A 222,718-nucleotide genomic window follows, 5' to 3' on the forward strand; every position below is an offset into this window, starting at 1 on the left:
GGATCACCTGACCCATATGCGACACATCAAACACCGCCGCCTTCTCACGACACTGCTTATGCTCACCCATAATCCCCAGCGGATACTGAACGGGCATCTCCCAGCCCGCAAAATCAACCAGCTTGCCTCCCAACTCAACATGGAGATCGTAGAGAGGAGTGCGTTTCGGTTCGGTGCTCATAATACGGGCCTTTCGAATGCCGTTTTGAAAGATCACCGTGCGGTCTGCAATGGCAACCCTTTTACAATCAACACCAAGGTTCCCGGGACGCTATTGCGAGTCAACAGGATTTGCCATGATAGCCGATACAAAGCGTATACAGCCGCATGCAGCGGCCTTGTATCGTATAGGAAACTATTTTCCGTTGAGCAACAATCACATCGCGAAATCGCAGGTCTGAAAACGAACACGCAAAACCTTTGACGAGGGTCGGTTTTTGCCCGCCCCCTGACAAACGCCTCTGGCCCCTTTCCAAATCCTGCCCTAAGACTTCGCCCAAGAGGAATTGCAATGTCACATATTACACTGGTGCGTCACGGACAGGCCAACACCACCGCACGGGATGAAGAAAGCTATGACAGGCTCAGCGATCTGGGCCATCAGCAGGCCCGCTGGCTGGGGGCGCACCTGCAGGATACGCGCGCCCATTACCCGCGGGTCTATTGCGGCACGTTGCAGCGACATGTGGAAACTGCGGCCAGCATGGGCTTGCCTGACCCAATCCGGGACGCACGCCTGAATGAGATCGAGTATTTCACCATCGCGCAGCTATATGAACAGCAGCACGGCGTGGCGATCCCCACCGACCGAGAGGGCTTTGTCGAACATCTGCCCCGCACCTTTGCCGCCTGGGCCCGGGGTGAGATCACGGATACGCCCGAAACCTTTGCCGAGTTCGAAACCCGTGTCTCGGACGCTTTGCGCGAGATTGGAACCGAGGGCGGGCCGGCCATCGTTGTGACCTCGGGCGGGTTGATTTCAATGGTGGTACGGCAAGCGATGGGTCTGGATATCCCGGCGATGGCACGGGTGGCGCTGGCCATCATGAACACGTCGCTGCATCGCCTGCACCCGATCGGCGCGCAGCTAAGCCCGGTTCTGTTCAATGCGGTGCCGCACCTGGACTCGCCCGACAGGCAATACGCGCAAACCCACCTTTGACCTCGGAGGCCATTATGATGCAGCTATACTATGCCCCCCGCACAATCTCGGTCGCTGTTGCCATTGCGTTGGAAGAGGCCGGGCTAGAGTATGAAGCGATCCAACTGGATTTCGCTGGGGGAGAACAAACGAAACCAGCTTATAAACAAATCAACCCCAAGGGCCGGGTTCCGGCACTGGTGGTTGATGGCGGTATCCTGACCGAAACCGGTGCTCTGCTGGAATATCTCGCGGCCAAGGCGCCCGAAGCCGAATTGGTGCCCACCGATCCGATCATGGCCGCCCGGATGCGCGAGGTGATGTATTATCTGGCCTCGACCATGCATGTGAACCACGCGCACAAATTGCGCGGCGCCCGCTGGGCCGACAAGAAATCCAGCTGGAAAGACATGACGGACAAGGTTCCACAGACGATGACCGCGTCCTGCGACTATATCTCCTCCAACGGGTTGCGCGGGCCGTTTGTATTGGGCGAGGCGGTCTCTCTGGCAGATGCTTATCTCTATGTGGTTTGCAGTTGGCTGGAAGTCGACGGCGTCGACGTCTCGGCCTTTCCCAAAATTCTGACCTTCCGCGCGGCGATGGAGGCACGTTCTTCGGTTCAGGCGGTGCGCGCCGCCGGAATGCTCTGACAAAAGGATAACGCATGACACATCTTTGGGTCCGGGCAGAACAGCGCCCGAATGAGGAACGGGTCGGGCTGACCCCCGAAGGCGCTGCTGATCTGATCGCAGCCGGCATCCGCGTGACGGTTGAGGAAAGTTCCGTGCGCGCAATCCCGATTGATGGCTACAGAGAGGTCGGATGCGAGATCGCGCCCGAAAACTCCTGGCCCCGGGCACCACTGGATGCGATCATCTTCGGCCTCAAGGAACTGCCCGAAGACGGTACGCCCCTGCCCCACCGCCACATCATGTTCGGCCACGCCTACAAGGGTCAGCATTCAGGCCGTGCGCTGCTTGCGCGGTTCAAGGCCGGCGGCGGAACGCTCTATGATCTGGAATATCTGGTGGACGAAGCTGGCCGCCGCGTCGCCGCCTTCGGCTATTGGGCTGGATATGCGGGCGCTGCTGTGACGCTCAAGACCTGGGCAGCGCAGCAACGAGGTCAGCAATGCCCGCCGGTCGGTGTGTATGCCAGCAAAGACGCGCTGAACGCGGAGTTGCTGACTGAATTGGATGCAACGGGCGCAACTCGCCCCCGCGCCATTGTCATTGGCGCTCTGGGCCGAGTGGGCACCGGGGCTGCAGACTTATGCGAGGCCATGGGGGTCAGCGTTACCAAATGGGACATGGCCGAAACGTCTAGCGGCGGACCGTTCCCGGAAATCCTTGACCACAATCTGTTCCTGAACTGCATCTTTGCGCGCCCCGGCACCCCGGTCTTTGTACCGCGTGAGGCTTTGACCGCGCCGCGCAAGCTGACCGCTATTGGCGATGTAGCCTGCGACCCCGACAGCGATTACAACCCGGTGCCCGTTTATGACCGTGCAACCTCCTGGGACGCCCCTGCCCTGCGTGTGGCGACTGATCCGGTGATGGACGTGATGGCCATCGACAACCTTCCGTCAATGCTCCCGGTCGAAAGCTCGCAAGATTATGCCGCGCAATTGCTGCCTTCGTTGCTGACCCTGACCAATCTGAACGCCGGTGTCTGGGACCGGGCGGCGGCGACCTATAACACTCATATCGAAGGATTCTGAGCGATGACGATTCATTGGTGTGGCACCGGCCTGTCGGCCATCCCCGGCCTGCGCCGCCTAATTGAAGGCGGGCACAAGGTCACCGTTTGGAACCGGACCATCGAAAAAGCCAAGGCCGAGGTCGGTGACCTGACCGACGACATCCACGCCTTTGACATCGATGCGCTGGGTGCGGTGCTGAAAAAAGGCGACGTGATCGTCTCGATGCTGCCGGGAGACTGGCACCTGCCGCTGGCCGAACTGGCCATCGCGAAACAGGCCAATTTCGTCTCGTCCTCTTATATCGCGCCCGAGATGCGTGCGCTGGACGACAAGGCCCGCGAAGCCGGTGTGGCACTGGTGAACGAGGTCGGGCTGGACCCAGGCATAGACCACCTGATGGCGCATGCACTGGTCGATGACTACCGCGCCTCGGATGCGTTCGATACCCAGAACCACCTGAGTTTCATTTCGTATTGCGGTGGCATTCCGAAGAATCCCAACCCGTTTCGTTATAAATTCAGCTGGTCGCCGCTGGGTGTGCTCAAGGCGCTGCGTTCGCCGTCCAAGTCGATCCGCGATTACGCCCCGCTGGACGTGGCCCGCCCCTGGGACGCAATCACCAGCTATATCGCGCCGCTGCCGACGCCCGAAAGCTTTGAGGTCTACCCCAACCGCGACTCGATCCCGTTCATGGAGCAGTACCACTTTGAAAAGCACTGGCCGGTCAAGGAATTTGTCCGCGGCACCCTGCGCCTGAACGGCTGGGCCGATGCGTGGTCTGATGTATTCCGCGAAATCGAAACCCTGTCCGGCCCCGAAGGTGACGCGCGCTTGAAAGAGATGTCAGACCAGTTCTGGGAAGAAAACGCCTATGACGCGGGCGAACCCGACCGCGTGGTCCTGTGCGTCGGGCTGAAGGCGGAAAAAGACGGCATCCCGGTCTGGCACAAGACCTATGTGATGGACGCCTGGGGTGACGCGCGTGGCACCGCCATGGCGCGACTGGTGTCGATCCCGGTGTCGCTTGCGGTCGAGGCGGTCCTGAACCGCTCCATCCCAGCCGGCGTCCACGCCGCCCCCAGTGACCCGAAACTGGTACAGGACTGGATGGCCGAAATCGACACGCTGGCTCAGCATCTTCAGATCGTAGACCAGTTGAAATGAATGGCTGACACCGCCCGTTCGAGAATGGGCCGCTTACAGGTTAAAAAAGCCATCCCGAAATATCGGAATGGCATTTGGTTTGTCTTGCTAGGTGATCCGTTAGATATAGCGATCGATTACGGTTTCGATATCACTGCGGTTGATGCCCAGTTCGGCGAGTTCGGAATCGTTCAATCGGTTCAGATCTTGTGCGGCGCGTACGATGCTGGAACTGATCGCCTGCAACCGCATCGCCCGGTCGAACAACAACACGGAACTGGCATTTATCGACTGGTCGCGATTTGGGTTAAAATCAAACATTTTCTCCTCCAAGTAATTTACGATATTCGGCGCGGCCCGTGGATCAGTGTGCGGTGCCCGAGTAAGGCTTCTTGTGATAAACGCTCTCATAGGCGCGTTGCTTGATCTCACTGCGTGGGATGCCGATGTCTGCCAATTGACGGTCACTGAGGTTTTCCAGTGCCCGAACGGATTTGGCAAAGATATCGCGGCGAAAATGTTCGACCCGTGCTTCGGCGTAATTCGAGAACAGACCGAAGAAGAGCCCCTTTTGCGGAGTAACTGTTTGTGCGTATCCCATGACTTTCTCCTTTAACTCTGAATTGCGTTTGTCGTTGAAACAGAGAAAAGGGTTCGGGGTTAAAAGCGTCGGAGGGTTGGATTAAATCCGCTTAATCTTCGCAGGACCAGACGCCAACAACATGGCACGGTCAGGTGTAATCAGCTGAAATAAAATAATTTAATCAAAATCACTAATATCCAGCGCGTTTTGAACCAGAAACAAAACCGCGGCATCAAGGTCTTCACGCGCCAAAACTTGTTTGAACGACGCCGTCAATGCATCCGTTTCCCATGTCCGTACAGACAAGGCGATCCAGCCTGCCAGTTCCGCGCTGCGTTCAAGCTCAAGCTTGTAAATCTCCAGTATTTGTTCTTGCAATTCCGGCCATGTGGAACCGCCAACGGCAAGAACCTGAATTAGCTTCTGCTTATCTTCTGGCGACCAGTTCGCCTGCGCTAACGCCTGCCCAATCGCTTCTACTGCGTCTGCGCCGTCCACCTCGATCCCGGCCAGCGCCCAATCCGCTATGTTCCGGTCACCGGCACGCAACGCGGGCTGATACCGCTGTCGAACGAATGCCTGCGATGCAGGATCGGATTGCATACCCAACAATCGAATGACAGCCGGCGCATAAGCAAGGCGATTTACATCGCGCAACTCCTGCAACAAAGACGCGGTTGTCACAACGTCCCGCACCTGTCGGGCAGTCGGATACGGTGCGCGATGTACCTCTGCAAGCGCGGCATTGCGCAACAGCCTGTCTTCATGCGTCAGATATTGGCTAAAAAAAGTGACGCGTGCAGGGTTAGCCGTCTTTCCGACGATCCAGTGTTTACCCTGAACACGCACCCCTTCCAGGAAAGCTGCCCGCTCTTGCGTCATCAGGAAACCTTTGGACCAGGCGCTTGCGAAGCTGCGGCCTGACTTGTCCACAGATCCGCTGCCGTAGATCATCAAAACAACTCTTTCAGGGTCGACGCGGAAGGCTGATCGCGTCACGCTGTCAACCAGGAATGGGATATCCGGTAGGGTCTCTAGCTGCGCGGGCGCGCCTTTCAGCACAGAAACCGAGGCGTACTGAAAGGGATTGGTCGGCGACGGCGCAGCCAGAACAATCACACGCGCAGACAGAATACGGTCTGCAAGAGAGTATTCCGGCAATGTTGTACAAACTGAACAGGCGTTCGAAACGCGCGGAGCGGCCATGCTGGCCACGGCAAACACAAGTCCCACTAGAATACGCCAATCGAGTCGCATGGTTCGAGCATCCACCAGTTTACGACCCTGCTGCAACAGTTCTTTGCGCCGCCGAACTGGCGGTCGGATTTGATGACCACCAGGCATGGGGAAAAGGCGCTTTGTTCAAACCGGACTACATCAGATCGTTTTCCACGTCCTCGGCTGAAATCCCCAGCGCATCCAGACCGTTTTCTAGGTGATCCGACAGGTGTGGTGTGCCGATCAGATAATCGGCGCAGGGGGTCGAGGCCTCGGATTTTGCGGTTGCGATGGCTTCGTCCAGATCCTCGGCGAAAAAGCTTTCACGTCCGATCCACATGACAGCAACCAACTCGGCCTGCTCGTCCTCACCCATACGGTCGATAAAGGCGCGCAGTTCACCCTCGGCGCGGTTCAATTCACGCCCCATCATGGCGACCTGAGCGATTTTTCTTGCCGAGATTTCCAACATGACCCAACTCCTCGTGTTCGCGGTTTCATCCTAGCACAACCACCCCACGGCGCCTGAGTCTTTGATCTTACGCAAACTATGCCAGCTTAAGGCTCGCGAATGCGGGAAACCGGGTGGTCGGGAATGGGGGCTGTACGAAACGGGCGGAACCGGGCCTTTTTCGCCTTCAATTTCACCGCCTGCCACAGGATCAGGAAAAACGCGCGGCGCGCACCAAAAGGTCGGCGCAGCAAAGACCACAGGATCGTACGATTGGTCAGCGGAGCCCGCCGTCCGGTCAGGGTTGCAATCAACCCACCATCGTCGCGCCCGTAATCGATCCAGACACCCACCCGGTCCGGGCGATAGTCAAACCGGAAGGTATAAGACCCTTCGACCTTCTGAAACGGCGAGACATGCATCAGCTTGTCCGCCACGATCCGGTCCGAGGGTCGGATCGGCGCAAAGTTGGGGGTGTGGCACAGATAGCTGTGGCGCGTGCCATAGGTGTTTGTGACCTCGGCCACCACGGCGTAAAGCTGGCCGTCAACATCAAAGCAAAACCAGAAGCTGACCGGATTGAACACATGGCCGAACACTCGCGGCTGGGTCAGCAATGTCACGTGATCCGGTTGGGTCACGCCCATCTGGTCAAACTGCTCCCGCAGCCAGGCCGCACCGCGCCCCTGCCCTGGCTCACCCCCATGGTCGCGCTCCCGCCAGTTGGTGACATTAGTCCGGTTCAGGGAAAACAGCGCCGGAGTGGCCGGATGGCTTTCCGGATCCAGCAAAATGTAGTCGACGGAATAACGAAAGGCGTTCTGGATCGCGCCCTTGCGCCCGTGAAAGGTATGGCCTGCAATATGGTCGACCGTGTTCACGCAGTTTTCTCCGATCTCCGTGCAAACCGTTCCGGCGGCATTCTTTTCCTCATGTATTTCTATCAGATAGTACGATATTTGACGCGACCCGGATCAAAAACAGCAAATAAAGTGATCCGTCTTGGGCTGGGCCGCGTAATGTGGTTATGTTTACCGAGATCGATACCGTGACCTTGGATGAACCGGCGGCCGAAAGGCCAGCACTGAAACCTCGGCGCGCAAGCAAACGCATCAGGGGCAAGCCGGTGAACAAAGCGGATGGCAGTTGCGACACCAGAACTGAGTGGGTGAGCCACGTCAGGCGCATTCGGGACGCGAAGGATCAGGCGGCCTTTGCCGAACTGTTCCAACACTTCGCGCCACGCATCAAGGCGTTTCTGATTAAGTCAGGGTCCGACGCCGCGCTGGCCGAGGAATGCGCGCAAGAGGTGATGGCGACCTTATGGCACAAGGCGCATCTTTTCGATCCCACTCGCGCGACCGTGGCCACTTGGGTGTTCACGATTGCAAGGAACAAGCGCATCGATGTCCTGCGCAAACAACGCCGACCCGAACCCGAGGATCTGTGGTGGGGGCCTGAGGCGGAACCAGATCAGGACGACGTGGTCGCGTTGCAACAGGAAACCGCGCAGCTGCGCGACGCTATGGCGGCGTTGCCCGAGGCGCAAAGACAACTGATCGAACAGGCCTATTTTGGTGATCTGAGCCATCGAGAAATCGCATCTCAGACCGGGTTGCCCTTGGGTACGATCAAATCACGGATACGGCTGGCGCTGGACCGCTTGCGCCATGCGATGAATTGAGATGACGAAGATGAGCAACGATATCAAACATCACCTGACAGACGATCTGTTGATGGCCTACGCCGCGGGCAACCTTCCCGAAGCGTTCGACCTGATGGTGGCAACACACCTGTCCCTGTGTGACCACTGCCGCGCCCGGGCCGAAAGTTTTGACGCTGTGGGCGGATGTGTTCTGCAAGAGCAGGACAGCCCTACCAGCATGAGCGATGGGTCTCTAGCCGCAACCATGGCGCTGATCGCTCAGGGAGCCCCGATTGCAAAACCCGCACGTCCGGGATGCACGGTTCTGCCCGCGCCCTTGCAGGATTATGTCGGCGGCGATGTGAATGACATCAAATGGCGATCCATCGGCATGGGTGTAAAACAGGCGATCCTACCCACCACGAGCGAGGCCACCGCCCGCCTGCTATTCATTCCGGCCGGTGCGGCCGTGCCCGATCACAGCCATAACGGCATGGAACTGACGATGGTTCTGCAGGGCGCGTTTTCGGACGAAGTTGACCATTTCGGTCGTGGCGATGTTGAGATTGCCGATGAAAGCCTGCACCACACGCCGACCGCCGATATCACCGAAGATTGCATCTGTCTGGCCGTAACTGACGCGCCCTTGAAGTTTACCAAACTGATGCCGCGCCTGTTCCAGCCCTTCCTGCGCATCTGAAGTTCCGGGAATTTTGTGCTACTCTGACCCTTCAGTCGATTTGGGAGAAGTTTCATGAGAAATCATTTATTTCTAGGTGCGTTAATAACGAGCCTTGCAAGCGCCGTCTGGGCACAGCGTGCAGCGGAAGTGAAATTTGAACCCGGCAATTTCGGCACGATGGTGAATGGGGCAATTACCGGCAACGAGTATTTCGATTACATGTTGGGCGCGCAGGCTGGTCAGGAAATGTTCGCCGATCTCAAGGTCAGCGACACCAATGGCAATGGCGTGATTTACTTCAACATCCTGCCACCCGGCAGTGACGGCGTTGCGATCTACAACGGCTCTATCGATGGCAACACCGCCCGCATCGACCTGCCCGAAGACGGAGATTATACGATCCGCGTCTATCTGATGGGCAATGATCGGGATACTGATAAGACAGTCGGCTACAATCTGGATCTGTCGATCCAGTAAAGCCTAGCCTTCGGATTTGCCCAGCGGTACCACATTATTGTGGTCGTCCGGGGCAAGCTCTTCGAAATCGAAGTTGTCCAACCGCTGTGCCCGACGCCCGGCTTTTTCGGCGCTGATCTTGATTTCCGAGATATCCTTGGCTGCCTGTCCGAAATGGCGATCAAGGTTCGAAACACGGTCCCCCAGACGCTCCACATCCTTGTGCAACAGGCCCAGTTCCTTGCGGATTGCCCCCGCCTGTTCTCGCATACGCGCGTCTTTCAAGATCGCCCGCATCGTGTTCAGCGTCGCCATGCAGGTGGTGGGAGAAACGATCCAGACTCGCTTGCTGAAACTCTCCTGCACCAGTTCCGGGAATTTGGCGTGCAACTCGGCATAGACGGCCTCAGACGGCAGGAACATCAGCGCGCCATCGGCGGTTTCGCCGTCCAGAATGTACTTCTCGGCAATATCGTTGATGTGCTTGCGCACGGTGCTGCGGAACATCTGAACCGCCGCTTTCAACTCGGCATCATTGGTCGAAGCGATCAACGCCTCATACGCCTCCAATGGGAATTTGCTGTCGATCACAATCGGTCCGGGAGGGTTTGGCAGGTGGATCAGGCAGTCCGCTCGGCGCCCGTTCGACAAAGTCGCCTGCAATTGGAAGCTATCCGACGGCAATGCCTTCGAGACGATATCGTTCAACTGAATTTCCCCAAACGCGCCGCGTGTCTGCTTGTTCGACAAGATATCCTGCAACGACAGCACATCGCCCGACAGCTTGGTGATATTGTCCTGCGCTTTGTCGATGGCAGCCAGCCGTTCCTGCAATTGTGTCAGAGACGTCGCGGTCTGTTTCGACGAGCCATGCAGCGATTCCTTCATCCGCTCTTGCATTTCAGCCAGCGCACGGGCCGACTTCATCGCGTTGTCTGCCAGCCGGTCATTCATCTGCTGCTGCACCGAGGACAGGCGCGATTCAACCGTCTGGATCACCTGCACCTGCGCATTGGCCTGTGTATCCGACACATGCTGCAAACCACCGCGCAACTGTTCCTGGCCCTGCCCCAGTTGCTGCACGTGTTGACCCAAATGCGCCATCTGCCGCGCCAGTGGTTCTGCCATTCGGGCGGAACGGTTGGCTGCCCGCAAGGACAGGAATAGCAGCAGCAGAATCAATGCCACCACTCCACCCGCGATCAGCACCACAGGGTCGTTCAAAGCCATTTCTGTGCCAGCAATCTCGATCATGTCGCCTCGGATGTTCTTGTTTTATTCTTCATAGCCCGGCGAAGCGCCGGGATCAACTGCGCCCGAACAGGCGTTCGATGTCGCTCAGCTTTAGTTCCACATAAGTGGGTCGCCCGTGATTGCACTGGCCGGAATGGGGCGTTGCCTCCATCTCGCGCAGCAGGGCATTCATTTCCTCGGCCCGCATCCGGCGGCCAGACCGGACCGAGCCATGACAGGCCACCCGGCTGAGGATTGCTTCGATCCGCGCCTGCACCGTTTGGCTTTCGCCCTGATCGGCCAGTTCATCCAGAATATCCAGGATCATTGCACGGGCATCCACTTCGCCCAGAATGGCAGGTGTTTCGCGCACGGCGATGGCGCCGCCGCCAAAGGGTTCCAACGTCAGCCCAAGGCGCGACAGGTCATCCGCAACCGCCATCAGACGCGCGCAGTCGCCTTCGGACAGCTCGACGATTTCCGGGATTAGCAATGCCTGCGCGGCGACGCCGTTTTCGGTCATCTGGGTTTTTAGCTTTTCATAAACCAGCCGTTCATGCGCGGCGTGCTGATCGACGATCACCATACCATCAGCGGTCTGGGCAATGATGTAGTTCTCATGTACTTGCCCGCGCGCCGCACCTAAGGGCAGGTCCTGCATCGGGGGCTCTTCTGCTGTGGTCGAAACTAGCGGAGCCGCCTCCACGATGCTACCGCTATAATCGCGGGACAGTTCGGCAAAACCCGGCGCCTGCGCGTGAAACGCGGCCTGCCGGGCTGCGGGCGAAGGACGATCCATCTGATACACCCGGGCGGGAGTGGGCTGTGCCGGTTCGGGCCGCATCGCACCCAGCGTTGCATTTGCCACGGTCGAGGACGCTCGGTGCCCCGCCTCGGCCAACGCATGCCGCAAGGCCGAGACGATTAGCCCCCGCGCCACGCCGGGATCGCGGAACCGAACCTCGGACTTTGCAGGGTGAACATTTACATCCACCAGCATCGGGTCACAGTCGATAAACAATGCGGCCGCCGGATGCCGGTCACGGCTGAGGAAATCGAAATAGGCCGCCCGCAGCGCACCGGTCAGCATCTTGTCACGCACGGGACGGCCGTTGACGAAGAGATACTGCGCCACTGCTGCGCCACGCGAATAGGTCGGCAAGGCAGCATAGCCATACAAGCGAATACCCTCACGAGTCGCATCGATCTGCAATGCGTTCTCGGCAAACTCGCGCCCGATCACTCGGGCCAGACGGGCGTGCAACGCATCGAACAGATCGCCATTTTCGCGATCGGCGCGAAAGGTCACGCGACCTTCGCCCCCGCCCGAGACATCGCGCAGCGTAAAAGTGATGGCGGGCTCGGCCATGGCCAGACGTTTGACCATATCAGTGATCGCCCGCGCCTCGGCCCGGTCGGTGCGCATGAATTTCAGCCGAGCGGGCGTGGCAAAGAACAGATCCCTCAGCTCGACCACCGTGCCTGCACGCAAGGCGGCGGGTTTCACCGCCTCCATCTTGCCACCAGATACATATATCTGGGCCGCATCTGACCCCGGCACCCGGCTGGTGATGTTCAGCCGCCCAACCGCACCCAGCGACGGCAGCGCCTCGCCCCGGAAGCCGAACGTGTGAATGTTCAGCAGATCCGACCCGTCGATCTTGGATGTCGCGTGGCGCGAAAGGGCCAGTGGCAGATCGTCCGCCGAAATCCCGCACCCATCATCCGTGACGCGAATCAACGTATTGCCACCATCAGCGATATCGATGGCGATCCGGGTCGATCCGGCGTCGATGGCGTTTTCCACCAGTTCTTTGACAGCCGAGGCGGGACGTTCCACCACCTCACCCGCAGCGATGCGGTTGATTGCAGCATCGTCAAGCTGACGGATTACGGGGCGGATTTCGCTGATATTGGGGTTTGCCTGCACCATACCACCAGACCTAGCATATGCGCACACGATTCTGCCACTGATTTGGCAGTCCTATTTTTAGGAGGGAGGGGGCGTTCGAACAATCGCGCTGTGCCGATGTCAACAGACGGCAAACCTTGCCACGATTGTCCGAACGATCCAAGTGAGTGGTGGTCATTCAGAAATTTATTGCGGCGGGCCTAACACGAAACGCGGCGCGACAATCATTAACTCTGTCCTCGCTGGGCGTCTGGGCGAATTTCAGCCGACCCCTCGCATTGACCAACAGCGGGAAAGCGCCGTGTCAAGTGGCTTGGGGCGCTCCGGCGCGGGAGCGGCACGGGCCCCACAATGCGGCGCAGGCCAGGATCAGGCCGGACATGGTTGCGATCATCCCTGCCGCGCTGACCGCATCCGTACTGCCCAACCAAAGCGGCCCGTAGCCCGCCAGCACATAGCCCGATATTGCCGACACGCTGGCGAAAATGACGCTCCAGGCGATTTGGGCTTCCAGCCGATTTGTCATCATCCGCGCCGCCGCCGGGGGGCAAATGAACATGGCGATCACGATAATTGACCCCACTGCATCAAACGCGGCCACGGCCGATATTGCAGCCACGATCACCAACGCCATACCCAGCGCGCCGGTGCGAATGCCGATGGTGCGTGCGAAGCCTTCGTCGAAGGTCGAAATTTTCAACGGACGCCAGAACAGCCAGATGAACAGGACCACCCCGACCAGCGTCAGCGCAATCCGCGGCAGCTCCGGCGGCAGCCCGGCCAAAGCCGTCAGGTCCAACAGCGATGACCAGCCCACAGCATCCAGCCAGATCAGGCTTTCCAGATTGCCATACAGCGCATGTTCCACGTCCAGATGCACGGTCGAGGTATCGGTCTGCTCCAGCAGCAGCACACCGCCTGCGAACATGGTGGTGAACACCACGCCCATCGCAGCACCGGGTTCAATCTGGCCCAGCCGCCGGATCGCCTCGATCATCACAACGGCAACAATGGCTGCACCCGCCGCGCCCAGCATCATGGGCCAGGTCGAGATCGCTCCGGTCAGCAGAAAGGCCACAACGATGCCGGGCAGCACCACGTGGCTGATTGCGTCCCCAATTAGGGCTTGTTTGCGAAGTACAAGAAAATTCCCCGGCAGGGCGCAGGCGATGGCGGCGAAGATCCCGATCAACAGAGGCGTCAGGGACAGGGGGACAAATTCTTCACCGCTCATGGCTGGACCTCCTGCGGGCCACCGATCAGGCGGTCGATATCCGCGATCTGATCGCGGGTCAGCACCGTTTCGATATCGCGCAGCCCGTCATAAAGCGCCGCCGTCGCCTCATGCGCCTGATCCGCGCGCACGATTTCCCACCGTTTTTCGTCGCGCAGCGCCTTGGCGGCACGGGCTTTACCAGCCTCGGTAGCAACGCCATCGGCGCGGGCAAAGCCAGCGCGTTTTAGCAGGCGCAGGGTCAGCGGTTCATAGATTTTCTGACCTTGCGCCAGCGCCAGCAATCCTTGGCGGATATGCACCCGACGCTGGAATCTCAGATGTTGCAACACCGCCGCCAGAACACCGCGAACAGGTGCAAACAGTAGGGACAGCGCGAAAAAGCCAAAACTGACCAGCACAATGATCGGACCGGTTGGCAGGTTCGGCGCTGAGGCCGACAGGGCCGCGCCCAGATACCCGGCCAACCCACCCGCCAAACCAGCGAGCAAAACAACTCGGTCCGAGCGGTCGGTCCAAAACCGCGCGGTCACGGGCGGTATGATCAGCAATGCCACAATCAGGATCAGCCCGACGATCTTCAACCCGACAACGGTGACGGCCATCACCAATCCCATCATCGCCAGATCAATCCGATGCACCGGCAGACCCCGTGCGGCGGCATATTCCGGGTCAAACGCCACCATGGTCATCGGACGGTGGATGATCATCACCAGAACAAGCGTCGCTGCCCCGCCAATCGCAATGATCAGCGCATCCGCCCACAACATCCCGGCAGTGGAGCCCAGCAAGAACCCTTCGAGCCCCGCCTGACGACCAACGCCCATGGTTTGAATCACGGTCAGCAGTACGATGCCAAATCCGAAGAAAACGGACAGCACCGCCCCAATAGCTGCATCTTCGGCCAGCCGCGTGCGCCGGGTCAGCCAATTCATACACAGCAGACCAATCCAGGCCGAGATCGCCGATCCGGCAAGCAGACCGATCAGATTGCGTCCATCGCCGCCAAAAGCGACCAGCACCATGAAGGCCAGGCACACGCCGGGCAAGGTCGCATGGCTTATCGCATCACTGACCAGCGCGCGTTTGCGCAGAAACAGGAAAGTGCCGGTCACCCCGGCGGATACGCCCAGCAAGGTCGCACCAATAGCAACCAGCGTGGCGTTATAGCCAAGCTGCAGGCTCAGAGCATCCCAAAGCATGATTTACCCCAGCGCGCGTGAGATCTGGTCGATCTGCGCGGTGGCCAGACGGCCCCCATAGGCCGATTGCAGGGTTTCGGCGGTAAAGGCCTCGGCCACTGTTCCCTCGGCCACCTTACGGGTGTTGATCAGGAAGACGTGGTCGAAATAATCGGTAACGGTGAGCAGATCGTGATGCACGACAACGACGGTCTTGCCTGCCTCTTTCAGCGATTTCAAAACCGCGATGATGGCCTTTTCTGTGGCCGCATCGACCCCGGCAAAAGGTTCGTCCAACAGGTAAAGATCAGCCTCTTGCGCCAATGCGCGGGCTAGAAAAACCCGTTGCTGCTGACCGCCAGAAAGCTGGCCAATCTGACGATCCGCGAAGTCGCGCATGCCGACCCGGTTCAGGCAATCCATGGCCCGCGACATATGTCGGGCTCGAATGCGGCCCAACAGGCCCAACTGTCGCGACAGGCCCATCAGCACCACATCGATCACGCGAGTCGGGAAATCCCAGTCCACACTGGCGCGCTGCGGGACATAGGCAATGCGGGCACGCTGCTGCTCCAGCGGTTTGCCAAAGACAGTGACCTGCCCGGAGAGCGGCGATACAATCCCCAATGCGGCTTTGAGAAGGGTCGATTTCCCTGCGCCATTAGGTCCGATGATCGCCGTCATCGCACCGGTCTGCACGGTCATATCCACCGAGAACACCGCAGGTTTCTGGCCATAGGAAACGGTCAATCCACGAATGGCCAGAGGGCTCTCGTCCAAACTGTGCCCGGTAATTGAAACACCCTGATCAGCGGCCAGTTCCAGCATCATTCAAAACCCCGCCGATAGTTTGCCGTTCATACCCCGATCAGGCACATCCGCGCCCAGCGCCCCGGCGATGACAGTGATGTTGTGATCCAACATGCCAACATAAGTGCCTTCATACGTGCCAGGCTCTCCCATGGCGTCGGAATACAGCTCGCCGCCCACACCCACGTCGTGACCTTTGGCAGCAGCTCCTTCGATCAGCGCCCGCATCGACCGGTCAGAGACCGAGCTTTCAACGAAAACCGCCGTCAGCTGTTGATCGACCAACGTATCCACCAGCTCTCCGATCCGGTTCAGCCCGGCCTCAGATTGAGTCGAGATGCCCTGAATGCCCATCACCTCATAGCCGTAAGCCGCGCCGAAATAGCCAAAGGCGTCATGCGCGGTGACCAGCACGCGGTTGTTTTCGGGAACAGCTGCAAGCGCCTGATTGGCATAGGTGGTCAGCGCATCAAGCTCGGCCAAATGCGCTTCCGCATTAGCGGCAAAAATATCCGCCGCTTCGGGGCGCGCTGCGGTCAGGGCCTCTTGCACCTCAACCACCACATCACGCCACAGGGTCGGGCTCATCCACACATGCGGGTCGTATTTGTCGGCATAATCGTCATGCCCACGCAGTTTGGACTTGTCGATCCCTTCAGCCACGGCCACCACAGTGCGTTTGCGACCGAGGTCATGGAAGAAATCTTCCATCTGCGCTTCCAGATACAGACCGTGCCACAGGATCAGGTCCGCACGGGTCATCGCAACGATATCACTGCGGGTCTGGCGATAGGCATGCGGATCGACTCCTGGACCCATCAGGCCCTTCACCTCGACCTGGTCCCCGCCCACCTGACGCGCGGCGTCAGCAATCATACCGGTGGTTGCGACCACTTTCAGTGGTGTCTCGGCCCAAGCCGTCAGAGGCAAAGCAGCCGCAAATGCCAGCGCTGCAAGAAAGCTGCGACGAATCATAGTCAGATCCCGATTTGGTGTCCTGTTGAGAATGAATATGCGAACCATTCGCAACTAAGTCAACGCTATTGCGAATTATTCGCAAGAAAATGCCTATTTTTGTCCATTTGGTCAAAAAATTTGCAGATCGACCCTTGCTGCACCTTCCCTTTACGTGCGGCTCGTGCGATTTTGGCGCAAACCTCCCAAAGGACGTGACTATGGATACGCAGAGCTCAGAAAGCCCCGTGCGCACCGCGCATCTGCCGCAAGTGACCGAACCCAGAAACCCCGGCATGGATCTTGATCTGGATTGGGTACGCGCCGTGCAGGCCAATACCTCGGCCATCGAACGCCGGGCCGCGACGCTGCCCGGTCGTCGCTCGGTTAAAAAAGAGTATCAGGCCGCGTGGCTGTTGAAGGCGATCACCATGATCGACTTGACCACCTTGTCCGGCGATGACACCGAGGGCCGTGTGCGCCGCCTGTGCGCCAAGGCGCGTCAGCCGGTGGCACCTTCGGTATTGCAGGCGCTGGACATGCCGCCGATCACCACCGGGGCTGTCTGCGTCTACCACGACATGATCGGCACGGCGGTTGAGGCGCTGAAAGGCACCGGCATTCCGGTTGCGGCTGTGTCAACCGGTTTCCCGGCGGGCCTTTCGCCGTTCCACCTGCGTGTAGCCGAAATCGAAGAAAGCGTAAAAGCTGGCGCCGAAGAGATCGACATCGTCATCTCGCGCCGCCACGTGCTGTCCGGAGATTGGCAGGCGCTGTATGATGAGATGAAAGCCTTTCGCGTGGCTTGCGGTGATGCGCATGTAAAGGCCATCCTTGCCACCGGAGAGCTGGGCAGCCTGCGCAACGTCGCGCGCGCCTCGCTGGTCTGCATGATGGCCGGGGCGGACTTCATCAAGACCTCGACCGGCAAGGAAAGCGTCAACGCCACCCTGCCCGTGTCGCTGGTGATGATCCGCGCGATCCGCGACTATTATGACCGCACCGGGTATCGCGTTGGCTATAAGCCTGCGGGTGGCATCTCGAAAGCAAAGGACGCGCTGGTTTACCTGTCGCTGATCAAGGATGAGCTGGGCGACCGCTGGCTGCAGCCGGACCTGTACCGCTTTGGCGCATCATCCCTGCTGGGCGATATCGAACGGCAGTTGGAACATTATGTAACGGGCGCGTATTCCGCCGGTTACAGGCATTCACTCGGCTGAGCCTGTGACAAGTGTCAGGACAGTGAGTATTTGGGAAAAGATGAAGTCATGACTGTGAAAGAAATCTTCGAGACGATGGATTACGGCCTTGCCCCCGAAAGCGCCGCCGAGGCACTGGCCTGGCTGGTCGATCAGGGTGATAAGTTCGGTCACTATATCGACGGCGCCTTCACCAAGCCCGGCAAAGGGTTCGAAAGCCGTAACCCCGCGACCGGAGAGGTGCTGGCCAAGCTGACCCAAGCCAAACAGGCCGATGTGGACGCAGCCGTTGCCGCCGCCCGCAAGGCGCAACCGAAATGGGAAAAGCTGGGCGGTACGGGCCGTGCGCGATACCTCTATGCCATTGCGCGGCTGTTGCAGAAACACGCGCGCCTGTTTGCCGTGCTGGAAAGCCTCGACAACGGCAAGCCGATCCGGGAATCGCGCGACATCGACATCCCGTTGGCGCAGCGGCATTTCTACTACCACGCGGGCATGGCGCAGCTGATGGAAAGCGAATTGCCCGATGCGCAGGCGTTGGGTGTGTGCGGGCAGATCATTCCGTGGAACTTCCCGCTGCTGATGTTGGCATGGAAAATTGCCCCTGCGATCGCGATGGGCAACACCGTGGTTCTGAAACCGGCTGAATACACCTCGCTGACCGCGCTGCTGTTCGCTGATATCTGCTCCCAGGCCGGTTTGCCGAAAGGCGTGGTCAACATCGTCACCGGCGACGGTGCCGTGGGCGAAATGATCGTTTCCGCAGAGGTGGACAAGATCGCCTTTACCGGCTCGACCGTTGTGGGCCGTCGCATCCGCGAAGCCACTGCGGGCTCAGGCAAAGAACTGACTCTGGAGCTGGGAGGCAAGTCTGCTTACGTCGTCTTTGACGACGCCGATATCGATTCAGCCATTGAAGGTCTGGTTGACGCGATTTGGTTCAACCAAGGCCAAGTCTGCTGCGCAGGCTCGCGCCTGTTGGTGCAGGAAGGCATCGCCGACCGCTTCCACGAGAAACTGCGCGCGCGGATGGACAAGCTGCGCATTGGGGACCCGCTAGACAAATGTATCGACGTGGGCGCGGTGGTGGACCCGGTTCAGTTGCAGACCATCAAGAGCATGGTCGAAAGCAACACCGCCGGTCACGTTCATCAGGCGGCCTGCGACCTGCCCGCGAACGGGTGCTATTACCCACCGACGCTGATCTCGGGGCTCGAAACCTCGGACCCGCTGATGCAGGAAGAAATCTTTGGCCCAGTACTGGTATCGTCCACCTTCCGCACTCCGGAAGAGGCGGTCGAGCTGGCCAACAACACCCGCTACGGGCTGGCCGCGACGGTCTGGACCGAGAATGTGAACCTTGCACTGGATATTGCGCCCAAACTGGTCGCGGGCGTGGTTTGGGTCAATGCCACCAACCTGTTCGATGCTGCCGCCGGATTCGGCGGTGTACGCGAAAGCGGCTTTGGCCGTGAAGGCGGTTGGGAAGGTCTGGCGGCCTATACCAAGCCCAAGGGCAAGGTCAAACCGCTGGCCAAGGTTGAGGCGACCCTGGGCGAAGGTGCTCCGGTTGATCCCATCGACCGCACCGCCAAGATGTATGTCGGCGGCAAGCAGGCAAGACCCGATAGTGGCTATTCCAAGCCTGTCTGGGGTAAATCCGGCCTTTTGGGCCATGTGGGCCTGGCCAACCGCAAAGACGTTCGCAACGCGGTTGAGGCTGCGGCTGGCGCCAAGGGCTGGGCCAAGACCACCGGTCATCTGCGCGCACAAATCCTGTACTACATCGGTGAAAACCTCTCGGCCCGCGCTGCTGAATTCGCCGCACGCATCGACGCCATGACTGGCAAGAAAGACGGGGCGAAAGAGGTCGAAGCCTCGATCCGGCGCCTGTTCACTGCGGCCGCCTGGGCCGACAAGTATGACGGTCAGGTACACGGCGTTCCGATCCGTGGCGTGGCGATTGCCATGAAAGAGTCCGTTGGTGTCATCGGCGCGCTTTGTGCGGATGAGGCGCCGCTGTTGGGTCTGGTGTCTGCGATGGCTCCGGCGATTGCGATGGGCAACCGGACAGTTCTGGTGGCCTCGGAGCCTTATCCGCTGGCGGCAACCGACTTCTACCAGATATTGGAAACCTCGGACGTGCCCGCAGGTGTGGTTAACATCCTGACCGGTATCCACGCGGAACTAGCGAAACCGCTGGCCTCGCATCTGAATGTCGATGCGGTCTGGTCCTTCTCGTCCACCGACCTGTCGAAAGAGATCGAAGCCGTTTCAGCCGGGAACCTCAAACGTACCTGGGTGAATAACGCGACGGCATTTGATTGGGGCGTGGACCATTCGCGCCGCTTCCTGCAGGCTGCAACCGAAGTGAAAAACATCTGGGTGCCCTACGGCGAGTAGGGCTCCCGCATCAGGAAGCGGCCAATTTGGTACTACCTACAGACAAAACGACTAGAACCACCGTTGTTCGCCTTGTGATTTGGTGCACAGTTGGTGCTTTGGTTTGTTTGGCTTTCCTGCTTGCGAACGTCGACAGCCTCGTGATCCCAATGGTTGAAGAGATGCGCGGCAAACTGAGTCAAGGAAACGTGGCTGATCACAACTAGGGAGACCTAAATGGACTTCGCAGAAAAAACCGTCATCGTGATTGGTGGGACCAGCGGCATCAACCGCGGCATTGCCGAGGCGTTTGCGGCCTCGGGGGCCAAACTGGCCGTTGCTAGCCGGTCGCAGGACAAGGTCGATGACACGCTTGCCGCACTGAAAGAGGCCGGCGCAGCCGAAGTAGTTGGCGCAGCCTTTGATGTGCGCGATGCGCAGGCAGTGGCGGACGGGCTAAAACAATTCCATGACGCTTTGGGTGATTTCGACGTTCTGGTCTCTGGCGCGGCGGGGAATTTCCCGGCCCTGACCTCCGAAATGTCGGTCAATGCGTTCAAGACCGTGGTGGATATCGACCTGATCGGCACCGTTCATGTGATGAAGGGGGCCTATCCTTACCTCAAACGCCCCGGCGCCAGCATAATCAATATCTCGGCCCCACAGGCGTTTCTGCCCTACGAAGGGCAAGCCCATGTTTGCGCGGCCAAAGCCGGGGTCGATCAGATCACTCGCACCCTGTCGATGGAATGGGGGATCGAAGGCATCCGCGTGAACTCGGTAGTGCCAGGATTTATTGAAGGAACTGAAGGCGCACGGCGTCTGGCACCAACGGAAAACGCCCACGAGGAACTGCGCCGCGATGTGCCGCTGGGGCGTTGGGGAAATACACAGGATGTAGCCAATGCCTGCCTGTTCCTCAGCTCGGACATGGCCAGCTATATCAGTGGCACAGTTCTGTCCGTTGATGGCGCGCTGTATCAGCGCGGGTCCGGCAAGTTCGGGCAGATGATGGGGCAGATGCTGCGCAGCGCAGCGGGGAAAAAGGGCTGAGCGTTGCTCAGCCCCCTTTGATCAGTTTGTGGTTTCCAAACCTTCGGGTTTGCCGACAACAGTGAAATGCAGCCCCTGGGGGTCCAGCAATTCACTGGCCACGCGGTTCACCTCGTCCAACGTCACCGCGTTCACCTTGTCGTTGCGGGTGGCGATATAGTCGATGGGCAGGTTTTCCATCTGCATACCGACCATGATCCCGGCGATCGGGCCATTGCCATCAAACCGTAACGGATAGGCTCCGGTCAAATAGGTCTTGGCGTCGTCCAGCTCTTTTTGAGTCACACCTTCGGTCGCGGCACGCGCCCACTGGTCGCGGATCACCTCGACCGCTTCGGCGATGCGGTCATTGGCCGAGGACACCGAGCCCAGATAGACCGAAGCCAGATCCTTGGGTACCAGATAGGTCGCGACGCCATAGGTCAGGCCACGCTTTTCGCGCACTTCCTGCATCAGGCGGCTCTCAAAACCACCGCCACCCAAAATGTGGTTCAGAACAAAAGCGGCAAAGAAATCCGGGTCGTCCCGGTCGATCCCCGCGTGGCCAAACAGGGCCACGGATTGCGGCGTATCGAACTCGACCACGCTGACGCCACCGGGGATGTCCACGTCAGCGCGGCCCGGAATGGGTTTTCCGGCCTCAGGCAGGTCGGCCAGCAACGTGTCCAGTAGCGCACCCAGCTCATCGGGGGTGATATCGCCCACCGCACCGACATAGAGGCGGTCCTTGGCGAACACATTGTCATAGGCGGTGACCACATCATCACGGCTCAATGCGCTGACGCTTTCGATCGTGCCTTTGCCCTCGGACCCATAGGGGTGATCGCCATATGCCATCTGTGCAAAATTGCGCCCGGCAATGTCATTGGGGTCAGTCTGGTCCGAGCGCAGTCCGGACAGAATCTGCGCCTTCACCCGCTCAACCGCGTCTTCATCGAACCGAGGCTCGTGGATCGTGGTGCGTAACAGGTCGATGACTTCGCCCCGGTTCTCAGTCAGAAATTGCGCCGAAATCGAAACGGAATCATCCGACGCATTGTACCGGAACGAGGCCGCCAGTGATTCCAACTCGCGCGCGTAGGTGCGGGCGTCCATGTCACCTGCGCCTTCCTCGATCAGACCGCTCATCAGATAGATGGCGCCGCGTTTGCCGGGTTCGTCCAGCGAGGTACCACCGCGAAAACGTAGTTCCAGCGCGGTGAAGGGGATCGAGTGATCCTCGACCAGCCATGCGGTGATACCGCCGGGTGAGGTGACCTCTTCGATCTCGATCTCAGCCCATGCGGGCAGCGCGACGACAATGGCGATCAGGGTTGCAAAAATCCGATTCATTGCGTCACCTCATCGTCGCGCATCAGCCATCCGGTGACCGACGCCTCGGGCTGCAGAACTTCCCGGGCGGCGGCGATGATTTCTTCCCCGGTCACGGCCTGCAGGATATCGGGCCACGCCTGTACATCCTCGACCGTCAAGCCGCTGGTCAGGGCGCGGCCATAGCGGTTGCCGATCCCGTCCACGTTATCGCGCGCATAAGTCTGAGCGGCGCGCAGCTGCATCTTGATCCGGTCAAGGTCTTCTTCGTTCACACCTTCAGCGATGAAGTCGGCGACGGCTTGATCCATGGCTTCTTCGGCTTCTTGCAGCGACACGCCCTGGGCCGGGACGACCAGCAGATCAAAGGTCGTGTCGTCCAGCGAGACGCCGCGATAGAAGGCACCCGTATAAACGACCTTTTGCTGTTCGAATTGCAGTTTTTCGTTCAGGTAGGACGTGGTGCTGCCCCCCAGCAATTCGGCCAGCAGGAACAGCGCGGCGGCTTTTTCCTGCGCACCGGCATCCCGTTCGGGCGCGAGATAGCTGCGCTGGACATAAGGCTGCGAAACACGCGCGTCCTTGAAGGTCAGGCGACGTTCGGCCGATTGTGGCGGTTCCTGCGAACGTACGCGTTCAGGCAAGTCCGGGTTGGCGGGGATAACGCCATAATACTGTTCGGCCAGAGTTTTGACCTCATCCGGCTCCACGTCGCCGGTCACCACCAGAATGGCGTTATTGGGCGCGTAATGGGTCTGATAGAAGGACAGCGCATCCTCCATGTCCAGCGTCTCCATCTCGTGCTTCCAGCCGATGATCGGCACGCCGTAACGATGGTTAAGGTACTGAGACGCGCTCATCTGCTCGCCAAAAAGCGCCCGCGGGCTGTTTTCGGTACGCTGGTTGCGTTCTTCAAGGATCACGTCACGCTCGGTTGCGATATCCTCTTCGCTCAGGCGGATATTGCGCATCCGGTCCGCCTCCATCCGCATCATCAACTCCAACCGGTCGGCAGCTACGCGCTGAAAATAGGCAGTGTAGTCATAGGAGGTGAAAGCATTGTCATTGCCACCATTGGCGGCGACGGTAGCGGAGAACTCGCCCGGTGCCAGCGTATCGGTGCCCTTGAACAGCAGATGCTCCAGGAAATGCGCCACACCGGACGAACCAACAGGCTCATCCGCAGATCCGGCGCGATACCAGACCATGTGCTGCACGACCGGGGCGCGGTGATCTTCGATCACAACGACATCCATGCCGTTATCCAGCGTGAAAGTGGTAACCGCCTCGTGCCCTTCCTTGGCAAGCAAAGGGGTGGCGGCGAACAGGGCGGCAGATAATGCCAGGGCCCGAACCATGGGGCGTCCTCCGTTTCGTTTGATGGTGTTCAAACTACGGTTGTGGTGCGCAGGTTCAAGGGTGATGACGGAAAGTTAAGATTTATTCATCAGCCGGTGGGGCCGAAGGCGTCTCAATCCCGGCCTGACGCGCTGCTTCGTTCTGCCGATTGGCATCAAGTGCTTCGCGACTGTAAACCTGCGAATAGCGGTCTATCTTGAACAGGCGCAGACGGGTCAAGCGGCCCTGCTTTCTGCGAAACTCGGCGTCTTCGGTGTCGACGACCTGACGCGTGTTGGATGGTACGCCATAGCGACTTGAAGCCGTCACCAGCGCGCCATCAGATGCAGGAATTGCGGCATTCGGGTTCAACGCCGCTTCGCTACCGCCCAGCGCCACCACGGCATCCGCCTTGGGGTTTGGGTCGGTCAGGTTGGAACCGCCCGGTGTGGGCGCAGGCAGGAACTTATAGTCCTTGGGCTGGGTCAGCGGTTTGACCGGCATGACCGAAAACTCATCCGGTCCGTCCCCCGGTGCCTCAAGATGGCGCAAACCGATATCCGAGCACCCGGCAACCGCAAAGGCCAATGTCACAGCAAAAATGGAACGCGGCAACCGCATCAGAGTCTCCAGCCAGTTTCAGGCGCTTTTATCGCATATCACCCGGCGCGTCACGAGGGCTTTTTGCCATCGAACAACACAAGTCCGAAAGCACCCGCAAAGATGAACACATCGGCCAGGTTGAAAACGAACGGATTGTTGAGGCCGCAACAGGACATGTTCAGGAAATCCAGAACATAGCCGTACAGCACCCGATCCACCACGTTCCCAAGCGCGCCACCAATCAGCAACCCGCCGCAAAACAACATCAGCTTGGACGGGGTTGTCCGCATCAGCCAGATCAGCACGCCAATCGCAACAGCCAGCGAGATGCCGATCAGCACCCAACGCGCGGTGTCGCTGTCGCCTTGGAACAGGCCGAAATTGATGCCCCGATTCTCACCGTATTTGAACACCAAGAGCGGCGGCAGCACATCGATATTGCCCTCGGCCACACGCATCACGTGAACGACCAGATACTTACTGATCTGGTCGATCGCAAACGCGGCCAGCGCGGCCCAGAGCAGAATACGAGAGCGCATCAGTGGCGGAAGTGGCGCATGCCGGTGAAGACCATTGCCAATCCGGCCTCATCCGCGGCCGCGATCACCTCGTCATCACGCATTGAACCGCCCGGCTGGATGACACAGGTCGCACCAGCCTCAGCGGCTTCCATCAGCCCGTCAGGGAAGGGGAAGAATGCATCAGACGCAACGGCCGAGCCGATGGTGAGCGGCTGCGGCAAGCCGAGTGCGTCGGCCATGCGTTCGGCCTTCTTGGCGGCAATCATGGCAGAGTCCAAGCGGCTCATCTGGCCTGCACCAACGCCAACAGTCGCGCCATCTTTCACGTAAACGATGGCGTTGGACTTAACGTGTTTCGCCACTTTCCAGGCAAACAGCAGGTCGCGCATCTGCTCTTCGGTCGGCGCCTTTTTGGTGACGACCTTCAGATCGTCCATGCCGACAAAACCATTGTCCTTGTCCTGCACCAACAGGCCACCCGCTACCTGACGCACGGTCTTGCCGCCTGCGGCCACGTCCGGCAGGGCTTCGGTGGTTAGAAGGCGCAGGTTCTTCTTGGCCGCGAAGATCGCTTTGGCCTCATCCGATGCACCGGGGGCGATCACGACTTCGGTGAAAATCCCGGTGATTTCCTGTGCGGTTTCCGCGTCGAGCGGTTGGTTCAGCGCCACGATCCCACCAAATGCCGAAGTACGATCGCAATCGAATGCCGACTTATACGCGTCCAGCAAGGTCGCGCCTGTGGCAACACCGCAAGGGTTGGCGTGTTTGATGATCGCACATGCCGCACCTTTTGTAGGATCGAACTCGGCCACCAGCTCAAATGCTGCGTCGGTGTCGTTGATGTTGTTATAGCTCAGCTCCTTGCCCTGGTGCTGAACGGCGGTCGCCACACCCGGACGGTTGGTTCCATCAGTGTAGAAAGCCGCCTGTTGATGACTGTTCTCACCATAGCGCAGGGTCTGTTTCAGTTCACCGGCAAAGGCGCGGCGCTTGGGCGCATCAAGCTGCAGTGCGTCGGCCATCCAATTCGAAACCGCGGTGTCGTACGCTGCGGTCCGGGCGTAAGCCTTTTGCGCCAGCCACTGGCGGAAACCGTAGGATGTCTTGCCGTAATTCTCTTCCAACTGATCCAGGAGCGAAGAGTAATCCTCGACATCCACAACTACGTTCACAAAGGCATGGTTCTTGGAGGCCGCACGGATCATCGCAGGGCCGCCAATATCGATGTTCTCGATGCACTCGTCATAGCCTGCGCCTTTGGCCACCGTCGCCTCGAACGGATAGAGGTTTACAACCAGTAAGTCGATCGCGCCAATACCATGTTCATTCATCGCAGCCACGTGGCCGTCGTTGTCGCGCAGCGCCAGCAGGCCGCCATGCACCATCGGGTGCAGAGTCTTGACCCGACCATCCATCATTTCGGGGAAACCGGTGATCTCGCTGACATCCTTCACCTCAAGCCCTGCATCACGCAGCGCCTTGGCTGTACCGCCGGTCGACAGCAGCTCGACCCCGCGCTCGGCCAGCGCCTTTCCCAGCTCGATCAATCCGGTCTTGTCGGAAACGGAAAGCAACGCGCGGCGCACGGGGTGAAGATCAGTCATGGGTCCAAAGGTCCTTTTGGCGTCAGTCAAACTCGGGCTCGTCCCGGTGCAGATCGCGCACGGCATAGGCTGTATCCTGTGCCTTGCTCAGCGTCCACCGGGTGCGGGTCGCATACTCCATTGCGCGCCCGGATAGAACGATCTGTTTTGTCGCGCGTGGCTTTAAACGGCCTTTTTCAAGGTAAACGCTTGGTTCAACGGATAATTTTCCCACGCCATCATGGCGGAAAATCCAAATTTCGCCACTTTTGAGCGCCATCGACACCGCCGCGCCGCCCAAATCAATGGCCGCATCCACGTCTGGATGCAGGTGAAACCGGATATCAAACCCGATCCCGTTCAGGCCCGAAGCGTCCAGCGCCCGGTCAAACTGCCGCTTGGCCTTGTCGGTAGCTGTCAGCAGAATATCCTCGCCCGTCAGTTCTCGCCCATCAAATCGCAGCTCGAACGTACGCGCATGGGTCAGACCGAACACTTTGGTATAGCCGTCATGCCCGACCATAAAGCGGGTGCCTTCGAATGCCTCTTCGAAATCAATCGGCACGTCTTGCGGTGCATCGACCAAAGCCTCTCGTTCACCTCCATTCCCCGCTGGTGTCAAACGCGCGCTAGAATAGCCATCCAGGCACAGGGTCGAATGCGAAGGTGTTGCGCGCCCGGCTCGCCGCCATTCCGTTCCGAAACTTTCGCCTGATCCGCAGTTCACAATCAGTGGCCGCCGCCCCGAAGTTAGCTCAAACGCCAGTGTCGAGGCATGGGCATTAAAAGATGCAGCCCCCTTGGGCGGCACGTTAGCATCGACGATCACGCTGGTCCGGGCCGCGTAAAGCCGTGCAAACCCCATCGCCAACCCAGTTGCGTGTTGCGGGCGAACCCCGCTTTGAGCCAACGCCTGATCCAGCCGCCCTTCGATCCCGCGCCCGCCGCCATGAAAGCGGGCCAATGCGCCGTCTGAATGGCGCAGGCTGCGCAGCGTCGGCGCCATGCGTTTGATCGCATCGGCCTGCGCGCCGGGGGTGCCCCGCCCCTGATCGCTCAGCGCGGCCGAGGTCCAGGACAGCAGGGTAAACACCTCAAGCAACTCTTCAGGGTTGCGGGTGGAAATACCGCCCTGCGCGTCGATCTGCCGTTCGCATTCCTTTGCCAGGGCGCGCAGGGCCGGGTCAGCCATCTGCTCCAACCCTTTCAGCGCCAGTCCGGCCTGAACCAGACCGGCCAGAGCCTCGAACCGGGGCAGGCCTGGCGTGGCCGCTTTCCAGCGTTTGGACAGGAACCAGGTTTGCTGCGCCAACGCGCGAAAGAACACAGCGCTCTGCTTGTCATCCATTCCGCGCAGAAGGAAGACGGCGTGGTTGATCCAGCGCATCACCCGTCGGCCGGTCAGATCGGGTGCCCAGCCCGGCCCTTGCCCGCGGCCATGCGCGTCGATCCAACCCCACACCCAACGCTGCGCCTTTTCCCGCGCCCGCATATCGCCGACGGCGGCCAGATCATCCAGCCAGGCAAAACCGTGGCGCTCATTGTCAAAGCCGGTGCTGGGCGCGGTGACGTCCCACAGGCCGGTATCCTGTGCCTCGACCAGATACCCGGCAAACAGCAGATTTCCAGCGACCAGCTGCCGCCCCCGGGCAAACGATCCCACAGTGCGCGGTTCAGGCTCGGTGACGAAGCCGGCAGCGGCCTTGCGCCGCTGACTGAGCCGCGCATACAGACGGTTCTGAAACCGCGTCCACCGGTTTGTCATGGTATCTGAGTTTGACATGACGCTCGTTACTCTGCCTCTCACGCTCTGCTGGCGCCTGAGACCCAACGATAGACCGGTGTGATCGTCAAGTCATCGAAAAGCGTGCCATCAGGCGGATTTGTTCAGGCAGGCGATATAGAACCCGTCCATGCCACCGCGATCCGCCCAATAATCGGGCCGCAGACGCAGGCCACCTTCTTCGGTGATCCAGCTTTGATCCACCCCGGTCACGTCCAGCGCGGTGCGGTCGATGCTCATGTCGGGATATTGTTCCAGCGCCTCTTCGATCTGCACCTCGCCTTCGTCAGGCAACAGGGAACAGGTGCAATAGACCAGCCGTCCGCCGGGTTTCAGCAGGGTCCAGGCATGGGCCAGCATCTGCGCCTGCAATTCAATCAACCCGCCGAATTCCGAGCCGTCCTTGGCAAAGGGCAGGTCCGGGTGGCGCCGAATGGTTCCGGTGGCCGAACAGGGTGCGTCCAGCAGGATCGCGTCATACTGGCCCTGATGCTCCAGCGCGTCACCAGCGATGACTTGCGCTTGTAAGCCAGTGCGTTTGAGGTTCTCGCGTACTCGTTCCAGTCGGGACTCCGAAATATCCAGAGCCGTCACCTTGGCCCCGGCTGCCGCCATTTGCAGCGTCTTGCCGCCCGGTGCAGCACACAGATCCAGCACGGTTTCCCCGGCCTTTGGCGCCAGCACACGCACCGGCAACGCCGCCGCCGCGTCCTGCACCCACCAGTCGCCCCGATCAAACCCCGGCAGGTTTGAGACCTGCCCCGCATCCTGCATACGCATCGACCCGGTCGGCAGTGCCTCACCCGGTCCCGTGGCCCCCGGTTTCAGTGAGAGGTCCAGCGGTGCGCCAGTGAAATGCGCCTGCTCCATGCCTGCAACGGCATCAGTGCCCCAGGCCATGATCAGCGGCTCGCGCAGCCAGTCCGGCAGGCGCGGCACCCGCATCTTGGGCCAGGCTTCCGGCCCTTCGGCGGCAACCTTGCGCAGCACAGCGTTGACCAACCCCTTGAGCCGGCCATGTTTGCGCGACCGCCCCACAATTTCGACCATCGAGTTCACGACACCATGCGCGGCCTCACCCTGGCACAACTCAACCGCGCCCAGGCGCAGCGCGTTATGGACGGTCAGAGCAGGCGTCCTGTTAAGGTGATTGTCCAGAAGACGGTCAGCTCGTTCCAAACCGCGCAGGGTTTGCAAGGTCAAACGCTGCGCCCGCGCGCGGTCCTCGGGGGCCAGTCGATCCAACGCGCCTGCGGCCAGACATTCGGACAACAGCCGCCCCTCACCCAATATCTGATCCAACAGATAGATCGCGCTGCGTCGCGCCGCTGTTGCGTTGTCGGACATGAAACCGCCTTTGATGTGACTCTCGTCCGCATTGCCAAAGGCGGACGGGGGCGTATATCAAGCCCGTGCCCGGAAAGGAACCCGATGTCATGCCCGACACCACGAATGACGACCACAAAGACCTGCCCCCCGCCGCCCAGCGCGCCCTGGCCGAGGCGGAAGAACGCCGCAGCAAGGCCGAGGCAGAAGCAAAAGAGATGCCCAAGGAACTGGGCGGGCGCGACGGCCCTGATCCGGCCCGCTATGGCGATTGGGAAAAAAAGGGCATCGCCGTCGATTTCTGATTGATCAGCCCTGAAGGGCCTGCAGAAAATCGGCAATCAGGGCACGCTGTTTTTTCGATTTGACCCGCTCTTCGGGCCAAGTCAGCCAATAGCCGTCTTTGGTCTGCAAATCGGGCAGATCCAGCCGACACAGCCGACCGGCCTGCAAATCCGCGCTGGCCAGAGGCACCGAGCCCAGCACCACTCCAATCCCCTGCCGGGCCGCCGAAATGGCATGTTCCATCGAATCGAAACTGATTTGTGACGGCGGCATCTCGTCATGCCCCGTCTTACGCGCCCAGTCCCGCCACGCCGGGCGCTCGCCACGCAGCTCAATCAGCGGCACCCCCCATTTTACACCGGGCGCGGCCATCGGCACCAGAACCTCGCGGGCGATCAGGGCCGCATCCCGACCGGGCCAGGCCCCACGCCCATAGCGGATTTGCAACCAGGTCCGCTCCTCATCCAAGGACGACCGGCGCGCCACCGAGTCGGTCATCACCCGCACATTGGGTCGCGTTTCCTGAAACCGGGCAAGCCCAGGCAGAACCAGCGCGTGGATGTTCGAAGACAGGCCCGCGACGCGCAGCTCTTGCGGGGATTTGCCGAACAAATCTTCGGTGTTGCGCTCCAACGCCTGCAAACTCTCTTGCACCAGCGGCAGATAGCTTTCACCTTCAACCGTCAGTGACACGCCTCGTGCCTCGCGCACGAACAGGGACCGGCCCAGCCAAGCCTCCAGGTTACCGATCCGCTGACTGACGGCTGCCTGTGTCAGGCCAAATTCTCGGGCGGCGGCGGAAAAACCACCCAACCGACCGGCGGCCTCAAACACGCGCAGCCAATCCAGCGGCGGCAATCCGATTTTTTTCTTTGCCATAAGATTTTCCAAGCCTCAGCCGAAAGAAGGATTAATTGTGTTAATGCCACAAGAGGCGTATCTGCTCAATCAAAGCCCGCGCTGAACAGGAGATCCCCCATGCTGCGCACTGCCAATCACGATACTTCGGTTTTGACTGTTGAATTTGACACCGGTACTCAGGCCCGTTTCCACGCGATCTGGCTGCGCGATAATGCGCTGGATCCGGAGACACGCGCGCGCGGAAACGGTCAGCGTCTGATCACCATCAGCGACATTCCCGTCGATATTTCAGTCAGCTCCGCCGAGATCAGCAATGGCGATCTAACGGTCACTTTCCAGCCCGAAGACAAGACCGTGACCTTCCCCGCCGCTTGGCTGGCCGATCACGTCTATGATTGCGCCCGGTCCTTAGAAACAGGCCGTGTCGCACATGGCATCACCACGTGGGAACGCGGCATCGAAGCGCCAAGTGCTGATTGGGATGAAGTCCACGCCAATCCCGCCGCCAAGCGCGACTGGCTGGCTGCAGTGGCCGAGTTCGGCTTTGCCAAGCTGACCGGCGGCCCGACTGAGCCGGAATCACTGCTGAAGGTGGCCGATCTGTTCGGCTACGTCCGCGAAACCAACTATGGCCCCTATTTTGAGGTTCGGACCGAGGTAAACCCGACCAACCTAGCCTATACTGGCCTTGGTCTTCAGGCGCATACCGACAACCCCTATCGTGACCCGGTGCCGACGCTGCAAATCCTCTATTGTCTAGAAAACAGTGCCGAAGGTGGCGATTCCATTGTAGTCGATGGTTTCCGTGCCGCCGAAATCCTGCGCGATCAGAACCCCGAAGGCTTCGCCCTGCTGGCAGGCTATCCCGCGCGATTTGAATACAAAGGTTCGGACGGCATCTGCCTGCGGTCTCGCCGCCCAATGATCGAGTTGTCGCCGGACGGTGAGCTAGTCGGCATCCGCTTCAACAATCGGTCTTCCGCCCCGTTTGTTGACGTGCCATTCGATCAGATGGAAGCCTACTATGCTGCCTATCGCCAACTTGGCGAGATCATCGACGATCCGGCCATGGGCGTGTCGTTCAAGCTGGAACCGGGTGAAAGCTTCATCGTCGACAACACCCGCGTCCTACACGCGCGGCTGGGCTATTCCGGCGCAGGATCGCGTTGGCTACAAGGCTGCTATGCCGACAAGGATGGGCTGCTGTCGACGCTCGCGGCGATGGACATGGCGCAACCGGAGGCAGCGGAATGAAACCCGATTTCTCAACCCTCAACCGCGACAACATCGTGGCCTTTATCGGGGATATCTTCGACCGTCGTGGCGGCGAGGAATATCTGGGTGAACCGGTCACGATGGCAGAACACATGCTGCAAGGCGCCACAATTGCCGAACAGAACGGCCAGTCCGAGGAAATCATCGTTGGCGCGCTGCTGCACGATATCGGCCATTTCACATCCGAGTTCGGCACTTATCACCCCGACGATACCGAGGATCGCCACCACGAGGATGCGGGGGCCGAAGTTCTGGAACAGTTCTTCCCGTCAGTCATCACCGATTGCTGCCGCTATCATGTGGCGGCCAAACGGTATCTCTGTGCCACCAAGCCTGACTATTTCAACCGTCTGTCCACGGCTTCGGTCCATACACTGGAACTGCAGGGCGGACCAATGAACGCCGAAGAAGTCGCGGAATTCGAGGCGAACCCGAACCTGAAAGAGATCATTCAGGTCCGCTATCTGGACGAAGCGGGCAAGCGTGCAGACATGGAAACACCTGATTTCACCCATTTTGCGCCGATGGTGCAACGCATGGTCGACAAACATCTGGGGGCGGCATGAACGCCCCCGAATATATCTTTGAGGCCAGTTCAAAGCCGTCCCTGCCCTGGCATGAGGTGCCCTTGATCCGGGCCACAGACGCGTCGGTCCAGGGCTATGGCTGTCTGGTCGATGACCCGGACGGCTTCGAGATCGAAATCTCTCGCTGGCCCCAACAGGGCTGGCGCCCCATCGACGAGGGTACCGGCGATGAAGGTGGCTGGGTTGAGGGCACGTTCAAATGCGACTGGCAGGGCGACGTGTTGTATGGTGAGAACGAGGCGGTTAAGGGCCACTATGTTCTGGGCTGGTCCGCCGACCCGCAACAGGCACAGACCGACCAGAAAACCGCGCCGCGTGATCAGGTGCTGCTGTGGCATATGAACTATCACCCAGACAGCGGACAGATGTTCTGGCCGTTGGACAACAAGCCCTTCATCGTTCCCGCTGCGCTGCCCGGGGACAATTTGACCCCCGAAAAGGTGGTCGCGTTCTGGTGTGACGGCTCGCGCGGCCTCTATATCCATCCCGGTATCTGGCACGAAGGGATTTTCCCCGTCGAAGACAATCAACGTTTTCTGGACCGGCAGGGCCGGGTTCACGCAAGGGTCAGCGCAGATATCGGCACAGAATTCGGTGTTTATCTGGCCTGCCCGCTGCGTGAAGATAAGGTGAAGGATCTGTAACTGCACCTCAGGAAGCCTGTCTTCAGAAACCCTTAACCCTTAGCCCAAACATCTGTGATACTCTGATGCCACGTCCAACAGGCACGGGAGGTATCCGATGGGATGGAACAGGCGCAAAGTTGTCCAGCTGGGAACCGCAGCAACGGTCGGAACCTTGTTGCCGCGCGTGGCAACAGCAGCGGAAGACCAGAATGCGGCGTTCGAACAGGAATTCAGCACGACGCTGGATCATCTGAGAAAAACATTCTCGGGGCTTGGGTTCAACGAAGCAGCGCCACTGTCCGTTGCTTCCGGGCGCGATGACTATAACGAGGGGCTGCGGCACGATTTTGACCAATCCGCGCTGCCCTCGAACGCTTTTGTCATTCAACCGTTGGCTCGGGTTGCCGATGTCAGTGAGAAATCTCGTGCGGACGTGTTGCCACTATTTCATGAGGTCGGCTGCCATCCCGCAGACACAGACGGTCAAGCAACGACGCGTCTGATGATGCGCATTTTGACCGAAGCCTTCGATCTTGACCCCACCCGCATTGCCTTTGTCAGCGTGCCGCAGTCCGAGGATATGCGCACGGTGCTGGACGAGATGGCCCTACCCTTTACCGAAAAAGTGCTGCTGCGCGATGAGATTGAGGCCCTGGCCGCCCGCGATGCCTCGGGCTTTTTCTTTCCTGATCCGTTTGGCGATGCCTACATCGTGACGATGGGCGTCTATTACCGCGTCGGTGATACGGATGAACTCGCCCCCACGGCCTATCCTCCGTCCGCCAACTGGACCGAGATCGGCGAGATCGTGATCGGAGGTGAGGCCGCGCCCCTTGGCATTTCCATCGGGGCCGAGCGCCTGACCTATGCCCGGACCGGCCAGTACCCGACATGGGATCAACGATTGGGGCTGCTCTTTGCAACGGCAGAACAGGATGGTGCAGAACCGCCCGGTCTGGCCGCATTCCGCTAAACGGGGTTACAGCCCCAGCACATCCACCATGTCATACTGGCCGGGGGCCTTGCCCTGCCCCCATAGCGCCGCCTTTAGGGCACCGCGAGCAAAGATGGCGCGGTCGGTGGCCAGATGGCGCAGAACGATGCGTTCTCCGGGGGCGGCGAACAGCACGTCATGCTCGCCGACGATGTCGCCACCGCGAATGGCGTGGAATCCGATGTCTCCGCGTTTACGGGCCCCGGTGATCCCGTCGCGGCCCCGGTCGGACACGTCGGACAGATTGACACCGCGCCCTTCGGCGGCGGCCTCACCCAGCATCAGCGCAGTGCCCGAGGGCGCATCGACCTTGTGGTGATGGTGCCCTTCAATCACTTCGATGTCGAAATCCTCATCCAGCGCGGCGGCAACTTTCTTGGTCAGTTGCACCAGCAAATTGACCCCAAGGCTCATGTTCCCGGCCCGCACGATAACGGCATGGCGCGAAGCTGGCTCCAGCGCTGCGATCTGCTCATCCGACATGCCGGTGGTGCCGATCACGTGCACGCAGCGCGCCTGCGCGGCCAGCGCGGCAAATTCCAGCGTCGCTTCGGGTGCTGTGAAATCGATCACTGCCTGCGCCTGCGCAAATGCCTCAAGCGGGTCATCGGTCACGGTGACGCCCAGCGCTTGACCGCCCATGGCCGTGCCCACGTCCTGACCGATCCAATCATGGCCTGTACGCTCGACCACACCGACCAAACGCGCCTGATCGCTGTCGGTGACGGTCTTGATCAGCATCTGCCCCATACGGCCCGAAGCCCCTGTGATTACGATCCCCGGAATATGGGTCATTGCGCTGGTCCTTTCTAAAGTCGGCTCAAAGCCTCCTACCCGGTTCGCGCCCGCTTGGCAAAGCCCAGCTTTGCGCTTAGATCGGGGATATGGCAAAGAACAAATTCCACGATGGCCCCGGCCCCTCCCAACGACAGTTGCGCGTCGGCGAACTGATCCGACGCACCCTGTCCGAGGTTCTGGCGCGCGGAGATGTCCACGACCCCGACCTGAACCGCATGTCAATCACTGTAGGTGAGGTGCACACCTCGCCCGATCTGAAGATCGCCACCGCTTATGTGCTGCCCCTTGGAGGCAAAGGGCAGGAAGATGTGATCGAACTGCTCGCTCGCAACAAGGGCGAGTTGCGGCGCGTGATCGGCAAAAAGCTCAACCTTAAGTTTTCGCCCGATCTGCGGTTCCGTCTGGATGATACTTTCGATCGTCTGGACGACACCCGCCGCATGTTCAATCAGGACGCGGTGCGCCGCGATCTGGACGAGTGATCCGCACACTGGTCACGTTGGGCGCGGTTTTCTGGGCCGTGCAGGCCGGCGCGGTCACCTGCGAAAAGCTGACCCACGAGAATAAGCGGTATACCGTTTGCGAGGTGGACGCCGCCAATGAAGACCTGCGCCTGTTTCTGAACGACGAAAATGACGACCTGCTGGGGCATTTCTCATCGGTGAACGAGGCGCTTGAACCCAGTGGAAAGCGTCTGGCCTTTGGGATGAACGCCGGTATGTATCACGACGACCGCTCGCCCGTCGGCCACTATGTCGAAGAGGGCGAAGAGGTCATGCGCGTGATCCCGAATCCCGGCCCCGGCAATTTCGGCCTGCTGCCCAACGGCGTGTTCTGCATCCGCGACGGTCGTGCCGATGTGTTCGAGACGCTGGATTTCGTCGAACAGGCCCCCGACTGCCGGTTTGCCACCCAATCCGGCCCGATGCTGGTGATCGACGGAGAGCTACATCCACGCTTTCTGCCTGACTCGACCTCGCTCTATGTGCGCAACGGGGTGGGCACCAGCGCCGATGGCACGCGGGCGGTGTTCGCAATCTCGGATGACTACGTCACTTTTCATGAATTCGGCAGCCTTTTCCGCGACGTGCTGGAAACGCCGAATGCGCTGTTCTTCGATGGCAATATTTCACGCATGTACGACCGGGCCAGCAACCGCTCGGACGTTGGCTTTTCGCTGGGACCAATCGTGGGTGTGGTCGAAGACACACCGGGAAATTGACAGGACCCGGGTGATCCGTTAGGTCGCGCGCCTCAGCAAAGGGCAAGGTGCAAGATGGGACGTAAACGCAAGGGTCGCGACATTTCCGGCTGGCTGGTGGTGGACAAGCCTGCGGGCATGACCTCGACCGCGGTGGTCAACAAGGTACGCTGGGCGATGGACGCGAAAAAAGCGGGCCATGCAGGCACGCTGGACCCCGAAGCGACCGGTGTTCTGGCCGTGGCATTGGGGGAGGCGACCAAGACCGTTCCCTACATCACCGACGCGCTGAAAGCCTACACATTCACCGTGCGTCTGGGTCAGGCCACCAATACCGACGATGCCGAGGGCGAAGTGATTGCACAAAGCGATGCGCGCCCCTCGGATGAGGATATCAAACAGGCATTGGTCCCTTTTTTGGGTGAGATCATGCAGGTTCCGCCCAAGTTCTCGGCAGTGAAGATTGACGGCCAGCGCGCTTATAAGCTGGCCCGCGATGGCGAGGATGTGGCACTGACCGCCCGCCCCCTATGGGTTGAGGAACTGATCCTCGTCGACCGCCCCGATGAAGATCACGTCGTACTGGAAATGACCTGTGGCAAAGGCGGTTATGTCCGCTCGATCGCCCGCGATCTGGGGGCGGCACTGGGATGCCACGGCCACGTCAAAGTCCTCCGCCGCATCTGGTCCGGCCCGTTTGAGGCCGAGGACGGTTTGAGCATCGAACAGATCGACGAAATGGCCAAGACAACCGCGTTGGACGAGTATCTGCATCCGCTGGAAACCGGTCTGTCGGATCTGCCCGAACTGAAATGTACCCCCGAAGGGGCCACTCGCCTGCGCAACGGCAACCCGGGTATGGTGCTGGCCTCGGACGTGGAATACGGCGACGAGGCATGGGCCTCGCTGGATGGCAAGGCTGTGGCCGTGGGCATCTATAAATCCGGCGAATTGCACCCCAGCCGGGTGTTCGTCGCCTGAGCCACGTGTTAGGCGAAGGGCATGATCACCCGAACGCATACCAAGGGCGATGCGCCCTCGACCGCCATTTATTCCGATTGCGAGAAGTATCGCTATAGCCTGACCCGCATCTGGGACCCGGAGGGATGCAAGGCGCTGTTCGTGATGCTGAACCCCTCAACCGCGACCGAGGTGCAGAACGACCCCACCGTCGAACGCTGTGAACGGCGGGCGCGGGCGCTGGGGTTCGGGGCGTTTCAGGTGACCAACATCTTTGCGTGGCGCGACACAGATCCGCGCAAGATGCGCGCCGCCACCGATCCAGTGGGGCCTGCGAATGACGCGGCGATTCTGGACGGCGTCGAATGGGCCGATCAGGTCATTGCCGCCTGGGGCACCCATGGTGCGCATCTGGATCGCGGCCCGGCGGTGGAAACCTTGCTGCGCGGCACCGGCCAACCACTGTTTCACCTGGGGCTGACCAAGGGCGGACACCCGAAACACCCGCTCTATATCGCCTATACTCAACAACCCGAACCGTGGTGACAAAAGGTTAACCACGAGATCAGCTTGGCTTTGACCAAGTGCTTGACCGCATGAGACATTTACCCTCGGGGCAGTACGTTTACGGAGGGTTCCCATGTTTCTGATCGGATTTCTAAGTCTGGCCGCTGTCGGTGGCGCAGCCTTTGCCATGAGCGACGCGTTTGTCCCCGAAGACACGCCCGAAGATGATGACAGCATTGACGATCAGCCTGATGAGGTCTCTGACGGCAAGTACCTTGAGATCAATGAAACCGACGAAGACCCGACCACGTCCCAAGACACCGCGGAAGAACAGGAACCATCGACCGGAACCATCCTGTCCGAATTTGAAGGCGATCTGGTCATTGCCGGAACCGAAGAGGCGGATGTGCTGACCGGTCAGGACGGGGACGACCAAGTCAATGGATATAGTGGGGATGACACCATCGACGGCAGTGCCGGCAATGACGTGCTGTTCGCCGGTGAAGGGGCGGATTTCGTGTCAGGAGGCACGGGCGACGATATTCTGCATGGCGAGGATGGGGATGACCTGCTGACCGGGGGTGAAGACGTTGACATGCTTTATGGTCATTCCGGCGCAGATCAGCTGGAGGGGGGCGAGGGTGAAGATACGCTCTATGGCGGGCAGGACGATGACACGTTGGACGGTGGTGATGGCGATGACGCGCTGCACGGCGGGTATGGCAACGACATACTGGACGGCGGCGCGGGTGAGGATGTTCTTTTTGGCGGCGACGGCGACGACATATTAAACGGCGAAGAAGAAGTAGACGCTGTCGATTTCCTGAACGGCGGCGATGGCCAGGATACGATTCTGGCCGATAGCGGCGACATCGTCACCGGCGGCGACGGCGCGGATGAGATTATCCTGACCCCCGAAGCCGAGGATGAAGCGGTGACCGTGATGGATTTCCAACCCGGCCAGGACAAGCTGTTTGTATCATGGGATGGTCAGGAAGACCCCGACATTCAGATCGAAACTGAAGCTGAAAACGAGAATCTGACACATGTGCTAATCGACGGGCAGGATGTGGCGCAGCTGCTGGGGGCCGAAGGGTTGACGGCCGACGACATTCAGCTGATCTCTGAGATCGATCTGGCACAGCTGGTCGCATTGGGCTGAGCCCGAAGAATCCTTTTGCCATTCACCAAAATTACGCTTATACGCGCGCATCCGCATCGGAATCGGTGCGGTCTTCTCCATGGGCCTGTGCTGGACGACATCCCGGCCTGCGCCATCAACTCTAACCTTTTAAAGGAGACCCCGATGTCGATTACTGCCGCTGAAAAAGCACGCGTTATGAAAGAATTCGCAACCAAGGACGGCGACACCGGTTCGCCAGAAGTCCAAGTTGCCATCCTGACCTCGCGCATCACCACCCTGACTGAGCACTTCAAGACCCACAAAAAAGACAACCACGGTCGTCGCGGTCTGCTGAAGATGGTCGCCCAGCGTCGTAAGCTGCTGGACTACCTGAAGGGCAAGGAAGAAGCACGATATCAGGACCTGATCAAAAAGCTGGGCATCCGCCGTTAAGATCGGACTGTACAGCTGGTACAATTCAGACGCCCGCCTTTTTGGCGGGCGTTTTTTTGTTTTACCCTTGCCAATGATGGTAAAGCGCATGAATCGCGAACGTGCTGAAACGAATACAGTTTTTCTTTACACTTCGCCAACCTTAGCGTCGGAACACACTTTCTCGATGCCCCGAAATGACCTAATTGCGGCCTTGATTGAACCCCCGCACATGGATTTTGTGTCCGCGTAAGATTTGGGATCGAAGAAATTAAATGACAGACTTCAGCATCAGTGGTGGTGGCTCCACCGACTTTACAGATACGTCCCCTGGTGGCGGATTCGTTATTGACTTCGATAGTCTGGACAACAGTTTCAGTCTTCAGATCAATGACGTCGATCTGTTTGTCGGCGGGCCTGCCGGAGCCCCAAATGAGCTTCAATTTCAGATACCTGGAACCGCGGGCCAAACGGTTCAGTTTGCTGACGGTGACAGGTATGAGATCGACACACCTGCCGTTTGGCAGCTGGGAAACACGAATGGGGAGCCCGTCGTCCGGTTAGAGGTAAATCCGGACGGAACCATCGCGCTGTTTGGCGTGAAGGTGAACAATGGGCCGCTGGAACCGCTGGCGCTGTTCAATGGATTGACCGTAAACACCGATGCAATTGCTGCGGCTTGGAATGATAGCGGGCAAAACGAAATTGACATCAACCAGTCACAAACGGGCCCAACAAACGCAAGCGGCGAGTTTGTGGACGTGCTATGCTTTGCGTCCGGAACCCTTATTGAAACGCTTCAGGGTCCAAGGCGGGTCGAGGACCTGCAAGTGTCAGATCAGGTTCTGACCTATGATCATGGCCATAAACCTATCCGATGGATCGGGTCACGATGTCTCAGCAACGCTGAACTGGAGGCCCAGCCGAGACTTAAACCGATTCTGATCCGCGCCGGTGCCTTGGGGGCAGGATACCCCAAGCAGGATCTTGTCGTCTCACCACAGCATCGTGTTCTTGTTTCCTCAACGGTCGCTCTGCGCATGTTTAATTGTAAGGATATCTTGATCCCAGCGAACAAGCTTCTTCCGCTTGACGGCGTTGAGACATTGGAAAACACATCAGACGGGGTGGTGTATTTCCATCTTCTGTTCGATACGCATGAAATCATCTGGTCCAACGGCACACCAACGGAAAGCCTTTTTACAGGGCCAGAAGCCCTAAAATCAGTCTCGGAAGAGGCCCGGCAAGAGATAATGGATTTGTTTCCCGGATGCGGCGACCCGCAGGTTCAGGCGCTGTCGGCACGTTATATTCCCCAAAAGGGCAAACAAATGCGAAAGCTTGTCCAGCGGCATCAGAGCAATCAAAAACCTCTGTTCGGCGAATTACCCGCTTAGAATTCTTCTGTTTGATAGCAAAACAAAGCTTTCAGATTTTAGGCCGAGAACCGACCTAAGGCGCAACAAAAAAACGCCCGCCTGATGGCGAGCGCTTCCGTTGTGTTAGGGATTACCTCACATCTTCGCCTTCTCTGATTTCAGTGCCAGCCATAGGCAATAGCACATGATCAGAACCACCAGCGTGAAGGGGATACCTGTCGACACCGCTGCGCCTTGCAAGGCGGCAAGGCCACCGCCCAACAGCAATGCGATGGCGACCAGACCTTCGAGCGTACACCAGAACACGCGCTGGATGACGGGGGCGTCCATCTTGCCGCCCGCCGTGATCGTGTCGATCACCAGCGAACCCGAGTCCGACGAGGTCACAAAGAACACCACGATTAGGACCAGCGCAATTGGGGCCACGATGCTATACAGTGGCAGCTCTTTCAGGAAGCCGAACAGCGCGCCTTCGGGGGCATAACTGTCGATCACCGTGGCGCGAACACCTTCCGCTCCGCCTGCGTTCAGCATGTCGATGGCTGCACCGCCAAATGTCGACATCCACAGGGCGCAAACCGCTGTCGGCGCAAGCAGGGCGCAGATGACGAATTCACGTACCGTGCGGCCCTTCGAGATACGGGCAATAAACATGCCCACAAACGGTGACCATGCGATCCACCACGCCCAGTAGAAGGTGGTCCAGCCATGGAAGTAGCTGGTATCCTCACGTCCGAACGGGTTGGACAGCGCTGGCAGGTGCAGCACATAATCCGTCATCACGTTGAAATACCGTGTGATGGCTGTGCCAATTCCAGTGACAACAATGACGAAAATGAACAGCCCTACGGCCATGATCATGTTGATCTCACTCAGCCGTTTGACGCCTGCATCCATACCCATCAGGACCGAGCCCAGTGCAATCATGGTGATGCCAATAATAAGCAGGACAACGACGGTCGGGCTGGATTCGATGCCGAACACTTCGTACAGCCCCGCCGCAACCTGCTGCGCGCCCAGACCCAATGATGTGGTCAGGCCGAACAGGGTGGCAAAGACGGCCAGCGTATCGATGAAATGGCCCCACCAGCCCCAGACTCGCTCACCCAGGATCGGGTAGAACGCAGACCGAAGGGTCAACGGCAGGCCCAGGTTGTAGCTGAAGATCGCAAGGCTAAGACCCACTGCGGCGTAAACCGCCCAACCTTCAAGACCCCAGTGGTGAATGGTACCAACGACACCCGCATATTCATTTCCGGGTACCGCGATATCAATGCCTAGTGGCACGGCGTTGCCATCTTCGGCAAAGTTGTAATAGACCGGCTCCATCACGCCAAAGAACAGCAGGCCGATGCCGATACCGGCAGCGAACATCATCGCGATCCAGCCAGCATAGGAATAGTCGGGTTTGGCGTCCTTGCCGCCGATCCGGACCTTGCCCACGGGCAGGATGATCAGCACCAGGCAGAACAGAGTAATCGCGTCCACAGACAGGACCAGGAACCAATCAAACGTGCTTGTCAGCCAGGGCCGGAGCCAGCCAAAGAACGTCGCTGCGGCCTCTTGGTTGGCTAAGGCGATCAGAACAAAGGCAAAGATCAGGATACTTGAGATCAGAAAGACCGGGTTGTGGATATCCAGACCGAAGGGCCGGACGTTATCCTGTCCAAGCTCATATTCGGTCTCGAAATCGTAGATCCGTGGATCCGGATCCAGCATTTTCTTGGTTTGTGCCATTCGACTTTCCCTCAGTTTGCTGCGTGCAAACGCCAAGGTCTTCGGTCGGTGGACGGCAAGTTTTCTGGTTTTCCCTTGGCGCGTTTCCCGTCATGTCGACCGCGAGTCTTCTGGTAAGAGCTTACACGATCATCAAAATTTCGCCAAATCCGCGCAATTTTCGGGGTTTTACTGCCAAAAACGGCAAAACGGGCAATTAATCCTGTAACGGCGCCCCACGGGTTTTACGACTGCCCGCCGCGCGCAACCGGTCCCTGAGGGATGGCGTCCAGGTGGATTGACCCTCTTGATTTTCCAGCGTCTCGACAAGGTCGACATCCATCCGGAATGTGGCACGCATCGGCATTAGCCCGTCAACGACGTTCATCTCATGGTCCGAAGGATCGATTACCAGTTGCCCGGTCAGGCGCACCGGCTCATGCGTATAGGCCGGTGTCCAGCCGTTGCGCAATTTCAACCGGATCATCTGGTTCGGCGCGGGTGGTGGCAGGTGACTGCACATGCCGGGCTTAGGCACCAGATAAGCCACCGATTGGCCATCTTCATCCGATGGCGCAGGAATGGCATAACCCATCAGGGTCACCGTCTGACCGTCAAGACCCGGATTGCCGCTTGTGTTGGCCCTGTTTCGGCGCTCGGACACGTATTCGCGCTGGGACAGCAGCCAGTCGACGTCAATCTGGTCGGCGGCAAGGGCATCTTCGGTTTCCATCAGAAGTGTTTGCCATTTCTGGCGGTCTTTCGCGCTGCCGACGTCTTGCTGCAATCTGCCGCGTAGGCGGACCGCGAATAATAGATCATCAAATTGCTCGGGGGTAAGCGCGCGAAACGGGTCGTCATAGGTCTGGACCGACGGGTCCGGCAGCGCGGCCCAATCCAACGCAGCACCTGGCGCGGCCGAAACCGGGCCGATGAAACCCAGCAATGCCAGCGGTATAATCCTTAGCCAGGCCGTCATCTGCATTCTCCGCCCGAAACCCGAAATGCCCCCGTACCTTAGCGGCCTGTACCACCCCAGGTCCATGCCGGCATCATCACGAATTCAGCAGGGCGGCAGACCGCCAACCCGGTTCGGTTTCGCTTTCCTTTGGGCGCAATCTCATGTATGCGCGCGATATCTGAGACGTTGTGCCCTGACCCCGGCACTCAGACGAAAGTTAAAATGGGGTCGGCGGCAATGGGGCCGCCATGCAAACGGGAGACCCGGAGGGCCGGGAGCGCTCCCATCTAGGATACGCATATGTTTGATGTAACAAAGAAATCTATGCAGTGGGGCGAAGAGACGCTGACACTGGAAACCGGCAAAGTTGCCCGTCAGGCGGACGGCAGCGTGATTGCCACGCTGGGCGAGACCAGCGTCATGGCAAACGTGACCTTTGCGCGGGCACAAAAACCCGGTCAGGACTTTTTCCCGCTGACCGTGCATTATCAGGAAAAATACTATGCCGCCGGTAAGGTTCCGGGTGGCTTCTTCAAGCGCGAGGCGCGCCCGACCGAGAAAGAGACGCTGACCGCGCGTCTGATCGACCGTCCGATCCGCCCGCTGTTTGTTGACGGCTTCAAGAACGAAGTTTTGGTGATGTGCACCGTGCTGAGCCACGATCTGGTCAACGATCCCGACATCGTTGCGATGATCGCTGCCTCGGCTGCTCTGACCATTTCCGGCGCGCCGTTCCGCGGCCCGATCGCCGGTGCCCGCGTTGGTTTCGAGGATGGCGAATACGTTCTGAACCCGACCGTCGACGACATGCAGGACCTGCGCCTGAACCCTGAACAGCGTCTTGACCTGGTTGTTGCCGGCACCAAAGACGCCGTGATGATGGTGGAATCGGAAGCCTACGAGCTGTCCGAAGCGGAAATGCTGGGCGCGGTTAACTTTGCGCATGAGCAGATCCAGCCGGTTATCGACCTGATCATCTCGCTGGCTGAGGAAGCCGCGAAAGAGCCGTTCGACTTCCAGGCACCGGATTACTCCGAACTGTCCGCTGCCGTTAAGGCCGCCGGTGAAGAGCAGATGCGCGCCGCCTTCGCGATCACCGACAAGCAGGAGCGCACCGCCGCTGTTGCCGCTGCCCGTGAAGCGATCAAAGAAGCGCTGACCGAAGAGCAGCTGGAAGACGGCAACCTCGGTTCCGCGATGAAAAAGCTGGAAGCTGGCATTCTGCGCGGCGACGTCGTCAAAGGCGGCAAGCGGATCGACGGTCGTTCGACCACCGATATCCGTTCGATCGTTGCAGAAACCTCGATGCTGCCGCGCACGCACGGTTCCGCTCTGTTCACCCGTGGTGAAACGCAGGCGCTGGCCGTGACCACGCTGGGCACTGGTGATGATGAACAGTTCATCGACGCGCTGCATGGCAATTTCAAATCGAACTTCCTGCTGCACTACAACTTCCCTCCCTATTCGGTTGGTGAAGTTGGCCGCGTTGGCGGCCCCGGCCGTCGTGAGATCGGCCACGGTAAGCTGGCATGGCGCGCCCTGCAGGCGGTTCTGCCTGCGGCGACCGACTTCCCCTACACGATCCGCATCGTGTCCGAGATCACTGAATCCAACGGCTCGTCCTCGATGGCGTCGGTCTGCGGCGGTTCGCTGTCGATGATGGATGCGGGCGTTCCGCTGAAAGCACCGGTTGCCGGTGTGGCCATGGGTCTGATCCTGGAAGATGACGGCGATTATGCCATCCTGTCGGACATTTTGGGTGACGAAGACCACCTCGGCGACATGGACTTCAAAGTGGCTGGTACCGAAAACGGCATCACCTCGCTGCAGATGGACATCAAGGTTGCGGGCATCACGCCTGAGATCATGGAGAAAGCCCTGGCGCAAGCCAAGGACGGCCGGATGCACATCCTGGGTGAGATGGGCAAAGCCCTGTCCGAGACCAACGAATTCTCGGTCCACGCCCCGCGCATCGAGACCATGAACATCCCGACCGACAAGATCCGTGAAGTGATCGGCTCGGGCGGTAAGGTGATCCGCGAGATCGTCGAGGTTTCGGGTGCCAAGGTCGACATCAACGACGACGGTGTGATCAAGATCGCCTCGCCCGACGGTGAATCGATCAAGAAGGCCTATGAGATGATCCACTCGATCGTTGCTGAGCCGGAAGAAGGTCAGATCTACACCGGTAAAGTGGTCAAGATCGTCGACTTCGGTGCCTTCGTGAACTTCTTTGGCAAGCGTGACGGTCTGGTGCACGTGTCCCAGATCGAAAATCGCCGCCTGAACCATCCGTCAGATGTGCTGAAGGAAGGTCAGGAAGTGAAAGTCAAGCTGCTGGGCTTTGACGATCGCGGCAAGGTGCGCCTGTCGATGAAAGTGGTCGATCAGGAAACCGGTGAAGAGATCGTTCCCGAGAAGAAAGAAAAGAAAGAGGAAAGCGCAGAGTAATCTGCCTTTCTATTTCGAACAGGAAAGACCCCGGTTTCAGCCGGGGTCTTTTTTTTTGTTTGGACTGCCCTTGAAACGTCCTCGAACCATGGCGACAGTTAAAGAGTTCTTCTGTGAGGCAATGCAATGATCCTGGAAATTCGTCATTACACGCTGAAACCCGGCCTCCGGGAGGAATTTATTGCGTTTTTTGAAAAACATAACCGCGTTGCTCTGCGCGATGCAGGCATGCTTGTTTTTGGGCCACTCCGCGATCTGGAGGATGCCAACAAAGTACACTGGATGCGCGCTTTCCCCTCTTTGGAAGCAAGAGAACGGTTAAAGAATGACTTCTACGAAGGGCCAGTCTGGCACGAGCAGATCGAGCCCATTGCAATGTCAATGATTGCCCATTACGAGGCAGAACTGACCGAGACAACCAACGGGTTCGAGACATTCAAAGGCGCTCGAACACTCGATATGTAGTGGGAACTGCGCCGCAATTCGGGTTTTGGACAAATGCGGCGCTGCTCGACAATCAGTGCGCCACCCCTGTCGGCCCGTGCTTCATGACATGCCACTGACCGTAGCTGTCGTTCAGGTCCAGTTTGATCGCCGCGTCTGCCTTGGTCGACGCGCTGCCGATCTCGGCCAGGGTGAATTCGATACCGCCGGGGATATCGATCCGTACGCGATGCGGGCCACCGCCATGCGGTGCCTGAATCGGTTCGCCGGAAGATTTCAGCACATCCCCGATGGTGACCTGGGCCGTACGCCCGTCCATGTCCATCTCAAAATCAATCGGCACATACAGAGTCTCATGAACGTTGTCGCACATCGTACGGAAAACGTGCCAGTGGGTCGCCATTTCCTCGGTCTCTTCGCCGTGAAAGACCTTTTCCAATGCGGCGCGTTGGGCGTCCGAGGCACTTGGATCGATGATCACCTGCATCTCACCGCCGCCCTCGAAAATGGGACCCGGCCAGGCATAGATAAGAGCAGCCTTCGTACCACTTAGATCCGTGTCGCCAAAATGCCCCTTTGAAACTTCCAACACTTCAAACCCGCGGCAATGGCCATGGGTTGGCAATTCTTCGAACTGGCAAGGGCATGCATACCCGCAATTGCAGTTCCCAAAAGCATCGCCTTCAATGTACCAATCAGTAAAACCCATCGTCTTCTCCTGTTATGCACAGTCTGAAAATCCCGACGTCGTTGGTCGCATGCCTGTAGATTATTCCCCCGACAACACCCTACCACAAATTGGTTGCGTTCAGAACCGTAAGGCCTAAATGCCCCTGTTTCGTTGAAATTGCGGCGTAAACCTTGGTTTAAACCCGCCAGTTTCAACCAAAATCCAATCGCAGCAGCCGGGGGCCATCCCCAGTTCGATCGCATCGACGCAATGCACAAAAGGAGATGCGATATGGAAACCTTCAAGATGCTGACACTGACCGGCCTGATCGTAACTGCCCCGGCCCTGGCTCTGGCCAACGTAGGGCTTGGCGACAAACTGGGAACCAGCGAGGCCGAAATCCGGGCGACCCTAGAGGCGCAGGGATACCAGATCGAGGAGATCGAGTTCGAAGATGGTGAGATCGAGGTTGAACTTAGCAAGGATGGCGTGGAAACTGAACTGGTCCTGACCGAGACGGATGGCGAGGTGACCGCCATCGAAATCGAAAAAGACGACGACTGACCGCGCGAAATCAAAGGAGCGCCATGAAGCTCTCACAGACGTCTTTACTCTGGCTCCTTCTGGTGGTGCAGGCCCTCTGCGCCGCCTTTTTCTTGACCGACGCGATCCTGGATTGGACCGGAGGCGAAAGTGCTGGGTTCCGCCATCTGCACGGGTTTGAACTGGTTCTGTCGCTGGCGCTGATGGGGGGACTGGCCGCAACCATTACCCTGATACGCACGCAAAATCGACGCGTGCGCGAAATGCAGCGTCAGCTTGGTGTGGCGCAGGGTGCCTTTGCCCAAATCATCGACAACCAGTTCAGCGAATGGCAACTCAGCGACGCTGAACGTGATGTCGCGCTGCTGTCCATCAAAGGGCTGTCCATCGCAGAAATCGCTGAACTCAGGCAGACCAAAGAAGGGACGATCAAGGCACAAAGCGCAGCGATTTATCGTAAGGCAGATGTCACGGGGCGGCTTCAACTGCTCAGTTTCTTTGTCGAAGAGCTTTTGACCGCTCCGCTGATGAACGAGGCCAAAGCGCCCAAGCCCAGAAAAGATCAAATCTGAAATTCAAGGCGGATTTATTCACTCACTCCGTGCAAATAACCTGTGACTCAACGTGAAGCTCCCGCGCCTTCTTTTCGCGTCTCAATTGCCCACATGTGCCTTGTACCCAATTCGGAACAAAGGACATGGTTATGGTTTCTCGTCTCATTCTCGCCTCGGCGGCCCTGACGGTCAGCGCGTCGGCACTGGCTGCCCAAAGCCTGACTGATGGCCTTTATATTCAGGGCTTCGCAGGCTACAGCCAATTGCAAGACAGCAACTTCGGCGGCACGGTCAACGGATCGCCACAATCCGTGGACACCGATTTTGACGCGGGCTATGGGCTGGGTATCGCCGTTGGCAAGGAAATTCCACAATGGTCTAATGACCGCATCGGCACCCGGGTCGAACTGGAATTGTCCTACCGCGACAACGACGTGGACGGCGTCAATTTCTCAGGCAACGGGCCGGGGAACGAGGGGAATACATCGGGCGATATCACGCAGACCTCGCTGTTTGGCAATGTGCTGTTCGACATCAAGCAAAACAGCGCTTTCACACCCTATGTGGGTCTGGGTCTTGGCGTAACCTATTCCGATATCGACATCTCTTACGGGCCGGGCGTGCGGCTGGACGACAGTGAGACGAACTTTGCAGCCCAAGTCATCGCCGGCGTGGCTTATGAGGTCAACGAAACCACTGCATTAACCCTCGATACCCGCTATTCTCGTGCCTTCGACGTCTCAACAAACCGCGTGGCACCCAACGGAGCCTCCACCGGCTCTGTCGAGGACGATATCGACACGTTCAGCGTCAATGTCGGCCTGCGCTACGGGTTCTGAGTGCGCACGGGGGCAGAGTTTCTATCCGGTTCCTCTTCCCCCGCATGGTCCCGTGTTCTATGCACGGGACCATGCGATCTTTTATCATCCATATGTCCTCTAGCACCGCCCGGCGACCCAATGCCGACAAGCTGTGCGCCGATCTGCCAAATGCCGAACTGTTCGAGGCCGTGAATGGCCGTGATCCTGAACAGATCGCCGGTGTTCAGCTTCATCCCGGCAATCTGCACCGCCCGCATTACCCCTTTCCCCTCCGTCCGGCTGAAATCGGCGTGTTCGAAAGCCATCGCCGCATCTGGCGCAAGCTGGTCGATGAAGAAATTGATCTGGCCATCATCACCGAAGATGACCTGCGTATCGACCCCGCCCGCATGGCCGAGACGCTCAAGGTTCTGGCCCCGATCGCCACACCCGACCATTATATCCGCATTCCGGTAAAGCAGCGCGAGGTCCCGGTTCAGACTCTGGCCGAACAGAACGGGCTTCGGCTGATCCTGCCCAAGGTGATCGGGTTGCAATGCGTCTGTCAGATGGTGGGTCGACACGCGGCCAAACGATTGCTTGCCGCCACCGAACAGATTGACCGCCCGGTAGATACCTTCATGCAAATGCACTGGCTGACCGGCCAACCCATCCACGCCCTGCTGGGCAGTGGTAATCAAGAGGTGGCGCGCGAAATCGGTGGGTCGACCATCCAAACCAAACCGCCGCTGTCGGATAAACTGACCCGCGAATTCAAACGCGCAGCTTATCGGGCAAAGCTGCACCTGCACCCGCAGCGCCCGCGTACTTCATCTGGCTGAAGATACCTTCGGGAGAAGTACGCCGTTAGGCGCGAGGGGGGCAGACAGCCCCCCGGACCCGGTGCCGCCTTACGACGGTGCCTTGGTCTTGCGCAGATAGGGAAAGATCGTTTCGAACTCGCCGAACTTTTCTTTCGCTTCGTCGTTGGACACGGCGGGAGGGATGATCACGTCTTCACCCGGCACCCAGTTGGCAGGCGTGGCAACGCCCTTGGCCGACATCTGCAATCCGTCCAGCGCGCGCAGAATCTCAGCAAAGTTCCGGCCCACGGTCATCGGATAGGTCATCGAAAGTTTCAGCTGCTTGTCCGGCCCGATTATAAAGACCGAGCGCACCGTGGCGCTGTCTGCAGGCGTGCGACCGTCGGGCAGATACGCCTCGGCTGGCAGCATGTCGAACGCCTTGGACACCGCCAGCCCGTCATCGGCGATGATCGGAAAGCCGGGGTTGGCGTTGCCGTAAGCCTCGATGTCTTTTTTCCACTTCTTGTGATCCTCGACCCCGTCGACCGACACGCCCAGAACCTTGGTATTGCGGGCCGCCCATTCGTCATTCAGCTGCGCCACAGCCGAAAACTCGGTGGTGCAAACAGGAGTAAAATCTTTGGGGTGCGAAAACAGGATCGCCCAGCTGTCACCGATCCAATCATGGAACTGAATGGTGCCCTGATCCGTCTCTGCAGTGAAGTTCGGAACCGTATCATTGATGCGCAAACCCATGGCGAATCTCCTTTATTGTGAAAAACCCGAGTCGGTTGCCGTAAACCTAAACACTTTGCGCGATTGTTAAACCACATAAGGGCGTCAAATAATTTGATCAAATTTTTCCTTGCCGTGCCCTTGCCCCGGTGACAGAGTGGCCGCGATTCCCGGCTTCGGGCTGTTGGCACAGGAGGATGCGCCATGATCGAAAAACGCGATTTCTATATCAACGGTCAGTGGGTCGCCCCCTCGGCGGCCAATGACTTTCACGTGATCAACCCCTCATCCGAGGAACCCTGCGCGGTGATCTCGTTGGGCGCACAGGCCGATACGGATGCCGCCGTCGCTGCGGCCAAGGCGGCTCTGCCCAGCTGGATGGCCACTCCGGTTGCGGAACGGATCGCGCTGATGGAGAAGCTCGTTGAGGTCTACCAGACCCGCTCGGAAGATCTGGCGCAGGCTATGTCGCTTGAGATGGGCGCGCCGCTGGATATGTCACGCAGTTCGCAAGCGGGTGCGGGCATCTATCACCTCAAGAACTTCATCCGCGCCGCAAAGGATTTCCCGTTCGAACGCCCGTTGGGCGATCATGCCCCCAATGACCGCATCATTCACGAGGCCGTCGGCGTTGCGGCCCTGATCACACCGTGGAACTGGCCGATGAACCAGATCACGCTCAAAGTCGGTGCTGCGGCGATTGCGGGTTGCACAATGGTGCTGAAGCCATCCGAGCAAAGCCCGCTGAACGCGATGATCTTTGCCGAGATGATGGACGCCGCAGGCTTTCCGCCCGGCGTGTTCAATCTGGTGAATGGCGATGGGGTGGGCGTCGGCTCGCAACTTTCGGCACACCCAGATGTGGATATGGTCAGCTTTACCGGATCGACCCGTGCCGGAACCGCGATTTCCAAGGCTGCGGCCGAAACGCTGAAGAAAGTGCATCTGGAACTGGGCGGCAAAGGCGCGAACGTGATCTTTGCCGATGCCGATGAAAAGGCCGTTAAACGCGGTGTGCTGCACATGATGAACAACACCGGCCAAAGCTGCAACGCGCCCAGCCGCATGCTGGTCCAGCGCCCGATCTATGATCAGGCGGTGGAGATTGCGGCAGAGGTAGCCAACAAAGTCACCGTTGGTCCCGCGCTTGAGGAAGGTCGCCATATCGGCCCTGTGGTGAACGAGGTGCAATGGACCAAGATTCAGGACCTGATCCAACAGGGCATTGATGAGGGCGCGCGTCTGGTTGCTGGCGGCACCGGACGGCCCGAGGGGCTGAACAAGGGCTACTATGTCCGCCCCACCGTCTTTGCCGACGCCAATAATCAGATGACTATCGCGCGTGAAGAAATCTTTGGCCCGGTGCTGACCATGATGCCCTTCGACACCGAAGACGAGGCCGTCGAGATCGCCAATGACACGCCTTATGGTCTGACAAACTATGTTCAGACACAGGACCCCACGCGCGCCAATCGCATGGCGCGGGTGCTGCGGTCGGGCATGGTTGAAATGAATGGCCAGTCGCGCAGCGCCGGATCGCCTTTTGGCGGGATGAAGCAATCCGGCAACGGGCGCGAAGGTGGCGTTTGGGGGCTGGAGGACTTTTTGGAAGTCAAATCCGTCGGCGGTTGGGCTACCGAGTAATCAAGTTTGATTAATCCAATTGTGAGGCACCTTACGGTGCCTCGCTCTGTTTTCAGGCTTCCGCCTGTGCAGCCTCATAGGCCAGCATGGCGCGTTTGACCGGCAGACCCCAATGGTACCCCCCCAACCCACCAGATTTCCGCAGCGCGCGGTGACAGGGGATCAACCAACTGACCGGATTGCGCCCCACCGCCGTACCAACCGCTCGCACGGCCTGCGGGGACCCCACCCGCTGCGCGATCTCGGAATAGGTGGTGACCTGGCCCGAAGGGATATGCATCAGCGCCTCCCACACCTTGATTTGCAGGGGTGAGCCGATCAGGTATAGGGGCGTCGGCTCCAAGCGGTCGCTGACCGATCCAAACGCGCTCAGCACCCACGGGCGCAGGCGCATCGGGTCCTCGACAAAGTCCGCCTGCGGCCAGCGCGACAGCATATCCTCCATCGCGTCTTCTTCACCGGTCTCGGCGCCGAAGGCCATGCCGCAGATTCCTTTGTCGGTACCCATCACCAACGCCGGGCCAAAGGGGCTTTCGAACCAACCCCAATAGATCGTCAGCCCTGCGCCTTTGCGGGCGTATTCGCCCGGGCTCATGGATTCCCATTTCAGGAACAAATCGTGCAGGCGGCCAGAGCCCGACAGGCCCACATTGTGGGCGGTCTCCAGCGTCGTGAACCGTTCGCGCAACAGCGCCTTGGCGTGGCCCAGCGTCAAGTATTGCTGGTACCGTTTCGGCGACACGCCGGTCCAGCGCGAGAACAGGCGTTGGAAATGCGCTGGGCTCATGTCCATTTGGCGGGCCAACTCATCCAGGCTGAGGGGCTCTCCGCCCTGATCAATCAGCTCGATCGCGCGCCGCATGACGTTGTAGTGATAGCCGCTTTCAGGAGTCTGGACGTTCATGTCTTTCACCTCATTATCTGGGATAAACCATAACGCGCAGGCCACGTCCAAGCGACCCGGAACTTGCGCATTGGCTTTGGGCTTGTGTCACGGGCCAGCGGGCGGCATTAAGGCCCGGATGGCAAAACAACTCGATTATCACACGATCCGCGAGATCTTTACGCGTTTCCATGACGCCGACCCCGAACCCAAGGGCGAACTGGAGCATGTGAACGTCTACACCTTGGTCGTGGCCGTAGCGCTGTCTGCGCAGGCGACGGACGCGGGCGTCAACAAAGCCACAAGCGCGTTGTTCAAGGTTGCCGACACCCCGCAAAAGATGCTGGATCTGGGCGAAGACGGCCTGATCGAACACATCAAAACCATCGGTCTTTTTCGACAAAAGGCCAAGAACGTCATCAAGCTCAGCCGTATTCTGGTCGAAGACTATGGCGGCGAAGTACCCAATTCCCGTGCGGCACTGCAATCGCTGCCGGGGGTGGGGCGCAAGACGGCGAATGTGGTGCTGAACATGTGGTGGCGCTATCCGGCGCAGGCGGTGGACACCCATATCTTTCGTGTCGGCAATCGCAGCGGCATCTGCCCGGGCAAAAACGTGGACGCGGTCGAGCGTGCCATCGAAGACAACATTCCAACCGATTTCCAGCTGCATGCACATCACTGGCTGATCCTGCATGGCCGCTATCACTGTAAGGCGCGCAAACCCATGTGCGGCACCTGTATCATCCGCGATCTCTGCGAATTTGAGGACAAGAACCTATGAAAACCTACCAGCTTGTTGGCATCGGAAACGCCGTTGTGGACGTGATTTCCCAGGCCGATGACAGTTTCCTGGAACTGATGGGCATCGAAAAAGGCATCATGCAGCTGATCGAACAGGAACGCGGCGAGGTGCTGTATGCCTCGATGGAAGGTCGGGTTCAGACGCCGGGCGGGTCTGTGGCAAATACCATCGCCGGGGCCGGCGCACTGGGGCTGGATGCCGCGTTTATCGGACGAGTGCATGATGACGCGCTGGGCCGGTTCTATGCGGATGCGATGAACGAGGATGGCGTGGATTTCGTGAACCCGCCGGTGCCGGGTGGCGAACTGCCGACCTCGCGCTCAATGATCTTTGTCTCGCCCGATGGGGAACGGTCGATGAACACCTATTTGGGGATTTCGTCCGAGTTGTCCTCGGCGGACGTCTCTGCTGACGTGGCAGGCAACAGCCAGCTTATGTTCCTTGAGGGGTATCTGTTCGACAAGGAAAAGGGCAAGGCGGCGTTTCTTGAGGCTGCGCGAAACTGTCACAAAGGCGGCGGAATGGCGGGCATCGCTATTTCGGACCCGTTCTGCGTGGAACGTCACCGGGTCGATTTTCTGCTGCTGATCGAGAACGAGTTGGATTTCGTCATCGGCAACGAGGCCGAGATCAAGTCGCTGTTCGAAACCGACGATCTGGAAGAAGCGCTAGCAAAGACCGCCGCGATCTGCCCTCTGGTTGTGTGTACCCGGTCGGGTGACGGGGTAACGGTTCTATATGACGGCCAACGCACCGATGTTCCGGTGGAAAAGGTGGTGCCGGTAGACGCGACCGGCGCGGGCGACCAGTTTGCCGCCGGGTTTCTGTATGGCATGGCCACCGGTCGCGATTATGAGACCTGCGCCCGCATCGGCAATGTCTGCGCCCGCGAAGTGATCAGCCATATCGGCCCAAGGCCCGAAGCAAATATGCAGGAACTGCTGCGCGCCGCAGGCTTGCTGTAAAAAGTCAGAGCCGGACAGAGGGCATCGCATGAAAATAGCTGCGCTGACGATGGTGTACCGCGACTATGAAATGCTGGCGCGCTGGTGCGATTATTACGGCGACATGCTGGGCCGCGAAAACCTTTTTATCGTCTCTCATGGTGCCGACCCACGGCACCGTGAGATTGCCCAAGGGTGCAACTGCATCACTGTCCCAAGGGAGCCGGTCGCGAATTTCGACACGTGGCGGTTCGAAATGCTGCATCGCTTCGTTCAATTTCTGTCCAGTTCCTATGAATGGGTCATTCGCACGGATTCGGATGAGTTCATTGTCGCGGACAGGGCATATGGAACCGTGCCCGAGATCCTGCAGCGTCAGGATGTTCCGTTCGCCTTTGCTCTCGGCCTTGAGGTTTTCCAGCACGAAAGCGAAAAGGAACTGACGCCAGACCCTATCACCGCCCAGCGGCGCTATGGTCTGGTTCTTGCCAGGTATTCCAAGGCGTTTGCGGTACGAAATGGCATGCGGCTGGAAAACCATGGGGTTCACATAAACCCTCGAGGGTCATCTTCCTACACTGTAAACATGCCTGAAGGGCTGTATCTGCTGCACATGCGGATGTGTTCGAACGCCGTGCATCAGGCCCATCGTGACCGAAAGATCATGATGAAGAACGCGCCGCGCTCGTGGAAGAATCTGGACAAGTGGGAACGGATTATTCTTGACCACATTGCTTTGGGTCAGGTCGATGATAGCGATGCTCATCTCAGTCATGTCCGGAACGTTCAAAGCAATCGCCACAGACCGGCCTGGTATCGGCGCGGTATCCTTGTGCCTGTTGCGACACCCGACATGAACCGCGTCGTGGAACTCCCGCAGGGTATTCTCGGCCAGGTGTGATCGGAAGATCGTGCTATGAACCGGCCGCGTCGTTCAGCCGCCAATCGTAATCATACGCCCTGACCCGCTGTGTTTGCTGCAGTCGGGCCCGCAAGTCGGGATCGGCGACCGTTCGAATATAGGCCAGCACGGCCTGTTCATTTGGTCCAAAATCTTCGCGGAACCAGATGTAGATTTTTGACAGGACAGGCCTCCCGTGATCATTGAACCGCACCCCGCGCGGATCATTGACATAGGCACGCTCGGCCGCGGCAAAGTCCTGCTCCAAGGTCTCGGCCTGCCAAGCGCGGCTCATTAGATTGGGACAACCCACGGCCGCGCAGTTCAACGCATAGTGGATGCGGGGCTCATCATATGTGGGTCGGATGATGCGATGCTCGATATCGTTCAGGGTCAGCGTCTGCTCCGCCACCTCAACCAGAGGCCGGTTCCAGGGGCCGATCGACAGCGGCCCGTCTTTGATGTCGCGGATCGAGGCCACGGGATAGTTATCAAGAACCACATCCACCGTCACTGCATTATAGAGATTGATCCAATAGGCCAGCTGCTGATCGCGAGTCAGTTGCCTCGGATCCACGGCTTGCAAATCGGTCAGATAACCATCCAGCCGCGCCCGGTCGGCCTGCGTCACCTGCCCATAAGCCAGCCGATTTACACCTTGCGTATCCGGCGCGACATAGCGGGACAGGAAAGCCGTCCAATCACTGTGATCAACCCGTTGTCCGGGCAGTGGCGCATAGCTGGTCAAGGTCTGCCCCGGCAAGGTCTCAGGCGCGGGCAGCGCCAAACGCTCAACACTGGCGCAGGCGGCCAACAAGGGCAGCAGCAGGATCAGCAGGTATCTCATGACGCGTCCTTCCGGGTCAGGCGCAGGGCCCGCATCTGACCCTTGAGCCGCTTCAGCGGGGCAAGCGAGGGGTCGCCAAGCTCGGGCAGATCCGGCCCACCAGACAGGCGCGGCACGGCGGCGTTCCACCAGCTTGGGCCGGTCGGGCCTTCGATCTGGTCCGGGCTGGCCAGATGCATATCGCGCTGCGCATTGTGTACACACATCGACAGCGGTCCGTTGGCCGTCGCGACCATGAACACGCATGAGGCGCAGCGATCCTCCTCAAGCGCATCCGCCGCCATGAAGTTATGGATGAACACGGCCTGCCGCCGCACCGGGCCGCGCAGCAGCCCTGATCCCAGACGCACCACGCTTAACGCCAGATGACCAAGCGCCCGCAAGGCCAGAAGCGGGTGCCGCCAGATCATGCGCCGCAGTTTGGGGCGGATGCGGATATGCGCGTCCTGTTTGTCGTCCACGCCCTCAAGCGCGGCGATCACCCGATGCACCAGCCGCCGGTTCGACAGCAACGAGACCGCGCGCCCTCCAGCGGTGACCACACTGGCATAACGATTGCATTTGGAATGCCCAACGGCAGCAGTGTCGAAATGCAGCGGCGTGCCGTAGCCTGCTTCGATCGCGCGCGTCACACTGTCCTGCGTGATCGCATCGGGCCGCACGCGCATAACACCGCGCCCGGTATCGGCCTGCATCTGGAACGACACAAAGGCAACCTCGGGGCGGTCACGCAGAAACCGGGCCAATTTCGGTATCTCGCCGAAATTGCCGCCAAACACGGTGGTATTGAACAGGATACGCAACCCCGACCCGCGCGCGCGGCGGATGTAGGCGCGGCGCACGGTGTTCAGTTCGACCTCGGTGCTGAACCCTTTTCGTTCCTGGGTCAGGTCGACGTGAAAGGCGACATCATCCAACCCTGCCGCTGCCAGCCGCGTCAGAAAAGCCCGGCTGGCGCGGATACCGTTGGTCATCAGGCAGGACCGCATGCCCAGACGGCGGATCTCGCGGCACAGGGCCTCAAGATCCTCGACCTTGCGCAGGGTCGGATCACCGCCCGTCAGTTGTACCGAGACACCTGTGCCATAGTGGCTGCGGATCGTGGCGAGCCGTGCAAACAGAACCGAAAGCGGTGGGTCAAATGTCATCTCGGCCCGGTCCGAGAGGTAGCATAGCGTGCAATCCAGATTGCAGTGCTGGGTGACCTCAAGCGCGACGCAGGCGATGGGGTAAAACCGCCCAGCTGTCTGTCCCGCGCCAAATTCACCGCAACTTTGCAAACCGCCACGCAAGGGGGCACGACGGTCGGTGCCTGTGAACTTGCGTCCGGCGGGGGCAATGGCGGGCTGGGGATGCGTGGTGTCTTTCATACGCACCAAGCTAGAGAGGGCTAGGACATGCGACCACGCCCTCTCACGCCAACGTGCGGGCCGGTGAACGATCAGCCGCAGCAGCCACCGGATTGTTTCACTTCGGTCGCCGACGGAGCCTCGTTCACATTCGCACCCCGACCCAGCCAGGTGCGTTCGGCCAGATAGAAATCGGTGAAGCGGTCGTGAAAGTCGTCGGACACGGATTTCTGCGGAATGCCCGTGGCCTGTAGGGCCCGCTGCCACGCTTTCACCTTGGGATAATCGGCCAGCATGTCGTGCCCACTGTGATCGGCGACAATCGCAGCGCGGTGCAACAAGGGCAGCCATGCCATATCCACATTGCCCAGCGTTTCCCCTGCAAAGAACGGACCATCGCCCAGTTGTTTTTCCGCCTTGGCAAAGGCGGCGTTCAATTTGGTCACGCGTTCACCAAATACCGCGCTGTCCGCACTTTGCATGGTGCTGCACTGAACCAGATAGTGTTTGCTGGCCTGATAGCTCCACGCTCGGTTCAAGGCGCGCTGTTCGGGCGTCAGATCGGGTTGCAGCAGGGCAGCGACTTCATCAAGATATTCAGCGATTGCGTCTGACTCGAACAGCGGCGTGCCGCCTTCGGTCACCAGCACCGGCACCTGGCCTGTGGGCGACAGCTCAAGAAACCAATCAGGCTTGTCGCTAAGGCTGATGAAGTCAATTTGATAAGGCACCTGCTTGGCTTCAAGCAGCGCCGTGACGCGCTGAACGAAGGGGCAGATTTTAAAGCTGATAATACGGATCATTGGTCTTTCCTTTTGGTTGCTTCACCTGTCAGACGAAGCCCACGCCAAAAAGACGACGATCAGATCAACATTTTCTGCAATTGGTGGATTTTTCCTGCACGTCCGAGATGTTTCCCCGCACATCCATCGAAATATTGCAGCAGTCTTCAAACGCCTTGCGCAGCTCGGACCGACCTTTTTGAACGCGTGACTTGAGGGTCGAATAGGACAGCCCATGCGCCTGTGCATAATCGCGTTGTGACATGCCATTGATGTCTATGGCCATCAACATATCTGCGGACTCGGCGGGCAGACCCCGAATGAAGGGTTCGACACAGCCTTCAAGATCCTGACGGGTTTCGGGATCATCGCGATGATACCACAGGTCATCCGGATGCGCCTGCGCACGGCCCGCTTTGCGATAGTGGTCAATGATAGTGCGATCCGCCGTCTGAAACAGCCACGGCTGCAGCTTGGCCGGATCTTTCAAATCAGGCAGGCCGGTGAAGACCTTGACCGAAATCTCTTGCAGCAGGTCATCCACATCCGCCGCATTGGACACGCGCGAATGCAAAAACGCCTTTAGACGAGCGCGATAATTCGGCCAAATATCTTCGATCTGCATGCTGGTTTATGACAGGTAATCGGCGAACGCGTCCACCACCAGCTCATAGACCTCACGCTTGAAGGGCACGATTTCCGCAATCAGCTTGCCGGGGTCTTGCCATTTCCAGCGGGTGAATTCCGGGTGCTCGGTTGCGATATTGATCTGATCGTCGCGGCCGGTAAAGCGCAGCAGGAACCATTTCTGTTCCTGCCCGCGAAAACGGCCTTTCCAGATATTGGGCACAATCTCATGCGGCAGGTCATAAGGAAGCCAGCCATCGGTCTCGGCCACCACCTTGACCAGATCAGCGGTCACGCCTGTTTCTTCCCATAGCTCACGCAAGGCAGCATCGCGGGGGTTCTCACCCTTGTCCACCCCACCCTGCGGCATCTGCCACGCGTCCTTATGGCGGTCATTACGCTGGCCGACAAAAATCTTGCCGTCGGCATTCATCAGCATCAACCCGACGCAGGGGCGATAGGGCAGTTTGGCGATTTCTTCGGGGGTCATGCGTGGCCTCATGGGGATGTTCAGGCAACCTCTAACAAGCGCCGCGAGGTCCGCAAAGGGGGTGACGTTAGGTTTCGCGTGACAAAGTTTACGCGCGCGTCAATTTAGGTTGCAAATTCGTGAGGGAGAGTTTCGCCATGACTGCGTACCCAAACATGCTGGCCCCGCTGGATCTGGGTTTTACCACGTTGAAGAATCGCGTGCTGATGGGTTCGATGCATACAGGGCTTGAGGAAACCGGCGACTGGAACCGCGTGGCCGAGTTCTATGCCGACCGTGCGCGGGGTGGCGTGGCACTGATGGTGACGGGCGGGATTGGCCCGAACCTTGAAGGCTCGGTCCTGCCGGGTGCGTCAATGATGACCAACGACAAAGAAGTGGCGAACCATTCCATCGTGACGCAGCGGGTACACGAAGCAGGCGGCAAGATCGCGATGCAGATCCTGCACGCGGGCCGCTATGCCTATGGCCCGAAATGTGTGGCCCCCAGCCCTGTGAAGTCTCCGATCTCGCCGTTTCCGCCAAACGAGTTGGACGAAGACGGCATCGAGAAACAGATCAGCGATATCGTCAACGCTGCCCGATTGGCCCAGAAGGCAGGCTATGACGGGGTCGAGATCATGGGCTCTGAAGGGTATTTCCTGAATCAGTTCCTTGTAACCCACACCAACAAGCGCACCGATCGTTGGGGCGGGTCGTATGAGAACCGGATGCGCCTGCCTATCGAAGTCGTACGCCGCACGCGCGAGGCGGTGGGAACGGACTTCATCATCATCTACCGCCTGTCGATGATTGACCTGATCCCCAACGGCTCGACCCATGATGAGGTGGTGGAATTGGCGCGACGGGTCGAACAGGCCGGTGCGACGATCATCAACACCGGCATCGGCTGGCACGAGGCACGGATTCCGACGATTGCGACCAGTGTTCCCCGCGCCGCCTTTGCGTGGGTGACCAAAAAGCTGATGGGCAAGGTCTCGATCCCCGTGATCACCTCAAACCGGATCAATACACCGGAAGTGGCAGAAGAGGTTTTGGCGACAGGCTGCGCCGATATGGTCTCAATGGCCCGCCCAATGCTGGCGGATGCGGATTTCGTGAACAAAGCGATTGCCGGGGACAGCGCCAAGATCGCGCCCTGTATCGCCTGCAACCAGGCCTGCCTGGATCACACGTTCAGCGGCAAGCTGACCTCATGCCTGGTTAACCCGCGCGCCTGCCACGAGACCGAGTTGGAGATTGCCAAGGCAGATACGGTCAAGACGGTGGCTATTGTCGGTGCTGGCCCGGCTGGTCTATCCACCGCCATGACCGCCGCCCAGCGCGGCCATGAGGTCACCCTGTTCGACCGCGCCAGTGAAATTGGCGGTCAGCTGAACATGGCCAAACAGGTACCGGGTAAAGAAGAGTTCTGGGGCCTGGTCGACTGGTACCGCACCATGATGGCTGATCTGGGTGTGAAAGTGGAACTGAACCGCGAGATTAGTGCCGATGACCTGACCGGTTTTGACGAAGTGATCATCGCCACCGGTGTTACCCCTCGCGATCCGCAGATACCGGGACAGGATCGGGACAACGTCCTCAGCTATATCGACGTGCTGCGCAACAAGGCCGAGGTCGGTGCGTCTGTCGCCGTGATCGGCGCAGGCGGCATTGGTTTTGATGTGTCCGAATTCCTGATTGAAGACGGGCATAGCCCCACAACCGACCTGCCCGTCTGGATGAAGGAATGGGGTGTGACCGATCCCGAGGATCACCGCTCGGGCCTGGCCCCCGAAGGCCCGCAGCCCGAGGCTCCCAAGCGGCAGATCACCCTGTTGCAGCGCAAGAAGCAGGCACACGGCAAAGGGCTGGGCAAAACTACGGGATGGATTCACCGCGCAACGCTAAAGATGAAAAACGTCAATTTCGTAGGCGGCGTGAACTATGAACGCATCGACGAGGACGGCCTGCATGTAACCTTTGGCGAAGAACGCGCTGATCCGACTGTCATCTCAGCGGATACGATTGTTCTGTGTTCTGGTCAGGTGTCTGCACGCTGCCTTGCCGACGCGCTGATCGATCGCGGCATCACCCCGCACGTGATCGGTGGCGCGGATGTAGCGGCAGAGCTGGACGCCAAGCGGGCGATCAATCAGGGCACACGGTTGGCGGCTAGCCTCTGAGATCGTACACAGGTTACTCAGAAAGCGCGAGCTTGACGCCCAGCGCACCAAACGCGGTTGAGAAACACCGCTTGATCCAGGCCATGACGGATGGTCGGTGAATGACATAGTCCCGCGCCAGCGCCGCGCAGGCTCCGTATCCAACAAAGACCACAAAGGTCAGCGCCATGAAGGCAAGAGCGAGCTTGATCAGTTCCAGCCCTGCGTTCGCCGTACCTGCTGGTAAAAACTGTGGCAGGAAGGCCAGAAAGAACAAGGATAGTTTGGGGTTCAGAACATTGATCAAAGTTCCGGTCACCGCGATTTTGACGTGGCTTACCGAGGATTTCTCGGCATTGACCTCCAATGCGCCACCATCTTTGAGAATCCCCCAAGCCATATAAAACAGATAAAGGACACCCAGATACTTGATGAGTTGAAACGCCAGCGCGCTGGTATGCAAAAGGGCGGCAAGCCCGATGATACTGGCAAGCGCTGCCGGAACGATTCCAATTGTACATCCAACTGCGGCCGCAAGGCTGGCGCGAAAACCGCGCCCAAGACCAACGGCCAGCGTGTATATCACACCGGTCCCCGGCAATAGCACCACAATTAAGGATGTCAGAAAAAACTCAAGCGACATGCCGCCTCCAACTTGTTCCGAGGCAGAGTTTCCGACAATCAAATTAATGTAAACCGTTTTCGCTGGCAGTTCTGGTGACTACTCCACCGTAATCGTAATCACCTCGGACACAATTGGCGTTGTATGCGGCACGTGGCCTGCATCGCCCAACACCAGTTGCAGCGTGTGTTCACCGGGGGCAAGGTCCAGCGTCACTTCGGTCTGACCGCCACCAAAATGCAGGTGATTGTCGTCTGCGGGCAAACCATAGGCCAACTCATCCGCGCCGTCTTCGCCCTCACCTAGCGGTGGGCGGTCAATCAGCAAATGATGGTGACCGGTGTTTTCCTTCTCGGTCCCAGCCGGGGCCACGCCCATGCCGCTAAGACCAAAGACCACCGTCACAGGGGACTTGACGGTATCCCCGTCCGCCAGATTGACGAAATAAACCTTTGCTTCGGGGTTGGATGGCGTTTCTCCACCGGCCAACGCAAGGGTTGCGGACAGGCACAGGGCAGCAAGGGCGAAAAAGGCTTTCATGATCTCCTCCGTGGTCACAAATTTGCCATTCTCATCTTAGCATATTCGCGCCAATGCCCCTAAACCCTTTGTCTTTTTTGGGGTGTAGTCACCTTGGAAACTATTGTTTCCGCGTTTCCCATCTGCAAACGATAGCAATTAAATCCCTGATATTATCCCATGTCTGCCCCGTTTCCGCCCAGATTGGGCGCCAAAGTCAGGCAGAGACAAAACGCCGGGGAACGAGTATGGACCGACTGACCGAAATGGAAGCCTTTGCCAATGTGGTGGATCAGGGTGGGTTCACCGATGCGGCCAAGAAGATGGGTATTTCCAAATCTGCAGTATCAAAGCATGTATCAAGCCTAGAGGCACGGCTGGGCGCACGATTGCTGAACCGTACCACGCGTCGGGTATCCCCGACCGAGATCGGGCTGGCCTATTACGACCGCGCGCGCCGCGTACTGAATGACGCGGGCGAAGCGGATGCGCTGGTCACCTCAATGCAATCGGCACCTTCTGGCCTGCTGCGAATCAGCGTGGCGACGGATTTCGGGGTGAACCATCTGTCGCCGGTGCTGTCGGACTTTTTGGCCGCGTACCCGGATATCACCGTGAATATGGTTCTGAACAACCGTTACGTGGAATTGATTTCCGAAGGCTTCGACGTCGCCGTACGCATTGGTGAGCTTGAGGACAGCACCCTGCGCGCACGTAAACTGACCGAAACCGTGAAACGGATGGTTGCCGCGCCCAGCTATATCGAGAAATTCGGTCGTCCGCAGAAAATCGACGATCTGAATGAACACAAGCTGCTGCATTACTCGAGCCAATCCTCGGGCAATGTCTGGAGGTTGACGGCACCGTCAGGTGAAAAAAGACAAGTGCGCACCGCCGGTTGGCTCAGCGTGAATGACGGTCAGTCGCTGTTGAACGCCGCGATCTCGGGGCTGGGGATCGCATATCTGCCCAGCTACCTGTATGCCGAAGCGCTGAAATCCGGCGAGGTACTGGATGCGATGCCGTCATTGCCCGATGAGGTGCAGGGTATCTATGCCGTCTATCCACCCGGCCGCTTCACGCAGCCCAAAGTACGCGCGTTCATCGATTTCCTGGTTCAGTCCTTTGCGGAAAAAGGCCTGATGGATTGGGTGGACTGACCCGATGCTCAACAGGCGGAACAAATGAATACAGCTATTCAGACCGAGAATAGCACCGAGCACGCCGATGGCGACGCACGTCCTGCATCGTCAACAGGGTCAAAAACGCCCCCGGTTTCAGCCGTAAGCGAAATCACTGGCCTGATTGGCGTAGTCGGCCTTTTTGCAGCAACATTGGCAGCCGTCTATTTCGACACGCCGTTGTTGCAGTCCATTCAGTTGTTGTTGGCGGGTGCCGCGCTTCCGATGATTGTGTCGTCTATCCTGCTGGACAAGGCCCATTTGCGCGCCTCAACAGGATTGGATTATGGGCTGAGGAGGCACTCTTCAGATGTTGTCTCAATCACGGTAACAAAGACCCTGGGCCTTGGGGCGACCTTTTTCGTCATCGCCATGGCCTACCAGATCATTCCGACCTACGACTCGTCGAAATACGAGCTGGTTCGCGCACTGACCCTTGCGTGGTTTCCTATAATTTGGATTCTGTCCCCAGCTTATATTGCCTTCACCACCCGCCACATGGTCGAGCCGCGCGACGAACTTTGGCACTTTGGTAAGCTGATCACCCTGCAGCTTTCCGTCGTGGATTCTGAAAAGATCAAAGACCATTGCAGGACATGGCTGGTCAAAGGCTTTTTCCTAGCCTTCATGATCACCATCCTACCGCAGATCGTCAGTTTCGTGACCAACGCGGATCTAGAGAGCTTTCTTGCCGATCCGGTGTCGCTCATCCTGCTCTTGATCCAGGTTTCCTTTCTTGTGGATGTGTGCATCGGGTCGATTGGCTATGTCTGCACGTTCCGGGTTCTCGATTCACATATTAGAACTGCGAACCCGTATCTGTCTGCCTGGGTCGCTGCGCTGGTGTGTTATCCCCCCTTCGCGTTGATGACCACTGGCGGCCCGCTCGACTATCGCGCAGGCACGCAATCATGGACGGATTGGCTGTCGGATCAGCCTGTGCTTTTGATTGTTTGGGGCGGCGTAATTCTGTTGCTTGCCATAATCTATGCCTGGGCAACCGCTGCGTTCGGGCTTCGTTTTTCGAACCTGACCCATCGCGGGATTATCACGACCGGGCCGTTTCGCTATTCCAAGCATCCTGCCTATCTGTCCAAAAACATCATGTGGTGGATGCTTTACATGCCATTTCTTTCGGCCGTCGGACCAGCGGCCGCCCTTCAAAGCTGCATTTTGTTGTTGGGGGTGAATGCACTGTATTACGCGCGCGCCAAGACGGAAGAAAAGCATCTTATGACCGACGAAGACTATCACGCCTATGCTGACTGGATCGCGGAAAATGGCCTGATTGCGCGCTTGCGAAATCAACGTCGCAGTCAGAAACCCTGACGGTCAGAGCCAACCGAAGGCGATTAGTCGAAGGAAAACCACAGATCGTCTTCGTTTTGTCGACAAATCGTCTCTTTTGCCAGTGATAGTGCAAGTAACAGGAAATATCTCCCCCGGTGAACCTCGACGGCCCGCGCATCAGTGCGGGTCTTTTTTCTTAATTGTCTTTTAGAAACGCTCGACCCAAGGACGCAAGGTCAGCTCGTTGCTCCAGGCGGATCGGTCCTGATGTACCAAATGCATGTATTCCCGCGCGATGGCGTCCGGGTCCAACATGCTGTCGGGGTTGTCCGTGGCCTCAACCCGTTCCGGACGGGACGCATTGCGGATGCCACCGTCGATATTGACCCACGCCACGTGGATGCCTTTGGGGTGCAACTCGCGCGCCATGGATTGCGCCAATCCGCGTTGTGCAAATTTGCCCATGGCAAAGGGTGCGGACAGCGGAAAGCCTTTGACCCCAGCCGAGGCACCGGTGAACAGAATCGTTCCGCGCCGGTTGTCCCGCATCGGCTGGTCCAGCATGCGGCGGGCAGCGGCCTGCCCTAACAAAAAGGCCCCGTGGGCCGTTATTTCAACCGCCTTGCGTACCGTTTCGGGGTCCAGATCGGTGATGGGACCACGCTGCCGGGCCGAGGGGTTGTAACAGGCCACACGCAATTCACCCGGCAGATCGGCGACCAACGCCGCCACGCCCGTGGCATCCGTACCGTCCAGCTGATGAAGCGTCGCACCCGTTTCGGCAGCTAGTGGTTCCAGTTTCGCGATATCGCGCGCGGTCAAGTGCAGCGCATATCCATCCCGAGCCAAGGCCCGCGCGAATGAGGCCGACAGGCCTGCTCCCGCGCCGATGATCAATGCCTGAGGGGTTTGTGTCTGATCGGCCATGGCGGGCTCCTTCACTCTTGGTCCTCTCACTGACCTAAGTCGGTGCGATCAATTGACCAGCAATACGGCCTCAACCCGGCGATTCAGGTCGCGCCCTTCGGCGGTCGCGTTTGACGTCAACGGCGCCAGATACCCAATCCCCCGCGCCTCAAGCCGGTCGGCGGCAACCCCATGCGCCTCGATCAGGCGGGTTCGCACCGCTTGCGCCCGACCCGTGCTAACCGAGATATTAGCATCCAGCGCGCCGGTATCATCTGTGTGGCCCACCAACGCCAGCCGCGTACCCGGATTGTCGGCCAAATACCCGGCAATCAAATCCAGAGAGGCAAAGGGCCCGTCACCCAGCGTGATCTCACCGGTACGGAAATGCAGGTCGTCCAGAATCACATGCCCGTTCTGGGCCAATTCGCTCAGCAGGCCGTCCGTGGCGTTGACCGTTTCCTCGATCACCAGCGGCGGCGGAGCAGCGACACCAACCGGGGTGACACGGATCATCTGCACATAGCCGCTGGGCGGGTTGCGGCTGACCAGCAGGCTCAGCACCTCATCCCCGCGCGTGGCAGCCAAGAAGCGGTAATCCTGGATCGAGACATACATGTCGGGGGTCGGCACCACCTCGGTTCCGAAGCGAAAGTCGAATCCGCCGCAGTTCCGAGCTTCGCATTCGAACAAAACCTCATAGCCCTGCGCGATGATCTGTTCACGCAATGGCGCCAACAATTGCAACGTGGTGCTAGAGCCCGATTGCACACGCCATGTGATGCGCTCAATCTGCCCTTCGACGTGGCGCACGGGCAGGCTGCCATCGGCAAAGGGGCCAGTTGGCAGATCGTAACTGTCCAAGGGGCTGACACGGTCGCTGAGTTGACGTGCGCCGCTAGGCAGGGTCAGGTCTTGCGCGGCAAGCGGTCCGGCCAGCAACACCAGGATCAGAAAGGCAATTCGGGTCATCGGGCCTGCGTGTGATATTCGTCGTTCGGGGCCATGGCCGTAGCACTGGCAACCCGGTTCGACATGTTGAAAAATCCGGTGACATTGGCAAGGTCCCAGATATCCCGGTCTGTCAGCCCGACATCCCGTAGGTGTTGGCGATCGGGCTCTTCGATCTCGGCGCTGGAAGTCGTCATTTTGGCGGCGAAATCCAGCAGCGCGCGCTGTCGCGGGTCCAGTGGCGCCACACGGTAGTTCATCACCAGCATCTCACCCAGTTGTGGATCGCCCGACAATTGCCGCACCGCTGCGCCATGGGCCACAAGGCAGTAAAAGCATTTGTTGATCGCCGACACGACCACGGCGATCATTTCCCGTTCCAGCTTGCTCAGCCCACTGTCGCCCAGCATCAGATCGTTATACGTCGTCGTAAATGCGTTCAGCTTGTCGATATCAAACGCATAGGCCCGCAGCACATTCGGTACAAAGCCCAGCTTTTCCACACATATATCAAAATATTTCTGCGTCTCGCGCGGCAGCGGGTCCACCATCGGCAAATTCAGCGCGGTGGGCATATTCTGGTCGGTCACGTCAGGCTCTCTCCTTGGACAAGCTGACGGTAGTGGTATTCGCCGACAATCTCCATCCCAAGTGCGTGATAAAGCCCGTTGGCTGCCGCGTTCGCCTTGGTGCAGATCACGCTGAGTGTTTCGGCACCGTTTTCCTGTGCCCAAAAGGCTGCGGCGCGCATCGCCCAGGCACCCAACCCGTGTCGCCGGTGCTGTGGCAGAACCTCAAGCGCGTGAACCATCGCAACACCGTCTTGAATTGCGACAAATACAGTACCGGCGGGCTGATCGTCGCGGCGCAGCAGTAGCCCGGTTTTCGGGCTCTTCGCCCGCTCCATCACCGCAACACGTGCCGGACCAATTCCACCCTGCGCCCAAATCTCGCGCATAATCGCAAGGGGTTCCGGTGTTGGAAAGACCATCACGCGCGGGATCGGTGTATCGGTCAGGTGACTTGCCCGGCAGGCAAAGATGTTAACCGGGTCCTTTACCGCATACCCGCGCAAAGCAAGCTGAGCATCCAACGCCTCATCCCCCGGACGCAGACAGAACAGGCGCTTTTGCCCCATTGCCTGCATTGCAGCCTCGGCGGCGCTGATATCAGCTTCGGTCACCGGGCCCAGTGCACTGGCCGCTGACACCCGCGATCCGCCGCCCTGCCCTTGTCGCAGCTGAAACGGCCCCAGCCGTTCATAGCCCGCAGCGGGCCAGGTGCCGTCAACGATGTCGGGCCAGTTGACGCTCACAGATCAAGTTCTTTCGCCAACCGGGTGACAGCCGCGTCGATCCGTGCCCCGTCTGTGCCGCGCACAACCACGTTCGCCCCAAACACGCCGTTGATCTGGTACGGGTAGCTGCCGATGGACAGGTCCGAGAAATCTTCAGCTAAGGTGGACAGCGGTCCCGCGATATCACCCTCACCACGTTCCACGCGCAGGGTTTGCGACAACAACGGGCTGCCACCGGTCAGGCCGGGCAACACGCTGGCAACCATCGCCTGAAACACCGAGGGCACCCCGGCCATCACATGCACGTTCTGAATGGTGAACCCCGGCGCGGTCGAAACCGGATTGTCGATCAGCGCCGCCCCGTCCGGAATGCGCGCCATACGCAGGCGGGCCGCGTTCAACTCCTGCCCGGATTTGTCATAGCGGGCCTGCAACAAAGCGCGCGCATCCTCGCGCACGTCGATAGGCGTGTCGAACGCACGGGCAATGCTGTCGGCGGTGATATCGTCATGGGTCGGGCCGATCCCACCGCTGGTAAAGACATTGTCATAGGCTTCCGACAACGCCTTGACCGCCGTTTCAATGGCGGATGCGTCGTCGCTGACAATGCGCACCTCTTTCAGATCGATGCCATGTTTGGTCAGTTCACCGGCGAGGTAATGCATATTCGCATCTCGGGTGCGGCCTGAAAGGATTTCATCCCCGATCACCAGCATTGCAGCGGTTGGATTGGCCATGGCGCGTGCCTCCCTCTTGATCGACCTTTGGGGCAGGTATAGGCCCTGAGGCATGAAATTTGAAACCCCCCTTGTCCCCGCCCGCCTGATCCGACGCTACAAACGCTTCCTGGCCGATTGCACGTTGGAGGACGGGCGCGAGGTGACCGCACACTGCGCCAATCCGGGCTCAATGATGGGTCTGGCGGAGCCGGGTGGGAAAATCTGGCTGGAGCCCAATGACGACCCGAAGAAGAAACTGAAATACGGCTGGCGTTTGGTCGATCATGAAAATGGACACTTTACCGGGGTCGACACCTCGGTTCCCAACAAAGCCCTGCGCGCGGCACTGGAAGCTGGTGAGATTCTGGAACTTGCGGCCTACAGGACCGTCCGCCCCGAGGTGAAATACGGCGAAAACAGCCGCATCGACTTTTTATTGACCCAACCGGGCCTGCCAGATGCCTATGTCGAGGTCAAAAGCGTCACCCTGTCTCGCCAACCGGGACTGGCCGAATTCCCGGACAGTGTCACCGCCCGCGGCGCCAAGCATCTGGGTGAATTGGCGGCGATGGCGGCGCAGGGGCACCGCGCGATCATGCTGTATCTGGTGCAGCGCACCGATTGCGACCGGTTCGCGCTGGCCGCGGATATCGACACAGCCTACGCGGCCGCGTTCGAGATCGCGCAGGGGCAAGGGGTCGAGTGGCTGATTTACGGCACGCGCATTGCACCCACCGAAATCACGGTCGGCGAAAGGATTCGGGCGCAACCCGGATAAGGCCGGATTTTATCTGTTGCGCCCGTTGCCATTTCCCGGTCCGCGCGTTTGACTATGCCCGGGTCACCCGTACCAACGATTTACCAACCAGTCAGGGGAACGCACTTGGAGTCCAATCAAGAAAAGCTAGTTGCCTTGCGGCAAGATTTTCACCGCTTTCCGGAACTTGGGTTCGATGAGACACGTACCAAGGCCAAAGTAGCGGAATTTCTGCGCGATCTCGGATTGGACGTTCACGAGGGCGTCGGCGTCGTGGGGGTGTTGAAAGCGGGTACAGGCAACCGGGCCATCGGGCTGCGCGCTGATATGGATGCCCTGCCGATTCATGAGACCAGCCAGCACGATTACCCCTCGGAGACCGACGGCGTGATGCATGCCTGTGGGCATGACGGCCACATGACCATGTTGCTTGGCGCCGCGCAAGAACTGGCTGCTGATCCCGGTTTCGATGGCACCATAGTTTTTTTGTTCCAGCCCAATGAAGAACATGGGCTCGGCGCGCGGGCGATGATTGATGAAGGGATTCTGGAACAGTTTCCGGTGGACGAGATCTATGCCATTCACAACCTTCCCGGTGCCCCTGTCGGGCAGATATCGACGCGGACCGGGTTGATCTGTTCCTCAGAAAGCCTGTTCGAGATTGCAATCACCGGTCAGGGGGGTCATGCCTCGATGCCGCAAGCAGGGCGCGATGCGATAACCATTGGCGCGGACATGGTGCAGGCATTGCAGACCATCGTATCGCGTAAACTTGCCCCCGGTGCCGGGGCAGTGGTGTCAGTAACCGAGTTTCTGACCGATGGGCAACGCAATGTTCTGCCGGGACATGCGACTTTGAAAGGCGACGTACGCGCCCGCAGCCCCGAAGACCGCATCACCATCGAGGGCCTGATGCGCGAAATCGCACGCGGTGTGGCCATCGCGCACGGGGTCTCGGTCGATGTCATGTTCAACACGGAATTCATCGAAACAATTAATGCCGAGGAACCCACACAGGCCGTTGTTCGGACCGCACGATTCATCGGCGCCGACACCATCCCCGACCGCCAACCCATGAGCTTTTCCGAAGATTTCGCTCATTTCAGCGCGGCCGTTCCGGGCTGTTTTCTGCTGATGGGAAATGGCGAAACCGGACCGCATGGGCAACCGCTGCACTCCAGCGATTACGATTTCAATGATGAATTGCTGCTCTTGGGGGTCGATTTCTGGACTGCGCTTGCGCGCGATCGTTTGCCCGCAAGGGATTGAACCGAAGCGGCCACAATGGATAAGGGCGCAACCGGTTTCAGGCTTGCTGTTCCTCAGCATCGCCCGGCGCATCCAGAAACTCTGCCCACAACTCGGCATCCAGTCCGTTCACAAACGGCTCGAACTCATCTGTCACCGCCTGCCAGCCCCCGACCGAGGCGGCATTGACCGGCTTGCGCGCCTGTAGGTTACTGGCCGTCTTAATCGCGTTCGGGGACTTGTCCGGTGACAGCATCGCGTCCTCGAAGGACAGATCGCAGATCTGAGCCAGTTCTTTTGCGGTTTCTTCCAGATTGCCCACCAACGTCTCGTACCGAACGTCGTGAATGCGCCCGGGCAGTACCTTGTGCCAGTGCCGCATATAGCGCTGATACCGGTTGGCCTCGGCCGCCATCCAGTCCAGGTCATGGGTGAAATACAACCCGCCCGCGCCAAAATTCGCGCGCCACATGGACAGCGCGACATCGCGCGGGTCTCGCAGCACGTTAAAAATCACGGCATTGGGGAAAGCTTGCGCAATCTCACCCAAAAAAGCGTAGTTGCCCGGTGCTTTGTCCACAAAAGCCACTGCGCCATTTGTCAACGAAGGCAGCTTACCCGTGTAGAAATCGGCCAGATTATGAGCCTCGCGCCATTCGGGTGGTTGCGCTTCGGCCTGTCTGGCCCATTGGTGTACTGATGCCAGCTCACCCAAACCCTGAACAGCAGAGTGACGGCCCAGAATACGCTCGACCAGCGTGGTGCCCGACCGGGGTAGACCAACCACAAAAATCGGCCGGGTACTGCCCTTGGATGGTTTGGGCTGGGCAGCGGGCAATGGCGCAGCCAGCCGTTTATCGCATTCCTGCACGCTGCGTTCTTCCCAAGAGTCAAACCCCGCACGCTGCATCAAATGAGCCTCAGACAGGTGCTGCATTTCAAGCGGTGTGTTCTTTTCGCGGCGTGCCAGGCTGGCCGCAGCAAAGCATACCATCACAGCATCCTTAGGGTTTGGCACGCCGCGCTCCAGCGCAGCTGCGATCTGCGTCTTCAGCGTTGCGGCATCCTCGAAGGTCAGGTTGGGCAACCCCGCCATCATCTCAAGCGCCTCGGGGTGACCAGGCGCTTGCACCAGGGCTGTGCGTAGGTTCTTTAACACCTCGCCAAGCTGGCCCAAACCCAACTGAGATCTGGCAAGACGCAACAGGCCGGGAAGAAACCGCGGGTTTTTTCGAACCAGCGTATTCAACATGTCTACAGCACTATCCCATTGCTGCAACGCGTCCAGAATGTCCGCCTTCAGAATTTGCGCATTCACATTGGCGGGTTCGCGCTTCAGGACTTGTTCGATGGCTACAAGGGCCATTTCCGCTTCTTGCTCTTGCAGCAGGGCCAACGCCTGAATGAACAGCTGCGCCGGGCTGAGAGGACCACGTGCGCTGATTTTTTCCAGAAACTTCAAGGCAGCAGCCGGTTCGCCGCCTTGAATCAAGCTCAGGCCATAGTTCTGGATCAGTTCGGCATTGCCGGGGTCCAGCCGCCAAGCGCGTTCAAAATAAATCTGGGCCTGCTTGAAGTTCTGCTGCTGAATTGCGCACAGACCGGCAATTCGGGGCAACGCCGCAGCCTTAGGCCATTTCTTGGCCGCCTTGGTGGCGCGTTTAAAGGCCTGATCCAGCCGACCAGCCTGGAGAAGCGCGCTGATATTGGTGATCTCGGCCCTCAACTGGTCTGCTTTTCTTTGCATTTGCACGCCTTCTCCTGTTTCGCGCACCCGCGCAGCCTTGCTTTGTGCTAGTTGAAAATTACCTGAGGGTCTATATGCGATCAGGTACCAGACCGGGCGCGGACTTGACATTACGACCCAACGCCCTCTGGTACTTTCTGCACAAGCAGCGTAAAAGGAGTGCTGCGCGAAACATTTGGAGCCTCGCATCCATGAAAGAACATCGTGGCCGTCTGACCAAGGATGGCATCCGCATCTATGAACAGGGTGACTTTGCCGGCATGCACGCGGCAGGGGCACTGGCGGCGCGGATACTCGACGATATTGCGGATCATGTCTTTCCCGGCCAAACAACCGGTGAGATCGACCGCCTGATCACTCAGATGGTCGAGGATGCAGGCGCAACGTCGGCCACCATAGGCTACAAGGGCTATCAGCACGCAAGCTGTATCAGCGTGAATCATGTGGTCTGCCACGGCATCCCAGGCGACAAGCGCCTGAAGGATGGTGACATCCTGAATATCGACGTTACCGTCATCGTTGACGGCTGGTTCGGCGATACTTCGCGCATGTTCGTGGCCGGCAAACTGCCCCGCAAGGCAGAGCGTCTGATTCAGGTGACCCATGATGCGCTGTTCAAAGGCATTGAGATGGTCAAGCCGGGCAACACCTTCGGCGATATCGGCCACGCGATTCAGGCTTATGTCGAGGCGCACCGGATGAGCGTTGTCCGCGATTTCTGTGGCCACGGGTTGGGTCGTGTGTTCCACGCCCCGCCCAACGTGCTGCACTATGGCCGTCCGGGGACCGGAGCGAAGCTGGAAGAAGGCATGTTCTTCACCATCGAGCCGATGGTCAATCTGGGCCGCCCCGAGACCAAAACGCTGGCCGATGACTGGACCGCCGTGACCCGTGACAAGTCACTATCGGCGCAGTTCGAACATTCGGTGGGTGTCACGGCAGATGGGGTTGAGATCTTTACCCTGTCACCGGGCAACAAGTTTCACCCAACCTATTCGTCCTGATTGACGGCCTGATCTCGCAATAGCTTCAGCAGCAATGTCTCATCCCGCCACGGCGTCACTGCGTCGTGGATGAATACCGGTGCGCGCATGGGATTGCGTTCGGGGCCGGTAGTCGATTCCGTATCCTTTGAAAGGGTCCAGATCGGGGGATTTAAGGTACGGTCCATGCCCCGAATGCTAGCACGTCCGGGTCAGATTCCCAAAAGCGTCGGGACCTCGGCCATATCGGTAAAGACTTCGGCCCCAAGTTCCGCCAGCTTCTCGCCCTGCCCATGCGGCGCGTAGGCCAGACAGCGCATGCCCGCGCGTTTGGCTGCCAATACGCCGTTCTGGCTGTCTTCGATCACCACTGGTGAGGTGGCCCCGAATTGATCGGCGGCCGTATGGAACATGACCGGATCAGGCTTCGCGGTTCCCAAGATATGGGCGGAGTACATTGCGCCGCTAAACCGCTCCCACAAACCGTTCTGGCCCAGAGTAATCTGCATTTTGTCGGGACTTCCATTTGACGCCACACAGAAGGGGATGCCCTTAGCATCCAGCGCGGTCAGCAGTTCCGGAATACCGGAAACCAGTTCCACGCCCTGCCGCAAACGATCATAGGTTTCTGCATAAACCTCATCGACCCAATCATCGGGCAGGTTTGCACCCAGCGCGCTGGCCTTGTCGCGCACTCCGGTCATTGTACCCCCAAGAAAGAACGCAACACTGTCTTCCAGCGTCAAGTTCAACCCATACCGTCCAAGATTGTCGACCAGCACCTGATTGGACAGCGGTTCACTGTCCACAAGAACACCGTCGCAATCGAAAATGACCAGATCGTGCATGCCTGCCCTCGTTGTTTTGCACTGTGCCTAACCAACCGTGCGCGCAGGTGCAAACCGGGTGTCAGCAGAACCTTGCCCGCAGGGTTTCAGCCTGAAACATTTCGCCACATCAACGAGATATGCGTGTCACCGTATTTCCGGCTGTCCTGCAGGTCGAACCCCTGCGGCGCTGCCATGGGGCTGTTTTCCTCCCACACGATCAGCGCGTCGTCGGCGATCCAGCCATGGGACAGGGCAGCGATGGCCTTTTGCCCCATGGATTTTCCATAAGGCGGATCCAGAAAGATCAGATCATAGGGCGCGCCTGAATTTTCGCCCAGCCGCGTGGCGTCCCGGCGGATCAAGGTTGTGCGATCGGCGCTGCGGGTCAGGTCGATATTCTTGCGGATCAGCCCCTGCGCCACCCGCCCGTCATCCACAAAGGTCACCTGTGCAGCGCCACGCGACAGCGCCTCAAGCCCCAGCGCGCCGGTTCCGGCAAACAGGTCCAGAACGCGCAGCCCGTCAAAGTCGATTTGATGACCCAACACGTTGAACAGGCTTTCGCGCACCCGGTCGGTGGTGGGGCGCAAATGAGCGCCCGCATCCCCTTTGCCGACTGACGCCAAGGCCCGGCCCCGGAACTCTCCGGCGATGATCCTCACGCCTTGAGCAGCGGTTTCAGGTCCGCGTCAGGATCAGCTACGACAGCAGGATCAGCGGTTTTGCCCGCTTCGATCAGGCGCTTGCCAACCATATAAGCGCGCGGATCATTCATCGCATCCACCGCGATCAGCTGGTCGCCATTGTAGTACCAGAAGGACACGGTCTGACCGTCACCTTGACGGGTAATCACGCGATCATAGCCGGTGTTCAGGCCCGCGATCTGCAGTTTGACGTCATATTGATCCGACCAGAACCACGGCGTCGCCACATAGTCCTTGGCTGCGCCCAGCATGTTCTGGGCCACGATCTCGGCCTGATCAATCGCGTTCGGCACGCTTTCCAGACGAATACGGGCATCGCCATGTGGGAAGGACGCGCAGTCGCCTGCCGCCCAGATCGCCGGATCAGAGGTTCGACCATGTGCATCGGTCTTGATGCCGTTCTCCAACTCAAGCCCTGCGATCTCGGCCAGTTGGGTTGATGGGACGATGCCGACACCGACAACAACAAAATCGACCTCGATCTCGGTGCCGTCGGTCAGAACCGCACCAACCACCTTGCCGTTGTCGCCCACCAGACGATCAAGCCCGACACCTTCGCGGATATCGGCGCCATATTCACTGTGCAATGCGCGGAAGTAATCGCTGGTCTCGGGCGCGGCGACACGTTGCAGGATGCGGTCGGCCATTTCGACCAAAGTCACCTTGACGCCGCGCTTGGCGCAGACAGCCGCGGCCTCAAGCCCGATATAGCCTCCGCCCACGATCAGGGCGCGCGCGCCGTCTTTCACGCGGGGCTCCATCTCGTCGATATGGGCCAGATCGCGCACCACGTGGACACCTTCAAGATCGCCGCCAATCGCGGCAGGCAGGTAGCGCGGGTCCGACCCGGTGGTCAGGGCCAGTTCGTCATATGCGATGACGTCATCCCCCACGGTCACGGTTTTGGCCTGCGGATCAATCGCCGTCACGCGCTGACCCAAACGTAGGGTGATATTGTTCTCGGCATAGAAGCTTTCGGGCCGCAGGAACAGGCGCTCCAGCTCCATTTCACCCAGCAGATAAGCCTTGGACAGCGGCGGGCGCTGATAAGGCAGATGCGGCTCGGCCCCTATCAGAGTGACGTCCCCTTCGAACCCGTCTTTGCGCAGCCTGGCAACAAGCGACGACCCCGCCTGCCCGGCACCGATGACGACAATATGGCTCATGTTCCTCCCACCGTGTCGAATTCCCGTGGTCTCATCCACGCGACCACCTATATTGCGGCTGAGCCCGACTCTGCAAATCCAAACGACAGGAGCTTAAAAAATGATTTCAACAGGTGAGACACTGCCCGACGCCACACTGACGCAACTGGGCGCAGACGGCCCCGAAGAGGTGCGGATTTCAGACAAAACCAAAGGGCGCAAAGTGGTGATCTTTGCGGTACCCGGAGCATACACGCCGACCTGCAGTTCGGCCCATGTGCCCAGCTTCATTCGCACCAAAGACCAGTTTACCGCCAATGGCGTGGATGAGATCATCTGCGTTTCGGTCAACGACCCGTTTGTTATGAAAGCCTGGGGCGAGGCCACAGGCGCGGCCGATGCAGGCCTGACCATGCTGGGCGATGCCTCAGCCGAATTCACCAAGGCCATTGGCATGGAATTCGACGCCCCGCCCGCCGGACTGTATGCCCGGTCCAAACGCTATGCCATGCTGGTCGAAGACGGCAAGGTCACTGCGCTGAACGTGGAAGAAAGCCCCGGCACCTGCGAGATTTCGGCAGGCGAAACTCTGCTGGACGCGATCTGATCCTGCGCGCGGCCCCGGGTCACCTCGGGGCCGCAAACGCATTTAACTTGATGCAACGCCCTGATCAGCCAATAGTTGTGGCATACAATCAGGGAGTTCATTGATGAAACTGAAAGTATTCACTCTATTACTGGGCACAGCGGGGGCATTGGCCGCCTGCGGCCCGGCACCCACCCCTCAGCAACAGGCGGCGCGGCAGCATGAAATCGCATGTCTCAGCGGATCACTGGGCGGTGCATTGATCGGCGGCGCGATCGGCAACCAATTCGGTGGTGGATCAGGTAAATCCATCCTGACTGCGGCAGGCGCAGCCGCAGGCGCGATTGAAGGCAACAGATACGCATGCTGAGGAGAGCCGAGATGACACGTGGAATTTTGATTGCTGCGGCCCTTATACTGGCCGGTGCGGCCACAGCCGAGACCGTGGGCGAGTTGCATGAAAACGAACTGAAGGCCATCGACAAGAACAATGACGGCTTCTTGTCCCGTGATGAGTTCGATGCCTTTTCCGATTATGCCTTTCAGGAAATGGATGACGACAAGAACGGCACGCTGGGATTGGACGAAGCCAAGCCGTTTCTGGACATAAAACAGTTTCAGGACGTTGACCGCGATAATGACGACTTTATCTCTCGGGCGGAATACGACGCGCAGATGAACGACGATTTCAACGCGGCGGATAAGAACGGCAACGGTCAACTGGACTAGCAACAGGAGCGCACGATGAACAAATGGATCCGTTTGGGTGCGCTTTTACTGGTGGCGGCCTGCGATGTACCGCAGGCGCCGGTTGTGAACGGACCGGACGGGCAGACATTTATCCAGATCAACACTTCCGGGCTGACCTGCTATAACACCAAATGTCTGGATATTAATCCGGCAGCCCGCAGTGTGCGCCAAATCGGCAATCGGACGACGCAAATTCCTGGCAATATCAACGTCAGCGACGGAACCGTGACACCTGATGAGTTCCGGCAATTGGGTATTGCTGCATCCCTGGCCGGCGGAGAAGGCTCGCGGAGCGACAGAGGCTAAACCAGGCTGTCCATCTTGCGCGCCAGCTTTGCATCCAGCGCCGAAATGCCACCGACATCATGGGTGGCCAGCGTCACCTCGACTGTGCGGTAGACGTTGGACCATTCGGGGTGGTGATTCCACTTTTCGGCAAAAATCGCCACCTGCGTCATCCAGCCAAAGGCATGCACGAAATCTTCGAAGATAAAGGTCTTGGTGATCGCATCCCGGTCTTCGACCATGGTCCAGCCGTTGTTGAACAGCGGGTCCAGAAGCGGTCCGCGGGTCTCGGGCGACAGTAGTTCGGTCATTGCTGTTCCTCCGGGTTCGATTTCCTGAACGGGCCGTATTCCGTCAGAATCTCAATCTCTTGTCCCACTGCGTGGGCCTCGGCGTCCAGATATTTCTTGATCGCATCGGCAAAGCCGGGGTCGGCGACCCAATGCAAGCTATGCGTGCGCATAGGCATATAGCCCCGCGCCAGCTTGTGTTCGCCTTGCGCGCCGGCCTCAACACGGGCCAATCCTTCGGCAATGGCAAAGTCGATCGCCCTATAGTAGCACAATTCAAAATGCAGGCAGGGGTGATGTTCGACGCAGCCCCAATAGCGGCCATAAAGCGTTTCGCGTCCAATGAAATTCAGTGCCCCGGCAATCGGATAGCCATTGCGTTCCGCCAGAACCAACGCCATATCATCCGCCATGGTTTCCTGAGCGATATCAAAGAATTGTCGCGTCAGGTAAGGCGATCCCCACTTCCGCGCGCCGGTATCCTGATAGAACCGCCAGAACGCATCCCAATGTTCAGGGCGTAGATCATCACCGGAATAGGTGTGAATTTCTCCGCCAAATTCGCAGGCCTGCGCGCGTTCCTTACGGATATTCTTGCGCTTGCGCGAGGACAGCGCGGCCAGAAACCCATCAAAATCCGCATATTGGTCGTTAAGCCAGTGAAACTGCTGTGATTGACGCAGCAACAGACCCATCTGTTCGCCCGCCAGCGCTTCGTCCTCGGTGCAGAACGTGGCGTGGACCGAAGACACCCGGTTATCGGCTGCAATCTGCACGGCTCCTTGCACCAGGGCCGACATACCCGGAACCTCGTACCCCGGTCGCACCAGAAACCGCCGCCCGGTGGCCGGAGTGAACGGTACCGCGATCTGCAGTTTGGGGTAATACCGCCCGCCTGCGTTTTCATAAGCATGGGCCCAGCTGTGGTCGAAAATGTATTCGCCTTGACTGTGCGATTTGGCATACATCGGCGCGGCCGCGATCAGCATCCCATCCAGATATGCGGTCAGGTATTGAGGCTGCCAGCCAGTGCCCGCCCCAACCGAACCGCTGTTTTCCAGCGCCAGCAGGAATCGATGCGTGGTAAAGGGATCAAGCGGCCGCCCGCCATCGGCGGCCTCGGGGCAGGCGCAGGCATCCCATTCGGTCGCAGAAATCTGCGAAAGCGATCTCAGAACCTGAACTTCGATTTGCGCCTGATCCATGTGCCCTCCGCGTCTGATCTTTATCTGTGACACCGAGGGGCAGGTTCAACCCGGATGTGGGGCCAAATACCCTTCGAAGGTCACGTTATCGGCAACCCTTCGGGCCTGAGCCTCTTGCTCGGCCGAGCGTACGGTCCAACACAGAACCGGCACGCCGCGCGCTTTCAATTCGGCCACGCGGGGGCGGGACAGATCGGCGACCTCATGGCTGATAAAGCTGGCACCGACCCTGTCAAAATCGGGTATGTCGCGCAGTTGATCGCAGACCTTCTGCGGCAGCAGCTCAACCTTGGGCTGGTAAGAACAAGTCACCAACCCGCGCGGCAGATGGGGGGCAAGACGCGCCAGTTCGGCCACGCTGTTGGGATTGAAAGACATCAAGGCCACTGGCCCGTCATAACCCTGCAAGGCCCGTACCGCGTCGGCCTCAAGTGATCCGACATTGGGACCCATCGCGCCGTCCTGATCCTTGAACTCGATCAGCAAGGGAACCTTGCCGTCCACCTGTGCAAGCACGTCGTCCAGCGTCGGAATACCATCATCAGCATGCAGCAGCTGCGTCGCCTGCGCCTGTGTCGCCGTCACCTGCTGAATAGGGCCGGGCTGCCCGGTCAGGCGTGTCATGTCGTAATCATGAAACACCATTGCCCGGCTGTCCGAAGTTCGCTGCAAATCAATCTCGATCCCGTACCCGGCCTCGACAGCCGCACGGATGGCCGCCCGGCTGTTTTCCGGGCGGTTATCCGAAAGGTCATGCAGCGCCCGATGCGCAATCGGGGCCTGCAGGAAAACTGACGGCAAGGACGGTGTCATTGAACCTCGAAAATACCTTCGATTTCGACGGCCACGCCCAGCGGCAGTGCCGCGGCGCTGACGGCCGAGCGGGAATGACGGCCAGCCTCACCCAGGGCTTCGACCAGGAAATCCGACGCCCCGTTGATCACCTGTGGCTGCGCTGTGAAATCAGCTGTCGAGTTCACGAAACCAGTCAGCTTGATCACGCGCACCAGTTTGTTGATGTCACCGCTACAGGCTGCCTTGACCTGCGCCAGCAGATTGATGGCGCAAACCTTCGCGGCAGCGGCACCGGCTTCAATTTCCATGTCATCGCCCAGCTTGCCGGTGATCAGATCGTCATCCTTGGAAATCTGGCCCGAGACATAGACGATGTTGCCCACCCGAACGAAGGGTACATAGTTCGCCGCCGGCGCAGGCGCGTCCGGCAGGTTGACGCCCAGGCTTTCCAGTTTTGCTGCGATGCTCATGAAGTTTCCTCCCAATCTTTGAGTCGGGGCGAAGCTAACCGGGAAGACCGGGATCGGAAAGTACGAAAACGGGGATAGACGACCCAGAGCGGTCAGCGTAACTCTTCCTATGCCGAACAGTTGAACCTGTACCACTTTACGTAAGTACGTCGCACAGGTTAAACGCTTTTTGTTTCATACTGGTTGCGAAACGTATATGTGACATCGGATTGGGCCATGCTATGTGGCCACGGGCAGTATTGATTGACAGTTCGGGCGTGTGGAACCCGAACGTTTAGGAGTGGCAAAGACCGTGTTGAGCAGACCCCGCCTGAAGCACCTTATCGTCCTGTCCGTGATGGCGGTCCTTAGCGCCTGCGCCACGCGACCGCCGGAGGGGACCCCGTCGAATGAGGTGTTCGATCCCTATGAGAACACCAACCGGGGCATTCACAAATTCAACCTGGGCGTTGACCGGTTTCTGTTCCGTCCGGCATCGAAAGGCTATGTCAAGATCGTACCCGATCCGATGGTGACCAGCTTTAACCATTTCGCCGAAAACCTGACGATGCCCGGGCAGGCGCTGGACTACCTGTTGCAAGGCAATGTCAAACAATCCGGCAACGCTTTGCTGCGCTTTGTGGTCAATACCACTGTGGGCGGCTTGGGCCTGTCTGACCCCGCTGCCGAGTTGAACTTGCCGCCGGTGGATACCGATTTCGGCGAGACCCTGCATGTTTGGGGCGTTGGCGAGGGCGCTTATGTCGAGCTGCCTTTTTATGGCCCGTCAACCCAACGGGATGCGATTGGTGTTGTGGTCAATCTATTCTCGAATCCGATCAATTTCACACCGGTCCGTCCGGTGGACAATATCGGCGTATATGCCGAGGTCGTCCGCCGCATGGGTGATCGGGGCCGGTTCTCGGATACGGTGGATTCAATCCTGTATGAAAGCGCCGACAGCTATGCGCAGGCACAGACAATTTACATCCAAAACCGCCGCTTTGAACTGGCACGCGACGATGAGGACGCCTATCTGGGTCTGTACGATGACCCTTATGCAGATATCGGGACTGACCCAGTCAGGGACCCCTACTTAGACCCCTACGAGGACCCCTATGCCGAATAACCATCTGAACCGACGCGGCTTTATCGCCACTGGCCTGGCCAGTGCGATGCTGACCGCCCTGCCCGCCTTTGCACAGACCGAAGCCAGCGCTAAGGCACTGGTTGTCAGTGTCGTGGACGATATCAACCGCGTGATCGCCTCGGGCAAATCCGAAAAGGCGATGATCCGCGATTTTGAAAAGATCTTCGTGCAATATGCCGATGTGCCGATCATGGCGCGCTATGTGCTGGGGGCAGATGGCCGCTCAGCAAGCCCCTCGCAGATCAAGCAATTCACCAAAGCGTTTCAGGGCTATATTTCCAACAAATATGGCCGCCGCTTCCGCGAGTTCATTGGTGGCCAAGTCACAGTTCGCAATGCCCGCAAAATCAAGGCGGGCTACGAGGTGCGCACCTCGGTCAAGTTGCAGGGGTCTTCCCCGTTTGAGGTGACATTCCTGGTGTCGGACAAATCGGGCCGCGACAAGTTCTTCAACATGTTCATCGAAGGGGTGAACATGCTGCTGACCGAACGGACCGAGGTCGGCGCCATGCTGGATGCGCGTGGGGGCGATCTGAACCGCCTGATCAAGGATATGAGCCGAAACAAGCTCAGCTGATCCGGTTCACAAATGAAAAAGCGCCGCGCGATTGGTTTCGCGCGGCGCTTTTTTTGGTTTTAGTTCAGGCGTTCGCCAGTTTCCTTGGCGAAATAGGACACCTTGCTCATGTCAAAGGCCAGGTTCAACATCTTGCCCGCCTGCGCACTGGTTTCCGCGTGCAGCCGCGCAGTGACCTGTTTGCCGCCCAGTTCCGAGACCACATAAGTATCAGCCCCCGCCGGTTCGACCATGTCGACCATACAGGAGGCCTCTTGCACACCATCACCGGCACGGAACCCGGCCTCGGCAATGTCTTCGGGGCGCAGGCCCAAAATCACATCCTCGGGCAGTGACAGATCGCGGGCATCGTTCAGAACCAGTGTCTCGCCCGTTTCACGTGCAATGGCGATCTGCGTGCCCGGGCCGGTCTTGGACGCTTGCGCCGGGATCAGGTTCATCGCCGGTGAGCCCATGAAATCAGCCACAAACAGGTTGGCCGGGTTGTTGTAGATTTCAGCCGGGCTGCCGATCTGCTGCACGATTCCACCTTTGAGAACCACGATCTTGGTCGCCAGCGTCATCGCCTCGATCTGGTCATGGGTCACGTAGACGATCGAGGCATCCAGCGTCTGATGCAGTTTCTTGATCTCGGTTCGCATCTCGACCCGCAGCTTGGCGTCAAGGTTCGATAACGGCTCGTCAAACAGAAACAGTTTGGGATCGCGCACCAGTGCCCGGCCCATCGCCACCCGCTGACGCTGACCGCCTGACAATTGGCTGGGGCGGCGGTTCAGCAGCGGCTCGATCTGCAGCAACGAGGCAACCTCGTTCAGCTTGGCCTCCTGTGTCGCCTGATCGACCCCGCGTACCTTCATGCCAAAGGTGATGTTCTTGGCCACGGACATTGTCGGGTACAGGGCGTAGGACTGGAACACCATCGCGATGTCGCGATCCTTGGGGCTGACATGGGTCATGTCCTTGCCCCCGATGGACAGCGTGCCGCCGGTAATTTCCTCCAGCCCCGCAATACAGTTCAGCAGGGTGGACTTGCCGCAACCCGAGGGGCCGACCAACACCAGGAAATCACCCGGTTCGATCGAAATGTTGATGTCCTTCAGAACCTCGGTTGCGCCGTAATTCTTGTACAGATTGTTGATATCGAGAATGGGAGCCATGGGTTATCCCTTCACTGAGCCAGCGGTCAGACCGCGGATGAAATACTTACCGGCGACGACATAAACGAGCAGCGTCGGTAGCCCCGCGATGATCGCGGCGGCCATGTCGACGTTGTACTCTTTGACGCCGGTGGTGGAGTTTACGATGTTGTTGAGCGCCACGGTCACGGGCTGCGTTCCCGCCTGGCTGAACGACACGCCGAACAGGAAGTCGTTCCAGATCTGCGTGAACTGCCAGATCACGGTCACCACGATGATGGGCAGCGACAACGGCAGGAAGATCGACCAGAATATCCGCAGGAATCCGGCCCCATCGACCCGTGCCGCCTTGGTCAGCTCGGCCGGAATGGTGACATAGTAATTGCGGAAAAACAGTGTGGTGAAACCGAGGCCATAGATCACGTGGACGAAGATCAGACCCGGAATGGTCCCAGCGATCCCCATCATGCCCAGCAGACGCGCCATCGGCAGCAGCACAACCTGAAACGGTATGAAGCAACCAAACAGCATCAGCGAGAAGATGATATTAGCGCCTTTGAACCGCCATTGCGCCACGACATAGCCATTCAGCGCGCCCAGCAGGGTCGAAAGGGCCACCGCAGGCACCGCGATCAGGACCGAGTTCCAGAAGTAAGGCCGCAGCCCTTCACACTGGATACCGGTGCAAGCCCCGGACCACGCGGTTTTCCAGGCGTCAAAGCTGACCTCACGCGGCAGCGAGATCAGGCTGCCTGTGCGAATTTCCTCAAGGCTTTTAAGCGACGTGGTCAACATCACGAAAAGCGGCATCAGGTAATACAGCGCGAACAGGCCCAGCAGGACATACAGCAACCAGCGCAAGGCGATCTTGCCCGTGGCGCTTTGGGTGCGGGTTTGGGTTTGGGGCATCGACAGATCAGTCATTTTTCGCCCTCAGCTCTGAGTAAAGATAGGGAACCACGATGGCAAAGACGACAAGCATCATGATCATCGCGGAGGATGCCGCCTGACCGATATCGCCGCGCGAAAACGCCATGGCATACATGTAAGTGGCAGGCAGATCGGTCGCGTAGCCCGGACCGCCGCCTGTCAGGGCGATGACCAGGTCAAAGCTCTTGATCGCAAGGTGCGCCAGCACGATGAACGCCGACAGGAAGATAGGAGCCATCGACGGGATGATGATCGCCGTATAGATGCGCCAAGTGGGAATACCATCGACCTGCGCGGCCTTGATGATTTCGCCATCCACAGACCGCAGACCTGCCAGAAACAACGCCATGACAAAGCCCGAGCTCTGCCAGATAGCAGCGATTACGATCGTATAGATCGCGTAGTCAGGGTTCACCAGCCAGTCGAACTCGAAATTCGGAAAGCCCCAACCCTGCACCATGGATTCAATGCCCAACCCGGGGTTCAAAATCCACTTCCAAGCCGTGCCAGTCACGATCATCGACAGCGCCATAGGGTACAGGTAAATCGTCCGGATCGCACCTTCGACGCGGATCTTCTGATCCAGCAGGATGGCCAGCAACAGGCCCAGCACCATCGCAATCACGATGAACAGCGCGCCAAAGATATACAGGTTGTTGATTGCCGTATCCCAGCGGGGTGAATCAAACAGGCGCTCATATTGGATGAACCCGTTGATCTCATATTTCGGCAGTAGTTTAGATCGTGTCAGCGACACCCATGCGGTCCATCCGATAAATCCGTAAACAAAGATCAATACGGCGATGAACGACGGTGCCAGCACCACCTTGGGCAGGTGGTTTTCCAGCCATTCGGACATTTTAGCCTCCGGGGAAAGATGCTCTGCCCCGCATTATAGGGGGCAGAGCGTATTGGATCAGTAGCTGTTTGCTACCGCGTCCGCGAGTTGCTGAACCGCGTCAGCCGAGGACATATCCGAGTTAAAATGCGCGGTCACAACGTCGGTGATCGCACCGGACTGCGACCCGCGCAGCGCCATGCCATGGGCATAGGACGGCAACAGCGAACCAGCGTCCGAGGTCGAGCCCATGTCTTCAGCCGACAGATTGGCGCAGATGTCAAAATCATCCAGCGCCACGTCGGTGCGGGCAGGGATCGAGCCTTTGTTCAGATTGAACACCTTTTGGAAGTTCGGCGCCACGATCAGCTTGGCCAACAGGTCTTGACCGGCTTTCTTGTCATCTCCGTCCACGTCGAACATGGCAAAGCTGTCAACGTTGTACAGATAGCCGTCGCCGGGGGTCGAGGCGCACAGGAAATCTTCGCCGGGCTTCTTGCCGGCCGCCAGGAACTCACCCTTGGCCCAGTCACCCATGATCTGGAAGGCTGCTTCGCCGTTCATGACCATGGCAGTGGCAAGGTTCCAGTCACGGCCCGAGAAGTTCTCGTCGACATAGCCGCGCAGGGTACGCATCTGATCAAAGACCTGAACCATCGTGTCCGAGGTCAGCGCCTCCGGGTCCAGATCGACCAGCGCTTTCTGGAAGAACTCGGGCCCGCCGATACCCAGAACCACAGTTTCAAAGACGGTCGCGTCCTGCCATGACTGACCACCATGGGCCAGCGGGATCACACCGGCAGCCTGCAGCTTATCAGCAGCAGCGTTGAACTCGTCCCAGGTGGTCGGCATTTCGATGCCATTTGCGGCCAGAACATCAGCATTGGCCCAGATCCAGTCTACGCGATGTACGTTCACTGGTGCGGCGCACCATGTGCCCTCGCACTTCATGTGACCTGCGATGGATGCGGGCAGCACATCCGCCCAGCCTTCGGCGTCGGCCACGGATGAGATGTCGGCCAGAACGCCCTCTTCGTACCATTCCTGAATTGCGGGGCCTTTCAGCTGAACTGCGGTCGGCGCGTTTCCGGCCAGCACCCGGGCACGCAACGCGGTCATGGCCGCGTCACCGCCACCACCTGCAACCGGCATATCGGTCCAGGTTCCGCCATTCGACGCGAACTCTTCCTGCAGTACGGCGACCGACTTGGCCTCACCACCCGACGTCCACCAATGCAGAACCTCGGCCTGTGGCTCGGCCAGAACCGACGACCCGGCCACAACGGCCAATGTCGAAACGGTGGCGAATGCAAAATGCTTCATTGTCTGTCTCCTCCCTAGAGAACTTAGTGACTGCTGATGCAGCGATGCCCGTTATTCTGAGACCAGTTCGCCATCTGGCAACGCTGAATCCGCGCCAAAGCCCGGCAACCACCCAAAAATTCACTGCTTTTGTTACAGCGTGTTACGTTGACATTGAATCTGTTTCCGTTCGTTACAATGGATGATGTCGGAGCAGCAGAAACTGGGAGGACAAACCGCGTGAGCATTCCGCGACTTTTGGTGGTGGATGACGACCCTGAAATGCGGTCGATGATGACCCAATTCCTGCATCAGAACGGGTTCGTCGCCCTGCCCGCCAGTTCCGAGGCTGAAATCCGCAACCATCTGACAGCGGGACGGATCGACCTGATCCTGCTGGATGTGATGCTTGGGGATGAGAACGGAGTCGAGATCTGCGCCCGCCTGCGGGCTGAACAGGACGTGCCGATCATTCTGGTTTCGGCCCTGTCAGCCGACCATCAGCGCATGGCGGGGTACGAGGTCGGGGCCGACGACTATATCGCCAAGCCTTTCAACCCGCAGCTGATGCTGGCGCGGGTTCGTGCGGTGATGCAACGCGCCCGGCGTACGCCGTCGCTGGCCTATCGCCGCCGCACACACAGCTTTCGTTTCAACGACTGGGCCTATGACGGCAAACGGGATGAGGTGCATTCACCCGAAGGCTACCTGGTTCCTCTGTCGCAACGGGAAACTGCGCTGCTCAAGGTTTTGCTGGCCAACCCGCATATCCCCCTGACCCGGGATGAAATCGCCGCTGCGCTGGACGTCACCGGCAGCGCCGACAAACCCGAGGCGCAAGGGCGGGCCATCGACATGCTGGTTGGTCGGTTGCGTTCGAAAATCGAGGTCAACCCGAAAGACCCGCAGATGCTGCGTACCGAACGCGGGGTCGGCTATGTCTTTGCGGCCGAAGTGTCGGTGGAAGAGGACGCATGACCACACGCGCCCCGCGCCTGCGCAGTCTGGGCTGGATCTGGACAGGGGCCGCCTTTGCCTCGGGGCTTCTCTCCGCCGGGCTGTGGTTTTCTTCGGCCCGCGCCTGGGACAACTTTCTAACCCGCGCCTATGTCGCAGGGTTTTCCGTCTATGAAGAGCTGCGGGTCAGCAAAATCCCGCCGCCGGGGATCACGATCACCCCCTTGTCCCCCGAAGCTGCGCAGTTGGCCGATGCCGGGCGGTTCGAGCAGCTGCCCGGCCTGTCGGATCGCAGCTTTGTCACCAACCTGTCGATCCTGACCGACAACACCGCCCCCCTGGCCGGGCGCGAACTGACGCTGGCGGTGATGTCCGACCGGCTGGTTTATCCGGTGTCTGATCTTCTGTCCCGCGTTGACCAGACCGGGGCCGAGAAGATGGGCAATCTGACCCGCCTTCTGGCCACCTATTGCAGCGAGCCAATCCTGGTCGCCCGGTTCGGACACAGAGGCTGGCAGCAGGTGGACGGCACCGATATCTGGGGTTGCAAGGCCGCCCCTGGCGACCTGCGCCTGCCCGCCATTCTGGCCGCCATCGTGGCTTTGGCGGTCATCCTGACATCGATCGGCAATGTCTCGGACAGTTTCACCCGGTTTTCCAACGCCCTGCGCGGCCGCAAACGCCAGGGCGGGCCGAGCAGCTATGATGCCGACGGCCCGGCGGAACTGCGCGACATCGTGTCAGCCGTGAACGACCATCTGGATGCAGAGCGCATGCAGCTTGAAAAACGCGCTACCGTTCTGTCCGGTGTCAGTCACGATCTTGGCACCCCTGCCACGCGTGTTCGCCTGCGCGCGGCCCTGATCGCCGATGACGAACTGCGCGAAAAGCTTGAGGCCGATGTGGATCAGATGACGGGCATGATCGAAAGCGTGCTGACTTACACACGCTCGGAACTCAGCGTTGAAGACCCCCGTCAGATTTCCCTGACCGCGCTGGTCGAGTCTGTGGTCGCTGATTATCAGGACATGGACCTGCCGGTGACCCTGAAGAAAATCGCCCCGGTCGCAGTCGAAGGCGCGCCATCGGTCTTCATGTCCCGACGCGGGCATGGATCCTTGCCCGAGACACGGCGGATGCTGGTGATGGGGCGGCCAATCTCTCTGAAACGGGCGTTAACAAATCTGATCGACAACGCCCTGAAATACGGCCGCCATGCCGAGGTGCAGCTGGAAACCGACGCCCGCACCGCGACCATCACGGTCGAGGACAAGGGTGCCGATCTGTCCGTCACTGATATCGAAAACCTGATGGCACCGTTCCGGCGCGGGTCGAACACCGGGTCATCCGACGGGTTCGGTCTGGGCCTGACAATCGTGGCTACGATTGCCGAACAGCATGGGGGCTCCCTCAGCTTCGAGGCCGGGGATCAGGGCTTGCGTGCGCGGTTGCAAATCACCCGGCAGTGATATCTCATGTCATATAGCTGCGCACCAACGCCCCAGCGATCAGAGACCATCCATCCGCAATAACAAAAAACGCCAGCTTGAATGGCAGCGATACCGTCGCAGGCGGCACCATCATCATTCCCATCGACATCAGCACCGCCGCCACAACCAGATCAATGATCAGAAATGGCAGGAAAATCAGAAAGCCGATCTGAAAGGCGCGTGCAATCTCGGACAGCATGAAGGACGGCATCAGGATCGACAGCGGCGCCTCGGGCGTCAGGGCGATAGCGTCACCGCCAGGTCGCAAGGCCGCCATCGCGTGAAACGTATCCGGGTCCAGCCGCGCGGTCATAAAGGCTCGGAAGGGCTGAATGGCAATCTGCAACGCGGGTTCGACCGCCATGGTTTCTTCGACCATCGGTCGAACACCGGTGGCCCAGGCCTCGGAAAATACGGGCTCCATGATGAAATAGGTCAGGAACATCGCCAGGCTGACGATCAGCATGTTCGGTGGCGATTGCTGCAATCCGATCCCTTGACGCAGAATGGCCAGAACAGTGATCAGAAACGGAAAACAGGTGACCATGATCGCCAGCCCAGGTGCCAGGCTGAGGATCGTGATCAAAAGGATCAGCTGGATGGTCCGCGCCGAGATCGACCCCCCCTCGCCCAATGACAGCGACAGCTCTTGCGCCGCAGCCAGAGACGGGGAAAGCGTCGCCAGCGCAACAACCAACCAAAGCAGAAGCCGCATCAACCGATCCCGTGCTGCAAATCAGCAATCTCTGTCAGGCGCACAGCAAGCTGCCCGGCCTGATCGCCCTCCATCTCCTCCAGCAGGCCGCGGGCGACCAGTTGGTCTCCGACATACAGGTCGACCGGGTCCTCGATCCGCTTGTCCAGCGTCAGCACGGCGTTCTCACCCATGTTCAGCAGGTCGCGGATCAGCGGACGCGCACGCCCGACCGAAACCGTAACTTCAATCGGAACCGCCTCGAACGGATTGGCTTTTTCGGGTTTCGGAGTTTGGGGATCATTCATGGTTCACTGCCTCTTTTGCCTCAAATACATATGCGTCAAATGCCCCCGCGACCGCGGCGAGCAGACCGCTGCAATCCACCTCACGCTGGGTTGTGCCGACCTGCAACCGGGCCTGTCCTGGCTCTAACGAGGGGTCTTCGATCACGCGAGTGGGTGAGGACAGTTCCTGCGGCAGCAGGGCCTCTACCCCAGCCGCGCGGCCCTTGGGCACGAAGATTTGCATCGGCTGGCCAATCTGTTCCCGCGCCATTTCGGTCAGCTGTTCGGCCAACCGGACAGCAAAACCGCGATCCAGCGTTTCGGGCAGGACAGTGTCCACCAGGCTTTGGAACATCGGGTCCAGCGACAATGTCATGCGGGTGACAGCCTCATGATAAGTAAAGGACATGTCCTCCAACGATCTGGCCAGCCCGTCTGAGACCTGACCTCGGCTTTGTTCTTGCGCCTGAAGCGCGTCTTCCCAACCGGCGCTATAGCCTTGCTCGAACGCTGCCAGCCGCTGTTCCTCCAGCGCGTCCTCGTCCAGCAGGTGCAGCTTGCCACCCCCGGCTTGCAGCGTGAAATCCTCAAGAAGATGAGCAATCGACATCAGACACGCTCCTCACCTTCTTCAAGCCAGCTGCGCAGGATCTCGACGGTCTCTTCCTGTTTATCACCGATCATAGCCCGCAATCGGTCGACCGGATCAGCGCCCGCCTGCGCGGCCAGTGCCGGGACGTCGCCAGCGGCAGTCTGGCCCGGCAGCGCGCTAAATTGTCCGTTTTCGTCAGTCGCTATCTCGCCGGTCAGAATGGCCTCGGGCTCAGGAGGTGCCCCGGCGGGCAGCAAGGCCGGGGCCATCGCCGGTTTGGTCAGGATCGGACGGATCACGAAGAGCCCAAGCACCAGCGAGACAATCGCCAACACTGCCATCTGGATCAGCGACATCGCGTCGAAATGAACCTTTTGCCAGATCGAGACCGCTGCCAATGTGCCCTGCGGCTCTACCACCGGCAGGTCCAGCGATTTCAGGGTGATGACGTCCCCGCGTTCGGCGTCGAACCCCACGGCCGAAGCCACAAGCTCCTTCAAGGCCTCCATCTCGGTTTCGGGCATCGGCTCAAATGTCTCGACTCCGGTCGCATCCACGGACCGTGTGCCGTTGACCAGAACCGCAACCGTCAGACGCTTGATCGCACCGGGGGCATTGTGGACTTCCAATTCGGTTTCCGAGACCTCGTAATTCACCCGTTCCCGCGTCTGCGTCGCGTTCGAATTCGATTCGTCCCCACCCGCGCCATCGCCATCCGGCAGGTTCGACGCCACGGTGACATCGGCGGATTGATTGCGGGCGCTGTCCGATCGTTCCTCGACATCAGTACTGATGGCAACGCGGCCATTGGGGTCAAAACGGCGTTCGCGGATGGATTCGGTCTTGGTCACGGTGTCGACGCTGACCTCAACCACAGCATTGCCCGTGCCGACGCGCGCCTCGACCAATCGCATCACACGCTCGCGCAACTGGCGCGCCTTGTCATCTGCCGTATCCGCAGCGACTGCGGTCTCCTGCGCGCCGATCACCGCCCCGTTCGAATCGACCACGGTGACATTCTCAGGCGCCAGACCACTGACGGCAGACGCCACAAGAAACCGGATCGCCTTGGCCTGATCGGATGTGATCTGCGCCCCTGACGGCACCAGATAGACCGAGGCCGTCGGCGCCACGCTGCGCTGAAACGGGTTGTTCGATCCGTTGGCAATATGAACCCGTGCCTGGCTGACATGAGGGCTGCCAACGATGGTTCGGGCCAGCTCACCTTCTTTTGCGCGCCAATAGGCGGCATCGAACATCTGCGAGGTGGTGCCAAACCCGCTAAGTGAATCCAGCAGCTCATAGCCTTGATTGCCGTTGGCGGGCATCCCCTCGCTGGCGAGTGTCATGCGCAGCTCATCTCGCTGTGATCCGGGCACGTAGATCGAGCTGCCCCGAATCTCATAAGGCACCCCGCGCTGATCCAGCGAGCGGACGACATCCCCCGCCGCGCCACTTTCCAGCCCGGCATAAAGCAAGGTCATCGACGGCGCCGTGACCAGTCGCGACATCGCAAGGACCCCAAGAAAAACCAGCACTACTGCACCGGCGACGATGATTTGTTTACGCCTGTCCAAACTTGCCCAGACAGTTCCGATCTGCTGCACGATCACCTCCGACTCGCCGACATTCTGCCCGGCGCATCCCTTGTTTGAACGATTGCCCTTAACAATCGGTTAGTCCCTGCCGGGTTATGACGATTGCAGAACGGACAAATGAGGACGTCATGACTGACGCGACTGCAGAACAGGCAGAAGTACCAGAAAAATCTGGGAAAAAAGGGATGATCATAGGGGTGATTCTGGCCGTGACCGGGGCGGCTGGTGGCTATTTCCTGACCACCTCCGGGTTGCTTCCTTTTGGCGGCAAGCCCGCAATGGAAGACGTCAAGGAAACGGATAAGGGCAAGGCTGTAAAGGCCCTGCTGCAAGTGGGATTCATCGATCTGCCGGCGGTGATCGTGTCGGTGAACGCAGGCGATTCGCGGCATCTGAAATTTCACGCTCAGCTTGAGGTGAACAGCGAATACGCCGCCGATGTCGAAAAGATGAAACCCCGAATCATGGACATCCTGAACGGGTATCTACGCGCGGTCGAAGTCTCGGACCTTGAAGATTCTCTGGCCCTGATGCGCATCCGCGGCCATCTGCTGCGCCGCATTGAAATCGTCGTCGGAGAAGGCCGCGTGCGCGACGTTCTCGTGATGGAATTCGTTTTGAACTAGGAGGCGAAATTGGAGCTGATTGCAGATATTTTGCTGGTCGCCGGCGCGCTGGGTGCGGGTCTGTATTGTTTCGTGCTGTCCCGACGGCTGAAACGCTTCACCGATCTGGAAAAAGGCGTGGGCGGCGCGGTTGCTGTTCTGTCGACCCAGGCGGATGAGCTTAAGAAATCCCTGGGTGCCGCACGAGCAGCCTCGGACCAGTCCGGTGCGGAATTGAAAGAGCTGACACAGCGGGCCGAATCGGTGGCGCAGCGGTTAGAGCTGATGATGGCCTCGATGCACGACGTCGTTCCATCGCAAGACAAACCCGACCAGCCGGCCGACCCCGAAGAAGATATCAGCGCCGCACCCGAGGAACACGCGGAATCCGCCGTGGCTGAGTTGGATGAAGTCGCTGAAACGATCGAAGCGCCCGAGAAGCCGAATAAGGACGCGACCGTCCCAGAACCGGCCAAGCGGCCGGGCGGCTTGATGTTCTTCCGCCACGATCGCTCTCAGGGTGAGGCCGCATCATGACCCGCCAGAAAGCCGATAGGCGCCCAAAAGGTGGCGTGCTGGCCGTCATCTCTTTGCTGATGATCGGGTCTGCCGCGATTCGTCTTGGGCTGGAAGCAGGACCAGCGTTGGCAAAAACTGCCGAACCCTATGCCCCCAAAGTCAAACACGCACACGCCGATCTGCCCGGCGCACAGGTCCTGCTGACCGAACTGCTGCGCCGGGAAGAAGCGCTGAAAAAGCGCGAGGCAGCAGCGCTTGACAAGGAAAAGGCATTGGCCATCGCCGATCAGGCGATCGAGATGCGACTGGTTGCCCTGCAAGAGGCCGAAGAGGCCCTGCGCGCGACGCTCGCCATTGCCGAAAAAGCTGCCGAGACCGATCTGACGCGCCTGACGGATGTCTATCAAAGCATGAAACCCAAGGACGCCGCAGCGTTGTTTGAGACGATGGACCCAAGCTTTGCCGCCGGATTCCTGTCTCGCATGCCGCCCGATGCGGCTGCTGGTGTTCTGGCCGGTCTGCGCCCCGAAGCCGCCTATACCATCAGCGTCATAATGGCAGGCCGCAACGCCGCCGCCCCACAGGAATAAAACTCTAACCCCGCACAGGATTTTGCTGGAGATCACCCATGATCGGAATAATCGGAATTGTCGTCATTTTCGCCATGGTGTTCGGCGGTTATCTGGCTGCGGGCGGCAAAATGACCATCATTTTGAAATCGCTTCCTTTTGAGATGATGATGATCGGCGGTGCCGCTGTTGGCGCTTTCCTGATCAGCAATGACATGAGCGCCGTCAAACACACCCTCAAAGACATGGGCAAAGTGTTCAAAGGACCAAAATGGAAACCTGAGGACTACCGCGACCTGCTGTGCCTGCTGTTCTCGCTGATCCGTATTGCCAAGGCCAACCCGGTCAAGGTGGAACAACATATCGAAGACCCGGAAAATTCATCTCTGTTTTCGGCTTACCCGAAAATTCAGGCAGATAAAGAGGCCGTTGACCTGATCTGCGATACGATGCGCGCCGCCTCGATGAACTATGATGATCCGCATCAGGTGGAAGAAGTTCTTGAAAAGCGGATGGAGGCGAACTTCCACCATGCCATGCATTCCAGCCACGCCTTGCAGACGGTTGCGGATGGCCTACCCGCTTTGGGCATCGTTGCGGCGGTTCTTGGCGTGATCAAGACGATGGGTTCGATTGACCAGCCCCCCGAAGTGCTGGGTAAATTGATCGGCGGCGCCCTGGTGGGGACCTTTCTTGGGGTGTTTCTGGCTTATGGCCTGGTCGGACCTTTCGCGGGCAAACTGAAAGCTGTCGTCGAAGAAGACAACCACTTCTACCAGCTGATCAAAGAAGTGTTGGTCGCCAATCTGCGCAACCACAACGCTGCCATGTGCATTGAGGTTGGGCGTCAGAACACCCCAACCCACAACCGCCCTGATTTCACCGAGTTGGAAGAAGCGTTGAAAGAACTCAAACAGGCAGCCGCATGACACGGTTTGCATTCTTATTCTCGGCGTTCATCGCCGGGGCCAGCGGAGCCGCAGCGCAAGATCTGACGGTGCGCTCGGGTGAGCATGAAGGTTATACCAGATTGGTGGTTCAAGTGCCTCAAGACACCGATTGGGTTCTGAAACAGACAAAAAACGGCGCACGCCTGAACGTCGCGCTGAAGGATGTGACATACCGAACCGGCACCGTCTTCCAACGCCTGACGCAAAACCGACTTGCCGCGATTTCGCAGGCCGAACCAGGCGGTGCACTGGAACTGGAGTTCGGTTGCGATTGTGTCGCTTCGGCCTTTCTTTTCAAAAGTACGATGATTGTGATTGATATCGCACCCGGCACCTTCCTGCCGCCGCTCACCAGTGATATTCCGGCCCCGGTTCTGCCCAAAACCCCAAAAGAAATCAAAACGACAGGCCCGGAGCAGACCATTGATGCACTGGCCTTGCCGTTGTTGAACCTCAACGCGAACGGATTCGAAGACCAGCTTTCGACCCGGCTGCTGCAGGGGGCGGACCGCGGAATCATTGATCTGAACATCGCGCCGGTGGGGCCACGCGCATCCAACGGGAATCAAGCCGTATTTTTGCCAGCCGGTGTTGAATTGAATGTTCAAGTGACTTCGTTTTTGGACGGTTTGAACGGGCTTTTGGGTCCGGATGTTCCAAAAGTGGAACGGCGCCCACCCTGCGTATCCAGCGCCGAGCTGGCTTTTGACCGTTGGTCTGACGAGCGTCCGTTTCCAGAACAAGCCGCGCAGCTTCGATCAGAACTGTACCAAGAATTCGATACCATCGACAAAGAGAGCGCGCTGAAACTGGCGAAACTGTACGCGCATTCCGGGTTTGGCGCCGAAGCGATCCGGGCGTTGGACCTGCTGGACGAGCGATCTTTGGAAACCGAACACATCGCGGCCATTGCCCGTGTTCTGGATGATGGGCCGCTGATCGAAGACAATCCGTTCCAGGGCTTGCAGCGTTGCGAGGGCGATGCGGCTTTGTGGGCAGCGCTGAGTGAAGGCAACTTGCAAGGCGACGCCAATCTAACGGCTATCGAACAGTCTTTTGCCCGCTTACCGGACCATCTGCGGCGCCATGTCGGCCCGGCCTTGTCGGACATTCTGGTAGAAGGGGACGAGTTAGAAGCCGCCCGGCGGATCTTGCGCTCGGTCGATCGCGTCAAGACGCAAACCAGCGCAAATGTCGCGCAGGCAAAGGCCAAGGTTGCAGCGGCCGAAGGTGACGCCCCCCGGACCGAAGTCTTGCTGACTGAAGCGATCGAAGCGTCAGACGCCACGCTTGAGGCGCCGTTGGCACTGGCCCGACTGGTCGACAAACGTTGGCTGGAACGTGGCGCAATCTCTCCTCAGGAACTGGCTCTGGCGGAATCCTACACGATTGAGTTTCGCCGTTCTGACATCGGCCCCCTGATGAAACAAACCCATATGGTCGCGCTAAGCCTGAGTCAGGAATTCGATGCCTCTCTGGATTTGGCGGCAGAGCTGTCAGAGGATGCGGAATCCGCGGACGCTCTGAACCGTGCGGTGCTTATCCTGACCGAACGCGCCGATGATGCGACCTTTTTGCGCCGCGTCCTGATCTTGTCACATAAGCATTCTCAAAATCTGACAACCGACACAGCCATTGCCGTTGCTGACCGACTGGCAAAGCTTGGGTTTTCACGACATGCATACGCACTAGCAAAGCGTCCTCAGGACAGGCTGAGGCGGGGTGAGCGTGCCCGTCTGCGGGCCAAAGCCGCGCTATTGGATCAGCGTCCGCATCAAGCGATGCTGGAACTGGCCGATGATCAGACGGACGCAGCGATTATGCTGTGGACTGAAGCCCTGATTGCAGCAGAGGATTTTGCGGCGGCGGGTGATCTGATGCGCAACTCAGGTCGTGAGGATGAAGCAAACCGCTTGTTCTGGTTGGCCGATCTACCAGAGCAAGTGAATTTGGAAAATCACACCAAATTCGATCAGGTCGTCCAGACATCCCAAGGTCTAACAGCCGCACCGGCCCGACTTCCTGAAACACCCCTGGCCGACGCGGAGAACCTATTGAGGGACAGCGTGGAAACCCGCAACAGGATTGCGGAGTTGTTTGCCATATTGAGTCAGCCGTGAATACGGCTCTAACGCGGACACTTTCCTGATTTTTGTCGACACGCGCGACGTAAACGACACATTTTCTAAGGATCAAATATCAACGGAGACAAGTCAGACATCCGAGAGTCCGGCGCGACCCAGCCCAAAATTGCATCCCGAATTGCCGCAGCCCGGGTCGGGCCGATGACTGGCGTTGCGAATTCCGAGTACTTGGTGATCACTTCTTCGCGGCTGATGGGGGCCTCGGGACCGCCTCGGGCGTGGACATCTCCAGAGTCGAAAATCTGCCCATCTGAGGTTTCGATACTGACATCGGCCCAACGACCCTTGGGGAAGCGGGCATTGTGACGATCACTCTCGGCCACGTGAATACGGGGTATCAGCGCGGCCACTGCCGGGTCAGAAAGACCGGAACCGGAAATATGCTCGACCCCGATCCGACCGTAAAGCGCCTGCACGGCCACCGCGAAAGGCAACGAATACTGTGCCTGAGAGGTCGTGCCCGGCATTCCGGCATACAGGCAAGCACCCTGATGGAATGTGTTGATCTGAATAGACCGGATTTGCGCATGAGACAGGTCATTGTCCCGCATTACCGCCCGGACACCGTCGATTGCGGCATGGGCCCAACGGCAGATTGGGTAGGGTTTCACGTATTGATGCTCGACCTGCCAAAACTGGCCTAGATCGGCCCAATGAGGCGCGGCGATTTCTGCCTCGATCGTGATGGCGGGGGCACCGGTAAAGCCACGTTCGGCCAGAATAGCGGCTGAAACTCCGACAAGCGCACCCCAACCCGATCCGTCATGCAGCATCGTGGGGTTGGCAATCTCGCGCATCATCTGACTGCGGGGACCGTGATATTCGGCGATACCCATCGCCTGCCGCATCTGATCCTGCGAATGGCCGCGCAGACGGGCGGCCATCGCGACTACACCCAACGCGTTCCATGCACCTGACGTATGGTAGTCACTGACCGAGGCATGCAGCGACAACCCCGCGCGCCCGGCAATTTCATAGCCTGTGATCACCGTCGCCAGTGCTTCGGGGCCCGTCAGATCCGGGCGATGGGCGGCCATGGCGATCAGTGCGGGCAAAACCACAACACCAATATGCCCCTTGGTCGGGTTATAGCCGTCATGCCCATCCAGGTTATCCGTCTGGGTCGCCGCCGCATAAGCCGCCCCGGCCATGCTGACCGGACGCCCGTCGAACATCATCCGGGCGCTGTAGTCCGGATCAGAGCTGCCATAGAGCAGGGCCGCCGTGTCGCGTGCGATCACCCCGGCCTCCATCGGGCCAGAGGCGATCAGGATGCCCATCGTATCCAGCATCATCAGCGCAGCCGCTTCCTTGGCGCTGTCGGGCATCTGATCGGCAGATCGGTTCAGGGCAAAATCTGCAACGCGGGCGAAGGTTCCAGTCATGAGACGCCTTCGGCGACCGGCTGAATATCACGCAACTTGTGACCTTTGGGATCGAAAGGCGGTTCCGAGAGGATTCTGGCGCTGTGTGGCTTGCCCAGAATGTAGATTTCGACCGTATCGCCGGGGCCGGCCACTTTGGGGTCGGCATACCCAACGGCCAGGGACTTGCCCACCGAATAGCCATAGGCACCCGAGGTCACCCGGCCCACAGGCGTACCATTGGGCATGAATATCGGCTCACCTCCGGTGGCATCAGCGTCAACGGCATCAACCTCAAAGATCGAAAGCATTTCGCGGGCAGAATTATCTTTGATGGACAGATAGGCGCCTTTGTTCAGGAAATCCTTGTCCAGTTTGATCAGGCCGGCCAACCCGACCTCTTGCGGCCAGTATTCCTGAGAATACTCCCGTCCCCACGAGCCGTAGCCTTTTTCGATGCGCAGCGATCCCAACGCGCGACCGCCAACCGGGCCACCGTTCAACTCTTTCGCCGCATTCAAAAGCGCGGAATAGAGCCTGATTTGATCGGACTCCGCACAGTGCAGCTCCCACCCCAAGTCACCGGTGAAGCTGACGCGGATGGCTAGACAAGTGACCCCGGCCACCTCGATGGTTTGGGACCGCATAAAGCGGAATGCTTCGTTTGATAGGTTCGCATTGGTGAGCCGTTGCAGCAGATCGCGCGATTTTGGACCGGCCACGTTGAAGCCCGCAATCCGATTGGTGGCAACCTCGAACGTGGTGCCTTCGGGCAGATCGACCATGTTGAAAAAGCGCTGATGATAGCGTTCCGCCATGCCAGAGCCGATCATCATATACTCATCCTCGGCCACTTTGGTGATGGTGAAATCACCGGCCACGCCACCGCGAACCGAGATCAGTGGCGTCAGGCAGGACCGTCCCACTGCAGTCGGCACCCGATTGGCCACCAGACGATCCAGCCAGTCATACGCGCCCGGCCCTTTGACCACGTAATTGGCAAAGTTCGAGATATCGATGACGCCCACATGATCGCGCAGCATCTGCACTTCGCGGCCAACTGGCTCCCACCAATTCTGGCGAGTGAAGCCGTTGGTTTCAGTCGCCCCGGGGTGATCTGCGAACCAAAGCGGGTGTTCCCAACCACAGTTCAGCCCAAAGACGCAGCCCATATCTTTCTGCATCTCGTAAGCGGGGCGCACACGGGCGGGACGGCCAGCGCTGCGTTCTTCGTTCGGGAAATGGATGGCAAATCGATGGGTATAGACATCTTCGACCCGCGCCTTGGTGAATTTCTTATCGGCCCAGTCGCCGAACCGCGCCAGATCCCAGGCGAACATGTCATATTGCGGCTCGCCCTCGACCATCCATTGCGCCGCCAACAGCCCAAGGCCACCGGATTGCGAGAAGCCGGGGATGATACCGGTACAGCAGAAATAGTTCTTCAGTTCTGGCACCGGCCCCCAGATCGCGTTGCTGTCCGGCGACCAGATCATCGGGCCGTTGATCACCCGTTTGACCCCGGCTGTTGCCGCCACCGGCACACGTTCGGTGGCGCGGATCACGTTTTCCATGATCCGGTCCAGATCGTCGGGGAACAGGTCATGGGCGAAGTCCAGCGGCGTGCCGTTTTCGGCCCAGAACCGCATGTCTTTCTCATAAGCTCCGATCAGCAGGCCGTTTCCTTCCTGACGGAAATAATACTCACCATCCCGATCGGCGATCGAGGGCAGGCGACGGCCCAGTTCCGCAACCTCGTCAATCGCCTCGGTCACAAAATACTGGTGCTCGGTCGGTTGCAGCGGCAGTTCGATTCCGGCCAGCGCCGCGACTTCTCGCCCCCACAGACCCCCGGCATTAACCACCCATTGCGTGTGGATATCACCCTTTTCGGTGCGCACGATCCACGAGCCATCAGATTTCTGTTCAGTCCCTATTACAGGGCAAAACCGCTCAATCGTTGCCCCCATCGCGCGCGCCCCGGCGGCGTAGGCTTGGGTCACACCCGACGGATCGACGTTGCCGCCATCGGGTTCGAACATGATACAGCGGATATCGTCGAATTGCGCCAATGGGTGCAATTCCATCGCCTGTTCGCGGCTGATCTCATAGAAGTTCAGGCGGTAGAATTTTGCCTTGGCCTCTTGCAGGCGCAGCTGGTGTTCGCGGTCCTCGGTCTGCGCCAGATACAGCGAGCCCGACTGGAACACGCCGCAGCCCTGTCCGGTTTCCTTTTCCAGCTCTTTATACAGGTTCATCGTATAATGCTGGATGCGGGTGATGTTGTTGTTGTCGTGCAGCCCATGAATATTTGCCGCCGCATGCCAGGTCGAACCCGAGGTCAGCTCATCCCGCTCCAGCAGCACCGCGTCAGTCCAGCCGAGCTTGGCCAGATGATAAAGGATCGAGCAGCCGACAAGGCCTCCTCCGATCACAACGGCCTGGGCGTGGGTTTTCATGGGTGTGACCTCCTGCTGGCGGGCGCATGAACCGCACCCTGTCAGGAAAGTCAGCCACAGGTCAAAGGTGGCTTATGCTCTGTTCCCGACGCGAAATGTCGGGAACAGAGTATTCTCGGTATGAATAATTTTCACGCAGAGATGAGTTAATACGGTGCCTCGACATCGTTCATTGAGACATAAACCGTCTTCATCTCGCTGAAATGGTTGATCGCCAGTTTCGAATTCTCACGTCCGACACCCGACATTTTCGACCCTCCAAACGGTGCCTCGACCGGAGCAAGGTTGTAGGTGTTGATATAACAGGTGCCCGCCTCGAACCCGGCCACAATGCGGTGGGCGCGGGTCAGGTCGTTGGTGAACACACCGGCGGCCAAGCCGAATTCTGTGTCGTTGGCGCGGGCCAGTACCTCTTCCTCGGTGTCGAAATCCAGCACCGACATGACCGGGCCAAAGATTTCTTCGCGCGCGATGGTCATATCATCGGTGACATCGGCAAAAACAGTAGGCTGCATATAGCACCCGTCACATTCGATGCGCTCACCGCCAAAGACCAGCCGTGCGCCCTCGGCCTTGCCCTTTTCGACATAACCCAGCGCGATATTCATCTGGTTTTCGCTGACCATGGGGCCGAAATTGACCTCTTCATCCAGCGGATCGCCGATTTTCACCGTTGCCAGACGTTCAGACAGACGGTTCAGGAAGGTCTCTTTGATGCCTTTCTGCACGAACACGCGGGTGCCGTTGGAACAGACCTGACCCGAGGAATAGAAATTGCCCAAAATCGCACCCGACACGGCGTTTTCGATATCGGCGTCATCGAACACGATCATTGGGGACTTGCCACCCAATTCCATGGTCACATGTTTCATGCCATCCGCTGCGGCGGAATAGACCTTGCGGCCCGTCGGAACAGACCCGGTCAGCGATACTTTGGCCACGCGCGGGTCGGTCACCAGTGACGCACCTACATCGCCATAGCCCTGCACCACGTTGTAGACGCCTTTGGGCGCGCCGGCTTCGATCAGAATCTCGGCCACCTTCAAGGCCGACAGGGGCGTGGTCTCAGAGGGTTTGAACACCATCGTGTTGCCGCAGGCCAGCGCAGGGGCACCCTTCCAGCAAGCGATCTGGGTCGGGTAGTTCCACGCACCGATTCCGACGCAGACACCCAGCGCCTCGCGGATGGTGTAGACGAAATCGCCACCACCCAGCGGGATATGCTCACCCGTCAGCGACGCCGTCAGCCCACCGAAATATTCCAGCGCATCCGCGCCACTGGTTGCATCGGCCACCAAGGTCTCTTGCAGTGGTTTTCCGGTGTCGTGGGTTTCGAGGATCGACAGCTCACGATTACGCTCACGCATGATATCGGCGGCGCGGCGCAGAACCCGGCCACGTTCAGTTCCGGACATCGCGGCCCATTCCGCTTGCGCCGCTTTGGCACTGATTAGAGCCTGATTTACAATCTCTGGCGTGGCGGAATGCAACCGCGCGATGACCTCGCCAGTGGCCGGGTAGATGACGTCGATGGGGGCGCCATTGGTGTCTTCGACATATTCACCGTTGATGAAATGGCTGGCCTTGGGCTGAAACTTCATGCCGCGTCCTTTTCTTGATTGCACCCACGTCGGGCAAAGAGCGTTATCCGCGGATTTAGCTTTTATTGATTGGTCAGTCAATAAAAGCCGTAACAGGCAACATCCCGCCGAGTCGCAGCCCCCTCTCTTGAAATTAAAAGTTAATGTTCCATTTATGTTCTACATAGTCAGGGGAACATCCGATGACCCAGAACTTGCGAAATTCCGCCCCAAGCGACCCGACAAACGACTATCACCTGCTGCCCGTCACGGACCGGCAGATGCGCTTTGCCCGCGCTATTGCGGAACAGTCGGCGCTGGATATCCCGGTCGAAGCACAACGTGATCGCCGATCAATGTCAGCCTGGATTTCGGCACATAAACCACACGATCCGTCACCTTTTGCCAATTATCCCACAGGCAAGCAGGTCGCCTTTGCCGAACGGATTTCGCGCAGCAAACGCAGGCCAATCCCGTCTGAGTGTTTTCGCGACAAATACGCAATGTCCCAGTGGATCGACCACAACAAGTGACCGTTCAATTCTGGCTGTGTCCGCGCGCGTAAATGCCCACGGCCGCCGCTACGAACAGGCCCAGCAGGATATACCCAGTGATCGCCTCAGCCACGGCCAGCCCGCGGCACAGTCCTGCGGGATGCAGGTCTCCGAACCCAACCGTCGTGAATGTGACATATGAGAAATACAAAACGTCTGACGGCCCTTTGGCCCCGACCACACACAGATCGTTATACCCGAACGAGCCGTAAACGGCTGCGAACAAGAAAGGCACGACCTGAATAAAGGAGATCCCCATCAGCAACAGCTGGCGCTTTGGGGATTTCACTTGGGTCATGTAGTACCAGGTCTGCGACACCAACCAGATCGTCAACCCTACGGTTGTTGCAGTCCCTATTTTGTCGCCAGCAGTGGTCTCGCTCAGCCGCGACAGGCCATACCAGGCAACAAAGCTGACGATCACCAGACCCAGGGCCGCGACCAAGGTCGATTTCCACTCATCCAGAGTTGTCGGGTCGCGGTGCATTAAACCTCCGATACGGTGATGCAGGTTCAATGATCGACATTCCGACCCGTGCCTGCAACCTTATTTATCAGAGAGTTAGTCGGCGCCCAGATGCTCTTGCCCGCGCTGACGCGCCAGACCGATCTGCTTCTGCCGCTCACGGAACCGCATTTTGTCGGCTTCAGAGGTTTCGTCAACACACCGATGGCAGGACACGCCATGTTCGTATTCAGGGCGCTTCATATCCTCGGGCAGAATCGGACGGCGGCAACCGTGGCACAGGTTATGCGGCCCCTCGACCAGCCCGTGCCCAACGGACACACGGTTGTCGAACACAAAGCACTCGCCCTGCCAGGTGCTGTCATCAGCTGGCATTTCCTCAAGATAGCGCAGGATGCCGCCCTTCAGGTGATACACATCCTCAACCCCCTGCCCCAGCAGGAAGTTGGTGGATTTCTCACAGCGAATACCACCGGTGCAGAACATGGCGACGCGCTTGTTGTGGAACCGCTCTTTGTTCTCTTCCCACCAAGCCGGGAACTCACGGAAACTGGCCGTTTCAGGGTCTATTGCGCCCTCAAACGTGCCAATCGCCACCTCATAATCGTTGCGGGTGTCGATCACCACCACGTCGTCCGAGCGGATCAGATCGTTCCAATCCTCAGGCTCGACATAGTTGCCGACACGGGCGCGCGGATCGATATCCGGCTGCCCCATGGTCACGATCTCTTTTTTCAAGCGCACCTTCATCTTGCCAAAAGGCGGGTGATCGGCGGTGGCCTCTTTCCAGTCCAGATCGGCACAGCCGGGCAGCGCTTTGATATGCGCCAGCACCGCATCGATCCCGGCGCGGGGGCCGGCAATAGTGCCATTGATCCCCTCTTGCGCCAGCAGCAATGTGCCTTTGACAGATTGCGTACGGCACAGGTCCAACAAAGGCTCGCGCAGGGCAGCGTGATCCTGGAAACGGGTGAAGTGATAGAGAGCAGCGATGGTATACATGCGCGCGGTCTAAACCTGACGCAACAGAGTCGCAAGGGATCGAATTGACGCTTCGCAGCCAGATTGACGATTGGGCCTGCGCGCCCTACCGATAGAGCAACCTGAGGAGAAACCGCGATGACCCACGCCCTGCTTGTAATCGACGTCCAGAACGATTTCTGCCCCGGCGGCGCGCTGGCCGTACCCGGAGGGGATGAGATCGTGGCCCCGATCAACGCCATGATGGACGAATTCGATGCCGTGATCCTGACGCAGGACTGGCATCCGGCGGGTCATTCGTCCTTCGCCGGGTCGCATGACGACAAGAACCCGTTTGACATGACGGAAATGCGCTACGGCCCGCAGGTACTTTGGCCGGATCACTGCGTTCAGGGAACCGAGGGCGCCAATTTCCATCCGGATCTGAACACCCATGCCGATCTTGTCCTTCGCAAGGGCTTTCGTAGCGGTATCGACAGCTACTCGGCGTTTTTCGAAAATGACCAGAAAACACCAACAGGGTTGGAGGGGTATCTTAAGTCGCGCGGAATCACGAAACTGACGCTCGTCGGCTTGGCCACTGATTTTTGTGTGTACTATTCCGCAATCGACGCAGCACGTCTGGGTTTTGACGTCACGGTCCGAATGGATGCGTGCCGAGCTATCGATATGGATGGATCACTGGCCGCTGCTGAAACCGCAATGCGGGAAGCCGGCGTTTTCCTGGCCTAGGGGGCAGACCCCTCAGACGCCAGGTATCTCAGCACGACAATCACAACCACGGCCAGACCAAGCGCAAACCCGATACGCCCCTGAACCGAGCGTCGTTTTGGTTTGACCACATCAGGCGCTTGAGGGCTTGGCGTCAATTCCTGCAACTCGCGCGTGGCATTTGCCCGGGGGCGTGCCCGCCTTACGTCGTCCAGGAAATGCCAAAAGTCAAAATCACCACAATATTCCCCCTGAACACCCATATTGCGGATATTCGAAAACAGCCGTTTCAGGATGCGTTCACGATCCGGTGCATCTTCGGACAGGAAATAACCATGTGGAAGGCTGCCACCCTTGGATTCCAGGCTGAAGCCCGATTCCAGAAAAATACGACGAATCTTGGGGGATGCACTGTGCAAGGCCTCAACAGTCTGAGTATTGCGAAAGGTCGCGCGAACGGCGCGGTGGCCCGTCACGGCAGCCATGCCATGTTCCGGATCCACTTCATCAGGCGCAATCGCTACAATATCAAAGTCGTACTCGAGACCCATTCACCAACTAAACCTTGTTCTTCCAACCCCTTCTTTTCACTAACCAATGAAAAGATCACACAATATGCTCGATTTGTGACCTCACCTTGTCATTGTCTTCAATCTAGCGACTCTTGCCAATCCATGCACCTATTGATCTAACAACGGAAATCGCAGGAGTTCCAGCATGGTCGATATTGCGACGCGCGTGTACAATCATAAATGGAAGATTGACCCGATTGTACGGTCTTTAATCGACACAGACTTCTACAAACTGCTGATGTGCCAGTCAGTGTTTCGAAATAAGCCCCAAACGGATGTGGTTTTTTCGCTGATCAACCGGTCGAATCACATTCCTCTGGCCAATCTGATCGACGAAGGCGAACTGCGCGAACAGCTGGATCACATCCGGTCGCTGAGCCTCAGCCGGGGTGAAAGCACCTGGCTGCGCGGCAATATGTTCTATGGGAAACGGCAAATGTTCCGCTCGGATTTCATGGAGTGGTTCGAGAATCTGCGCCTGCCGCCCTACCACCTTGAGCGCAAAGGCGATCAGTACGAACTGACCTTCGAGGGCAAATGGCACGAGGTCATGCTGTGGGAAATCCCGGCGCTTGCGGTGCTGATGGAGCTGCGATCCCGGGCCGTTCTGAACAATATGCGCCGGTTCGAACTGCAGGTGCTTTATGCCCGTGCCATGACCCGCGTTTGGGAAAAAATCGATCAATTGCGCAGCATCGATGGGCTGGGCATTGCTGATTTCGGCACCCGTCGGCGGCATTCCTTCCTGTGGCAGGACTGGTGCGTGCAGGCGATGATCGAAGGGCTGGGGCCCGCGTTTACCGGCACCTCGAACTGCCTGATCGCGATGCGGCGCGAGGTTGAGGCGATCGGCACCAATGCCCATGAACTGCCCATGGTCTATTCCGCGCTGGCGGAATCCGACACCGAACTGGCGCAGGCACCCTATGACGTCCTCAGCGACTGGCACGAGGAACATGACGGCAATCTGCGCATCATCCTGCCCGACACCTATGGCACGCAGGGCTTTTTGGACAATGCGCCGGATTGGCTGGCGGGATGGACCGGTATTCGTGTCGACAGCGGAGATCCGGCAACAGGTGCCGAGATTGCCATCAACTGGTGGAAATCGCGCGGTGAGGACCCGCTGCAAAAGCGGGTAATCTTCTCGGACGGGCTGGACGTGGACAAAATCCACGAACTACACAGCCAGTTCGCTCATCGCACGAAGGTCTCGTTTGGTTGGGGCACCTTGCTGACCAATGATTTCCGTGGGCTGGTCCCACAAGACGCGCTGGCACCGTTCTCGCTGGTCTGCAAGGCGGTATCCGCCAATGGCCGACCAACCGTGAAACTGTCCGACAACCCGGAAAAAGCGATGGGCCCAAAGGATGAGATCGAGCGCTATAAGCGCGTCTTCGGTGTGGGTGCACAACAGTCGATCGAAGTGATTGTTTAGACCCTAACCATGGTAAGCCGCTACTGTTTTCACCTGCGAGAACCCAAACAGCGCCTCGAACCCCTTTTCGCGGCCATGACCGGACTTGCCGACACCGCCAAACGGCAACTCTACCCCGCCCCCCGCACCATAATTGTTGATGAACACCTGTCCTGAACGCAGCTGTTTCGCCAACCGCATCTGCCGCGCACCGTCGCGGGTCCAGATGCTGGCAACCAACCCGTATTCGGTGGCGTTGGCGATCTGAACCGCCTCCTCCTCGGTTTCAAAGGGGATCAGAACCTGCACCGGTCCAAAAATTTCATCCCGAGCCAGAAGGTGATCTGACGGGACATCGGCAAAAAGGGTTGGCTGCACATATGCTCCCTCGCCGGGTGCATGATCTACGATACGCCCTTGTCCTGCGATGTTTAGGTCCGCGCCTTTGGCTAAAAACCCCTCGACGATCTGTTTCTGACGGGCCGAGATCAGGGGGCCGACCCGCAAATCTTCGGGTGCTGGACCAACAGTCAGATCGGCATAGGCGGCTGCCATGCGGGTTTTGACCTGCTCATACACCCCACGCTGCACCAGAATACGGGACGAGGCCGAACAGGTCTGCCCGGCATTCTGAATACCCGCGTTCACCAGAAACGGCACTGCGGCATCCAGATCGGCATCGTCAAATACCAGCTGGGGCGATTTACCGCCCAGTTCCAGCGTCACTGGCACCACGTTGCGCCCCGCCGCCTGCTGCACCAGCGCGCCGGTGGCAACTGACCCTGTGAATGAGATATGCTGCACGCCAGGATGCGCTGACAATGCCGCCCCGGCCTCGGCCCCCAACCCCGGCACCACGTTCAACGCTCCGGCAGGTAGGCCCGCCTGTTGCGCCAGATGGGCAAAGGCAAGCGCGGTCAAACACGCCTCTTCCGCTGGTTTTAGCACGCAGGCGTTGCCCATCGCCAAAGCTGCCCCGACAGAGCGGCCAATGATCTGCATCGGGTAGTTCCACGGCACTATATGCCCGGTCACTCCGTGCGGTTCGCGCAGCGTGTACACGGTGTAGCCGTCCAGATAGGGGATCGTCTCGCCCATCACCTTGTCCGCCGCGCCGCCGTAGAATTCGCAGTACCGCGCCAATGCCACGGCATCCGCACGGGCCTGTGTCAGCGGTTTTCCTACATCCATCGCCTCAAGCTGCGCCAAGTCCTCTACGCGTTCCAAAACCAGTTGGCCAAGTCGGGTCAGGACGCGGCCGCGCTCCAACGCCGTCTTTCGCCCCCAATCCCCATCCAACGCCGTTTGGGCGGCCTGCACAGCGGCATCTATATCTGGGGCATTCGCGCGGGCAATCCGGCAGATCTCGGATCCGTCAGACGGATTAATCATCGAAATCGTCTGCTGTGAAGCAGGCGCGACCCAATCGCCGCCGATCAGGCAAAGGCCGGGGTTGAACCAGAGAGAATTGGGCATTTTGGCCTCCATATCGACTCTAACAAAGGAATTACGCGACATTTGCACCGATACCGGGCAAGACCGGTGCGGCATCGATCAGGGTCCGAGTGTAAGCGTGCCGCGGGGAAGAGAATACCTGTTCGGTCTCACCCTGCTCAACAATTCTGCCTGCCTGCATCACCATCACCCGGTCGGTGATCGTGCGCACAACGCTTAGGTCGTGGCTGATGAACAGATAGGTCAGATTGTATGTGGCGCACAGTTCGGCCAGCAGGTCCAGAATCTGCGCCCGGACCGATACATCCAAGGCCGAGACCGCCTCATCAAACACGATCAGTTCGGGGCGAATGATCAAGGCGCGGGCAATGGCAATCCGCTGTCGTTGCCCGCCCGAGAATTCATGGATGTATTTGTTCGCATCATCCGGGCTGAGGCCCACGGCGGTCAGCATTTCGGCGATACGGTCTTGCCGCTCTGTGCCGGTGGGCGGGTTGTCCAACGGGTGAAACGGCTCGGTGATCAGGCGGGCGACGCGGTGGCGCGGGTTGAAACTGCCATAGGGGTCCTGAAACACCACCTGCATCTTACGTCGCACAACGGGGTTCGGCTTGTGACCGGCAAAGACAGGCTGGTTGTCCAGTAAAATTTCACCGCTCTGCACGTCCTCCAAACCCAAAATTGCCCGTGTTAGGGTCGATTTTCCACAACCAGATTCTCCGACCAGGCCCAACCGCTCACCCCGGTGCAGGGTAAAGCTGACTTCATCGACCGCGCGGTGGTGATCCGGCCTGCTGAACAGACCTTTTCGCGGCAAGCTATAGTCGCGCACCACATTTCTCACCTCTAGCAATGGCAGGGACTCGGGCGGGTCAGGTAGTGAAACCTGATGCCTCGAGGCCTGAAACAGCATCTTCGTATAGGGGTGCTGCATATTGTGCAGCAGGTCAGTGGTTGCACCGCTTTCGACCACCTCTCCATGGCGCATCACGACGATCTGGTTGGCCATGTCTGCCACCACCGCCAGATCGTGCGTGATCATCAGCAGCCCCATGCCATATTCGCGCGCCAGCCCTTTGAGCAGGTCGAGTATCTGCGCCTGTGTCGTCACATCCAGCGCGGTTGTCGGCTCATCCGCGATCAACAATTTGGGGCGCAGTGCGATTGCCATGGCGATTACCACACGCTGCCGTTGACCGCCGGACAGTTCATGCGGATATCGCGACAGCGGGAAACGGTCAGGTGGCAGGCCAACGCGGCTCAGAACCTCGTGTGCGCGGGCCCGCACCTTGGTGCGCGACATGGCCTTGTGGACCAGAATGGTTTCGATCACCTGATCGCCAATGGTTTTGACCGGGTTCAAGGCGGTCATGGGTTCCTGAAACACCATCCCAATTTTGGCCCCGCGCAGGGCGCACATTTCGCGTTCAGACCGTTTCAGCAGATTCTGACGTCCCAGCCAGATCGCACCTTCTGTCTTTGCGCCATTTGGCAGCAATTGCATCACGGCCAGCGCGGTCATCGACTTGCCCGAGCCACTTTCACCGGTCACGGCAACAATTTGTCCGGCACCAATACACAAGCTGACCCGCTTCAGAATCTCGGTCTCATGGATGGTCAGAGAAAGGTTTTCGATCTCCAGCAAGCTCATGCGCGCGCGACTCGTATTCTGGGATCAAGCCAATCGCGCAACCCATCGCCTAACAGGTTCAGTCCCAGCACAGTGACAATAATTGCCAGCCCCGGAATCAGAGCCAAATGCGGGGCAAAACTGACCATTGTCTGCGCATCGGCCAGCATTCGACCCCAACTGGGTGTGGGCGGTTGCGCACCCAGACCGACATAAGACAAGCCCGCTTCGGCCAGGATACCCAGAGAGAACTGAATGGTCCCCTGAACTATCAGCAGATTCGCAATATTAGGCAGAATATGTTCCGCCGATATCCGCGCCGCGCCTTTGCCCGCGACACGCGCGGCCAGAATGAACTCGCGTTCCCATAGGGACAAGGCCGCGCCACGGGTGATGCGGGCGAAGACGGGAATGTTGAAAATACCGATCGCGATGATCGCGTTGATCGCGCCTGCTCCGAACACCGCTGTGATCAGAATGGCGATGACTAGCGAGGGGAAGGCAAAGACCAAATCGTTGCCGCGCATGATCACCTCATCCAGCCATGATCCTTTACGCGCTGCTGCAGCCAGGCCAAGCGGCACGCCCAGCGCCATACCGATCCCCACCGCCACCAGTGCCACCGCGATGGACGTGCGCGCACCGACCATGATCATCGAGAACATGTCACGCCCGAAATGATCTGTGCCGAACCAATGCTGTGCATTAGGCGGCTCCAGCTTGTTGGGGATATCCAGCGCCGCATAATCATACGGCGTCCAGACAAAGGACATCAGCGCCGCCAGCAAGACCAACGAGGACAATACTGAACCAAGAAGCAGGTTGCGGCTCATGACCGACCTCTCAGCCTTGGGTCCACGGCGGCATAGGCGAGATCGACCATAAAATTCACGGTGATGACAGCAAAGACAAGCAGCATGACCACCGATTCCACCACGACCAAATCGCGGGCCGAGATCGCCTGAAACACCAGCCGCCCGAGTCCGGGCAGATAAAACACCTGCTCGATAATGATCGACCCCGCCAACAGAAACGAGAACTGCAGCCCGATGATGGTCAGAACCGGGATCAGCGCGTTGCGCACACCGTGCCGCCACAGTGCTTGACGGCGTGACAATCCCTTGGCGCGGGCAGTGCGCATGAAATCTTCACCCAGTATATCCAGCAGCGAAGACCGCATGACCCGCGCCAAGATCGCCGCCTGCGGCAAGGCCAGCGCAATGGCGGGCAATGTCAGAGAATGCAGGCCGGTCCAGACGCCTTTGTCCCAACCCGCAAAACCTCCGGCATTGAACCAGCGAAGGTTGATGGCAAAGATCAGCACCAGCATCATCGCGAACCAGAAATTCGGCACTGCGATACCTAATTGCGTCACCCCCATCACCGTCAGATCCCCCGGCTTGCCACTACGGGCTGCGGCGTAAATACCGGCGGGGAAGGCAATCAGGGTCGATAAGGTCAGGGCATAAAGCGCCAGCGGCAATGACACCCATAGCCTGTCCGAAATCATCTGCGACACCGGTGTGCGATAGGTGTAAGAGGTCCCAAAATCCCCCACCATCATACCGCCAACCCAGTTGAAATAGCGCTGGATCTTGGACCCGTCCAATCCCAGCTCGGCCCGCAGGGCGGCCAGTGTGTCCTCTTGCGCGTTGACGCCCAACATGAACGAGGCCGGATCGCCTGGCGCCACCTCGATCACGGCGAAGATGACCACCGAGGCGACCACAAGGCTGATAAACAGCGATATCAAACGTTTCAGGGCATAGCGGAGCATTGAGCCCACGTTAGGATCACATATCGCGCGGGTCCAGCACCTAAGGCACCAGCAGATAGGCAAAAACCGCGTAAGCGACGATGGACGCATAGCCCAGCGGATAAATCCACTTAATTGCGTAATTGTCCAGCTTTCTGGCCCCGTCCTCATGCCCGGACACTTTCAGTTTGCGCAAGGCCACGTTGAACACGATCAGTGCCCCTGTCATCAGGAACATGCATTGCAGGATGAAATCCAGAAACGTCAGGTAGCCCAGTTTGGGCAGGTCAGCAGAGATGGCCCAGTTGAAGGCCACGAAGACCAGCAGATTGCCCCCGGCAATCTCGATTCGGCGGCGGTATTCGTCGAGGAAAAACAGCGCCCAGCCCACCGAGACCAGAACCAGCATCGGCAGGAACACCCGGATCACATAATAGGTCAGGTGCCGCTTTCCTTCGAACGCCAGCACAACCTGATCGCTGTCCCGGCCCGAAAGGCCAATGACCGTCGAATGCAGGACTTGTGGGTTGTCCAGTATCCACTCTTCCTCGCCCAGCAGATCACCCAGGCCAGAATACTTTTCCAGCGGATAGTAGGATACGTACTCGGACGGGAAGATCGAGACAACTTCGAAGAAAAACTCCTGGGTGTCGAACGGGTATTTTCGGAAATCAAAATGCGGAGCCTGCAACGTCAGAGAGGACTTCTCGACATAGACCACATGCCCGTCATAGTGCAGCGAGGCTGCAGATTCATGTATCCATTTGTTGGATTGCTGGTTGTGAATGACAAACGCCGGAACCACCGCCCCGATATCCGTGGCATGTTCAGCCAGCGTCCTCGGATTGAAAACCTGAAACTCGCGCCCGACAGTGTCGCGGTCAAAGGCCAGCGCGGGATCGGTCCATTCGGCGCGCAATACGACGACGGCGCCATAATTCTCGGCCTTTTGATCCACGCTGGTAACCTGATCGATACGGATGCCGATCCCCACCTTCAGCGGGTTTTCCGGCGTGCCAACCAGACCACCGAGCCCGCCATCCAGCACATTCTGCGCCTGTCCCTTGCCGCCCAGCGCACACAGGCAGGCAGTCACAGCAACAAAACACAAGAAACGGACCAGATTCATTTTCAGGCTCACTCGGAAACAGGTAATCCGAGGCCGATATCGGCCCCGGACCCGATTATTCGGACCAACTGATCTGGGTCAGGTCGATGGCGGCCGTTGGCGCGTTCTCCCACAGGCCCTGAACACCGGCCTTGGCAACCCCCAGCTTGGCCAATTGGAACAAGTAGCCGTTGACATAGTCCGTGGCGATCAGGCGCTGCATATCGCCCAACAGCTTTTTACGCTCCTCCGGATCGGTGGTCGCGTTCAATGTCTCCATCAACGTCTGGGCATCCAGACTGTCATACTGGAAATAATAGTCGGGGCGGGCATAGATGCCGATATCCATTGGCTCAGTATGGCTGATGATGGTCAGGCCGTAATCCTTACCCTTGAACACAGATTCCAACCACTGCGCCCATTCCACATTGATGATCTCGGCCTTGATGCCAACCTCGGCCAGTTGCGCGGCGATGATCTCGCCTCCGCGTCGGGCATAAGAGGGCGGCGGCAGGTGCAGGGTGGTCTCGAACCCCTCTTCATACCCCGCATCGGCCAGCAGTTTGGCGGCCTGTTTCGGGTTATGGGCCGAGGTGCCGGTCAGATCGACATAGGCAGGGTTGTGCGGTGCGAAATGAGTGCCGATGGGCGTGCCGTAGCCGAACATCGCACCGTCAATGACCGCCTGCCGGTCGATGGCATGGGCCAGCGCCTGCCGCACGCGGATATCATCAAACGGGGGTTTCTTGTTGTTGGTCGACAGGATGGTTTCCCCCTCGGTCGACCCCACCAGCACCTGAAAACGCGGGTCAGCCTCGAATTGAGGCAGGTTTTCGGGTGCGGGGAAGTTGTCGAAGACGTCCACATCTTCGGCCATCACCGCAGCAAAGGCGGCAGTGGGGTCCGAGATGAATTTGAACGTAGCAGTCTCTAACGCAGGTTGTTCGCCCCAATAGTTGGGGTTCCGGTTTAGCGTGATGCTATCGCCCTGCACCCAGTCACCAAAGGTAAAGGCACCGGTCCCCACCGGGTTGGTCTTGATGTTGTCGATGCTTTCGGGCGCGACGATCACCGCATCCCCCCAAGCCATGTTGAACAGAAAATTGCCGTTCGGCTCGGACAGGGTGACCTTTACGGTCAGCGGATCCACAACCTCAACGCTTTCGATGCCTGCAAACAGCGCCTTTTGCGCATTGGCACTGTCTTCGGCCGTGGCGCGGTCGAGGCTGAATTTGACGTCCTCGGCATCCATGACGGTGCCGTCATGAAAGGTCACCCCGTCGCGCAGCTTGAATGTATAGACAGTACCGTCCTCGGAAATTTCCCAGCTTTCGGCCAGGCCGGGCACGACCGAGCCGTCACCCATAAAGCGGGTCAGACCCTCGAAGATATTTGTGTAAACCACCGAATCAATGGCCTGCGCGGCGGCGCTGGTCGGGTCCAGGTGTGGCGGCTCCAACTGCATCGCAATCGTAATGTCCGATTTGGCCAAAGCCTGCGAGGCAAACAGGCTGGCGCCCACCGCCAGAGCCGACGCAATACTCCGAAACATCTGCTTTGTCATGAAAAACTCTCCCTGTTTGAATCCTTGGAACCGGCTGTTTTACAGGCTTTTCTGCACTCAATGTCCCTTTAAACCTCGGGTCAATCAAGGAAATGTTCGCGCAACCGGGGTTTCTATAACCTTGTGCAATCTGCTATGCCGCACTGCAACATGAACCCCGCAGGAGCGATCATGAGCGCCACCGCCCGCAAAACAGCCCCGAATGCCGAGGATATCCGCGCCCGCAAAGGCAGCACACCATTGGTCAGTTTGACTGCCTATACCACACCGATGGCACGGCTGATGGATGCCCATTGCGACTTTGTTCTGGTCGGCGACAGCGTCGGCATGGTGCTGCATGGGCTGACCTCGACCCTGGGTGTGACGATGGAGATGATGGTGATGCATGGTCAGGCCGTTGCGCGCGGTCTGGACAGGGCGATGATGGTTATCGATATGCCCTTTGCCAGTTACGAACACGACCCGGCCCATGCCTTCAAGAATGCCGCTCGCCTGATGGCCGAAACCGGCGCAGGCGCGGTCAAGCTGGAAGGCGGCGTGGAAATGGCCGAGACCATTCGCTTTCTGGTCAAGCGCGGTATCCCGGTGATGGCGCATATCGGCCTGACGCCACAATCGATCAACACGCTGGGCGGCTACAAGGTGCAGGGTCGCGACGAACAGGCGAAGGCGGTGTTGGCCGATGCCCATGCGGTGGCCGAGGCTGGTGCATTTTCCGTTGTGCTTGAGAAGGTACCGCAAGGCCTGGCTGATCAGATCACCGCCGAGGTCGCGATTCCGACCATCGGCATTGGCGCCTCAGCCGGTTGTGATGGGCAGATTCTGGTCGTGGACGACATGGTGGGCTTTTTCACCGCGTTCAAACCGAAATTTGTCAAACGCTATGCCGAACTGGGTCCGCAAGCCGAGGCCGCCATCGCGGAATATGCCTCCGATGTGCGCGCCCGCAGCTTTCCAGCGGATGAACATGTCTTTGCCGATCAGGCTCCGACCAAAGGACCTAAGACATGACCGCACCCATTCTGCGCCGCCTAAGTGATTTGCGCGCGCTGACGACCAAATGGCACGGCAACGGCGAAACGATCGGTGTCGTCCCCACCATGGGCGCGCTACATCAGGGGCACTTGTCTCTGGCCGAAGCCGCCAAGGCCGGAACCGACCGAGTGATCGTTACGGTTTTTGTGAACCCCAAACAGTTTAACAACCCCGACGATCTGGCCAATTACCCGCGGACCGAGAACGAAGATGCGCAGAAACTGGCCCCTTACGGTGTCGACGCCATCTATGTCCCCGATCCCGAGGAGATCTATCCGCAAGGCTTCGCCACCACCGTTTCAGTCGCCGGTTTGACCGATGTGATGGAGGGTGAATTCCGCCCCGGCCATTTTGATGGCGTCGCCACTGTGGTCGCTAAGCTGTTCCTGCAAACGCAGGCAGATCGAGCCTATTTCGGGCAAAAAGATTATCAACAATTGATGATCGTCCGCCGCATGGCCCGCGATCTGGACATCCCCATCGAGGTGGTCGGCTGCCCAACGGTACGCGAACCCTCGGGGTTGGCAATGTCATCGCGCAACCTCCTCCTCTCGACCGAGGGGTTGAACATTGCGGCCAACAAGCACCGGATCATGCAGGGTGTGGTCCAGTCGCTGAAAGCAGGGGCCGCGTTTGAAACTGTGGCCGCGCGGGCCGAGTCTGATCTGCTGGCGGCAGGCTTCACTCAAGTTGAATATATTCAACTACGCTGCGCCGACACACTGGACCCGCTGACCCATGCCACACGGCCCGCCCGGCTATTTGCGGCGGCCTGGGCGGATGGTGTGCGGTTGATCGACAATATTCCTGTCTGAACGCTCTGGCACGATCGTCATTGTTTGCGCTAAAGTCCGGCAAAACCAGACCGGAGGGGGGCGCAGGCGTGACCTATATTCTTGCCATTGATCAGGGCACCACATCATCACGGGCCATATTGTTTGACGCGGATATGCAGCGCGCAGGCACCGCGCAGCACGAATTCAAGCAGCATTTCCCGCAGGAAGGTTGGGTCGAACACGACGCCGAAGAAATCTGGGAGAGCGTTCTTCGCGTCTGCCGCGAGGTGATGGAAACCACCGGCGTAACCGCTGATCAGATCGCGGGCATCGGCATCACCAACCAGCGCGAAACCACTGTGGTCTGGGACCGCGCCACCGGTCAACCACTCCACAACGCCATCGTCTGGCAGGACCGCCGCACCGCCGAGATTTGCGCGCGCTATAAACGGGCGGGGTGCGAAGATGACGTGACCGCCCAGACCGGGCTGTTGCTGGACCCCTATTTCTCGGGCACCAAGGTTAAATGGCTGCTCGATACCGTGCCGGGCGCACGCGACCGCGCCGAGGCCGGAGAGTTGATGTTCGGCACCATCGACTGTTTCCTGATTTGGCGTCTGACCGAGGGGCGCAGCCACGCCACCGACGCCACCAATGCTGCACGCACCCTGTTGTTCGACATCAACAAAGGCGCGTGGAGTGCCGAGATTTGCGATCTGCTGGACGTGCCGATGAACATGCTGCCAGAGGTACACGATTGCGCCTCGGATTTCGGAAATACGACCCTATTTGGGGGAAATATCCCGATTCTAGGCGTGGCGGGGGATCAGCAGTCTGCCACTATCGGGCAGGCCTGTTTCCAGCCCGGAATGATGAAATCGACCTATGGCACGGGCTGCTTTGCCTTGCTGAACACCGGAGACAAACCGGTTGAATCGAAGAACCGCCTGCTGACCACCATCGCTTATCAGTTGGACGGCAAGCGGACCTATGCGCTGGAGGGGTCGATCTTTGTCGCTGGGGCCGCCGTGCAATGGCTGCGCGATGCGCTGCAGATCATCGAATCGGCCCCCGAAAGCGGCGAGTTGGCGCAACAAGCCGATCCGAACCAGCATGTCGTGTTGGTCCCCGCCTTTACTGGCCTTGGCGCGCCCTATTGGAAACCTGATTGCCGTGGCGCGATATTTGGCCTGACCCGTAATTCCGGCCGCGCGGAATTGGCCAAGGCCACGCTGGAAAGCATTGCCTATCAAACGCGCGACCTTTGGCACGCCATGCAGGGCGATTGGGGCGCGGATACCGACGTGACACTGCGCGTGGATGGCGGGGCCAGCGCCTCGGACTGGGCGATGCAGGGGCTGTCGGATTATCTGGGGGCCGAGGTCGACCGCCCGGTGATGCAGGAAACCACTGCATTAGGCGCGGCCTGGTTGGCTGGAATGCGCGCAGGGGTTTACCCGGATCAACAGGGCTTTTCGGAAACCTGGGCGCTGGATCGCCGTTTTGAACCGGAACTGTCCGCCGAGGAACGCGACGCCGCCTATCAGCGCTGGAAACGCGCCGTTTCCGCAGCCATGGCGTTCTGAACCGGGCGAAGGATCAGCTGTGATCCTTCATCAGCCGCTGTTTCTGCCGTGACCAGTCCCGCTTGGCCTGAGTCTCACGCTTGTCGTGCAGTTTTTTACCTTTGGCGATGCCGATCTTCAGCTTCGCCCGGCCCTTGTGGTTGAAATACAAAACCAGCGGCACCAGCGTCATGCCCTTGCGCTGGGTCGCATTCCACAGATTCGACAGCTCTTTGCGCGACACCAGCAGCTTGCGGCGGCGGCGTTCTTCGTGCTTGAAAACCTTCGCCTGCTCATAAGGCGCGATATAGCTGTTGATCAGCCACAGCTCGCCATCCTCGACCGAAGCATAGCTTTCGGCAATGTTTGACCCACCAACGCGCAGGGATTTGACCTCGGACCCTTCCAGCACGATGCCGCACTCGATATCGTCCTCGATCGCGTAATCGAAGCGCGCACGCCGGTTTTCGGCGATAACTTTGTAATTCGGGTCTGTCTTTTGCTTGGCCATGACGCGTTGATTTAGGCGGCTTGGGCGGCCCTTGCAAGCCGTTGCGGTCAGGACGTGGCCGAGATGATCAGATCAGGACCGAAAATCGTGTCGGCGTGACTGTGCAGATAGATCTTCAGCCACGGCGTGAACCGCTGCGGATGTCGTTGCACTTCAGCCAGCAGATCATGGTAGTCGATCCACCGGATATCCATGACTTCGTCCGGATTAGGCTCGATTTTAAGTGGCCCACGAACATGAGCCAGAAAGATATCGACCACTTCGTGTTCGATCATGTTGTTGCCAACATCGGCGTGATATTCCAGCCGGTGCCGGTATTCCGGGTACAAGCCGGTGATCCCCAACTCTTCGCGCAAACGACGCACGGCACATTCCGAGGGCGTCTCGCCCCAATCGGGATGGGTGCAGCAGGTATTCGCCCACAGGCCCGGCGTATGGTATTTGCCCAAAGCCCGGCGTTGCATCAAAATCTCGGTGCCGCGCACGACAAAGACCGACACTGCCTTGTGCCGCAGGCCCTTTTCATGCGCCTCAAGCTTGTCCACGGGGGTCAATTCACCATCAACCCAGGCCGGGATCATGATTCCCATCTGTCGTCTCCTGCTGCCGATCCGCCAGGGCGGCGGGATGTATGGAATTGGCTGCCGCCGGACCGGCTTGGCTTTGCGAAGTCATGCAAGGGCATGATGAACCGCGTATCCCCAAGGTGACCTTGATCCAAGCTGTTATCAATCGCACGAAAGGCCGCAGGGGCTGCGGCCTTTTGCAATCGTTCGAATGGTCTGGTTTTTCAGACGTTATTCGCCCGAGACACTGACGATATAGGCATAGACGTCTTCGCCGCCCTTCTTCAACTTGAAGGTCATTTTCGACTTGGCCGATGTCTCACCCAGGTAATCTTTCAAAAACGCCTTGGGATCCTGCGCGTATTCGACAAAGGTGGCTTCATCCCAGACCAGACCGTTTTCACCAGCCTCAACGATGCTGTCTCCGTATTTGAACCCTTCAACGGTACCCGCGGTGCGGCCCGCGATACCGTATAGGTTCGGACCGGTCTTACCGCCCTTGACGATGACTTCACCGGCCGGGTCAGCGATCTGATGGCAGGATTTGCATTTATTGAAGGCCTTTTTGCCGGCCTCGGCGTCACCTTCCGCATAGGCAGGAAGGGCCAGCAGGCCGACAATTGCGGTAGCGAGGATACGATTCATGAGTTTTGCTCCGATACGAATTGGCTGCACCGAATGGACCTTCGGCGCAAAAAAGAGTCAACGCGCAGATTGCCGCGCGAGGGTAATGTGCCCTGCGGCATAAAGACAGTCCTTAACTTTTGTCATGTGGTGCGGTCCAACAGGGCAATAGATCGCCCGCTGCCGGGGTCGCCAGATAAATAGCCCGCGCAATAGCTCGTGCCAGACAGACCGAGGCCGCATGTCCGATCAGCCCCAAGCCGGCTTCGGCGTCGATGGTCTGCGCGCCAGTGCTGACCGCAAAGACCAGATCTCCGTCCCCTGGTGTGTGTGCCGGCAGAATGGCGCGGGCAATGCCATCATGTGCTGCCACTGCCAGTCGCTGGCACTGCGATTTCGACAAGGCAGCATCCGTGGCCACAATAGCGATTGTCGTGTTGCCCTTATCCGGCTCGGCAAGTCGCATCGCCTGCGCCTTGAGGCTGGGAGCAGGAAAGCCAAGACCGGCACTTGAATCAGATCCTAAACCGCCAAATTCGTCTCCAAACTCGAACGGCGCTGCCCAGAAATGGCGGTCGCCGGGTGTTGTCACACTGCCCAACGGGTTGGCCGCAACCAGGGCACCGACGGTCACCCCATTGTCCAGAACCAATGAGGCGGACCCGAGCCCCCCCTTGTGCCGCGCCGCCAAAGCGCCGGTTCCGGCCCCCGCTGTGCCTAACGCAAAATCCACATCTGCGTCGTCAAAAGCCGCTCGTCCCAGCGCGCGATATGGGTTTTCAACCCAATCCTTGTCTCCGCCGTTCAACAAATCAAACAGGATCGCTCCGGGCACAATGGGCACCACGGTATCGCCCACTGGATACCCCCTGCCCCGCGACCGCAATGCATCCGAGACGCCAGAACAGGCATCCAGTCCAAAGGCCGACCCACCGGACAAAGTAATTGCATCCACTTGCGAGACCGATTTATCCGGCGCCAGCAGATCGGTTTCCCGCGTGCCCGGTGCGCCCCCCATCACGTGAACCGAGGCGGTAAAGGCCTGATCTGCCGTCAGGACAGTTGTTCCCGATTTCAACGCAGCGTCCTGCGCATTTCCGACCCTCAGGCCAGGGACATCAGTGATCAGATTACGGGGTCCGGGGATCACGGATAAACCTCAGATACAACGGCCACCGTCGACCTCCAATGCAGCGCCGGTGATCATGCTCGCCTCGTCCGAACACAGGAAACAGGCGGCGTTGGCCATGTCGTCGGGGGTCGAGAAACGCCCCAGCGGGATGGTCGACAGGAACTTGGCACGCATTTCAGGCGTATCTTCTCCCATGAAGGATTTCAGCAGTGGTGTTTCCCCGGCCACCGGGCAGAGCGCGTTTACACGCACACCCGAAGGCGCAAGTTCCACCGCCATTGTCTTGGTGGCCGTGATCATCCAGCCCTTGGACGCGTTGTACCAATTCAGGTTCGGACGTGGCGATAGCCCCGCGGTCGAGGCCACGTTCAGGATCGCACCCGCCCCGCGCGCTTTCATCGCTGGCACCAGCGCCCGTGCGGTCAGATAGACTGATTTCATGTTCACGTTGAAGACGCGGTCAAATTCCTCTTCGGTGACATCCTCTAGCGGCGTCGGCAGATGCGTGACACCGGCATTGTTCACCAAAATATCCAATTGCCCGAACCGATCCATCGCCATATCCGCCATGGCTTGCACCGAGACTGCATTCGCCACGTCGACCATCTGAGCAATCGCATTCGGCCCAAGCTGATTTGCCTGAACCTCGGCCGCGTCACCATTGATATCGGCAATCATGACCCGCGCGCCTTCGGACAGGAATTTCTGCACGATCCCGGCACCAAAGCCAGACGCGCCACCGGTTACAATCGCGGTTTTCCCCTCTAACCTCATGATCTTGCTCTCCCTTGCCTTTTCAAACTAGCAAGGCACCGTGAAACTGCCAGTTCAATCTTCTGCGACCTTGCCGCGCAGCGCCTTCACATCCGAGCGCGCTTTTTTGGCCGCCAGCCGCCGTTTGACCGAGCCATAGGTGGGTTTCGTCGCAATCCGCCGCTTGGGTTTCACCAGCGCGCGGACAATCAGTTCAGCCAGACGGGCGCGGGCAATCTCGCGGTTGCGGGCTTGGCTGCGGGTTTCTTCGCATTGAATGATGATCGCGCCATCTTTGGTCCAGCGCCGCCCGGCCAACCGTTTCAGCCTGTTTTTGACCGGATCGGGCAAGGAGGGCGAGCGCGCAGCCTCGAACCGCAGCTCAACTGCGGTCGAGACCTTGTTCACGTTCTGACCACCGGGACCGGACGAGCGGACAAAGCTCTCGGTCATTTCCCAGTCCTGCAGGGTGATATCGTCGGTGATGCGCAACATGAAGTGGACCTTATCCGGCACAAGCAGAAACAAAAAGGGCCGCCCCGGCGGGACGGCCCTTCGAAAGTACAGGAGGTTGGGTCGGTTAGATCAATCGACCAGCCGGAGCGAGCGCTCCGCCAAGGGCTGCCCTAACAGGCGATCCCCCCGGTTGTTCCGACACCTCTCTCCAATCTCTTTCTCGACACTGGATCACCTCCTTTTCTATCTGTTGCGGTTAACTTTGAGCCTGACACAAGATGCGCCATTCTCAAAGCACTTTTTTTGCAAGCTAAGCGGTCAACCGCGCCTTTATGCCGGGTGCGCGGTCAACCGCGCAACAATCACCTTGAACGGGATCAGCGCGATCATCGCCAGCGACAGCTTCACCAGCCAGTCGGCAAACGCCAACGTCACCCACAGGGGGGTCATCGGACCAGTCAGCATGAAGGGCACAGGCTCCCACGCCCAGTTGATCGCCGCATCAGCATTGGCACCGAAAACCGTGACCGAAGCTGAGAATGCTATGGTGAAAAACAGCGCGGTGTCCAGCGCCGAGCCAACCAGGGTCGACACCAGCGGCGCGCGCCACCAGCGACCACCACGCAACGAATTGAACACGGTGACATCGGTCAGCTGTGCAATCAGAAACGCCGTCCCCGAGGCAACAGCGATCCGCAGCGGCACGGCGGCATAGGTGAACCCGTCACCTTGCAGCATGATCTGGCTGCCGATCAGCGAACAGATGATGCCGGTGACAAACCCAGCGAACACCACCTTGCGGGCCGTGGCCACGCCATAGACGCGGTTCATGATGTCGGTAACCAGAAAGGCCAGCGGATAGGTAAAAGCACCCCAGGTCAGCAGCCCGTCAAAAATCAGGAACTGAACCAGAATGTTCGAGGCCACAACAATGGCGGCCATGGCAATAATGCCGGGTATGTAAGCGCGTTGCATGTTTTCAGATGCCCGTTTTGACAAGGTAGCGGCGACTTGGCCAAGGGACCGTCCCAAGGCAAGCCGTGCGTTTAGACCTTTGGTTGGGATGTGTCAATCCGGTAGCAGATACTCCACCAGTTCAGTGCGCTGAAGGACCAGAAAGTTGTCGTCCGAGATCATCGTGGCGCGCAACCGCCCCTGATCATCGCGCCAAACCGACAACCCTTCGAGGTTGTCATGCGTGCCTGCGCCGGTCGTAAACAGGTTTTCTTCGGCACCGACTGAATCCTCTGTGATCTGCCACCGCCGCAGGCGGGTGCGGAACCCTGTCAGGGACAGGGCTCGTTCCAATAAATAGAACCGACCATCTGGACCAAAATCGGCAGATACAGGCAAGAATTTTTCCCGCTGTGGCAACACGAAAGGGGTCGACCAACCCTGCCCGTCCCAGCGATAAACGGGGATGTCGCCTGCGTCGGTCCGGCTTCTTTCGGGAAGGGTATACAGCCACCCCTGATTGTCGATTGCCAAGGCTTCGAACGACCCATTCAGTTTCAGATTTTCAAACGCCTTTGGGCGCGGCAGCACCCGCGCTTCGGCGTCGGGGGTCGCGTACCGGGCAACGCGATGCACTGACTCAAATGAGATGTAATGGCTACCGTCCGGTGCGACCGCAATGCCTTCGGAATCCCCTGCTTCGCCGGATAGGGGCCGTCCTGTGCTGGAGAGAACCGGCCAGTTCCCGGTGATCCGGACCCCTGTAATGTCATCCTCGTCCCGCGCAATGGTCGCGCGGACAAGAACCGACCGGTCACTAAGCGCAAGCATATGCCGACCGTTGTCCGAGATATACAGGGCCGAAAACCCACCAAACCATTCCGCCGGGTGGCGCCAGACAAAGCTGTTTAAGTATGTGGCCGTCTTGACCTCGACCGCCCAAACCGCACCCGCCAGCAAAGTAGCAATCAGTTGGATTGCAAGACTGCGGCGCATTGCTGGGGCAAATCGGTCAGAACATACTCGCGGCGTTTCTTCGGCGCAGGCGCGTTCGGGTCAGGTGGCGGCGGGTTGAGGATGTTGCGTACCCATTGCTGAGCCTCGGCACACCCATCACCTTTGGGCGGCGCGTCCTGATTGACACAGCCGCGCGAGCCCTTGGGGCATTTCAGACGCACGTGGAAATGATAATGATGCCCCCACCATGGCCTGATCTTGCGCAGATAGGCCTTGTTGCCTTTCTCATCATTGCACATCTGAACCTTGGCGCCGGGAAAGACGAAAATCCGCGCCACGCGCTTGTCCTTTGCCGCCTCACGCAGCACGGCGTGGTGCTGTGCCGTCCAATTGCCATTCACATAGGCCCCGTTGGCGCGGCGCAGGGAAATCGACGAGATATTCTCGCGCGCTTTGCGCGACAGCCGCATGTTGTCGCCAGGCAGCATCCAGATATCGATGTCCAACCCCAACTGGTGGCTGCGATGACCAGAAGTCATCGGACCACCACGCGGTTGGCTGATATCCCCGATATAGAGACCATTCCACCCCGGTTGCCGAGCCGCAAACTTGCTGAGGTCCTGTACGTAATCCACCGCCTCCGGGTGGCCCCAGTTGCGATTACGCGACAGGCGCATGGCTTGCCATGTCGGCCCCGTTTCGGGCAGTTGCACTGATCCCGCGGCACATCCGCGCGAATAACTGCCGAACGCGGCTGGTTTTTGCTGTGAACTTTGCTTTTGCGCCCCGAACAATTGCTTGGCCAAGGGCTGCGCCCCGGCTTCTCCTGCCAATGTCATCGCGGCGATTATTGCTAAGAAACGTAGTAAAATCATCTGCTCTGATCCCCTTCCGGTTTAACCCAGCGCATTAGGAACAGGCCCAGAATAAACAACAGAATGATCGGTGACACCCCCAACCGCGCACTGCCCGTAACAGTTGTGGCAATCCCGATTAGCAAAGGCGCGGCAAAAGATGTCGCGCGGCCGGACAGGCCGTAAAGGCCAAAGCTTTCGACTGGCGTGTTTGGGTCGGTATGGCGCACCATCATGGATCGGCTGGCCGATTGCAGGATACCGCCCATACCGCCGATCAGAACTCCGCAGCCAAAGAACACCAGATCCGGCAGGCCTGACCCTTCGGGCAAAGAGATGCCGTAAATCTGCGTCCGATCCATCGACACCACGGTGATGCAGACAAAGATCAGCACCCAGATCGCGACCAGAATAACTGGTTTAGGGCCGTATTTCTTATCCATCTTGCCACCGACCCACGCAAAGATGGCCGAGGCCAGAACGCTGACAATCCCGAACACTCCGATCTTGATCAGCCCCCATTCCAATACCAGCCGTGCATAGACACCGCCGAAACTGTACAGCCCGTTCAGCGCATCGCGGTAGAACATGGATGAACCCAGATAGGTCGCCAGACTGACCCGGTGCCGCAAGTCTGAGATGGATTTGCCCAGCAGTCGCAATGCCTCACGCAGGCTGCCAGTCTTGTTACTGTCCGGGTCATCACGCACCCAAAGGAAATAGGGCACCATGAACAGGATGAACCAACCGGCGGTAAAGGGACCGACGAACCGCGTGCCCTGCTGGCTCGCCGCATCCAGCCCGAACATCGGCTCCATCCCAATCAGTGTCTTGCCGTTGGGCTGTTCGACGAACAGCAACAGCATGATCGCCAATGAAATCAACCCGCCGAAATAACCAAACGCAAAGCCCGAACCCGAAATTTCGCCCACTTCATTGTCATCGCCCAGATCAGGCAGCTGAGAGTTGATGAAGATCAGCGCATACTCCGCGCCGACAAAACCCAGCCCAAAGGCCGACAGCATCAGCCACATGTTCGAGCCATCGGGCAGCGTGTACCAAAGCGCGGCAGATCCCACCGCGTACATCGCCGAAAAGGCAAAGATCCACGGAATGCGCCGCCCCGACACATCCGCCATCGCACCCAGCAACGGCGCGCCAAAGGCGATGATCAACCCGGTGATGGTCAGGCAATTGGCCCAAACCGTCTGCGCCCGCGCGGCCGCAGCCTCGGCATCCAACCCGGTTCCTGAAAAATACCCCGCCGCAACCCCGGCGAAATAGGGGCCGAACACAAAGGTGACCAGAAGGGTGTGATATGGTTGACTGGCCCAGTCGAAAAACCACCAACCCCAAATGCGCTTGCGCTTGGAAATCTCTGCCATAACTGCCCCTGTTTATTGTTGCATTCATAAGACGGGGCTTTAACCCAATTCGCAAGCGTTGTGTTGGCGCGGGCTTGCTCTTTGTCGCGGGGGCGCTTACCTCTCATCTCACGTATTTACCGGAGGCCCCATGCTGTCGTTGATCCAAATTCTGCTGCTGATCCTGGACATTGTCTGGTTCATCATTTTGGCCCATGTGATCATGAGCTGGCTGATCAACTTTCAGGTTCTCAACCTGCACCAGCAACTCGTGGCGCAAATTTGGTATGGCTTGAACCGGATATTAGAGCCTATCTATGGCCCAATCCGTCGCGTCCTGCCCGCGATGGGTGGGCTGGACCTGACGCCTTTGGTGGTACTGATCGGGGTCTACGCGCTGCGGATCATTCTAATTAACAATATGGGCTATTTCGTCTGACCTCTTGTTCACTGAATCTTAGTATGTGATTGTCCTGTCTTAAGAGCAGATAAACCTTAAAACAGGGCAACCCCGCACATGTTCGACGCCGCGCCTTTGCTGCGAGATGTCTTTGGATTCGACGATTTCCGCCCCGGTCAGGAAGAGATCGTCGATGCCGTCACGCTGGGTGAAAACGTCCTGGCGATCATGCCCACGGGCGGCGGCAAATCCCTGTGTTTTCAGTTACCCGCCCTTCTGCGTGACGGGGTGACCGTGGTGATATCCCCCCTGATTGCCTTGATGCGTGATCAGGTGCGCGGGCTGCAAGAGGCCGGGGTCGAGGCCGGTGCGCTAACCTCGGGCAACACCCCCGAAGAAACCGATGCCGTGTGGGAGGCGCTGGAGGCCGGGCGCCTGAAACTGCTCTACATGGCCCCCGAGCGTCTGGCCGCCGGGTCAGCCTTGGGCATGTTGCGTCGGATCAATGTCAGCCTGATCGCCGTGGACGAGGCCCATTGCGTCAGCCAATGGGGCCATGATTTCCGCCCAGATTATCTGCGGATCGGAGAGCTGCGACGCGCATTGGACGTGCCTTTGGCCGCTTTCACCGCCACTGCGGATGCCGAAACGCAGGACGAGATTGTCGAAAAACTGTTCGACGGCACCGCCCCGCGTAAGTTCCTGCGCGGCTTTGACCGGCCTAATATCCATCTGGCCTTTGCTGCCAAGGACGGCCCACGCAAACAGATCCTCGACTTCGCCGAAGCGCGTAAAGGCCAATCCGGTATCGTCTATTGCGGCACCCGCAACAAAACCGAAGTGTTGGCCCAGGCCTTACGCGCCGAAGGCCACACCGCCTGTCATTATCACGGCGGAATGGAGGCCGAAGACCGCCGCATCGTCGAAACCCGCTTTGCCCGCGAGGATGGGCTGATCGTGGTTGCCACCGTTGCGTTCGGAATGGGCATCGACAAGCCCGATATCCGCTGGGTCGCGCATGCGGACCTGCCCAAGTCCATCGAAGCCTATTATCAGGAAATCGGCCGCGCCGGCCGCGACGGCGGGCCTGCTGAAACCCTGACCCTGTTCGGCCCCGACGACATTCGCTTGCGCCGGTCCCAGATCGACGAGGGGCTCGCACCACCGGAACGGCGCATGGCAGATCATGCGCGGCTGAACGCTCTGCTCGGGCTGGCCGAGGCGCTCGAATGTCGACGCAAGACCCTGCTGGGGTATTTCGGAGAACAGATCGAACCTTGCGGTAAATGCGACCTGTGCGACAGCCCTCCGGAAGTGTTCGATGGCACCACCCCCGTTCGCATGGCCTTGTCGGCGATCCTGCGCACCGAGGAATGGTTCGGCGCGGGCCATTTGATCGACATTCTGCTGGGTAATGAAACCGACAAGATTCGCGCCCGGCGGCACGACAACCTGTCCACATGGGGCATCGGCAAGGACTGGTCGCGCCCGCAATGGCAGGCGATCTTCCGGCAGATGATGGGTCACGATCTTGTTCGCCCCGATCCCGAACGCCACGGCGCGTTGCGCATGACCGAAGCAGCCAAGCCGATCCTGAAAGGTGAGGCGCAGATCAACCTGCGCAAAGACACGATCCGCAAGGCCACCCGGAGGCCCGCCGTCAAGATGATGGTGTCCGAGGAAGACGCGCCGCTGCTATCTGCGCTCAAGGCCAAACGTCGCGCGCTGGCGGAAAGCGCGCGAGTTCCGGCCTATGTTATCTTTCCTGATCGCACCCTGATTGAAATGGCCGAAAAACGCCCGGCCTCTTTGGACGATATGGCCCGGATCAGCGGAGTTGGCGCGAAAAAGCTGGAACGGTACGGCGACACCTTCCTTGAGGTGCTGACCGGCGCGGTTGAAGAATTGCACCCAGCACGCCGCAAACTGGCGGGCCGCGAACAAGGGGATATCTATGACCGACTGCTTGAGGTTCAAACACGGCTTTCACGCGGCTCCGACGGGATTGACAAACCGCTGACCTGTTCGGCCTCACAACTGGCCAAGGTCGCACAACTGCGCCCCAATGACCCGCGCGGGATGGAACAGGTGCTGGGCAACCGTCGTCACGAAAGGTTTGGTGCCGCGTTTCTGGACGTGCTGCGTCAGGCGGGCTAGATACCCTGCATCAGGCAAGAAACGAGGGCGGATATGCTGGTAGTGGTTTCCCCGGCCAAGCGGCTGGATTGGGCAGAGCGGGACGTTGAGGTCACGCAACCCGACTTTCAGGACGACGCGATCAGACTGTCGAAAACCGCCCGCAATCTGACACTGGGCGATCTGAAGAAACTGATGGACCTCAGCGATGATCTGGCCCGTCTGAACCGTGACCGGTATCGAGCATTTTCGGACTCGCCGGGCGCTGAATTGACCCGACCTGCAGCGCTGGCCTTTGCTGGGGATACCTATCAGGGGCTGGAAGCGACCTCGCTGGATGCCGAAGAAATGGCCTGGGCGCAGGAACACCTGCGTATCCTGTCCGGTCTGTATGGGGTGTTACGCCCGCTGGACGCGATTCAACCCTATCGTCTTGAAATGGGCAGCAAGCTGAAAACCCGGCGCGGTAAGAACCTGTATGAATACTGGCGCGACCAACTGAGCAAAGCGCTGAACGCGCAGGCTGAAGAGGTCGAATCAGACGTTCTGGTGAATTGCGCCAGTCAGGAATATTTCGGCGCGGTTGACCTTAAGGCGCTGAAGCTGCGGGTGGTCACGCCGGTCTTTATGGAAGACAAGGCCGGCACCCCCAAGATCGTCAGTTTCTTTGCCAAGAAAGCGCGGGGTGCGATGGCCCGATATATCGTTCAACACCGTCTGACCGACCCCAAAGGGCTGCTGGATTTCGACACTGGTGAATATGAATACCGCTCGGACCTGTCGCAAGAGGACAGACCCGTTTTCGTGCGCCCCTATCAGGCCTGATCCAGCATCAATGGGTCGTAAGCAACCAACTCAACCGTGTTGCCCTCGGGGTCTTCGGTGAAAATGCCGCGCCATCCGATCCAGCCGAACTGTTCAACGCGGTAAGGCTGACTGATTTTGTCATACCAGCGCATCACGGCCTCTTGCTCAGCAAAGGGCAATGACAGAGCAATATGATGCAGCGATGACCCGGCGCCGGTAGTGGGCTTGTCGGCGCCGGTCGGGTGCAACCCAGGCCGCGGGGCGGCCGCATGGTGGAACAAAGCCAACACCTGTGTATGTCCGCCAAACCCTTCGGCGATGCGGAAAAAGGTGATGGCGCTGTTGTGATCACCGCTCAGGCGTTCCAGCCCGATTACATCTTCATAAAACGCCACCATCGCGCCCATATCGGCACAGCGAATGGCAATCTCACCCAAGGCACGAGGCTGAAATCCACGATCAGTCATGGCTTACCCTATTCAGCCTGTGCATCTTCGGCAATGACAGGCAAAACATCCTCGGGCTGATGGTCCAATATCATCTGGTGGATTCTCCGCTTTTGCAGCGGTTTGGTCAGATAGTGATCCAATCCGGCCGACAGAATGCCCTGATCATCCCCAGCCATGGCATGCGCCGTCAATGCGACGATCGGCACATGCCGATCCGTGTCAATCTCGCGCCGCCGGATTTCCGCCGTGGCCTGCTTCCCATCCATCTTGGGCATCGAAATATCCATGAAAATAAGGTCCGGGTCGAATTTCTGATGCTGGTCCACGGCTTCCAGCCCATTCGCGGCGAATTGCAGGTCAATATTCAAATCCTTGACCATCTTTTGCAGGATCAACTGATTGGTCCGATTGTCCTCGGCTGCCAAAACACACATCTGGCGTTCCCCCTGCGGCTCTGACGGTGCCTCGGGATCACTTGAAGCAGCTTCAGGCGTGACAGGCAGCCGCCCCAATGTCGTCAAGCGCGAATACAGTTCGGCGCGGGGAATAGGTTTCTGCAAAACCCCGTCAATCAGGTTACGTGCCGGGTTGGCGTGGATGACACCGGGATTGGCCGACATCACCACCACGGGCAAATCCCCCCAGCCCCGGTCTTTCAGCGTGGTCGCCAGTTCCAACCCATCCATGTCCGGCAGGTCGTGATCACACAGCATCAGGTCCACACTGCCATCAACAGCGGCCAGCGCCTCACCCCCCGAGGCGCAAACGGTGACTTTCGATCCCAATCGCCCTAGCTGTTTCGACAGGATGGCACGGTTCACCGCCAGATCCTCGACAACGACCACGTGGCGCAACCGACCAGCCAAATCAGGCGGTGTGGGTTGCGGGCCTTCGATGGTGGGCAACGAGATGCGAAATCCAAAACAGGAGCCCAGCTCGGGCTCGCTTTCCACCCAGACCGACCCGCCCATTAGTGTGATCAGCCGCTTGGTGATCGCCAACCCCAGCCCTGTACCCTCGAATGCGCGGTTTTTTTCATCTTCGACCTGATTGAATTCACCGAAGATGTGCCCGATCTTGTCCTCTTCGATGCCGATACCGGTGTCTTCGATCGCAACGTGAATATCGCATGTGTTCGTGTCTGCATTCGGCACACCAGTGACGCGGATCAACACATGGCCTTCGGTGGTGAACTTGACCGCATTGCCCACCAGATTGGTCAATACCTGCCGCACGCGACCGGGATCGCCCACGAACAAGGTCGGTAGGAACAAATCATAATCGACCAGCAAGGACAGCCCTTTGTCGCGCACGCTGGGTTGCATCAGCATCGCAACCTCAAGAATGCAGCGTTCAAAATCGAACTGTTCAGGGTGCAGGATCAGCTTGTCCGCCTCGATCTTGGAATAATCCAGAACGTCGTTGATGATCACCAACAACGCCTCGCCCGAGTTGCGGATGGTGTTGAGGTAGAGCCGCTGTTCCTCGTCCAGCGGGGTTTCCGACATCAACTCGGTCATGCCGACAATGCCGTTCATCGGGGTTCTGATTTCATGGCTCATATTGGCCAGAAAGGCAGATTTGGCCCGGTTTGCGGCCTCGGCCCGTTCGCGGGCGGCCTTCAACTCAGCCTCATGCCAAACCGAGGCGGTGATGTTCAGGCCCAAACTGACCACGTCACCGCCATTGCCGCGCTGGTCGATCATCTTGAAATATTCACCATTCCACAGCTTGATCACCACCGCTTCCGGCTGGGGTTGTGCCCAGCGGTTCAGCATTCTGGCCTGCCAATCGGTCGGAGATTCCGCGCCAATATCGATCAGCCCTTCATCGGTCAAAATCTCAAGGATACGAGCATAGGAAATACCCGGCGACACCTCTTCCAAACCGTCAAACAGGCTGAGATAGGCGGCATTGGCCCCGATCATGTGGCTTTGGTCATTGAAAAAGGCGAAACCGTCCTGAATGGTCTGTATCGAATGCCACAAGCGGCGCTCGGCCACTTCGATCTTGGCATTGGCTTCGGTCAGGTCGGATTTGACCTTTTCATTTTCATCCCGAACCGTTTCGACCTCGGCCTGGGTTTCACCGATGCGTTTGGTCAGGGCCATCGCATGCAAACCCAGCTTGCGATTGGCGGCTGACAATTCGACCTGCTTCATTTCCAACAGCCGCTCGGCCGCCAGCCGCGCACGCCGTTCCTGTGCCAGTTTGGTTGCTAGACTCATCGTTGCTGATCCCGGGTAACTTGCGCCCAGCATCCCGACAGAGCGTGAAAAAGTGCTTAAGCCGTTGCCCGAACACGGACCATCGTGCCAGAGTTTTCGAAAACCCGGAGGTCAGCCATGCCGCGAAAAACATCCTTGCCAATACTCTGCGCCGTCACGCTGGGTTCTCATGCGGTGGCGGATTGCGCCACAGAAGCGCAGATTGACCAATATGTGCAGGACTATCTGACCAACACACCGACGACGGCCCTTTCTGCGGATGGCAGCATGGAAGACGCGCTGTGTACACAGGCCAAGATAGTCAGTGTGTTAGAGCCACATTTGGGGCCGATCATCGGCTATAAGGCAGGCCTGACCAGCGCCCCCGCGCAAGAGCGGTTCGGCGCATCTGAACCGGTTCAGGGCGTTCTGTACCGCGATATGATGCTGGACGACGGGGCCACTGTACCCGCCACATGGGGTGCGCGTCCGGTTTTTGAGGCCGATTTGGTGCTGGTTGTCGGCGACGCTGGCATCAATCAGGCGACTGCCCCGGCCGAAGTTCTTGCCCATATCTCAGCCATCCGCCCCTTTATCGAGCTGCCGGATCTTACCCTGGCCGAGGGGGAGCCAATCACGCCGGTTACCCTAACCGCCATTGGCGTTGCCCCGAAACTCGGCGTGTTAGGCTCTGAAATTCCCGTATCCGATCCTACAGCGATGACGCAGGCGTTGCAGGATATGACGGTCACACTCCGCGCCGCGGATGGAGAGGTACTGGCGCAAGCCCCAGGGGCGGCCGTTTTGGGGCACCCGGCAAATGCGGCCCTATGGCTGATGTCGAAAGGTATCGAGTTTCAAGCCGGCGACCTGATTTCGGTCGGGTCTTTCGGCCCGCTTGTGCCGCCTGCAAAGGGCAAGGGCGGGGCATCCGTCACCTATGCGGGCCTGCCCGGTGATCCCACGGTCAGCGTGGTGTTCGAGTAATCAACGTCGCCCTTCGCGCAACCATCCGGCCAGCAAGAAGCCACCGGCCAGCACCAGCACCAGCCAGGGCGGTAAAAGCCCGGCCTGTGTGACATCGCGCGTCTCATAGGCTTCTCGCGGGGTCAGGCCGATCCATCCGCGCCCAGCAGCCGGACGCCCGGCGCGGACATTGCGGATAGACGGCAACCCGTCTTCCAGTCGGATTGTACCCCCGCGCAGTTCGGCCAGTACGGGTTTCAGCACCTCATCAGTGGCGATGGTGCGCTCAAACTCTTTCGGCGCAGCGGGGCCCAGCCCGATCACTGCCATCTGGTCACCTTCCTGAAGACGGTAGAGGCCAATCTCGGGTCCAAAATATGTCGCCTCGAACCGCCCAGGGGAGACCTCATCGAGCGTTATTTCAAGCGTTTCGCCATCGGGGCGGGTGATGGTCACCGGTCCGACCTCATCCTCCAATGTCTGACGGATGATACGCATGACCTGCCCGTTGGCTTCGGCCCATAAGGCTTCTTCCTCAAGCTCGGGTTCTTTCATCATCCAATGGGCCAGACGGCGCAACAGTTCCAATTGCGGCCCGCCGCCCTCAAAACCCCGGCTCCACAACCAGGCATGGTCCGACGCCAAGAGCGCCACGCGCCCTTCGCCCACGCGGTCCAGTACCAGCAGGGGTCGCTCATCCACACCGGTCATCAACAGCTCACCCGTGCGGTGGTTGACGTCGATCTGGCGCAGCCATGCGCCCCAATCCTCGGAATCCCCCAGATCTGTCGTCACCGGGTGGCGATGGCCCAGATTGGTCACCATGGGCACGAAACGTTCTTCGATCACTCGGGCAGTGGGTTGTGCCGGCAGAATCGGCGCCAAAGGTGAACGGAAGATGCTGTCGGCGCTGGCAAAATCCGGCCCCGCCGCAATCAGAACAGCGCCGCCTTCGTTGATATAATTGGTGACATTGTCCAGATAGATCGCGGGCAGGATGCCGCGCCGTTTGTAGCGATCAAAGATGATCAGGTCGAAATCGTTGATCTTTTCCAGAAACAGCTCGCGCGTTGGGAAAGCGATCAAGGACAACTCGTCCACCGGCACGCCATCCTGTTTCTCGGGCGGGCGCAAGATGGTGAAATGCACCAAATCGACCGAGCTGTCGGATTTCAGCAGATTGCGCCAGGTCCGCCCACCCGGATGCGGCTCACCCGACACCAGCAGCACGCGCAACCGGTCACGCACCCCGTTCATCTGGATCAACGCGGTGTTGTTGCGGTCGGTCAATTCGCCCTCGGCCTGAGGCACAGTGAACTGGATGACATTGCGCCCACCATGCGGCAGAGCGATGGGCAATTCGACATCGACGCCGATGGGAATGGTGAATTGTTCCGGCTCGGCCCCATCTACTGATATCTCAAGCGGCGCAGTGGTCGCCCCGGTAGGCGCAGCGCCGCTGTCTTCGACGCGCAAGGTCAGGGTGACAGGTTCGCCGATAATGGCAAAGGCAGGGGCATTGCGGACGATCAGGCGGCGATCCCAGTCGCTTTCACGTCCAGTTTGCAGCAAGTGCATCGGCGCGGGCAGGTCGGGGGCCTGCTCGACATCATGCACCAGACCGTCTGAAACCACCAGAATACCCGCAATCCGTGCGCGCGGCTCTTCGGCCAGTGCGGCGCTCAACGCGGCCATAACCTGCGTGCCTTCGTCGCCGTCTCCGTCGGCGACCTTGATTCGGCGCAGCTCGGTATTGTCACGGGCTTCGATTTCAGCAGCCAAACCCTCGGCCGCCTGCGCGGTTTGGTCGGCGCGATCCGAAAGGGCCTGACTGGCGCTTTCATCCTCGATCATCAGCACGATATCAGTCAGCGGCGCACGGTCTTCGACCTGATAGACCGGACCCGCCAAGGCCGCGATCACCACCAGCGCCGCCAGCCCGCGCAAGGCCCAACCAGACAGGCCGCGCCAAAGGGCCAGCAGAACCCCCGTGACCGCAATCGCGGCGACAATGGCCAGTACTGGCCACGGGATCAGCGGATCAAAGATGACTGTTCCGGTCATTGTCCCAACCTGTCCAAAAGCGCAGGCACGTGTACCTGATCCGATTTGTAATTCCCGGTCAGCACATGCATCACCAGATTGACCCCAAAGCGATTGGCCAGCTCGCGCTGACGTTCCCCGGCATAACCACGCCCGACTGGCAACAGCGCCTGTCCGTTGCGGTCAATTGCCCAAGCCCCGGCCCAGTCATTGCCGCCTATCACCACCGGGGTGACGTTGTCGTTGAGATTGCGAAATGGCATGCCCTCGATCTGCTCGGCATCCACCGGGGCGGCCTCGACCCAGATTTCTGTACCAGCGTAGCGACCCGGAAAATCCTGCAGCAGGTAAAAGGCACGAGTCAGCACATGATCACCCGGAACAGGCTCTAACGCGGGAATATTAAGCGGAGCCGCCAGTTGTTGCAGTTTGCGTCCATTGGGGCTCGAGGCCCCAAATCGCGCGATATCCGCATCACGTGTGTCGAACAGGATCATGCCACCCGATCGCAAATAAGCGTTCAGTTTAACATAGGCCTCAGCCGAAGGCTGCGGCTGATCCGGAGTGATCGGCCAATACAGCAGCGGGAAAAACGCCAGTTCATCGCGCTCAAGATCCACCCCAAAGGGCTCGGCAGGTTCGACCGATGTGCGATAGAACAACGTTTGTGACAAGCCACGCAGGCCAGCACCTGCCACATCGTCAACCTGCGCATTTCCGGTCAGCACATGGGCCAGCACCAGCTCATGCGTGGCATTCAGTGCGAATTCTGTATCCTCGGGCGTCTGCGCCTGCGCCTCGGGCACCAACAGCATTGCGCCCATAGCAACCGCCGCCGCTTTGGCCAGACCAAGGCGGCCAGACAAGGCCAATGAGGCGATCACATCAATCGTCAGCAATAGCAGAGCGAGGCTGAGCAGGATGCCCCCGACAGGTGTCTCAGAGTTCACCTCCTGCCCTTTGATCGGTACATCCGAAGGCCAGATTGCCGGGCTAATTACAGCCTCTTCCGACAGAACATTCAAGGCCAGCTTCTGTTTGCCGCTTTCATAAAGGCCGGGCTGCAAATCGGGGCCGGTTGTGCCCGAGATCAGCTCGACCCCGTCCACGCCAGCCAGATTGCCCGCATCGGACAGGGCGCCAAAGCCGTCCATCACTTGCAACGGCTCCCACGTGGTGCCCTGTAGCTGCGAATCCTGCCGGGATTTCGCCGCTGAGGCCACGGCCAGACGGTCCAACATCTCAACAAACAGCCCCGAAAGCGGCAGGCTAGACCATTCTGCATCCGCCGTCACATGGAACAAAACCACCTGGCCCAAGCCCAGCGCCTTGCGTGTGACCAGGGGCGTGCCGTCGGACAGCGACGCAATCACCCGATCCGCCAAGTTAGGGTCTGGTTGCGCCATGACCTGTGTTGTGACCGTAACATCGCCGGGCACCTGCAAGCCGTAGAAAGGCGAGTTTTCCGGGAAGGGTGCCAGCCCCTTGGCCTCACCCCAGCTCATCGCGCCACCGACCGAGCGACCGCCGCTGCGCAGACGTACAGGCAGCAATACATCTTCGGAATCGCGGCCCAGGTCGCTGGCGGCCATGCGCGGACCGGCAAAGCGCAGCAATAATCCGCCCTGTTCGACCCATTCCACCAATGCCGTCTGTTCCCCGGGCGACAGTTTGGCCACATCGGCCAGAACGATGGCATCAGGATTGGCAGGTAAAACTTCCAGCAACCCTCCATCCACGAAATCCGCAGTGGGGCTCAGGACCTGGGTCAGATAGTGCAGCGGTGAGAGCAGTTCCAACCCTTCACGGTTCAACGTTCCGGCGATCAGGGCGACCTCGCGTCGGCGAAGGCTGTCATCCGTTAGCGTTACCGCACCGGCCGAACGCTGCCCCTGAATCTCGAACCTTGTGATCCGTCCCCGCAATTCGGATGGCAGTGCAAGCTCCACCTGCGCCGTTGTTTCATTTTCTTCGAAAACGGCATCAGCGCTGTGCAGAATGCGCATGACACCCGCCGGGTCGCGGCCCTGAGCCACAAGCGTGACAGCCGTCGCCGGCCCGGGTTCAGATCGTCTTGCAGTCAGTTGAATAACTCCATCCTGATACACTGCCGGAACCATCGCCAGCACCAGGGCGGCAGATTGATACACCGTCACGTCACCGCGCGATTGCAAAGTGTCCAGAATTCGGGCGCTGTTCGGGTAAGCCAGCTTATCGCTGAACCAGAATGTGTCAAAGTCCTCTTCGATCTGATCCAGCACGTCAATTGCCTGCGTGATCTGGGTTTCGCTTGGTTGCCACGGCACCGGAACCATCCCCGGCAACCGCCCTCGCCAGGCCTCTGCCGCCTGAAAGACAGGGGTTTCCGGCTCTGTAAGGCGCAAAATGGATACCGGACGACCCGCGCGTCCGGCCTCAACCAACTGGGCATCAATTTGCTCCAGCGTCGCTGGCCATCCCGTAGCCCCGGCCCAGCTTGCATCCAACACCAAAAGCAACGGGCCGGACCCGGCCTGAATACGTGACGGGTTCAATACCGGTCCGGCTAATCCGATGATGATCGCGGCAACTGCCAACATCCGCAGCAAAAGCAACCACCATGGGGTACGGTCCGAAACGCTTTCCTTGTCCTTCTGTCCCAAAAGCAATGTGACCGCGGGAAACAAGCGGCGGATCGGTGCAGGTGGAACCGCGCGCAGAATCAGCCACAGGATCGGCAGGGCCAGCAGGCTCAGCAATACCCAAGGGGATGTGAAGCTGATCACTGACAGAAATGCCGTCATCGCAAGCTCCCGTCCAAAGCGCGGTACAACCACAGCAGCGCCGCCTGTGCGCTGTCTTCGGTGTGGTGCAGGCCATATTGCCAATTTGTCGCCCGGCACAATTGCTGTAGCGCTTCCTTACGCTCCGCCAGCCGCTCAAGGTACCGGCCACGCAAAGCACCAGCTTTCAGTGTCTCGTGTTTCAGGGTTCGTCCGACACTCTCGAACACGGTGCGGCCGTGATAGGGAAAAGATTCCTCGCTCGGATCCAGAACATGCATCAAAACGCCCCGTACACCACGGTCGGCAGCTTTGGTCAGGGCCAGCTCCACCTCGCTCATCGGGCCCAGAAAGTCCGATATGAACACGGCACGCGCGCGCGGGATCATGGCGCGATGCTCGGGCGAGGCGTAATCGTCCTGCACATCGCCTGACCAGGCCTGCGCCAGTCGGATGATTTGCGCGTTTCCGCGCCGGGGCGGCAGCGTGGTGCCGGTTAGGCCCACGCGCTCTCCACCGCGTACCAGCAGGATCGAGATTGCCAAACCCAGCAAACGGGCCCTGTCACCTTTCGTGGGAAGGTTCTTGTTGGACGCAAACCGCATCGAGGCACCCTGATCCACCCACAGCATCACCGATTGCGCGATTTGCCACTCCCGTTCACGCACAAACTGCTGATCCCCGCGGGCCGAGCGCCTGTGATCGATCATCCGACGGCTGTCACCGATCTGCGCCGGGCGGTATTGCCAGAAATCGTCACCAAGGCCCGAGCGCCTGCGTCCATGATCGCCCAGCAACACGGTTCCGGCCAGATGTTCGGCGCGTGCCAACAGCGGCGGTAGCCGGGATGCCTCGGCCTCGGATCTTTCCCGCAGGGTCAGCGCGGCATTCACGCCGCGGCCTCGGTACGGATTAACCCGGCGGCCGTCGAGTCGATCAGCTCAGCCAGACTATCACCACGCGCGCGCGCCGCGAAGTTCAGCGCCATCCGGTGGCTGAGCACCGGGCGGGCCATGTCCAAGACATCTTCGGCATTTGGCGCCAACCGCCCCTGCAACATCGCGCGGGCCCGCACCGTCATCATCAGCGCCTGCGCCGCACGGGGACCTGGACCCCAGGCAACTGTTTCTGCGACGCGCTCGGACGCACCTGCCTCTTCTGGGCGGAACGCACGAACCAGATCAAGAATCAACTCCACAACCGACTCTCCCACCGGCATGCGACGCAGCAAAACCTGCGCGGCCAGCAGTTCATCTTTGGTGAAAATCTGATGGGCTTCGTCTTCTTCGACCCCTGTGGTTGCAAGCAAAATGTCTCGTTCGGTCTGACGGTCAGGGTATTCAACATCGACCTGAACAAGGAACCGGTCCAGCTGCGCCTCGGGCAGGGGATAGGTGCCTTCCTGTTCAATCGGGTTTTGCGTGGCGAGAACGTGGAACGGCTCGCCCAGCGAGCGATCTTCGCCCGCCACGGTTACGGTGCGTTCCTGCATTGCCTGTAGCAGAGCCGACTGAGTCCGCGGGCTGGCGCGGTTGATCTCATCCGCCATCAGCAACTGACAGAAGATCGGGCCAGAGATGAAGCGGAAGTGGCGGGTGCCGTCATCGGCGGTGTCCAGAACCTCGGACCCCAGAATATCGGCAGGCATTAGATCGGGCGTGAACTGGATACGATTGCCATGCAAGCCCATCACCGTCGACAAGGTTTCAACCAATCGCGTCTTACCCAGCCCCGGCAAGCCGATCAACAAAGCGTGACCGCCGCACAACAGCGCAGTCAGGGTCAGGTCAACGACCCGTTCCTGTCCGATAAAGCGACGGGTGATCGAGGCCTTGGCCTCTTGCAGCTTGTTTTCCAGCGCTTCGATCTCGGACACGAGGTCGGCAGGTTCGCTCATGACTTTCCCTTCCGTGGACTATTATGATTGAAGTGTATCGCGCTGAGAGGAAATGGCAAAAGCAATGAGCGGACAAAAACCTGTGACCCCTTCACCTGATGGTCTGGCAGCATCAGTCAAAGCAACCAAATCCAAGGGTTTGCCGCCTGTTCACCTGTGGAATCCTCCGTTTTCCGGCAATCTGGACATCAAGATCGCAAATGATGGCACCTGGAGTTATTTAGGGTCGCCCATCAACCGGTTCGAGCTTGTGAAGCTTTTTTCCTCAATTCTTAAGAAAGAAGACGGGAAGTATTACCTGGTAACTCCGGTGGAAAAGGTTGGAATCACCGTCGAGGATGCGCCCTTTGTGGCCGTCGATTTCGATGTCGAGGGGGAAGGTGATGGGCAAAGCGTGACTTTTAGCACGCATGTCGGTGACCGCGCTGTGGCGGGGCCGGATCATCCCATCCGCATTGTCATCGACGAGGAAACAGAAGAGCCGTCGCCCTATGTATTGGTGCGCACAAACCTTGAGGCGCGGATTGATCGTAAAAGCTTTTACCGCCTCGTGGACCTTGCCCAGCATCAGGATGGCTGGTTCGGCGTTCGGTCGGGGGGGCGGTTTTTTCCTTTGATTCCGTCCGAGGACCTGCCGGATTAAGCCCGTCGCGGGACCCGGCGATCCTGCGCCAGAACCACAGCCACAGCGACGATGCTCGCGCCCAGCGCGCGGGTCCAATTCCACTCTTCGCCCAATACCAGCATGATCAGCATCACATAGAAGGGCGCGATGTTGATATGAAACGAGGCCAACGCCACGCCCAGCTTGCCCACCGACGCGATGAACAGCACCTGACTCAGCCCCAGCGAAACCAGCGCATAGATGACCAGCATCCCCATCTGCTGCACATCAATCGGTGCCGAGGGCAGGATATCCATGCCAGCCTGACCCGCCGCAAAGAACAGGAATGCAGCCACGATCAGCCCCCCAACCAAGGTAATCGTGCTGCGCCCGGTCTGGCTGAGTTCGGGGAAATCCCGCGCTGTCGCCATGCTGGCCCAACAAAACAGTCCGGTTGACAGGATGGCACAGCCCGCACCCAACCCCAGCTGCGCCGGAGCTACCGCACTGGTGGCAATCAGCCCGCCGACGATCGACACGACCAGACCTACCGCAAAATTCCACCGCAACCGCCGTGTGCCGGTCGCCAGTTCCAACAGCGTCGCGAACAAAGGCGCGCAAGAGGCGATGATGGCCACTGTCACCGGGTCAGTCAGTTTTTGCGCCACAATGATCAGGAACATGCCAGCGCCCAGCGTCCCGCCAACAAACAAAGCATGTCCCCAACGGGCGCGCAATACGCGTGACGGCCCGTCAATCAGCAACCAGACCGGAACCAGAAACGCCACCGCCAATACCAGTCGTGCGGCAAACAGGGCCACCGGAGGCCAGCTTTGCAACAGCACCTCGGCGGCCGGAAATCCCGCCGCCCAAGTCAGCATGGATGCAACCGCCAGACCATTGCCAGACACCGCGGATGTCCGTCCGCCAGACACAGTAAGGGCGTTCCCGCGCACGGGGTCAGGGCTCATTGCCATCGTGTTCAAACCTTCTGTTGGCACGGCGCGCAAAAATGATTCGCCGCGATGCCCCAAAAGTCTCTGATTTGATCCAGGCGATCTGGCCGATTTTCGACAATCTGTCGTTTTTGATCCCCTTCCCCAAAAATCGCCGTCCCGTTAAGGTCCGGCCAACAACTGCCCGAGACCGCCCATGCCCAAATTTGCCGCCAATATCTCACTGCTCTTTGCCGAGCTTCCGTATCTGGAGCGTTTCCAGGCGGCGGCCGACGCCGGATTCAAAGCGGTCGAAATTCTGTTTCCTTATGAACTGGCTGCAAAGGAAACGCGCCGCGCCCTGCTGGCAAATGGACTGGAACTTGTTCTGATCAACGCACCGCCGCCCAATTACACCGGAGGTGAGCCCGGCTATGCCGCAGTTCCGGGCGGCGAGGCGCGGTTTCAATCCGATATCCGCCGTGTCTTGCGCTATGCCGAGTTCCTGCGACCAGGGCTGATCCACATCATGTCGGGTTATGCCACGGGTTCGGACGCGCAGGACTGTTTCGTGCGCAACCTGCAATGGGCCGCCGATTTCGCCCCGCAACAGCAGTTCACGATCGAACCGCTGAATCCGGTTTCCCAGCCCGGGTACTTTCTGAGCGATTACTATCTGGCAATGCAGGTGCTGGACCGTGTGAACCGCCCCAATGTCGGCCTGCAATATGACAGCTTTCATGCTCATATGATCCACGATGACGCGGAAACTGTCTGGAATAGCTTTCACCCGCGGATCGTTCACGCCCAGATCGGCGCCGCCCCCGACCGCTGTGAACCGGGGCGCGGACCGACAGATTTCCAACGTCTGTTCGCAGCGATGGACGCAACGGGTTATTCCGGCTGGGTCAGCGCCGAATATATTGCCTCCACGTCACGAACAACGGACAGCCTTGACTGGATGCGGGGCTAGCTCTGGCGTTTTGACGGAAAATACAGCACATCAGGGGAAACAAGACCATCAGGATGCCCGCAATGATCCCCGCCCGCTTTTCCCGCGCCTTGTTCAGCCTGATCATGTCGGGCCTCATGTCCTGCCTGGTGACCGGGATCGCGACGGTAAAAGCCATCGGGTTTGGCCCCAACACCGTCAGCGACTGGATAGCGTCCTGGGCCTTTTGCTGGCCCATCGCCTTCACCGTCATCCTGCTGCTTGGCCCATCCGTGCAACGGTTGGTCAACCGCCTGGTCAGGCCACAGGACTGACCCGCTGTGAAGAGGGCCCGCCGGGCCTGATGAACTGCGCCGCCTTTGTTTTTAGCAGCTAGTGCGCCTCGGCCCAGTTGGCCCCTTGCCCCGCGTCCACGCTCAGCTTCACGTCCAACTTTACCGCCGGATCCGAGGCGCCTTCCATCACGTCGCGCGCCACGTCGACCACCTGATCCAGCGCGTCCTCAGCCACTTCGAACAGCAATTCGTCATGCACCTGCAACAGCATCTTTGCGGGTAACCCATTGATCGCATCCGGCATTCGAACCATTGCGCGCCGGATCACATCCGCTGCTGTGCCCTGAATTGGCGCATTGATCGCCGCCCGGCGTGAAAATCCTGCATGCGGTCCCTTGGCGTTGATCTCGGGCGTATGGATTTTGCGCCCAAACAGCGTCTGCACGTAACCGTGTTCTTTGGCAAAGGCGACGGTGTCGTCCATGTAGCGGCGAATACCGGGGAAGCGTTCGAAATACCGGTCGATGAACCCCTGCGCTTCGGCCCGCGGGATGCGCAGGTTGCGCGCCAGTCCAAAACCCGAGATGCCATAGATCACACCAAAGTTGATCGCCTTGGCCTGACGGCGGATATCCGGCGTCATCTCGTCCAGCGGCACATCAAACATCTCGGACGCGGTCATGGCGTGAATGTCCAAACCATCTGAAAACGCTTGTTTCAGAGCCGAAATATCGGCGATATGCGCCAGAATCCGCAATTCGATCTGGCTATAGTCGAGACTGACCAGCACATTGCCCGGCTCGGCAATGAATGCCTCGCGAATACGGCGGCCCTCTTCCGTGCGCACCGGGATGTTTTGCAGGTTGGGATCGGTCGAGGCCAAACGCCCCGTGTTCGCCCCAGTGATCGAATAAGATGTATGCACCCGGCCCGTATCCGGATTGATATGGGTCTGCAGCGCGTCGGTGTAGGTCGATTTCAGTTTGGACAGCTGCCGCCAATCCAGCACCCGGCGTGGCAATTCATGCTCGGTCGCCAGATCTTCGAGAATGTCAGCCCCGGTCGAATACTTGCCGGTCTTACCCTTTTTGCCGCCTTCCAGACCCATCTTGTCGAACAGGATCTCACCCAGCTGCGCGGGTGAGCCGACGTTGAAGTTCTCACCCGCCAGCTCATGGATTTCAGCCTCTAATCCCGCCATTTTCTGCGCAAACGCGTTCGACATGCGGCTCAGGACGTCGCGGTCGACCTTAATGCCGTGCATCTCCATCTCTGCCAAAACCGGCACGAGAGGGCGTTCGAGCGTCTCATATACTGTGGTCACCTGTACCTGATGCAGTTGCGGCTTGAACAGTTTCCACAGGCGCAGAGTGATATCCGCATCCTCGGCGGCGTAAGCCGTAGCTTCATCAATCGGAACCTTGTCGAAGGTGATCGCCGACTTGCCCGAGCCCAGCAATGGTTTGATCGGGATCGGCGTGTGGTTCAGATACCGTTCGGACAGGGTATCCATACCATGTCCGTGCTCGCCCCCATGCATCGCATAGGACATCAACATGGTGTCATCGATCGGCGCCACGTCGACGCCATACCGTTTGAATATCTTGGCATCGTATTTCATGTTCTGGCCGATTTTCAGGATCGATGGATCCTCAAACATCGGTTTCAGCAGGGTCAGAGCCTCATCCAGCGGCATTTGCCCATCGGCCAGCGCATCCGATCCGAACAGATCATCCGTTGCGCTTTCGCGATGAATCAGCGGCACATAGCAAGCTTCACCCGCCTCAACACTCAGTGAGATACCAACAAGCTCAGCGATCATCTCATTCAGACCGGTGGTTTCGGTGTCCACCGCGACCCAGCCACGCTCATACGCCTGATCAATCCACTTTTGCAGCGCCCCGGCATCGCGTACGCATTCGTATTTCGACGCATCAAAGGGGACGGCCTCAGCCTCGGCCTCTTCGACCGCAGGTGCGGGCGCATCAGCGATTACCGGGGCCTCGGCCCCCAACTTGTCGGCGATGCGCTTGGTCAGGGTGCGAAACTCCATCTCGGCCAAAAAGCCCAGCAAAGTGTCCGGTTCGGGGTCTTTCACCTCCAGATCGTCCAGGGTGAAGTCCAGCGGAGTATTCTCATCCAACTGCACCAGCTTTTTCGACAGCTCAATCTGATCACGCTTTTCAATCAGCGTCTGGCGGCGCTTGGGCTGTTTGATCTCTTCAGCGCGATCCAGCAGGGTTTCCAGATCGCCATATTCGTTGATCAGCAGCGCCGCAGTCTTAATCCCGATCCCCGGCGCACCCGGCACGTTATCGACGCTGTCACCTGCCAGCGCCTGCACGTCAACCACCCGTTCCGGCCCAACCCCGAACTTTTCGAACACCCCATCGCGGTCGATGCGCTTGTTCTTCATCGCGTCCAGCATTTCCACGCCGCCGCCGACCAACTGCATCAGATCCTTGTCCGAGCTAACGATTGTCACCCGTCCGCCGGCATCGCGCGCCTGCATGGCGAGGGTTGCGATGATGTCGTCGGCTTCATAGCCCTCCAACTCTTTGCAAGCGATGTTGAACGCCTGCGTCGCCTCGCGCGTCAGCGGCATCTGCGGGCGCAGATCTTCGGGCATCGCCTCGCGGTTGGCCTTGTACTGGTCATACAGGTCATTGCGGAAGGTGTGCGATCCCTTGTCGAAAATCACGGCCACATGGGTCGGCGCGTCCGGCCCGGCGTTTCCTTCGACATATTTCTGCAGCATGTTGCAGAACCCGGACACAGCGCCAATCGGCAACCCGTCGGATTTCCGCATCAGTGGGGGCAGCGCGTGATAGGCCCGAAAAATAAAAGCTGATCCGTCGATCAGATGCAGGTGACATCCTTTTCCGAAATTGCTCATGTACGCGCTCCGTTCTGGTTGGGAACGGTTCTGCCACAGGGCCGTGCAGGTGACCAGCGCAGAAGACAAACAAACTGCGGATCCGCTTGCTTAGCCGAGGTTGAATACCCTGCGCGCCTTATCCCAGACCAGCCCTGTACGATCTGCGATTTGCTGCATCTGCTTGTTTAGGGACCGATCATTCAAACGACGGCTCAGTGACCGCAAGGGAACAAGGTTACGCTCACCATACCCATCGATCAGAAGAAACATCCGGGTCTGACCGCGCAACCCGTAGACGATGTTTTCCGCGTGGATGTCACGGCCCACAATCTGCAGTTCGAACAACTTTTCCACAAAACGGTTGAGGTCACTCAGCATCTGATCGCTCAGCCCCTGCTGTCGGCACATCGACAAAAGATGGTTCGCAAGCTGGCCATCGCTGGATTGAATCCGTTCAACCACAACCCCCGGCCCGACATCTGTCTGCACAACGCCGAACGACCGTGCCAATGGCAGCTGCGCGATTTCCTCACCGCTTTTCAGCGCGGCTTTCATCTCACATTCGATCTCTTTCAAGGCGTTGCGAAAGGCGGTGTCCGGCAAAATCCGCCGCACCAACCGTTTAGAGAACGAGCGGTTCCGGCGTGTACGGGGCCGTGTCACCTTGATCAAAAGCGCGGGCTGATCCGGGTAGGCATACACATTTCTGTGGCCGCCTTTTGCCAGTGGCTCCTGATCCGATAGCCGCAAAAGCTGCACTGCATATGGCATCCGGCCTCCGTTTCGCGCGGCACCTGCCACTCTGTCAGCTTTGTGCCTGGCTGCCGGACAGCACAAATTTGCAATCACAGTACGGACACTCGACCCAACCGATATCCTCGGGGATTTGCAGCCAGACGCGCGGATGGCCCAATGCGCCTTCGCCGCCGTCACAGGCGACACGGGCGGTTTCGACGATCTTGGTTTCCGGCGCTTCGATTGTCACGGCTGGCGATCCTTCTTCGGTTGTCGGCCTCGCGGGCATGCATTAGGTGCGTTTATGAGCGATGAGCAAACCGGGGGCAAGGGTCACATGGCCGATGCGGCAATCAGGATCGAAGGGCTGCGCAAAACCTATCGTGGCGGCAAGGGCCAGCCCGAAAAGAGCGCATTGAAAGGCATCGACCTGACCGTTCCACGAGGGTCAGTCTTTGGCCTGCTGGGGCCGAACGGGGCCGGAAAATCGACCCTGATCAACATCCTGGCCGGGCTGGTGGTGAAAACCTCGGGCCATGTATCGATCTGGGGCTACGATCAGGACCAGAGCCCGCGCCAGTCCCGTGCTTCCATTGGCGTGATGCCGCAGGAACTGAACCTCGACCCGTTTTTCACCCCGCGCGGTGCGCTTGAGGTACAGGCTGGCCTTTACGGCGTGCCCAAAGCACAGCGCCGCAGCGATGAGATTCTGGAGCTTGTTGGCCTCAGCGACAAGGCCGAGGCCTATGCGCGAACCCTCTCGGGCGGGATGCGGCGGCGGCTGCTGTTGGCCAAGGCGCTGGTGCATCATCCTAAGATCCTTGTGCTGGATGAACCGACGGCGGGCGTGGATATCGAACTGCGTCAGATGCTGTGGGCCAATGTGCGCAAGCTGAATGAACAGGGCATGACCATCATCCTGACCACGCATTATCTGGAAGAAGCACAGGAAATGTGTGACGAGATCGCCATCATCAACCACGGCGAAATGATCGCGCAGGACAGCACCGCCAACCTGCTGGGCCGGGTGGACAGTCGCACCATGGTGATTGCTCCGGATAGCCCGGTGACCGATTTGCCGACGACCGAAGGCGTCGAAGCCGCTTTGCGAGACGATGGCACCTTGGTATTGAGCTATCGCAGCGCCCAGACCAGTGCCGAACAGGTTCTGGAATCCGTACGCTCTGCCGGCATCCGCATCCGCGATGTTCGTACCGAAGAAGCGGATCTCGAGGATGTCTTCCTCGCCCTTACCTCATCCCGCGCGAATGAAACCCCGGCGGACGATCAGGATCAGCCGCGCCGGGGCCTGCACCGGGTCAAGCTTTAGACCCGGTCGATTCGAGCCTGGTAGCAATTGTTTCGCGCGGATCGGACGTGGATATAGCTCACATCGGGGCGGGCAAAGATATCCCTGACGGCAGTGGCAATCTGGTCTGTGGGTGTGATCGCTCCGGTGCCATAGACGATCCGGTCATCGGTTCCGTAGCCCTTGATCAGATAGTCGGGTGACGTGGTCAGAATTTCAGGCAGCCCTTTCCCTTCGTACCGCTCACACTGTGCAGCGCATAGAAATATCGGACCCGTTTCCGCGTAAGGATGTGTCTTTAGAAAAGGCCGGTGCGCCAATATCAACATCTCTTCGCCCTCAGGAATATTCTGCAGGCAATGGCGGCATGGATTGCCTGTGCCTGTGGATGTCGCGCGCTCTGGCGTGGCACCATAAGCATCCGGGTGACCAGCCTGAAGGGCGCGCACTTCGTCGGTTGCCAATGCGGTGATCTTGAACATTTTGCGTCTCCTTTTGCCCAATCATGCCCACCCGGAAAATCCCAATCGACCCGTTTCCTGCGCAAAGGACTCGAAAAAGAACAAAACATGAATATAATATGGAATCGCCATGTATGCCGAACTGTCGATCACGTCGAATTTTACCTTTCTCACCGGGGCTTCACATCCCGAGGAATACATGGAGCGTGCCGTCACCCTTGGCCTACCGGCCATCGCGATTGCCGATGACAACTCGGTCGCCGGAATCGTCCGTGCCCATACCCAAGCGCGCGAAATCGCCCGCAAGGTACGTGAACGGCTGGAGTGGGGAGTGCAGAACACCTCTATCGGCCCACCTTGCCCCGATCACATCCCCAAACCGCCCTCTTACCCCATCCACGCGGTGCCGCGCCTGATCCCAGCGGCGCGGCTGATCTTTACCGACGCGCCCACCGTCACCGCCCTACCCCTGAACCGGCAGGGCTGGGCCAACCTGTGCCGTATCCTGTCCAAAGGCCGCCTGCGCGCCGAAAAGGGCGACTGCATTCTACAACTGTCCGACCTGCTGGAGTTTTCCGACGGTCTCCACCTGCTGCTCTGGCCACAGGCGACACCGTCTCCGGGCGGCGCGAACGGATGGCGGACACAGGCGCAACAGCTGACGCGCCGCTTTGTCGGACGGATGCATCTGTTGATGCACCCCCGGTATGATGGCGCAGATACTGCTTATTTCTCTTTATTAGAGACTGAATCGAAGCAACTCGGCATTCCCACCCTAGCCAGTGGCACACCGCTGATGCATCACGGCACCCGTCGCAAGCTGGCCGATGTAGTGACCGCTATCCGACTACGCCGCAAAGTCGATGAGCTCGGTCGCGAGGCGCTGGCCAACGGGGAACAGCGCCTGCGGTCTGAGGCCGAGATGCTGCGGATATTCAAAGGCCACGAAGGCGCGGTCACCCGCGCCCATCAACTCAGCGAACAGCTAACCTTTTCTCTGCACGAGCTGCGCTATGAATATCCCAGCGAAGGTAGCGAACAGGAAACCCCGACCCAACGCCTGCACCGCCTGGCGCATGAGGGTTTAAAATGGCGCTATCCGGCGGGCGCGTCGGAAAAGGCGCAAAAGATGCTGGCGCATGAACTGACCCTGATCGGCAAGCTGAAATACGAACCCTACTTCCTGACCGTCCGCGACATCGTCCATTTCGCCCGCTCGCGCGGTATCCTGTGCCAGGGGCGGGGCTCGGCGGCCAACTCGGTGGTCTGCTTCTGCCTTGGCATCACCGAAGTCAGCCCCGAGATGGGCACCATGGTCTTTGAACGCTTCGTGTCCGAGGCCCGCGATGAGCCCCCCGATATCGACGTCGATTTCGAACATGAACGGCGTGAAGAGGTGATCCAGCACATCTACGACCGCTATGGCCGCCACCGTGCGGGTCTCTGCGCCACCGTGATCCACTATCGCGGCAAACGCGCCATTCGTGAGGTCGGGCGGGCGATGGGCCTGACCGAAGACACCATTTCAGCCTTATCCTCACAACTCTGGGGCTTTTTCTCTGCCGCCGGGCTCGAGGCTGAACGCATGCGCGAAATCGGTCTCGACCCCGAGGATCGCCGCCTAAAACAGACTCTAATGCTGGTCTATGAGATCAACGGTTTCCCCCGCCACCTTTCGCAACATGTCGGCGGTTTCATTATCACCGAGGGGCGTTTGGACGAGCTGGTCCCCATCGAAAACGCCACGATGGAGGACCGCACGGTCATCTGCTGGGATAAGGATGACATCGACTCTCTGGGTATCCTCAAGGTCGATGTCCTCAGCCTCGGAATGCTCACCTGCATACGCAAGGCGTTCGACCTGATCGGCCAACACCACCAGACCAGCTATACGCTGGCCACCCTGCCGCCCGAGGACCCAATGGTTTATGACATGCTGTGCAAGGCAGACAGTATCGGCGTGTTTCAGGTAGAATCACGTGCGCAGATGAACTTTCTGCCCCGGATGCGACCACGCAATTTCTATGATCTGGTGATCGAGGTTGCCATCATCCGCCCCGGCCCCATCCAAGGCGACATGGTCCACCCCTATATCCGCCGCCGCAACGGAGAAGAGGAGGTCAGCTTTCCCTCGGACGCGTTGGGCGAGGTGCTGGGAAAAACGCTGGGCGTTCCGTTGTTTCAGGAACAGGCAATGCAGATCGCCATTGTCGGTGCCGGGTTTACCCCGGAACAGGCCGACCGCCTGCGCCGGTCGCTGGCGACCTTCAAGAAACACGGCAATGTCAGCGAATTCCGCGCGCTGTTTTTGCGCGGCATGAAGCGCAACGGCTATGATGACGAATTCGCCGAGCGCTGTTTCTCACAGATCGAAGGCTTTGGGTCCTATGGCTTCCCCGAAAGCCACGCCGCCAGTTTTGCGCTGCTGGTCTACGCCTCGGCCTGGATCAAATGCCATCACCCGGGCATCTTCGCCTGCGCGCTGCTGAACTCGCAACCGATGGGCTTCTATGCGCCTGCCCAGATCGTGCGGGATGCACGCGAACATGGGGTTCAGGTGCGCCCGGTCTGCATCAATGCCAGTTTCTGGGACAATGTGATGGAACCCGACGGTCATGGTGGGCTGGCCCTGCGGCTGGGGTTTCGCCAGATCAAAGGCCTCAGCGAGGAAGACGCCAGTTGGCTGACCGCCGCGCGCGGCAACGGCTACACCCAGGTCGACGATGTTTGGCGCCGCGCCGGGCTGGGGCCGTCGGTGATCGAACGGCTGGCCGAGGCTGATGCCTTCTCCGCTTGCGACCTGACCCGGCGCGAGGCGCTGTGGCAGGCCAAGGCGATTGCCACTGCCAAACCGCTGCCGCTGTTCTCGCGGGATCTGGAAGGCGAGGCGCTGGACGAGCCCGAAGCCTATCTGCCCCAGATGACGCTGGGCGAACAGGTGGTTGAGGATTATGTGGCCACCCGTCTCAGCCTCAAGGCGCATCCGGTGGCCCTGCTGCGGCATATTCTGACGCCAGAGACGCGCGACAAAACCACCCCTGTAGCGTAACCCCTGAACCGGCTATTGACCGCGAACAAAATCGAAACCCCGAGATCACGCATGTCCAGACCAACACTGCCCCCGCGATTCCCCGCAACGCCCGAACAAATCAACGCGCAGGTCAGCGCCTTCTATGCTCGCGTTCGGGAAGACAATGTGCTGGGGCCAATCTTCAACCGACATGTCGATGACTGGCCCGCGCATGAGGAAAAAATTGCCGCCTTCTGGCGCAACGCCATCCTGTTCGAGCGTAGCTATGACGGCAATCCACAGCGGGTTCATATCGAGCGGCCTGATGTAAAACCCGAATTCTTCGCCCATTGGCTGGATCTGTTCGAAGAGGTCGCCACCCGGATGCTGCCACCGGAAACCGCCATTCCCTGGGTCGCCTTGGCGCGTCGTATCGGTGTGGGGATGAAAGCGGGTGTTCAGTCTGCCCGTCAGCCTAAGGACGCGCCGCCGATCCTGCGATGATCGGATATCATACCGGCTTTGACATGTTAGCGGTAAAATAGGGGCTATCAGACTCTGCAAAATGGGTTTATGCAGCGCGAATAGACAGCCCGAGATCACTCCGTGCCGTCCTAAACACCGCACATCACCCGAGGCCAGACTCATGAGCACTCAAAACACCACCCTCCGGGGTCTTGGCTATGCGTTTGCAGGCTTTGCAGTTTTTGCGAGTCATGACGCACTGATCAAAGTGCTGGGCGGGACCTATTCGGTGATGCAGATCATCTTTTTCGCCACGCTGTTTTCCTTCGTGCCGATGGCGGTGACAATCCTGACCGACCGGACAACCGGGAACTTCCTGCCCCATCACCCTTGGCTGGTACTGCTTCGCTCGGCCTTGATGGTTTCGTCCATGGTCTGTGCTTTCTATTCCTTTTCGGTTCTGCCGCTGGCCGAGGTCTATTCGCTGCTGTTTTCCTTTCCGCTGATCGTCACCGTCCTGTCGATTCCGATATTGGGAGAGGTCGTCCGCGCCCAACGCTGGGCTGCTGTCGGCGTCGGCCTGATCGGCGTGCTGATCGTCCTGCGTCCTGGCGCGACCGATATCACATTGGGCCACCTCGCCGCCCTGACGGCCGCGTTCTGCAGCGCCTTTGCATCCGTTCTGGTGCGCAAGATCGGGAATGAGGAACGCTCGGCCGTATTGATCTTATACCCGATGCTGCTGGCCATTGTGGCGATGAGCCTTGCCCAACCCGCCGTGTATCTGCCGCCCTCGCTGCTGCATCTGGCAATGATGGCGCTGGTCGGCGTGTTCTCGGTCATCGCCCAGCACCTGATCATCCTTGCCTACCGCGCCGCGCCCGCCGGTGTCATTGCGCCCAGCCAATACAGCCAGATCATCTGGGCCACGCTGTTTGGTATGATCTTCTTCGGCGAAAAACCCGACGCTTGGGTCGCCGTCGGAGCCAGCATCATCATTGCATCCGGCGTGTTTGTGGTTTGGCGTGAGAGCCGGGCAAATGCATCCGCCAACACTCCGGTTCTGCGGGTGCGATCACCGCGGTCGGATACGGGTGCGTCGCGTCCGGGTGAATGAATACGGCGCGCCAATCAGCGCGCCGCAGGCAAATTTCTCGGAGCTAGAGGCTTAGTAAACCACAACCGAGCGGATGCTTTCGCCCTTATGCATCAGGTCAAACCCGTGGTTGATGTCGTCCAGGCCCATGGTGTGGGTGATCATCGGGTCAATCTCGATCTTCCCGTCCATGTACCAATCAACGATCTTGGGTACATCGGTCCGGCCCCGCGCGCCGCCAAAGGCGGTGCCACGCCACGACCGGCCTGTGACCAGCTGGAAGGGGCGGGTCGAGATCTCGGCCCCGGCAGGTGCCACGCCGATGATGATCGATTCTCCCCAGCCCTTATGCGCCGATTCCAGCGCCGCGCGCATTACGCCGACATTGCCGGTGGCGTCAAAAGTATAGTCCGCGCCGCCCTTGGTCAGGTTGACCAGATAGGGGACCAGATCGCCCTCAACTTCGGACGGGTTGACGAAATCGGTCATGCCAAATTTCGTGGCCATTTCCACCTTAGACGGGTTCAGGTCAACGCCGACGATCTGATCCGCTCCGGCCAGGCGCAGGCCCTGGATCACATTCAGGCCGATACCGCCCAGACCGAACACGATGGCGCGGCTGCCAATCTCGACCTTGGCGGTGTTGATCACCGCGCCAATACCGGTCGTCACGCCGCAGCCGATGTAACAGATCTTGTCGAACGGAGCGTCCTCACGCACCTTGGCCAGCGCAATCTCGGGCAGGACCGTGTGGTTAGCGAAGGTCGAGCAACCCATGTAGTGCAGGATCGGATCGCCATCCAGCGTCGAAAAGCGCGAGGTGCCATCGGGCATGAGGCCCTTACCTTGGGTTTCGCGGATCGCCTGACACAGGTTAGTCTTGGGGTGCAGACAGTATTCGCATTCGCGACATTCCGGGGTGTAGAGCGGGATTACGTGATCGCCCGGCTTCAGGCTGGTCACTCCCGGGCCGACCTCGACCACCACGCCCGCGCCTTCGTGGCCCAGAATGGCGGGGAACAGCCCTTCGGGGTCAGCACCCGACAGGGTGAATTCATCGGTGTGGCAAATGCCGGTGGCCTTGATTTCCACCAGAACCTCGCCCGCTTTGGGGCCTTCGAGGTTTACTTCCATCACTTCCAAGGGTTTGCCGGCCTGAACGGCGACGGCGGCACGGGTACGCATATCGTTGTCTCCCTGTCTTCTTTGCCCCGACCCTGCGTCAATCGCAGAGGGTTTTCAACTGCGCTTTGGTGACAGATCGGCTAATGATTTGATATTGCAGAAACGACATTGCCGCAAAGAGGAACGCCAATGCGCCGATTTATTCCGATTTTGATCTTGCTGGCCGCTTGCGCCGAAACGCCACCCGCACCGGAAGACGCCCGCCTTGCACCCGAAGCCGCACCGGTCGATCTGGCCTTTTGCGAGGGTGAACCCTTTGGCGATTCCATTGGTCAGCCGGTTTCGACCATTCAGGGCCAGCTGCCTGAACGCGCGCGTGTGTTAGGGCCGGATGATTTGGCCACGCAGGATTACCGCATCGACCGGTTGAACGTGTTCGTCAATGACGCCGGGATCATTCAGCGTCTGACCTGCGGGTAGGCGTGGACTCGGGGCATGATTCTACGGTAAGAACAAAATGGGAACATTTTGATGTCTGCCGATGCCCAAACGACGAATACTCTCACTCTGGTTTCCCCGTCTGGGGGCTGAACGGCTGGTCCGCGCTGCGCGGGGCCTGCAGGATGGGCCTTTGGCCGTGGTGGCCGAGCAGGCGAACATGCAGGTTGTCACCTCGCTGAATGCACAGGCTCAGGCCGCCGGGTTGCGCGTGGGTCAGCCGGTGCGCGATGCCCATGCCATGTGCGCCAACCTTGTGATGCGCCCTCGCAATACCCCCGCCGAGACCGCGTTTCTAACCGCTTTGCGCCGCTGGGCAGGCAAATTCAGCCCCTGGGTAGCCGAAGAATCACCGGACGGGCTGATTGTCGACCTGTCGGGCTGCGCCCATCTGTTCGGCGGCGAAGAGGCGTTGCTGAGCGTACTTGAGGTCGACTGCGCCGATATGGGCCTGAGCGTACAGATGGGCATCGCCGACACGCTGGGCGCGGCCTGGGCGTTGGCGCGATACGCCGGGCAAGAGGCCACATCCGACCGCAACGGCGACGCCATCAGCCAAGAGGCCCGTGCCACCCGTGCCCGCGCCACCAAACGGCGGCACTGGACCAAAGGTGGCGCCGCGCCGCAGGTGATGGCCTTGGGTGGTGGCGCGCGGATTGCAGCGCCGGGACAATCCTATGGCGCGCTCAGCCCCCTGCCCATCGCGGCGCTGCGGTTGGAGGATCAGACCGTGGCGCAGTTGAACCGGCTGGGCCTGCGCCGGATCGGCGATCTGTTGGGCCAGCCGCGTGCCAGTTTGGCGCGGCGGTTCGGGCGGGGTCTGGTGCTGCGGTTGGATCAGGCCATGGGCAGCGCGCCCGAACCGGTCTCGCCCGCCCGTCCGCCCCATCGCTTTGCGGTGCGGATGACCCTGCCCAACCCAATCGGTCTGATCGAAGACGTCATGGCCGCCATTGATCGGATACTGCCCACGCTTTGTGCAAAACTGGAGGAGAAAGGCCGCGGCGTTCGCACCCTGCGGCTTGAGGCACATCGCGCCGATCAGGCCGCTGAGATTGTCGAAGTCGGTCTCGCCCGTCCGACCTTTGACAAATATCGTATTCGCCCTTTGTTAGAGATGAAAGTCGACAAGATTGATGCGGGTTATGGCATCGACATGCTGCGGCTTGTGGCAGTCCAGACCGAGCCTATCCACGCCCGCACCATGGCGGGCCATGCCGAGGCCCGCCGCGCCGTGCGGGATCGGCTTGAGGGCAACACGGGCGTCGATGATCTGATCGGCAAGCTGGGCGCACGCGTGGGGCTGGAGGCGATCACGCGGCGGCACCCGGCGGCCTCACATATCCCCGAGAAGACGGCGCAGACGCTGGCCGCAGCCTGGTCGGAACCGGCGCATGACTGGCCTGCCCCTCCGCGTCCCCGCCCCTTGCAGATGTGGCAACCCGAACCGGTGATGGCGCCGGAAACCCCGGACGTGCCCAGCGCCTTTCGCTGGCGTGGGCGCGACTGGCAACTGGCACAAGCCACGGGCCCGGAACGCATTGCGCCGGAATGGTGGCTGGACGATCCCAACTGGCGCAGCGGCGTGCGCGATTACTGGGTGGTGGTGACCGAACAGGGCGAGCGGCTGTGGCTGTTTTATGGCCATGGCGGTACCATGTCGGCAGGATGGTTTTGCCAAGGACAGTTTTGTTAGAGTCTATTTTCCACGATAAACCAGCCAATCAGGCAGATAGTCGATCAGACGCACCAGCCAGGAAAATGGTGCTGGAAAATCCGTACGGAATCGGCGACGTGACATCGCTTTGACCACACGATCTGCCGCCTCCTCGGGCGTCATCAGCATCGGCATCTTGAAAGTGTTCTTCTCGGTCAGGCGGGTCTTGATAAAGCCCGGATTGACGATGCGCACCGTCACCCCTGTGCCCGCCAGGTCGAACCGCATGGTCTCGGCCAACGAAACAAGTGCTGCCTTGCTGGCCGCATACCCCACCGCTGCAGGCAAACCCCGATACCCCGACAAAGACCCAATCAGCGTGATATCCCCGCGCCCCCTGCGTACGAACCTGCGTACAACCTCACCCAGAACCCGCAGGGCACCCGTGTAATTCACATCCGTCATCGCCAGCACGGCCTCGGAATTCCAATCGGCAGAGCGCATCGGTTCATAAGCTCCGGCGTTATAGACCAACCCGTCCACCTCTCCGGCCTCGACCGCGGCACGACGTACAGCGTCCAGATCTGTCACGTCGCACGGAACAGCTTGCGCATTTGGCAGGGCAGAGCAAATCTCGGTCAGACGCTCGGTATTGCGGGCAGACAGGATCAGATGTGCGCCCTGACGGCTCAGCGCCTCGGCCAAAGCCCGGCCCAGCCCTTCGCTGGCGCCAACGATCCAATAGGTTTTTCCTTCAAAGCTGCTCATGCCCTGGCCAATACAGTTGTGTCTATGATTTTACGGCCAGAGCGACGCACTGGATCAAACTCCAGGCGTCACAAAATAGTGCTTTTGCGAAAAACTTCTAATCCGATTGATCCACCCCGGCATTTCCTGCGTATCCTATTGTAAAATGTCGCACAAAGAGGATGGCATGTTCGACGAAACCCGAGGCGTACGCAAGAAAATCGCGGTAGTAGGTGCAGGTATCTCAGGTCTGTCGGCCGCTTACTATTTGTCAAAAAACAACGATGTGACAGTGTTCGAGGCCGAATCCCGGCTGGGCGGCCATGCCCGAACCGTCATGGCAGGCAAAAACGGCGACCAACCTGTCGATACCGGTTTCATCGTCTTCAATTATGCCACCTACCCCTATCTGACGCGCCTGTTCGATGAGCTGAACGTGCCCGTCATCAAATCCGAGATGAGCTTTGGTGCCACCATCGACAACGGCCGCATTGAATACGGTCTGAACAACCTGCGCACCCTGACGGCGCAGAAACGCAACCTCGCACGACCTGCTTATTATAAGATGATCGCGGACATCCTGCGCTTTGGCAAAGAAGCCCCCGAAGCCGCACGTGACGATGACACCACGATCGGAGAGCTGGTCGATCAGCTGCGTCTGGGTCATTGGTTCCGCCACAATTACCTGATGCCGATGTGCGGCGCGATCTGGTCCACTCCGGTGGAGTTTGTGGATCAGTTCCCGGCCCGCTCGCTGGTACAATTCTTCCGCAACCATGCCCTGCTGGCCAGTGGTCGCGCCAATCAGCATCAATGGTACACTGTCAAGGGCGGCAGCATCGAATATGTCCGCCGCATCGATGCCGCGTTACGTGAGCGCGGGTGTGAAATCCGTCTGGCCTGCCCGGTTGAGCATATTCAACGCGGCGATGCCGGTGTGACTGTCCACAGCCAGGGTCAGGTTGATCTGTTCGACGAAATCATATTGGCCACCCATTCCGATCAGTCCCTTGCCATTCTGGGCGAGACCGCAACAGATGCGGAAAGAGCTGCGTTAGGCTCTATTCGCTACCAACCGAACACGGCTATCCTGCACTGTGACCCAAGCCAGATGCCGCGCCGCCGCGCGTGCTGGTCCAGCTGGACCTACCGTTCGCAAGCGGGGAATGTTGGCGTGACTTACTGGATGAACCGACTGCAGAATATTCCAGACAGCGATCCGCTGTTTGTGACGCTGAACGCATCTTCGGAAATTCCCGCGGGTAAAATCTATGACAAGGTCGAGTTTGCCCATCCGGTGTTCGACAAAGCGGCCCTGAAAGCTCAGGGAAAAATCCGCGAGATGCAGGGACAGAACCGAACCTGGTTTGCCGGGGCTTACAACCGGCATGGCTTTCACGAAGACGGGATTGCCAGCGCGATGCATGTTGTTGAGCGCCTTAACGGCACCCCGCACACACTCGGAGCTGACAATGGCATTCCTGCACAAGACCCGGCCATCCCTGCATCGGCTGATCTCTGATACCTGCCGCGCTGCACTGTTTTCTGTGATCGTGCTGGCCCCGGGCGGGTTGGCCGCGTCACCGATCACCCAGACGCTGACTGATGCGCAACTCAGAGGCAGCGCAACCTTCCGGTTTTTGGGCATGCCAATCTACGAAGCCAAGCTGTATACGCCGCAAGGCAGCACGCTCAATTGGACGCAGGACTTTGCATTGCAGCTGACCTATCGCAAATCCCTGAAACAGAAAGCACTGGTTGAATCGACGTTGGATGAGATGGCTCGACAAGGAAACCCTGCCCCGACGCAGGCCCAGTTACAGAAGTGTTTTCAGGCGGTTAGCAAGGGCGACAACTATACTGCAATTTCGGAAGGCCCGAACAAAGTTGGATTTTGGCGAAACGGCCAAAAGACCTGTACCCTGTCCTATCCCGGCGCCAAAAGCGCCTTTATGTCCATTTTTCTGGGCGACAACACCCGATCGGGCAGTTTCACCCGACAATTGAAGGGCGGATGATGCTGTACCCGCGTGTCAGTCTGTATGCGCTGATGCTCGCTGCGGCGGGGATACCGCTATATATCCATCTGCCGCGATTTGCTGCCGTCAATCTTGGTATCGGGTTGGGTGTGATCGGCACCGTTCTGCTGGTGATCCGGTTAATCGATCTGGTGCAGGATCCGCTGATTGGTTGGGCCATAGACCGCTGGCCAAACGCGCAACTGCTGTTTGCTGCGACCGCTGCGATTGGTTTGGCGATCGGGTTTCCAATGCTGTTTGGACTGCCGCCAGGAACAAATATTGCCTTATTAGTCTCTGTTTTAATTCTACTATTCTCAGCCTACAGCTTAGGCACCATCCTGCTTTACGGTCGCAGCGCGACGCTTGCCATACAGCCAGAGCCGAAAGAGTTGATAAGATTGGCCGCATGGCGCGAAGGCGGGCAGTTGACAGGCGTCATCCTTGCAGCCAGCGCCCCAGCCTTCTTCGTAGGATTCGGAGCCAGCGCGCAGGGCTATCCCGCCTTTGGCCTGTTTCTGGGCCTGATCGCGATCTTCACCCTGACCCTGACGATCCCAATCTGGCGCCGACCCCCGATTACTGGCGACGGCCTGTCGTTCAATGGGCTCGCACAAGCTGGTGCGCTGCGCTTGCTGCTGCTGGCGCTGGTCAACAGCCTGCCAGTTGCCATCACTTCGACCCTGTTTTTGTTCTTTGTCGAAGATCGCCTGCAATTGCCGGGAAAAGCCGGACCACTGCTGATCCTGTTCTTCCTCAGCGCCGGGGCCAGCGTTCCGCTTTGGGCAAAGCTGGCTAATCGGATTGGCCCGAAACGAACACTGATCATCGCCATGCCCCTGTCGATCGCGGGATTTGTTGGCGCAGCTTTGTTGTCCGCCGGTAATCTGACCGGGTTCGCCGCAATCTGCCTGGCTTCGGGCGCGGCACTGGGGGCGGATATGGTGGTGCTACCCGCGATGTTCTCAGTCGCGCTGACGCGGGCGGGGCTGAACGCATCCGCCGCATTTGGCATCTGGTCATTCGCTGGCAAGCTGGGCCTCGCGCTCGCTGCCTTTTTCACTCTGCCGCTGCTGGAACGCAGCGGGTTCACCCCAGGACAGGCAAACTCGGCCGAGGCGTTGCGGACGCTCACCCTCGCCTATGCCGTGCTGCCCTGCATCCTGAAACTCGGCGCGTTCGGGCTGCTCCTGACGTTGCCTTCTGAGGTCTCAGCCAAATGACTATCGTAGCTATCCTACTGCTTGCCATCCTTGTTCTGGTCGCAGCTCAGCGCCGGTTCCTAAGCTTTCGCTCGCAATCCCCTGCCGATTACAGCGGCACCGGGCCTGCCTTTAAAATGAAAGGAGTCCTGAACGGCGAAATCCTGTCCGAAGGGCTGATCTATGGCCCCAATGGGAAGATGTCGAACAGCTTTGTCGCCCGTATGGTGGGGAAATGGGATGGCAACACCGGCACGCTGACCGAGTATTTCACCTATTCCAACGGCAAGAAGATGGCCCGCAAATGGCATCTGACGCTGGGCACGGGCAACACGTTTACCGCGACGGCAGATGATATCGTCGGTGAGGGTCACGGCACAATTTCGGGATCGACCGTGAAGCTGACTTATCGGATCATCCTGCCCCAAGACGCGGGCGGGCACACACTGGACGTCACCGATTGGATGTACCTGACCGAGAACGGTGTGATCATGAACCGGTCCGAGATGCGCAAATTCGGCATCAAGGTCGCTGAACTGGTCGCCACCATGCGCCCCGCGCCCGAAGCTAAAGCTGCGCATGTCAGCGGTTCAAATGGCTATGACACCGCGGTAGAAACGAGGACCTTGCAATGACGCCCCGCCGCATCCTGATCGCGGCCCTTGCCATCGCGGGGCTTGCCGCGCTGACCGCCTGTTCCGCCAAGCCGCGCGTACCTAAAAGCTTTCTGTCCGACCGGCAGTTGAACCTTGAGGAGTTTTTTGAAGGCAAAACCGTCGCCTATGGTCAGTTTCAGGATGTTCTGGGCAATGTCCCCCGCCGATTTACGGTGGATATCCAAGGCACTTGGGATGGTGAAACCCTGACCCTGATCGAGGATTTCGTCTATGACGACGGCGCCACCGAACAACGCATCTGGACCCTAATCAAAACCGGTCAGGACACCTGGACCGGAACTGCGCCTGGCGTTCTGGGCGCTGCCAGCGGGGTCGAGCGTGGTGATACCTTCAACTGGACATACAAGATCGATCTGCCGATCAAAGACGGCACCATGCGGGTCAATTTTGACGACTGGATGTGGCTGCTAAGCGATGATCATCTGCTGAACCGCGCCTATGTTTCGCGATATGGCGTGCGGCTGGGCGAGGTCATCCTGTTCTTTGAAAAACAGTAGGCCACCAAAAAGGGCGAACCTAAAGGCCCGCCCTTGAATCTAGGTCAAACAGGTCACTTTAGAAGTTGAACCGGACACCAAAGTCGGCCTGAATCCGGCCGTCGTCGTCACCGTCTTTAACTTCGCCAACGGCACCACGCAGTGTAGCGCCCGCACCCAGATCATAGATGGCGCCCACACCGATGTTGCGCGTGTCATTATCGGCCGATCCGTCACCATAGACCAGCTGCAACGTGGTCGCTGCACCCAGGTTATAGGCGACCGAGAAACCGTAAGCAGTGCCGTTTTCATCATCATCGGCCACATCGTCGTCCGCCAGGAACAGCGTTCCGTAGAAGTCATTGAATTCGGCACCCAAAGTGAAGACGGTCAGGCTTTCCTTTTCGACACCATCACCTTCATCGGTTTCACCATAAACCAGCGAGGCGGTGATGTTGTTGAAAGTATAAGCCGCACTTACGTCCCAGCGGTCACGGTCCGTGGTTGCGCCAGTGCCATTGTTTGCAAAGATGGTGTTCTGGTCGTAGGACGCCGAAACAACAAAATCACCAACGGTGTACTGGAAGAACACGGCATTGTCGCCCGAACCGGTCGATTCATACTCGAGGAACGAGTAGTTCACGCCCGAATACTGACCCAGAAACTCTTCCAGGCCGGGCTCGGTGCCGAAATAGTCATCCAGGTTGTCGAATGAACCGGCCACGTTGCCGGCGTCAACACGTAAGCCACCATAGATAACAGAGAACCGCGCGCCGTTCAGACCGGCGTTGTTGGCTTCACCAGTGTCGGAGTCTTCGTCGGCCTGCAGACGAACACGACCTTCAAACCGAACGCCACCGTCAGTTTCCGTGAAGCCGTCAATATTCAGACGGAAACGTGAGATCAGGATGGCCTCGTCAGAATCTGCCGTGAATTGGTTTACCGTACCATTGGCTGTGGTGGTGGTCAGTGTCGTGTTCTGACGGTCCTCAAGGTAACCAATACCAAAACGGCCATAGCCGCTGAGGTTGATGCCGGATTCGGCCGCTGCGATGCCTGCGGTTGCAATTGTTGCGGTCGACGCAAAAAGAAGTTGTTTCATGATAAGTCCATGAGAGTGAGAGGAGTTTGGCTACAAAGTGTGGCTGAGCGCCTAGTCGAACAAATCGCGGGCATGCTCAACAGGGCCCGCGGACATTCGAACGTCTTGCCCTCGGCTTGCGTTGCAACTTTGCACAGGTGAAATCAGATAAACTAATTTTTATTATTTATTTTTAGATAATTAGCATAGCTTCCAGAAGCCGTTACAAAAAGTTGATCGCAGAAAAAGGCCGCGACCTCTTTAATTTAAAGAGACTGGCCCAATAGCCGTAAATGGTGTTTTCGATACTCATGCCAACGCCTTACGGCCACGCTGATCGGCAAAATCCAACGCTTTCGAATATACCTGCTCAGCCTGCCAAGCTCTTCGGCAGATCAGTTGCCGTAATAGACAAAAGACAGCGACCGGCTGACACCTCCGGGCGGTTTCGGAAAGGGTGAGGCCGCTGCCACCTGTGCCTTGGCTGCCCGTTCAAGATCCGGTGTGCCGTTGGTATCCACCACTTCGACATAATCCAGGGTTCCGTCCGGCTTGATCACGAAAAACACCCTCGCAAAGCCCCGCGCTGCTGTATAGACGATCGGCGCGCGGTTCAGGTGAACCAGAACCTCTCCAGCATAATTCGTCCGGTCAGAATTTCCGGGCCCACGCCCGCCTGAGCGCCTGCCGCTATTGCCCGATGTAAACCTGTCGACACCTCGGCGTGCGTATGTGGTCAGGGGGGATTCAATTTCGCGCGATGGATACCGAAGGTTGCTGAAATCCCGCACGCTACGCAACACGTCCCGCGGTTCAGACTGTGGGCGACGATCCGGCAGTTGTGGGCGGATCGAAGAGGCCACAGCCAGCTCTGATCCTTCGCTGCTTTCCTCTGCCTGCGGTGCGGATTCGGCTTGGGCGGCGGGAATATCGGGCTCGACCGCCTCGCTTTCGGTGGGGATATCCGGCGCAACTGATGGCAATACGTCTTCCGACGGGTCCGGCAGCGCGGCAAGCTGCTCGGCCTCAACCGGTTCAGGTGCCGCGGCCTCAGTAATCGGCTCGGTCACCTCGGGGTTGCTTTCTGGGGCTTCGACAACCTCGGCAGTTTCTACGTCCGGAGTTTCTTCCACCTCGTCACTGGCGCTCTGGTCGCCATCCGTGGTCTCTTGGGGTTCGGGGGCTTCTGACTCGACCGGTTCGGGGGAAACGGGCTGCAACACTTCTGAGGTGCCCGTATCGGGCGCAAAGGTTTGTTGGGGATCGTCCGAGGCCACATGCACTTCGCTGGTTGGAATCTCGGCAGGTTCGGGCGGGTCTTCGACCGGAGGTTCAGGCGTTTCCTCCGGTTCGGGTTCAACAGGTTCAGCGACGGCTTCAACCAGATCTTCGAAACTGTTGCCCAGTTCAACCCTGTCGGGTGTATCAGTGTCACCTGATTGTCCGGTCAGTCTGGGTGCGGTCAGGCTTAGCCCCGTCAGATGCAGCAGCAGCGACAGAAGCGCGGCCAGAACCGCAATGACCACCGACCCCCGGATCATTCCAGCGCCTTTTCGGTCACGACAAACACGGATACGGCGCCCAGTCGCCGCAGTTCAGCCGTCACTTCCATCAGCCGAGCGCCCGGCGCCTCGCGATCCGGGACGATACGTACCGGTCCGGGGTCGCGCCCTGTCATATAGGTTTCGGGGTCCATCGGCGCGCCGCGAAAGCTGAGCGTTCCGTCCCGGTGCAACACCAGCGCATCGGGCGGTTCGCGGCCTTCCAACTCGGACGTGTCGACCAGATTCAGATCAGGGTCCAGCGGCGTGGCCACCGTTCCCGCGATCAGAAAGAAGATCAGCATCAGGAACACGACATTGATCAGCGCAATGGTCGAGTCGCGTTTGCGGCGGGGGCGGCCAGGACGGATCATTCCAGCACCAGAACGCTGAGGCCCTCGCGCCCGCGCAGCAAAACCAGCAGGTCCACCAGCCGCTGCGCCGTCGTGTCAGGGTCCAAACTGACCAGCACCTGCGCGGTCGTCACCTGTGTGGTCAGGTCCGCAAGCGTGACCGGAGTACCGTTCAGAACCAGCCTTTCTTCTCCCAGCTGCACAAAGGCGCGATCTTGAGGTGTGTCCGCGGTCGGGTTGCCCGCTGTGGCAGCGCTCAGCTCGATCTCGCCATATTTGGAAAAGGTCGAGGTCAGCATGAAAAACAGCAGCAACAGAAAGATCACATCGATGAGCGGTGTCATCGCCAGTGGTCGCCTGACAAAGGGTGCGAGGTTACGCATGTCCGGGCGTGGCCGCCATGCTCTGTGCGTCCTCGGCCAGCGGGATGGCCTGCCCCGGTACCAGTACGGTGCGCAGCGCCTTATCGGCGAACACCCGTTCCCGTGCGGTGCGGCTTTCGAACCACGACAGCACCATCGAGGTCGGCATCGCCACCGCCAGGCCCACCGCAGTGGTCACCAGCGCCACCCAGATACCACCCGCCAACAGCGACGGATCAACCGAGGACCCGGCGGTTTGCAGACTGCGGAACGCTTCGATCATGCCCAGAACCGTACCAAACAGACCCAACAGCGGCGCCAGCTGCGCCACCGTGTCCAGAAGACGGAAACCACGTTCAAGCCCGGCCAGCGCCAGCCCCGCCTCGGCATCCAACCGTTGATCCAGACCGGGTGCGTCCGGCGCATCCATCGCCACGCCGACCAGCGGCGCAAGATAGCTGTTGCTTTTGGCCAGTCGCGCGCGGGCGGCTTGCTTGTCACCGGCATCCCAAGCGTCCAGCGCCTGCGACAGCACCCGGTGCCGACCAACGCCCGAGGCGGCGAATTGCCAAAGCTTGTAAAGCGTCACCGCCAGCGTCACCACGGACATGGCGATCAGGACGGCCACAACCGGCCCGCCCAGGGCCAGAATTTCGCGCAGGGCGTCAAGAATACTCATCCCAAAAGCTCCACTTCAGTACGGCTGCGCAAGGTTGGTGTCTTGTCGCAGATTTCGCTGTCAGCACCGTCGACGGTACAGCCGCTTAGCCCATTGATCAGAACCCGCCCAAGATTTTCACAGGTGATGTCGCGTACATCAAACTGACGCACGCGGGGGCGTTCCGCTGGCAGGTCCCGAAATCCAAAAAGGGTAAAGCGTTCGAACACACCAGCGGCATCGAAAATCACCACCTGATAATTGGCAGTGTCTATCGCCGTTGCAGTTTCGTTTTCGACCAGAAAGGTCAAACGGCAGGCGCCTTCGACATCTTCAGTCGCGTTCAGCTCGACCACCAACCCCGGCGCATCCTTCGCAGTTTGGGCCTGAGCCGCAAAGGGCAGCGTGCTAACGATGGCAGCAAGGGCCAAAGGGCGAAACTTCATGAATACGCTCCCAATTGTTTCACGCAGGCAGAGGTTCTGACAGCGCTATGTCCGTCTTATCCAAGACCGCTGGGGCGCGAAAGGGTTGCGGACATCTTTGTGATAAAGTGCGAGATTTGACTCGTTCAAACCTATTGCCGAGTCAAGGGCAACAGCGTGCTGCTCTAGTTGATGTCACTGGGGCAGTTGCGGGCAGTCCTATGTGTCATCGCGCAGTCCACTCACTGGCACGAACAGACTTACATGTCGGACCTGCGCCCACTTCAGGTCTGATCGGCTTAAATTTCTCGTTCGCAAGCACGCTCACACGTGAATAGCTATCGGGGAAGGGGTGCAAACAAACCTCGTGGTAACGTCAGCTTCTGCTCCACGACAAATCTTGCTTTTATTGAAAAAGTGGTGAGCCGTGCAGGATTCGAACCTGCGACCCACTGATTAAAAGTCAGTTGCTCTACCAACTGAGCTAACGGCCCACTCTTTTGTTGGATCTGTTCGATCCGTGGCGCTCTCTAAGGTATTTTCCCGACTGGGTTCAAGCCCTTATTTTGCACCTCGTTTCACCGTCACTTAACTTGTTTCCGGCGTCCCGATAGGCGGCCTAATTAGGGAGGTGACGCGGGGGGGTCAACCCCTTTTTTCAGGAATCTGCATCGCAGGGTGGATTCCTTTCAAACGCGTGGTTATATGCCGGCCATGCAACGAATGATGACCTCTGGTTTGCCCTTCATGAAGATGCACGGGCTTGGCAATGACTTTGTCATTGTAGATGCGCGCGCGCAAAGTGTTGAGATTTCGCCTGCGCTTGCTAGGGGAATCGGGCACCGACAGTTCGGCGTGGGTTTCGACCAGCTGGCCGTGATAGAAAACGGTAACGCAGATGCGCATCTGGTGTTTTATAACGCCGACGGGTCGACCTCAGCGGCATGCGGGAACGCAACGCGCTGTATCGCCCGTTTCCTGATGGAAGAAAGCGGCAAATCGGAACTGACGCTGACCACCGAACGCGGCACGCTTTTTGCCTGCGATGCCGGGGACGGCATGACCTCGGTGAACATGGGGCAACCGCAGCTGAACTGGCACGAGATTCCGTTGGCCGAAGAGGTTGATACACTGGAATTGCCGATCGAGGGTACTCCGACCGCGACCGGTATGGGCAATCCCCATTGCACGTTCTTTGTCGAAAACGCCGAGGCGATTCCCCTGGAAGAATTTGGCGCGCGGTACGAGTATCACCCGCTGTACCCTGAGCGCACCAATGTGCAGGTGGCGCAAGTCATCGGACCGGACCACATCCGCATGCGTGTTTGGGAGCGGGGCGTGGGAATCACGTTGGCTTCTGGCTCGTCCTCCTGCGCGACGGCTGTGGCTGCTGCCCGTCTTGGCTTGACCGGGCGCAAGGTGCAGATTGATCTGGACGGTGGCACCATTTGGGTCGACTGGCGCGAAGATGGCGTCTGGATGACCGGCCCCACCTGTCATGTCTTTTCGGGCACTCTGACATCGGAATTCCTGGGGTCACTGGGATGAGCGCCCCCAAATTCACCACGCTAGGCTGTCGCCTGAACGCCTATGAGACTGAGGCGATGAAAGAACTGTCGCAGCAGGCCGGTCTGACCGACGCGGTGGTGGTGAATACCTGCGCTGTGACGGCTGAGGCCGTACGCAAGGCCCGGCAAGAGATTCGCAAACTGCGGCGGGAGAACCCCGACGCACGGCTGATCGTGACTGGATGTGCTGCGCAGACCGAACCCGAGACCTTTTCCCGGATGGAGGAGGTCGATGCGGTGATTGGCAACACCGAAAAGATGCAGCCCGACACCTGGAAAGGCATGGCCGCGGATTTCATCGGTGAGACTGAGGCTGTGCAGGTCGATGACATCATGTCGGTGACTGAGACGGCGGGACATCTGATTGATGGGTTCGGCACCCGCTCGCGCGCTTATGTGCAGGTCCAGAATGGCTGTGACCATCGCTGCACCTTCTGCATCATTCCTTATGGCCGCGGCAACTCGCGCAGCGTCCCTGCGGGCGTGGTGGTGGATCAGATCAAGCGGCTGGTGGACCGGGGCTATAACGAGGTTGTACTGACCGGCGTTGACCTGACCTCTTGGGGCGCTGACCTGCCCGCAGAGCCCAAGCTGGGCGATTTGGTCATGCGCATCCTGAAACTGGTGCCTGACCTGCCGCGGCTGAGGATCAGTTCCATCGACTCGATCGAAGTGGACGAGAACCTGATGCAGGCCATCGCAACCGAACCACGCCTGATGCCGCATCTGCACCTGTCGCTACAGCACGGGGATGACCTGATCCTGAAACGGATGAAGCGCCGCCATTTGCGTGACGATGCCATCCGCTTTACTGAAGAGGCCCGCAAGCTGCGGCCTGAGATGACCTTTGGTGCCGACATCATCGCTGGCTTCCCGACTGAGACCGAGGCGCATTTCGAGAATTCTCTGAAACTGGTCACTGACTGTGATCTGACTTGGCTGCACGTCTTTCCCTATTCCAAGCGCGACGGCACCCCAGCGGCTCGGATACCGCAGCAGATCAACGGCAACATCATCAAGGACCGTGCCGCCCGGCTGCGCGCGGCGGGTGAAGCACAGGTCGCAAAGCACCTGAACGAACAGATCGGCAAGACCCATCACATCCTGATGGAAAACCCGCATATGGGCCGCACCGAGCAGTTCACCGAGGTCGCGTTCAACACCCCGCATACCGAAGGACAGATCGTGACGGCCAAAGTGCTAGGGCGCTCAGACACACAGCTGACTGCCTGAGGTAAAGCTGCTTAGGTGGTGACCGCAGACACCGCTGCGGTGTCATAGAATTCCTCGTATTCACAGACCAGCCCGTCGCGAAACCGGCAAATGATCAAAATCGGCGTCTCTACCGTCTTGCCAGTGCCTTTATGCGTCCAGGCACAGGCGCCGATGCCGACAACACGGTCATCCTGTGCAATGGTGTCTTTCAGGGTCCAATGCTGCATCTCGAATGCGGCAGTCAGATCTTCCAGATATTCCTGCATCTCGGCCCGACCATCGCGCCCACAGCTAAAATCCAGCCCGTATTGGCCCCGGCCCAGCGAACGCATGCACAGATCCTCGGTCGTGTATTTTTCCCACATACCGATATCTGACGCCTTGCAATCGTTCCATTCTGCAAAGGCTTTCCGCATCTTTTCGACATTGCTCTGCGTGTCCATAATTCGTTCTCCCAAATGTAATGCGCTGAAAATGTGCTGCCCCAGAAACAACAAAGGACGAGGCGAGTATAACACCGGCAGCCTGCCGAACAAAAAAGGCCCGGTGTCGAACACCGGGCCTCGTAACATTCAGAAGCAAAATCCGATCAGACGGACTTCTTGCCTTTCACGCCTGCCCACAGGCGTTTGTTGACCAGGTACAACAGCACCGACAACAGCGACAGGAAGATCACACCGACGAAGCCGGAGTACTTACGCTCCATCATCTTCGGCTCGGCTGTCCACATCAGGAAGGCCGCGATGTCTTCGGACAAGGCTTCGACCGTGGCCGGGTGACCATCAGCGAATTCCACCTGATCTTCGGCCAGGGGCGGTGCCATCGAAATCCAGCCGCCTGGGAAAGCGGTGTTTTCGTACAGGATCGTGCCGGCCTCTTCTTTTTCATGGCCGGTATAGCCATCCAGCAGCGAGGCGATGTATTCCGCGCCACCCATGCCTTTGAAGAACTGGTTGATGCCCAGACCGTAAGGACCGTGGAAGCCCGCACGGGCCTTGGCCATCAGGCTCAGGTCCGGTGCGCCAACGCCGTCATTTGCCGGGAAGTGATCGGTCGGAATGGCCGGACGGAAATCGTCCAGCTCGGGGTCGAACACTTCGAAGTTGCCCGCCGCATAGGCGATGACTTCTTCTTCCGAATAGCCCAGCGCTTCAAGGTCGCGCAGGGGCACGTATCTCAGGCCGTGGCAAGCCGCGCAAACCTCGGTATAGACTTGAAGACCGCGCTGCAGCTGGTTCTGATCCCAGGTGCCAAACGGCCCCTCGAACGAGAAGTGGAAGTCCTCGATATGCTGTTCGCCGCCGCCTGCCGCGTAGGACGCAGCAGGAGCAAGGGCGAGAGCAAACGCGGCACCGATTGCAAGTTTCTTGAACATGTTTCCGGTCCCTCTTCTTACTCGGCCGGCGTGGCGTCGGCGTCAGCCTTGCCATAATGCGCGTTGAAGTCTTCTTCGATGGTCTCGGGCTGGGCCAGAGGTTTCTCGATCACGCCAAGGATCGGCAGGATCACGAAGAAATAGGCGAACCAGTAGGCGGACGCGATCAGCGAGAAGGTCGCATAGGGCTCTTCCGCGGGCATCGCACCCAGCCACATCAGGGCAAAGAAATCGATGATCAGCAGGTAGAACCACCATTTGAACAGCGGGCGGTATTTGCCCGAACGCACAGTCGACGTGTCCAGCCAGGGCGCCAGCGCCATGGCCAGAATCGCACCGAACATCGCGATCACACCAAAGAATTTGGCGTCAACAATGCCGCCGGTGATGAAGCTGGCGAACTGCACGACCCAGACCTCACCAGTGAAGGCACGCAGGATCGCGTAGAACGGCAGGAAGTACCATTCGGGCACGATGTGCGCAGGCGTCACCAGCGGGTTGGCTTCGATATAGTTGTCCGGGTGGCCCAGATAGTTCGGCATGAAACCGACGACCGCCCAGAACACAACCAGGATCACAGCCAGTGCGAACAGATCTTTGATCACGAAGTACGGCCAGAACGGCAGCGTGTCTTTCTCGGCTTCGGCTTTCGAACCGCGACGAACCTCAACACCTGTGGGGTTGTTGTTGCCGGTGGTGTGGAAGGCCCAGATGTGCACGATGACCAGCGCTGCAATCACGAACGGCAGCAGGTAGTGCAGCGAGAAGAAGCGGTTCAGCGTGGCATTGTCCACCGCGGGTCCGCCCAGCAGCCAGGTCTGGATCGCATCACCCACGAACGGGATCGCGCCAAACAGGCCAGTGATCACGGTCGCACCCCAGAAGGACATCTGACCCCAAGGCAGAACGTAGCCCATGAAGGCGGTGCCCATCATCATCAGGTAAATCAGCATCCCAATGATCCACGTGATCTCACGCGGGGCTTTGTACGAGCCGTAGAACAGGCCACGGAAGATGTGGATGTATACCGCAACAAAGAACAGCGATGCGCCATTCATGTGTAGGTAGCGCAGCATATAGCCGCCATTCACATTGCGCATGATGTGTTCGATGCTGGCAAAGGCCAGATCGACATGCGGGGTGTAGTGCATCACCAGAACGATACCGGTGACAATTTGCAGCGCCAGGCAGAACGCCAGGACGATGCCCCAGATCCACCACCAGTTCAGGTTCTTGGGCGTTGGGATCATAAGGGTGTCATACAGCAGGCCGACGATCGGCAGACGGCTGTTCAGCCACTTCTCGCCATTTGTCTTCGGCTCGTAATGATCGTGGGGAATTCCGGACATCTGGGTCTCCCTTAGCCGAGCTTGATGGTTGTCGCATCCACCCATTCAACGGGCGGAACGGGCAGGTTTTCAGGCGCGGGGCCTTTGCGGATACGACCGGCAAGGTCATAGTGCGAACCGTGGCAGGGGCAGAACCAGCCACCGAAATCACCCGCATCGCCCAGAGGGACACAGCCCAGGTGGGTGCAAACGCCCATCTGAACAATCCATGCGCCGGGCGCTTCACCTTCGGGCGACGGCATCACGCGGTTGGCATCCGTTGCGGGCGCATCGGCGGGCAGGTTGAAGTTGCGCGCCAGCGGATCAGGCAGTGCATCTACGCCTTCGGCGTCCTGTTCCTGAGCCTCTTGGATCTCAGCACCGGTACGGTGACGGATAAATACAGGCTTGCCCAGCCATTTGACGGTCAGCTGCGTGCCCGGCTCGACACCGCTGACGTCCTGGCGAATCGAGGACAGCGCCTGAACGTCTGCCGATGGGTTCATTTGGTTGATCAGGGGCCATACGGCTGCACCCGTCGCAACGACACCTGCGCCGCCTGCGACGTAGTAGAGGAAATCTCTGCGGGTGCCTTCGTGGTCTTCTGCGTGGGACACGAGGTTTTCTCCGATTCCGGCGCCCGCGATTGCGGGCAAACATGCATCAGCACCGCATCAAAGCGGCGTCTCATCGCGGCTATCTAGCCGGGAGAAATCGGTTCGTCCAGCGGTCATAGGCGCGCAGGACGCCTCAACAGGGCATTCATGTCACAACGACGGGGTATTTTTTCAAGATGGGGGCGGATTTAAGCGGGGGAACCAGCCGCCTGTCTAAACCTGCTGCCCATGTGATTCGGGTGAGGCATACTGAGGGCTAAACCGGCATGCAGAACTGGGTTTTGCCACGCAAGAAAGCGGGCATCGGGCAAGATTCAGACCAGATTCTGCCACCCTATTTTCCACTTTTCCGGAATGTGTGACCAATTAAAAACTGAGTTAAAAATGTATATTTTATAACGGGTTATATACGTCTGAATTCGATTGCACTTTTAACGGGAATCCACGAAAGGCAAGGAAATTCCAACCTCTGCAGGACGTTTTCAATGTCAAACCCCGCGTCACAACTTTTTGCACCAACGCTGACCCTTTTTCTGGCCATCGCGTCTCAGGCCGTGGCCGTTGGCGATCCGGCAAAGGGTGAAAAACTATATAACCGCTGCTCTTCTTGCCACGCGATTATCAAAGATGGAGAAATTTTGGTCAAAGGCGGCATCACCGGGCCGAATCTGTATGGTGTGGTAGGTCGTGTTGCCGGATCCGAGACTGATTATCTTTACGGAAGCGAACGCCTGCCCATCGGAATGTTCACTGATGACATGATCCGTGCGGGCAACGAAGGGCTTGTGTGGACCGAGGAAAATATCATCGCTTACTCGCAAGACCCGATTGGGTTTATTCAGGATTACCTGAATGACGAAACCGCACGCCCGAACATGAGCGTGAAGCTGAAGAAAGGGGCCGAAGACATTGCTGCCTATCTGGCCACCTTCAGCAGCCAGTAATGCAAAAGGCTCCGCCCCATCCTCGGCGCGGGGCCTGTTTCCTAGGCTGGCGGGCGGGTGGCAACCATGCTTGGCCGTTCGCTGAAATCCGCGTACCACGCGGCCAACGCATCATTGCCCTTACGCCAGCCACGCGCATCATGCCGCAGGTCCAGATAACCCAGTGCGCAGGCCACAGCGATCTGGCCCATATCCAGTGGACCCGCCAAATGGGCCATCCACCGTTGGTTCAGCGCAGCGCAGGCGCGTTCGATCTTGCCCCATTGCGCATCCTTCCAAAGGTCCCACTGCTTATCCTCGGGGCGGAAACGCTCTTCATAGGCGACCGCCAAAGCTGAATCCATAATACCGTCTGCCAGCGCTTCCAGTGTCAGCACGTCCCAGCGCCCGGAACCCTCGGGGTACATCCCGGCCTTGGCACGTGCGTCCAGAAAGGCGCAGATCACCCGACTGTCGAACAATGTCGGGCCATCGGGCCGCTCCAAGGCGGGGATTCTGGTCAACGGCACTTTGCCCAGCAGGGAATCGGACGGATCCAACGGCGTATTGGCAATGGTCATCACCTCGACATCGTCAAGTTGGCTGGTTTCATGCAGCAAAACCATAACCTTACGCACATAGGGGGACATCGGGCTGTGATAGAGTTTCATTCACATTCTCCTTGGCTTCAGAAACCCTACAGCAGCTGGTTTGAAACAAAACCCATCAATTGCCAGCACCTTCACCCTTGCGGAACCGCGCGGGCCTTGGCAATGTCGATCCCGTTCTCAGGGCGGGGCGAAATTCCCCACCGGCGGTATGCGGGCCAAGACCCGTAAGCCCGCGAGCGGCCCCGTTGACCGGGGTGTCAGCAGATCTGGTGAGAGGCCAGAGCCGACGGTTAAAGTCCGGATGAAAGAGAACGTGCAAGTAACGCCGGTGATACGGCGTGTTTGCTCGTGATCGCCTTGGGTGACGTGTCTGTTACGAAAGGAGATCATGATGACACACACCCGCTATGCTTTTATCAAAGCCAACTGGCATTCCGATATCGTTGACCGCGCGCTGGATGGGTTTCTGGACCTCATTCCCGCCGAGCAGGTCGACGTTTATGACGTCCCGGGCGCGTTCGAGATGCCGCTGCTGGCCCGCGACCTGGCCCAAACCGGGCGTTATGCCGCGGTCGCCTGCGCCGCATTCGTCGTGGATGGCGGTATCTATCGACACGATTTCGTTGCCCAAGCCGTGGTTGACGGGCTAATGCGCGCAGGGATGGACACAGGTATTCCGGTCCTATCGGTATCGCTGACCCCGCACCAGTATCAGGAAACCGACCACCACAATGCCATCTACCGCGACCACTTTGTGCAAAAGGGCCGCGAAGCCGCTCAGGCGGCGCTGAAAATCACACAGACCCGCGCCGGGTTGGCTGCGGCTGCGTGATGTGAACAAGGTTGGGGTCAAACGGCCCCAACCGCAAATCCGCTTGAGGCCGCGGGCCTTGCCCGCTAATCACGACGCGCAAAGGAGCATGCCCCATGTCGATGAACAGCTTTGGACACCTCTTCCGCGTCACCACCTGGGGCGAAAGCCACGGGCCCGCTTTGGGTGCCACCGTCGATGGCTGCCCGCCGGGCGTTGCGATTGACGAGGCGATGATCCAGCACTGGCTGGACAAGCGCAAACCAGGGCAGAACAAATTCACTACCCAGCGACGTGAGCCTGATCAGGTTAAAATCCTGTCCGGCGTGTTTGAAGGCCAGACCACCGGCACGCCCGTGCAACTGATGATCGAGAACACCGATCAACGCTCAAAAGACTACGGCGATATCATGGACAAGTTCCGGCCGGGTCACGCCGATATCACCTATTGGCAGAAATACGGTATCAGGGATTACCGCGGTGGCGGGCGCAGTTCGGCCCGGGAAACCGCATCGCGTGTGGCCGCCGGGGGGCTGGCGCGCGAAGCTATCAAACAGATCGCTCCCAATGTGCAGATCACCGGCTATATGGTGCAAATGGGGCCGCGCAAGATTGACCGCACCAATTTTGACTGGTCGCAAATAGAACAGAACCCGTTTTGGACACCTGACGCGGCAGCAGCCGAAGACTGGGCGACCTATCTGGATGATCTGCGCAAATCCGGCAATTCGGTCGGCGCAGTGGTTGAAGTGGTAGCCCGAGGCGTCCCTGCCGGCATCGGCGCCCCCGTATATGCCAAGTTAGACACTGATCTGGCCGCTGCGATGATGTCGATCAACGCCGTCAAAGGTGTTGAGATCGGTGAAGGTATGGCCGCCGCCGAACTGACCGGCGAAGCCAACGCAGACGAGATTTTCATGGGGCAGGACGGTCCGCAATACAGTTCCAACCATGCGGGCGGAATTCTGGGCGGTATCTCGACTGGGCAGGATCTTGTGGTGCGATTTGCGGTGAAGCCGACCTCGTCGATCCTGACCACCCGCAAAACCATCACTAAATCCGGTGAGGAAACCGAGATCATTACAAAAGGGCGCCACGATCCTTGCGTCGGCATCCGTGCTGTGCCCGTGGGCGAGGCAATGATGGCCTGCGTCATCCTCGACCACTTGCTGCTGCACCGTGGCCAGATCGGAGAGAACCGTGGACGGATCGGCTGATCTGTGCGCGCGCCTGCGCGCCATCGTCGCGCAGCGGATGGAGACCGACCCGGCGCATGATCTGGCCCATCTGGACCGGGTTTGGGTGAACGCGCAGGCCATTGCGGACGATCAGACCGACATGCCCGTGTTGCTGGCCGCCAGCTATCTGCATGATCTGGTGAACCTCTCCAAAGACGACCCGGATCGCCATCTGGCATCCCGCCAGTCCGCGCAGGAATCAGAGCCTATACTGAGCAAACTTGGCTATAGCCCAGACCAAGTTCGCGCAATTCAGCATGCGATTGAGGCACACAGCTTCTCTGCCAATATCACGCCAGTCTCACCCGAGGCCTGCATTCTGCGTGACGCGGACCGGCTTGACGCGCTGGGCGCGATTGGCATTGCGCGGAACTTTTCGGTTTCAGGCGCTTTGGGACGGGCGCTGTACGATCCGGCTGATCCGTTTGCCGCAAATCGGTCCTTGGACGATCTGACCTATTCGCTGGATCACTGGAAGGTAAAGCTGCTGGGCCTGCCCAGTGACATGCTGACCGAGGGCGGAAAAACCCTTGCACGACAACGCATCGAGCTGATGATCCGCTTTCTGGAGGACTTCGCGGACGAGATCGGCCAGTCTCTGCCTGCGGACTGGACGAATTCCTGATTCCACGCGTTGATCTTTGTCGAACAAAGGCGCAGGTTCGCGCCGATGGCAAAACCGTTAACATCGCATCGACCGCTGCTGGCCGTCGCTCTGAAAACGAGCGCGGTGTTTTTGTTCACCGTGATGGCCGGGTTGATCAAGTCGCAGTCTGATCACTTTCCGCCGGGAGAGATGGTGTTTTTCCGATCACTGTTCGCCATTCCAGTGATCGTCATCTGGCTGATCTCACGCGGAGAATTGGCGCGAGGCTTTATTGTTCGCAAACCCATGGGTCACTTCTGGCGCGGCGTACTGGGGACCACAGCGATGGGGCTGACCTTTACTGGCCTTGGCCTGATCCCCCTGCCCGAGGCGACGGCAATTGGTTACGCGACCCCGATTTTCACCCTGATTCTGGCCGCGATCATGTTGGGCGAGCGCATCCGCAAGATTCGGATCGCCGCCGTGGCCATTGGCCTTTTGGGTGTTCTGATCATGATCTGGCCCCGACTGGGCGGCAACAACATGGAGGCCGCCGCCACTATCGGCGCGCTGTGCATTCTAGGGGCGACTGTTGCACGCGCCTTTGTGCAGATTCACATCCGGCAGTTGGTGCAGGTCGACCACCCGGCGGCCATTGTGTTTTATTTCTCGATGACCGCGACCTTGCTGTCCGGTCTGACCGTTTTCTGGGGCTGGGTCCTGCCCACGTGGGAGCAAGCCGCCATGTTGATTCTGGCCGGGCTGATCGGCGGTGTGGCGCAGATTCTGGTGACCTCGTCCTATCGCTTTGGTCAGGCGTCGATGTTAGCGCCCTACGACTATACTTCGATGTTGTTTGCCATAGTCATCGGCTATTTCTGGTTCAGCGAACTCCCGACACTGGTGATGTTGATCGGTGCGGCACTAGTGATCGCCGGCAATATCGTGGTGATCTGGCGCGAACATCAGCTGGGTCTGGAACGTGGACGCGCCCGCGCCGTCACAGATCCCAAAGCCTGACCTTTACCTTTGCCAAACTTCCCCTAGGGTGTGGCGCGACACAAAATGAGGGTTCCCCATGAGCGACGCGCAGGATCACAAGGAAAAGATGCAAAAGGTGCAGGCTCAGCACCGCAAGAAAGTCTCAGAGGCGGTCGATCCGGGCCGCGGGCTGGTGCTAATCAATACCGGCAAGGGCAAGGGCAAATCCTCGGCCGCTTTTGGCGTGGTAATCCGCGCCCTGGGCTGGGGGCAGAAGGTCGCCGTGGTCCAGTTCATCAAGGGCAAGTGGAAAACCGGCGAGCGGCGTTTCTTCGAAGAACGTGATCTGGTCACCTGGCACACGATGGGCGAGGGCTTTACCTGGGACACCCAAGACCGCGAGCGTGACATCGCAGCCGCTAATGCCGCCTTTGACAAGGCCCGCGCGCTGATGGCCAGCGGGGATTATGATCTGGTGGTTCTGGATGAGATCAACATCGCCCTGCGCTATGAATACCTGTCGGTTGATCAGGTGATTGGCGGTCTGAACGAACGATCGGAAAAGACCAGCGTTTTCCTGACCGGGCGCGACGCCCCGCAAGCGCTGCGCGACTATGCCGATCTAGTTACCGAAATGACCGAAGAAAAGCACCCGTTCCAAGCCGGTATCAAAGCCCAGCGCGGCGTAGATTTCTAAAAACAAAGTCTAAACAGCCCCGTTTCGGGGCTGTTACACCGCCCGATTTTCATTGAGAAAACGGACAGACCCGCGTTCGCTGGCGGCGCTGTCAGGTAAACGGTCGGTTGAATTGGGATCTGTGGCAGGTTTTTTCTTGTCGACATAGGCGCAAAAATCGTCGTCACAACAGCAGCCGCACGCGGTTGCGGCCTCGTACCGTGCCATGATTTCGTCCAGCGGATCGCCCATACCAAGCTCTTTCCATGCCAGTCTGTTTCGTTTCCGAGGCGGCGGCGGGCTCTCACCAAGTCACGCGCTAAGCCCGCAAACCGCCTCGAAATTCGGTGCCGGATAGTATCATACCCAGCGCTGCTTTTTATCTGATTATTTTAGTCAGGAATTGCAAGAGCAAAAGCGCCGTGTGATCAGGTGTGATGCGTTTGATGAGCGGATGAGCCGCCTGTTCTTAAAACAAGCGACTCACAGACATAAAAGTGGGCGTATTTCACACTCAGGCGGTTGCGCCCTGTTCCGACGCGCTAAGCGAGATCACAGCAACCACCGCCGCACCATTCAGCCAGTAGTAAATTGCGTCCAGCCCCGTAAAACCAAACAGGCTAGGTGCGGCCAGGAACGTGACGCCGACGAGCAAATCAACCGCCAGGTGGAATTTATAGGGCAGAACCCGCCAGACGCCGAGATGGTGGTCGGTCAGCACGGTCAGAACAAGCGCCGCGACACCGGTGACTACCGACAGCCACAACGCCATTGGGTTGGATTGCCCCAGCCCTAAAACAAAAGGCAACACCATCAGCGCCAGAGCAACCGGATAATCAAGATAAGCATGCACAGTGCGGGTAACAAAACGGACAGACATTGTTTTTTCCTTTCCTAACTTGGCATGGCACCAAGTTAAGATTGGATAGTCGGACGTTTAATTCTGGATCGTTCGCGAAACATTGCAGATCGTTCGAAGATCCAGCGGATCAGTGCATGGACCGGTAAGCTGCCGGAGACAGGCCAATCTGTTTCTTGAACACGCGGGAAAAGGCCGCTTCTGACGCATAGCCAACCTCGGCCGCCGCATCCGCCACGTTCCAGCGATTCTCAGTCAGGCCGTGACAGGCGATCTGCATGCGCCAATCCGTCAGATATTGCATGGGGGTCGCGTTCATCTTCTCGGCAAACAACTGCGCGAAGGCGGTACGTGACATCCCGGCCTCACGCGCCAGTGACTCGACACTCCATTCCTGTGCGGGGGCCTGATGAAAGGCGGTCAGCGCCCGCGAGATGCGCGGATCAGCGAACCCGGCCAAGGCGGTATCGCTGGGGCTTTGGTATTCCAGATGGGCGCGTATAGCTTGCGCAAATAGCACTTCGGACAGTTTCAGGGCGATCAGGTCGCCCCCGATACGGGCACCGTTGATCTCGGACCCGATCATGCGCAGGGTCGCTTCGATCCAGGCACCGGCCTCTTCGCCGTAGTTTTCGATCAGAATGTACGACGGCAAGCGGTCGATCAGCATATGACCTGCGCCCCTTCGTCCCGGCGGACCAGTGAATGAGAAATGGCCGCACACCAGCTGAGTATCGCGGCTTTTATCCTCGCCCCCGTAAATCAGGACGCCATCGCCCTGATAACCGGCCTCCTCCAGAACCTGCTCTAATGGCAACGCGTCCAGTGGCTTGATCTCATTGCACAGCAGCGCGTGCGCGGCCCCGTGCGGGATCAGGATCAAATCGCCTTGCTTGAGCCGCAGCGTTTCCCCTGTGTTAGAGACGTAAACCTTCAATTCGCCGCGCTGAACAAAGTGGAACCGGGCGACATTTTGATAGGCAGGGACCTGGATACCGAAAGGCGGCGTGAATGACGTGCGGAAGTAGAATGTCCCCCGCAAGGACAGGCGGGTGAGGATATCGCTGAGCAGGTCCAACATGGGCGTAACCTATCGCTGCCTGCGCTGCCGTCCAGCCCGTTGAACGATCTGCACAAGAACTTGAACGGCAGGCAAAGAAAAACCCCCACGAAACGCGGGGGTTCAAAACTGTGCGTTTCTGGTCAGATCAGGCGCGAACCAGCGCCTCATAATCTGCAGCGATCTCGCGGGTCAGATCTCCGACTTCGAAAGTGTAGTCGCCGATTTGCCCCACCGGAGTGACCTCGGCCGCTGTGCCGGTCAGCCAGCATTGCTCGAAATCAGCCATTTCTTCGGGCTTGATACGACGTTCAATCACGTTGATGCCCTTGTCTTTCAGCATCTGGATCACGGTCTGACGGGTGATGCCGTTCAGGAAGCAATCGGCCAACGGAGTATGTACCTCGCCATCCTTGACGAAAAACACGTTGGCACCGGTCGCCTCGGCCACATAGCCGTTGTAATCCATGAACAGCGCGTCCGAGCAGCCCTTGGCCTCGGCCTTGTGCTTGGAAATGGTGCAGATCATGTAGAGACCCGCCGCCTTAGCGTGAACCGGGATGGTTTCGGGGCTGGGGCGTTTCCATTCGGCGATGTCCAGCTTGGCGCCTTGCATCTTAGCGTCGCCATAATAGGCGCCCCAAGGCCAAACCGCGACGGCCATACGTACGGGGTTTCGGGCCGAGGCCACGCCCATATCTTCGCCCGAACCGCGCCAGACCAGCACCCGCACATAGGCGTCCTGCAGACCGCTGGCTTTCAGGGTTTCTTCCTTGGCGGCTTCGATCTGATCGATCGTATAAGGCATCGGCATGTCCAGCGCGTCAGCAGATGCGATCAAACGCTCGGAATGCTCGCGGCTTTTGAAGATCTTGCCGTTATATGCGCGCTCACCTTCGAACACCGAGGACGCATAGTGCATTGCATGAGACAGGATGTGTACATTGGCATCGCGCCAAGGCACCAGTTCACCGTCTATCCAGATCACGCCGTCACGATCATCATACCCCGCCATGCGAAACCTCCTGAACTGGGTTGAATTTTTCGCTTGTTGCGCCATTTAAGTCCGATGCGGACATAAAGTTGCGCAGAAACTGCGGTTCGATACCTGTCCACTCTTGGAATGTCAATAACGCTGACATAAAGTCGGTCCTGAGTAACGAATGAGGCAAATGATGTCGGATACGCGCCCCGCCCAAGTGTTTGGCGGTGAAAGCCTTTTGTTTTTGACCGACGAACAGTTGCGACAAGGGATCGAAGCGATGTTTTTCGCTTACCGGGGCTTTACCGCCGATCCTGATCGCATTCTGGCGCAACTCGCCTATGGTCGAGCCCATCACCGCGCCGTTCATTTCATCAACCGCGCGCCAGGAACGACCGTGAACAACTTGCTGGCAATCCTGGGCGTGACGAAACAGTCGCTGAACCGGGTGCTGCGGACCTTGATCGATGACGGGCTGGTCGAAAGCCGCGTGGGCACAGTGGACAAGCGCGAACGCCATCTGTTTCTGACCGAAAAAGGCAAGGCGCTTGAGGCCAAACTCTCTGAGGCTCAGCGGGTGCGAATGCGCGCCGCCTACAAGGATGCGGGCCCCGAGGCGGTATCAGGATTTCGTAAAGTACTTGAAGCAATGATGGATGCTGATATGCGTCATGCTTACACGAAACTGCGGGATACGACCTCATGAGCGATTTGGATGCCCATCTGCTGATCGTCGACGACGATGAGCGTATTCGTGATCTGCTCAAGAAATTCCTGATGCGCAGCGGGTTTCTGGTGACCGCCGCCCGTGATGCCGCCCATGCGCGGCGGGTACTTTCGGGGCTGGACTTCGACATGATCGTTCTGGACGTGATGATGCCGGGCGAAGACGGCGTAAGCCTGACCAGAACGCTGCGCGAAACCCATTCAACCCCGATCCTGCTGTTGACCGCGCGTGGTGAGACCGAACACCGGATCGCCGGGCTTGAGGCTGGCGCGGACGATTACCTGGCCAAGCCGTTCGAGCCAAAAGAGCTGTTGCTGCGCATCAACGCGATCCTGCGGCGGATGCCTGAAACACCAGCGCAAGATACGGCGACCAAGATTTTGACCCTCGGCCCGATCCGCTATGACGTGGAACGTGGTGAGATGTGGCAGGGCGAAGAACCGGTGCGTCTGACTGCGACGGAAAGCCAGTTGATGAAGATCTTCTCGACCCAACCCGGTGAGCCGATCAGCCGCGCCAAGCTGGTCGAGGATCTGGGCCGCGACAAGGGACAGGCGCAGGAACGCGCGGTTGATGTGCAGATCACCCGGCTGCGGCGCAAGATCGAACAAGACCCAAAGCAGCCACGTTATCTGCAGACGGTCCGGGGCGCCGGGTATATGCTGGCGCCGGATTGATCAGGCCGCTTCGCGGCAACTTTTGGCCTTCGGCGAAGGTATTTTTAGCCAGATGAACAGGGGATCGATATGAAAACCGCCCTTTTGACTCATGCGGATTGTCTGGAGCATGTCACCCCGGATGGGCACCCTGAGCGGGTGGCTCGGCTGGAGCATATCCTGCATGCGTTGGAGTCATTGGACCTGAACCGGGTGACAGCGCCACTGGCGGCGGATGACGATCTGCTGCGCATACATCCGGAAAGCTACATCCGGGATGTGCGCAAAATGCGCCCCGCGGAGGGCTGTGCCCAGATCGACGGGGACACGTTCATGTCTCCGGGCTCGGTCGATGCGGCCTATCGCGCGGCGGGGGCTGTGGTGCGGGCGGTGGATATGGTGCTGGGCGGTGAGGCGCAAAATGCGTTTTGTGCGATCCGGCCTCCGGGGCATCACGCCGAAACCGACACCGCCATGGGGTTTTGCCTGTTCGGCAATGCCGCGCTGGCGGCGAAGCATGCGTTGGATCATCACGGGCTGAACCGCGTCGCAGTGGTTGATTTTGACGTGCATCACGGCAATGGCACGCAGGATTTGCTGTGGGATGAGAAACGCGCACTTGTGATCACCAGCCAGCAGATGCCGTTATGGCCCGGATCGGGGCGTCCGGATGAAACCGGCGCGTTTGAAACCATTCTCAACATCCCCCTGCCCCCTGGTTCCGGCGGGGCCGAGATGCGCGCGGCCTATGAAACACAGGCCTTCCCGCGCCTGCGCGCCTTCAAGCCGGACCTGATCATCATCTCGGCTGGATTTGACGCGCATCAGGACGATCCTTTGGCCAATCTGAACTGGTCCACCGGCGATTTCGCCTGGGTCACCGCCGAGCTTTGCAAGATTGCCCAGGACCTTTGCGGGGGCCGTATCGTCTCGACTCTGGAAGGCGGGTATGATCTGAACGCACTGGCCCAGGCCACACGCGCCCATGTGGAAGAATTGATGAAGGCAGCCCGATGACCGATACCCCAGTAGACCAGATGACATTCGAACAGGCGATGAAAGAGCTTGAGGCCGTTGTTGGCCAGCTCGAGCGCGGCGATGTGGCGCTGGACCAGTCCATCGCGTTGTATGAGCGCGGCGCGGCGTTGAAAAAGCGCTGCGAGGAGGAACTGAAGCGGGCCGAAGAAAAGGTGGCCGCTATTACTCTGGACGCCAACGGTCAGCCGACCGGGACGACGCCTGTCGAAGGTCAGTAAATGTTTCGTGAAATACTAGCGCAGGATGCGGCGCGGATTCAGGATCAGTTCGATCTGGTTCTGGGCGCGCTGGACGATCTGAATGTGACCCGTGCGATGGCCTATGCCATCAAAGGTGGCAAACGGTTGCGTGGGTTTCTGGTGCTGGAAAGCGCGCGCCTGCACGGCGTGGATGCAAGTCGCGCCGTTTGGCCCGCCACCGGGATCGAAGCACTGCACGCGTACTCACTAGTCCATGACGATCTGCCCTGTATGGATGACGACGATCTGCGCCGTGGGCGGCCCACGGTTCATGTGAAATGGGACGAAGGCACCGCCGTTCTGGCCGGGGACGCGTTGCAGACGCTGGCCTTCGAACTCTGCACCCGCCCTGAGGTCGGCACGGCCGAGGTTCGGGCAGAGTTGGCCCTGACCCTTGCCAAGGCCAGCGGAGCGCAAGGTATGGTGCTGGGTCAGGCGCTGGATATCGCGGCGGAAACGGCTGCAGCACCGCTGACCCTGGACGAAATCACGCGCCTTCAAGCGGGTAAGACCGGTGTCCTTATTGAATGGTCCGCCTGTGCCGGTGCGCGATTGGCGCAGGCCGACCCCGAGCCGTTGCGCCAATATGCCCGGGCACTGGGGCTTGCTTTTCAGATCGCGGACGACATTCTGGATGTCGAGGGTGATGCCGAAAAGGCTGGAAAACGCCTGCAAAAGGATGCCCAGGCTGGCAAGGCCACATTTGTTTCACTGTTGGGTCTGGAAGCAGCCAAAGCCCGTGCGGCGGAACTGGTGGATCAAGGCTGCGCCGCATTGGACGGCTATGGCGCATCGGCAGAAACCTTGAAGGACGCCGCCCGCTTCGTTATTGCCCGGGACAGCTAAGCCAGGAACGCCAAATGTCTGACCGCCCGAAAACGCCTTTGCTGGACCTTGTGAGCCGCCCTGCGGATCTCAAGCAGTTCTCGGATGCGCAACTGCATCAGGTGGCACAGGAATTGCGAACCGAAACGATCTCGGCCGTGTCCGTCACAGGTGGGCACTTGGGCGCGGGCCTAGGTGTAGTCGAGCTGACCACTGCTTTACATGCGGTGTTCGACACGCCCCGCGACAAGATCATTTGGGATGTGGGGCATCAGTGTTATCCGCATAAGATCTTGACCGAGCGGCGCGACCGTATCCGAACCCTGCGCATGAAGGACGGGCTGAGCGGGTTCACCAAGCGTAGCGAAAGCCCGTATGATCCGTTTGGGGCGGCGCACAGTTCGACCTCGATTAGCGCCGCACTTGGGTTTTCCGTGGCTCGCGATCTGGGAGGCGTCACGCCCGAAGGGCTGGGTGACGCAATTGCCGTGATCGGCGATGGGTCGATGTCGGCGGGTATGGCCTTTGAGGCGATGAACAACGCCGGTCATCTGGGCAAACGTCTGATCGTCATCCTTAATGACAATGAGATGAGCATCGCCCCGCCCGTCGGTGCACTGTCCAGCTATCTGTCGCGAATTTATACCGAAGCCCCGTTCCACGAATTGAAAGCGGCTGCCAAAGGTGCGGTTTCGCTTCTGCCTGAACCGTTCCGAGAAGGTGCAAAACGGGCCAAGGAAATGCTGAAAGGCATGGCGGTGGGCGGCACGCTGTTCGAAGAGCTTGGCTTTTCCTATATCGGGCCTCTCGACGGTCACGACATGGATCAGTTGCTGCCGGTTTTGCGCACGGTCAAAGCACGGGCGACCGGTCCGATCCTGATCCATGTGCTGACAAAAAAGGGCAAGGGCTACGCGCCCGCCGAGCAGGCCCGCGACAAGGGCCACGCCACCGCGAAATTTGACGTGGTCACGGGCGAGCAGAAAAAGGCCCCGTCCAACGCGCCGTCATATACGTCGGTCTTTGGCAAAGCGCTGGTTGATGAGGCGGGGCGCGATGACAAGATCGTGGCTGTCACGGCCGCAATGCCGGACGGCACCGGGTTGAACCTGTTTGCCGAACGCTACCCGTCGCGCTGTTTCGACGTCGCAATTGCAGAACAGCACGGCGTGACCTTCGCGGCGGCGCTGGCGGCTGGCGGTATGAAACCGTTCTGCGCGATGTATTCGACCTTTTTGCAGCGCGGCTATGATCAGGTGGTGCATGACGTGGCCATTCAGCGCCTGCCGGTGCGTTTTGCCATCGACCGTGCAGGGCTGGTGGGTGCTGATGGCGCAACCCATGCGGGATCCTTCGATATTGCCTATCTTGCCAACCTGCCCGGCATGACCGTCATGGCCGCTGCGGATGAGGCCGAACTGATGCATATGGTTGCCACGGCGGCGGCCCATGATGACGGTCCCATTGCGTTCCGCTATCCGCGCGGCGAGGGTGTGGGCGTCGACCTGCCTGAACGAGGCGAGGTGCTTGAGATCGGCAAAGGCCGCATGATCCAAAAAGGTGCGCGCGTGGCGCTTTTGTCCTTTGGCACCCGCTTGGCCGAGGTGCAGAAGGCCGCCGAGGCCCTTTCAGCCCGCGGGATCACACCCACCATCGCCGACGCCCGTTTCGCCAAACCGCTGGACCGCGATCTGATCCTTGATCTGGCCGCTAACCACGAGGCTCTGATCACCATCGAAGAAGGTGCAGTTGGCGGATTTGGCAGCCACGTGGCACAGCTATTGGCGGATGAGGGTGTGTTCGATCACGGGCTGAAATACCGCTCGATGGTGCTGCCGGATATCTTCATCGATCAGGCCAGCCCAGCGGACATGTATGCCGTTGCGGGCATGAATGCCGAACAGATCGAAGCCAAGGTTCTGTCGGTTCTGGGCGTCACAACAATAGGCGAAAAACGCGCCTAAGCGGTTACCGGAACACGATTCGGGAATGCATGTGGTGCCTCAAGAGGGACTCGAACCCCCGACCTTGTCCTTACGAAGGACCTGCTCTACCAGCTGAGCTATTGAGGCAAGCGAGGGTTCGTTTAAACGGTCGGGGTGGTACGCGCAAGCCCACTTCTTTTTGGTTTCCTCGTGCTTTTTCCACGCGTTTGGGCAAGCTGCGCTGTTGGCCGCTCGACCCCAACGCGAACATTCAGTGACAACGAATGTGAATTTATTGTAACGGCGCGGGTTAGGGATTGTTGCTTGTGTATTATTTCGATATTTCATGAAATATGATAAATCGAATAACAAACCAACTCGCTGTCCTTGGCCACCCGCAACGTATTTCGGTGTTTCGTATATTGATGCGACGCTTTCCTGACGCCGTTCCGGCGGGTGAATTGGCGACAGAGCTGAGTATCAAACCCAGCACTCTGTCGAACTATCTGAACGCATTGCAACGATCCGGGCTGGTGACGCAGGAGCGGTCGGGGACTTCTTTGCTCTATTCGGTTGAAATGAAGAACGTGCAGAACATGCTGGGCTTCCTGCTGAACGATTGCTGCCGTGGCCGCCCTGATATCTGCATGCCATCCGAGCAAGGAAACGGCGCAATGACGGGCCGCAAATTCAACGTGTTGTTTATCTGCGTAGGCAACTCGGCGCGTTCCATTTTTGCCGAGACCCTACTGCGAGACATCGCCGGGACCCGGTTCAACGTCTACTCAGCTGGCACAAAATCGTTTTCCGAGCTGAATCCGATGGCCATGCAAGTGCTTGAGGACAAGGGTCATGACACCTCGGGTCTACGGTCCAAAAGCATATCTGAATTCTCGGGCCCCGACGCGCCCGAGTTGGATTTCGTTTTTACTGTCTGCAACAAGGCCGCAAACGAAGAATGCCCCGCCTGGGAAGGTCAGCCGATCAGCGGCCACTGGGGTATGATCGATCCGGTCCAGACCGAAGGAACAGACGCCGAAAAAAGCCTGGCCTTTCAGAACACTTATGGCGCGCTCAAGCGCCGGATCGAAGCCTTCACCTCTTTGCCGGTCGAAAGTCTTGACCGGATCGCATTGCAATCTGCTGTCGATGACATCGGCAGAACGCCTGTCGAGGAATAGTTATGACGACCTACGCACTGAACGGTTTGGGCCGGATGGGAAAGCTGGCCTTGAAACCATTGCTGGAAAAAGGCGCCAAGATCGCCTGGATCAATGATGCAGTGGGCGACCCCGAAATGCACGCGCATCTGCTGGAGTTTGACACCGTGCATGGCCGCTGGGATGCCAATTTCGAGCATGACGCAGAGAGTGTCACGATCAATGGCACCCGCCTGCCTTTTATTGGCACCAAGGACCTGAATGCCCTTCCACTGGACAGTGTCGATGTGGTGATCGATTGCACAGGCGTATTCAAGACCGAGGCCAAGCTGGCCCCTTATTTCAAGGCTGGCGTCAAAAAGGTTGTCGTCTCGGCCCCGGTCAAGGATGGGCCCACCGCAAACATCGTCGTGGGCGTCAACGATGCCACCTATGACCCGAACAAGCACCTAATCATCACTGCGGCCTCATGCACCACCAACTGCCTGGCGCCTGTGGTCAAGGTGATCCATGATAACCTGGGCATTCGACACGGATCGATGACTACAATCCACGACGTGACCAACACGCAAACCATCGTGGATCGACCGGCCAAGGACCTGCGCCGCGCACGCTCGGCATTGAATTCGCTGATCCCGACCACCACAGGATCGGCCACCGCAATCACGCTGATCTACCCCGAACTCACGGGGCGGCTGAACGGCCATGCGGTGCGTGTGCCGTTGCTGAACGCCTCGCTGACCGACTGCGTGTTCGAAGTCGAGCGGGAAACAACTGCTGAAGAGGTCAACGCCCTGTTCAAAGCCGCCGCCGAAGGGGACTTGAAAGGTATTCTGGGTTATGAAACGCGGCCTTTGGTGTCGACCGACTACACCAATGATACACGCTCTTCGATCGTGGATGCGCCTTCGACCATGGTGGTGAACGGAACGCAGGTAAAGATCTATGCCTGGTACGACAATGAAATGGGTTATGCGCACCGCCTGGTGGACGTTGCCCTTATGGTTGGGTCGGGGCTGTGACCCAACGGCCCGAGGGTCTGTCGGCCTATATCGCGGTCACAGCCGCCTATTGGGCGTTTATGCTGACCGACGGTGCGTTGCGCATGTTGGTGCTGTTGCATTTTCATTCGCTGGGCTTTTCACCGGTGCAGTTGGCCTATCTGTTTGTTTTGTATGAGGTCGCAGGGATCGTGACCAATCTGACGGCGGGCTGGATTGCGGCACGCTTCGGGTTGACCTCGACGCTTTATGCCGGTCTGGGACTTCAGGTTCTGGCCTTACTGGCGATGACGCAACTGGACCCGAATTGGACCATCGCAGCATCGGTGACCTTTGTGATGATGGTGCAAGGGGCCAGCGGCGTGGCCAAGGACCTGGCCAAGATGTCCTCGAAATCTTCTGTGAAACTGCTGGCACCCACCGAGGAGGGCGGGCTTTTTCGTTGGGTAGCGGTGCTGACCGGATCCAAGAATGCGGTGAAAGGGCTGGGCTTTCTGCTGGGTGCGGTGATGTTGGCCACCTCGGGATTCATGATGGCGATCCTGGTTATGGCCGCAGTTCTGGCGCTGATATTGATTGGAGTAATACTGTTCATGCCCGCAGGTCTGCCCATGGGCCGCAAGGGGGCAAAATTCTCCGAGGTGTTCTCGAAATCCGCCAATGTGAACTGGCTTTCGGCGGCGCGTGTCTTTCTTTTTGGCGCCCGAGACGTGTGGTTCGTGGTCGGCATCCCGATCTATTTCTACGCCGTGCTGTCCGACGGCACCCAAGAAGGAAACCGCGCAGCCTTTTTCATGATCGGCTCTTTCATGGCGGTCTGGGTTATCCTTTACGGCGCTGTTCAAGCCAGCGCGCCCAAGATTCTGCGCGCCAGTGAACGCAGCGAAGCAGACCTGATCCATTCCGCCCGCAGCTGGGCCGCAGCTTTGTTTTGCGTACCCGCCGCATTGACGATTGTGGTGCTGTTCTCTTCAGGCCCCGAAACATGGTTAACCGTCACGCTGGTTCTGGGCCTGCTGCTGTTCGGCGCGGTGTTCGCAGTCAACTCATCGCTGCATTCCTACTTGATTCTGGCCTTCACAAAATCGGAACGGGTGACGATGGATGTCGGATTTTACTACATGGCCAACGCGACGGGCCGCCTTGTGGGCACCGTCCTGTCCGGGCTGACCTATCAAATCGGAGGTCTTTCCCTGGTCCTGGGCACCGCAGCCGCGATGGTTGCACTGGCAGCGCTGGCATCGGGCAAGCTGACCGATCAAACCGCTGACGCCTATTCTTGAATGTCGTCGTACACTACCTGACCGCCCGGCCGCCTATAGCTGTGTTTCAGCAAACTTGGCGACCCCGGCAGGATTCGAACCTGCAACCTGCCCCTTAGGAGGGGGCTGCTCTATCCAGTTGAGCCACGGGGCCGCGCAAGGCTCTCTGTAACCCGGTTTTTTCAGGTTGTCATGACCTTTGCACAACAGTTGTAAATCAAGTCCCGTTCACGCTACCATCGGGCAAAACAACAGTGCAGGTGCCCTCCGTGACCACAGAAACAAAACGTCCGCTTACCCTTCGTGATGTCTCGGAAGCGTCAGGAGTGTCCGAAATGACAGTCAGCCGCGTTCTGAGGAACCGAGGTGACGTGTCCGACGCCACCCGCACCCGCGTTTTGGCTGCCGCGAAAGAGTTGGGATACGTTCCTAACAAGATTGCAGGCGCGCTGGCTTCCAGCCGCGTAAATCTGGTTGCGGTGATTATCCCGTCGCTGTCCAATATGGTCTTTCCCGAGGTTCTGACCGGTATCAATCAGGTGTTGGAAGACACTGAATTGCAGCCCGTGGTCGGCGTCACCGATTACCTGCCCGAGAAAGAAGAAAAGGTCCTTTACGAGATGCTCTCGTGGCGGCCGTCGGGTGTGATCATCGCGGGACTGGAACATACCGAAGCAGCCCGCGCAATGCTCGATTCAGCCGGAATTCCAGTGGTCGAGATCATGGATACAGATGGCAAACCAGTGGACGCGATGGTCGGCATTTCGCACCGTCGTGCTGGGCGCGAAATGGCTGCTGCGATCCTGAAAGCGGGTTATCAACATATCGGTTTCATGGGAACCAAGATGCCGTTGGACCACCGCGCGCGGAAACGCTTTGAAGGTTTTACCGAAGTGCTGGGCAAGAACGGGATCGAGATCGAAGATCGTGAGTTCTATTCCGGCGGCTCGGCCCTGGCCAAAGGGCGCGAGATGACGCAGGCCATGCTGGATCGTTCACCAGATCTGGATTTCCTGTATTATTCCAATGATATGATTGGTGCTGGTGGATTGCTGTACCTGCTGGAACAGGGCATCGACATACCGGGACAGATCGGTCTGGCCGGGTTCAACAATGTCGAACTACTGCAGGGGTTACCGCGCAAACTGGCCACGATGGATGCCTGCCGTCTTGAGATCGGGCGCAAGGCGGCCGAGATTATCGCCACGCAATTGGCCGATCCGAATACCGAGGTCGACACGCGTCTGACACTGACCCCCAAGATCAGCTACGGCGACACACTGAAGCGGCGCTAAACTCATGGCGCCGCGACGGCTGGACAACAAAACGGCCCGCGCGTTGTTTATGGATCACCATGCGCTGGCCGAACCGCCTTCGGGCGGGGCCAAAGGTGCGGATTTATTGGATTTGATCCACCGACTGGGCTTTGTTCAGCTGGACAGTATCAATACCGTGGCGCGCGCCCATGACATGATCCTGTATTCGCGCAGGCCATCCTATCGCGCCAAAAACCTCAAACAGCTTTACGAACGTGACAAGGCGCTGTTTGAACACTGGACTCATGACGCTGCTGTCATCCCGATAGAGTTTTACCCCCATTGGCATCTGCGATTTCAACGTGATGAGGTATTGTTGAAATCCCGGTGGAAAAATTGGCGCCGGGATGGGTTTGAGCAGCAGTTTGCCTCTGTCCTGCAACATATCCGCGATCATGGCCCGGTCTCGTCCTCGGATGTGGGCAAGGACGAGAAAAAGGGCTCGGGCGGTTGGTGGGATTGGCACCCATCGAAAACGGCGCTTGAGTTCCTGTGGCGGTCGGGCGCGCTGACCGTGGTTGGCCGCAACGGATTTCAAAAGCAATACGATCTGACCGAACGGGTCATCGAGACGCATCTGTGTCCTGGCAACATGCCCTGCAACGCCGAGGAAACCGTGGATTGGTTGTGCAATGCAGCGTTGGACCGGCTGGGATTTGCAACACCCGGAGAGCTGGCGGCATTCTGGGATACGGTCAGTGTTAGCGAGGCCAAGAACTGGTGTAATAAGGGTCTAACACAGGGTATTCTGGAGGAGATTGAAGTCACCTGTGCCGATGGAAGAATCCGCAAACTGCTCGCGCGCCCGGATTTGGCCGAGAAAAACCCGCCTTCGCCGTCCAGCCGCATTCGCGTGCTTAGCCCCTTTGACCCGATGCTGCGCGACCGCAACCGCGCGGAACGTCTGTTCGGGTTCCATTATCGGATTGAGGTCTTCGTTCCCGCCGCCAAACGGACCTATGGCTATTACGTGTTTCCGCTGCTGGAAGGGGACCGATTGATTGGCCGGATCGATATGAAAGCCCAGCGCGACTGTGGCATTCTACAGATCAACGCGTTATGGCCAGAGCGATCCGTGCGCTGGTCCGACGCGCGGACACGCAGGCTAGAGGCCGAGATGGACCGCGTCCGCCGGTTTGCTGGATTGGACGGTATTGAATTCGCAACCGATTGGCTGAAAGACCCTAAATAGGGTCTATTCTGAGTCCGTCAGCGTCAATTGGATCGGCTGCAACCCGTCAATCCCCCCTTCGATCACATCCCCAGCCTGCACTGGGCCAACACCGGCGGGTGTGCCCGTCAGGATCAGGTCACCTGGACGCAGATGGTAATATCCGGACAAATGGCTGATGATTTCGTCGATCTTCCAGATCAGTTCGCTCAGCGTGGCATCCTGACGAATGTCGCCGTTCACGCTTAGATGAATGCGTGTGTTGCCTTGCGGTGACCAGTCCGCAGCCGAGGTCAGGGGCGCAAACACTGCCCCGGCCTCAAGGTCCTTACCCAGATCCCAGGGTCGCTGTTTGTTGCGCTCTCGGATTTGCAGATCCCTGCGGGTCATGTCCAGGGCACAGCCATAGGCATAGACGGCGTCCCAAGCCTGCGCACTGGTGGCGCGGAAAACGGGCTTTCCGATGGCTACAGCCAGCTCCATCTCGTAATGAAAATTCTCGGTCCCCGGCGGGTATGGCACAGACGCACCAGTCAGAACTGCGTTTGGCGCTGATTTGGTGAAATAAAAAGGGGCTTCGCGGTCGACCTCGTGCCCCATTTCGGCGGCATGAGCGGCATAGTTACGGCCCACACAGAAAATTCGCCCCACCGGATAAGCCGCATCCTGCCCCTGCATCGGAATCACAACCGGATCGGGAAGAGAAAACAAATTGTCTGGCATGGCAGCCCCCTAATCTATCAGCCAGCGCGCATCTTAATGCGGTGAACCGCGGGAACAAGTCGCCGCTTCTCGCGACATCGGCTGAATTCACTGCAATTTTACCTGCCAATCGGCAAGCCCTGGCCGACAGCTGTTCACAATCTGGTCGACGGGCTTGGAAAACGCTCAAACAGCTCTAAGTTGAAAGATGGCTGGGTGACGAGCGCTGGCAAATCGGGGTGCCGCGCGCTCTGACCGCCACTCACAGATATGGCGGGGACCCAAGCACCCGCCACGACGTCAAGACACCCCATAGGGTCCCGCATCACGCGGCATTATCGGGTGCGAATATTTCAGAGAACTATGGTCAAAGGCGTTACCCCCAATGTCTTTGGCGCAAAAAGCCGGTTACTTTTTTGATTGGCGCGTTCTCTGAATTGCGGGCCGGACCGTCGGGAACTATCCGGTGCAACCGGCCTCGGGCCAGGCATATAATCCAGTACACGTCTGGCCGCCCCGTCAGAGATAGCACCTGTCTCTGGCGGGGTTCGTATTTGGGGTGTCACGTTTCCAGTTCGCGCAATTCGTTCAGCAGGTCCAACAGGGCCTCATGCCGGTCGGGCCCAAGTTTGGTGCGCAGATCCTCGGCCAGATGGATGGTTATCTGAATATTGTCCTGGATAATCTGCTTTCCTTTGGCTGTGATGTCGACGATCTGGCGGCGCTTGTCACAAGGATGCGCGCTCCGCAGGATCAGGCCTTTGACCTCAAGCTTTTGCAGAATGCGAGTGAGGCTGGGCAACAACAGGCAAGCACGGTCCGCAATATGAGTCGGCTCTTGCGGGCCTTCCTCGTTCAGGACACGCAGCACGCGCCATTGCTGTTCGGTCACACCAACATCCACCAGCATCTTGCGAATGGGTCCCATGACCCGTTCCCGCGCCCGCAGCAACGCAATGGGCAATGAACGTGACGTCAATGGTACATCATTGGTCATACGAAATTCTTGCCGAATTCCGCCGACACTGCAACGGGACAGAGGGTTTTTTCGGCTGTTCTTACCTATTTGGCCATAAATAGACTCTATGCGATGGGATATTTTCACAGAGTTGTCATTTTGTGATGAAGTGAAGGATCGAAAGATCGTTGACCTTCTGCCCGCGTTGTCCATCACTATCAGCAAGACAAAACCAGCCTGGGGGTAACCCCCACCAAACAATGCTGAGGATAGCGATGAAATGGGATGAATTCTCAGACTGGGGCAAGAAAATATCCGAATGGGCACAGGATTATCACCTGACCGTGGGGGACAAACCGGTGCGCTCCCAGACCGAGCCCGGAGAAGTGTTCAACGCCCTGCCCGCCCATCCGCCGGAACAGGCGCAGGCGATCGAGGACATTTTTCGCGATTTCGAAGATATCGTGATGCCCGGCATTACCCATTGGCAGCACCCCCGGTTCTTTGCCTATTTCAACTCGAACGCCTCGGCCCCTTCGGTTCTGGCCGAGTTTCTGGCCAGCGCAATCGCGCCACAATGCATGCTGTGGCAGACCTCGCCCGCCGCAACCGAGATGGAAACGCGGATGATGGACTGGCTGCGACAGGCGCTGGACCTGCCCGAAGAGTTTGCTGGTGTCATCCAGGATTCTGCTTCGTCGGCAACGCTGGCCGCTGTGCTGACTATGCGGGAAAAAGTGTTGAACTGGCAGGGCAATCGTCAGGGGTTGTTCGGTCAGAAACCGCTTCGTGTCTATTGCTCGGCCGAGGTCCATACATCGGTGGACCGCGCCATCTGGGTTGCGGGGATTGGGCAGGATAATCTAGTACGTGTTCCGATCAAGGGAGATTGGCGCGGGATGGATCCTGCGGCACTAGATAGGGCAATTCAGGCCGATTTAGACTCTGGTTTTCAGCCTGCCGGTGTCATTATGTGTGTTGGTGGCACCGGAACTGGGGCCACCGATCCGATCGACGAATGCTTGAAGGTGGCGCAGAAATACGGGCTTTATACGCATGTGGATGCGGCCTGGGCCGGGTCGGCGATGATCTGCCCGGAATATCGCCACTATTGGCCCGGCGTGGATCAGGCCGATAGCATCGTCTTCAACCCGCATAAATGGCTTGGTGTGCAATTCGATTGCTGTGCGCATTTCCTGAAAAACCCGGATGACCTGGTGCAGACGTTGGCAATTAGCCCGGAATTCCTGAAGACACTTGGTAAGGACGGGATCATCAACTACTCGGAATGGTCGGTGCCTCTGGGCCGTCGGTTCCGTGCGCTGAAACTGTGGTTCGTTATACGCGCCTATGGGCTTGAGGGGTTGCGTGAACGGCTGCGCAATCATGTGAACTGGTCCGTCGACCTGCATGACAAGTTGGCGGCCGAGCCGGATTTCCAGATCACCACGCAACCGATGTGGTCGTTGTGGACCTTCCGCTATGCGCCTGAAGGGCACCCCGATCTGGACGCGCTGAACCTGCGGCTGGTTAATGCCATCAACGATGATGGCCGCATTTACCTGACCCAAACCCGTGTTGATGGTGATATGACGATCCGTTTTCAGGCGGGTCAGTTCGAAACCACGCAAGATGACGTGCGAATGGCCTATGATGTCATCACCGAAATCGCACGCTCACTAACCTAAGGGTTCCACCATGTCTGCACCAAAAAATACTTTCAAACAGGCTCTGATCAACGGAGATCGCCAAATCGGTTGCTGGAGCAGTTTTGCCGAACCCATCGCAACCGAGATCATGGGCACCGCCGGATTCGACTGGCTGGTGATCGACGGTGAACATGCGCCGAATGACATCCGTTCGATACGCGATCAGCTTATGGCGCTGGCCGCCAGCCCCTCGCATCCGGTGGTACGCGTGCCCGTGGGGGAAACGGCGAAGATCAAGATGGTGCTGGATGTGGGGGCGCAAACCATTCTGGTACCGATTGTAGAAAGCGCCGAACAGGCACAGGAATTGGTCCGCGCCTGTCGTTATCCGCCCAAAGGCCTACGCGGTGTCGGTGCAGGGGCCGCACGGGCGACTGGCTATGGGTCCGTCACGGATTACATTCAAACGGCGGACGCACAGATTTGCCTGCTGGTACAGGTGGAAAACCGCGCCGGGATGGCAGCGCTGGACGATATTCTGACGGTTGACGGTATTGATGGCGTGTTCATCGGCCCGGCGGACCTGTCCACCGACATGGGCTATCAAGGCAACAGCGCCGCGCCCGAAGTGCAGGCCACCATCGCCGACGCCATCACCCGTATCAAAGCCGCCGGCAAGGCACCTGGCATTCTGGGCACCAATGATCAGGCAAGCCAGACCTATATGGATATGGGCGCGCAGTTTCTGGCAGTGGGAATCGATGTGATGCTATTGGCGCAGGCGGCGCGGGCACTGGCGGCCAAGTGGAAAGCGAAGTAGCGCTTTAGCCTCGCATCCCGGCAGCGGCCTGCGCGTAACCGCCCGAAGCGCCGTCCACGAAATGCACGTGATCATCGCGTGTGGCCGAAGGCACAAAACAGGTCATCATCGCCTCATCCTGTGCATGTAGGCCGTAGCGAACCTTGCCTTGTCCGCGCGCTTGTTCCAGCATCATGCGGATCTGCGATAAGGTGGCCGGATCGCAATCCAGCGTCATTTTCAACCCGTCATCGAATTTGCGGAAATCGGCATTGCGACTGACCATGTGTTTGTAATGCTCAGGGTCGAACTGACCCAATCGCTTACCGGTCTTGAACAGCAGGGCAATCAGCAGGTTTTGCCCCAAAAGTTTGATTTTCTGCGCAAACAGGTTGCGCCCGGCCCTTGACACACGCGCATCAAGCGCGACATCGGGGGGTGGCCAACTGATTGGTGGGCCGTTTTCTGGCACCGGGTGACCTGCGCGCTCCAACCGATCGGCCGCGGATAGGACGGATTGAGACAGATCGGCAAAATCGCTTTCGGTGGCTTTGGAAGTCGGCTGCACCACGACCGAGACGATCATTCCATGCCGTGCCCTGCTGTTGGACCAGCGACAGGACAGGCCGGTAAGGTCGGGCTGCGCGCCGGGGTCGGCGGGCGGCACTTCGAACTGGCCTTCTTTCATCTGCGCCTCAGCCCAGGCCAGCCCGCCCCCCGAGAACATGGCGTAATCCACCCCGTCTGACGGCGCATAGCGTGCCACACGCAGGTCTTTGCCCGCCATGCGGATTTCGGACACAGGCACCAAGGCCCCGCGCAGAGTAATCCCAAACTCCTCGCCCGCCCAGCGCCGAAGCTGGGCCAGGACCGTTCGGCCCGTGTCAACCGCGCTGGCGGGTATGGCAAATCCGGCCCCGTCGCCACCGAAGACATAGGGAAACTCCTGCCCCTTCAACCCGTTGATCATGCCCGAGATCACAGCCGCGCCGACCATATTGACAGTTTTGTAGCGCCCGTTGGCAATCTCGCCAGTTGAATCAACGATGTCGGCCACGCCCAGCGCCCAATCATCCGGCACAGCGGTAAACCGCGCAGGCTGAGCCAGTCGGGTAAAGTCCCGCTGCAGGGGAAGGCTGTCATAAAAGGCGGCCTGGGCGTCTTTCATCTGCACCTCGGGGTGATGGTTAAATAGTTAGATAGACCGAATGTGAACGCTGTCCGGTGAAAACAGTATAGCACACGCGCTTGTGTGGCGCATCGTGACGTGCGAAGCATTTTCGCGCAGGCAGGGGTAGAAGGGACGAAAAATGAAGGCAGGTCTGGTGGTCTTGTGCCTGGGCTATGTGCTCAGCCAGTTCTTTCGCGCCTTTCTGGCGGTTCTCAGCGTTGATCTGGGCCGCGATATCGGCGCCACACCCGAGGATCTGGCCTTTGCCTCGGGTCTTTGGTTTCTGATCTTTGCCGCGATGCAATTGCCGGTGGGATGGGCGCTGGACCAGGTCGGGCCGCGCCTGACCTCGGCCGTTCTTTTGCTGGTCGGCGGCGCAGGTGGCGCAGCCTTGTTTGCCGTGGCCCACACGCCGTTTTACATCGCCATCGCCATGGGGTTGATCGGTATCGGATGCTCGCCCGTTCTGATGGCGTCTTATTATATCTTTGCGCGGGAATACCCGCCCGCCCGCTTTGCGACATTGGCCGCCGTGATGTTGGGGGTTGGATCGGTCGGCAATCTGGTGGCCTCATACCCCACTGCGCTGGCGGTCGAACTGGTTGGATGGCGCGCAACGATGTGGGTGTTGGCGCTGTTTTCGGGGGCTATCGCACTGGGTATCTTGTTCACCGTGCATGACCCAAAACGAGTCGAGACCGAACACAGGGGGTCCGTGCTGGATTTGCTGAAGGAACCCGCGCTTTGGACGATCCTGCCTTTGATGCTGGTCGCCTATGCACCCTCGGGCGCCACACGAGGACTGTGGGCCGGGCCGTACCTAAGCGATATTTTCAACCTAAGCACCACTCAGATTGGGACGGCGACTCTGATCATGGGCGCGGCGATGATTGCAGGCACCTTTGCCTACGGGCCGCTTGACCGGATGCTAGGCACGCGGAAATGGGTGATTTTCGGCGGCAATGCGTTGGGCACCGTGGCGCTGGTGCTGTTGTGTCTGTGGATCGACAACGCAGTCTGGGTATCGGTGGTTCTGATGGCGGTGATTGGGTTCATGGGGGCCAGCTTTCCGGTGATCATGGCGCATGGCCGCGCTTTCGTTGCACCGCATCTGGTTGGGCGCGGCATGACCTTGCTGAACCTGTTTGGCATCGGCGGTGTGGGGCTAGCGCAATTTATCACCGGACGCATTCACGCGGCCACGGTGGACATAAGCCCGACCGCACCCTACACAGCGATATTCGGCTTTTTCGCGGTCGCGCTTGCCATCGGGTGCGTGATTTATTTATTCAGCCGCGACAGCATAGACTGATCCCGCCTCGGATCATCGGGTATGGAGAGCTCAATGCAGGATATCGAAGTTCTGGCGCCGAACCTGAAACATAGTCTTTCGGGAGTGACCACAACTGTTATCCGGCTGCTGCCCATCCAGGCAAAGATGATCAACATCCGCGCCACGGGCCCAGGGTTGCCAGAAAATATTCCGCATATTCCCCTTTGGAAGACTCTGTTTTTGCCCAATCGTGCGCCCATCGTTTGGCATGCGCGTCGCAACACCGAAATGCTGATGGGGCTGTTCCTAAGGTCCGTATTCCGCCGCAACTATAAAATGCTGTTCACGTCGGCCGCACAGCGCGATCATTCGGGATTTACCAAAAAACTGATCTCGAAAATGGATGCGTTGATTGCCACCACACCACAGGCGGCCTCATTCCTGCAACACCCGTCGAAGGTGATCATGCATGGCGTTGATACGCAGATCTTCCACCCGGCCGAGGATAAGGAAGCACTGCGCGCCAAGCTTGGATTGCCAACCGGGACGTTGATAGGGTGTTTCGGACGTATTCGGCCCCAAAAAGGGGTCGATCTGTTGGTTGATGCGGCGATCAAGGTGCTGCCATCTTTTCCTGATGCCAAAATCGTCTTTACCGGCAATGCCACGAAAGAGTTCGAAGCCTTCCAGCGTGAGCAGGAAACCAAGCTGAAACAGGCCGGGCTGGCCGACCGTGTCCGGTTTCTGGGCGAACGCCCGTGGGAGGAGATCGTCGAAACCTATCGCGCGCTGGATTTGTTCGTCGCCCCTGCCCGCCATGAAGGGTTCGGCCTGACCCCGCTTGAAGCGATGGCATCAGGCGTTCCGGCCATCGCCTGTCATGGCGTTGGCGCCTTTAGTGCGCAGATTCAGGACGGAGTAACCGGTCGTTTGGTAGAAAAAGACAACGTTGATGCGCTGGCCGAGGCTTTGCACGACATGCTGAGCGACCCAGGCAAAATGGCCGCCGCCGGAACCGCCGCCCGCCAGCATATCGAACAGAATTTTCGAATCGAAGGCGAGGCAGAAGAGATCGTCAAGGTATACCGATCCCTGTTAGCGCAAGACTGAGGCCGGAAACGCCTCAAATCGCCGTCATCCTCGGAATAATGGCGCGATTCCTCTTTTTTCTTTGCTGCAACGCGGCTATGAACGCGCGTCCTTAACTTTGGAGACATGAAATGGGCTATCGCGTCGTAGTCGTCGGCGCCACGGGTAACGTGGGCCGCGAAATGCTGAACATCCTGGCGGAACGCCAGTTCCCTGTCGATGAACTTGCCGCCCTGGCAAGCCGTCGTTCGCTGGGAACTGAGGTGACTTTTGGCGACAAGACCCTCACGACCAAAGACCTGGACACATTCGATTTCACCGGCTGGGACATGGCACTGTTTGCCGTGGGGTCCGAGGCCACCAAGGTTTACGCCCCCAAGGCGGCCGCGGCTGGCTGCGTGGTGATCGATAACTCGTCGCTCTATCGCTATGACCCGGAGATTCCGCTGATCGTGCCGGAATGTAACCCGCAGGCGATTCACGACTATAAGAACAAGAACATCATCGCCAACCCCAACTGCTCGACCGCGCAGATGGTTGTCGCGCTGAAGCCGCTGCATGACCGCGCCAAGATCAAGCGTGTTGTCGTGTCGACCTATCAATCGGTTTCGGGTGCTGGCAAAGAAGGGATGGATGAGCTGTGGGATCAGACCAAAGCCGTCTACAACCCCACCACCGAGGTTGAACCGAAGAAGTTCCAGAAACAGATCGCCTTCAACGTCATTCCTCAGATCGACGTCTTCATGGAAGACGGCTCGACCAAGGAAGAGTGGAAGATGGTTGTCGAAACCAAAAAGATCGTCGATCCGTCGATCAAGGTCACGGCCACCTGCGTCCGCGTTCCCGTGTTCGTCGGCCATTCCGAGGCCGTGAACATCGAATTCGAAGAATTCCTGGACGAAGACGAAGCCCGCGACATCCTGCGCGAGGCACCGGGCATCATGGTGATCGACAAGCGCGAACCCGGCGGCTACGTCTCGCCGATTGAATGCGCAGGCGATTTTGCCACCTTCATCAGCCGAATCCGCCAGGATTCGACGATCGAAAACGGCCTGAACCTGTGGTGCGTGTCCGACAACCTGCGCAAGGGCGCGGCGCTCAACGCTGTGCAGATTGCCGAACTGCTGGGTCGCGAAGTCCTGAAAAAGGGCTGATAAACATATCGAATGTGCCATGTTGGATGACGTGGCACATTCCACCTCCGCCTGTTGACAAAGACAGGCTGGCTTGTCACCAAAATGACGCGCTTTGACAGCGGGACATGTGACACAGCACACCACATGCGTTGCCCCGCACAAAGCGACAGAGGCAGAGCATGCGAGTTTTGACCAAGCACAGGATTGTACGAAACCTGATCATAGGCTGCGCAAGTATGCTGATGGGTCTGGTCATTATTGGCTTTACAGGCCCCGTCATTGCAGCTGGGGATTCGTTCGCCCTGCTTCGCCCGCTGGCCGGCGTTCTGCTTTTACCATGCGCCGTGATTTTGCTGTGCATGCGCGCGCGCTACGTGGCATTGAGCGCGATAGCCGTCGCTGTCCTCGCGATTGGGTCAATCGCAACCAGCTATGCAGCGCCCTCAGGTGATTGCAATGGCGCTTGCCTGACGTTGTATCAAAAGAACCTCATGAGCCAGGCCTGGCCACGCTATCCCTTGGCCGATGACATAATAGAATCCAACGCCGAGATCGTGACCTTGCAGGAAGTGTCCAGTCACAATCGCAAGTTCATGAAAAACATGTTCGAACATTACCCGGCAAAATCGATCTGTGAATTTCGCCCCGAACAAAACGTCGCCATCCTGACCACATTGCCAATTGTCGAAGGTTCCGAGTTTTGCCTGGAAGGGTATGGGCTTGTCGGGGTGCAGGTTAAAACCCCCGGCGGCGGTCTGGTTTGGGTTGTATCCATACACCTGAACTGGCCGTTTCCTTATGACCAATCCAAACAAAGCCAAGTGATTGCTGACCGCATTAAGGAACTCGACGGGCCGGTTTTGATTGCCGGAGATTTCAATATGGTGCCCTGGGGCCAAAGCGTTCAGCGGATCGCGGCGGCAGCAGACAATGAAAGCTTTGGAACTATCCTGAACACTCATAACCTTGGCAGCTGGCAGATACCCTTGCCAATCGACATCCTGTTGTTCCCGAAAGGAACAACGGGAACGGTTGAGCTGCGCCCCTCCATGGGCTCCGACCACCTTGGAAAGCTCGCCAGAATTCGATTTGAATAATCTGCCCGGCCGTTGCGCCGGGCTGCATAGATCAAAACCTGCGGCGCAAAACCTATCGGCTTAGGTCTGCCCTTCGACCAGCGCCTTTAGACTGCTCAGCCCCTGTTCGTAATCGCCGCCGACCCACTTATCCATCATCAAACCCATCCAGCGTGCCATCGGGTTCATCCCAAGATCGGACTCAAATCCCCAAGTTACCTGCGTCTGATCGCCTTCGGGCGCCAGCTCAAACGACGCCGATGCCGTGCCCATCGGACCAAAATCCAGCGCGGTTCTGACGGTCTGATCCGGAACACTTTCGATGATTTCCTGCGTACCGCTGCCGACCTGTGGATGCTCGGAACTCCAGCTCAGGGTATTGCCCACCCCAGCTTCGGGTCCGCTATAGGACAGTTGCGTTTCCGGGTCCCGCGCCAGCCAGGGAGACCATTTCTCGGTCTCTTGCATGGAATTCACATAAGGAAAGATGGCGCTGGCCGGGGCATCGATGGTGATGCTGCGCGACACGATCGCCTTGCCGGGCAGCAGGTATGAGACACCGATCAATAGCAAAACAAGACAGATTAGAAAAAGGAAAATACGTTTGATGACTCGCATATCGCGCCTCTGACCCAAACCTGGATCAGGCCACTATACCCAAAAAGGGCGCAGAATCAGAGACCTGATCCCCCGCCCACTGTTTGCGAAACATTTCAGCGCAGTTTAGACGACGACGAATTTCTTTTCCTGCGGATCATAGCTTTGCAGCCCGCCTTCGCCGATATCGGTCCACAACCCATGCAGGCTGAGCGAACCATCCTGCACCGCAGAGGACACGAAGGGAAAGGTCATCAGATTCTCAAGCGAGGCCACAACCGCCTGCCGCTCAAACTGACGCGCCTGTTCAACGCTGTCCTCGACATCGGCGACCAAGTCGTATTTCGGTTTGAGGATATCCATCCAGCGGCCCACAAAGCTTTCTTTGGCTTCCAGTTGCGGGGCCTGCCCCTTGCACATGTCGATACAGCCCTGCACACCACCGCATTGCGAATGGCCCAGCACGATCAGATGCGCCACTTTCAGGGCGGTGACCGCATATTCAATCGCCGCACTGGTGCCGTGATGATCACCATCCGGTGCATAGGGCGGCACCAGGTTGGCGATGTTGCGGTGAATAAAGAACTCACCCTGATCGGCCCCGAAGATCGAAGTGACATGGACGCGGCTGTCACAACATGAAATCACCATCGCCCGTGGACGTTGTCCTTCAGTGGCCAGACGGCGATACCAGACTTGATTTTCAGAATATGTGGTGGCTTTCCAGCCGTGATACCGCTTGACCAAATAGTTCGGCAAAGGTTTGGCGTGATCCATTTGAAAGTCCCTGATTTGTTCGCTGGGGGCTGCTCTACCCCGAATTCGCAGAAAATTCGAGCGATTATCCCCCGCGAATGCAAGGTTTTGCAAAGGAATTCGCGGTCAAAGTCGGTCCATGCCGTGGGGGCGCAAAATATTGGGGTGAATGTGGTGGATAAGATACTCACGCTTGAACACAAGGAAACCGTTCGTCTGGATCAGGACCGGCTGAATGGATTGTACCGGCAATTGGGCGACAAGAACGCACTGGACGTTTTGTGCCGCACGGTCGAGGAACTGGCCGTGCGCCTGTCGAACTGCGAACGGTTCTGGCGGCAACGCGATTGGGCCGGGTTGCGCAAATGCGCGCGGTCGCTGGTGGCGATCGCCGAACAGATCGGCATGGTCGCATTGGCCCGCGTCGCCGGGGATGTGGCGCAGTCCGTGGATGCGGGGGATGCCGTTGCCACCGGCGCCACCCTGTCGCGGCTGATCCGGGTCGGTGAAAACTCGCTGACGGTGATCTGGGATCAGCAGGACCTTTCGGTCTGACGGGGCTTGCGGACGGGCCGTGGGCGGCTAGGCTGGGCGAAATCGAACAAGCCGAGATTTCCATGACCCTGTCCTTCGCTTCCTCTTCTGATCCATCGCTTCAGCTGCATGTCATCGCACAACCCGATCTGGAAGGCTGGCTGAGCGATCAGCCAGACCATATTGCAACCTGGGTCAGGGCCAGCGGGTTCACCGGTGCGCTGGGTCAGGCAGTGCTGATTCCCGGACCGGAAGGCAAACCCGAATTTGCGCTGGGGGGATATGGCAAAGCAACAGGCCGGGTGCGCAAGCGCTTTCCGCTGGCCGCCGTGGCCGAAACCCTGCCAGAAGGCGCCTATCACATTGCTTCTGGCGTCCCATCCGAGGTGTTAGCGACCGAATGTCTGGGCTGGTTGCTGACCGGCTATGCGTTCAACCGCTATGCCAAGCAATCTCCGGCCAATGCACGGCTGATCGCGCCCGAGGGCGTCGACGCCACGTTGATCGAAGTTTTGGCCCAAGCCGAGGCCCTGACCCGCGATTTGGTCAACACGCCCACCGCAGATATGGGTCCGGATCAATTGCAAGCTGCTGCCGAGGTGCTGGCGCAGGAATTCGAGGCGTCGTGCGACGTGATCCGCGGTGCGGCGCTGTTGGACCAGAACTTTCCGATGATCCACGCCGTTGGCCGGGCATCCGCGCAGGACCCCCGGCTGATCGAGATAAACTGGGGCAGTATTGGCCCCAAGCTGACATTGGTCGGCAAAGGTGTTTGTTTTGATACCGGTGGGTTGAACCTGAAACCCGGCAACTCGATGGGCTTGATGAAAAAGGACATGGGCGGATCGGCCAATGTGCTGGGATTGGCCCGGATGATCATGGCATTGAACCTTCCGCTGCAACTGCGGGTGTTGATCCCAGCGGTTGAAAATTCGGTGGCCGGAGACGCCTTTCGCCCCGGCGATATCCTGACCTCGCGCAAGGGCCTGACGGTTGAGATCAACAATACCGACGCCGAGGGGCGGCTGGTACTGGCCGATGCGCTGACGCTGGCAGATGAGGGGGAGCCGGATCTGGTAATCTCGATGGCCACGCTGACGGGTGCCGCGCGGGTGGCCGTTGGCCCCGATCTTGCGCCGTTTTACACCGATGACGACAGTGCTGCCGATGCTTTGGCACAGGCAGGCAGGCAGGCCGCTGATCCGGTTTGGCGGATGCCGTTCCATGAACCCTATGAGGCAATGATCGAACCTGGCATCGCCGATCTGGACAATGCGCCTCCGGGTGGGTTTGCAGGCTCGATCACCGCCGCGCTGTTCCTGCGTCGGTTTGTGGGCAATAGTCGTTACATGCATTTCGACATCTACTCGTGGCAGCCCAGCAAGGTCCCCGGCCGCAGCAAAGGCGGCCTCGGTCAAGGTCCGCGTGCCATATTGACCGCCCTACCCGAGATTCTGGGCCTATGACCCAACAGCGCATCATAACCCCCGTCGCTGACCTGTTGCGCCGCCCGGATGGTCCGCGGGACCGGCAGCTTTTGTTCGGTGACACCGTCACCGTCCTTGAAACGCAACAGGGTTGGGGCCGGATCACCGCCGACAAGGACGGTTACCCGGGCTGGGTAAACTTGGATCACTTGGGGGCACCGGTGCCCGATACGCATTGGGTCACTGCGCCTGCGACCCACGCCTATGCGCAGCCAGATATGAAAAGCCCCGACCGGGTCTCGTTAAGTTTCGGCAGCAGGGTTCAGGTTCTTTCGGAAAATGGCCGGTTTCTGGAAACTGAGCTGGGATTCATCCCCGCCGTTCATGCCAAGCGCAACGCCATCCACCTGACCGATCCGGTTTCCGTGGCCGAACTGTTTCTGGGCACACCCTATCTTTGGGGCGGCAACAGCCGGTTCGGGCTGGATTGCTCGGGTCTGGTGCAGGCTGGGCTATTGGCCTGCGGCACGCCCTGTCCCGGCGATAGCGGCGATCAAGAGCGTGAATTGGGCGAGGCCCTGTCCGCTGGGACGGAACCGAAACGCGGCGATTTGCTGTTTTGGAAGGGTCACGTCGCCTGGGTCTATGGCGACAACATGCTGCTGCATGCCAATGCCTATCACATGGATGTGACGTTCGAGCCGATGGATCAGGCTATCACGCGTATTCTGGAACAGGGTGATGGGCCAGTGACCGCCCACAAACGGCTCTAATCAAGGTCGACCGAGCGAATCAGCTTGCGTTCCAACACCCTTAGAACCGTGCGCAAATCCTGGCCGCGTTTCAGGATGCGGCCATCCATGCCAACCACCGAATACATCCCCTGCCTTTGCCGCAGACGTGGATGTTTCTCGACCCGGTAAATCGGATGTTCTGCCGTTCGCCGAAAGATGGAAAACACCGCCATGTCGCGCAGGTTGGAAATTCCGTAATCGCGCCATTCTCCGGCGGCGACCATCCTGCCATAGACGGATAGAATATGGGACATCTCGTGCCGGTTAAACGCGACGGGCATCTGGGCCGAGTTTGCAGAAAACCGGCTGGGAGGCTGCATGTTCATACCCCAAGCCTTGCCGGAAATTGCGTTTGAATCAAGCCCAAGCACAACAGGATGTGATTTTTTGGTTCGCCCTGTGCTAGCGCCGCCCGACCTGACGGCAGATCAGAATCACCGGCAACAGCCCCACCGCAAGGATCACCAGCGAAGGCACGGCGGCACCCTCCAACCGCTCATCCGAGGCCAGCCGATACGCCTGTACCGCCAGCGTATCAAAATTGAAGGGCCGCATGATCAGGGTGGCGGGAAGCTCTTTCATCACGTCGACAAAGACGATCAGCAGCGCCGTCAGCAGCGAGGGTGTCAGGATCGGCAAATGCACCCGTCTCAGCGTTCCCAACGGGGTCTGGCCCAGCGACCGTGCAGCGGCGTCCATGTTGACATGCACCGTGCTTTGCCCACCCTCATAAGCGCTGAGCGCAGCGGCCAGGAAACGCACCATATAGGCCGCGATCAGCAACCAGATTGACCCGGTAACCAGCAGTCCGGTCGAGATATCGAAAGTTTCGCGCATCCAGGCATCCAATGCGTTGTCGAAACTGGCAAATGGCACCAAAAGGCCCACCGCGATTACACCGCCCGGCACTGCATAACCCAGCCGCGCGACATAACCTGACGTGGCTGACCCTTTGCCCGGGCGCAACCGTTGATAGAACCCGATGCAAATCGCCGCAAAAACGGTGACGACGGCAGCCGTACCTGCCAGCGTCAACGAGTTCTGGATAAACCCGATATAGCGCCGCGACAGCAGGTTCTGTTCCGATTCAAACCCCATCTGCACGAGAATGAACACCGGCAGCAAAAAACCCAACAGCACCGGAATGGCACACAGCATGAACCCCGCAACTGCAAACCAACCTTTAATCTGCTGTGCTGGCAGTGGGGCGTGGCTTTTACCTGCCTGGTAATATTTTGCCTTGCCCCGCCGAGTGCGTTCGATCACTGCCAGTAGCAATGCGAAACCCAGTAAGCACATGGCCAGCTGCGCGGCGGCAGCGCGATCTCCGATCGAAAACCAGCTGGTATAGATACCGGTGGCAAAGGTCTGAACGCCGAAATAAGCTACGGTGCCAAAATCGGCGATGGTCTCCATGATCGCCAGCAGGACCCCGCCGGCAATTGCCGGGCGCGCCATTGGCAAGGACACATGCCAGAACGCCAGCCAAGGGCTTTTCCCCAACGCCCGCGCGGCCAGAAAAGCGGTCGAGCTTTGCTGTAGAAAGGCGGCGCGGGCCAACAAATAGACATAAGGATACAGAACCAGGATCAGCATCACCGCCGCGCCCCCGGTCGAGCGAATCTCGGGGAACCAATAATCGCGCGGGCCCCAGCCGGTCACCTCGCGCAGGGTGGATTGAACGATACCGGGGTGATCCAGAATGAACGTATAGGCATAGGCCAGAACATAGGCCGGAAAGGCCAGTGGTAAGACCAGAGCGATCTCAAGAAAGCGAACACCGGGAAAGCGGGTCATCGTCACCAGCCAGGCCGCGCCCACACCGATGGACAGGGTCCCGAGGGCGACCAGAACCACCAAAATCAACGTCGTCAGCGCATAGCCGGGCAGAACCGTATCCAGCAGGTGTGAGATCGTTTCCGTCCCACCCGTCACTGCCGCAAGCACAACCGCAATCATCGGCAGCAGACAGGCTGCTGCCACCAGATAGGCCACCACGGCCACCAACCGGGTGCCAAACACGCCCCGATTGCGCGTTCCGTGTTCTGAGTATTCGATTTCGGCCATGTTTCCGGTGTTACAGGCAAAGAGGCGCAGGTTTCGCCTTTAATCGACTAAAATGCTAAGAAACACCAGTAGGCAGAGGAACAATTCTGCGGCACAAACTGCCGCAGAACCCTTTGTTGGACTATTCGTAAACGCGCTGATCCTCGATCACCAACCCGTCCTTGGGCAGCGACCCGGGGGCCACAACCTCAATCGCGCCTTTCAGTTTCAGCACCTCAATTACGGATTTGGCATAGGTCACGTCATCGTCGCGTGGACTTTCGATCTGAACGGTCATCGTGTCCATTTCCCCCTGTCGCGCGGCGATGACACGGGCTTTGACGATCTCTGCATGTTTGTCGACCAGCGCGGCCACCTGTTCAGGACGCACGAACATGCCTTTGATCTTGGTGGTCTGATCGGCCCGTCCCATCCAACCCTTGATACGCAGGTTGGTGCGGCCACAAGGCGATTGTCCGGGCATGATCGCGGACATATCACCGGTGGCAAACCGGATCAGCGGATAATCTGGGTTTAGCGAGGTCACCACGACCTCACCCACCTCACCCGTTGCAACCGGGGTGCCTGTGCCGGGCGTGACGATTTCGACAATCACATGCTCGTCGATGATCATTCCCTCCATCGCGTGGCTTTCATAGGCGATATTGCCCAGATCGGCGGTGGCATAACATTGCAGACAGGAAATACCCCGGTCGGCATAATCCTGACGCAGCGATGGGAACAGTGCGCCACCACCCACCACGGCAGAAGAAAAGTTCAGCTCCACGCCCATCTCATCCGCTTTGTCCAGAATGACCTTCAGGTAATCCGGAGTACCAGCATAAGACGTACACCCCACATCCCGCGCCGCAGTGACCTGCAGCTCGGTCTGGCCGGTACCGGCGGGCAGCACAGCGGCCCCAACAGCCCGCGCACCACTTTCAAAAATCATCCCAGCCGGGGTCAGGTGATAGCCAAAACAGTTATGGACGATATCACCGGGTCTTACGCCTGCCGCATGCAGGAACCGGCCCATGCGCCACCAATCGGGATCAGTGCTGCCGGGCTCATAAATCGGACCCGGGGACTGGAAAACATGGTGAAAATGCCGCGCCGGTGTGACCGTGAACCCGCCAAACGGCGGCCGCGCCGCCTGTGCCTGCGCCAGTTCAGATTTGCGCAGCACCGGCAGTTTCACCAGATCCTCGGCCGAGGCAACAGCATTGCAATCAACCCCTGCCAGATGCGCCGCAAAACCGGGCGCGGACAACGCCCGCTGAATTTGAACACGCAGCGCCTGCGCCTGATCGGCAGCGCGCTCGTCGGCTGAACGGGTCTCGAGCGCGTCGTAGTAATTCGTCATGACCAGATCCTCCATCCGCTTACAGCCACCTTTTGCGGCGGCGGTATGAGCGCACGTCACGGAAGCTTTTGCGCCCCTCGTCGGACATGCCCAGATAAAACTCTTTCACATCCGGGTTTTCGCGCAGATCGGCCGCCGGGCCGTCCATCACAACACGCCCCGATTCCAGAATGTATCCGTAATGTGCAAACCGCAGTGCCACATTGGTGTTCTGTTCGGCCAGCAGGAAGGACACGCCCTCTTTCTCGTTCAAATCCTTGACGATGCCGAAAATCTCTTCGACCAGCTGCGGCGCAAGACCCATCGATGGCTCATCCAGCAGGATCGTTTCTGGGCGCGACATCAAAGCCCGACCCATCGCCACCATCTGCTGTTCCCCGCCCGAGGTATAGCCCGCCTGCGACCGGCGCCGTTCGGCGAGACGCGGGAAATAGGAATACACAAGTTCCAGATCCTGCTGGATCGCCGCGTTGCCATCCTTGCGAGTATAGGCCCCGGTCAGCAGATTTTCCTCGACCGTCAGGTGTTCAAAGCAATGGCGGCCTTCCATCACCTGAATGACGCCCTTTTCCACCAGATCGGCCGGATCGCTTTCATGCACGCTGGTGCCGCGATAGGTGATCGTACCCTTGGTGACCTCGCCCCGTTCGGACTGCAGCAGGTTCGACACCGCCTTGAGCGTCGTAGTCTTGCCCGCCCCGTTGCCGCCCAGCAAGGCGGTGATCCCACCCTTGGGCACGGTCAGGCTGACGCCCTTCAGCACAAGAATGACGTGGTTGTAGATCACCTCGATATTGTTGACCTCCAACAGGGTTTCGGCCTGTACATCGGTGGTTTGTGCCGCATCCAGCATCGTCAACTCCCGTAGATTTCGTTGATCTTGCGCTCCAACTCAGCCGCGGCCAGCCACGGGATGGGTTGAGAGCTTGTCATGTTCTTCCCCGCCTCGAACAACGCCCCGGTAATACATTTGTCAAACAGGGGTTCGGGGTTCTTGCAATTGAGCGCGGGCAGTTCAGGCGCAACCAATGCCTTAAAGGTCCAAGAGGGGTTCTGTTTCACAACGCGAAGGGTTCGGTCGATCGACTCGCGAAATCCCTGATCGGTGACCAGTTGGAAATTCCGGCCTGCCAACGCGAGGATACCGGGTCCTGGGTCCTTTTCTGCGACAACCAGATCGCCGTTCACCAGCAAAGTTACCCGAATGTCAAATTGTTGCCCTGTGCGCTGCGTAGCTGTTTGCTGACCTTTAGCCAGGCCTTCCAGAAACACGTGCTGGCGCACACCTGCATCCGCATATAGGTCCCCATTGATCTTGCGAGGCGGGAACAGAACCGGAATGGCCGAACTGGCCAGAACCGCCTCGGACACGCAATCCTCTTTTGTCGCGAAATCATCTGGGGTGGTGGCCAGATACTGACCGATATCCATGATGTCGAACCGCCCGGTTTTTAGATTGACCGCGCCGACCACCACGCTGTTGACCTCTTGCCCGGATTGGCCCGGGTCGGCCCGCTTGGCGATACGATCCAGCAGAGGTTCGTCAATTTCACTTTCGACCAGCCGTTTCAGCTTTTTGGTGCTGAAGACAGAACTGGCCAAAGGAATCGGCGGCACGATTTGCAGCGACAGCACATCGTTCAAATTGATCCTGGTATTGGATTTCAGGCGCGCGTCAAACGCTGCTCCCGCAAATGCCAGAGGGGTAATCAACGCCCCGGCGCTGGCCCCGGTCACGACACTGAAGTCTGGCCTGCCGTTTTCTGTCCAGCCCGTCAGAACGCCTGATGAGAAGGCACCATATTGCCCACCGGTGGTCATAGCCAGAATTTCGACGGGAATGCCCCGTCCATCGCGGTCAAGGTTTGCACGTTGCGCGGCCTGACCTTCGAACACCCGGGCAAACAGATCCGCAGTCGCATCCACATTCGGCGCTGAGCTGCGCCCGACAACGGATTTCGCCGGAACAGAATCTCGGACAAGCCCGGTGCAGGTCGGCCCGTCGATCTCGGGCGCGCTGCACGCAGCAAGCCCAAGTACCGCACTCAGCACTATCCCTGTTCTTATCCGGAGAAACTCCAGCATCACCGCGTGTCCTTGTTTGGGGGTTGGGGCGGCGGATCACCGCCACCCCTTTTTTTGTTGCGCTTTAGTTGCAGCGCCCCTCGAGGTTGTTTTCCGACGCGTAAGCTGCGGAATCCTCGTCGATAAGCGCACCGATCACGTCACCATCTGTTGGTTTGAAGTCAGAAATCAGCGACCAGGTCTTGTTCGCCGCGTCCCACTGCGTCACACCAACCAAAGCGTCGCCGCCGTGGTTTTTGCACGAGACCGAGAAGGTCGGACCAAAGTTCGGCAGGCCCAGCTCAGCCATTTTCTCTTCGGTCATTTCAAGCGCTTCCATACCGTCACGCATGTCAGCCGGAGTGATTTCGGCATTGCCCGAAAGCTCTTGTGCTTTCTTAATGGCTTCTGCAGCCAGCACCGCAGCGTAAAGGCCACGGTTATACAGTACCGTCCCAACCTGATCGCCTGCACCGGCAGCCTTGCCAGAATCGACCACATATTGCTGCAGGTCAGCAAAGACCGGGAAATCCGTGCCCACATTGTGGAAGGTCAGCGCCTTGTAGCCATTCGCGGCCTCACCCGCAGGCACAACGTCATTTTCCGAGCCGGACCACCAGATACCGATGAAATTCTCCATCGGGAAGCGGATGTTCGCGGCTTCCTGTACCGCAACCTGGTTCATGACGCCCCAGCCCCACATCAAGACATAGTCAGGACGGTCGCGGCGGATCTGCAGCCATTGCGACTTTTGCTCTTGTCCGGGGTGATCAACCGGTAGGGCCGCGAGCTCGAAGCCGTGCTTCTTGGACAGTTCTTCCAGCGTGCGGATCGGCTCCTTGCCGTAGGCCGAATTGTGGTAGACCAGAGCAATTTTCTTGCCGCTCAGATCGCCACCGTTTTCTTCCAACAGATAGTTGATCGCACCTGAGGCCCCGTCCCAATAGTTGGCCGGATAGTTGAACGTATGGCTAAAAACGTCGCCATTCTTAGCCGAAGTCCGGCCATATCCCATCGTGTGCAGCGGGATATTGTCCGCGGTCACTTTTGGGATCAACTGATAGGTGATGCCCGTCGAGAGCGGTTGATACACCAACGCGCCTTCGCCCTTAGTCGATTCGTAGCACTCAACCCCTTTTTCGGTGTTGTAGCCGGTTTCGCATTCGACCACGCGGATCGGCACGCCGCCAATGCCGCCATCCCGTTCGTTCAACAGAGTGAAATAGTCGTTATACCCGTCCGAAAACGGAATGCCGCCAGCTGCATAGGGCCCAGTCCGGTAGCTGAGATCAGGGATTACCAAATCCGCCAGAGCCGGTCCTGCGGCCATCAGGGCGCCAAGCGCCGCGGTTGCCAGTGTCAATTTCATCGGGTGTCTCCTCCCTTGGTTGGTCCGATGTTGGGGTCGGGCTTTGCACCCGTTATCTGATTGGGCCTGCCCCTTAGTGCGGGAACGGCCAGAGTCTGAGTTTCTCTTTCGCCACGCGCCAAAGCTGCGCCAGACCGTGTGGCTCAAGGATCAGGAACATGATGATCAGCGCGCCGACAATCACTAGCTGCAGATGCGCCACAATATCGGTGGGCCAGCCCAGCCAATCGGCGCCAACGACTTTCAGCACCACGGGCAGCAACACAAGAAATGCAGCGCCCGCGAATGAGCCAAAAATAGACCCTAATCCTCCGATAATGATCATGAACAGCACCAGAAATGATTTCTGAATGCCAAAGACCTCACCCACTTCGACAGCGCCCAAATAGACGGCAAAGAACAGCGCCCCGGCGATGCCCACAAAGAACGAGCTGACGGCAAAAGCGGTCAGTTTCGCCTTCAGCGGGTTCACCCCGATGATCTCGGCGGCGATATCCATGTCGCGGATCGCCATCCAGCTGCGCCCCGTGGTGCCACGCGTCAGGTTGCGCGCGATAATGGCACTGAGCGACAGGAAGATCAGGCAGAACAGATAGGTGGCCCAGGCCGGTGCGTTCGGGCCGGTGATGATGATGCCGAACACGTCACGCTCGGGCGCGTTGATCTGGCCCGAAGCGGAATAGTTGTAGAACCACGGTACGCGGTTGAAAAGCCAGACCAGAAAGAACTGCGCGGCCAGGGTTGCCACCGCCAGATAGAACCCCTTGATCCGCAGGCTTGGCAGGCCGAACAGCACGCCGACAATGGCGGTGATCCCGCCCGCCAGAATGACATGTATGAACATGCTGACATCCGGGAACGCGGTCATCAGCTTGTAGCAGGCATAGGCCCCCACGGCCATGAACCCCCCGGTGCCCAAGCTGACCTGACCGCAATAGCCCACCAGAATGTTCAACCCGATCGCTGCAATCGCATAGATCAGAAACGGCAACAGCAAGGCATTGGCCCAGTAATCATTGATGAGGAACGGAATGATCCCAAAGGCCACGGCGAGCACGACATAGTACCGATACCGGTCGAACTTGATCGGAAAGGTCTGGTTGTCATCGATGTAGGAGGTTTTGAAATCCCCGGCCTCACGGTAGAACATGACTTATTTCTCCCACTCTTCCTGCGCCCGGTTGCGGGCCTTGGCATCCAGTTGGTTCGATCCTTTGGCGTATCCGCTCGCCTCGGAACTGCGCACCAGTTTCATGTAGGCCAGAACGCCCGTGATCAGCCCGGCAAAGGCCAGAATCGCTGCGACCACCAACTGGCTTTCGGTCAGATCTTCCGAGGTGACGGCGATATAGCCAAAGGCCCAGAACCCGGCCCATGCGATGACGTTGATGATGGCGATCAGTTTGGTCATGCCCTACACCCTCTCGATGATTTTCTCACCGAAGAGACCTTGCGGTCGGAACACCAGGAAAATCAGCGCCAGAACATAGGCAAACCAGTTCTCGGTCGCACCGCCAACCAACGGGCCAATGGCGAACTCGAACAGTTTCTCACCCACACCGATGATCAGCCCACCGACAATGGCACCTGGGATCGAGGTAAACCCGCCCAGCATCAGCACCGGCAACGCCTTAAGCGCGATCAGCGACAGCGAGAACTGAACGCCCGACTTGGTGCCCCACATGATGCCCGCGACCAGCGCCACGAACCCAGCCACCGACCAGACCATGATCCAGATGAAGTTCAGCGAGATGCCAACCGACAGCGCCGCCTGATGGTCATCGGCCACAGCGCGCATGGCCCGGCCCTGTTTGGTATACTGGCTGAACGCCACCAGGGCCGCCACCAGCAGCGCCGCAATCACGGTCGCCACGATGTCCAGATTGTCGAGGAAGAAGCCATAACCGAAGATGTTATAGGTGCTCTCATCAATCCACAGATTGATGCCCTGCGGCAGGCCCACATCCAGCGTCTTGATCTCGGACCCCCACATCAGGTCGGCCACACCTTCAAGGAAATAGGCCAGCCCGATGGTGGCCATGAACAGGATGATCGGCTCTTGCCCTACCAGGTGACGCATGACGAACCGCTGTACCGCCCAGGCCAGCAATACCATGACACCCATGGTCAAAAGGATCGCCACAAAAGCGGGCACATTCCACCCGAAAGTATGAACGTGCGTGCCAAAAGTCGCGTTGATCACATGCCCAAAGGGCACCTGCCCGTTCATGATCCCGACCAGCGTCATCGCCGCAAACAGCGCCATAACGCCTTGGGCATAATTGAAAATCCCCGAAGCTTTGTAGATCAGAACAAAGCCCAGCGCGACCAGCGCATAGAGCACCCCGGCCATCAGACCGTTGAGGATGACCTCCATCGCGAATACGAGTTGTTCAGGCATCTGCGCCTCTCCCCATGTCTGTCCGATGCTCAGTCATGACTGACCCCCAGATAGGCGTCGATGACGTCCTGATTGCTGCGCACCTCATCCGGGGTGCCGTCGCCGATCTTTTTTCCGTAATCCATCACGACCACGCGGTCGCTCAGGTCCATCACCACGCCCATATCGTGTTCGATCAAGGCAATGGTGGTGCCGAACTCGTCATTCACGTCTAGGATAAAGCGGCTCATGTCCTCTTTTTCTTCAACATTCATGCCCGCCATCGGCTCATCCAGCAGCAGCAGCCTGGGTTCGGCCGCCAGCGCACGGGCCAGCTCGACCCGCTTTTTCAACCCGTAGGGCAGGCGCGACACCGGCGTTTTGCGAATGTGCTGGATTTCCAGAAAATCGATGATCTTCTCCACTGCCTCGCGGTTTTCCACCTCTTCCGCTTCTGCCTTGCCCTTCCACCAGGCCTGCTGAAAAATGTTGGTCTTCATAAAGTTCAGCCGTCCGGTCATAACGTTGTCCAAAACGCTCATACCTTCGAACAGAGCAATGTTCTGGAACGTCCGCGCAATGCCTTGCTGCGCGACCTCGAATGGCCGCATCGGTGGGCGCTTGGCCCCGTGAAACCAGACCTCACCCTCTTGCGGGACATAGAACCCGGAAATCACGTTCAACATCGAGGATTTACCTGCCCCATTCGGCCCGATGATGGCGCGGATCTCACCCTCGCGAATATCAAACGAGATATCCTTGATTGCCACAACACCGCCAAAACGCAGAGTGATGTTCTTCATCTCCATCACCACGCCGCCGATCTTGCGGCCGTCTTCGGTGACATATCCTTCGGAACTATCCAGCATCAGTCACTCCCTGACCTACGCAAAAACGGGATGGCGGGCGGGGCGATGACCGCAGGTCGAGCGGCGCTCGGCGACCCATCATTCCGCAGCCACTTTATGTTGAGCGACCGGTACAACCGGCGCATCTACGATCTCAAGCGTCGCGCTGATCGATCCCTTGCGGCCGTCCTCATAGGTCACTTCCGTTTTGGTTGAGACGGTCTCTGACCCGTCATACAGCGCCGCGATAATGTCGCTGAACTTGTCCTCGACAAACCCGCGCCGCACTTTCCGCGTGCGGGTCATCTCGCCGTCATCCGCATCCAGTTCCTTGTGTAGAACCACAAAGCGATGCACCTGACAGCCCGACAGCATCTCGTCGGCGGCAACAGATTTGTTCACCTCTTCCACATGTGCCTTGATGGTCTCTAACACCTGTGGATTCGCCGTCAGTTCTTGATAAGACCCGTAGGCCACGTTGTTACGTTCCGCCCAATTGCCCACTGCTGTCAGGTCGATATTGATAAAGGCCACGCAGCGATCCTTGCCGTTTCCAAACAAAACAACTTCAAGGATGTCAGGATAGAATTTCAGCTTGTTCTCGACGTATTTCGGCGCAAACATCGACCCGTCGGCCATCTTGCCCACATCCTTTGCGCGGTCAATTATCCGCAAATGCCCTGAGTTCTCTTCGATGAAACCGGCATCGCCAGTGGCAACCCATCCCTCGGCATCTTTGGTCGAGGCCGTGGAATCCGGGTTTTTGAAATACTCAACAAAAACACCGGGCGAGCGATAGTGAATTTCTCCCTTGTCATCGATCTTCAACTCGACATCCGGCGCTGGCACACCAACCGTATCCGCGCGTACTTCGCCGTCCGGTTGCACGGTGATGAACACGGTGGCCTCGGTCTGGCCGTAGAGCTGTTTCAGATTGATGCCAAGGGATCGGTAGAAATCGAAAATCTCGGGCCCGATGGCCTCACCCGCCGTATAGCCCACCCGGAACCGACCATAACCCAGCGTATCCTTCAGCGGGCCGTAGACCAGCAGATTGCCCAGCGCGTATTTCAACTTATCACCGAGGCCCACGGGTTTGCCATCCAGCAGCAAACCTCCGACCTTCTTGGCATGCGCCATGAAGTGATGGAACATGCGCTGCTTCAGCTTGCCCGCGTCCTCCATCCGGATCATCACGTTGGTCAGCTGTGTTTCGAACACGCGCGGCGGGGCGAAGAAATAGGTCGGTCCGATCTCGCGTAGATCGGTCATCATCGTATCGGCGCTTTCGGGGCAGTTCACGCAGAACCCGCACCAATAGGCCTGACCGATGGAAAAGATAAAATCGCCCACCCAGGCCATCGGCAGGTAGGACAGGATATCCTCGCTCTGGGTCAGATGATCGAACTCGGCTGAATTCTTGGCGCTTTCGATGACGTTGCGGTTCGACAACACCACGCCCTTGGGCTTGCCGGTAGTGCCCGAGGTATAGAGCATCACGCAGGTATCGTCATAAGTGATCGCAGCGATGCGCTTGTCCAGTTCCGCATCGAACCGGGCGTGACCGGCACGGCCTTCGGCCATGATGTCGTCCAGCGCGTTCATCTGGGAATGGTCGTATTTCCGCATCCCCCGCTTGTCGGTATAAAGGATGTGTTTGACCTGGTGCAGGTTTTCCTGAATCTCGATGACCTTATCAACCTGCTCTTGGTCCCCGCAGACGACGTATTTTGCACCGCAATGTTCCAGCACATAGGCCATCTCTTCGGCCACCGCGTCCTGATATAGTGGAACCGGAACCGCACCGACCATTTGCGCCGCGACCATCGACCAATAATGCGCCGGGCGGTTGCGACCGATCACAGCAATATGGTCGCCCTTTTCAACACCCAACTCGAGAAACCCCAACGCGATGGCACGAATTTCCTTAGTCGTCTCAGCCCAGGTCCAGCATTGCCAGATGCCGAATTCTTTCTCTCGATAGGCCGGGGCGTCCCCGAACTGTGTCGCGTTTCGGTGTAGCAGCGCAGCAAGGGAGTGCATCCCCTCGGCGCCCGACTGCGTCTGAGCCAATCTTCCTCTCCTCCACATCCGGCCTCTCCCCGGGCCGGAAAAAGCGGACCCGAGGATCAACCCCGGACGCCAACGCCCGATTAAGGGACGCTTGCACGATCAGCGTCAACTTTTTCCTGATGTTTTCTCAATTCTTACGAATTGTAACAACCAAGACGTGGTGAAACCTGACCGATCTTGGGTGTGGAAATTGCAAACCTAAATCGAACGAACAGATAAACAGCCCTGACCTACTATCAAATGCTCTGATCGTCAGGAACGATTTGCCGCCGCAGACATCGGTCTTGCGGAGGTCTTCTAATGGCTAAATATTCTGGATTATCACATAAGACACGGCGCATTAGGCGCTGGTAGAAAATTCAGAAAATCGCGTGTTGATGAAGGCCGACAACAACAAAGGCCGACGCCGCAATGACCAATGCAGACGCGAAATACTTGAAACTTAGCTGTTTCTTTTCAGGCTTCATCGTCCATGTCGCCCATTTGTTTTGCAATTCATTGTTGGTGGAACTTGTATCGCTTTTCATAACATCACCAATCCGATCTGCGCCATTCAATCTGTGTAGCCGCCCCTGACCTTATCATTGAGTAAATCTGCAGACAGGCACCATTAGGTGTTTTCGACTCGCCGTAAGCTAACAGAGTTTGCATCAACAATATTAAATACAGAAGCAACGCGTTGTTCACATTGCATTCACATTCTCTTGGTTGAAAACGGAATTGATTTCGTTCCGACGTCCAATCTGACGGATTTACAGCCAGTCCCGCAAAATTGGGATCAGCGGCACATCCGCTGCAGGCATCGGGTAGTTTCGCAGCTCATTCGCGCGCACCCATTTCAGTGCCTGCCCTTCTTTAGACTGCGGGATCCCCTCCCACTTGCGGCAGGCAAACAAGGGCATCAACAGGTGAAATTCGTCATAGCTGTGACTGGCGAAGGTCAGCGGGGCAAGGCAGGAGGCCCAGGTGTCGATGCCCAGCTCCTCATGCAATTCGCGGATCAAGGCGGCTTCGGGCGTTTCTCCGGCTTCGATCTTGCCGCCGGGGAACTCCCACAAGCCCGCCATGGATTTACCTTCCGGGCGCTGCGCCAGCAACACCCGGCCCTCGATGTCGATCAGGGCGACGGCAGACACTAATACGGTTTTCATGGTCGCAATCCCGGACGCAAAACCGGGCTCCACTTTTGCTGGAATTGCTCCGGTTTCACGAGCGATAATCCGCGTTGATCTCGATATACCCGTGGGTCAGATCGCAGGTCCAAACGGTGGACTTACCTTCGACCAGCCCCAGGTCGACCGAGATCACCAGATCCTGACCTTTCATATAGGCGGCGGCGGCGTCCTCGCTGTAATCGGGGCTGACCCAGCCTTTCTCGGCCACCAGAATGTCACCGAAAGAAATGCTCAGCAGGTCCCGATCCGCCGCGGCACCCGATTTTCCGATGGCCATAACAACGCGGCCCCAGTTCGGGTCCTCGCCTGCAATTGCGGTTTTGACCAGCGGGGAATTGGCGATGGCCAGCCCATGCACCTTGGCATCTGCGTCCGAGGCGGCCCCAGTCACACGGATTTCCACGAATTTCGTCGCACCTTCTCCGTCGCGCACTACCTGCTGCGCCAAATCCAGCATCACGCCTTCCAGTGCCTCGGCAAAGGCGACATTGCCCGTCGCGTCCACGCCTGACGCCCCGGTCGCGCACAGCAACAGGCTGTCCGAAGTTGAGGTATCGCTATCCACCGTGATGCAGTTGAATGTCCGGTCCGTCTGCGCGCCTAGCAGCGCCTGCAGCGCCGACTGTTCGACCTGCGCATCGGTGAAAATGTAAACCAGCATCGTCGCCATATCCGGGGCGATCATGCCTGATCCCTTTGCAATCCCCGCAATAGAGACTGTTTTTCGATCAATCTCGACCTGCGCGCAGGATCCTTTCGGGAACGTGTCTGTGGTCATGATCGCGCGCGCGGCATCCTCGACCGCGTGACGGCTGAGGCCCGCTTTCAGAGCCTCAAGCTGCGCCACGATACGCTCATGAGGCAACGGCTCACCAATTACGCCGGTGGACGAGGTAAAGACCCGTTCGACCGGAACACCGGTGGCCTTGGAAACTGCCTGCGTCACTTCGGCCACCGAGGTCTGACCATAATGACCGGTAAAGGCATTGGCATTGCCTGAATTCACCAGGATCGCAGCTGGTCCCTCGTTGGTTCCGCCGATCTTGTCCTGACAGTCTAGGACCGGGGCCGCGCGTGTGGCGGAGCGTGTGAACACCCCCGCCACCGAAGTGCCGGGATCCATCACCGCCAGCATAACATCAGTACGGCCCTGATAGCGCACACCGGCCTCGACCGTGGCGAACCGCACACCGTCAATCGCGGGCAAATCGGGAAAGGCCGCCGGGGCCAGCGGAGATACCTTTGTGATCGTGGTCACGGGGGTTACTCCTGAAGCAGTTCGATCTGACGCAGCGCCTCGGGGCCAGCACCCTCGGGGGCGGGACGATCGATGTCGGCCTCGCGGGTCAGCTCGTCGATCCGTGCCTGAATGACGCCCTGTTGCAGGGTTTGGGTCAACTCGGCGCGTACCTGTTCCAATTCAGGCGCTTCGGTTTTGCGCTTGTCGTTCAGGGTGACCAGATGCCAGCCGAACTGAGTTTTCACCGGCTCGGAAATCTGGCCTTTGTCCAGCGCGATCACGGCCGCCTCAAATTCCGGGACCATCTGACCGGGTCCGAACCAGCCCAGTTCACCCCCGTTCGGGCCCGACGGGCCGGTGGAGTGTTCTTTGGCCATTTCGGCAAAATCGGCGCCGTCATCCAGCTGTGCCTTGATTTCTTTGGCTTTGTCTTCCGTTTCCACCAGAATATGGCTGGCGTTGAACTCGTCCGAACCTTCGAAATCCGCGTACTGGGCGTCATAGGCGTCTTGTATCACGTCGTCGGTCAGGTTTTCGTCGATCAACGCATCCACCGCCTGCACCGCACGCATGGATCGCGTCTCGTTTTCCAAGGCCAGAGTGTTCAGTTTGCTCAAAGCGTCCTGCTGCTGGCTCAACAATTGTTGCTGGATCAGCTGATCCAGAATCAGATCATACAGAACATCATCTTCGATCTGCTGGTACTGCTCGGGCAGCGCGGCTGCGGTGGCGATGATGTGACCCAATGTGATTTCATCACCGTTCACACGAGCGACCACGGTGGCGGCATCAGGTTTGGTTTCGGCGGCCAATGGCAGGGCCATCACAGCAGCAAGCGCCAACGATGGCAGAAAAGTGAGGCCTTTGGGCATGGAATCATCCTATTTCTTTGCCGCGACAGGGCGCAGCGTTGACACTCTGGGACCTGCCGCTTACATCGCTTTGAAGCCTTGGACAGGGCCGCCTTTCACCCCCCGTATCTATGGGTTGCGCGCAAGGTGGGCAAGCCTGTCGCAACCACGATAAGAACAGATCCGCTGGAGTGAACATGCTGGGACTCGGAACGCTCGCCAAAAAGGTGTTCGGAACACCGAACGACCGCAAGATTAAGGCGACCCGCCCGTTGGTCGAGAAAATCAACGCGCTGGAGCCAGAGTTCGAGAAACTGTCCGATGACGGCCTGATCGAAAAAACCGCCGAGCTGCGCAAACGCGCACTGGACGGGGAAAGCCTGGATGACCTGCTGCCCGAAGCCTTTGCCAACGTCCGCGAAGGCGCCAAACGCGCGCTGGGTCTGCGCGCCTTTGACGTGCAGCTGATGGGCGGCGCGTTCCTGCATCAAGGCAACATCTCGGAAATGAAGACCGGTGAGGGCAAGACGCTGGTCGCCACCTTCCCCGCCTATCTGAATGCGCTGACCGGCAAGGGCGTTCACGTGGTCACGGTTAACGAATATCTGGCCAAGCGCGACTCGGAATGGATGGGCAAGGTGTTTGCCTCCGTGGGCATGACCACCGGCGTGATCTGGTCGGGCCAACCCGACGCCGAAAAGAAAGCGGCCTATGCCTGTGATGTGACCTATGCCACCAATAATGAGCTGGGTTTCGACTATTTGCGCGACAATATGAAGGCCGAGCTGGACCAGATTTACCAGAAATACCACAATTTCGCGATTGTGGACGAGGTCGACTCGATCCTGATCGACGAAGCGCGAACACCGCTGATTATCTCGGGGCCGTCGCAGGACCGTTCGGATCTGTATACCGCCATTGATGGATTGATCCCCTCGTTGCAGGACGATCACTATACGCTGGACGAAAAGTCCCGCAACGTGACCTTCACCGATGAGGGCAACGAGTTTCTGGAACAGCAGCTGATTGCTGCGGGGCTGATCCCCGAAGGGCATTCGCTGTATGATCCCGAAAGCACAACCGTGGTGCACCACGTCAACCAGGGTCTGCGCGCGCACAAGCTGTTCACGCGCGACAAGGACTATATCGTCCGTGACGGCGATGTCGTGCTGATCGACGAATTCACCGGCCGGATGATGCCGGGCCGCCGCCTGTCCGAAGGTCTGCATCAGGCCATCGAAGCCAAAGAAGGTGTGCAGATTCAGCCGGAAAACGTGACGCTGGCCAGTGTGACTTTCCAAAACTATTTCCGCCTGTACGACAAGCTGGGCGGCATGACTGGCACCGCACTGACCGAGGCCGAAGAATTCGCTGAAATCTACGGTTTGGGCGTAGTCGAGGTTCCGACCAACAAACCGATTGCCCGTTTGGACGAAGACGATCAGGTCTATCGCACCGCCGGTGAGAAATACGGCGCGATGATCGAACAGACCAAAGAGGCGCAGGAAAAGGGCCAGCCGGTCCTCCTGGGCACCACGTCGATCGAGAAATCCGAACTGCTCAGCCAAATGCTGCAAAAGGAAGGCATTGCACACAATGTTCTGAACGCCCGCCAGCACGAGCAAGAGGCGCAGATCGTCGCCGATGCCGGCCGTC

228 protein-coding genes, 3 tRNA genes, 1 pseudogene and 1 riboswitch (1 of these 233 cut by a window edge) are annotated in these 222,718 nt (G+C 58.9%); of the genes and pseudogenes, 104 read left to right on the plus strand and 128 right to left on the minus strand.

Annotated features, from left to right (window positions below; genetic code table 11):
* Positions 1-181 (minus strand): annotated as a pseudogene (gene gcvT, locus ACR0B8_RS10285) (glycine cleavage system aminomethyltransferase GcvT); the annotation flags it as partial.
* Between the two features lie 330 nt (positions 182-511).
* On the opposite strand from gcvT, the gene ACR0B8_RS10290 reads away from it, so the two are divergent.
* From ACR0B8_RS10290 to ACR0B8_RS10305, 4 genes are read left to right on the plus strand one after another with little or no spacing between them, the layout of a single operon-like run.
* Entirely contained in the window at positions 512-1,162 is a 651-nt protein-coding gene (locus ACR0B8_RS10290) for a histidine phosphatase family protein (RefSeq protein ID WP_170360664.1), read from the plus strand.
* 17 nt (positions 1,163-1,179) lie between these two features.
* Complete coding sequence (locus ACR0B8_RS10295) at positions 1,180-1,794, plus strand: glutathione S-transferase family protein (protein ID WP_170376707.1); 615 nt, start codon at positions 1,180-1,182, stop codon at positions 1,792-1,794.
* 14 nt (positions 1,795-1,808) lie between these two features.
* The gene (locus tag ACR0B8_RS10300) at positions 1,809-2,864 is read left to right on the plus strand and encodes a saccharopine dehydrogenase (protein ID WP_480658597.1); all 1,056 of its coding nucleotides are present in this window, start codon (positions 1,809-1,811) and stop codon (positions 2,862-2,864) included.
* A gap of 3 nt (positions 2,865-2,867) precedes the next feature.
* The gene (locus tag ACR0B8_RS10305) at positions 2,868-4,010 is read left to right on the plus strand and encodes a saccharopine dehydrogenase family protein (protein WP_480658596.1); all 1,143 of its coding nucleotides are present in this window, start codon (positions 2,868-2,870) and stop codon (positions 4,008-4,010) included.
* Positions 4,011-4,109: 99 nt separating this feature from the next.
* Here ACR0B8_RS10305 and ACR0B8_RS10310 read toward each other — a convergent pair whose 3' ends face one another.
* The 5 genes from ACR0B8_RS10310 to ACR0B8_RS10330 form a co-directional block, all read right to left on the minus strand.
* Entirely contained in the window at positions 4,110-4,310 is a 201-nt protein-coding gene (locus tag ACR0B8_RS10310) for a DUF1127 domain-containing protein (protein ID WP_170360670.1), read from the minus strand.
* Between the two features lie 43 nt (positions 4,311-4,353).
* Complete coding sequence (locus tag ACR0B8_RS10315; protein ID WP_170349833.1) at positions 4,354-4,590, minus strand: DUF1127 domain-containing protein; 237 nt, start codon at positions 4,588-4,590, stop codon at positions 4,354-4,356.
* Between the two features lie 159 nt (positions 4,591-4,749).
* On the minus strand, positions 4,750-5,829 hold the full coding sequence (locus ACR0B8_RS10320; protein WP_170360672.1) for a hypothetical protein: 1,080 nt from the start codon (positions 5,827-5,829) through the stop codon (positions 4,750-4,752).
* Between the two features lie 115 nt (positions 5,830-5,944).
* Positions 5,945-6,262: a DUF3775 domain-containing protein gene (locus ACR0B8_RS10325; RefSeq protein WP_170360675.1), complete on the minus strand. Its 318-nt coding sequence runs from the start codon at positions 6,260-6,262 to the stop codon at positions 5,945-5,947.
* A gap of 86 nt (positions 6,263-6,348) precedes the next feature.
* Positions 6,349-7,122, minus strand: a complete 774-nt coding sequence (locus tag ACR0B8_RS10330) for a DUF1365 domain-containing protein (protein ID WP_170360677.1) — start codon at positions 7,120-7,122, stop codon at positions 6,349-6,351.
* A gap of 146 nt (positions 7,123-7,268) precedes the next feature.
* Between ACR0B8_RS10330 and ACR0B8_RS10335 the strand changes: the two genes are divergently transcribed.
* From ACR0B8_RS10335 to ACR0B8_RS10345, 3 genes are read left to right on the plus strand one after another with little or no spacing between them, the layout of a single operon-like run.
* Positions 7,269-7,925, plus strand: coding sequence for a sigma-70 family RNA polymerase sigma factor (locus tag ACR0B8_RS10335; protein WP_170360679.1), 657 nt, complete (start codon positions 7,269-7,271; stop codon positions 7,923-7,925).
* Between the two features lie 10 nt (positions 7,926-7,935).
* Positions 7,936-8,586: a ChrR family anti-sigma-E factor gene (locus ACR0B8_RS10340; RefSeq protein WP_170360681.1), complete on the plus strand. Its 651-nt coding sequence runs from the start codon at positions 7,936-7,938 to the stop codon at positions 8,584-8,586.
* Between the two features lie 54 nt (positions 8,587-8,640).
* Positions 8,641-9,045, plus strand: coding sequence for a hypothetical protein (locus ACR0B8_RS10345; RefSeq protein WP_170360683.1), 405 nt, complete (start codon positions 8,641-8,643; stop codon positions 9,043-9,045).
* Positions 9,046-9,048: 3 nt separating this feature from the next.
* Here ACR0B8_RS10345 and ACR0B8_RS10350 read toward each other — a convergent pair whose 3' ends face one another.
* The 6 genes from ACR0B8_RS10350 to ACR0B8_RS10375 form a co-directional block, all read right to left on the minus strand.
* On the minus strand, positions 9,049-10,278 hold the full coding sequence (locus ACR0B8_RS10350; protein ID WP_170349827.1) for a DNA recombination protein RmuC: 1,230 nt from the start codon (positions 10,276-10,278) through the stop codon (positions 9,049-9,051).
* Positions 10,279-10,330: 52 nt separating this feature from the next.
* The gene (gene mutL, locus ACR0B8_RS10355; protein WP_480658595.1) at positions 10,331-12,190 is read right to left on the minus strand and encodes a DNA mismatch repair endonuclease MutL; all 1,860 of its coding nucleotides are present in this window, start codon (positions 12,188-12,190) and stop codon (positions 10,331-10,333) included.
* Between the two features lie 283 nt (positions 12,191-12,473).
* Positions 12,474-13,403, minus strand: a complete 930-nt coding sequence (locus ACR0B8_RS10360) for a metal ABC transporter permease (protein WP_226689123.1) — start codon at positions 13,401-13,403, stop codon at positions 12,474-12,476.
* Complete coding sequence (locus tag ACR0B8_RS10365; RefSeq protein ID WP_480658594.1) at positions 13,400-14,605, minus strand: metal ABC transporter permease; 1,206 nt, start codon at positions 14,603-14,605, stop codon at positions 13,400-13,402. Before ACR0B8_RS10365 ends, ACR0B8_RS10360 begins: the two co-directional genes overlap by 4 nt.
* A gap of 3 nt (positions 14,606-14,608) precedes the next feature.
* On the minus strand, positions 14,609-15,412 hold the full coding sequence (locus tag ACR0B8_RS10370) for a metal ABC transporter ATP-binding protein (RefSeq protein WP_170361205.1): 804 nt from the start codon (positions 15,410-15,412) through the stop codon (positions 14,609-14,611).
* Between the two features lie 3 nt (positions 15,413-15,415).
* Positions 15,416-16,369, minus strand: a complete 954-nt coding sequence (locus ACR0B8_RS10375) for a metal ABC transporter solute-binding protein, Zn/Mn family (protein ID WP_226689122.1) — start codon at positions 16,367-16,369, stop codon at positions 15,416-15,418.
* A 200-nt stretch (positions 16,370-16,569) separates the two neighbouring features.
* Between ACR0B8_RS10375 and deoC the strand changes: the two genes are divergently transcribed.
* The 3 genes from deoC (at position 16,570) to ACR0B8_RS10390 (ending at position 20,982) form a co-directional block, all read left to right on the plus strand.
* Positions 16,570-17,568 (plus strand): deoxyribose-phosphate aldolase, encoded by a 999-nt coding sequence (deoC, locus tag ACR0B8_RS10380; protein ID WP_226689121.1) that lies wholly within the window; start codon positions 16,570-16,572, stop codon positions 17,566-17,568.
* 48 nt (positions 17,569-17,616) lie between these two features.
* Positions 17,617-19,950, plus strand: coding sequence for an aldehyde dehydrogenase family protein (locus tag ACR0B8_RS10385; protein WP_480658593.1), 2,334 nt, complete (start codon positions 17,617-17,619; stop codon positions 19,948-19,950).
* A gap of 216 nt (positions 19,951-20,166) precedes the next feature.
* Positions 20,167-20,982 carry an SDR family oxidoreductase gene (locus ACR0B8_RS10390; RefSeq protein WP_480658592.1) on the plus strand — a complete coding sequence of 272 codons (816 nt, stop codon included), beginning with the start codon at positions 20,167-20,169 and terminating at the stop codon, positions 20,980-20,982.
* Between the two features lie 21 nt (positions 20,983-21,003).
* Here the strand turns inward: ACR0B8_RS10390 and ACR0B8_RS10395 are convergent, their stop codons facing one another.
* The 7 genes from ACR0B8_RS10395 to ACR0B8_RS10425 all read right to left on the minus strand — a co-directional run bounded on the left by ACR0B8_RS10395 (position 21,004) and on the right by ACR0B8_RS10425 (position 29,471).
* Entirely contained in the window at positions 21,004-22,314 is a 1,311-nt protein-coding gene (locus tag ACR0B8_RS10395) for a M16 family metallopeptidase (RefSeq protein WP_170396517.1), read from the minus strand.
* Positions 22,311-23,651, minus strand: coding sequence for a M16 family metallopeptidase (locus ACR0B8_RS10400; RefSeq protein ID WP_170349818.1), 1,341 nt, complete (start codon positions 23,649-23,651; stop codon positions 22,311-22,313). The genes ACR0B8_RS10395 and ACR0B8_RS10400 overlap by 4 nt, the downstream gene beginning before the upstream one ends.
* A gap of 82 nt (positions 23,652-23,733) precedes the next feature.
* The gene (locus tag ACR0B8_RS10405; protein WP_170349817.1) at positions 23,734-24,252 is read right to left on the minus strand and encodes a DUF3035 domain-containing protein; all 519 of its coding nucleotides are present in this window, start codon (positions 24,250-24,252) and stop codon (positions 23,734-23,736) included.
* A gap of 50 nt (positions 24,253-24,302) precedes the next feature.
* Entirely contained in the window at positions 24,303-24,773 is a 471-nt protein-coding gene (lspA, locus tag ACR0B8_RS10410; protein WP_170349816.1) for a signal peptidase II, read from the minus strand.
* Entirely contained in the window at positions 24,773-26,362 is a 1,590-nt protein-coding gene (gene purH, locus ACR0B8_RS10415) for a bifunctional phosphoribosylaminoimidazolecarboxamide formyltransferase/IMP cyclohydrolase (protein WP_170360699.1), read from the minus strand. Before purH ends, lspA begins: the two co-directional genes overlap by 1 nt.
* Before the next feature lie 22 nt (positions 26,363-26,384).
* Positions 26,385-28,124: a heparinase II/III family protein gene (locus ACR0B8_RS10420; protein WP_170577884.1), complete on the minus strand. Its 1,740-nt coding sequence runs from the start codon at positions 28,122-28,124 to the stop codon at positions 26,385-26,387.
* A 90-nt stretch (positions 28,125-28,214) separates the two neighbouring features.
* On the minus strand, positions 28,215-29,471 hold the full coding sequence (locus ACR0B8_RS10425; RefSeq protein ID WP_480658591.1) for an RsmB/NOP family class I SAM-dependent RNA methyltransferase: 1,257 nt from the start codon (positions 29,469-29,471) through the stop codon (positions 28,215-28,217).
* A gap of 89 nt (positions 29,472-29,560) precedes the next feature.
* Between ACR0B8_RS10425 and ACR0B8_RS10430 the strand changes: the two genes are divergently transcribed.
* Positions 29,561-29,755, plus strand: coding sequence for a DUF1674 domain-containing protein (locus ACR0B8_RS10430; protein WP_170349812.1), 195 nt, complete (start codon positions 29,561-29,563; stop codon positions 29,753-29,755).
* Positions 29,756-29,759: 4 nt separating this feature from the next.
* Here ACR0B8_RS10430 and ACR0B8_RS10435 read toward each other — a convergent pair whose 3' ends face one another.
* Positions 29,760-30,614 carry a LysR family transcriptional regulator gene (locus ACR0B8_RS10435; RefSeq protein WP_480658590.1) on the minus strand — a complete coding sequence of 285 codons (855 nt, stop codon included), beginning with the start codon at positions 30,612-30,614 and terminating at the stop codon, positions 29,760-29,762.
* A 99-nt stretch (positions 30,615-30,713) separates the two neighbouring features.
* On the opposite strand from ACR0B8_RS10435, the gene tmpA reads away from it, so the two are divergent.
* From tmpA to ACR0B8_RS10455, 4 genes are all read left to right on the plus strand, one after another.
* Positions 30,714-31,850, plus strand: a complete 1,137-nt coding sequence (gene tmpA, locus ACR0B8_RS10440) for a 2-trimethylaminoethylphosphonate dioxygenase (protein WP_480658589.1) — start codon at positions 30,714-30,716, stop codon at positions 31,848-31,850.
* Complete coding sequence (gene tmpB, locus ACR0B8_RS10445) at positions 31,847-32,437, plus strand: (R)-1-hydroxy-2-trimethylaminoethylphosphonate oxygenase (RefSeq protein ID WP_170410706.1); 591 nt, start codon at positions 31,847-31,849, stop codon at positions 32,435-32,437. Before tmpA ends, tmpB begins: the two co-directional genes overlap by 4 nt.
* A complete protein-coding gene (locus tag ACR0B8_RS10450; RefSeq protein WP_226689114.1) occupies positions 32,434-33,102 on the plus strand; it encodes an ureidoglycolate lyase in 669 nt (222 codons plus the stop codon). The genes tmpB and ACR0B8_RS10450 overlap by 4 nt, the downstream gene beginning before the upstream one ends.
* A 97-nt stretch (positions 33,103-33,199) precedes the next feature.
* A complete protein-coding gene (locus tag ACR0B8_RS10455) occupies positions 33,200-34,057 on the plus strand; it encodes a hypothetical protein (protein WP_170360715.1) in 858 nt (285 codons plus the stop codon).
* 6 nt (positions 34,058-34,063) lie between these two features.
* Here the strand turns inward: ACR0B8_RS10455 and dapB are convergent, their stop codons facing one another.
* Positions 34,064-34,873 carry a 4-hydroxy-tetrahydrodipicolinate reductase gene (gene dapB / locus ACR0B8_RS10460; RefSeq protein ID WP_480658587.1) on the minus strand — a complete coding sequence of 270 codons (810 nt, stop codon included), beginning with the start codon at positions 34,871-34,873 and terminating at the stop codon, positions 34,064-34,066.
* Positions 34,874-34,962: 89 nt separating this feature from the next.
* Here dapB and rbfA point away from each other — a divergent pair, with 89 nt between their 5' ends.
* The 7 genes from rbfA to ACR0B8_RS10495 all read left to right on the plus strand — a co-directional run bounded on the left by rbfA (position 34,963) and on the right by ACR0B8_RS10495 (position 40,496).
* Positions 34,963-35,358 carry a 30S ribosome-binding factor RbfA gene (gene rbfA, locus ACR0B8_RS10465; RefSeq protein ID WP_480658585.1) on the plus strand — a complete coding sequence of 132 codons (396 nt, stop codon included), beginning with the start codon at positions 34,963-34,965 and terminating at the stop codon, positions 35,356-35,358.
* Positions 35,355-36,098, plus strand: a complete 744-nt coding sequence (locus tag ACR0B8_RS10470; RefSeq protein ID WP_226689112.1) for a phosphodiester glycosidase family protein — start codon at positions 35,355-35,357, stop codon at positions 36,096-36,098. The genes rbfA and ACR0B8_RS10470 overlap by 4 nt, the downstream gene beginning before the upstream one ends.
* Positions 36,099-36,152: 54 nt before the next feature.
* Positions 36,153-37,058, plus strand: a complete 906-nt coding sequence (gene truB, locus ACR0B8_RS10475) for a tRNA pseudouridine(55) synthase TruB (RefSeq protein ID WP_226689111.1) — start codon at positions 36,153-36,155, stop codon at positions 37,056-37,058.
* A 21-nt stretch (positions 37,059-37,079) separates the two neighbouring features.
* Entirely contained in the window at positions 37,080-37,583 is a 504-nt protein-coding gene (locus tag ACR0B8_RS10480; RefSeq protein ID WP_170360724.1) for a DUF1643 domain-containing protein, read from the plus strand.
* 94 nt (positions 37,584-37,677) lie between these two features.
* Entirely contained in the window at positions 37,678-38,706 is a 1,029-nt protein-coding gene (locus ACR0B8_RS10485; protein ID WP_480658582.1) for a calcium-binding protein, read from the plus strand.
* Positions 38,707-38,850: 144 nt separating this feature from the next.
* Positions 38,851-39,120, plus strand: a complete 270-nt coding sequence (gene rpsO / locus ACR0B8_RS10490; protein WP_008757925.1) for a 30S ribosomal protein S15 — start codon at positions 38,851-38,853, stop codon at positions 39,118-39,120.
* A gap of 254 nt (positions 39,121-39,374) precedes the next feature.
* A complete protein-coding gene (locus ACR0B8_RS10495; RefSeq protein WP_480658580.1) occupies positions 39,375-40,496 on the plus strand; it encodes a Hint domain-containing protein in 1,122 nt (373 codons plus the stop codon).
* A 117-nt stretch (positions 40,497-40,613) separates the two neighbouring features.
* On the opposite strand, the gene ACR0B8_RS10500 is transcribed toward ACR0B8_RS10495, so the two are convergent.
* Positions 40,614-42,215 (minus strand): BCCT family transporter, encoded by a 1,602-nt coding sequence (locus ACR0B8_RS10500; protein WP_170360729.1) that lies wholly within the window; start codon positions 42,213-42,215, stop codon positions 40,614-40,616.
* A gap of 196 nt (positions 42,216-42,411) precedes the next feature.
* Positions 42,412-43,173, minus strand: coding sequence for a DUF3299 domain-containing protein (locus ACR0B8_RS10505; RefSeq protein WP_226689108.1), 762 nt, complete (start codon positions 43,171-43,173; stop codon positions 42,412-42,414).
* A 282-nt stretch (positions 43,174-43,455) separates the two neighbouring features.
* Here ACR0B8_RS10505 and pnp point away from each other — a divergent pair, with 282 nt between their 5' ends.
* Positions 43,456-45,606, plus strand: coding sequence for a polyribonucleotide nucleotidyltransferase (gene pnp, locus ACR0B8_RS10510; protein ID WP_170410729.1), 2,151 nt, complete (start codon positions 43,456-43,458; stop codon positions 45,604-45,606).
* Positions 45,607-45,732: 126 nt separating this feature from the next.
* Entirely contained in the window at positions 45,733-46,071 is a 339-nt protein-coding gene (locus ACR0B8_RS10515; RefSeq protein WP_226689107.1) for an NIPSNAP family protein, read from the plus strand.
* A 52-nt stretch (positions 46,072-46,123) separates the two neighbouring features.
* On the opposite strand, the gene ACR0B8_RS10520 is transcribed toward ACR0B8_RS10515, so the two are convergent.
* Complete coding sequence (locus ACR0B8_RS10520; RefSeq protein WP_170360738.1) at positions 46,124-46,759, minus strand: DUF1326 domain-containing protein; 636 nt, start codon at positions 46,757-46,759, stop codon at positions 46,124-46,126.
* 252 nt (positions 46,760-47,011) lie between these two features.
* Between ACR0B8_RS10520 and ACR0B8_RS10525 the strand changes: the two genes are divergently transcribed.
* The 4 genes from ACR0B8_RS10525 to ACR0B8_RS10540 all read left to right on the plus strand — a co-directional run bounded on the left by ACR0B8_RS10525 (position 47,012) and on the right by ACR0B8_RS10540 (position 49,459).
* Entirely contained in the window at positions 47,012-47,284 is a 273-nt protein-coding gene (locus ACR0B8_RS10525) for a PepSY domain-containing protein (protein ID WP_170549908.1), read from the plus strand.
* A 23-nt stretch (positions 47,285-47,307) separates the two neighbouring features.
* Positions 47,308-47,835 carry a helix-turn-helix transcriptional regulator gene (locus tag ACR0B8_RS10530; RefSeq protein WP_226689106.1) on the plus strand — a complete coding sequence of 176 codons (528 nt, stop codon included), beginning with the start codon at positions 47,308-47,310 and terminating at the stop codon, positions 47,833-47,835.
* Between the two features lie 131 nt (positions 47,836-47,966).
* Entirely contained in the window at positions 47,967-48,656 is a 690-nt protein-coding gene (locus ACR0B8_RS10535) for an outer membrane protein (RefSeq protein ID WP_170360744.1), read from the plus strand.
* Between the two features lie 71 nt (positions 48,657-48,727).
* Positions 48,728-49,459, plus strand: a complete 732-nt coding sequence (locus ACR0B8_RS10540) for a glycosyltransferase family 25 protein (protein WP_170360746.1) — start codon at positions 48,728-48,730, stop codon at positions 49,457-49,459.
* A gap of 69 nt (positions 49,460-49,528) precedes the next feature.
* Here ACR0B8_RS10540 and ACR0B8_RS10545 read toward each other — a convergent pair whose 3' ends face one another.
* A complete protein-coding gene (locus tag ACR0B8_RS10545) occupies positions 49,529-50,179 on the minus strand; it encodes a peroxiredoxin (RefSeq protein ID WP_170360748.1) in 651 nt (216 codons plus the stop codon).
* Between the two features lie 183 nt (positions 50,180-50,362).
* On the opposite strand from ACR0B8_RS10545, the gene ACR0B8_RS10550 reads away from it, so the two are divergent.
* On the plus strand, positions 50,363-51,802 hold the full coding sequence (locus ACR0B8_RS10550) for an aldehyde dehydrogenase family protein (RefSeq protein WP_170360750.1): 1,440 nt from the start codon (positions 50,363-50,365) through the stop codon (positions 51,800-51,802).
* Between the two features lie 52 nt (positions 51,803-51,854).
* On the opposite strand, the gene ACR0B8_RS10555 is transcribed toward ACR0B8_RS10550, so the two are convergent.
* Positions 51,855-52,706, minus strand: coding sequence for a methylated-DNA--[protein]-cysteine S-methyltransferase (locus tag ACR0B8_RS10555; RefSeq protein ID WP_170360752.1), 852 nt, complete (start codon positions 52,704-52,706; stop codon positions 51,855-51,857).
* 118 nt (positions 52,707-52,824) lie between these two features.
* Here ACR0B8_RS10555 and nth point away from each other — a divergent pair, with 118 nt between their 5' ends.
* From nth to ACR0B8_RS10570, 3 genes are read left to right on the plus strand one after another with little or no spacing between them, the layout of a single operon-like run.
* Positions 52,825-53,469, plus strand: coding sequence for an endonuclease III (nth, locus tag ACR0B8_RS10560; RefSeq protein WP_170360754.1), 645 nt, complete (start codon positions 52,825-52,827; stop codon positions 53,467-53,469).
* Positions 53,466-54,455: an adenosine kinase gene (locus ACR0B8_RS10565; protein ID WP_170349786.1), complete on the plus strand. Its 990-nt coding sequence runs from the start codon at positions 53,466-53,468 to the stop codon at positions 54,453-54,455. Before nth ends, ACR0B8_RS10565 begins: the two co-directional genes overlap by 4 nt.
* 28 nt (positions 54,456-54,483) lie before the next feature.
* Positions 54,484-55,335, plus strand: coding sequence for a glycosyltransferase family 2 protein (locus ACR0B8_RS10570; protein WP_170549921.1), 852 nt, complete (start codon positions 54,484-54,486; stop codon positions 55,333-55,335).
* A gap of 13 nt (positions 55,336-55,348) precedes the next feature.
* Here the strand turns inward: ACR0B8_RS10570 and ACR0B8_RS10575 are convergent, their stop codons facing one another.
* The 5 genes from ACR0B8_RS10575 to ACR0B8_RS10595 form a co-directional block, all read right to left on the minus strand.
* Positions 55,349-56,182 carry a DUF547 domain-containing protein gene (locus ACR0B8_RS10575; RefSeq protein WP_226689103.1) on the minus strand — a complete coding sequence of 278 codons (834 nt, stop codon included), beginning with the start codon at positions 56,180-56,182 and terminating at the stop codon, positions 55,349-55,351.
* Complete coding sequence (locus ACR0B8_RS10580) at positions 56,179-57,552, minus strand: radical SAM protein (RefSeq protein WP_480658575.1); 1,374 nt, start codon at positions 57,550-57,552, stop codon at positions 56,179-56,181. The genes ACR0B8_RS10575 and ACR0B8_RS10580 overlap by 4 nt, the downstream gene beginning before the upstream one ends.
* Positions 57,553-57,623: 71 nt before the next feature.
* Positions 57,624-58,334, minus strand: a complete 711-nt coding sequence (locus ACR0B8_RS10585; protein ID WP_226689101.1) for a glutathione S-transferase family protein — start codon at positions 58,332-58,334, stop codon at positions 57,624-57,626.
* A gap of 64 nt (positions 58,335-58,398) precedes the next feature.
* On the minus strand, positions 58,399-58,938 hold the full coding sequence (gene sigZ, locus ACR0B8_RS10590; RefSeq protein ID WP_226689100.1) for an RNA polymerase sigma factor SigZ: 540 nt from the start codon (positions 58,936-58,938) through the stop codon (positions 58,399-58,401).
* Positions 58,939-58,944: 6 nt separating this feature from the next.
* Positions 58,945-59,430 (minus strand): RNA pyrophosphohydrolase, encoded by a 486-nt coding sequence (locus ACR0B8_RS10595; protein ID WP_170360763.1) that lies wholly within the window; start codon positions 59,428-59,430, stop codon positions 58,945-58,947.
* A gap of 137 nt (positions 59,431-59,567) precedes the next feature.
* Here ACR0B8_RS10595 and ACR0B8_RS10600 point away from each other — a divergent pair, with 137 nt between their 5' ends.
* On the plus strand, positions 59,568-61,595 hold the full coding sequence (locus ACR0B8_RS10600; protein WP_480658572.1) for a 2,4-dienoyl-CoA reductase FMN-binding domain-containing protein: 2,028 nt from the start codon (positions 59,568-59,570) through the stop codon (positions 61,593-61,595).
* Positions 61,596-61,608: 13 nt separating this feature from the next.
* Here ACR0B8_RS10600 and ACR0B8_RS10605 read toward each other — a convergent pair whose 3' ends face one another.
* Together ACR0B8_RS10605 and ACR0B8_RS10610 are read right to left on the minus strand one after the other, a co-directional pair.
* Positions 61,609-62,217, minus strand: coding sequence for a LysE family translocator (locus ACR0B8_RS10605; protein WP_170360767.1), 609 nt, complete (start codon positions 62,215-62,217; stop codon positions 61,609-61,611).
* A gap of 78 nt (positions 62,218-62,295) precedes the next feature.
* Positions 62,296-62,736 carry a DUF4399 domain-containing protein gene (locus ACR0B8_RS10610; protein ID WP_170360769.1) on the minus strand — a complete coding sequence of 147 codons (441 nt, stop codon included), beginning with the start codon at positions 62,734-62,736 and terminating at the stop codon, positions 62,296-62,298.
* Between the two features lie 227 nt (positions 62,737-62,963).
* On the opposite strand from ACR0B8_RS10610, the gene ACR0B8_RS10615 reads away from it, so the two are divergent.
* Together ACR0B8_RS10615 and ACR0B8_RS10620 are read left to right on the plus strand one after the other, a co-directional pair.
* Entirely contained in the window at positions 62,964-63,875 is a 912-nt protein-coding gene (locus tag ACR0B8_RS10615; RefSeq protein ID WP_170349776.1) for a LysR family transcriptional regulator, read from the plus strand.
* Positions 63,876-63,899: 24 nt separating this feature from the next.
* A complete protein-coding gene (locus ACR0B8_RS10620; protein ID WP_480658569.1) occupies positions 63,900-65,225 on the plus strand; it encodes a methyltransferase family protein in 1,326 nt (441 codons plus the stop codon).
* A gap of 168 nt (positions 65,226-65,393) precedes the next feature.
* Here the strand turns inward: ACR0B8_RS10620 and ACR0B8_RS10625 are convergent, their stop codons facing one another.
* Genes ACR0B8_RS10625 through ACR0B8_RS10645 form a run of 5 tightly spaced genes read right to left on the minus strand, consistent with a single transcriptional unit; the run spans position 65,394 to position 69,077 of the window.
* Positions 65,394-66,113 carry an SDR family NAD(P)-dependent oxidoreductase gene (locus ACR0B8_RS10625; RefSeq protein WP_480638273.1) on the minus strand — a complete coding sequence of 240 codons (720 nt, stop codon included), beginning with the start codon at positions 66,111-66,113 and terminating at the stop codon, positions 65,394-65,396.
* Between the two features lie 48 nt (positions 66,114-66,161).
* Entirely contained in the window at positions 66,162-67,064 is a 903-nt protein-coding gene (locus ACR0B8_RS10630) for an OmpA family protein (protein WP_480638275.1), read from the minus strand.
* Complete coding sequence (locus ACR0B8_RS10635) at positions 67,061-67,633, minus strand: peroxidase-related enzyme (protein ID WP_170360775.1); 573 nt, start codon at positions 67,631-67,633, stop codon at positions 67,061-67,063. Before ACR0B8_RS10635 ends, ACR0B8_RS10630 begins: the two co-directional genes overlap by 4 nt.
* A complete protein-coding gene (locus ACR0B8_RS10640; RefSeq protein ID WP_170360777.1) occupies positions 67,630-68,358 on the minus strand; it encodes a GNAT family N-acetyltransferase in 729 nt (242 codons plus the stop codon). Before ACR0B8_RS10640 ends, ACR0B8_RS10635 begins: the two co-directional genes overlap by 4 nt.
* Positions 68,355-69,077: a competence/damage-inducible protein A gene (locus tag ACR0B8_RS10645; protein ID WP_480658566.1), complete on the minus strand. Its 723-nt coding sequence runs from the start codon at positions 69,075-69,077 to the stop codon at positions 68,355-68,357. Before ACR0B8_RS10645 ends, ACR0B8_RS10640 begins: the two co-directional genes overlap by 4 nt.
* Before the next feature lie 52 nt (positions 69,078-69,129).
* On the opposite strand from ACR0B8_RS10645, the gene sfsA reads away from it, so the two are divergent.
* Together sfsA and ACR0B8_RS10655 are read left to right on the plus strand one after the other, a co-directional pair.
* A complete protein-coding gene (gene sfsA, locus ACR0B8_RS10650) occupies positions 69,130-69,837 on the plus strand; it encodes a DNA/RNA nuclease SfsA (protein WP_480658564.1) in 708 nt (235 codons plus the stop codon).
* 105 nt (positions 69,838-69,942) lie between these two features.
* A complete protein-coding gene (locus ACR0B8_RS10655) occupies positions 69,943-71,085 on the plus strand; it encodes an amidohydrolase (protein WP_254440205.1) in 1,143 nt (380 codons plus the stop codon).
* A 37-nt stretch (positions 71,086-71,122) separates the two neighbouring features.
* Here the strand turns inward: ACR0B8_RS10655 and ACR0B8_RS10660 are convergent, their stop codons facing one another.
* Positions 71,123-72,811, minus strand: a complete 1,689-nt coding sequence (locus tag ACR0B8_RS10660) for a tetratricopeptide repeat-containing sulfotransferase family protein (RefSeq protein ID WP_170349767.1) — start codon at positions 72,809-72,811, stop codon at positions 71,123-71,125.
* A gap of 191 nt (positions 72,812-73,002) precedes the next feature.
* Between ACR0B8_RS10660 and map the strand changes: the two genes are divergently transcribed.
* The gene (map, locus tag ACR0B8_RS10665; protein WP_170349766.1) at positions 73,003-73,815 is read left to right on the plus strand and encodes a type I methionyl aminopeptidase; all 813 of its coding nucleotides are present in this window, start codon (positions 73,003-73,005) and stop codon (positions 73,813-73,815) included.
* Here map and ACR0B8_RS10670 read toward each other — a convergent pair.
* The 4 genes from ACR0B8_RS10670 to ACR0B8_RS10685 form a co-directional block, all read right to left on the minus strand.
* Positions 73,803-73,982 (minus strand): hypothetical protein, encoded by a 180-nt coding sequence (locus ACR0B8_RS10670; RefSeq protein ID WP_170349765.1) that lies wholly within the window; start codon positions 73,980-73,982, stop codon positions 73,803-73,805. The two genes, map and ACR0B8_RS10670, sit on opposite strands and share 13 nt — an antisense overlap.
* Positions 73,983-74,006: 24 nt before the next feature.
* Positions 74,007-74,642 carry an HAD family hydrolase gene (locus ACR0B8_RS10675; RefSeq protein WP_226689089.1) on the minus strand — a complete coding sequence of 212 codons (636 nt, stop codon included), beginning with the start codon at positions 74,640-74,642 and terminating at the stop codon, positions 74,007-74,009.
* Positions 74,643-74,728: 86 nt separating this feature from the next.
* Complete coding sequence (rsmD, locus tag ACR0B8_RS10680) at positions 74,729-75,286, minus strand: 16S rRNA (guanine(966)-N(2))-methyltransferase RsmD (RefSeq protein WP_170349763.1); 558 nt, start codon at positions 75,284-75,286, stop codon at positions 74,729-74,731.
* A complete protein-coding gene (locus tag ACR0B8_RS10685; protein ID WP_170360786.1) occupies positions 75,283-76,494 on the minus strand; it encodes an NAD(P)/FAD-dependent oxidoreductase in 1,212 nt (403 codons plus the stop codon). The genes rsmD and ACR0B8_RS10685 overlap by 4 nt, the downstream gene beginning before the upstream one ends.
* A gap of 100 nt (positions 76,495-76,594) precedes the next feature.
* On the opposite strand from ACR0B8_RS10685, the gene ACR0B8_RS10690 reads away from it, so the two are divergent.
* From ACR0B8_RS10690 to ACR0B8_RS10705, 4 genes are all read left to right on the plus strand, one after another.
* Positions 76,595-77,080 carry a peroxiredoxin gene (locus tag ACR0B8_RS10690; RefSeq protein WP_170410792.1) on the plus strand — a complete coding sequence of 162 codons (486 nt, stop codon included), beginning with the start codon at positions 76,595-76,597 and terminating at the stop codon, positions 77,078-77,080.
* 103 nt (positions 77,081-77,183) lie between these two features.
* Complete coding sequence (locus ACR0B8_RS10695; protein WP_058282649.1) at positions 77,184-77,429, plus strand: glycine zipper 2TM domain-containing protein; 246 nt, start codon at positions 77,184-77,186, stop codon at positions 77,427-77,429.
* A gap of 11 nt (positions 77,430-77,440) precedes the next feature.
* The gene (locus ACR0B8_RS10700) at positions 77,441-77,788 is read left to right on the plus strand and encodes an EF-hand domain-containing protein (RefSeq protein WP_226689088.1); all 348 of its coding nucleotides are present in this window, start codon (positions 77,441-77,443) and stop codon (positions 77,786-77,788) included.
* Between the two features lie 15 nt (positions 77,789-77,803).
* On the plus strand, positions 77,804-78,115 hold the full coding sequence (locus tag ACR0B8_RS10705; RefSeq protein WP_170349759.1) for a hypothetical protein: 312 nt from the start codon (positions 77,804-77,806) through the stop codon (positions 78,113-78,115).
* On the opposite strand, the gene ACR0B8_RS10710 is transcribed toward ACR0B8_RS10705, so the two are convergent.
* Genes ACR0B8_RS10710 through ACR0B8_RS10725 form a run of 4 tightly spaced genes read right to left on the minus strand, consistent with a single transcriptional unit; the run spans position 78,112 to position 80,854 of the window.
* Positions 78,112-78,405: a 4a-hydroxytetrahydrobiopterin dehydratase gene (locus tag ACR0B8_RS10710; protein WP_170349758.1), complete on the minus strand. Its 294-nt coding sequence runs from the start codon at positions 78,403-78,405 to the stop codon at positions 78,112-78,114. The genes ACR0B8_RS10705 and ACR0B8_RS10710 overlap by 4 nt on opposite strands.
* Positions 78,402-79,589 (minus strand): GNAT family N-acetyltransferase, encoded by a 1,188-nt coding sequence (locus ACR0B8_RS10715; RefSeq protein ID WP_170349757.1) that lies wholly within the window; start codon positions 79,587-79,589, stop codon positions 78,402-78,404. Before ACR0B8_RS10715 ends, ACR0B8_RS10710 begins: the two co-directional genes overlap by 4 nt.
* Before the next feature lie 45 nt (positions 79,590-79,634).
* Entirely contained in the window at positions 79,635-80,402 is a 768-nt protein-coding gene (locus ACR0B8_RS10720) for a glycerophosphodiester phosphodiesterase family protein (RefSeq protein WP_170360792.1), read from the minus strand.
* The gene (locus ACR0B8_RS10725) at positions 80,399-80,854 is read right to left on the minus strand and encodes a RidA family protein (protein ID WP_170360794.1); all 456 of its coding nucleotides are present in this window, start codon (positions 80,852-80,854) and stop codon (positions 80,399-80,401) included. The genes ACR0B8_RS10720 and ACR0B8_RS10725 overlap by 4 nt, the downstream gene beginning before the upstream one ends.
* 337 nt (positions 80,855-81,191) lie before the next feature.
* Here ACR0B8_RS10725 and ACR0B8_RS10730 point away from each other — a divergent pair, with 337 nt between their 5' ends.
* On the plus strand, positions 81,192-81,962 hold the full coding sequence (locus ACR0B8_RS10730; protein WP_170361207.1) for an MlaA family lipoprotein: 771 nt from the start codon (positions 81,192-81,194) through the stop codon (positions 81,960-81,962).
* Positions 81,952-82,560 (plus strand): MlaC/ttg2D family ABC transporter substrate-binding protein, encoded by a 609-nt coding sequence (locus ACR0B8_RS10735; protein ID WP_170349755.1) that lies wholly within the window; start codon positions 81,952-81,954, stop codon positions 82,558-82,560. The genes ACR0B8_RS10730 and ACR0B8_RS10735 overlap by 11 nt, the downstream gene beginning before the upstream one ends.
* A 59-nt stretch (positions 82,561-82,619) precedes the next feature.
* On the opposite strand, the gene ACR0B8_RS10740 is transcribed toward ACR0B8_RS10735, so the two are convergent.
* Genes ACR0B8_RS10740 through ACR0B8_RS10755 form a run of 4 tightly spaced genes read right to left on the minus strand, consistent with a single transcriptional unit; the run spans position 82,620 to position 86,787 of the window.
* Positions 82,620-83,717, minus strand: a complete 1,098-nt coding sequence (locus ACR0B8_RS10740; protein WP_170349754.1) for an ABC transporter ATP-binding protein — start codon at positions 83,715-83,717, stop codon at positions 82,620-82,622.
* A 3-nt stretch (positions 83,718-83,720) separates the two neighbouring features.
* Complete coding sequence (locus ACR0B8_RS10745) at positions 83,721-84,620, minus strand: carbohydrate ABC transporter permease (protein WP_170349753.1); 900 nt, start codon at positions 84,618-84,620, stop codon at positions 83,721-83,723.
* Entirely contained in the window at positions 84,613-85,485 is an 873-nt protein-coding gene (locus ACR0B8_RS10750) for a carbohydrate ABC transporter permease (RefSeq protein WP_170349752.1), read from the minus strand. The genes ACR0B8_RS10745 and ACR0B8_RS10750 overlap by 8 nt, the downstream gene beginning before the upstream one ends.
* A 57-nt stretch (positions 85,486-85,542) precedes the next feature.
* Positions 85,543-86,787, minus strand: a complete 1,245-nt coding sequence (locus tag ACR0B8_RS10755) for an ABC transporter substrate-binding protein (protein WP_170349751.1) — start codon at positions 86,785-86,787, stop codon at positions 85,543-85,545.
* Between the two features lie 219 nt (positions 86,788-87,006).
* Between ACR0B8_RS10755 and ACR0B8_RS10760 the strand changes: the two genes are divergently transcribed.
* Both ACR0B8_RS10760 and ACR0B8_RS10765 read left to right on the plus strand, forming a co-directional pair.
* The gene (locus tag ACR0B8_RS10760) at positions 87,007-87,744 is read left to right on the plus strand and encodes a response regulator transcription factor (RefSeq protein WP_170410803.1); all 738 of its coding nucleotides are present in this window, start codon (positions 87,007-87,009) and stop codon (positions 87,742-87,744) included.
* Positions 87,741-89,192, plus strand: a complete 1,452-nt coding sequence (locus ACR0B8_RS10765; protein ID WP_480658560.1) for a sensor histidine kinase — start codon at positions 87,741-87,743, stop codon at positions 89,190-89,192. Before ACR0B8_RS10760 ends, ACR0B8_RS10765 begins: the two co-directional genes overlap by 4 nt.
* A 4-nt stretch (positions 89,193-89,196) precedes the next feature.
* Here the strand turns inward: ACR0B8_RS10765 and fliP are convergent, their stop codons facing one another.
* From fliP to fliF, 4 genes are read right to left on the minus strand one after another with little or no spacing between them, the layout of a single operon-like run.
* A complete protein-coding gene (fliP, locus tag ACR0B8_RS10770; RefSeq protein WP_480658559.1) occupies positions 89,197-89,928 on the minus strand; it encodes a flagellar type III secretion system pore protein FliP in 732 nt (243 codons plus the stop codon).
* Complete coding sequence (locus ACR0B8_RS10775) at positions 89,928-90,215, minus strand: FliM/FliN family flagellar motor switch protein (protein WP_170349747.1); 288 nt, start codon at positions 90,213-90,215, stop codon at positions 89,928-89,930. Before ACR0B8_RS10775 ends, fliP begins: the two co-directional genes overlap by 1 nt.
* Positions 90,208-90,804 carry a FliH/SctL family protein gene (locus ACR0B8_RS10780; protein ID WP_170349746.1) on the minus strand — a complete coding sequence of 199 codons (597 nt, stop codon included), beginning with the start codon at positions 90,802-90,804 and terminating at the stop codon, positions 90,208-90,210. The genes ACR0B8_RS10775 and ACR0B8_RS10780 overlap by 8 nt, the downstream gene beginning before the upstream one ends.
* Complete coding sequence (fliF, locus tag ACR0B8_RS10785; protein ID WP_480658557.1) at positions 90,804-92,393, minus strand: flagellar basal-body MS-ring/collar protein FliF; 1,590 nt, start codon at positions 92,391-92,393, stop codon at positions 90,804-90,806. The genes ACR0B8_RS10780 and fliF overlap by 1 nt, the downstream gene beginning before the upstream one ends.
* A 119-nt stretch (positions 92,394-92,512) precedes the next feature.
* Here fliF and ACR0B8_RS10790 point away from each other — a divergent pair, with 119 nt between their 5' ends.
* The 5 genes from ACR0B8_RS10790 to ACR0B8_RS10810 are packed head-to-tail and all read left to right on the plus strand — an operon-like array spanning position 92,513 to position 97,147.
* Entirely contained in the window at positions 92,513-93,010 is a 498-nt protein-coding gene (locus tag ACR0B8_RS10790; RefSeq protein ID WP_480658555.1) for a flagellar basal body-associated FliL family protein, read from the plus strand.
* A 9-nt stretch (positions 93,011-93,019) separates the two neighbouring features.
* Positions 93,020-93,526, plus strand: a complete 507-nt coding sequence (locus ACR0B8_RS10795) for a DUF6468 domain-containing protein (RefSeq protein ID WP_170360807.1) — start codon at positions 93,020-93,022, stop codon at positions 93,524-93,526.
* Positions 93,523-94,098: a MotE family protein gene (locus ACR0B8_RS10800; protein WP_170360810.1), complete on the plus strand. Its 576-nt coding sequence runs from the start codon at positions 93,523-93,525 to the stop codon at positions 94,096-94,098. The genes ACR0B8_RS10795 and ACR0B8_RS10800 overlap by 4 nt, the downstream gene beginning before the upstream one ends.
* Positions 94,099-94,136: 38 nt before the next feature.
* A complete protein-coding gene (motA, locus tag ACR0B8_RS10805) occupies positions 94,137-95,006 on the plus strand; it encodes a flagellar motor stator protein MotA (protein WP_480658553.1) in 870 nt (289 codons plus the stop codon).
* Positions 95,003-97,147 carry a hypothetical protein gene (locus ACR0B8_RS10810; RefSeq protein ID WP_480658551.1) on the plus strand — a complete coding sequence of 715 codons (2,145 nt, stop codon included), beginning with the start codon at positions 95,003-95,005 and terminating at the stop codon, positions 97,145-97,147. Before motA ends, ACR0B8_RS10810 begins: the two co-directional genes overlap by 4 nt.
* Positions 97,148-97,212: 65 nt before the next feature.
* On the opposite strand, the gene ACR0B8_RS10815 is transcribed toward ACR0B8_RS10810, so the two are convergent.
* The 3 genes from ACR0B8_RS10815 to betB all read right to left on the minus strand — a co-directional run bounded on the left by ACR0B8_RS10815 (position 97,213) and on the right by betB (position 102,595).
* The gene (locus ACR0B8_RS10815; protein ID WP_480658549.1) at positions 97,213-98,556 is read right to left on the minus strand and encodes an MmgE/PrpD family protein; all 1,344 of its coding nucleotides are present in this window, start codon (positions 98,554-98,556) and stop codon (positions 97,213-97,215) included.
* Entirely contained in the window at positions 98,553-100,994 is a 2,442-nt protein-coding gene (locus tag ACR0B8_RS10820; protein ID WP_480658547.1) for a GcvT family protein, read from the minus strand. Before ACR0B8_RS10820 ends, ACR0B8_RS10815 begins: the two co-directional genes overlap by 4 nt.
* 146 nt (positions 100,995-101,140) lie before the next feature.
* Positions 101,141-102,595: a betaine-aldehyde dehydrogenase gene (gene betB / locus ACR0B8_RS10825; protein ID WP_480658545.1), complete on the minus strand. Its 1,455-nt coding sequence runs from the start codon at positions 102,593-102,595 to the stop codon at positions 101,141-101,143.
* Positions 102,596-102,777: 182 nt separating this feature from the next.
* Between betB and ACR0B8_RS10830 the strand changes: the two genes are divergently transcribed.
* On the plus strand, positions 102,778-103,107 hold the full coding sequence (locus ACR0B8_RS10830; RefSeq protein WP_170577904.1) for a hypothetical protein: 330 nt from the start codon (positions 102,778-102,780) through the stop codon (positions 103,105-103,107).
* Positions 103,108-103,111: 4 nt separating this feature from the next.
* On the opposite strand, the gene ACR0B8_RS10835 is transcribed toward ACR0B8_RS10830, so the two are convergent.
* Both ACR0B8_RS10835 and trhO read right to left on the minus strand, forming a co-directional pair.
* Positions 103,112-103,615 (minus strand): potassium channel family protein, encoded by a 504-nt coding sequence (locus tag ACR0B8_RS10835; protein ID WP_226689079.1) that lies wholly within the window; start codon positions 103,613-103,615, stop codon positions 103,112-103,114.
* A gap of 75 nt (positions 103,616-103,690) precedes the next feature.
* Positions 103,691-104,596 carry an oxygen-dependent tRNA uridine(34) hydroxylase TrhO gene (trhO, locus tag ACR0B8_RS10840; RefSeq protein WP_170360823.1) on the minus strand — a complete coding sequence of 302 codons (906 nt, stop codon included), beginning with the start codon at positions 104,594-104,596 and terminating at the stop codon, positions 103,691-103,693.
* Between the two features lie 117 nt (positions 104,597-104,713).
* On the opposite strand from trhO, the gene pncA reads away from it, so the two are divergent.
* Positions 104,714-105,307 (plus strand): bifunctional nicotinamidase/pyrazinamidase, encoded by a 594-nt coding sequence (gene pncA / locus ACR0B8_RS10845; RefSeq protein ID WP_480658543.1) that lies wholly within the window; start codon positions 104,714-104,716, stop codon positions 105,305-105,307.
* Here pncA and ACR0B8_RS10850 read toward each other — a convergent pair.
* Positions 105,304-105,837 (minus strand): hypothetical protein, encoded by a 534-nt coding sequence (locus tag ACR0B8_RS10850; protein ID WP_170349732.1) that lies wholly within the window; start codon positions 105,835-105,837, stop codon positions 105,304-105,306. The two genes, pncA and ACR0B8_RS10850, sit on opposite strands and share 4 nt — an antisense overlap.
* Positions 105,838-106,003: 166 nt before the next feature.
* Here ACR0B8_RS10850 and pncB point away from each other — a divergent pair, with 166 nt between their 5' ends.
* Positions 106,004-107,296 carry a nicotinate phosphoribosyltransferase gene (gene pncB, locus ACR0B8_RS10855; RefSeq protein WP_480658542.1) on the plus strand — a complete coding sequence of 431 codons (1,293 nt, stop codon included), beginning with the start codon at positions 106,004-106,006 and terminating at the stop codon, positions 107,294-107,296.
* 3 nt (positions 107,297-107,299) lie between these two features.
* Here pncB and ACR0B8_RS10860 read toward each other — a convergent pair whose 3' ends face one another.
* From ACR0B8_RS10860 to ACR0B8_RS10885, 6 genes are read right to left on the minus strand one after another with little or no spacing between them, the layout of a single operon-like run.
* Positions 107,300-108,751, minus strand: coding sequence for an aldehyde dehydrogenase family protein (locus tag ACR0B8_RS10860; protein ID WP_480658540.1), 1,452 nt, complete (start codon positions 108,749-108,751; stop codon positions 107,300-107,302).
* Between the two features lie 31 nt (positions 108,752-108,782).
* The gene (locus ACR0B8_RS10865) at positions 108,783-110,381 is read right to left on the minus strand and encodes an ABC transporter ATP-binding protein (protein ID WP_480658538.1); all 1,599 of its coding nucleotides are present in this window, start codon (positions 110,379-110,381) and stop codon (positions 108,783-108,785) included.
* On the minus strand, positions 110,378-111,193 hold the full coding sequence (locus tag ACR0B8_RS10870) for an ABC transporter permease (RefSeq protein ID WP_170360830.1): 816 nt from the start codon (positions 111,191-111,193) through the stop codon (positions 110,378-110,380). Before ACR0B8_RS10870 ends, ACR0B8_RS10865 begins: the two co-directional genes overlap by 4 nt.
* Positions 111,190-112,137, minus strand: coding sequence for an ABC transporter permease (locus ACR0B8_RS10875; RefSeq protein ID WP_480658536.1), 948 nt, complete (start codon positions 112,135-112,137; stop codon positions 111,190-111,192). Before ACR0B8_RS10875 ends, ACR0B8_RS10870 begins: the two co-directional genes overlap by 4 nt.
* 40 nt (positions 112,138-112,177) lie before the next feature.
* Complete coding sequence (locus ACR0B8_RS10880) at positions 112,178-113,245, minus strand: ligand-gated ion channel (protein ID WP_170360835.1); 1,068 nt, start codon at positions 113,243-113,245, stop codon at positions 112,178-112,180.
* A gap of 55 nt (positions 113,246-113,300) precedes the next feature.
* Positions 113,301-114,788, minus strand: a complete 1,488-nt coding sequence (locus ACR0B8_RS10885) for an ABC transporter substrate-binding protein (protein WP_480658534.1) — start codon at positions 114,786-114,788, stop codon at positions 113,301-113,303.
* Positions 114,789-114,959: 171 nt separating this feature from the next.
* Here ACR0B8_RS10885 and panB point away from each other — a divergent pair, with 171 nt between their 5' ends.
* The 3 genes from panB to glpK all read left to right on the plus strand — a co-directional run bounded on the left by panB (position 114,960) and on the right by glpK (position 118,185).
* The gene (panB, locus tag ACR0B8_RS10890; protein WP_170360839.1) at positions 114,960-115,799 is read left to right on the plus strand and encodes a 3-methyl-2-oxobutanoate hydroxymethyltransferase; all 840 of its coding nucleotides are present in this window, start codon (positions 114,960-114,962) and stop codon (positions 115,797-115,799) included.
* Positions 115,796-116,638: a pantoate--beta-alanine ligase gene (gene panC / locus ACR0B8_RS10895; RefSeq protein WP_170360841.1), complete on the plus strand. Its 843-nt coding sequence runs from the start codon at positions 115,796-115,798 to the stop codon at positions 116,636-116,638. Before panB ends, panC begins: the two co-directional genes overlap by 4 nt.
* A 68-nt stretch (positions 116,639-116,706) precedes the next feature.
* Positions 116,707-118,185 (plus strand): glycerol kinase GlpK, encoded by a 1,479-nt coding sequence (gene glpK, locus ACR0B8_RS10900; RefSeq protein ID WP_226689072.1) that lies wholly within the window; start codon positions 116,707-116,709, stop codon positions 118,183-118,185.
* A gap of 13 nt (positions 118,186-118,198) precedes the next feature.
* Here glpK and smpB read toward each other — a convergent pair whose 3' ends face one another.
* The 10 genes from smpB to ACR0B8_RS10950 all read right to left on the minus strand — a co-directional run bounded on the left by smpB (position 118,199) and on the right by ACR0B8_RS10950 (position 126,356).
* Entirely contained in the window at positions 118,199-118,675 is a 477-nt protein-coding gene (gene smpB / locus ACR0B8_RS10905) for an SsrA-binding protein SmpB (protein WP_170360845.1), read from the minus strand.
* 47 nt (positions 118,676-118,722) lie between these two features.
* Positions 118,723-119,265 (minus strand): isopentenyl-diphosphate Delta-isomerase, encoded by a 543-nt coding sequence (gene idi / locus ACR0B8_RS10910; protein ID WP_170349720.1) that lies wholly within the window; start codon positions 119,263-119,265, stop codon positions 118,723-118,725.
* A 207-nt stretch (positions 119,266-119,472) separates the two neighbouring features.
* The gene (locus ACR0B8_RS10915) at positions 119,473-119,886 is read right to left on the minus strand and encodes a c-type cytochrome (RefSeq protein ID WP_170349719.1); all 414 of its coding nucleotides are present in this window, start codon (positions 119,884-119,886) and stop codon (positions 119,473-119,475) included.
* Between the two features lie 112 nt (positions 119,887-119,998).
* Positions 119,999-121,015, minus strand: a complete 1,017-nt coding sequence (locus ACR0B8_RS10920; protein ID WP_170349718.1) for a P1 family peptidase — start codon at positions 121,013-121,015, stop codon at positions 119,999-120,001.
* A 9-nt stretch (positions 121,016-121,024) separates the two neighbouring features.
* Positions 121,025-121,771, minus strand: a complete 747-nt coding sequence (locus tag ACR0B8_RS10925; RefSeq protein WP_170360849.1) for an SDR family oxidoreductase — start codon at positions 121,769-121,771, stop codon at positions 121,025-121,027.
* A gap of 54 nt (positions 121,772-121,825) precedes the next feature.
* Complete coding sequence (arfB, locus tag ACR0B8_RS10930; protein ID WP_170360851.1) at positions 121,826-122,245, minus strand: alternative ribosome rescue aminoacyl-tRNA hydrolase ArfB; 420 nt, start codon at positions 122,243-122,245, stop codon at positions 121,826-121,828.
* A 291-nt stretch (positions 122,246-122,536) separates the two neighbouring features.
* On the minus strand, positions 122,537-123,181 hold the full coding sequence (locus ACR0B8_RS10935; protein ID WP_226689071.1) for a queuosine precursor transporter: 645 nt from the start codon (positions 123,179-123,181) through the stop codon (positions 122,537-122,539).
* A gap of 93 nt (positions 123,182-123,274) precedes the next feature.
* The gene (locus ACR0B8_RS10940) at positions 123,275-124,156 is read right to left on the minus strand and encodes an esterase-like activity of phytase family protein (RefSeq protein ID WP_226689070.1); all 882 of its coding nucleotides are present in this window, start codon (positions 124,154-124,156) and stop codon (positions 123,275-123,277) included.
* Positions 124,129-124,992, minus strand: coding sequence for a penicillin-insensitive murein endopeptidase (gene mepA / locus ACR0B8_RS10945; protein WP_170360857.1), 864 nt, complete (start codon positions 124,990-124,992; stop codon positions 124,129-124,131). The genes ACR0B8_RS10940 and mepA overlap by 28 nt, the downstream gene beginning before the upstream one ends.
* A complete protein-coding gene (locus ACR0B8_RS10950; RefSeq protein ID WP_170360859.1) occupies positions 124,989-126,356 on the minus strand; it encodes an MFS transporter in 1,368 nt (455 codons plus the stop codon). The genes mepA and ACR0B8_RS10950 overlap by 4 nt, the downstream gene beginning before the upstream one ends.
* Before the next feature lie 130 nt (positions 126,357-126,486).
* On the opposite strand from ACR0B8_RS10950, the gene ACR0B8_RS10955 reads away from it, so the two are divergent.
* The 3 genes from ACR0B8_RS10955 (at position 126,487) to yaaA (ending at position 129,696) form a co-directional block, all read left to right on the plus strand.
* Positions 126,487-126,774 carry a YggT family protein gene (locus ACR0B8_RS10955; protein WP_170349712.1) on the plus strand — a complete coding sequence of 96 codons (288 nt, stop codon included), beginning with the start codon at positions 126,487-126,489 and terminating at the stop codon, positions 126,772-126,774.
* 78 nt (positions 126,775-126,852) lie between these two features.
* Positions 126,853-128,892, plus strand: coding sequence for a DNA helicase RecQ (gene recQ, locus ACR0B8_RS10960; RefSeq protein WP_170360861.1), 2,040 nt, complete (start codon positions 126,853-126,855; stop codon positions 128,890-128,892).
* 33 nt (positions 128,893-128,925) lie between these two features.
* Entirely contained in the window at positions 128,926-129,696 is a 771-nt protein-coding gene (gene yaaA / locus ACR0B8_RS10965; protein ID WP_170360863.1) for a peroxide stress protein YaaA, read from the plus strand.
* On the opposite strand, the gene ACR0B8_RS10970 is transcribed toward yaaA, so the two are convergent.
* Positions 129,687-130,145 carry a VOC family protein gene (locus tag ACR0B8_RS10970; RefSeq protein WP_170360865.1) on the minus strand — a complete coding sequence of 153 codons (459 nt, stop codon included), beginning with the start codon at positions 130,143-130,145 and terminating at the stop codon, positions 129,687-129,689. The genes yaaA and ACR0B8_RS10970 overlap by 10 nt on opposite strands.
* A gap of 8 nt (positions 130,146-130,153) precedes the next feature.
* Positions 130,154-132,355, minus strand: coding sequence for a response regulator (locus ACR0B8_RS10975; protein ID WP_226689069.1), 2,202 nt, complete (start codon positions 132,353-132,355; stop codon positions 130,154-130,156).
* Between the two features lie 117 nt (positions 132,356-132,472).
* Here ACR0B8_RS10975 and ACR0B8_RS10980 point away from each other — a divergent pair, with 117 nt between their 5' ends.
* Positions 132,473-133,321, plus strand: a complete 849-nt coding sequence (locus ACR0B8_RS10980; RefSeq protein WP_226689068.1) for a 2-keto-4-pentenoate hydratase — start codon at positions 132,473-132,475, stop codon at positions 133,319-133,321.
* Here ACR0B8_RS10980 and ACR0B8_RS10985 read toward each other — a convergent pair whose 3' ends face one another.
* From ACR0B8_RS10985 to ACR0B8_RS11000, 4 genes are read right to left on the minus strand one after another with little or no spacing between them, the layout of a single operon-like run.
* Complete coding sequence (locus tag ACR0B8_RS10985) at positions 133,322-135,364, minus strand: hypothetical protein (RefSeq protein WP_226689067.1); 2,043 nt, start codon at positions 135,362-135,364, stop codon at positions 133,322-133,324.
* Entirely contained in the window at positions 135,361-138,126 is a 2,766-nt protein-coding gene (locus tag ACR0B8_RS10990; RefSeq protein WP_226689066.1) for a DUF4159 domain-containing protein, read from the minus strand. Before ACR0B8_RS10990 ends, ACR0B8_RS10985 begins: the two co-directional genes overlap by 4 nt.
* A complete protein-coding gene (locus ACR0B8_RS10995) occupies positions 138,123-138,998 on the minus strand; it encodes a DUF58 domain-containing protein (RefSeq protein WP_170349704.1) in 876 nt (291 codons plus the stop codon). Before ACR0B8_RS10995 ends, ACR0B8_RS10990 begins: the two co-directional genes overlap by 4 nt.
* The gene (locus tag ACR0B8_RS11000; protein ID WP_170360874.1) at positions 138,995-140,002 is read right to left on the minus strand and encodes an AAA family ATPase; all 1,008 of its coding nucleotides are present in this window, start codon (positions 140,000-140,002) and stop codon (positions 138,995-138,997) included. The genes ACR0B8_RS10995 and ACR0B8_RS11000 overlap by 4 nt, the downstream gene beginning before the upstream one ends.
* 64 nt (positions 140,003-140,066) lie before the next feature.
* On the opposite strand from ACR0B8_RS11000, the gene ACR0B8_RS11005 reads away from it, so the two are divergent.
* On the plus strand, positions 140,067-140,645 hold the full coding sequence (locus tag ACR0B8_RS11005; protein ID WP_170360877.1) for a DUF1285 domain-containing protein: 579 nt from the start codon (positions 140,067-140,069) through the stop codon (positions 140,643-140,645).
* Here the strand turns inward: ACR0B8_RS11005 and ACR0B8_RS11010 are convergent.
* Complete coding sequence (locus ACR0B8_RS11010; RefSeq protein WP_170360879.1) at positions 140,642-141,577, minus strand: DMT family transporter; 936 nt, start codon at positions 141,575-141,577, stop codon at positions 140,642-140,644. The genes ACR0B8_RS11005 and ACR0B8_RS11010 overlap by 4 nt on opposite strands.
* A 181-nt stretch (positions 141,578-141,758) precedes the next feature.
* Here ACR0B8_RS11010 and ACR0B8_RS11015 point away from each other — a divergent pair, with 181 nt between their 5' ends.
* Positions 141,759-142,514 carry a hydroxypyruvate isomerase family protein gene (locus tag ACR0B8_RS11015; protein WP_170360880.1) on the plus strand — a complete coding sequence of 252 codons (756 nt, stop codon included), beginning with the start codon at positions 141,759-141,761 and terminating at the stop codon, positions 142,512-142,514.
* A gap of 62 nt (positions 142,515-142,576) precedes the next feature.
* Complete coding sequence (locus tag ACR0B8_RS11020; RefSeq protein ID WP_170349700.1) at positions 142,577-142,807, plus strand: DUF2798 domain-containing protein; 231 nt, start codon at positions 142,577-142,579, stop codon at positions 142,805-142,807.
* A 58-nt stretch (positions 142,808-142,865) separates the two neighbouring features.
* Here the strand turns inward: ACR0B8_RS11020 and polA are convergent, their stop codons facing one another.
* The 3 genes from polA to ACR0B8_RS11035 all read right to left on the minus strand — a co-directional run bounded on the left by polA (position 142,866) and on the right by ACR0B8_RS11035 (position 146,631).
* On the minus strand, positions 142,866-145,664 hold the full coding sequence (polA, locus tag ACR0B8_RS11025) for a DNA polymerase I (RefSeq protein WP_480658527.1): 2,799 nt from the start codon (positions 145,662-145,664) through the stop codon (positions 142,866-142,868).
* A 90-nt stretch (positions 145,665-145,754) separates the two neighbouring features.
* Entirely contained in the window at positions 145,755-146,417 is a 663-nt protein-coding gene (locus ACR0B8_RS11030) for a YrbL family protein (RefSeq protein ID WP_170360885.1), read from the minus strand.
* Between the two features lie 34 nt (positions 146,418-146,451).
* The gene (locus ACR0B8_RS11035) at positions 146,452-146,631 is read right to left on the minus strand and encodes a zinc-finger domain-containing protein (protein ID WP_170349697.1); all 180 of its coding nucleotides are present in this window, start codon (positions 146,629-146,631) and stop codon (positions 146,452-146,454) included.
* Positions 146,632-146,718: 87 nt separating this feature from the next.
* On the opposite strand from ACR0B8_RS11035, the gene ACR0B8_RS11040 reads away from it, so the two are divergent.
* Positions 146,719-147,711 (plus strand): ABC transporter ATP-binding protein, encoded by a 993-nt coding sequence (locus ACR0B8_RS11040; RefSeq protein ID WP_170550482.1) that lies wholly within the window; start codon positions 146,719-146,721, stop codon positions 147,709-147,711.
* Here ACR0B8_RS11040 and ACR0B8_RS11045 read toward each other — a convergent pair.
* A complete protein-coding gene (locus ACR0B8_RS11045; protein WP_480658525.1) occupies positions 147,708-148,172 on the minus strand; it encodes a DUF1203 domain-containing protein in 465 nt (154 codons plus the stop codon). The genes ACR0B8_RS11040 and ACR0B8_RS11045 overlap by 4 nt on opposite strands.
* Before the next feature lie 109 nt (positions 148,173-148,281).
* On the opposite strand from ACR0B8_RS11045, the gene ACR0B8_RS11050 reads away from it, so the two are divergent.
* From ACR0B8_RS11050 to ACR0B8_RS11060, 3 genes are all read left to right on the plus strand, one after another.
* A complete protein-coding gene (locus ACR0B8_RS11050) occupies positions 148,282-151,200 on the plus strand; it encodes an error-prone DNA polymerase (protein ID WP_226689065.1) in 2,919 nt (972 codons plus the stop codon).
* A gap of 51 nt (positions 151,201-151,251) precedes the next feature.
* Positions 151,252-151,665: a group III truncated hemoglobin gene (locus ACR0B8_RS11055; RefSeq protein ID WP_170360890.1), complete on the plus strand. Its 414-nt coding sequence runs from the start codon at positions 151,252-151,254 to the stop codon at positions 151,663-151,665.
* Between the two features lie 142 nt (positions 151,666-151,807).
* Positions 151,808-152,743: a DMT family transporter gene (locus ACR0B8_RS11060; protein ID WP_170360893.1), complete on the plus strand. Its 936-nt coding sequence runs from the start codon at positions 151,808-151,810 to the stop codon at positions 152,741-152,743.
* Between the two features lie 51 nt (positions 152,744-152,794).
* On the opposite strand, the gene ACR0B8_RS11065 is transcribed toward ACR0B8_RS11060, so the two are convergent.
* Positions 152,795-153,907: an S-(hydroxymethyl)glutathione dehydrogenase/class III alcohol dehydrogenase gene (locus tag ACR0B8_RS11065; protein WP_170360895.1), complete on the minus strand. Its 1,113-nt coding sequence runs from the start codon at positions 153,905-153,907 to the stop codon at positions 152,795-152,797.
* A gap of 129 nt (positions 153,908-154,036) precedes the next feature.
* Between ACR0B8_RS11065 and ACR0B8_RS11070 the strand changes: the two genes are divergently transcribed.
* Together ACR0B8_RS11070 and ACR0B8_RS11075 are read left to right on the plus strand one after the other, a co-directional pair.
* Positions 154,037-154,327, plus strand: coding sequence for an I78 family peptidase inhibitor (locus ACR0B8_RS11070; protein WP_170349690.1), 291 nt, complete (start codon positions 154,037-154,039; stop codon positions 154,325-154,327).
* 61 nt (positions 154,328-154,388) lie between these two features.
* The gene (locus ACR0B8_RS11075; protein WP_226689064.1) at positions 154,389-156,041 is read left to right on the plus strand and encodes a DNA polymerase Y family protein; all 1,653 of its coding nucleotides are present in this window, start codon (positions 154,389-154,391) and stop codon (positions 156,039-156,041) included.
* A 3-nt stretch (positions 156,042-156,044) separates the two neighbouring features.
* Here ACR0B8_RS11075 and ACR0B8_RS11080 read toward each other — a convergent pair whose 3' ends face one another.
* Positions 156,045-156,770: an SDR family NAD(P)-dependent oxidoreductase gene (locus ACR0B8_RS11080; RefSeq protein ID WP_170396700.1), complete on the minus strand. Its 726-nt coding sequence runs from the start codon at positions 156,768-156,770 to the stop codon at positions 156,045-156,047.
* Positions 156,771-156,936: 166 nt separating this feature from the next.
* On the opposite strand from ACR0B8_RS11080, the gene ACR0B8_RS11085 reads away from it, so the two are divergent.
* The 5 genes from ACR0B8_RS11085 to ACR0B8_RS11105 are packed head-to-tail and all read left to right on the plus strand — an operon-like array spanning position 156,937 to position 161,143.
* Positions 156,937-158,271, plus strand: coding sequence for an NAD(P)/FAD-dependent oxidoreductase (locus ACR0B8_RS11085; RefSeq protein ID WP_226689063.1), 1,335 nt, complete (start codon positions 156,937-156,939; stop codon positions 158,269-158,271).
* A complete protein-coding gene (locus tag ACR0B8_RS11090; RefSeq protein ID WP_226689062.1) occupies positions 158,222-158,767 on the plus strand; it encodes a chalcone isomerase family protein in 546 nt (181 codons plus the stop codon). Before ACR0B8_RS11085 ends, ACR0B8_RS11090 begins: the two co-directional genes overlap by 50 nt.
* Positions 158,767-159,990 carry an MFS transporter gene (locus ACR0B8_RS11095; RefSeq protein ID WP_226689127.1) on the plus strand — a complete coding sequence of 408 codons (1,224 nt, stop codon included), beginning with the start codon at positions 158,767-158,769 and terminating at the stop codon, positions 159,988-159,990. Before ACR0B8_RS11090 ends, ACR0B8_RS11095 begins: the two co-directional genes overlap by 1 nt.
* Entirely contained in the window at positions 159,987-160,604 is a 618-nt protein-coding gene (locus ACR0B8_RS11100; protein WP_170396706.1) for a DUF3833 domain-containing protein, read from the plus strand. The genes ACR0B8_RS11095 and ACR0B8_RS11100 overlap by 4 nt, the downstream gene beginning before the upstream one ends.
* Complete coding sequence (locus ACR0B8_RS11105; RefSeq protein WP_226689061.1) at positions 160,601-161,143, plus strand: DUF3833 domain-containing protein; 543 nt, start codon at positions 160,601-160,603, stop codon at positions 161,141-161,143. Before ACR0B8_RS11100 ends, ACR0B8_RS11105 begins: the two co-directional genes overlap by 4 nt.
* Positions 161,144-161,201: 58 nt before the next feature.
* Here the strand turns inward: ACR0B8_RS11105 and ACR0B8_RS11110 are convergent, their stop codons facing one another.
* The 7 genes from ACR0B8_RS11110 to ACR0B8_RS11140 form a co-directional block, all read right to left on the minus strand.
* Positions 161,202-162,224, minus strand: a complete 1,023-nt coding sequence (locus tag ACR0B8_RS11110; protein ID WP_226689060.1) for a porin — start codon at positions 162,222-162,224, stop codon at positions 161,202-161,204.
* 374 nt (positions 162,225-162,598) lie between these two features.
* Positions 162,599-163,744: a TonB family protein gene (locus ACR0B8_RS11115; RefSeq protein WP_226689059.1), complete on the minus strand. Its 1,146-nt coding sequence runs from the start codon at positions 163,742-163,744 to the stop codon at positions 162,599-162,601.
* Positions 163,741-164,118: an ExbD/TolR family protein gene (locus ACR0B8_RS11120; RefSeq protein ID WP_170349681.1), complete on the minus strand. Its 378-nt coding sequence runs from the start codon at positions 164,116-164,118 to the stop codon at positions 163,741-163,743. The genes ACR0B8_RS11115 and ACR0B8_RS11120 overlap by 4 nt, the downstream gene beginning before the upstream one ends.
* The gene (locus ACR0B8_RS11125; protein WP_480658520.1) at positions 164,115-164,441 is read right to left on the minus strand and encodes a biopolymer transporter ExbD; all 327 of its coding nucleotides are present in this window, start codon (positions 164,439-164,441) and stop codon (positions 164,115-164,117) included. The genes ACR0B8_RS11120 and ACR0B8_RS11125 overlap by 4 nt, the downstream gene beginning before the upstream one ends.
* Before the next feature lie 31 nt (positions 164,442-164,472).
* Positions 164,473-165,138: a MotA/TolQ/ExbB proton channel family protein gene (locus ACR0B8_RS11130; RefSeq protein WP_170360915.1), complete on the minus strand. Its 666-nt coding sequence runs from the start codon at positions 165,136-165,138 to the stop codon at positions 164,473-164,475.
* Entirely contained in the window at positions 165,135-165,563 is a 429-nt protein-coding gene (locus ACR0B8_RS11135) for a hypothetical protein (protein WP_170360917.1), read from the minus strand. Before ACR0B8_RS11135 ends, ACR0B8_RS11130 begins: the two co-directional genes overlap by 4 nt.
* 397 nt (positions 165,564-165,960) lie before the next feature.
* Positions 165,961-166,036: transfer RNA gene (locus tag ACR0B8_RS11140), tRNA-Lys, on the minus strand.
* A gap of 211 nt (positions 166,037-166,247) precedes the next feature.
* Here ACR0B8_RS11140 and dapF point away from each other — a divergent pair.
* Both dapF and mtaB read left to right on the plus strand, forming a co-directional pair.
* Positions 166,248-167,090, plus strand: coding sequence for a diaminopimelate epimerase (gene dapF / locus ACR0B8_RS11145; RefSeq protein ID WP_226689058.1), 843 nt, complete (start codon positions 166,248-166,250; stop codon positions 167,088-167,090).
* Positions 167,087-168,343, plus strand: a complete 1,257-nt coding sequence (gene mtaB, locus ACR0B8_RS11150) for a tRNA (N(6)-L-threonylcarbamoyladenosine(37)-C(2))-methylthiotransferase MtaB (protein ID WP_170349664.1) — start codon at positions 167,087-167,089, stop codon at positions 168,341-168,343. Before dapF ends, mtaB begins: the two co-directional genes overlap by 4 nt.
* A gap of 11 nt (positions 168,344-168,354) precedes the next feature.
* Here the strand turns inward: mtaB and ACR0B8_RS11155 are convergent, their stop codons facing one another.
* From ACR0B8_RS11155 to petA, 4 genes are all read right to left on the minus strand, one after another.
* Positions 168,355-168,768 (minus strand): nuclear transport factor 2 family protein, encoded by a 414-nt coding sequence (locus tag ACR0B8_RS11155; protein ID WP_170349663.1) that lies wholly within the window; start codon positions 168,766-168,768, stop codon positions 168,355-168,357.
* 146 nt (positions 168,769-168,914) lie between these two features.
* A complete protein-coding gene (locus ACR0B8_RS11160; protein ID WP_226689057.1) occupies positions 168,915-169,700 on the minus strand; it encodes a cytochrome c1 in 786 nt (261 codons plus the stop codon).
* A 17-nt stretch (positions 169,701-169,717) separates the two neighbouring features.
* The gene (petB, locus tag ACR0B8_RS11165; protein ID WP_170349661.1) at positions 169,718-171,049 is read right to left on the minus strand and encodes a cytochrome b; all 1,332 of its coding nucleotides are present in this window, start codon (positions 171,047-171,049) and stop codon (positions 169,718-169,720) included.
* An 11-nt stretch (positions 171,050-171,060) separates the two neighbouring features.
* Positions 171,061-171,645 carry a ubiquinol-cytochrome c reductase iron-sulfur subunit gene (gene petA, locus ACR0B8_RS11170; RefSeq protein WP_170349660.1) on the minus strand — a complete coding sequence of 195 codons (585 nt, stop codon included), beginning with the start codon at positions 171,643-171,645 and terminating at the stop codon, positions 171,061-171,063.
* A gap of 485 nt (positions 171,646-172,130) precedes the next feature.
* Between petA and ACR0B8_RS11175 the strand changes: the two genes are divergently transcribed.
* Entirely contained in the window at positions 172,131-172,589 is a 459-nt protein-coding gene (locus ACR0B8_RS11175; RefSeq protein WP_226689056.1) for a c-type cytochrome, read from the plus strand.
* A gap of 41 nt (positions 172,590-172,630) precedes the next feature.
* Here ACR0B8_RS11175 and ACR0B8_RS11180 read toward each other — a convergent pair whose 3' ends face one another.
* Positions 172,631-173,239 (minus strand): glutathione S-transferase, encoded by a 609-nt coding sequence (locus ACR0B8_RS11180; RefSeq protein ID WP_226689055.1) that lies wholly within the window; start codon positions 173,237-173,239, stop codon positions 172,631-172,633.
* Positions 173,240-173,348: 109 nt separating this feature from the next.
* Positions 173,349-173,496, plus strand: a riboswitch (FMN riboswitch).
* Positions 173,497-173,570: 74 nt separating this feature from the next.
* Between ACR0B8_RS11180 and ACR0B8_RS11185 the strand changes: the two genes are divergently transcribed.
* From ACR0B8_RS11185 to cobO, 5 genes are all read left to right on the plus strand, one after another.
* The gene (locus ACR0B8_RS11185; protein WP_170376366.1) at positions 173,571-174,011 is read left to right on the plus strand and encodes a 6,7-dimethyl-8-ribityllumazine synthase; all 441 of its coding nucleotides are present in this window, start codon (positions 173,571-173,573) and stop codon (positions 174,009-174,011) included.
* A gap of 95 nt (positions 174,012-174,106) precedes the next feature.
* On the plus strand, positions 174,107-175,207 hold the full coding sequence (aroC, locus tag ACR0B8_RS11190) for a chorismate synthase (protein WP_170349656.1): 1,101 nt from the start codon (positions 174,107-174,109) through the stop codon (positions 175,205-175,207).
* Positions 175,191-175,853, plus strand: a complete 663-nt coding sequence (locus ACR0B8_RS11195) for an HD domain-containing protein (protein ID WP_480658515.1) — start codon at positions 175,191-175,193, stop codon at positions 175,851-175,853. The genes aroC and ACR0B8_RS11195 overlap by 17 nt, the downstream gene beginning before the upstream one ends.
* A gap of 45 nt (positions 175,854-175,898) precedes the next feature.
* Positions 175,899-176,834, plus strand: coding sequence for a DMT family transporter (locus ACR0B8_RS11200; protein WP_170360934.1), 936 nt, complete (start codon positions 175,899-175,901; stop codon positions 176,832-176,834).
* Positions 176,835-176,892: 58 nt separating this feature from the next.
* Positions 176,893-177,492, plus strand: coding sequence for a cob(I)yrinic acid a,c-diamide adenosyltransferase (cobO, locus tag ACR0B8_RS11205; protein WP_480638385.1), 600 nt, complete (start codon positions 176,893-176,895; stop codon positions 177,490-177,492).
* 33 nt (positions 177,493-177,525) lie between these two features.
* Here the strand turns inward: cobO and ACR0B8_RS11210 are convergent, their stop codons facing one another.
* From ACR0B8_RS11210 to ACR0B8_RS11225, 4 genes are all read right to left on the minus strand, one after another.
* Complete coding sequence (locus ACR0B8_RS11210) at positions 177,526-177,723, minus strand: hypothetical protein (protein WP_480658513.1); 198 nt, start codon at positions 177,721-177,723, stop codon at positions 177,526-177,528.
* A gap of 262 nt (positions 177,724-177,985) precedes the next feature.
* Positions 177,986-178,351 carry an SPW repeat domain-containing protein gene (locus ACR0B8_RS11215; RefSeq protein ID WP_170349651.1) on the minus strand — a complete coding sequence of 122 codons (366 nt, stop codon included), beginning with the start codon at positions 178,349-178,351 and terminating at the stop codon, positions 177,986-177,988.
* A gap of 109 nt (positions 178,352-178,460) precedes the next feature.
* Positions 178,461-179,411, minus strand: coding sequence for an AraC family transcriptional regulator (locus ACR0B8_RS11220; RefSeq protein WP_170349650.1), 951 nt, complete (start codon positions 179,409-179,411; stop codon positions 178,461-178,463).
* 127 nt (positions 179,412-179,538) lie between these two features.
* Complete coding sequence (locus tag ACR0B8_RS11225; protein ID WP_170349649.1) at positions 179,539-180,405, minus strand: branched-chain amino acid aminotransferase; 867 nt, start codon at positions 180,403-180,405, stop codon at positions 179,539-179,541.
* A gap of 160 nt (positions 180,406-180,565) precedes the next feature.
* On the opposite strand from ACR0B8_RS11225, the gene ACR0B8_RS11230 reads away from it, so the two are divergent.
* From ACR0B8_RS11230 to dxs, 6 genes are all read left to right on the plus strand, one after another.
* Positions 180,566-181,078 carry a MarR family winged helix-turn-helix transcriptional regulator gene (locus tag ACR0B8_RS11230; RefSeq protein WP_170349648.1) on the plus strand — a complete coding sequence of 171 codons (513 nt, stop codon included), beginning with the start codon at positions 180,566-180,568 and terminating at the stop codon, positions 181,076-181,078.
* Complete coding sequence (locus ACR0B8_RS11235) at positions 181,075-181,776, plus strand: response regulator (RefSeq protein ID WP_170349647.1); 702 nt, start codon at positions 181,075-181,077, stop codon at positions 181,774-181,776. Before ACR0B8_RS11230 ends, ACR0B8_RS11235 begins: the two co-directional genes overlap by 4 nt.
* A 69-nt stretch (positions 181,777-181,845) precedes the next feature.
* A complete protein-coding gene (locus ACR0B8_RS11240) occupies positions 181,846-182,772 on the plus strand; it encodes a histone deacetylase family protein (RefSeq protein WP_170360941.1) in 927 nt (308 codons plus the stop codon).
* Positions 182,769-183,011, plus strand: coding sequence for an exodeoxyribonuclease VII small subunit (locus ACR0B8_RS11245; RefSeq protein ID WP_058282745.1), 243 nt, complete (start codon positions 182,769-182,771; stop codon positions 183,009-183,011). The genes ACR0B8_RS11240 and ACR0B8_RS11245 overlap by 4 nt, the downstream gene beginning before the upstream one ends.
* The gene (locus ACR0B8_RS11250) at positions 183,012-183,878 is read left to right on the plus strand and encodes a polyprenyl synthetase family protein (protein ID WP_170360943.1); all 867 of its coding nucleotides are present in this window, start codon (positions 183,012-183,014) and stop codon (positions 183,876-183,878) included.
* Positions 183,879-183,892: 14 nt separating this feature from the next.
* On the plus strand, positions 183,893-185,821 hold the full coding sequence (gene dxs, locus ACR0B8_RS11255) for a 1-deoxy-D-xylulose-5-phosphate synthase (RefSeq protein WP_170376385.1): 1,929 nt from the start codon (positions 183,893-183,895) through the stop codon (positions 185,819-185,821).
* 32 nt (positions 185,822-185,853) lie between these two features.
* Here the strand turns inward: dxs and ACR0B8_RS11260 are convergent.
* Positions 185,854-185,929 (minus strand) — tRNA-Thr (locus ACR0B8_RS11260).
* A gap of 206 nt (positions 185,930-186,135) precedes the next feature.
* Between ACR0B8_RS11260 and ACR0B8_RS11265 the strand changes: the two genes are divergently transcribed.
* From ACR0B8_RS11265 to arsJ, 3 genes are read left to right on the plus strand one after another with little or no spacing between them, the layout of a single operon-like run.
* Positions 186,136-186,963 carry an arsenate reductase/protein-tyrosine-phosphatase family protein gene (locus ACR0B8_RS11265; RefSeq protein ID WP_226689053.1) on the plus strand — a complete coding sequence of 276 codons (828 nt, stop codon included), beginning with the start codon at positions 186,136-186,138 and terminating at the stop codon, positions 186,961-186,963.
* A 2-nt stretch (positions 186,964-186,965) separates the two neighbouring features.
* The gene (locus ACR0B8_RS11270; RefSeq protein ID WP_170360947.1) at positions 186,966-187,964 is read left to right on the plus strand and encodes an ArsJ-associated glyceraldehyde-3-phosphate dehydrogenase; all 999 of its coding nucleotides are present in this window, start codon (positions 186,966-186,968) and stop codon (positions 187,962-187,964) included.
* Positions 187,961-189,226: an organoarsenical effux MFS transporter ArsJ gene (gene arsJ / locus ACR0B8_RS11275; protein WP_170360949.1), complete on the plus strand. Its 1,266-nt coding sequence runs from the start codon at positions 187,961-187,963 to the stop codon at positions 189,224-189,226. Before ACR0B8_RS11270 ends, arsJ begins: the two co-directional genes overlap by 4 nt.
* Before the next feature lie 56 nt (positions 189,227-189,282).
* Here arsJ and ACR0B8_RS11280 read toward each other — a convergent pair.
* A tRNA-Arg gene (locus ACR0B8_RS11280) sits at positions 189,283-189,359 on the minus strand.
* Between the two features lie 115 nt (positions 189,360-189,474).
* On the opposite strand from ACR0B8_RS11280, the gene ACR0B8_RS11285 reads away from it, so the two are divergent.
* Positions 189,475-190,500, plus strand: a complete 1,026-nt coding sequence (locus ACR0B8_RS11285) for a LacI family DNA-binding transcriptional regulator (protein WP_170360951.1) — start codon at positions 189,475-189,477, stop codon at positions 190,498-190,500.
* Positions 190,501-190,504: 4 nt separating this feature from the next.
* Positions 190,505-191,713, plus strand: a complete 1,209-nt coding sequence (locus ACR0B8_RS11290) for a winged helix-turn-helix domain-containing protein (RefSeq protein ID WP_170360953.1) — start codon at positions 190,505-190,507, stop codon at positions 191,711-191,713.
* A gap of 3 nt (positions 191,714-191,716) precedes the next feature.
* Here the strand turns inward: ACR0B8_RS11290 and ACR0B8_RS11295 are convergent, their stop codons facing one another.
* Together ACR0B8_RS11295 and hpaR are read right to left on the minus strand one after the other, a co-directional pair.
* On the minus strand, positions 191,717-192,415 hold the full coding sequence (locus ACR0B8_RS11295) for a fumarylacetoacetate hydrolase family protein (protein ID WP_170360956.1): 699 nt from the start codon (positions 192,413-192,415) through the stop codon (positions 191,717-191,719).
* 541 nt (positions 192,416-192,956) lie between these two features.
* Positions 192,957-193,391, minus strand: a complete 435-nt coding sequence (gene hpaR / locus ACR0B8_RS11300) for a homoprotocatechuate degradation operon regulator HpaR (protein ID WP_170349627.1) — start codon at positions 193,389-193,391, stop codon at positions 192,957-192,959.
* A gap of 236 nt (positions 193,392-193,627) precedes the next feature.
* On the opposite strand from hpaR, the gene ACR0B8_RS11305 reads away from it, so the two are divergent.
* Both ACR0B8_RS11305 and ACR0B8_RS11310 read left to right on the plus strand, forming a co-directional pair.
* Positions 193,628-195,040, plus strand: coding sequence for a pyridoxal phosphate-dependent decarboxylase family protein (locus tag ACR0B8_RS11305; protein WP_226689049.1), 1,413 nt, complete (start codon positions 193,628-193,630; stop codon positions 195,038-195,040).
* 10 nt (positions 195,041-195,050) lie between these two features.
* Positions 195,051-195,821: an HpcH/HpaI aldolase family protein gene (locus ACR0B8_RS11310; RefSeq protein WP_480658508.1), complete on the plus strand. Its 771-nt coding sequence runs from the start codon at positions 195,051-195,053 to the stop codon at positions 195,819-195,821.
* A gap of 4 nt (positions 195,822-195,825) precedes the next feature.
* Here ACR0B8_RS11310 and ACR0B8_RS11315 read toward each other — a convergent pair whose 3' ends face one another.
* The gene (locus tag ACR0B8_RS11315; protein ID WP_480658505.1) at positions 195,826-196,968 is read right to left on the minus strand and encodes a DUF3095 domain-containing protein; all 1,143 of its coding nucleotides are present in this window, start codon (positions 196,966-196,968) and stop codon (positions 195,826-195,828) included.
* 142 nt (positions 196,969-197,110) lie between these two features.
* Here ACR0B8_RS11315 and ACR0B8_RS11320 point away from each other — a divergent pair, with 142 nt between their 5' ends.
* From ACR0B8_RS11320 to ACR0B8_RS11335, 4 genes are all read left to right on the plus strand, one after another.
* Positions 197,111-198,283 (plus strand): MFS transporter, encoded by a 1,173-nt coding sequence (locus ACR0B8_RS11320; protein WP_480658504.1) that lies wholly within the window; start codon positions 197,111-197,113, stop codon positions 198,281-198,283.
* Between the two features lie 33 nt (positions 198,284-198,316).
* Entirely contained in the window at positions 198,317-199,354 is a 1,038-nt protein-coding gene (locus ACR0B8_RS11325) for a glycosyltransferase family 4 protein (protein ID WP_425081265.1), read from the plus strand.
* Positions 199,355-199,464: 110 nt separating this feature from the next.
* Positions 199,465-200,487: an aspartate-semialdehyde dehydrogenase gene (locus tag ACR0B8_RS11330; protein ID WP_226689044.1), complete on the plus strand. Its 1,023-nt coding sequence runs from the start codon at positions 199,465-199,467 to the stop codon at positions 200,485-200,487.
* Positions 200,488-200,648: 161 nt separating this feature from the next.
* On the plus strand, positions 200,649-201,566 hold the full coding sequence (locus tag ACR0B8_RS11335; RefSeq protein WP_480658501.1) for an endonuclease/exonuclease/phosphatase family protein: 918 nt from the start codon (positions 200,649-200,651) through the stop codon (positions 201,564-201,566).
* A gap of 60 nt (positions 201,567-201,626) precedes the next feature.
* Here the strand turns inward: ACR0B8_RS11335 and ACR0B8_RS11340 are convergent, their stop codons facing one another.
* Together ACR0B8_RS11340 and ACR0B8_RS11345 are read right to left on the minus strand one after the other, a co-directional pair.
* Entirely contained in the window at positions 201,627-202,163 is a 537-nt protein-coding gene (locus tag ACR0B8_RS11340; protein WP_480658500.1) for an SRPBCC family protein, read from the minus strand.
* Positions 202,164-202,268: 105 nt separating this feature from the next.
* On the minus strand, positions 202,269-202,919 hold the full coding sequence (locus ACR0B8_RS11345) for a carbonic anhydrase (protein WP_170349618.1): 651 nt from the start codon (positions 202,917-202,919) through the stop codon (positions 202,269-202,271).
* A 144-nt stretch (positions 202,920-203,063) separates the two neighbouring features.
* Between ACR0B8_RS11345 and ACR0B8_RS11350 the strand changes: the two genes are divergently transcribed.
* From ACR0B8_RS11350 to ACR0B8_RS11360, 3 genes are all read left to right on the plus strand, one after another.
* The gene (locus ACR0B8_RS11350; RefSeq protein ID WP_170349845.1) at positions 203,064-203,453 is read left to right on the plus strand and encodes a hypothetical protein; all 390 of its coding nucleotides are present in this window, start codon (positions 203,064-203,066) and stop codon (positions 203,451-203,453) included.
* Between the two features lie 62 nt (positions 203,454-203,515).
* Entirely contained in the window at positions 203,516-204,898 is a 1,383-nt protein-coding gene (locus ACR0B8_RS11355) for a leucyl aminopeptidase family protein (RefSeq protein ID WP_170360970.1), read from the plus strand.
* Positions 204,895-205,632: a C40 family peptidase gene (locus ACR0B8_RS11360; protein WP_170360972.1), complete on the plus strand. Its 738-nt coding sequence runs from the start codon at positions 204,895-204,897 to the stop codon at positions 205,630-205,632. Before ACR0B8_RS11355 ends, ACR0B8_RS11360 begins: the two co-directional genes overlap by 4 nt.
* On the opposite strand, the gene ACR0B8_RS11365 is transcribed toward ACR0B8_RS11360, so the two are convergent.
* From ACR0B8_RS11365 to ACR0B8_RS11435, 15 genes are all read right to left on the minus strand, one after another.
* On the minus strand, positions 205,629-205,979 hold the full coding sequence (locus tag ACR0B8_RS11365; RefSeq protein WP_170349615.1) for a DUF2794 domain-containing protein: 351 nt from the start codon (positions 205,977-205,979) through the stop codon (positions 205,629-205,631). The genes ACR0B8_RS11360 and ACR0B8_RS11365 overlap by 4 nt on opposite strands.
* A 76-nt stretch (positions 205,980-206,055) precedes the next feature.
* Positions 206,056-207,720, minus strand: coding sequence for an ABC transporter permease (locus tag ACR0B8_RS11370; protein ID WP_226689042.1), 1,665 nt, complete (start codon positions 207,718-207,720; stop codon positions 206,056-206,058).
* 121 nt (positions 207,721-207,841) lie between these two features.
* Positions 207,842-209,062 carry a phenylacetate--CoA ligase family protein gene (locus ACR0B8_RS11375; RefSeq protein WP_226689041.1) on the minus strand — a complete coding sequence of 407 codons (1,221 nt, stop codon included), beginning with the start codon at positions 209,060-209,062 and terminating at the stop codon, positions 207,842-207,844.
* 19 nt (positions 209,063-209,081) lie between these two features.
* A complete protein-coding gene (locus tag ACR0B8_RS11380; RefSeq protein ID WP_170349612.1) occupies positions 209,082-209,915 on the minus strand; it encodes an ABC transporter ATP-binding protein in 834 nt (277 codons plus the stop codon).
* A gap of 2 nt (positions 209,916-209,917) precedes the next feature.
* Positions 209,918-211,147 (minus strand): patatin-like phospholipase family protein, encoded by a 1,230-nt coding sequence (locus ACR0B8_RS11385; RefSeq protein WP_480658497.1) that lies wholly within the window; start codon positions 211,145-211,147, stop codon positions 209,918-209,920.
* A 64-nt stretch (positions 211,148-211,211) separates the two neighbouring features.
* Complete coding sequence (locus ACR0B8_RS11390) at positions 211,212-212,495, minus strand: ABC transporter substrate-binding protein (protein WP_170360980.1); 1,284 nt, start codon at positions 212,493-212,495, stop codon at positions 211,212-211,214.
* Positions 212,496-212,568: 73 nt separating this feature from the next.
* Positions 212,569-213,645, minus strand: coding sequence for a branched-chain amino acid ABC transporter permease (locus tag ACR0B8_RS11395; protein WP_226689039.1), 1,077 nt, complete (start codon positions 213,643-213,645; stop codon positions 212,569-212,571).
* A gap of 3 nt (positions 213,646-213,648) precedes the next feature.
* Positions 213,649-213,906 carry a hypothetical protein gene (locus ACR0B8_RS11400; RefSeq protein ID WP_170411030.1) on the minus strand — a complete coding sequence of 86 codons (258 nt, stop codon included), beginning with the start codon at positions 213,904-213,906 and terminating at the stop codon, positions 213,649-213,651.
* A gap of 3 nt (positions 213,907-213,909) precedes the next feature.
* On the minus strand, positions 213,910-214,896 hold the full coding sequence (locus ACR0B8_RS11405; RefSeq protein WP_480658495.1) for a branched-chain amino acid ABC transporter permease: 987 nt from the start codon (positions 214,894-214,896) through the stop codon (positions 213,910-213,912).
* A gap of 29 nt (positions 214,897-214,925) precedes the next feature.
* Positions 214,926-215,744: an ABC transporter ATP-binding protein gene (locus tag ACR0B8_RS11410; protein WP_170376430.1), complete on the minus strand. Its 819-nt coding sequence runs from the start codon at positions 215,742-215,744 to the stop codon at positions 214,926-214,928.
* Between the two features lie 78 nt (positions 215,745-215,822).
* Complete coding sequence (locus ACR0B8_RS11415; protein WP_170376719.1) at positions 215,823-217,766, minus strand: AMP-binding protein; 1,944 nt, start codon at positions 217,764-217,766, stop codon at positions 215,823-215,825.
* Between the two features lie 389 nt (positions 217,767-218,155).
* Positions 218,156-218,353 carry a hypothetical protein gene (locus ACR0B8_RS11420; protein WP_170360986.1) on the minus strand — a complete coding sequence of 66 codons (198 nt, stop codon included), beginning with the start codon at positions 218,351-218,353 and terminating at the stop codon, positions 218,156-218,158.
* A 195-nt stretch (positions 218,354-218,548) separates the two neighbouring features.
* A complete protein-coding gene (mutT, locus tag ACR0B8_RS11425; RefSeq protein ID WP_226689038.1) occupies positions 218,549-218,947 on the minus strand; it encodes an 8-oxo-dGTP diphosphatase MutT in 399 nt (132 codons plus the stop codon).
* A 55-nt stretch (positions 218,948-219,002) separates the two neighbouring features.
* Positions 219,003-220,229 (minus strand): bifunctional glutamate N-acetyltransferase/amino-acid acetyltransferase ArgJ, encoded by a 1,227-nt coding sequence (gene argJ / locus ACR0B8_RS11430; RefSeq protein ID WP_480658492.1) that lies wholly within the window; start codon positions 220,227-220,229, stop codon positions 219,003-219,005.
* 5 nt (positions 220,230-220,234) lie between these two features.
* Entirely contained in the window at positions 220,235-221,083 is an 849-nt protein-coding gene (locus ACR0B8_RS11435; protein ID WP_170349601.1) for a peptidylprolyl isomerase, read from the minus strand.
* A gap of 176 nt (positions 221,084-221,259) precedes the next feature.
* On the opposite strand from ACR0B8_RS11435, the gene secA reads away from it, so the two are divergent.
* Positions 221,260-222,718, plus strand: the 5' portion of a protein-coding gene (gene secA, locus ACR0B8_RS11440) for a preprotein translocase subunit SecA (protein WP_170349600.1). Its footprint extends 1,259 nt past the window's final position; only the first 1,459 of its 2,718 coding nucleotides appear in the window; it begins with the start codon at positions 221,260-221,262; the stop codon falls past the right edge of the window.

The organism is Ruegeria sp. BH6 (genome assembly GCF_056538105.1).

Bases quoted from the DNA above. Each gene is read 5' to 3' on its own strand.
- ACR0B8_RS11405 (WP_480658495.1), bottom strand. From the start codon at position 214,896: ATGCCTGAACAACTCGTATTCGCGATGGAGGTCATCCTCAACGGTCTG.
- ACR0B8_RS11070 (WP_170349690.1), top strand. From the start codon at position 154,037: ATGCGCCGATTTATTCCGATTTTGATCTTGCTGGCCGCTTGCGCCGAA.
- ACR0B8_RS11215 (WP_170349651.1), bottom strand. From the start codon at position 178,351: ATGTCTGTCCGTTTTGTTACCCGCACTGTGCATGCTTATCTTGATTAT.
- ACR0B8_RS11065 (WP_170360895.1), bottom strand. From the start codon at position 153,907: ATGCGTACCCGTGCCGCCGTCGCCGTTCAGGCCGGCAAACCCTTGGAA.
- ACR0B8_RS10580 (WP_480658575.1), bottom strand. From the start codon at position 57,552: ATGAAAGACACCACGCATCCCCAGCCCGCCATTGCCCCCGCCGGACGC.
- trhO (WP_170360823.1), bottom strand. From the start codon at position 104,596: ATGTATACCATCGCTGCTCTCTATCACTTCACCCGTTTCCAGGATCAC.
- mutL (WP_480658595.1), bottom strand. From the start codon at position 12,190: ATGGTGCAGGCAAACCCCAATATCAGCGAAATCCGCCCCGTAATCCGT.
- ACR0B8_RS10940 (WP_226689070.1), bottom strand. From the start codon at position 124,156: ATGCGCCGCAGTCTTGCAATCCAACTGATTGCTACTTTGCTGGCGGGT.
- ACR0B8_RS10395 (WP_170396517.1), bottom strand. From the start codon at position 22,314: ATGAATCGGATTTTTGCAACCCTGATCGCCATTGTCGTCGCGCTGCCC.
- ACR0B8_RS10535 (WP_170360744.1), top strand. From the start codon at position 47,967: ATGGTTTCTCGTCTCATTCTCGCCTCGGCGGCCCTGACGGTCAGCGCG.
- ACR0B8_RS10305 (WP_480658596.1), top strand. From the start codon at position 2,868: ATGACGATTCATTGGTGTGGCACCGGCCTGTCGGCCATCCCCGGCCTG.
- ACR0B8_RS10345 (WP_170360683.1), top strand. From the start codon at position 8,641: ATGAGAAATCATTTATTTCTAGGTGCGTTAATAACGAGCCTTGCAAGC.
- ACR0B8_RS11085 (WP_226689063.1), top strand. From the start codon at position 156,937: ATGTTCGACGAAACCCGAGGCGTACGCAAGAAAATCGCGGTAGTAGGT.
- ACR0B8_RS11005 (WP_170360877.1), top strand. From the start codon at position 140,067: ATGAGCGGACAAAAACCTGTGACCCCTTCACCTGATGGTCTGGCAGCA.
- ACR0B8_RS10850 (WP_170349732.1), bottom strand. From the start codon at position 105,837: ATGGGTCTCGAGTACGACTTTGATATTGTAGCGATTGCGCCTGATGAA.
- ACR0B8_RS11305 (WP_226689049.1), top strand. From the start codon at position 193,628: ATGAAATGGGATGAATTCTCAGACTGGGGCAAGAAAATATCCGAATGG.
- pncB (WP_480658542.1), top strand. From the start codon at position 106,004: ATGGTCGATATTGCGACGCGCGTGTACAATCATAAATGGAAGATTGAC.
- ACR0B8_RS10925 (WP_170360849.1), bottom strand. From the start codon at position 121,771: ATGAGGTTAGAGGGGAAAACCGCGATTGTAACCGGTGGCGCGTCTGGC.
- ACR0B8_RS10375 (WP_226689122.1), bottom strand. From the start codon at position 16,369: ATGATTCGTCGCAGCTTTCTTGCAGCGCTGGCATTTGCGGCTGCTTTG.
- ACR0B8_RS11360 (WP_170360972.1), top strand. From the start codon at position 204,895: ATGACCCAACAGCGCATCATAACCCCCGTCGCTGACCTGTTGCGCCGC.
- ACR0B8_RS10335 (WP_170360679.1), top strand. From the start codon at position 7,269: ATGTTTACCGAGATCGATACCGTGACCTTGGATGAACCGGCGGCCGAA.
- sfsA (WP_480658564.1), top strand. From the start codon at position 69,130: ATGAAATTTGAAACCCCCCTTGTCCCCGCCCGCCTGATCCGACGCTAC.
- ACR0B8_RS10765 (WP_480658560.1), top strand. From the start codon at position 87,741: ATGACCACACGCGCCCCGCGCCTGCGCAGTCTGGGCTGGATCTGGACA.
- ACR0B8_RS10980 (WP_226689068.1), top strand. From the start codon at position 132,473: ATGCCGCGAAAAACATCCTTGCCAATACTCTGCGCCGTCACGCTGGGT.
- ACR0B8_RS10755 (WP_170349751.1), bottom strand. From the start codon at position 86,787: ATGAAGCATTTTGCATTCGCCACCGTTTCGACATTGGCCGTTGTGGCC.
- ACR0B8_RS10670 (WP_170349765.1), bottom strand. From the start codon at position 73,982: ATGGACCGTACCTTAAATCCCCCGATCTGGACCCTTTCAAAGGATACG.
- ACR0B8_RS11250 (WP_170360943.1), top strand. From the start codon at position 183,012: ATGTTTCGTGAAATACTAGCGCAGGATGCGGCGCGGATTCAGGATCAG.
- mtaB (WP_170349664.1), top strand. From the start codon at position 167,087: ATGAGCGCCCCCAAATTCACCACGCTAGGCTGTCGCCTGAACGCCTAT.
- ACR0B8_RS11185 (WP_170376366.1), top strand. From the start codon at position 173,571: ATGACACACACCCGCTATGCTTTTATCAAAGCCAACTGGCATTCCGAT.
- ACR0B8_RS11055 (WP_170360890.1), top strand. From the start codon at position 151,252: ATGTCCAGACCAACACTGCCCCCGCGATTCCCCGCAACGCCCGAACAA.
- ACR0B8_RS10610 (WP_170360769.1), bottom strand. From the start codon at position 62,736: ATGAAAGCCTTTTTCGCCCTTGCTGCCCTGTGCCTGTCCGCAACCCTT.
- ACR0B8_RS10985 (WP_226689067.1), bottom strand. From the start codon at position 135,364: ATGACCGGAACAGTCATCTTTGATCCGCTGATCCCGTGGCCAGTACTG.
- ACR0B8_RS11125 (WP_480658520.1), bottom strand. From the start codon at position 164,441: ATGACACCGCTCATCGATGTGATCTTTCTGTTGCTGCTGTTTTTCATG.
- ACR0B8_RS10360 (WP_226689123.1), bottom strand. From the start codon at position 13,403: ATGAGCGGTGAAGAATTTGTCCCCCTGTCCCTGACGCCTCTGTTGATC.
- ACR0B8_RS10775 (WP_170349747.1), bottom strand. From the start codon at position 90,215: ATGAATGATCCCCAAACTCCGAAACCCGAAAAAGCCAATCCGTTCGAG.
- ACR0B8_RS11130 (WP_170360915.1), bottom strand. From the start codon at position 165,138: ATGAGTATTCTTGACGCCCTGCGCGAAATTCTGGCCCTGGGCGGGCCG.
- ACR0B8_RS10870 (WP_170360830.1), bottom strand. From the start codon at position 111,193: ATGAGCCGCAACCTGCTTCTTGGTTCAGTATTGTCCTCGTTGGTCTTG.
- mutT (WP_226689038.1), bottom strand. From the start codon at position 218,947: ATGAAAACCGTATTAGTGTCTGCCGTCGCCCTGATCGACATCGAGGGC.
- mepA (WP_170360857.1), bottom strand. From the start codon at position 124,992: ATGATTTTACTACGTTTCTTAGCAATAATCGCCGCGATGACATTGGCA.
- ACR0B8_RS10425 (WP_480658591.1), bottom strand. From the start codon at position 29,471: ATGTCCGACAACGCAACAGCGGCGCGACGCAGCGCGATCTATCTGTTG.
- ACR0B8_RS10950 (WP_170360859.1), bottom strand. From the start codon at position 126,356: ATGGCAGAGATTTCCAAGCGCAAGCGCATTTGGGGTTGGTGGTTTTTC.
- ACR0B8_RS10370 (WP_170361205.1), bottom strand. From the start codon at position 15,412: ATGCTGGAACTGGCCGCTGATCAGGGTGTTTCAATTACCGGGCACAGT.
- ACR0B8_RS10300 (WP_480658597.1), top strand. From the start codon at position 1,809: ATGACACATCTTTGGGTCCGGGCAGAACAGCGCCCGAATGAGGAACGG.
- ACR0B8_RS10970 (WP_170360865.1), bottom strand. From the start codon at position 130,145: ATGACTGATCGTGGATTTCAGCCTCGTGCCTTGGGTGAGATTGCCATT.
- ACR0B8_RS10530 (WP_226689106.1), top strand. From the start codon at position 47,308: ATGAAGCTCTCACAGACGTCTTTACTCTGGCTCCTTCTGGTGGTGCAG.
- ACR0B8_RS10955 (WP_170349712.1), top strand. From the start codon at position 126,487: ATGCTGTCGTTGATCCAAATTCTGCTGCTGATCCTGGACATTGTCTGG.
- ACR0B8_RS11310 (WP_480658508.1), top strand. From the start codon at position 195,051: ATGTCTGCACCAAAAAATACTTTCAAACAGGCTCTGATCAACGGAGAT.
- ACR0B8_RS10725 (WP_170360794.1), bottom strand. From the start codon at position 80,854: ATGAGCATCGCAGCAAAACTGGAAAGCCTGGGCGTCAACCTGCCGGAC.
- ACR0B8_RS11160 (WP_226689057.1), bottom strand. From the start codon at position 169,700: ATGTTCAAGAAACTTGCAATCGGTGCCGCGTTTGCTCTCGCCCTTGCT.
- ACR0B8_RS10365 (WP_480658594.1), bottom strand. From the start codon at position 14,605: ATGCTTTGGGATGCTCTGAGCCTGCAGCTTGGCTATAACGCCACGCTG.
- ACR0B8_RS11315 (WP_480658505.1), bottom strand. From the start codon at position 196,968: ATGAAAGACGCCCAGGCCGCCTTTTATGACAGCCTTCCCCTGCAGCGG.
- ACR0B8_RS10625 (WP_480638273.1), bottom strand. From the start codon at position 66,113: ATGGCCGATCAGACACAAACCCCTCAGGCATTGATCATCGGCGCGGGA.
- ACR0B8_RS11330 (WP_226689044.1), top strand. From the start codon at position 199,465: ATGGGCTATCGCGTCGTAGTCGTCGGCGCCACGGGTAACGTGGGCCGC.
- ACR0B8_RS11325 (WP_425081265.1), top strand. From the start codon at position 198,317: ATGCAGGATATCGAAGTTCTGGCGCCGAACCTGAAACATAGTCTTTCG.
- ACR0B8_RS10885 (WP_480658534.1), bottom strand. From the start codon at position 114,788: ATGACAAAGCAGATGTTTCGGAGTATTGCGTCGGCTCTGGCGGTGGGC.
- ACR0B8_RS11320 (WP_480658504.1), top strand. From the start codon at position 197,111: ATGAAGGCAGGTCTGGTGGTCTTGTGCCTGGGCTATGTGCTCAGCCAG.
- ACR0B8_RS11050 (WP_226689065.1), top strand. From the start codon at position 148,282: ATGTATGCCGAACTGTCGATCACGTCGAATTTTACCTTTCTCACCGGG.
- ACR0B8_RS11355 (WP_170360970.1), top strand. From the start codon at position 203,516: ATGACCCTGTCCTTCGCTTCCTCTTCTGATCCATCGCTTCAGCTGCAT.
- ACR0B8_RS10830 (WP_170577904.1), top strand. From the start codon at position 102,778: ATGACCCAGAACTTGCGAAATTCCGCCCCAAGCGACCCGACAAACGAC.
- ACR0B8_RS10295 (WP_170376707.1), top strand. From the start codon at position 1,180: ATGCAGCTATACTATGCCCCCCGCACAATCTCGGTCGCTGTTGCCATT.
- ACR0B8_RS10405 (WP_170349817.1), bottom strand. From the start codon at position 24,252: ATGCGGTTGCCGCGTTCCATTTTTGCTGTGACATTGGCCTTTGCGGTT.
- pnp (WP_170410729.1), top strand. From the start codon at position 43,456: ATGTTTGATGTAACAAAGAAATCTATGCAGTGGGGCGAAGAGACGCTG.
- ACR0B8_RS11175 (WP_226689056.1), top strand. From the start codon at position 172,131: ATGTCAAACCCCGCGTCACAACTTTTTGCACCAACGCTGACCCTTTTT.
- ACR0B8_RS11080 (WP_170396700.1), bottom strand. From the start codon at position 156,770: ATGAGCAGCTTTGAAGGAAAAACCTATTGGATCGTTGGCGCCAGCGAA.
- ACR0B8_RS10310 (WP_170360670.1), bottom strand. From the start codon at position 4,310: ATGTTTGATTTTAACCCAAATCGCGACCAGTCGATAAATGCCAGTTCC.
- ACR0B8_RS10605 (WP_170360767.1), bottom strand. From the start codon at position 62,217: ATGTCGCTTGAGTTTTTTCTGACATCCTTAATTGTGGTGCTATTGCCG.
- ACR0B8_RS10875 (WP_480658536.1), bottom strand. From the start codon at position 112,137: ATGCTCCGCTATGCCCTGAAACGTTTGATATCGCTGTTTATCAGCCTT.
- ACR0B8_RS10990 (WP_226689066.1), bottom strand. From the start codon at position 138,126: ATGACGGCATTTCTGTCAGTGATCAGCTTCACATCCCCTTGGGTATTG.
- ACR0B8_RS10505 (WP_226689108.1), bottom strand. From the start codon at position 43,173: ATGACGGCCTGGCTAAGGATTATACCGCTGGCATTGCTGGGTTTCATC.
- ACR0B8_RS11115 (WP_226689059.1), bottom strand. From the start codon at position 163,744: ATGATCCGGGGGTCGGTGGTCATTGCGGTTCTGGCCGCGCTTCTGTCG.
- ACR0B8_RS10500 (WP_170360729.1), bottom strand. From the start codon at position 42,215: ATGGCACAAACCAAGAAAATGCTGGATCCGGATCCACGGATCTACGAT.
- ACR0B8_RS10710 (WP_170349758.1), bottom strand. From the start codon at position 78,405: ATGACCGAACTACTGTCGCCCGAGACCCGCGGACCGCTTCTGGACCCG.
- recQ (WP_170360861.1), top strand. From the start codon at position 126,853: ATGTTCGACGCCGCGCCTTTGCTGCGAGATGTCTTTGGATTCGACGAT.
- ACR0B8_RS11415 (WP_170376719.1), bottom strand. From the start codon at position 217,766: ATGCACTCCCTTGCTGCGCTGCTACACCGAAACGCGACACAGTTCGGG.
- purH (WP_170360699.1), bottom strand. From the start codon at position 26,362: ATGACTGATCTTCACCCCGTGCGCCGCGCGTTGCTTTCCGTTTCCGAC.
- ACR0B8_RS10815 (WP_480658549.1), bottom strand. From the start codon at position 98,556: ATGACTGGAACCTTCGCCCGCGTTGCAGATTTTGCCCTGAACCGATCT.
- ACR0B8_RS11385 (WP_480658497.1), bottom strand. From the start codon at position 211,147: ATGCTGGAGTTTCTCCGGATAAGAACAGGGATAGTGCTGAGTGCGGTA.
- ACR0B8_RS10615 (WP_170349776.1), top strand. From the start codon at position 62,964: ATGGACCGACTGACCGAAATGGAAGCCTTTGCCAATGTGGTGGATCAG.
- lspA (WP_170349816.1), bottom strand. From the start codon at position 24,773: ATGCGCTCTCGTATTCTGCTCTGGGCCGCGCTGGCCGCGTTTGCGATC.
- nth (WP_170360754.1), top strand. From the start codon at position 52,825: ATGGCAAAACAACTCGATTATCACACGATCCGCGAGATCTTTACGCGT.
- ACR0B8_RS10835 (WP_226689079.1), bottom strand. From the start codon at position 103,615: ATGCACCGCGACCCGACAACTCTGGATGAGTGGAAATCGACCTTGGTC.
- ACR0B8_RS11220 (WP_170349650.1), bottom strand. From the start codon at position 179,411: ATGTTGGACCTGCTCAGCGATATCCTCACCCGCCTGTCCTTGCGGGGG.
- ACR0B8_RS10340 (WP_170360681.1), top strand. From the start codon at position 7,936: ATGAGCAACGATATCAAACATCACCTGACAGACGATCTGTTGATGGCC.
- ACR0B8_RS11155 (WP_170349663.1), bottom strand. From the start codon at position 168,768: ATGGACACGCAGAGCAATGTCGAAAAGATGCGGAAAGCCTTTGCAGAA.
- ACR0B8_RS10645 (WP_480658566.1), bottom strand. From the start codon at position 69,077: ATGGCCAATCCAACCGCTGCAATGCTGGTGATCGGGGATGAAATCCTT.
- ACR0B8_RS11265 (WP_226689053.1), top strand. From the start codon at position 186,136: ATGATAAATCGAATAACAAACCAACTCGCTGTCCTTGGCCACCCGCAA.
- fliP (WP_480658559.1), bottom strand. From the start codon at position 89,928: ATGCGGCTTCTGCTTTGGTTGGTTGTTGCGCTGGCGACGCTTTCCCCG.
- ACR0B8_RS10570 (WP_170549921.1), top strand. From the start codon at position 54,484: ATGAAAATAGCTGCGCTGACGATGGTGTACCGCGACTATGAAATGCTG.
- ACR0B8_RS10390 (WP_480658592.1), top strand. From the start codon at position 20,167: ATGGACTTCGCAGAAAAAACCGTCATCGTGATTGGTGGGACCAGCGGC.
- ACR0B8_RS10660 (WP_170349767.1), bottom strand. From the start codon at position 72,811: ATGCAAAGAAAAGCAGACCAGTTGAGGGCCGAGATCACCAATATCAGC.
- ACR0B8_RS10450 (WP_226689114.1), top strand. From the start codon at position 32,434: ATGAACGCCCCCGAATATATCTTTGAGGCCAGTTCAAAGCCGTCCCTG.
- motA (WP_480658553.1), top strand. From the start codon at position 94,137: ATGATCGGAATAATCGGAATTGTCGTCATTTTCGCCATGGTGTTCGGC.
- ACR0B8_RS11340 (WP_480658500.1), bottom strand. From the start codon at position 202,163: ATGCGAGTCATCAAACGTATTTTCCTTTTTCTAATCTGTCTTGTTTTG.
- ACR0B8_RS10525 (WP_170549908.1), top strand. From the start codon at position 47,012: ATGGAAACCTTCAAGATGCTGACACTGACCGGCCTGATCGTAACTGCC.
- dapF (WP_226689058.1), top strand. From the start codon at position 166,248: ATGCCGGCCATGCAACGAATGATGACCTCTGGTTTGCCCTTCATGAAG.
- ACR0B8_RS10880 (WP_170360835.1), bottom strand. From the start codon at position 113,245: ATGAATCTGGTCCGTTTCTTGTGTTTTGTTGCTGTGACTGCCTGCCTG.
- ACR0B8_RS11370 (WP_226689042.1), bottom strand. From the start codon at position 207,720: ATGGCCGAAATCGAATACTCAGAACACGGAACGCGCAATCGGGGCGTG.
- ACR0B8_RS11410 (WP_170376430.1), bottom strand. From the start codon at position 215,744: ATGCTGGATAGTTCCGAAGGATATGTCACCGAAGACGGCCGCAAGATC.
- ACR0B8_RS11345 (WP_170349618.1), bottom strand. From the start codon at position 202,919: ATGGATCACGCCAAACCTTTGCCGAACTATTTGGTCAAGCGGTATCAC.
- ACR0B8_RS11075 (WP_226689064.1), top strand. From the start codon at position 154,389: ATGCCCAAACGACGAATACTCTCACTCTGGTTTCCCCGTCTGGGGGCT.
- ACR0B8_RS11040 (WP_170550482.1), top strand. From the start codon at position 146,719: ATGGCCGATGCGGCAATCAGGATCGAAGGGCTGCGCAAAACCTATCGT.
- ACR0B8_RS11245 (WP_058282745.1), top strand. From the start codon at position 182,769: ATGACCGATACCCCAGTAGACCAGATGACATTCGAACAGGCGATGAAA.
- ACR0B8_RS10750 (WP_170349752.1), bottom strand. From the start codon at position 85,485: ATGTCCGAATGGCTGGAAAACCACCTGCCCAAGGTGGTGCTGGCACCG.
- ACR0B8_RS11400 (WP_170411030.1), bottom strand. From the start codon at position 213,906: ATGACCAAACTGATCGCCATCATCAACGTCATCGCATGGGCCGGGTTC.
- ACR0B8_RS10495 (WP_480658580.1), top strand. From the start codon at position 39,375: ATGACAGACTTCAGCATCAGTGGTGGTGGCTCCACCGACTTTACAGAT.
- ACR0B8_RS11290 (WP_170360953.1), top strand. From the start codon at position 190,505: ATGGCGCCGCGACGGCTGGACAACAAAACGGCCCGCGCGTTGTTTATG.
- ACR0B8_RS10485 (WP_480658582.1), top strand. From the start codon at position 37,678: ATGTTTCTGATCGGATTTCTAAGTCTGGCCGCTGTCGGTGGCGCAGCC.
- ACR0B8_RS10705 (WP_170349759.1), top strand. From the start codon at position 77,804: ATGAACAAATGGATCCGTTTGGGTGCGCTTTTACTGGTGGCGGCCTGC.
- ACR0B8_RS10620 (WP_480658569.1), top strand. From the start codon at position 63,900: ATGAATACAGCTATTCAGACCGAGAATAGCACCGAGCACGCCGATGGC.
- ACR0B8_RS10565 (WP_170349786.1), top strand. From the start codon at position 53,466: ATGAAAACCTACCAGCTTGTTGGCATCGGAAACGCCGTTGTGGACGTG.
- panB (WP_170360839.1), top strand. From the start codon at position 114,960: ATGAGCGCCACCGCCCGCAAAACAGCCCCGAATGCCGAGGATATCCGC.
- ACR0B8_RS10975 (WP_226689069.1), bottom strand. From the start codon at position 132,355: ATGAGTCTAGCAACCAAACTGGCACAGGAACGGCGTGCGCGGCTGGCG.
- ACR0B8_RS10540 (WP_170360746.1), top strand. From the start codon at position 48,728: ATGCGATCTTTTATCATCCATATGTCCTCTAGCACCGCCCGGCGACCC.
- ACR0B8_RS10325 (WP_170360675.1), bottom strand. From the start codon at position 6,262: ATGTTGGAAATCTCGGCAAGAAAAATCGCTCAGGTCGCCATGATGGGG.
- ACR0B8_RS11135 (WP_170360917.1), bottom strand. From the start codon at position 165,563: ATGAAGTTTCGCCCTTTGGCCCTTGCTGCCATCGTTAGCACGCTGCCC.
- ACR0B8_RS10790 (WP_480658555.1), top strand. From the start codon at position 92,513: ATGACTGACGCGACTGCAGAACAGGCAGAAGTACCAGAAAAATCTGGG.
- ACR0B8_RS11015 (WP_170360880.1), top strand. From the start codon at position 141,759: ATGCCCAAATTTGCCGCCAATATCTCACTGCTCTTTGCCGAGCTTCCG.
- ACR0B8_RS11000 (WP_170360874.1), bottom strand. From the start codon at position 140,002: ATGAGCGAACCTGCCGACCTCGTGTCCGAGATCGAAGCGCTGGAAAAC.
- pncA (WP_480658543.1), top strand. From the start codon at position 104,714: ATGACCCACGCCCTGCTTGTAATCGACGTCCAGAACGATTTCTGCCCC.
- ACR0B8_RS10435 (WP_480658590.1), bottom strand. From the start codon at position 30,614: ATGGCAAAGAAAAAAATCGGATTGCCGCCGCTGGATTGGCTGCGCGTG.
- sigZ (WP_226689100.1), bottom strand. From the start codon at position 58,938: ATGCAGATCGAAGATATTTGGCCGAATTATCGCGCTCGTCTAAAGGCG.
- ACR0B8_RS10820 (WP_480658547.1), bottom strand. From the start codon at position 100,994: ATGAAAACCCACGCCCAGGCCGTTGTGATCGGAGGAGGCCTTGTCGGC.
- ACR0B8_RS11395 (WP_226689039.1), bottom strand. From the start codon at position 213,645: ATGTTCTACCGTGAGGCCGGGGATTTCAAAACCTCCTACATCGATGAC.
- tmpA (WP_480658589.1), top strand. From the start codon at position 30,714: ATGCTGCGCACTGCCAATCACGATACTTCGGTTTTGACTGTTGAATTT.
- ACR0B8_RS10350 (WP_170349827.1), bottom strand. From the start codon at position 10,278: ATGATCGAGATTGCTGGCACAGAAATGGCTTTGAACGACCCTGTGGTG.
- ACR0B8_RS11020 (WP_170349700.1), top strand. From the start codon at position 142,577: ATGATCCCCGCCCGCTTTTCCCGCGCCTTGTTCAGCCTGATCATGTCG.
- ACR0B8_RS10935 (WP_226689071.1), bottom strand. From the start codon at position 123,181: ATGCAACGCGCTTACATACCCGGCATTATTGCCATGGCCGCCATTGTT.
- ACR0B8_RS11270 (WP_170360947.1), top strand. From the start codon at position 186,966: ATGACGACCTACGCACTGAACGGTTTGGGCCGGATGGGAAAGCTGGCC.
- ACR0B8_RS11380 (WP_170349612.1), bottom strand. From the start codon at position 209,915: ATGCTGGATGCGGCACAAACCACCGATGTACAGGCCGAAACCCTGTTG.
- ACR0B8_RS10800 (WP_170360810.1), top strand. From the start codon at position 93,523: ATGACCCGCCAGAAAGCCGATAGGCGCCCAAAAGGTGGCGTGCTGGCC.
- ACR0B8_RS10695 (WP_058282649.1), top strand. From the start codon at position 77,184: ATGAAACTGAAAGTATTCACTCTATTACTGGGCACAGCGGGGGCATTG.
- smpB (WP_170360845.1), bottom strand. From the start codon at position 118,675: ATGGCCAAGCAAAAGACAGACCCGAATTACAAAGTTATCGCCGAAAAC.
- ACR0B8_RS11180 (WP_226689055.1), bottom strand. From the start codon at position 173,239: ATGAAACTCTATCACAGCCCGATGTCCCCCTATGTGCGTAAGGTTATG.
- ACR0B8_RS11095 (WP_226689127.1), top strand. From the start codon at position 158,767: ATGCTGTACCCGCGTGTCAGTCTGTATGCGCTGATGCTCGCTGCGGCG.
- ACR0B8_RS10865 (WP_480658538.1), bottom strand. From the start codon at position 110,381: ATGAGCTTGCTGGAGATCGAAAACCTTTCTCTGACCATCCATGAGACC.
- ACR0B8_RS11235 (WP_170349647.1), top strand. From the start codon at position 181,075: ATGAGCGATTTGGATGCCCATCTGCTGATCGTCGACGACGATGAGCGT.
- ACR0B8_RS10455 (WP_170360715.1), top strand. From the start codon at position 33,200: ATGGGATGGAACAGGCGCAAAGTTGTCCAGCTGGGAACCGCAGCAACG.
- panC (WP_170360841.1), top strand. From the start codon at position 115,796: ATGACCGCACCCATTCTGCGCCGCCTAAGTGATTTGCGCGCGCTGACG.
- rpsO (WP_008757925.1), top strand. From the start codon at position 38,851: ATGTCGATTACTGCCGCTGAAAAAGCACGCGTTATGAAAGAATTCGCA.
- ACR0B8_RS11435 (WP_170349601.1), bottom strand. From the start codon at position 221,083: ATGCCCAAAGGCCTCACTTTTCTGCCATCGTTGGCGCTTGCTGCTGTG.
- ACR0B8_RS10520 (WP_170360738.1), bottom strand. From the start codon at position 46,759: ATGGGTTTTACTGATTGGTACATTGAAGGCGATGCTTTTGGGAACTGC.
- ACR0B8_RS10545 (WP_170360748.1), bottom strand. From the start codon at position 50,179: ATGGGTTTGCGCATCAATGATACGGTTCCGAACTTCACTGCAGAGACG.
- ACR0B8_RS11390 (WP_170360980.1), bottom strand. From the start codon at position 212,495: ATGAAATTGACACTGGCAACCGCGGCGCTTGGCGCCCTGATGGCCGCA.
- ACR0B8_RS10810 (WP_480658551.1), top strand. From the start codon at position 95,003: ATGACACGGTTTGCATTCTTATTCTCGGCGTTCATCGCCGGGGCCAGC.
- ACR0B8_RS11045 (WP_480658525.1), bottom strand. From the start codon at position 148,172: ATGTTCAAGATCACCGCATTGGCAACCGACGAAGTGCGCGCCCTTCAG.
- ACR0B8_RS10600 (WP_480658572.1), top strand. From the start codon at position 59,568: ATGACTGCGTACCCAAACATGCTGGCCCCGCTGGATCTGGGTTTTACC.
- ACR0B8_RS11100 (WP_170396706.1), top strand. From the start codon at position 159,987: ATGACTATCGTAGCTATCCTACTGCTTGCCATCCTTGTTCTGGTCGCA.
- ACR0B8_RS10290 (WP_170360664.1), top strand. From the start codon at position 512: ATGTCACATATTACACTGGTGCGTCACGGACAGGCCAACACCACCGCA.
- truB (WP_226689111.1), top strand. From the start codon at position 36,153: ATGGGACGTAAACGCAAGGGTCGCGACATTTCCGGCTGGCTGGTGGTG.
- hpaR (WP_170349627.1), bottom strand. From the start codon at position 193,391: ATGACCAATGATGTACCATTGACGTCACGTTCATTGCCCATTGCGTTG.
- ACR0B8_RS11090 (WP_226689062.1), top strand. From the start codon at position 158,222: ATGGCATTCCTGCACAAGACCCGGCCATCCCTGCATCGGCTGATCTCT.
- ACR0B8_RS11030 (WP_170360885.1), bottom strand. From the start codon at position 146,417: ATGCCATATGCAGTGCAGCTTTTGCGGCTATCGGATCAGGAGCCACTG.
- ACR0B8_RS10550 (WP_170360750.1), top strand. From the start codon at position 50,363: ATGATCGAAAAACGCGATTTCTATATCAACGGTCAGTGGGTCGCCCCC.
- ACR0B8_RS10675 (WP_226689089.1), bottom strand. From the start codon at position 74,642: ATGCACGATCTGGTCATTTTCGATTGCGACGGTGTTCTTGTGGACAGT.
- ACR0B8_RS11240 (WP_170360941.1), top strand. From the start codon at position 181,846: ATGAAAACCGCCCTTTTGACTCATGCGGATTGTCTGGAGCATGTCACC.
- ACR0B8_RS10690 (WP_170410792.1), top strand. From the start codon at position 76,595: ATGATTTCAACAGGTGAGACACTGCCCGACGCCACACTGACGCAACTG.
- ACR0B8_RS11225 (WP_170349649.1), bottom strand. From the start codon at position 180,405: ATGGCGGGGTATGATGATCGTGACGGCGTGATCTGGATAGACGGTGAA.
- ACR0B8_RS11230 (WP_170349648.1), top strand. From the start codon at position 180,566: ATGTCGGATACGCGCCCCGCCCAAGTGTTTGGCGGTGAAAGCCTTTTG.
- betB (WP_480658545.1), bottom strand. From the start codon at position 102,595: ATGAAGTTTCAGCCCAAGGCCAGCCATTTCATCAACGGTGAATATGTC.
- ACR0B8_RS10420 (WP_170577884.1), bottom strand. From the start codon at position 28,124: ATGTCAAACTCAGATACCATGACAAACCGGTGGACGCGGTTTCAGAAC.
- ACR0B8_RS10585 (WP_226689101.1), bottom strand. From the start codon at position 58,334: ATGATCCGTATTATCAGCTTTAAAATCTGCCCCTTCGTTCAGCGCGTC.
- yaaA (WP_170360863.1), top strand. From the start codon at position 128,926: ATGCTGGTAGTGGTTTCCCCGGCCAAGCGGCTGGATTGGGCAGAGCGG.
- ACR0B8_RS10780 (WP_170349746.1), bottom strand. From the start codon at position 90,804: ATGTCGATTGCTCATCTTCTTGAGGATTTCACGCTGCAAGCCGGGGGT.
- ACR0B8_RS11010 (WP_170360879.1), bottom strand. From the start codon at position 141,577: ATGAGCCCTGACCCCGTGCGCGGGAACGCCCTTACTGTGTCTGGCGGA.
- ACR0B8_RS10715 (WP_170349757.1), bottom strand. From the start codon at position 79,589: ATGGATCAGGCGCAAATCGAAGTTCAGGTTCTGAGATCGCTTTCGCAG.
- tmpB (WP_170410706.1), top strand. From the start codon at position 31,847: ATGAAACCCGATTTCTCAACCCTCAACCGCGACAACATCGTGGCCTTT.
- ACR0B8_RS11200 (WP_170360934.1), top strand. From the start codon at position 175,899: ATGGCAAAACCGTTAACATCGCATCGACCGCTGCTGGCCGTCGCTCTG.
- ACR0B8_RS11335 (WP_480658501.1), top strand. From the start codon at position 200,649: ATGCGAGTTTTGACCAAGCACAGGATTGTACGAAACCTGATCATAGGC.
- ACR0B8_RS10685 (WP_170360786.1), bottom strand. From the start codon at position 76,494: ATGAGCCATATTGTCGTCATCGGTGCCGGGCAGGCGGGGTCGTCGCTT.
- ACR0B8_RS10860 (WP_480658540.1), bottom strand. From the start codon at position 108,751: ATGCCCAATTCTCTCTGGTTCAACCCCGGCCTTTGCCTGATCGGCGGC.
- ACR0B8_RS10730 (WP_170361207.1), top strand. From the start codon at position 81,192: ATGGCGGTCCTTAGCGCCTGCGCCACGCGACCGCCGGAGGGGACCCCG.
- ACR0B8_RS10700 (WP_226689088.1), top strand. From the start codon at position 77,441: ATGACACGTGGAATTTTGATTGCTGCGGCCCTTATACTGGCCGGTGCG.
- ACR0B8_RS10595 (WP_170360763.1), bottom strand. From the start codon at position 59,430: ATGACCCCCGAAGAAATCGCCAAACTGCCCTATCGCCCCTGCGTCGGG.
- ACR0B8_RS10915 (WP_170349719.1), bottom strand. From the start codon at position 119,886: ATGAATCGTATCCTCGCTACCGCAATTGTCGGCCTGCTGGCCCTTCCT.
- ACR0B8_RS10430 (WP_170349812.1), top strand. From the start codon at position 29,561: ATGCCCGACACCACGAATGACGACCACAAAGACCTGCCCCCCGCCGCC.
- ACR0B8_RS10555 (WP_170360752.1), bottom strand. From the start codon at position 52,706: ATGAACGTCCAGACTCCTGAAAGCGGCTATCACTACAACGTCATGCGG.
- aroC (WP_170349656.1), top strand. From the start codon at position 174,107: ATGTCGATGAACAGCTTTGGACACCTCTTCCGCGTCACCACCTGGGGC.
- rbfA (WP_480658585.1), top strand. From the start codon at position 34,963: ATGGCAAAGAACAAATTCCACGATGGCCCCGGCCCCTCCCAACGACAG.
- ACR0B8_RS11105 (WP_226689061.1), top strand. From the start codon at position 160,601: ATGACGCCCCGCCGCATCCTGATCGCGGCCCTTGCCATCGCGGGGCTT.
- ACR0B8_RS11060 (WP_170360893.1), top strand. From the start codon at position 151,808: ATGAGCACTCAAAACACCACCCTCCGGGGTCTTGGCTATGCGTTTGCA.
- cobO (WP_480638385.1), top strand. From the start codon at position 176,893: ATGAGCGACGCGCAGGATCACAAGGAAAAGATGCAAAAGGTGCAGGCT.
- ACR0B8_RS10480 (WP_170360724.1), top strand. From the start codon at position 37,080: ATGATCACCCGAACGCATACCAAGGGCGATGCGCCCTCGACCGCCATT.
- ACR0B8_RS10630 (WP_480638275.1), bottom strand. From the start codon at position 67,064: ATGACCCGAATTGCCTTTCTGATCCTGGTGTTGCTGGCCGGACCGCTT.
- ACR0B8_RS10745 (WP_170349753.1), bottom strand. From the start codon at position 84,620: ATGACTGATCTGTCGATGCCCCAAACCCAAACCCGCACCCAAAGCGCC.
- deoC (WP_226689121.1), top strand. From the start codon at position 16,570: ATGGATACGCAGAGCTCAGAAAGCCCCGTGCGCACCGCGCATCTGCCG.
- ACR0B8_RS10740 (WP_170349754.1), bottom strand. From the start codon at position 83,717: ATGGCTCCCATTCTCGATATCAACAATCTGTACAAGAATTACGGCGCA.
- ACR0B8_RS10575 (WP_226689103.1), bottom strand. From the start codon at position 56,182: ATGAGATACCTGCTGATCCTGCTGCTGCCCTTGTTGGCCGCCTGCGCC.
- ACR0B8_RS10735 (WP_170349755.1), top strand. From the start codon at position 81,952: ATGCCGAATAACCATCTGAACCGACGCGGCTTTATCGCCACTGGCCTG.
- ACR0B8_RS11110 (WP_226689060.1), bottom strand. From the start codon at position 162,224: ATGAAACAACTTCTTTTTGCGTCGACCGCAACAATTGCAACCGCAGGC.
- ACR0B8_RS11295 (WP_170360956.1), bottom strand. From the start codon at position 192,415: ATGCCAGACAATTTGTTTTCTCTTCCCGATCCGGTTGTGATTCCGATG.
- ACR0B8_RS10320 (WP_170360672.1), bottom strand. From the start codon at position 5,829: ATGCGACTCGATTGGCGTATTCTAGTGGGACTTGTGTTTGCCGTGGCC.
- ACR0B8_RS11375 (WP_226689041.1), bottom strand. From the start codon at position 209,062: ATGACGAATTACTACGACGCGCTCGAGACCCGTTCAGCCGACGAGCGC.
- ACR0B8_RS10720 (WP_170360792.1), bottom strand. From the start codon at position 80,402: ATGACACCGTCCTTGCCGTCAGTTTTCCTGCAGGCCCCGATTGCGCAT.
- ACR0B8_RS10515 (WP_226689107.1), top strand. From the start codon at position 45,733: ATGATCCTGGAAATTCGTCATTACACGCTGAAACCCGGCCTCCGGGAG.
- ACR0B8_RS10400 (WP_170349818.1), bottom strand. From the start codon at position 23,651: ATGGTTCGGGCCCTGGCATTATCTGCCGCCCTGTTCGCCGCCACCCCT.
- ACR0B8_RS11210 (WP_480658513.1), bottom strand. From the start codon at position 177,723: ATGGGCGATCCGCTGGACGAAATCATGGCACGGTACGAGGCCGCAACC.
- ACR0B8_RS10385 (WP_480658593.1), top strand. From the start codon at position 17,617: ATGACTGTGAAAGAAATCTTCGAGACGATGGATTACGGCCTTGCCCCC.
- polA (WP_480658527.1), bottom strand. From the start codon at position 145,664: ATGAGCAATTTCGGAAAAGGATGTCACCTGCATCTGATCGACGGATCA.
- petB (WP_170349661.1), bottom strand. From the start codon at position 171,049: ATGTCCGGAATTCCCCACGATCATTACGAGCCGAAGACAAATGGCGAG.
- ACR0B8_RS11365 (WP_170349615.1), bottom strand. From the start codon at position 205,979: ATGAACATGCAGCCTCCCAGCCGGTTTTCTGCAAACTCGGCCCAGATG.
- idi (WP_170349720.1), bottom strand. From the start codon at position 119,265: ATGGGAATCATGATCCCGGCCTGGGTTGATGGTGAATTGACCCCCGTG.
- dxs (WP_170376385.1), top strand. From the start codon at position 183,893: ATGTCTGACCGCCCGAAAACGCCTTTGCTGGACCTTGTGAGCCGCCCT.
- arfB (WP_170360851.1), bottom strand. From the start codon at position 122,245: ATGTTGCGCATCACCGACGATATCACCCTGCAGGACTGGGAAATGACC.
- ACR0B8_RS11120 (WP_170349681.1), bottom strand. From the start codon at position 164,118: ATGATCCGTCCTGGCCGCCCCCGCCGCAAACGCGACTCGACCATTGCG.
- dapB (WP_480658587.1), bottom strand. From the start codon at position 34,873: ATGACCCATATTCCGGGGATCGTAATCACAGGGGCTTCGGGCCGTATG.
- ACR0B8_RS10315 (WP_170349833.1), bottom strand. From the start codon at position 4,590: ATGGGATACGCACAAACAGTTACTCCGCAAAAGGGGCTCTTCTTCGGT.
- map (WP_170349766.1), top strand. From the start codon at position 73,003: ATGAAAGAACATCGTGGCCGTCTGACCAAGGATGGCATCCGCATCTAT.